The 230,686-nt window shown below is 46.3% G+C and carries 177 protein-coding genes (2 of these 177 running past the window's edge); 107 read left to right on the top strand and 70 right to left on the bottom strand.

Annotated features, from left to right (window positions below; genetic code table 11):
- The 5 genes in view from AC1DCV_RS20275 to AC1DCV_RS20255 are tightly spaced (at most 37 nt apart) and all read left to right on the top strand, a layout consistent with a single transcriptional unit that may run on beyond the window.
- Positions 1-677, top strand: partial view of a contractile injection system tape measure protein gene (locus AC1DCV_RS20275; protein ID WP_477024870.1) — the end only. The gene continues 688 nt to the left of window position 1, outside the view; the window shows 677 of its 1,365 coding nt (coding positions 689-1,365); the start codon falls outside the window, past its left edge; its stop codon occupies positions 675-677.
- Between the two features lie 37 nt (positions 678-714).
- Positions 715-5,295 (top strand): eCIS core domain-containing protein, encoded by a 4,581-nt coding sequence (locus AC1DCV_RS20270; protein ID WP_477024869.1) that lies wholly within the window; start codon positions 715-717, stop codon positions 5,293-5,295.
- A 5-nt stretch (positions 5,296-5,300) separates the two neighbouring features.
- Positions 5,301-5,828 (top strand): hypothetical protein, encoded by a 528-nt coding sequence (locus AC1DCV_RS20265; RefSeq protein WP_477024868.1) that lies wholly within the window; start codon positions 5,301-5,303, stop codon positions 5,826-5,828.
- 7 nt (positions 5,829-5,835) lie between these two features.
- Positions 5,836-7,020 carry an eCIS core domain-containing protein gene (locus AC1DCV_RS20260; RefSeq protein ID WP_477024867.1) on the top strand — a complete coding sequence of 395 codons (1,185 nt, stop codon included), beginning with the start codon at positions 5,836-5,838 and terminating at the stop codon, positions 7,018-7,020.
- A gap of 21 nt (positions 7,021-7,041) precedes the next feature.
- Positions 7,042-8,460: an ATP-binding protein gene (locus tag AC1DCV_RS20255; RefSeq protein ID WP_477024866.1), complete on the top strand. Its 1,419-nt coding sequence runs from the start codon at positions 7,042-7,044 to the stop codon at positions 8,458-8,460.
- Between the two features lie 82 nt (positions 8,461-8,542).
- Here AC1DCV_RS20255 and AC1DCV_RS20250 read toward each other — a convergent pair whose 3' ends face one another.
- Positions 8,543-10,420: a hypothetical protein gene (locus AC1DCV_RS20250; protein ID WP_477024865.1), complete on the bottom strand. Its 1,878-nt coding sequence runs from the start codon at positions 10,418-10,420 to the stop codon at positions 8,543-8,545.
- A 144-nt stretch (positions 10,421-10,564) separates the two neighbouring features.
- Between AC1DCV_RS20250 and AC1DCV_RS20245 the strand changes: the two genes are divergently transcribed.
- Complete coding sequence (locus AC1DCV_RS20245; RefSeq protein WP_477024864.1) at positions 10,565-11,395, top strand: 3-keto-disaccharide hydrolase; 831 nt, start codon at positions 10,565-10,567, stop codon at positions 11,393-11,395.
- Between the two features lie 279 nt (positions 11,396-11,674).
- Complete coding sequence (locus AC1DCV_RS20240) at positions 11,675-12,205, top strand: GNAT family N-acetyltransferase (RefSeq protein ID WP_477024863.1); 531 nt, start codon at positions 11,675-11,677, stop codon at positions 12,203-12,205.
- Between the two features lie 75 nt (positions 12,206-12,280).
- On the opposite strand, the gene AC1DCV_RS20235 is transcribed toward AC1DCV_RS20240, so the two are convergent.
- A complete protein-coding gene (locus AC1DCV_RS20235) occupies positions 12,281-13,039 on the bottom strand; it encodes an SDR family NAD(P)-dependent oxidoreductase (protein WP_477024862.1) in 759 nt (252 codons plus the stop codon).
- A gap of 174 nt (positions 13,040-13,213) precedes the next feature.
- The gene (locus tag AC1DCV_RS20230; RefSeq protein ID WP_477024861.1) at positions 13,214-13,645 is read right to left on the bottom strand and encodes a MarR family winged helix-turn-helix transcriptional regulator; all 432 of its coding nucleotides are present in this window, start codon (positions 13,643-13,645) and stop codon (positions 13,214-13,216) included.
- A gap of 64 nt (positions 13,646-13,709) precedes the next feature.
- Here AC1DCV_RS20230 and AC1DCV_RS20225 point away from each other — a divergent pair, with 64 nt between their 5' ends.
- The 4 genes from AC1DCV_RS20225 to AC1DCV_RS20210 all read left to right on the top strand — a co-directional run bounded on the left by AC1DCV_RS20225 (position 13,710) and on the right by AC1DCV_RS20210 (position 18,841).
- Positions 13,710-15,983 (top strand): ATP-binding cassette domain-containing protein, encoded by a 2,274-nt coding sequence (locus AC1DCV_RS20225; protein ID WP_477024860.1) that lies wholly within the window; start codon positions 13,710-13,712, stop codon positions 15,981-15,983.
- Positions 15,984-16,061: 78 nt separating this feature from the next.
- Entirely contained in the window at positions 16,062-16,745 is a 684-nt protein-coding gene (locus AC1DCV_RS20220) for a GNAT family N-acetyltransferase (RefSeq protein WP_477024859.1), read from the top strand.
- A gap of 284 nt (positions 16,746-17,029) precedes the next feature.
- Entirely contained in the window at positions 17,030-17,941 is a 912-nt protein-coding gene (locus tag AC1DCV_RS20215) for a sterol desaturase family protein (RefSeq protein WP_477024858.1), read from the top strand.
- Positions 17,942-18,199: 258 nt separating this feature from the next.
- Positions 18,200-18,841 carry a hypothetical protein gene (locus AC1DCV_RS20210; RefSeq protein WP_477024857.1) on the top strand — a complete coding sequence of 214 codons (642 nt, stop codon included), beginning with the start codon at positions 18,200-18,202 and terminating at the stop codon, positions 18,839-18,841.
- Here AC1DCV_RS20210 and AC1DCV_RS20205 read toward each other — a convergent pair.
- Positions 18,838-19,797: a ligand-gated ion channel gene (locus AC1DCV_RS20205; RefSeq protein ID WP_477024856.1), complete on the bottom strand. Its 960-nt coding sequence runs from the start codon at positions 19,795-19,797 to the stop codon at positions 18,838-18,840. The genes AC1DCV_RS20210 and AC1DCV_RS20205 overlap by 4 nt on opposite strands.
- A 62-nt stretch (positions 19,798-19,859) precedes the next feature.
- Positions 19,860-20,936, bottom strand: a complete 1,077-nt coding sequence (locus tag AC1DCV_RS20200) for a hypothetical protein (protein ID WP_477024855.1) — start codon at positions 20,934-20,936, stop codon at positions 19,860-19,862.
- A gap of 167 nt (positions 20,937-21,103) precedes the next feature.
- Between AC1DCV_RS20200 and AC1DCV_RS20195 the strand changes: the two genes are divergently transcribed.
- From AC1DCV_RS20195 to AC1DCV_RS20150, 10 genes are all read left to right on the top strand, one after another.
- Complete coding sequence (locus tag AC1DCV_RS20195) at positions 21,104-22,132, top strand: LacI family DNA-binding transcriptional regulator (RefSeq protein WP_477024854.1); 1,029 nt, start codon at positions 21,104-21,106, stop codon at positions 22,130-22,132.
- A 77-nt stretch (positions 22,133-22,209) separates the two neighbouring features.
- Positions 22,210-22,956 carry an SDR family NAD(P)-dependent oxidoreductase gene (locus AC1DCV_RS20190; protein ID WP_477024853.1) on the top strand — a complete coding sequence of 249 codons (747 nt, stop codon included), beginning with the start codon at positions 22,210-22,212 and terminating at the stop codon, positions 22,954-22,956.
- Between the two features lie 11 nt (positions 22,957-22,967).
- On the top strand, positions 22,968-23,357 hold the full coding sequence (locus AC1DCV_RS20185; protein ID WP_477024852.1) for a RidA family protein: 390 nt from the start codon (positions 22,968-22,970) through the stop codon (positions 23,355-23,357).
- A 27-nt stretch (positions 23,358-23,384) separates the two neighbouring features.
- Positions 23,385-24,380 (top strand): 3-hydroxyacyl-CoA dehydrogenase family protein, encoded by a 996-nt coding sequence (locus AC1DCV_RS20180; protein ID WP_477024851.1) that lies wholly within the window; start codon positions 23,385-23,387, stop codon positions 24,378-24,380.
- A gap of 11 nt (positions 24,381-24,391) precedes the next feature.
- Positions 24,392-25,465, top strand: coding sequence for a dipeptidase (locus AC1DCV_RS20175; protein WP_477024850.1), 1,074 nt, complete (start codon positions 24,392-24,394; stop codon positions 25,463-25,465).
- Positions 25,466-25,492: 27 nt separating this feature from the next.
- Positions 25,493-26,608 (top strand): acyltransferase family protein, encoded by a 1,116-nt coding sequence (locus AC1DCV_RS20170; RefSeq protein WP_477024849.1) that lies wholly within the window; start codon positions 25,493-25,495, stop codon positions 26,606-26,608.
- 144 nt (positions 26,609-26,752) lie between these two features.
- Entirely contained in the window at positions 26,753-29,743 is a 2,991-nt protein-coding gene (locus AC1DCV_RS20165) for a SusC/RagA family TonB-linked outer membrane protein (RefSeq protein ID WP_477024848.1), read from the top strand.
- Between the two features lie 19 nt (positions 29,744-29,762).
- Positions 29,763-31,283: a RagB/SusD family nutrient uptake outer membrane protein gene (locus tag AC1DCV_RS20160; RefSeq protein WP_477024847.1), complete on the top strand. Its 1,521-nt coding sequence runs from the start codon at positions 29,763-29,765 to the stop codon at positions 31,281-31,283.
- Between the two features lie 48 nt (positions 31,284-31,331).
- A complete protein-coding gene (locus AC1DCV_RS20155) occupies positions 31,332-32,216 on the top strand; it encodes a PKD domain-containing protein (protein ID WP_477024846.1) in 885 nt (294 codons plus the stop codon).
- Between the two features lie 33 nt (positions 32,217-32,249).
- A complete protein-coding gene (locus AC1DCV_RS20150) occupies positions 32,250-34,757 on the top strand; it encodes a right-handed parallel beta-helix repeat-containing protein (RefSeq protein ID WP_477024845.1) in 2,508 nt (835 codons plus the stop codon).
- 69 nt (positions 34,758-34,826) lie between these two features.
- Here the strand turns inward: AC1DCV_RS20150 and AC1DCV_RS20145 are convergent, their stop codons facing one another.
- A complete protein-coding gene (locus AC1DCV_RS20145; protein ID WP_477024844.1) occupies positions 34,827-36,824 on the bottom strand; it encodes a flavin monoamine oxidase family protein in 1,998 nt (665 codons plus the stop codon).
- Between the two features lie 37 nt (positions 36,825-36,861).
- Entirely contained in the window at positions 36,862-38,580 is a 1,719-nt protein-coding gene (locus tag AC1DCV_RS20140) for an alpha-keto acid decarboxylase family protein (protein WP_477024843.1), read from the bottom strand.
- A 372-nt stretch (positions 38,581-38,952) separates the two neighbouring features.
- Here AC1DCV_RS20140 and AC1DCV_RS20135 point away from each other — a divergent pair, with 372 nt between their 5' ends.
- Positions 38,953-41,742: a family 78 glycoside hydrolase catalytic domain gene (locus tag AC1DCV_RS20135; RefSeq protein WP_477024842.1), complete on the top strand. Its 2,790-nt coding sequence runs from the start codon at positions 38,953-38,955 to the stop codon at positions 41,740-41,742.
- Positions 41,743-41,793: 51 nt separating this feature from the next.
- Here AC1DCV_RS20135 and AC1DCV_RS20130 read toward each other — a convergent pair whose 3' ends face one another.
- Positions 41,794-43,080 (bottom strand): Na+/H+ antiporter, encoded by a 1,287-nt coding sequence (locus AC1DCV_RS20130; protein ID WP_477024841.1) that lies wholly within the window; start codon positions 43,078-43,080, stop codon positions 41,794-41,796.
- Positions 43,081-43,541: 461 nt separating this feature from the next.
- Between AC1DCV_RS20130 and AC1DCV_RS20125 the strand changes: the two genes are divergently transcribed.
- Positions 43,542-44,531, top strand: a complete 990-nt coding sequence (locus AC1DCV_RS20125) for a hypothetical protein (protein WP_477024840.1) — start codon at positions 43,542-43,544, stop codon at positions 44,529-44,531.
- 41 nt (positions 44,532-44,572) lie between these two features.
- On the opposite strand, the gene AC1DCV_RS20120 is transcribed toward AC1DCV_RS20125, so the two are convergent.
- The gene (locus AC1DCV_RS20120; protein ID WP_477024839.1) at positions 44,573-44,896 is read right to left on the bottom strand and encodes a hypothetical protein; all 324 of its coding nucleotides are present in this window, start codon (positions 44,894-44,896) and stop codon (positions 44,573-44,575) included.
- A gap of 188 nt (positions 44,897-45,084) precedes the next feature.
- Between AC1DCV_RS20120 and AC1DCV_RS20115 the strand changes: the two genes are divergently transcribed.
- Positions 45,085-45,741 carry an RNA polymerase sigma factor gene (locus AC1DCV_RS20115; protein WP_477024838.1) on the top strand — a complete coding sequence of 219 codons (657 nt, stop codon included), beginning with the start codon at positions 45,085-45,087 and terminating at the stop codon, positions 45,739-45,741.
- 2 nt (positions 45,742-45,743) lie between these two features.
- Here AC1DCV_RS20115 and AC1DCV_RS20110 read toward each other — a convergent pair whose 3' ends face one another.
- Positions 45,744-46,229 carry a MarR family winged helix-turn-helix transcriptional regulator gene (locus tag AC1DCV_RS20110; RefSeq protein WP_477024837.1) on the bottom strand — a complete coding sequence of 162 codons (486 nt, stop codon included), beginning with the start codon at positions 46,227-46,229 and terminating at the stop codon, positions 45,744-45,746.
- Between the two features lie 19 nt (positions 46,230-46,248).
- The gene (locus AC1DCV_RS20105; RefSeq protein WP_477024836.1) at positions 46,249-48,696 is read right to left on the bottom strand and encodes an outer membrane beta-barrel protein; all 2,448 of its coding nucleotides are present in this window, start codon (positions 48,694-48,696) and stop codon (positions 46,249-46,251) included.
- A 323-nt stretch (positions 48,697-49,019) separates the two neighbouring features.
- Here AC1DCV_RS20105 and AC1DCV_RS20100 point away from each other — a divergent pair, with 323 nt between their 5' ends.
- Positions 49,020-49,763, top strand: coding sequence for a hypothetical protein (locus AC1DCV_RS20100; protein WP_477024835.1), 744 nt, complete (start codon positions 49,020-49,022; stop codon positions 49,761-49,763).
- Positions 49,764-50,155: 392 nt separating this feature from the next.
- Entirely contained in the window at positions 50,156-50,854 is a 699-nt protein-coding gene (locus tag AC1DCV_RS20095) for a TMEM175 family protein (RefSeq protein ID WP_477024834.1), read from the top strand.
- Positions 50,855-50,902: 48 nt separating this feature from the next.
- Here AC1DCV_RS20095 and AC1DCV_RS20090 read toward each other — a convergent pair whose 3' ends face one another.
- Positions 50,903-51,574, bottom strand: a complete 672-nt coding sequence (locus AC1DCV_RS20090) for a hypothetical protein (protein ID WP_477024833.1) — start codon at positions 51,572-51,574, stop codon at positions 50,903-50,905.
- A gap of 245 nt (positions 51,575-51,819) precedes the next feature.
- On the opposite strand from AC1DCV_RS20090, the gene AC1DCV_RS20085 reads away from it, so the two are divergent.
- Together AC1DCV_RS20085 and AC1DCV_RS20080 are read left to right on the top strand one after the other, a co-directional pair.
- A complete protein-coding gene (locus AC1DCV_RS20085; protein WP_477024832.1) occupies positions 51,820-52,065 on the top strand; it encodes a hypothetical protein in 246 nt (81 codons plus the stop codon).
- Between the two features lie 52 nt (positions 52,066-52,117).
- Complete coding sequence (locus tag AC1DCV_RS20080) at positions 52,118-52,375, top strand: hypothetical protein (protein WP_477024831.1); 258 nt, start codon at positions 52,118-52,120, stop codon at positions 52,373-52,375.
- A gap of 58 nt (positions 52,376-52,433) precedes the next feature.
- Here the strand turns inward: AC1DCV_RS20080 and AC1DCV_RS20075 are convergent, their stop codons facing one another.
- Both AC1DCV_RS20075 and AC1DCV_RS20070 read right to left on the bottom strand, forming a co-directional pair.
- Positions 52,434-53,003 carry a dihydrofolate reductase family protein gene (locus tag AC1DCV_RS20075; protein WP_477024830.1) on the bottom strand — a complete coding sequence of 190 codons (570 nt, stop codon included), beginning with the start codon at positions 53,001-53,003 and terminating at the stop codon, positions 52,434-52,436.
- A gap of 12 nt (positions 53,004-53,015) precedes the next feature.
- The gene (locus AC1DCV_RS20070; RefSeq protein ID WP_477024829.1) at positions 53,016-53,360 is read right to left on the bottom strand and encodes a DUF1801 domain-containing protein; all 345 of its coding nucleotides are present in this window, start codon (positions 53,358-53,360) and stop codon (positions 53,016-53,018) included.
- A gap of 190 nt (positions 53,361-53,550) precedes the next feature.
- Between AC1DCV_RS20070 and AC1DCV_RS20065 the strand changes: the two genes are divergently transcribed.
- The 6 genes from AC1DCV_RS20065 to AC1DCV_RS20040 all read left to right on the top strand — a co-directional run bounded on the left by AC1DCV_RS20065 (position 53,551) and on the right by AC1DCV_RS20040 (position 57,829).
- A complete protein-coding gene (locus AC1DCV_RS20065; RefSeq protein WP_477024828.1) occupies positions 53,551-53,880 on the top strand; it encodes a hypothetical protein in 330 nt (109 codons plus the stop codon).
- Between the two features lie 118 nt (positions 53,881-53,998).
- A complete protein-coding gene (locus AC1DCV_RS20060; RefSeq protein WP_477024827.1) occupies positions 53,999-54,205 on the top strand; it encodes a hypothetical protein in 207 nt (68 codons plus the stop codon).
- 190 nt (positions 54,206-54,395) lie between these two features.
- Positions 54,396-54,602 (top strand): hypothetical protein, encoded by a 207-nt coding sequence (locus tag AC1DCV_RS20055; RefSeq protein WP_477024826.1) that lies wholly within the window; start codon positions 54,396-54,398, stop codon positions 54,600-54,602.
- Positions 54,603-54,674: 72 nt separating this feature from the next.
- Entirely contained in the window at positions 54,675-55,847 is a 1,173-nt protein-coding gene (locus tag AC1DCV_RS20050) for a DUF4221 family protein (RefSeq protein WP_477024825.1), read from the top strand.
- Positions 55,822-56,283, top strand: coding sequence for a hypothetical protein (locus AC1DCV_RS20045; protein ID WP_477024824.1), 462 nt, complete (start codon positions 55,822-55,824; stop codon positions 56,281-56,283). The genes AC1DCV_RS20050 and AC1DCV_RS20045 overlap by 26 nt, the downstream gene beginning before the upstream one ends.
- A 217-nt stretch (positions 56,284-56,500) precedes the next feature.
- Positions 56,501-57,829: a DUF3472 domain-containing protein gene (locus AC1DCV_RS20040; RefSeq protein WP_477024823.1), complete on the top strand. Its 1,329-nt coding sequence runs from the start codon at positions 56,501-56,503 to the stop codon at positions 57,827-57,829.
- 74 nt (positions 57,830-57,903) lie between these two features.
- Here AC1DCV_RS20040 and leuB read toward each other — a convergent pair whose 3' ends face one another.
- The 12 genes from leuB to AC1DCV_RS19980 form a co-directional block, all read right to left on the bottom strand.
- On the bottom strand, positions 57,904-58,977 hold the full coding sequence (gene leuB / locus AC1DCV_RS20035) for a 3-isopropylmalate dehydrogenase (protein WP_477024822.1): 1,074 nt from the start codon (positions 58,975-58,977) through the stop codon (positions 57,904-57,906).
- 19 nt (positions 58,978-58,996) lie between these two features.
- Positions 58,997-60,520 carry an alpha-isopropylmalate synthase regulatory domain-containing protein gene (locus tag AC1DCV_RS20030; RefSeq protein ID WP_477024821.1) on the bottom strand — a complete coding sequence of 508 codons (1,524 nt, stop codon included), beginning with the start codon at positions 60,518-60,520 and terminating at the stop codon, positions 58,997-58,999.
- Between the two features lie 19 nt (positions 60,521-60,539).
- On the bottom strand, positions 60,540-61,136 hold the full coding sequence (gene leuD / locus AC1DCV_RS20025) for a 3-isopropylmalate dehydratase small subunit (protein WP_441574824.1): 597 nt from the start codon (positions 61,134-61,136) through the stop codon (positions 60,540-60,542).
- 41 nt (positions 61,137-61,177) lie between these two features.
- Entirely contained in the window at positions 61,178-62,581 is a 1,404-nt protein-coding gene (gene leuC / locus AC1DCV_RS20020; RefSeq protein WP_477024820.1) for a 3-isopropylmalate dehydratase large subunit, read from the bottom strand.
- Positions 62,582-63,011: 430 nt separating this feature from the next.
- Positions 63,012-63,455, bottom strand: a complete 444-nt coding sequence (locus tag AC1DCV_RS20015) for a hypothetical protein (protein ID WP_477024819.1) — start codon at positions 63,453-63,455, stop codon at positions 63,012-63,014.
- A 110-nt stretch (positions 63,456-63,565) separates the two neighbouring features.
- Positions 63,566-64,675, bottom strand: a complete 1,110-nt coding sequence (locus AC1DCV_RS20010) for an ABC transporter permease (RefSeq protein ID WP_477024818.1) — start codon at positions 64,673-64,675, stop codon at positions 63,566-63,568.
- Positions 64,672-65,778: an ABC transporter permease gene (locus AC1DCV_RS20005; RefSeq protein ID WP_477024817.1), complete on the bottom strand. Its 1,107-nt coding sequence runs from the start codon at positions 65,776-65,778 to the stop codon at positions 64,672-64,674. The genes AC1DCV_RS20010 and AC1DCV_RS20005 overlap by 4 nt, the downstream gene beginning before the upstream one ends.
- A gap of 9 nt (positions 65,779-65,787) precedes the next feature.
- Positions 65,788-66,531 carry an ABC transporter ATP-binding protein gene (locus AC1DCV_RS20000; protein WP_477024816.1) on the bottom strand — a complete coding sequence of 248 codons (744 nt, stop codon included), beginning with the start codon at positions 66,529-66,531 and terminating at the stop codon, positions 65,788-65,790.
- An 11-nt stretch (positions 66,532-66,542) separates the two neighbouring features.
- Positions 66,543-67,460: an ABC transporter ATP-binding protein gene (locus AC1DCV_RS19995; protein WP_477024815.1), complete on the bottom strand. Its 918-nt coding sequence runs from the start codon at positions 67,458-67,460 to the stop codon at positions 66,543-66,545.
- Positions 67,457-68,407, bottom strand: a complete 951-nt coding sequence (locus AC1DCV_RS19990) for an HlyD family secretion protein (RefSeq protein ID WP_477024814.1) — start codon at positions 68,405-68,407, stop codon at positions 67,457-67,459. Before AC1DCV_RS19990 ends, AC1DCV_RS19995 begins: the two co-directional genes overlap by 4 nt.
- A 13-nt stretch (positions 68,408-68,420) precedes the next feature.
- Positions 68,421-69,692, bottom strand: coding sequence for a TolC family protein (locus AC1DCV_RS19985; protein ID WP_477024813.1), 1,272 nt, complete (start codon positions 69,690-69,692; stop codon positions 68,421-68,423).
- A 62-nt stretch (positions 69,693-69,754) separates the two neighbouring features.
- Positions 69,755-70,375 (bottom strand): TetR/AcrR family transcriptional regulator, encoded by a 621-nt coding sequence (locus AC1DCV_RS19980; RefSeq protein WP_477024812.1) that lies wholly within the window; start codon positions 70,373-70,375, stop codon positions 69,755-69,757.
- A 132-nt stretch (positions 70,376-70,507) separates the two neighbouring features.
- On the opposite strand from AC1DCV_RS19980, the gene AC1DCV_RS19975 reads away from it, so the two are divergent.
- The 7 genes from AC1DCV_RS19975 to AC1DCV_RS19945 all read left to right on the top strand — a co-directional run bounded on the left by AC1DCV_RS19975 (position 70,508) and on the right by AC1DCV_RS19945 (position 76,896).
- Positions 70,508-71,809, top strand: a complete 1,302-nt coding sequence (locus AC1DCV_RS19975; protein WP_477024811.1) for a S41 family peptidase — start codon at positions 70,508-70,510, stop codon at positions 71,807-71,809.
- Between the two features lie 109 nt (positions 71,810-71,918).
- Complete coding sequence (locus AC1DCV_RS19970; protein ID WP_477024810.1) at positions 71,919-72,635, top strand: DUF2071 domain-containing protein; 717 nt, start codon at positions 71,919-71,921, stop codon at positions 72,633-72,635.
- A gap of 114 nt (positions 72,636-72,749) precedes the next feature.
- Positions 72,750-73,124 (top strand): hypothetical protein, encoded by a 375-nt coding sequence (locus AC1DCV_RS19965; protein ID WP_477024809.1) that lies wholly within the window; start codon positions 72,750-72,752, stop codon positions 73,122-73,124.
- 128 nt (positions 73,125-73,252) lie between these two features.
- On the top strand, positions 73,253-74,068 hold the full coding sequence (locus tag AC1DCV_RS19960; RefSeq protein ID WP_477024808.1) for an MbnP family protein: 816 nt from the start codon (positions 73,253-73,255) through the stop codon (positions 74,066-74,068).
- A gap of 5 nt (positions 74,069-74,073) precedes the next feature.
- Positions 74,074-75,111: a cytochrome-c peroxidase gene (locus AC1DCV_RS19955; RefSeq protein ID WP_477024807.1), complete on the top strand. Its 1,038-nt coding sequence runs from the start codon at positions 74,074-74,076 to the stop codon at positions 75,109-75,111.
- Positions 75,112-75,121: 10 nt separating this feature from the next.
- The gene (locus AC1DCV_RS19950; RefSeq protein WP_477024806.1) at positions 75,122-76,048 is read left to right on the top strand and encodes a transporter; all 927 of its coding nucleotides are present in this window, start codon (positions 75,122-75,124) and stop codon (positions 76,046-76,048) included.
- Positions 76,049-76,050: 2 nt separating this feature from the next.
- The gene (locus AC1DCV_RS19945; protein ID WP_477024805.1) at positions 76,051-76,896 is read left to right on the top strand and encodes a helix-turn-helix domain-containing protein; all 846 of its coding nucleotides are present in this window, start codon (positions 76,051-76,053) and stop codon (positions 76,894-76,896) included.
- 215 nt (positions 76,897-77,111) lie between these two features.
- Here AC1DCV_RS19945 and nadC read toward each other — a convergent pair whose 3' ends face one another.
- The gene (nadC, locus tag AC1DCV_RS19940; protein WP_477024804.1) at positions 77,112-77,951 is read right to left on the bottom strand and encodes a carboxylating nicotinate-nucleotide diphosphorylase; all 840 of its coding nucleotides are present in this window, start codon (positions 77,949-77,951) and stop codon (positions 77,112-77,114) included.
- 230 nt (positions 77,952-78,181) lie between these two features.
- Here nadC and AC1DCV_RS19935 point away from each other — a divergent pair, with 230 nt between their 5' ends.
- Positions 78,182-80,716: a phosphocholine-specific phospholipase C gene (locus AC1DCV_RS19935; RefSeq protein WP_477024803.1), complete on the top strand. Its 2,535-nt coding sequence runs from the start codon at positions 78,182-78,184 to the stop codon at positions 80,714-80,716.
- Positions 80,717-80,793: 77 nt separating this feature from the next.
- On the opposite strand, the gene pafA is transcribed toward AC1DCV_RS19935, so the two are convergent.
- Positions 80,794-82,434: an alkaline phosphatase PafA gene (gene pafA, locus AC1DCV_RS19930; RefSeq protein WP_477024802.1), complete on the bottom strand. Its 1,641-nt coding sequence runs from the start codon at positions 82,432-82,434 to the stop codon at positions 80,794-80,796.
- 412 nt (positions 82,435-82,846) lie between these two features.
- On the opposite strand from pafA, the gene AC1DCV_RS19925 reads away from it, so the two are divergent.
- The 4 genes from AC1DCV_RS19925 (at position 82,847) to AC1DCV_RS19910 (ending at position 91,033) form a co-directional block, all read left to right on the top strand.
- Positions 82,847-84,070 carry a WG repeat-containing protein gene (locus tag AC1DCV_RS19925; RefSeq protein ID WP_477024801.1) on the top strand — a complete coding sequence of 408 codons (1,224 nt, stop codon included), beginning with the start codon at positions 82,847-82,849 and terminating at the stop codon, positions 84,068-84,070.
- Positions 84,067-86,373 carry a WG repeat-containing protein gene (locus AC1DCV_RS19920; protein ID WP_477024800.1) on the top strand — a complete coding sequence of 769 codons (2,307 nt, stop codon included), beginning with the start codon at positions 84,067-84,069 and terminating at the stop codon, positions 86,371-86,373. Before AC1DCV_RS19925 ends, AC1DCV_RS19920 begins: the two co-directional genes overlap by 4 nt.
- Positions 86,363-88,684, top strand: a complete 2,322-nt coding sequence (locus AC1DCV_RS19915; protein ID WP_477024799.1) for a WG repeat-containing protein — start codon at positions 86,363-86,365, stop codon at positions 88,682-88,684. The genes AC1DCV_RS19920 and AC1DCV_RS19915 overlap by 11 nt, the downstream gene beginning before the upstream one ends.
- Before the next feature lie 195 nt (positions 88,685-88,879).
- A complete protein-coding gene (locus AC1DCV_RS19910) occupies positions 88,880-91,033 on the top strand; it encodes an ATP-binding protein (protein ID WP_477024798.1) in 2,154 nt (717 codons plus the stop codon).
- An 88-nt stretch (positions 91,034-91,121) separates the two neighbouring features.
- Here AC1DCV_RS19910 and AC1DCV_RS19905 read toward each other — a convergent pair whose 3' ends face one another.
- Positions 91,122-92,723, bottom strand: coding sequence for an ABC-F family ATP-binding cassette domain-containing protein (locus AC1DCV_RS19905; RefSeq protein WP_477024797.1), 1,602 nt, complete (start codon positions 92,721-92,723; stop codon positions 91,122-91,124).
- 309 nt (positions 92,724-93,032) lie between these two features.
- On the opposite strand from AC1DCV_RS19905, the gene AC1DCV_RS19900 reads away from it, so the two are divergent.
- From AC1DCV_RS19900 to AC1DCV_RS19890, 3 genes are read left to right on the top strand one after another with little or no spacing between them, the layout of a single operon-like run.
- Positions 93,033-93,554, top strand: coding sequence for an RNA polymerase sigma factor (locus AC1DCV_RS19900; protein WP_477024796.1), 522 nt, complete (start codon positions 93,033-93,035; stop codon positions 93,552-93,554).
- Complete coding sequence (locus tag AC1DCV_RS19895) at positions 93,535-93,792, top strand: hypothetical protein (protein ID WP_477024795.1); 258 nt, start codon at positions 93,535-93,537, stop codon at positions 93,790-93,792. Before AC1DCV_RS19900 ends, AC1DCV_RS19895 begins: the two co-directional genes overlap by 20 nt.
- Position 93,793: 1 nt before the next feature.
- On the top strand, positions 93,794-94,417 hold the full coding sequence (locus AC1DCV_RS19890) for a ClpP family protease (protein WP_477024794.1): 624 nt from the start codon (positions 93,794-93,796) through the stop codon (positions 94,415-94,417).
- Here the strand turns inward: AC1DCV_RS19890 and AC1DCV_RS19885 are convergent.
- Positions 94,414-94,827 (bottom strand): hypothetical protein, encoded by a 414-nt coding sequence (locus AC1DCV_RS19885; protein ID WP_477024793.1) that lies wholly within the window; start codon positions 94,825-94,827, stop codon positions 94,414-94,416. The two genes, AC1DCV_RS19890 and AC1DCV_RS19885, sit on opposite strands and share 4 nt — an antisense overlap.
- A gap of 126 nt (positions 94,828-94,953) precedes the next feature.
- On the opposite strand from AC1DCV_RS19885, the gene AC1DCV_RS19880 reads away from it, so the two are divergent.
- Positions 94,954-95,325, top strand: a complete 372-nt coding sequence (locus AC1DCV_RS19880; protein ID WP_477024792.1) for a VOC family protein — start codon at positions 94,954-94,956, stop codon at positions 95,323-95,325.
- Here the strand turns inward: AC1DCV_RS19880 and AC1DCV_RS19875 are convergent, their stop codons facing one another.
- From AC1DCV_RS19875 to AC1DCV_RS19845, 7 genes are all read right to left on the bottom strand, one after another.
- Positions 95,326-96,711: an efflux transporter outer membrane subunit gene (locus AC1DCV_RS19875; protein WP_477024791.1), complete on the bottom strand. Its 1,386-nt coding sequence runs from the start codon at positions 96,709-96,711 to the stop codon at positions 95,326-95,328.
- 44 nt (positions 96,712-96,755) lie between these two features.
- Positions 96,756-99,917, bottom strand: a complete 3,162-nt coding sequence (locus AC1DCV_RS19870) for an efflux RND transporter permease subunit (RefSeq protein ID WP_477024790.1) — start codon at positions 99,915-99,917, stop codon at positions 96,756-96,758.
- A 37-nt stretch (positions 99,918-99,954) separates the two neighbouring features.
- Positions 99,955-101,094 carry an efflux RND transporter periplasmic adaptor subunit gene (locus AC1DCV_RS19865; RefSeq protein WP_477024789.1) on the bottom strand — a complete coding sequence of 380 codons (1,140 nt, stop codon included), beginning with the start codon at positions 101,092-101,094 and terminating at the stop codon, positions 99,955-99,957.
- A 244-nt stretch (positions 101,095-101,338) separates the two neighbouring features.
- Complete coding sequence (locus AC1DCV_RS19860; protein WP_477024788.1) at positions 101,339-101,764, bottom strand: VOC family protein; 426 nt, start codon at positions 101,762-101,764, stop codon at positions 101,339-101,341.
- 105 nt (positions 101,765-101,869) lie between these two features.
- Positions 101,870-102,976 (bottom strand): ABC transporter permease, encoded by a 1,107-nt coding sequence (locus tag AC1DCV_RS19855; protein WP_477024787.1) that lies wholly within the window; start codon positions 102,974-102,976, stop codon positions 101,870-101,872.
- A 14-nt stretch (positions 102,977-102,990) separates the two neighbouring features.
- Positions 102,991-103,758 (bottom strand): DUF1295 domain-containing protein, encoded by a 768-nt coding sequence (locus AC1DCV_RS19850; protein WP_477024786.1) that lies wholly within the window; start codon positions 103,756-103,758, stop codon positions 102,991-102,993.
- The gene (locus tag AC1DCV_RS19845; RefSeq protein ID WP_477024785.1) at positions 103,755-104,735 is read right to left on the bottom strand and encodes an NAD-dependent epimerase/dehydratase family protein; all 981 of its coding nucleotides are present in this window, start codon (positions 104,733-104,735) and stop codon (positions 103,755-103,757) included. Before AC1DCV_RS19845 ends, AC1DCV_RS19850 begins: the two co-directional genes overlap by 4 nt.
- A gap of 103 nt (positions 104,736-104,838) precedes the next feature.
- On the opposite strand from AC1DCV_RS19845, the gene AC1DCV_RS19840 reads away from it, so the two are divergent.
- From AC1DCV_RS19840 to AC1DCV_RS19825, 4 genes are all read left to right on the top strand, one after another.
- Positions 104,839-105,669 (top strand): helix-turn-helix domain-containing protein, encoded by an 831-nt coding sequence (locus AC1DCV_RS19840; RefSeq protein WP_477024784.1) that lies wholly within the window; start codon positions 104,839-104,841, stop codon positions 105,667-105,669.
- 410 nt (positions 105,670-106,079) lie between these two features.
- Positions 106,080-106,976 (top strand): SMP-30/gluconolactonase/LRE family protein, encoded by an 897-nt coding sequence (locus AC1DCV_RS19835; RefSeq protein WP_477024783.1) that lies wholly within the window; start codon positions 106,080-106,082, stop codon positions 106,974-106,976.
- 57 nt (positions 106,977-107,033) lie between these two features.
- Positions 107,034-107,396 (top strand): hypothetical protein, encoded by a 363-nt coding sequence (locus tag AC1DCV_RS19830; RefSeq protein ID WP_477024782.1) that lies wholly within the window; start codon positions 107,034-107,036, stop codon positions 107,394-107,396.
- A 66-nt stretch (positions 107,397-107,462) separates the two neighbouring features.
- Positions 107,463-108,104, top strand: a complete 642-nt coding sequence (locus AC1DCV_RS19825) for a murein L,D-transpeptidase catalytic domain-containing protein (protein ID WP_477024781.1) — start codon at positions 107,463-107,465, stop codon at positions 108,102-108,104.
- Here the strand turns inward: AC1DCV_RS19825 and AC1DCV_RS19820 are convergent.
- Both AC1DCV_RS19820 and AC1DCV_RS19815 read right to left on the bottom strand, forming a co-directional pair.
- Positions 108,087-109,091, bottom strand: a complete 1,005-nt coding sequence (locus AC1DCV_RS19820) for a phosphotransferase enzyme family protein (RefSeq protein WP_477024780.1) — start codon at positions 109,089-109,091, stop codon at positions 108,087-108,089. The two genes, AC1DCV_RS19825 and AC1DCV_RS19820, sit on opposite strands and share 18 nt — an antisense overlap.
- Positions 109,092-109,138: 47 nt before the next feature.
- A complete protein-coding gene (locus tag AC1DCV_RS19815; protein ID WP_441574864.1) occupies positions 109,139-109,675 on the bottom strand; it encodes a GNAT family N-acetyltransferase in 537 nt (178 codons plus the stop codon).
- Positions 109,676-109,727: 52 nt separating this feature from the next.
- On the opposite strand from AC1DCV_RS19815, the gene AC1DCV_RS19810 reads away from it, so the two are divergent.
- Positions 109,728-110,393 carry a YiiX family permuted papain-like enzyme gene (locus AC1DCV_RS19810; protein ID WP_477024779.1) on the top strand — a complete coding sequence of 222 codons (666 nt, stop codon included), beginning with the start codon at positions 109,728-109,730 and terminating at the stop codon, positions 110,391-110,393.
- Positions 110,394-110,475: 82 nt separating this feature from the next.
- Here AC1DCV_RS19810 and AC1DCV_RS19805 read toward each other — a convergent pair whose 3' ends face one another.
- Both AC1DCV_RS19805 and AC1DCV_RS19800 read right to left on the bottom strand, forming a co-directional pair.
- On the bottom strand, positions 110,476-110,910 hold the full coding sequence (locus tag AC1DCV_RS19805; protein WP_477024778.1) for an SRPBCC family protein: 435 nt from the start codon (positions 110,908-110,910) through the stop codon (positions 110,476-110,478).
- 55 nt (positions 110,911-110,965) lie between these two features.
- Positions 110,966-111,301 (bottom strand): ArsR/SmtB family transcription factor, encoded by a 336-nt coding sequence (locus tag AC1DCV_RS19800; protein ID WP_477024777.1) that lies wholly within the window; start codon positions 111,299-111,301, stop codon positions 110,966-110,968.
- Between the two features lie 151 nt (positions 111,302-111,452).
- Here AC1DCV_RS19800 and AC1DCV_RS19795 point away from each other — a divergent pair, with 151 nt between their 5' ends.
- The 4 genes from AC1DCV_RS19795 to AC1DCV_RS19780 are packed head-to-tail and all read left to right on the top strand — an operon-like array spanning position 111,453 to position 114,210.
- A complete protein-coding gene (locus AC1DCV_RS19795) occupies positions 111,453-112,229 on the top strand; it encodes a GDSL-type esterase/lipase family protein (protein WP_477024776.1) in 777 nt (258 codons plus the stop codon).
- A gap of 4 nt (positions 112,230-112,233) precedes the next feature.
- Positions 112,234-112,917 carry a carboxylesterase family protein gene (locus tag AC1DCV_RS19790; RefSeq protein ID WP_477024775.1) on the top strand — a complete coding sequence of 228 codons (684 nt, stop codon included), beginning with the start codon at positions 112,234-112,236 and terminating at the stop codon, positions 112,915-112,917.
- A gap of 11 nt (positions 112,918-112,928) precedes the next feature.
- Entirely contained in the window at positions 112,929-113,873 is a 945-nt protein-coding gene (locus AC1DCV_RS19785; RefSeq protein ID WP_477024774.1) for a DUF6929 family protein, read from the top strand.
- Positions 113,874-113,907: 34 nt separating this feature from the next.
- The gene (locus tag AC1DCV_RS19780; RefSeq protein ID WP_441574870.1) at positions 113,908-114,210 is read left to right on the top strand and encodes a hypothetical protein; all 303 of its coding nucleotides are present in this window, start codon (positions 113,908-113,910) and stop codon (positions 114,208-114,210) included.
- 84 nt (positions 114,211-114,294) lie between these two features.
- Here AC1DCV_RS19780 and AC1DCV_RS19775 read toward each other — a convergent pair whose 3' ends face one another.
- Positions 114,295-116,697: an ABC transporter permease gene (locus AC1DCV_RS19775; protein WP_477024773.1), complete on the bottom strand. Its 2,403-nt coding sequence runs from the start codon at positions 116,695-116,697 to the stop codon at positions 114,295-114,297.
- Between the two features lie 508 nt (positions 116,698-117,205).
- On the opposite strand from AC1DCV_RS19775, the gene AC1DCV_RS19770 reads away from it, so the two are divergent.
- From AC1DCV_RS19770 to AC1DCV_RS19760, 3 genes are read left to right on the top strand one after another with little or no spacing between them, the layout of a single operon-like run.
- The gene (locus AC1DCV_RS19770) at positions 117,206-120,421 is read left to right on the top strand and encodes a SusC/RagA family TonB-linked outer membrane protein (RefSeq protein ID WP_477024772.1); all 3,216 of its coding nucleotides are present in this window, start codon (positions 117,206-117,208) and stop codon (positions 120,419-120,421) included.
- Between the two features lie 12 nt (positions 120,422-120,433).
- Complete coding sequence (locus tag AC1DCV_RS19765; RefSeq protein ID WP_477024771.1) at positions 120,434-121,906, top strand: RagB/SusD family nutrient uptake outer membrane protein; 1,473 nt, start codon at positions 120,434-120,436, stop codon at positions 121,904-121,906.
- A 30-nt stretch (positions 121,907-121,936) separates the two neighbouring features.
- Positions 121,937-123,826 (top strand): CocE/NonD family hydrolase, encoded by a 1,890-nt coding sequence (locus AC1DCV_RS19760; protein WP_477024770.1) that lies wholly within the window; start codon positions 121,937-121,939, stop codon positions 123,824-123,826.
- Here the strand turns inward: AC1DCV_RS19760 and AC1DCV_RS19755 are convergent, their stop codons facing one another.
- Entirely contained in the window at positions 123,827-124,252 is a 426-nt protein-coding gene (locus AC1DCV_RS19755; RefSeq protein ID WP_477024769.1) for a hypothetical protein, read from the bottom strand.
- Between the two features lie 165 nt (positions 124,253-124,417).
- Between AC1DCV_RS19755 and AC1DCV_RS19750 the strand changes: the two genes are divergently transcribed.
- Complete coding sequence (locus AC1DCV_RS19750; protein WP_477024768.1) at positions 124,418-125,029, top strand: hypothetical protein; 612 nt, start codon at positions 124,418-124,420, stop codon at positions 125,027-125,029.
- Between the two features lie 42 nt (positions 125,030-125,071).
- On the opposite strand, the gene AC1DCV_RS19745 is transcribed toward AC1DCV_RS19750, so the two are convergent.
- Positions 125,072-125,542: a MarR family winged helix-turn-helix transcriptional regulator gene (locus AC1DCV_RS19745; protein WP_477024767.1), complete on the bottom strand. Its 471-nt coding sequence runs from the start codon at positions 125,540-125,542 to the stop codon at positions 125,072-125,074.
- A 5-nt stretch (positions 125,543-125,547) separates the two neighbouring features.
- Positions 125,548-126,051, bottom strand: a complete 504-nt coding sequence (locus AC1DCV_RS19740) for a GNAT family N-acetyltransferase (protein WP_477024766.1) — start codon at positions 126,049-126,051, stop codon at positions 125,548-125,550.
- 1,549 nt (positions 126,052-127,600) lie between these two features.
- On the opposite strand from AC1DCV_RS19740, the gene AC1DCV_RS19735 reads away from it, so the two are divergent.
- The 3 genes from AC1DCV_RS19735 (at position 127,601) to AC1DCV_RS19725 (ending at position 135,269) form a co-directional block, all read left to right on the top strand.
- On the top strand, positions 127,601-129,520 hold the full coding sequence (locus tag AC1DCV_RS19735) for an Ig-like domain-containing protein (protein WP_477024765.1): 1,920 nt from the start codon (positions 127,601-127,603) through the stop codon (positions 129,518-129,520).
- A 1,060-nt stretch (positions 129,521-130,580) separates the two neighbouring features.
- Positions 130,581-133,592 (top strand): SusC/RagA family TonB-linked outer membrane protein, encoded by a 3,012-nt coding sequence (locus AC1DCV_RS19730; RefSeq protein ID WP_477024764.1) that lies wholly within the window; start codon positions 130,581-130,583, stop codon positions 133,590-133,592.
- 27 nt (positions 133,593-133,619) lie between these two features.
- The gene (locus AC1DCV_RS19725) at positions 133,620-135,269 is read left to right on the top strand and encodes a RagB/SusD family nutrient uptake outer membrane protein (protein ID WP_477024763.1); all 1,650 of its coding nucleotides are present in this window, start codon (positions 133,620-133,622) and stop codon (positions 135,267-135,269) included.
- A gap of 62 nt (positions 135,270-135,331) precedes the next feature.
- Here AC1DCV_RS19725 and AC1DCV_RS19720 read toward each other — a convergent pair whose 3' ends face one another.
- Positions 135,332-135,877 (bottom strand): prolyl-tRNA synthetase associated domain-containing protein, encoded by a 546-nt coding sequence (locus AC1DCV_RS19720; protein ID WP_477024762.1) that lies wholly within the window; start codon positions 135,875-135,877, stop codon positions 135,332-135,334.
- A 299-nt stretch (positions 135,878-136,176) separates the two neighbouring features.
- Between AC1DCV_RS19720 and AC1DCV_RS19715 the strand changes: the two genes are divergently transcribed.
- The 11 genes from AC1DCV_RS19715 (at position 136,177) to AC1DCV_RS19665 (ending at position 147,945) form a co-directional block, all read left to right on the top strand.
- A complete protein-coding gene (locus tag AC1DCV_RS19715) occupies positions 136,177-136,641 on the top strand; it encodes a hypothetical protein (RefSeq protein WP_477024761.1) in 465 nt (154 codons plus the stop codon).
- 36 nt (positions 136,642-136,677) lie between these two features.
- Positions 136,678-137,712, top strand: coding sequence for a hypothetical protein (locus AC1DCV_RS19710; RefSeq protein ID WP_477024760.1), 1,035 nt, complete (start codon positions 136,678-136,680; stop codon positions 137,710-137,712).
- A gap of 202 nt (positions 137,713-137,914) precedes the next feature.
- Positions 137,915-138,547: a hydrolase gene (locus AC1DCV_RS19705; RefSeq protein ID WP_477024759.1), complete on the top strand. Its 633-nt coding sequence runs from the start codon at positions 137,915-137,917 to the stop codon at positions 138,545-138,547.
- A gap of 51 nt (positions 138,548-138,598) precedes the next feature.
- On the top strand, positions 138,599-139,963 hold the full coding sequence (locus AC1DCV_RS19700; protein ID WP_477024758.1) for an alginate export family protein: 1,365 nt from the start codon (positions 138,599-138,601) through the stop codon (positions 139,961-139,963).
- A gap of 15 nt (positions 139,964-139,978) precedes the next feature.
- Entirely contained in the window at positions 139,979-140,743 is a 765-nt protein-coding gene (locus AC1DCV_RS19695; protein WP_477024757.1) for a M17 family peptidase N-terminal domain-containing protein, read from the top strand.
- A 10-nt stretch (positions 140,744-140,753) separates the two neighbouring features.
- A complete protein-coding gene (locus AC1DCV_RS19690) occupies positions 140,754-142,637 on the top strand; it encodes an amidohydrolase (RefSeq protein ID WP_477024756.1) in 1,884 nt (627 codons plus the stop codon).
- 10 nt (positions 142,638-142,647) lie between these two features.
- Positions 142,648-143,082 (top strand): DoxX family protein, encoded by a 435-nt coding sequence (locus AC1DCV_RS19685; protein ID WP_477024755.1) that lies wholly within the window; start codon positions 142,648-142,650, stop codon positions 143,080-143,082.
- 5 nt (positions 143,083-143,087) lie between these two features.
- Positions 143,088-143,561, top strand: a complete 474-nt coding sequence (locus AC1DCV_RS19680; RefSeq protein ID WP_477024754.1) for a Dps family protein — start codon at positions 143,088-143,090, stop codon at positions 143,559-143,561.
- Between the two features lie 42 nt (positions 143,562-143,603).
- Positions 143,604-144,296, top strand: coding sequence for a YoaK family protein (locus AC1DCV_RS19675; protein WP_477024753.1), 693 nt, complete (start codon positions 143,604-143,606; stop codon positions 144,294-144,296).
- 8 nt (positions 144,297-144,304) lie between these two features.
- Entirely contained in the window at positions 144,305-146,584 is a 2,280-nt protein-coding gene (locus AC1DCV_RS19670; protein WP_477024752.1) for a tetratricopeptide repeat-containing sensor histidine kinase, read from the top strand.
- A complete protein-coding gene (locus AC1DCV_RS19665) occupies positions 146,581-147,945 on the top strand; it encodes a sigma-54-dependent transcriptional regulator (protein ID WP_477024751.1) in 1,365 nt (454 codons plus the stop codon). The genes AC1DCV_RS19670 and AC1DCV_RS19665 overlap by 4 nt, the downstream gene beginning before the upstream one ends.
- Before the next feature lie 33 nt (positions 147,946-147,978).
- On the opposite strand, the gene AC1DCV_RS19660 is transcribed toward AC1DCV_RS19665, so the two are convergent.
- Positions 147,979-149,667, bottom strand: coding sequence for a sigma-54-dependent Fis family transcriptional regulator (locus tag AC1DCV_RS19660; RefSeq protein ID WP_477024750.1), 1,689 nt, complete (start codon positions 149,665-149,667; stop codon positions 147,979-147,981).
- A gap of 166 nt (positions 149,668-149,833) precedes the next feature.
- On the opposite strand from AC1DCV_RS19660, the gene AC1DCV_RS19655 reads away from it, so the two are divergent.
- The 5 genes from AC1DCV_RS19655 to AC1DCV_RS19635 all read left to right on the top strand — a co-directional run bounded on the left by AC1DCV_RS19655 (position 149,834) and on the right by AC1DCV_RS19635 (position 156,297).
- Entirely contained in the window at positions 149,834-150,826 is a 993-nt protein-coding gene (locus tag AC1DCV_RS19655) for an alpha/beta hydrolase (RefSeq protein WP_477024749.1), read from the top strand.
- Positions 150,827-150,884: 58 nt separating this feature from the next.
- Entirely contained in the window at positions 150,885-151,577 is a 693-nt protein-coding gene (locus tag AC1DCV_RS19650; protein WP_477024748.1) for an alpha/beta hydrolase, read from the top strand.
- 37 nt (positions 151,578-151,614) lie between these two features.
- The gene (locus tag AC1DCV_RS19645) at positions 151,615-152,538 is read left to right on the top strand and encodes an alpha/beta fold hydrolase (protein ID WP_477024747.1); all 924 of its coding nucleotides are present in this window, start codon (positions 151,615-151,617) and stop codon (positions 152,536-152,538) included.
- A gap of 441 nt (positions 152,539-152,979) precedes the next feature.
- Positions 152,980-153,909: a pentapeptide repeat-containing protein gene (locus AC1DCV_RS19640; RefSeq protein WP_477024746.1), complete on the top strand. Its 930-nt coding sequence runs from the start codon at positions 152,980-152,982 to the stop codon at positions 153,907-153,909.
- Positions 153,910-154,278: 369 nt separating this feature from the next.
- Entirely contained in the window at positions 154,279-156,297 is a 2,019-nt protein-coding gene (locus AC1DCV_RS19635; protein WP_477024745.1) for a glycoside hydrolase family 19 protein, read from the top strand.
- A 127-nt stretch (positions 156,298-156,424) separates the two neighbouring features.
- Here AC1DCV_RS19635 and AC1DCV_RS19630 read toward each other — a convergent pair whose 3' ends face one another.
- Positions 156,425-157,351 carry an alpha/beta fold hydrolase gene (locus tag AC1DCV_RS19630; protein ID WP_477024744.1) on the bottom strand — a complete coding sequence of 309 codons (927 nt, stop codon included), beginning with the start codon at positions 157,349-157,351 and terminating at the stop codon, positions 156,425-156,427.
- Between the two features lie 188 nt (positions 157,352-157,539).
- Here AC1DCV_RS19630 and AC1DCV_RS19625 point away from each other — a divergent pair, with 188 nt between their 5' ends.
- On the top strand, positions 157,540-161,418 hold the full coding sequence (locus tag AC1DCV_RS19625) for a glycosyltransferase (RefSeq protein WP_477024743.1): 3,879 nt from the start codon (positions 157,540-157,542) through the stop codon (positions 161,416-161,418).
- On the opposite strand, the gene AC1DCV_RS19620 is transcribed toward AC1DCV_RS19625, so the two are convergent.
- Genes AC1DCV_RS19620 through AC1DCV_RS19600 form a run of 5 tightly spaced genes read right to left on the bottom strand, consistent with a single transcriptional unit; the run spans position 161,368 to position 177,993 of the window.
- A complete protein-coding gene (locus AC1DCV_RS19620) occupies positions 161,368-171,111 on the bottom strand; it encodes a LysM peptidoglycan-binding domain-containing protein (RefSeq protein ID WP_477024742.1) in 9,744 nt (3,247 codons plus the stop codon). The two genes, AC1DCV_RS19625 and AC1DCV_RS19620, sit on opposite strands and share 51 nt — an antisense overlap.
- Positions 171,112-171,125: 14 nt before the next feature.
- Complete coding sequence (locus AC1DCV_RS19615) at positions 171,126-171,983, bottom strand: hypothetical protein (protein ID WP_477024741.1); 858 nt, start codon at positions 171,981-171,983, stop codon at positions 171,126-171,128.
- Between the two features lie 10 nt (positions 171,984-171,993).
- Positions 171,994-173,115 carry an HNH endonuclease gene (locus AC1DCV_RS19610; RefSeq protein WP_477024740.1) on the bottom strand — a complete coding sequence of 374 codons (1,122 nt, stop codon included), beginning with the start codon at positions 173,113-173,115 and terminating at the stop codon, positions 171,994-171,996.
- Between the two features lie 3 nt (positions 173,116-173,118).
- A complete protein-coding gene (locus tag AC1DCV_RS19605; protein WP_477024739.1) occupies positions 173,119-176,454 on the bottom strand; it encodes a hypothetical protein in 3,336 nt (1,111 codons plus the stop codon).
- A 9-nt stretch (positions 176,455-176,463) separates the two neighbouring features.
- Positions 176,464-177,993: a hypothetical protein gene (locus tag AC1DCV_RS19600; RefSeq protein ID WP_477024738.1), complete on the bottom strand. Its 1,530-nt coding sequence runs from the start codon at positions 177,991-177,993 to the stop codon at positions 176,464-176,466.
- A 304-nt stretch (positions 177,994-178,297) separates the two neighbouring features.
- Here AC1DCV_RS19600 and AC1DCV_RS19595 point away from each other — a divergent pair, with 304 nt between their 5' ends.
- Positions 178,298-178,744 (top strand): YybH family protein, encoded by a 447-nt coding sequence (locus AC1DCV_RS19595; protein WP_477024737.1) that lies wholly within the window; start codon positions 178,298-178,300, stop codon positions 178,742-178,744.
- A 90-nt stretch (positions 178,745-178,834) separates the two neighbouring features.
- Here the strand turns inward: AC1DCV_RS19595 and AC1DCV_RS19590 are convergent, their stop codons facing one another.
- The 3 genes from AC1DCV_RS19590 to AC1DCV_RS19580 all read right to left on the bottom strand — a co-directional run bounded on the left by AC1DCV_RS19590 (position 178,835) and on the right by AC1DCV_RS19580 (position 181,105).
- Positions 178,835-179,218, bottom strand: coding sequence for a nuclear transport factor 2 family protein (locus AC1DCV_RS19590; protein ID WP_477024736.1), 384 nt, complete (start codon positions 179,216-179,218; stop codon positions 178,835-178,837).
- Between the two features lie 28 nt (positions 179,219-179,246).
- On the bottom strand, positions 179,247-180,125 hold the full coding sequence (locus AC1DCV_RS19585) for an aldo/keto reductase (RefSeq protein ID WP_477024990.1): 879 nt from the start codon (positions 180,123-180,125) through the stop codon (positions 179,247-179,249).
- 236 nt (positions 180,126-180,361) lie between these two features.
- On the bottom strand, positions 180,362-181,105 hold the full coding sequence (locus AC1DCV_RS19580) for a hypothetical protein (protein ID WP_477024735.1): 744 nt from the start codon (positions 181,103-181,105) through the stop codon (positions 180,362-180,364).
- 483 nt (positions 181,106-181,588) lie between these two features.
- Between AC1DCV_RS19580 and AC1DCV_RS19575 the strand changes: the two genes are divergently transcribed.
- The 7 genes from AC1DCV_RS19575 to AC1DCV_RS19545 all read left to right on the top strand — a co-directional run bounded on the left by AC1DCV_RS19575 (position 181,589) and on the right by AC1DCV_RS19545 (position 187,787).
- Positions 181,589-181,765 carry a hypothetical protein gene (locus AC1DCV_RS19575; RefSeq protein ID WP_477024734.1) on the top strand — a complete coding sequence of 59 codons (177 nt, stop codon included), beginning with the start codon at positions 181,589-181,591 and terminating at the stop codon, positions 181,763-181,765.
- A 37-nt stretch (positions 181,766-181,802) separates the two neighbouring features.
- Positions 181,803-181,991, top strand: a complete 189-nt coding sequence (locus AC1DCV_RS19570; protein ID WP_441574901.1) for a hypothetical protein — start codon at positions 181,803-181,805, stop codon at positions 181,989-181,991.
- Between the two features lie 91 nt (positions 181,992-182,082).
- Positions 182,083-183,057: a grasp-with-spasm system ATP-grasp peptide maturase gene (gene gwsG / locus AC1DCV_RS19565; protein WP_477024733.1), complete on the top strand. Its 975-nt coding sequence runs from the start codon at positions 182,083-182,085 to the stop codon at positions 183,055-183,057.
- Entirely contained in the window at positions 183,035-183,214 is a 180-nt protein-coding gene (locus AC1DCV_RS19560) for a hypothetical protein (protein WP_441574903.1), read from the top strand. The genes gwsG and AC1DCV_RS19560 overlap by 23 nt, the downstream gene beginning before the upstream one ends.
- Complete coding sequence (gene gwsS, locus AC1DCV_RS19555; RefSeq protein ID WP_477024732.1) at positions 183,214-184,287, top strand: grasp-with-spasm system SPASM domain peptide maturase; 1,074 nt, start codon at positions 183,214-183,216, stop codon at positions 184,285-184,287. The genes AC1DCV_RS19560 and gwsS overlap by 1 nt, the downstream gene beginning before the upstream one ends.
- Before the next feature lies 1 nt (position 184,288).
- Entirely contained in the window at positions 184,289-186,496 is a 2,208-nt protein-coding gene (locus AC1DCV_RS19550; protein ID WP_477024731.1) for a peptidase domain-containing ABC transporter, read from the top strand.
- Entirely contained in the window at positions 186,486-187,787 is a 1,302-nt protein-coding gene (locus tag AC1DCV_RS19545) for an HlyD family secretion protein (protein ID WP_477024730.1), read from the top strand. The genes AC1DCV_RS19550 and AC1DCV_RS19545 overlap by 11 nt, the downstream gene beginning before the upstream one ends.
- Before the next feature lie 127 nt (positions 187,788-187,914).
- On the opposite strand, the gene AC1DCV_RS19540 is transcribed toward AC1DCV_RS19545, so the two are convergent.
- Together AC1DCV_RS19540 and AC1DCV_RS19535 are read right to left on the bottom strand one after the other, a co-directional pair.
- Positions 187,915-188,280, bottom strand: a complete 366-nt coding sequence (locus AC1DCV_RS19540; protein WP_477024729.1) for a hypothetical protein — start codon at positions 188,278-188,280, stop codon at positions 187,915-187,917.
- A gap of 19 nt (positions 188,281-188,299) precedes the next feature.
- Positions 188,300-188,836, bottom strand: a complete 537-nt coding sequence (locus AC1DCV_RS19535) for a hypothetical protein (RefSeq protein ID WP_477024728.1) — start codon at positions 188,834-188,836, stop codon at positions 188,300-188,302.
- A 514-nt stretch (positions 188,837-189,350) separates the two neighbouring features.
- Here AC1DCV_RS19535 and AC1DCV_RS19530 point away from each other — a divergent pair.
- From AC1DCV_RS19530 to AC1DCV_RS19515, 4 genes are all read left to right on the top strand, one after another.
- Positions 189,351-191,261: a sensor histidine kinase gene (locus AC1DCV_RS19530; RefSeq protein WP_477024727.1), complete on the top strand. Its 1,911-nt coding sequence runs from the start codon at positions 189,351-189,353 to the stop codon at positions 191,259-191,261.
- A gap of 17 nt (positions 191,262-191,278) precedes the next feature.
- Positions 191,279-192,025 carry a LytR/AlgR family response regulator transcription factor gene (locus AC1DCV_RS19525; RefSeq protein WP_477024726.1) on the top strand — a complete coding sequence of 249 codons (747 nt, stop codon included), beginning with the start codon at positions 191,279-191,281 and terminating at the stop codon, positions 192,023-192,025.
- 205 nt (positions 192,026-192,230) lie between these two features.
- The gene (locus AC1DCV_RS19520) at positions 192,231-192,797 is read left to right on the top strand and encodes a DinB family protein (protein WP_477024725.1); all 567 of its coding nucleotides are present in this window, start codon (positions 192,231-192,233) and stop codon (positions 192,795-192,797) included.
- A gap of 67 nt (positions 192,798-192,864) precedes the next feature.
- Complete coding sequence (locus tag AC1DCV_RS19515) at positions 192,865-193,245, top strand: GRAM domain-containing protein (RefSeq protein ID WP_477024724.1); 381 nt, start codon at positions 192,865-192,867, stop codon at positions 193,243-193,245.
- A gap of 354 nt (positions 193,246-193,599) precedes the next feature.
- On the opposite strand, the gene AC1DCV_RS19510 is transcribed toward AC1DCV_RS19515, so the two are convergent.
- Positions 193,600-194,343 carry a hypothetical protein gene (locus tag AC1DCV_RS19510; RefSeq protein WP_477024723.1) on the bottom strand — a complete coding sequence of 248 codons (744 nt, stop codon included), beginning with the start codon at positions 194,341-194,343 and terminating at the stop codon, positions 193,600-193,602.
- 363 nt (positions 194,344-194,706) lie between these two features.
- Here AC1DCV_RS19510 and argH point away from each other — a divergent pair, with 363 nt between their 5' ends.
- Positions 194,707-196,209: an argininosuccinate lyase gene (gene argH, locus AC1DCV_RS19505; protein ID WP_477024722.1), complete on the top strand. Its 1,503-nt coding sequence runs from the start codon at positions 194,707-194,709 to the stop codon at positions 196,207-196,209.
- Between the two features lie 90 nt (positions 196,210-196,299).
- Here argH and AC1DCV_RS19500 read toward each other — a convergent pair whose 3' ends face one another.
- Positions 196,300-197,940, bottom strand: coding sequence for a peptide MFS transporter (locus AC1DCV_RS19500; protein ID WP_477024721.1), 1,641 nt, complete (start codon positions 197,938-197,940; stop codon positions 196,300-196,302).
- A gap of 220 nt (positions 197,941-198,160) precedes the next feature.
- On the opposite strand from AC1DCV_RS19500, the gene AC1DCV_RS19495 reads away from it, so the two are divergent.
- The 7 genes from AC1DCV_RS19495 to AC1DCV_RS19465 all read left to right on the top strand — a co-directional run bounded on the left by AC1DCV_RS19495 (position 198,161) and on the right by AC1DCV_RS19465 (position 215,338).
- Complete coding sequence (locus tag AC1DCV_RS19495) at positions 198,161-198,490, top strand: DMT family transporter (protein ID WP_477024720.1); 330 nt, start codon at positions 198,161-198,163, stop codon at positions 198,488-198,490.
- A gap of 542 nt (positions 198,491-199,032) precedes the next feature.
- Positions 199,033-199,542, top strand: coding sequence for a DUF4402 domain-containing protein (locus tag AC1DCV_RS19490; protein ID WP_477024719.1), 510 nt, complete (start codon positions 199,033-199,035; stop codon positions 199,540-199,542).
- A gap of 79 nt (positions 199,543-199,621) precedes the next feature.
- Positions 199,622-200,491, top strand: a complete 870-nt coding sequence (locus AC1DCV_RS19485; protein WP_477024718.1) for a fimbrial biogenesis chaperone — start codon at positions 199,622-199,624, stop codon at positions 200,489-200,491.
- 54 nt (positions 200,492-200,545) lie between these two features.
- Positions 200,546-211,072, top strand: coding sequence for a fibronectin type III domain-containing protein (locus AC1DCV_RS19480; RefSeq protein WP_477024717.1), 10,527 nt, complete (start codon positions 200,546-200,548; stop codon positions 211,070-211,072).
- 10 nt (positions 211,073-211,082) lie between these two features.
- On the top strand, positions 211,083-211,604 hold the full coding sequence (locus AC1DCV_RS19475) for a DUF4402 domain-containing protein (protein ID WP_477024716.1): 522 nt from the start codon (positions 211,083-211,085) through the stop codon (positions 211,602-211,604).
- A 19-nt stretch (positions 211,605-211,623) separates the two neighbouring features.
- Positions 211,624-214,284: a carboxypeptidase-like regulatory domain-containing protein gene (locus tag AC1DCV_RS19470; RefSeq protein WP_477024715.1), complete on the top strand. Its 2,661-nt coding sequence runs from the start codon at positions 211,624-211,626 to the stop codon at positions 214,282-214,284.
- A 301-nt stretch (positions 214,285-214,585) separates the two neighbouring features.
- Positions 214,586-215,338 (top strand): peptidase associated/transthyretin-like domain-containing protein, encoded by a 753-nt coding sequence (locus AC1DCV_RS19465; protein ID WP_477024714.1) that lies wholly within the window; start codon positions 214,586-214,588, stop codon positions 215,336-215,338.
- Here the strand turns inward: AC1DCV_RS19465 and AC1DCV_RS19460 are convergent.
- Positions 215,335-216,216, bottom strand: coding sequence for an NmrA family NAD(P)-binding protein (locus tag AC1DCV_RS19460; protein WP_477024713.1), 882 nt, complete (start codon positions 216,214-216,216; stop codon positions 215,335-215,337). The genes AC1DCV_RS19465 and AC1DCV_RS19460 overlap by 4 nt on opposite strands.
- A gap of 110 nt (positions 216,217-216,326) precedes the next feature.
- Between AC1DCV_RS19460 and AC1DCV_RS19455 the strand changes: the two genes are divergently transcribed.
- Positions 216,327-217,436, top strand: a complete 1,110-nt coding sequence (locus AC1DCV_RS19455) for a calcium:cation antiporter (protein ID WP_477024712.1) — start codon at positions 216,327-216,329, stop codon at positions 217,434-217,436.
- A 14-nt stretch (positions 217,437-217,450) separates the two neighbouring features.
- Here AC1DCV_RS19455 and AC1DCV_RS19450 read toward each other — a convergent pair whose 3' ends face one another.
- Both AC1DCV_RS19450 and AC1DCV_RS19445 read right to left on the bottom strand, forming a co-directional pair.
- Entirely contained in the window at positions 217,451-218,677 is a 1,227-nt protein-coding gene (locus tag AC1DCV_RS19450; protein ID WP_477024711.1) for a multiheme c-type cytochrome, read from the bottom strand.
- A gap of 44 nt (positions 218,678-218,721) precedes the next feature.
- Positions 218,722-219,270, bottom strand: a complete 549-nt coding sequence (locus AC1DCV_RS19445) for a pyridoxamine 5'-phosphate oxidase family protein (protein WP_477024710.1) — start codon at positions 219,268-219,270, stop codon at positions 218,722-218,724.
- Positions 219,271-219,421: 151 nt separating this feature from the next.
- Between AC1DCV_RS19445 and AC1DCV_RS19440 the strand changes: the two genes are divergently transcribed.
- From AC1DCV_RS19440 to AC1DCV_RS19430, 3 genes are read left to right on the top strand one after another with little or no spacing between them, the layout of a single operon-like run.
- Complete coding sequence (locus AC1DCV_RS19440; RefSeq protein ID WP_477024709.1) at positions 219,422-220,501, top strand: efflux RND transporter periplasmic adaptor subunit; 1,080 nt, start codon at positions 219,422-219,424, stop codon at positions 220,499-220,501.
- Positions 220,498-221,757 carry an ABC transporter permease gene (locus AC1DCV_RS19435; protein ID WP_477024708.1) on the top strand — a complete coding sequence of 420 codons (1,260 nt, stop codon included), beginning with the start codon at positions 220,498-220,500 and terminating at the stop codon, positions 221,755-221,757. Before AC1DCV_RS19440 ends, AC1DCV_RS19435 begins: the two co-directional genes overlap by 4 nt.
- Position 221,758: 1 nt before the next feature.
- Positions 221,759-222,439, top strand: coding sequence for an ABC transporter ATP-binding protein (locus AC1DCV_RS19430; RefSeq protein WP_477024707.1), 681 nt, complete (start codon positions 221,759-221,761; stop codon positions 222,437-222,439).
- Between the two features lie 2 nt (positions 222,440-222,441).
- On the opposite strand, the gene AC1DCV_RS19425 is transcribed toward AC1DCV_RS19430, so the two are convergent.
- The 7 genes from AC1DCV_RS19425 to AC1DCV_RS19395 form a co-directional block, all read right to left on the bottom strand.
- The gene (locus tag AC1DCV_RS19425; protein ID WP_477024706.1) at positions 222,442-222,969 is read right to left on the bottom strand and encodes a 5' nucleotidase, NT5C type; all 528 of its coding nucleotides are present in this window, start codon (positions 222,967-222,969) and stop codon (positions 222,442-222,444) included.
- A 64-nt stretch (positions 222,970-223,033) separates the two neighbouring features.
- Complete coding sequence (locus AC1DCV_RS19420; protein ID WP_477024705.1) at positions 223,034-223,795, bottom strand: 3-keto-disaccharide hydrolase; 762 nt, start codon at positions 223,793-223,795, stop codon at positions 223,034-223,036.
- Positions 223,796-223,842: 47 nt separating this feature from the next.
- Positions 223,843-224,994: a Gfo/Idh/MocA family protein gene (locus AC1DCV_RS19415; protein ID WP_477024704.1), complete on the bottom strand. Its 1,152-nt coding sequence runs from the start codon at positions 224,992-224,994 to the stop codon at positions 223,843-223,845.
- 28 nt (positions 224,995-225,022) lie between these two features.
- A complete protein-coding gene (locus tag AC1DCV_RS19410; RefSeq protein WP_477024703.1) occupies positions 225,023-226,063 on the bottom strand; it encodes a sugar phosphate isomerase/epimerase family protein in 1,041 nt (346 codons plus the stop codon).
- A 23-nt stretch (positions 226,064-226,086) separates the two neighbouring features.
- On the bottom strand, positions 226,087-227,286 hold the full coding sequence (locus AC1DCV_RS19405; RefSeq protein WP_477024702.1) for a class I mannose-6-phosphate isomerase: 1,200 nt from the start codon (positions 227,284-227,286) through the stop codon (positions 226,087-226,089).
- 3 nt (positions 227,287-227,289) lie between these two features.
- On the bottom strand, positions 227,290-228,369 hold the full coding sequence (locus AC1DCV_RS19400) for an aldose 1-epimerase family protein (RefSeq protein WP_477024701.1): 1,080 nt from the start codon (positions 228,367-228,369) through the stop codon (positions 227,290-227,292).
- 28 nt (positions 228,370-228,397) lie between these two features.
- Positions 228,398-230,686, bottom strand: the 3' portion of a protein-coding gene (locus AC1DCV_RS19395) for a c-type cytochrome (protein ID WP_477024700.1). The gene runs 402 nt beyond the window's last position; only the last 2,289 of its 2,691 coding nucleotides appear in the window; its start codon lies off the right edge, out of view; it ends in the stop codon at positions 228,398-228,400.

The following is a 230,686-nucleotide window of genomic DNA, read 5'->3' as shown; positions in this document are numbered from 1 at the left end:
ATGCAGAGCAGTGGCCGGTATTTTTTCAACACATGCTGTTGGGAAATGAACGGCCACTTTTTGTTCCAACGGTAACCGGCAAAGAAAATACTGATGCCTCCCTCCGTACTAACGCCGTTAATCCTACTGTTACTTCAGCTGCTTCTCCGGCAGCTGTTGCCATGTCACTGGCAGCGCAGCTGCAACGGGGATTACAAATCGAAAATGCAGGACTGGTATTGCTCTGGATGGAATGTGGACGGCTTTTCAGAACGTTAGGTTATGTGGTGGACCGGCAATTTATCAATGAAACTGCACAGCAACGGGCCATCCTGTTGCTGCATTATATCTGTTACGGCAATGCCGCCACCGGTGGGGAAGAAGACTGGCTGTTGAATAAACTGCTCTGCGACTGGCCCCTGCATATGCCCGTAGATCCGGAGCTGGCGCCGGATGACGCAGCGAAGCAGGCAGCCGGAGAAATGCTGACAGCCTACATGGAAGCATGGCGCAAAGACCGGAAATTTTCTACGGCCTGGTTCAGTACTGCTTTTCTGCAAAGAGAAGGACAACTGTCACGCCGCAACGATGGCGCCTGGATGTTGACCGTAAATACCCGGACAGAAGATATTCTCATTAACAAGGTATCGATGGTAAAATATGCCTGGATGCCACAAATATTATACGTGCAGTGGTAAGCTGCAGATGTATATTGATTTACCCTGAAATGACTCCATGAGCGAAAGCGGTGTCCATAACGCGCCTCCCAAGGCAGGCCTCAAAGCAGGTAAACTTTTCCGGAAAGAAGAGTCGCCGCAGCGGCGTGCGTCCCAACAGGTACAACCTTTTTTTGCGGCTACTATTTCCCGGGAAATGGATACAGAAGCGGCCATGCCGGATATTCAATCCTTATTTATACCTGGGATTAGCAGGTGGGCCGAAGCCGCGTCCGTGCAGGCAAAATGCAAGGACTGTGAACAGGAAGAAGAAATAAAACGGACTGCATCGGAAGAAGAGGCACCCGTGCAGGCAAAATGCAAGGACTGCGAACAGGAGGAAGAAATAAAACGCACGGCATCGGAAGAAGAAGCATCGGTGCAGGCAAAATGCAAGGACTGTGAACAGGAAGAAGAAATAAAGCGGACTGCATCGGAAGAAGAAACCTCCGTGCAGGCAAAAAGTACAGAAGAGGAAGCGCCCGTACAACGTTCTGCTGAGGAAGACGAAACAGTACAGGCAAAATGTGCAGATTGTGAAGGCGCGGAGCAACTGCATACCAAGCCGGATGAATCCACTGCCACAGTTCCCATGCCGGTGCAGGCCAGCCTGAAAGTAGGTAGACCCGATGATCCACAGGAAATAGAAGCCGACCGGATGGCCGAAAAAGTATTGCGCATGCCGCAACTATCGTTTACCGGTGGTGGCGGCAGTCGCCCGGAAGGCAATGGCAATAATAATATTCAACGGAGTGAGGAGGAGGGAGAAGAGGTACTCACCAAACCCGTAAAAGGATTACAACGCGCCGGCGATGGTAGTTTCCATACCAGCGATAGTTTTTCTGCCCGCCTCAAAACAAGTGAGTCCGGAACTCCGCTGGCGGAACCGGTACGGAAAAACATGGAAAGCGCATTCCAGGCCGATTTCAGCGCAGTGCGTATTCATACCGGCACGGAAGCAGCTTCGCTGAGCCAGGAGATCGGAGCGCAGGCATTTGCCTACCAGCATCATATTTATTTCGGAGAGAATAAGTACCAACCGGAATCGACCAATGGCCGTTTCCTGCTGGCACATGAACTTACGCATACTGTCCAACAGGGCGCTGCTAAAACCGTGCAGCGCGATGAAGAGAAAGGGGAAGAAAAGGAAACCTCCTGGACAGATATGCTGCTCAATGGTGCTGAATCTGTGTTGCAATCGCATTTACCGGCAGATATCTACGAGTTTTATAAAGAGGTAAAAACACAAGGTGTTTTTGGTTATATCAAAGGCGCATTGTTCGGCCTTTTCCGGGAACTCTTCAATGGATTAGGGTTTTCAGATGAGCAGTTTATGCTCATCATCCAGATATTTATCCATCTTAAAAATCAGCTCCCGGTTATCCTCGATGGGCTTTCCAAAGGTGATTGCAAGCCGTTGTTTGCTGCATTGAACCTGCTCTCCGTGGTGGTGAAAGCCATTGCCGGTGCCGTATGGGACCGGCTGATGGAAGCCATAGAGCCACTACGACAATGGCTGAATAAGATCTGGGATACCTATATGGCGCCCGCCCTCGACAAGGTCACCGCCTTTGCGGGTAAAGTGTGGGATCGCATCAAAGATTTTGGCAGATGGATCTGGAATAAATTTGATGCCATCATTATTCAGCCCTACCGCGATGCCTGGGCCTGGATCTGTAAAAAACTGGGCATCAACAGCTCCGATGAAGGGGGCTTCATGGACTTTGTGTCGGCCAAACTAAACGAAGCGTGGCAGTTTATTAAAACACAGCTACGCCCCGTGATAGAACCAATACAGAGCGTGATCAGCGGTATTGGCGCCATGATTAATATGGATGCCATCCGCAAGTTGCAGGACGATGCCACCAAATGGCTGGACAGTGTAGCAGATACAGCTACCGCGATGGGGAATGATGATGATGCCGTGGCCAACAAACAAATGACCCTGCGGGATGTGTTACTGCCGGCCCTCAACAAATCGATCGACCGGATTAAAGTAACCATCATTGCTGCTGGTCAATGGGTATTGGAAAAAGTAAATAATATAGCCGTTAACGTAAGTAGCTTCTTCAGTGGGCTGCAGAGCAACGAATATCTCAGCCCGGTGTATTCGCTGGTGAGCTGGGTCCCTAAAGCTATTGACAGCATCAAAGATTGGGCGGAAGATAAAGTAGTGTGGATCTTTGAACGTATTTATGCCGGCATGGAAGATGTACGCGCATTTATGCAACGCGTAATTGATATGCTCCTGAAGCTGGTAGCGGTAGCAGGTAATGTGCTGGACTTTTTGGGAGACTTCATCCTCGGGCCTTTTGCCCTGGTACCGAAGTGTATCAAGGATCCTGTCATGGACTGGCTCACGGAAGTGATCCTGAAAAAGATACCAGTCATTGCTGAATTCATAGACCTGAAAGAAAAGTGGCCGCAGATCAAAGCTGCAGCGCTTACTGTGATACAACAAGTGTTCGTGGATGGTAAACTGGCCCGGGGACTCTGGACATTCTTCCGCAATCTCCTGAGTTTAATTGGCATCGATCCAACGCTCGTCACTGCTGTTATTGCCAAAGCCGCGCACAACTTCTCCGACATCATCAAAAAACCGGGAGAATTCCTGAAGAATGTATGGAACGTGATCAAAGGAGGCTTTGTCCGCTTCTATGATAATCTCGGTACACACATGTTGCACGGCGCGCTGGAATGGCTGTTTGGTGAAGTGAAAGGAGCCGTAGCGGTAGCACCGCCATCTGATTTTAGTCTCCGGAATATACTGGGATATGTGCTGGATCTTTTCGGCATCAACATGGAGAATGTATACAAACGGATGGAAGAGAATCCTAAGATAGGCAAAGAGCGTGTAGCGAAGATGCGGAAAATGCAGGATGTGTTGACAGGAGCCCTGGAATGGGTGACTGTTTGGATAAAGGAAGGCGCAGAAGGACTGCTCCGCAAAGCAAAAGCAAAACTGGACGACCTCACGGATATGGTCATCAGTGGCATTGTTAGCTGGGTATCAGAAAAAATATCTGCAGAAATTATGAAGCGCCTCGCTACCAGTGCTGACCCGCTGGGCATAGGCGCTACCATCAATACCCTTATCCTGGTGTATGATACCATGAAGACAGGTATTGCCTATGTAAACAAAATGCTCAACCTGGCGAACCAGGCCATGGATAACCTGGCAGAAATCATTGGCGGAAAACTGGAGCACGCACAGATAGCTTTTGAAGAAGTGCTTGCCAAGGCAGTACCGGTAGTAATAGGATTTTCGGTAGAAGTCATTATCGGACCAGTAGGAGATAAGATCAAAGATATCGTAACTGCTGGCCGCAAAAAGGTAGATGATGCCATAGACTGGCTGATCAATGGTGCACTCAGCGTCATAGACACGATCCTCAAAGCAGGAAAGGCGGCATTGAATAAAGTGCTGGGATGGCTGGGACTTCGTAAGGAGTTTAAAGCCGAAGACGGAGAAATGCATGCCATCTCTTTTGCCGGTTCGGAACAAAGTGCGCAGCTGATGGTACAGAGTACCCCCATGAAGTTTGACAATTGGCTGGCTGCCATTGTAGTTGATAAACCGCGCAGTCCGGAAGGAAAGAAAATGCAGGCCAGGAAAGACAAAGCAAAAAATAAATATGCACAGATTACGGCAGTTGAAAAGAAGAAAGAAACACCTAAATATACAGCAGAAGACAAGGAAAAAGAGATCAGGGCACTGATGGATCAACTAAGCGTTATAATGGGACCTTTGTTCAAGAAAGACATCGTCGGATTTATTGATCCGGAACTGACGTTTGGTGCCCTTAACCCAACGACCCAATTCGGTACGGAAATGCATACGAAAAAACTGACGAAGAAGAGCAAGCTGGTAGGCACTGAACCGAATCAGGGTATGGCTCCTGCGTCATATAAAAATATGAAACGCCGTAGGAAAGATAGCGGTCCATACTATATACTCGGGCATTTGTTAAATCAACAAGTAGGAGGAAGCGGGGATGACTACAGAAATCTGACTCCGTTGACCGGAAAGGCAAATGCTACTCATCGTGACATGGTAGAGCAGAATGTTAAAAAAGCCGTGGAAAGCGGTTTAATGGTGGACTACCTGGTAAAACCCAGTTATAGCCTGACGACACCGGCTCCATGGTCGGCAGCAGAAGCCGCCAAAATACCTCCCGGAGAGGATTTGAAAGAGATACTTTCCATTAGAAAGGATGAGCGGAATGTGCCATCCTCCCTTAGCTGTACAGCATTATTTGTGGATCCTGCTACCTTGAAACAAACGAAAGTAGTAAGTAAAACGATAGATAATAAAGTCGATCAGCGACCCGAATCCTATTATTTAACGGAACGGACGAAGGATCCTGTATACCTGGATTGTGGTAACGCCAAAAAGATAGAGAAAGGAATTGATAACATGACAGAGGACTGGGCCAAGGCGATTGTTAAGATCATGAAGGACCGTGGAGGTGTAAGATTTGCCACTTACCAGTCGCTCATTGAATATAAACTGAACGGTAAGTTTGTATTCAGTAAAAGAGAACGGGATAAGCTGAATGTGATACTGGCTCCAACATATGTAAAACTATATACAACATAAAATCTATGCGAAGCTTCATTCAAATGTTATTGGCATTGCTTACACTTACGGTGATGATCTGGGTGGTATGGCAGGGATATCTGCTGTTAAGGCAGGAACAGCTGGGCCTGGAACCCGGTACGCGGGCCATGGTAATCATCTTTGCAGCAGTGGGTATTATTTGCACCTTCATCCTCAGTAATGCTATCAGCAATCATAGTGATAAGATTATGCAGGGAAAGCAGTTCACCTATCGGGCAGATCTATACGAAAAATGCCTGGATGCCTGGCAGTCTGTGGTAGATGAACTGACGGCGGAGCAACAGGAGAAAGTAAACCTCGATTTTCAGGAACTGGAGGTACAGTTGGGGTTGATCGCATCTGCTAAAGTAATCAAGGCATTCCGCGAACTACAGCAGGCTGCGGCAACAGATGGTGTGCATGCAGCTGCATCAGTGGCCGCCCGGCAACGGCTGCTGCTGGCTATGCGCGAGGACATGGGAATCACGACCGATTATTTCGTGAAAAAAGAAATTCAACATCTCTCTAAATAATAATACCATGGCTGTAAAAAAACAACTGCGCCGAAAAAAGAACAAAGGAGAAGGAAGGCCGGCGCAGCAATTCTTCCAGGCGGAGCCATCGCATGAAACGGCAGAAGCAAATGCACAGTTTTTTCCGCCAGGTGCAAAGCCACAAGCCAAACTAACCGTCAGCACTCCTGGTGATCCACAGGAACAGGAAGCCGATCAAATGGCCGATAAGGTGATACAACGGGCTTCTATAGATACCCATAACATGGATCAGCGTGATGACCAGGTAGGCATCGCCACTAAAAAAGAAGGCAGTGCTGCATCAGCGCCTAAAGCAGTTGGGAATGCACATACACCGTCCGGTGTGGTGCCCAAAGGAGGTGGCAATACGTTACCCACCGGTACTGCAGCAGAGATGTCAGGTAGCTTCGGTTATGATTTTGGTAAGGTGCGTATTCACACCGGCACGGAAGCACAGGCCGCCGCAGCACAACTACAGGCGCAGGCATTTACTTATGGCGGCGAAATTTATTTCAATAAAGGAAAATATAACCCCGGTACCCGGGAAGGTAAATGGCTGCTGGCGCATGAACTAACGCATGTGGTACAGCAACAGGGGCAACAACTCAGCATCGTACAAAAGAAAGATGTACCGGAAATATCTACCCCCGTACCTAAGAAAATGAAAACAGATACCGATACCGCTGGTCACGTGCTGAGTGCATCCGGACAGGTGGGTAAAGTGAAAGTGATCATATTACCGGATATCATAGGAGAGGTGCCGCCGGGAAAATCTGCGATGACCCGTACCTCCTACGTTGCAGGAGGCCCGTCTTACGAATCTAAAAATGATAAGATATCTAAAATCGTAGGATCCGCTACCCTGGAAATTACGATTCAAACCACCTATAAACCGGGGGCTGATCCTAAGTCTACCTCTGTCTATGGCCGCGGTACTACCAAAAAGGATAAGAAAGCGGGTCATACCACGCTGCGTTTTCATGAAGGTAGTCACGGCTCTTTTGTATTCAGCTACCTCGCCAAACATAAAGTGCCGTCCTTTGGCGGAGCCGTAGGGCAATCCGTTGACAAATTTGTAGAAGCGGGTGAAAAATACAACGAAAAAGTAGCGGAGTATATGGCTAAGCTGGATGCTGCCAACGAAAAAGCAGTGGATTGTACAGGCACCAAAGATGCCGCCTGCACACCCTGATGACCCTGAAAAAATAATATTATGTATTGGAAGAAAAAAGAAACCATCTCCACGCCGGAGGAAACAGAAGAAACCGCCGTACCCGGTGTTATCGGGCAGTCTTTCCTGGCGGCATCTATGTCGGTGTTGCTGAAAGTGGCTGCAGCAAGACTGGATCATTACTTCGGTAAGCAGGCGGATTTTGTGCAGCCGCCATTTGAATTAACAGATGACGACTCTCCACTGGCGAGATATGTGATAGACAATCATCTTTCTGTTGAAGAATATATTACCCTGATGCTGGCGATCTCTCCACATGCGCATCCGGATCTCTTCACTTCCCTGATCAGGCAGTACATGCCTAAAGGAGGCGATTTCCCGGAGTTTGGCGGGGTGAAAGGGGGCAACTACCGCGGGATCATTCCTACGGGAGAAACGGCCCTTTTCCTGCTCGCAGGGATGAACATGGATATGCGCCTGCATTATTCCTCGTGGTTGAAAGGAGAAGTGTATGGCGGAAAAATAAACGGCGCGGCGGTAGAACGCCCCACCATTTTCCAAACGGGCATCATCACGCTGGAAGACATGCGGGAAGGGGAGCCTGAAATGAGTGGTCGATTATTACTTTCTCAATCAAGACTGGCGGAATTCCTGACCGGCAGAAAATGGCGGCCTTCTTTTGGCTCAAATTTCCCGGCCACTTTGCTGGAAACAAAAATGGAATGGAATGATATTGTCATCTCCCGGCAAACAGATCGGGAACTGAAAATGATCCGGCACTGGCTGAAATATCATGGCCGCATAGAGTCGGATGCCAACCTGGGCAGAAGGACCAAGCCTGGCTACCGTGCCCTGTTCTATGGCCCACCGGGAACCGGGAAAACGTTGACGGCCAGTTTGCTCGGAAAGCAATTCGGACTGGATGTATACCGGATAGATCTCTCCCTGGTTGTATCAAAATATATCGGGGAAACAGAGAAAAACCTCCAGCAGATCTTTGACAGGGCAGAAGACTGGATCCTGTTTTTTGATGAGGCAGATGCATTATTCGGTAAGCGTACCAATGTACAATCTGCGCACGATCGTTTCGCTAACCAGGAAGTATCTTATCTCCTGCAAAAAATTGAAGAGCATCCCGGACTGGTGATCCTGGCGACCAACTTCCGTAATAATATGGACCAGGCCTTTATCCGCCGGTTCCAGACAGTGGTACCTTTTAACCCGCCTAATGAACAGGAAAGCCTGGTGCTGTGGAATAATACCATGCCGGCAGATATTCCATGGAGTGAAGATATCAGTCTGCAGGACTTCGCCAGGAAATATGAACTGACGGGCGCGTCTATCCTGAACATTGTGCAGGCGGCCTCTATCCGCGCATTATCGGAAGACAGGCCCATAGATACGCAGGACCTGCTGGAAGGAATACAGCATGAGTATTATAAAAATGGTAAGTCGGTTTAACGGGAACAGGTATACGTAGCTGCCGGCTATTTAAGAATAGCATTGCGGCTGTACGGGGAGTTCCATACAGCCGCAACCAACATCAGAACGTTTCATTAAAAGACTCGGGTAACGTATACCCGTTGGCGTAAGGTACCGTGGCTTTCTTTACAGGGCCTTTGTTATCGCAACGATATTTCTCCAGCAGGAGATCATATACTTTTTTGCTATTTCGTTCAAAGCGGAATTTAATTTCGAAGCACCTGTCAGGGCTGGTATCACTGCCATCCTCGTATGCATAATCTGTGGTGATATGGAAGAGCAGCTGCAGTTTTCCCTGATGGAAAGCCACCAAATCGGACCAGGATACATTATCTCCCATATGGGTAAGTCCGCCATTAAGCACAATGGCTACGTGTTCATCGCCCATGCGCAATAACTTGCCGAAGTGACCGGAGTAGCCATACATGCCGCCACCGCCGGCGTTTAATAAAAATGTTTGCAGCTGCCATTTATCTTCAGATTTGGCGAAGAGCAGGATGTCGCACCAGCCGACAGAAGCACCGTACTGAGGCCCCTGGATAGCAAATACAGCTACACAGTACAGCATCTTGTCATCTTTGAAAAAGCGCAGCGTATCCAGCTCACGGTTCATTTTTTCTGTTCCATCGCCCACTGCTGCTGCCAGGGAAACGGTATCATATACCGCTTTCGCCAGGCGGATCACCTGTGCCTTGGTCAGATCGGGTTGGGTAGGTACGTTCAGGCTCCAGTTGTCCGATGGACGGGTGCTGCTGATTAATTTGATGCCGGCAATTTTCCAGACGTTGTCTTTTTTCCGTAACTGGAACTGTTGTACAAAGGTGCCACTGCCATTGGCGGGATCTTCTACATATACGGTGGCTTCTATATTAATATCGTTTTGCCCGATCAGCAGGGGAGCCGGCTGTGTTTTCAGTATCCTCGCAGCCGTGATACCACCATACATATTAATGCTGGAAAACTGTACCGGTGTACCCCAACGACCGCCGGTACAATAATTATAAGCACGATTGTATTGACGTTTATCCAGTGCCGTTATAAAAGAATCGACTACTTCAGCCGGCATCAGCGGGGGCTTCACCACCGGCATATCGGGTGAGGCGGTAGTAATAGTATCACCGCTGCCTTTTAGATAATAGGTGATGATGCGGACAATGCTGAATCTCAATTTACCATTTTCGGTAACGGTTTGTTTTAGCCAGTTGCCCTGTGTATCGTATTCGTACTGGTAAGTACGCACTGTAGCTGTATTTTTTCCGCTGCTGGTCATCGCGGAGATATCTCCCTGCTGATTCAGTTCAATACTGCTGAAACTATTATTGTCCGGTGATTTTGCCTGTATGATTTTGGTTTTGTAGGCTTGTCCTTTTGTGTCAAATTCATTCACATACAGGATGTCGTTTCCCTCACTCACGATATGCTGCTCCGTTAACTCCCCGGTTTTACGGTAGGCGTAGGTGAAATTGGTGACTGCTTTATCAGGTAGAGAGGTCTGTGTGTTTTGGACAATCATCCCTTTTTTATCATAGCCGAATATTTCCTCCATGACAACGGTATTCCTGTTTTCATCATAGTAGCMATAGGTACTGATTTTCTCCAGCTTGTCATGATCATCATAGTGATATACTTTTTTCTGAAATCCGGTGATGCTGTCCAGGTGGTTGTTGGAATAAAAGTACCTGCTGTCTGTGGTGTTTTTTTCTTTGTTGCTGTAGTAGCTCTGTTTTAATAGCATCCCGGCGGTGCTATAATCGGTATTGTTGCAGTAGTAGGTGGTTTCCTTCTGTCCATTGGCCGCATATCCGTAAGTACATTCCTTCAGGGATTTCACTGGTCCCCGGAGTATCCAGTCTTTGGTGGTAATGGCACCGCGTACGGATAAATGTTGTTTACGTAAATTTTCATTGATATCCTGGGCATAGGTTTTTAAGGATAACAAACACAGGGCAGTTAATAATACCAGCTTATTCATCAATATATTCCAGTTTGAACGGTTTCAAATATAGGAATAAATAAACCCTTTCATTCTTTGTATTAAAAAGTTATTTTGTACGCTGATTTACACCCATAACTGCATATTTATATGATGAAGTACTGTTTTTCCCGTATGATGTTGATACTAACGCTGTCTGCCGGCTGCATGTCCTGTGCCCATACTCCTAAACACGGTGATCCCGTACAAGATAAAAATACGGGATGGATATCCCTTTTTAACGGCAAGGATATCAACGACTGGATTGTGAAAATTCATCATCATGAAGTAGGTGATAATTTCGGGAATACTTTCCGGGTAGAGGATAGCATCATTAAAGTGCGCTATGACCAGTATGGCGATTTTAATGAACAGTTTGGCCATCTGTATTACAAGCAACCCTTTTCACATTATCATTTGAAATTTGAATACCGGTTTGTAGGGAAATGGTGTCCTACGGCGCCGGAATATACCCTGTTGAACAGCGGCGTGATGTTTCATTCGCAGGATCCCCGGACTATGCCCAAAGAGCAGGACTGGCCTATTTCCGTAGAAATGCAGCTGTTGGCCGGCTTGGGAGACGGCAAGCCCAGACCTACCGGTAACATGTGCTCGCCGGGTACCAATGTGGTGTACAAAGGGCAACTGGAACCGCAGCATTGCCTGGAGTCTACTTCCAAAACCTATGATGGGGAACAGTGGGTGCGTGGAGAATTGATTGTGCTGGGCGATTCCCTGATCACACATATTATCAACGGAGATACCGTATTGCAATATTCCAAACCACAGATTGGCGGCGGCGTAGTCAACAACTATGATCCTGCTATTAAGATTGATGGAAAGTTATTGTCTGAAGGGTTTATTGCATTGCAGAGCGAAGGTCAGCCGGTGGATTTCAGGAGGATAGAAATAAAAAACCTGGCGCCGGCTAAGAAGCCGTAGTGATGGGCTAGAACAAAGAACCCGAGGAGGACCTTACCAGCATAACCCAATACATTTTAAAGACCGGCAACCAGCCGGTCTTTTTTTATTCCCGTTTTTTTCTAACTTTGTGAGATGGATATTGTCTAAAATACCTCTACATCGCCGGTTTCACGGCTTCTCCCTTTCCAACAGACTGGAAGGGCTTAACTTCTTTATTTAATAGTGTACGCTGGAAAATCTGAGCCATCATTAATATGGTCGTGTTTAAGCGTATATAAATATCACAATTTTACCATCATGTCATCATTCTCTATTCATATACGTCCTGAAAATATCGCAGACGTAAAAACAGTTTTTGAAGTAGAAGCAGCCGCATTTAACCGGGAAGAAGAAGCGATCCTGGTAGATCGGCTACGGACAAGTATCGCCTTTATTCCCGGGCTTTCACTGGTAGCAGAACGGGACAATAAAATAGTAGGACATATCCTGTTCACTGACTTGCCTGTTAACTCCGGTGAGGGGTTGATTTCCGGTGTGCTGGCAATGGCGCCGGTGGCAGTATTGCCCGCATATCAAAACCAGGGTATCGGTGGAGTGCTGATCCGGAGGGGATTGGAAGTAGCCACGGATATGGGTTATAAAGCGGTGGTTGTATTAGGTCATGAACACTATTATCCGAAATTTGGGTTCCGGCCGGCGGTTAAATGGAATATAAAAGCGCCGATGGAAGTGCCGGACAATAATTTTATGGCGCTGGAATTAATACCGGGTGCGTTGGATACTATTTCCGGCGTAGTCGTATATGCGCCGGAGTTTGGAATTGAATAAAATAATGGCCATAACAAAGCGACTTCCTTTTTAGGGGAAGTCGCTTGCATCATTGGATCGGCTATAAAACTATCTTTATTTTGTGGTGAGGCCGCCATCAATCACATACTGTGCGCCGGTAATAAACTGGCTATCGTCGGAGCCCAGGAACAACAGGAGTTTACTGATTTCAAGCGGAGCGGCATATCTGCCTAATGGAATGCCGGCAGCAAAAGCTTTCTGCACATCTGCACCCTTACCCGGTTGGTATCCTTCTTCGATAGAACGCATCATTCTGTTATCTACCGGTGACGGATGTATGGAGTTCACCCGGATTTTTCTCGGAGCGGCTTCCAGTGCGGCCGTTTTCATAATGCCTAAGGTGGCATGTTTACTGGTCGTATAGGCAACAAAGTTAGGTGATGCCGTTAACCCTGCTACAGAAGAGGTGATGATCATACTACCACCATCCTTCATTTGCGGCAATACATATTTACAGCCCAGGAAAACGCCTTTTACGTTTACGGCCAGTACTTTGTCAAACACTTCTTCCGGGAAATCTATAATAGGTTTTACTACACCTTCTATACCTGCATTGTTAAAGAAAATGTCAATCTTACCGAATTTTTGCACGGCCTCTTTTGCATATCTTTCTACATCAGCAGCAATGGTTACATTGGCAGCGACATAGGCTGCATTGTCTCCTAGTGCTGTTGTTACTTTCTTTAAGGCGGCCTCATCGAGGTCTACCAATATTACTTTAGCGCCTTCTTCAATAAATAATTTAGCTGTTGTTTGTCCGATGCTTCCTGCGCCGCCCGTGATCAGGGCAACCTTGTTCTCCAGTCGTTTCATATTTTATATTTTAAAGTAACTCAATACAAATACTAAACTGTAACGCATTACAGTGGCTGCGGGAGGTAAATAGGTGTGTTTGTTTTTTTGTATGGCAAAGGTACAGCATTTGTGTTAGGGGCGGCAACGGTTTAACGTTTCAATAAGATATATAAAAAGTCTGCATGAATAAATTTATTCTTCCAGCTTTATTTTCTCTGTAATCAGGTTACATAGCCGTATAAATGTTTTACGATCGCTGTCAGACAGGATTTGCTGCAGTTGGAGTGACATCGTTTTCCGGAGTTTTTTGGCCTGGCTCACCAGTTTTACGGCTTTAGGCGTTACTGCATTAAAGTAAATACGCCGGTCTGCCGTATCCCGCTTTTGTACAATCAATCCATCTTCCATCAGCTTTTTTATTTGCCGGGAAATAGCAGGTGGGGAAATTCTGAATTGTTTTGCGAGTTGTCCTGTGGCAGTTTCTCCACTACGTATAATGAAATCGAGGATGAGGTATTGTGTGGCAGTTAGTTGCTCTGTACTGAATTTGTTTACCTGCGCAATGATCAGGCATTGCAGATTTGTATAGGCTTGCTCGAATTGTTCAGCTGGTTGTCCGGGCATAATAATTGCTATTTGTTAACAAAGTTAATCATTTACTATGTTAACCATTTAATTTTTTCTGTGTATGAATAGTAGCAAACATGACGGGATCATAATTAAAGGTGCCAGGGAAAATAACCTGAAAAACATCGATGTAAATATTCCGAAGAAACGGATCACCGTGTTAACCGGTGTATCTGGTTCGGGAAAGTCTTCACTGGTATTTGATACCATTGCTGCGGAAGCACAGCGGCAGTTGAACGAAACCTTCAGCAGCTTTATCCGGCACCGGTTGCCGCACTATGGCCAACCGGATGCCGACCTGATGGAAAACCTGAGCCCGGCTATTATTGTAGACCAGAAGCCCATCAGAGGAAATGCCCGCTCTACCGTAGGCACCATTACCGATATATATTCGCTGCTGCGGTTATTGTTTTCCCGGATCGCGAGGCCATTTGTAGGCTACTCCAACGTATTTTCTTTTAACCACCCGGAAGGGATGTGTCCTGTTTGTGATGGCCTGGGTACGGTAACAGCCATAGACGAAGACAAACTTTTTGACCGCAGCAAATCATTGAATGAAGGGGCGATATTGTTCCCTTCGTTTGACGTAGGCACTGCCTTGTGGAAACGCTTTGTATTATCGGGTTATTTCGATAATAATAAAAAGCTGGGGCAATACACAAAGGAAGAATGGGAGCTGTTGTTATACCAGGAAGAAATTAAACCTCCCCATCCAAAATCTGGTTGGTGGCCTTCTGCAAAGTATGAAGGCGTTATTCCCCGGTTTACAAAAAGATTCCTCGGCAAAGAAGCAGAGGAGAATAAAAAGAACCTGCAGCAAGCGATTAAACAGGTAGTGAAGAAGGGCATTTGCCCGGAATGCAAAGGCGCACGGTTAAATAAAAAGATACTGAGTGCAGCAATCCATGGTAAAAATATTGCAGACTATGCAGCCTTGCAGGTAAGCGACCTGGTAAAAGAAATCACCCGGATCAAATCGACGCAGGCCGTAACAATGGTAGCTGCTATCATAGAAAGACTCACCCATTTAACAGAAATAGGGTTGGGGTACCTGAGCCTGAACCGGGAAACATCTACTTTGTCTGGTGGTGAGTCGCAGCGGGTAAAGATGGTGCGTCACCTGGGGAGTAGTTTGAGTGATATGTTGTACATTTTTGATGAACCCAGCAGTGGACTGCATGCCCGGGACGTACATCAGCTGAATGTGCTGATGCAGCGATTGCGGGATAAAGGCAATACCGTGCTGGTAGTAGAGCATGATCCGGATGTGATCCTGGAAGCAGACCACATCATTGATATGGGGCCGGGGGCCGGAAAGAATGGCGGCGAAATTGTATTCGAAGGCACGGTCAAAGGATTATTGAAATCGGGTACACTTACCGGTGAATATCTCCGGAAACCCACACCGGTAAAACAGGTGGTGAGAACATGGAAAGACAGTTTAACCATCCGCAATGCCACGTTGCATAACCTGAAAAATGTAAGCGTACATATTCCCAAAGGAGTTTTAACAGTGATCACCGGTGTAGCCGGATCAGGTAAAAGCAGCCTGATTAACGGCATGATACCGCGCCTGTATCCGGATACCATCTGCATTAACCAGGGCGCACTGGCGGGCTCTATACGCTCCAATCCGGCTACGTATACGGGGATATCAGATATCATCCGCCATCTTTTCTCAAAAAGCAATCATGTGAGCGCGGGACTTTTCAGTTTTAATTCAGCCGGCGCCTGTCCGGCGTGCAAGGGGCTGGGCGTTACTTCCCTGGACCTGGCATTTATGGATGATATAGTGACGACTTGCGAAGTGTGCCATGGACGGCGGTTTACGCCGGAAGTGTTGCGTTATAAATTCAGAGGCAAGGCTATTGATGAGGTATTACAGTTAAATGTGGCGGAAGCAATGCAGTTTTTTCAGGAAGAAGAAGTGCTAATCATATTGCGTCGTTTGCAGGAAGTAGGGCTTGAATATATGTCGCTCGGACAACCACTGGACTCCTTATCGGGAGGTGAAAGACAACGGATAAAACTGGCTACGGAATTAGAACATACCGGTAATATTTATGTGTTGGATGAACCCACCACGGGCCTGCACCTGTCGGACGTAGGGCACCTGATCGTGTTGCTGAACAAGCTGGTAGACCGCGGCAGTACGGTGATGGTGATAGAACACAATCTCGATGTCATCAGTCAGGCCGACTGGATCATTGATATGGGACCGGGCGCAGGACGGGAGGGAGGCACGGTTGTTTTTGAAGGTACGCCGGCAGATATGATGCGGGAAAAAGCATCGTTGACAGGTGTATTTCTGAAAAAGTATATCCATCATAGTTAGCAGGAATGAAGCTTAGAAAAATATGTTTTTCATCAAAAAAATAAAGGTAGATTTTATGAAAAAACATACATTAGCCGGATGAAGGAAACCGTATTAGACAACCCCGCCTGGGGCGCGTTAACCAGTGTGCACGCAGATTTTGCGCAGGGAACAGATCATGCCAGGAGATATAAGCCCGGAATTGTTCCTTTTGTAGCCGTAGATGATACGCAATCAGATCATTTAAAGGAACTGGATCCCTGGATGAATGCAGGGGAAACATTTTTTATCATCGGCGATTTGCCCACTTTACCACCCGGTTGGATAGTAGAGCATGAGTTGCCCTGTGCCCAAATGGTACTGGAGAGCAGTATGCCGCCGATGATGGACGATGAAGGCATTCCCGTTTCATTGCTCGGCGAGGCAGATGCCACCGATATGTATAACCTGATCAATAGTTTACAACCGGGATATTATAACAAGGATACCCGTTTGCTGGGAACTTATTATGGCATCAGGCAGGGAGGTGAGCTGGTGGCTATGGCCGGAGAACGTATGCGGCTTAACGGATTCACAGAGTTAAGTGCCATTTGCACGCATAAGGATTACAGCGGGCGTGGGTATGCACAAAGACTGATTAACCGCCTTTGTCAGCAACATGCCGCCGCCGGTGTTGTTTCTTACCTGCACGTGTCCCTGGCCAATGAGCGGGCCATTCGTATTTACGAGCATATGGGATTTGAAACGCGCAGGGAAATCGTTTTCCGGCGCGTGCGTAAATAATTAGCTGCCGCTGTGAAAAAATGCATGATAGGTAAGCCTGTTATAAGCCACAGGCATGGACCGTTGAAATATTCTGATGTATTTGTGCCCTTTGTGTTACAATATAAAGAGATTCCCCTTACAGCCTGATTTGTTGCATTGGCAGGCAGAATTTCTTTTATGATGGATTTTCCTTGCAGGAAATGTTTTTTAGTAGTACTATAGGGGTTTAATTCACGGGAATCGTCTTATTGTCGAAAAGAAACCTGTAATTGGGAAGATATCCCTTTGGAAAAGTATTACCTATGACAGAAACAACTTTAAATTCAGTTATTTTCTATTTATTCGGCGCCATCATCATTTTAAGCTTGATCGAATCGTATTTCAGTTATGCACACGACAAAAAACACTACGAATCAAAAGACACGCTGACGACTATTTACCTGATGAGTGTAAATTTCCTGGTCAACGTGGTTATGAAGTCCGGTACCTACCTGCTATTGGATTATTGCTTCCGGCACTATCACTTCTTTACTATTCCCAATGTATTTCTTTACTGGACAGTGCTGGTGCTGTTGCAGGATTTCCTGTACTGGCTGCTGCATGCCACCGCCCACTATATACGCCTGTTTTGGGCGGTACACGTTACTCACCACTCCTCAGAACATTTTAATCTCACCACCGGCTTCCGTTCCAGCGTATTTGAACCTATGTACCGGTTGTTCTTCTTTGTGCCATTAAGTTTGATGGGTTTTAGTGCCATCGATATTTTAATCGCTTACTATGTTACCCAGATTTATGGTAACCTGGTACATACGCAAACCATCGGTAAACTACACCCGGTCATTGAATATATTTTCGTCACGCCTTCGCACCACCGTGTACACCATGCCAGCAACTACCGCTACCTGGATAAGAATATGGGAATGCTGCTGATCCTCTGGGATCGGATTTTTGGCACCTTCCAGGAAGAGCTGCCGGAAGATAAGGTAAGGTACGGCCTGGTGAAAGATCTGGAGAACAGAGGGCCTGTAAACATCATTTTCCATGAGTTCATTGCCTTGTCGCAGGATATGAAGAAAGCGGATTCGTTATCGGATAAGTTGAAGTACCTGTTTTTTGCCCCAGGCTGGAGCCATGACGGTCAATCGCAAACCAGCAAAGACCTGCAGCGGCAGCTGGAATCCGAGGAAAATGGCGCCTGCCTGGAAAGCTAATGAAAACATGCAGCAGGAGGGATGTATAATTCCCTCCTGCTGCAGCCTGGTCGCATAGATGCTTATTTCTTCCCCAAAATTTATTACCTTTTCAGTGCGGCTTTTCCCGGTATCTATCAAGATGTAATATCTATGCTGTAAACTGTTACCCGGATAATGAATGATATCGTGGCCCTATCGTTATTTTATAGCACATCTTTTTAAAACGACTTAATTTTTTGATATTGTTATCCTTTACCTGACCAACTTTATTTTTAAATGGAAAAGATTAGCAGGCCACTCCTTGCCAATGAAATACGTTTGTTAAACAAGCTGAAAAGCAATGCCATAAAGGAACGGGTATCAAAATTTAAATTACACGATTTCGTCTTTATCTTTCTTGCGGGCGCAGTATTCACAAATATGGCTATGCTGATGGATGTGAGGATGGCAGTTATTGTATTCGGAACAATAGCAGTGCTTTGCTTTTCTTTTGTTGTATTTGCACCTTATGAAATGTATAAGCAACGTGCGCAATCGAGGAAAAGATGGTCGAAGCTCAATCAGCTGCTCATGGAAAACGGCATACAGGTAACCCGTGTAAATGCCCTGCAGATAGCCGTTGCCAAAGAATATGAGGATGAAGGCGATTTGTTTATCGTTGAATATAAAGCCGGCGAAGTGCTGTACCTCTGGGACTACGATGATCAGTTAAAAAAACGTTTTCCCTGTCAGCAGTTTGAAATCTATACACCCGATTTTACCTCTTTAACAGGCCGGCCGGTGCATGCGTTAAGCGAAAGAATACAACCCAGGGTAATTGACGCCAAAGCTAAATGGAAGTATTTAAAAAAGTACGGAGGCCCGGGCCATATGACCACCGAGCAAATTGAGTTTGAAGAATTGATGAGCAGATTTTAACTACCGCTACTCGCCTTGGTAATAAAATAAATATTCAACCCCACATATATCAGCAGCACCACCTGCGCCAGTATCAGATCCATTCTGTGTGCTTCCCTGAGCTTATTGGCTTTGATCAGCCTCAGCGACCATGCGGAAGAGGTAATGACGGCAAAGATGAAAAACAGGGTAATGCCATGTAGCGTATCCACCAACGTGAAGGTGGTAGAATCCGGCAGTGAAGAGTCAATGATATATTTATTTCCTATCGCGGCAAATAAAGAGCCAACGCCTAATCCAAAACGGGAATCAATATTATCGGGGTGGATATAAAAACAGATATAGGCGATCAGGAAGGATACATACATGCCCAGGAACATTTTCCAGAACAGTTGGCTGGCATCTCTGCCAATACCTATTTTAACGGTAAAGGAACTGTACTCCGTATGTGGTTTCGCCACACTGCTGTCTCCAAAAGCAGTTTCATAGGCTTTGGTGCCGGTAGACATTTTAAAGCTGTCAATATTCCAGCCTCTCAGCGTAAAACGCGGATCAAACTGTTTTCCGAGTGAGTCAACGACAAATATCATTGCGTGGGAATCATACTGTGAGTTTTCAATGGAAAAACGCAGCCGCTGCCGGTCAAAAGGAAAGTTGTTGATCTTCCAGGAATCCTTCATCACGCATTGCAATTTCATCAGCAAATAAATGCGGCCATTGCTGGAGTCTATCGTGGAAAATGATTTGGTAAAGGATTTTGCCTGTGGTATTTCCAGGTTTTGTATAAAGTCGAATTGTTTGTTTTTATAAGTTAACCATAGCCAGAGGTTAATGGTATATTCACTTTGTTTGAAATCAATATCATGTATGCTGGTAATGTATATACCGGTTTTAACGGTATCAGGAGGGGCAACCTGTGCCTGGGAAAGGGTAACAGATAAAATGAAACAAATCAAAAGCGAGAGTGCTTTTTTCATTTATTTATTTTTTAGAGAGATGAGCAATCAGCCATTTGCATTCCGGATAAAGATAACGCAAATTACGTTAGCCCTGCCAGGTTCTTCAATGGCGATAAGTCGTGCCACCTGATATCTCCGGTGCCATAGGTGAGTACTAATCGTTGCTGGTCTACCTGAACCGTTACAATATCACCTGCATATTCCGTAATAGCCGCAGGATCGGTTGTCACATTCCAGCTATCGTCGTATGCCTGAATGATGTTGCCTTCCGCCACTAATTCACCCATGCAGGCCATCGTTTGTCTGTTTACCAGTAATAGTCTGCCGAACCGGGTGAATGCCAGTAAGGTGGTATCGTTCAGAAACAAGGAAATAAAATTCAGGGTATCCGGGTCTTCGCTGTCGGAGTAACCGGCGGCTGATGCAAACAGATCCGCCTGTTCCAGACTGGCGGTATTTTCGAAAGAAGGGAACGCAAAAATTTCGATGCCCTCGCTGTTGTGTGGACCTGTCACAAATTCATTTCCGTTGGGTGAGAAATTACCGGCAACGCGATCGTAGCAGGATAGCAATTCGTGCAGGATTATTTTTCCGTCGGTGAGCTGTATAAGAAACAGGCTGGCGTCGTCCTGACCGGCAGCTACTTCCATCAGCACTTTTTCTTTATCCGGTGTGGCCATGAAGTTGTAATTGTTTTCCTGGTGGCCATCCAGTGTATAATGATCCAGCATGGCAAAGTCGGCGCAGCGAATCACGTATAAGTGGTCGGGATCTCCGGGCGCGATAATCCAGAGTAGTAAATTATCCGGACTGAAAAAACAGTTGGCGCCGGTAAAACTATTCCAGGGCTCATGCGTAAATGTCCAGCGTAACTGTCCTGCGGCATCAAAAATCCGGATATCGTTATAGCCGGATACGCCAATCAGGCTGGCGTCTGCATTGGCGCTGATATGACAGGAAACATAACGGACATTTTGCGCCTGCAGATCTCTTCGCCAAACTTCCTTTAAATCCTTGTCCAGCCGAATTACTTCCGGCCTTTCTTCAAAGCTCAGAAGATAGCCGCCATCGGTTAGGGATATGATACTGGCGCCTTTAATGCCGGGTGATAGTTGTTGGGAGATGGGTAACGCGATCTCTAAAAAAGTTCCACTCATAAATATTGGTTACTTAAATATAGGGTAATTATTTCAGGTATCACCTTCCCCTGCAGAGAATCATTTTTTTGTCTTACTTTTCCATTCAATCGTATCCCTGTAAACCGGATAACTATGTGATAGAAGCCTGGTATTGAAGTTTGTGTAATCATCTAAAACCTTATGTCATGAGTACGCAAGTCCCTACGCTCAAGGAAATTGCTAAACGCCTGAATATTTCTGTTTCTGCTGTTTCAAGAGCTTTACATAATCATCCCAGTATTGGTCTGAGAACCAGTGCCAGGGTGCATCAACTGGCCGCTGAACTCAACTATGAACCCAACCAGGTGGCCCTGTCTTTCAAAAGAAGTAAAACCTCCATGATAGGGGTGATATTGCCCAATCTGAACCAGGACTTTTTTGCCGCTATCGTAAGTGCCATTGAAGATGTGGCCTATCGTAAAAACTATACGCTGTTACTGGGGCAATCCCGCGATGAGGAAGACCGGGAAAAACGATTGGTAGAATCCATGAAAAGCCATCGGGTAGATGGTGTGCTGGTATCTATTGCAAAAAATACTGCCGATTATGCCCACTTCGATTTACTGAAGAAAATGAATATCCCCGTGGTGTTTTTTGACCGCATTCCCCGCATGCCCGATATCCACTACATTGCCAGTGAGCTGGAATCAGGCATGGAAGCAGCTATCCGCTTCCTCGTAAAGAAGAAGCACCGCAATATAGGGATGATCAACGGACCAGATAGTTTGCTGGCCAGCAAAGAAAGGCTGGAAGGGTATATGCATGCGTTGCAGAAACTGAGGATTAAAATAGACCTGAGCAGTGTGGTATCTTCCAATTTATCAAAAGAAGGCAATCAGCAGGCCATGCAACAGATCCTTGAGATGAAACGCAGACCCACAGCTATTATTACCTTCAATGACTATGTCGCCATGGATGCCATCAAGTACGCGAAGAAAGCGGGCATTAAGATCAATGAAGACATTTGTTTTGTCAGTTTTGCGAATGAACCTATCTGCAATTACATGGACAATCCACCTATGGCTTCTGTAGAACAGTTCCCTTACAAACAGGGAGAGAAGGCGACAGAAATTCTGTTGCAGTTGCTGGAGGGAGATAATAAAACCGACAGTGGTACTGCCTTTCACAAAATTTTATTGCCACCGCAATTAATTATACACGAACCCCAGCTATAATTTTACTCAATCGTTTGATGGTGATTCCTGTGAGGTGATCATGTACTTTGGCAGTATCATCCTTAATCAACGATTGTATGTATACAGATTTCCACCACCAGGTTGGTATTGTTACCGGCGCCGGCTCAGGTCTGGGCCTGGCGATTGCACGGAAGTTATCGGAAGCCGGCGTGAAGCTGGCTTTGCTGGATAAAAATCCTTCTTTGCTGAAAAGTGCGCAGTCGCAGTTTCCCGGTGAAGTAGAATTGTATGCCGTAGACATCACTGATGAAGGTGCCGTGAAAGAGGTGATAGACCTCGTAAAAAGCAGGTTCGGAAAAATAGATATCCTCGTTAACAGCGCCGGTATCACCGGTATGACTAATCTCAAAAGCCACGAAACAGACACCACTAATCTGCGCCTCGTATGGGAGGTGAACTTCATGGGCTCCTGGTTTACCGGTAAACATGTACTGCCTTATATGCTGGAGCAAAACTACGGGCGCATCCTGCACATTGCTTCCATTGCAGGTAAAGAAGGCAACGCCGGTATGCTGGCGTATTCCGCTTCCAAATCTGCTGTTATTGGCATGACCAAAGTACAGGGTAAGGATTATGCAGAAACAGGTATTACGGTGAATGCACTGGCTCCTGCGGTAATCCGTACCGCATTGGTAGATGCCATGCCTGTGGAACAGGTGAAGTATATGACTGATAAAATTCCCATGAAGCGTTGTGGTACGCTCGAAGAAGCCGCTGCCATGGCCTTATACATCGTTTCTCCGCAAAATAGTTTTACTACCGGATTCACCTTTGATTTGTCCGGTGGACGTGCTACCTACTAAAACAGATTTCTATGGATAAAAGGGAAATATTTCATCCCGAAAAAAAAGACCGTCATTTTTCTACCGGCGCTTATTCAGATGCAATTGCCATAGATGGCTGGTTGTATATCAGCGGACAAGGTCCGATCGATTTTACCAGAGCCGCTTTTGCATTGGGAACCATTGAAGCAGAAACCGCGCTTACCCTTCATAACCTTCGCTGCATTGTAACTGCCGCCGGTGGCACCGTAGAGAGTATCGTGAAGTGTACCGTGCACCTGGCAGATATCAACGACTTCCCTGCCTTTAATAAAATATACGCCGACTTCTTTCCCGGTATAAAACCCGCGAGAACAACCGTGCAGTCGGTGTTAGGCAGCGGTATCAAAATAGAAATAGATGCGATTGCAAGGATTGCGTGATTGCTTTTAAATAAAAAATAACCGCAGATGGAATATCAAATAGATCCGACAAAAATGCCGGTAGGAGTGGTGGGACTGGGCTTAATGGGATGTAGTATTACGGCTTGCTTGCTGATGGCCGGTCACCCGGTGATTGCAGTAGCCCCTGTAGCGGTAGACCTGCAGCATGCTGCCAAACGGATCACCGAACATCTGAGCAGATCCGCAAAGGAGGGACTGACCACCAAAACACCCGCCCACTGTTTGCAGCAACTCTCCATCACAGAAGAGTATGCGCAACTGGCCAACTGTGTGCTCGTGATTGAATGTACCCTGGAAAACCTGGTGATCAAGAAAACGGTATACGAAAAAATCGAAGCAGCCATCAGTGAAGATGCACTGCTGACAAGTAATACATCGGCTATCCCTATCAGTATTCTACAGGGACAGGTGAAACATCCGGAACGTTTTTTTGGTTTGCACTGGGCAGAACCTTCACATACTACCCGTTTCCTGGAAGTGATCTGTGGTGATAAAAGTGATATTACCAAAGGCGAATACCTCTACGCTATTTCTCATTACTGGGGCAAGGAGCCTACGCTGGTACGCAAAGACATCCGCGGTTTTATTACCAACCGCCTCATGTATGCCATGTACCGGGAAGCATTTTTTCTCGTGGAAAATGGCTATGCTACCGTAGAAGATGTAGACAGGGCCTGTCGAAATAACGCGGGCTACTGGATGACATTGGTGGGTGTTTTCCGCTGGATGGACCTTACTGGTGTGCAGGCATATCATACGGTCATGAAAGACCTGTTTCCTACGCTCAACAACACCACAGAAGTGCCGCCGCTGATAGATGAGCTGGTGAAGTCCGGTGCCCGCGGCGTAGCCAATGCCAAAGGGTTTTACGACTATACGCCGGAAGAAGCGAAGATGTGGGAAGAAACATTCGCCGCCTTCAGTTATGAAATCCGCAAGCTGGCATTGAAATACCCGGTGGATGTAGTAAAGAAAAAAGTAGCCGAAAATAACGCGCATTAAACGACTATGACATGTTAATGATAGATGCACACCTGGACCTGGCCATGAATGCGCTGGAATGGAACAGGGATCTTAAAATGCCGGTCAACAGCATCCGGGAACGGGAGCAGGGTATGACCGACAAGCTGGATCGTGGAAAAGGCGTGGTGTCCCTGCCGGCATTACGACAAGGGAAAATAGGATTGGTAGTCGCCACACAGATTGCGCGTTACGTGGCACCAGGCAGTACTTTGCCTGGCTGGCATTCACCCGAACAGGCCTGGGCGCAAACACAGGGACAACTGGCCTGGTACCGTGCCATGGTGGCCGCCGGTGAAATGAAACAAATAACGGATACGGTTACACTGGAAAAGCATTTGCAGCTCTGGGAAGATGATACGCTTCCCGATGAGCAAAAGCCGGTGGGTTTCATCCTGAGCCTGGAGGGCGCCGATTCGCTGGTGAACCTTTCTTACCTCGAAAAAGCCTATGGTAATGGGTTACGTGCCCTGGGACCTGCACATTATGGCCCCGGGCGATATGCACCCGGTACCGGTATGCAAGGCGCTTTAACGCCTGCCGGTGTGGAGTTATTAAGGGAGATGGATGCGCTACGTATGATCCTTGACGTTACACATCTCACGGATGATGGATTTGCGCAGGCGCTTGCATTGTATAAAGGACCTGTGTGGGCGAGTCACCACAACTGTCGCGTGCTGGTACCGCATCAGCGGCAACTGACCGATGATCAGCTCCGCGCACTGATAGAAAGAGGCGCCGTCATCGGCGGCGTGCTCGATGCCTGGATGCTGACGCCTGGCTGGGTACGCGGTCAATCAGATCCGCGCAAAGAAAATATTACCCTCGATAAACTGATTGATCACTATGATCATATTTGCCAGATTGCTGGCAACAGCCACCACATCGCCATTGGCAGCGACCTGGATGGAATGTTCGGGCAGGAACAGTCGCCCTGGGATCTGGATACCATCGCTGACTTACCAAAGCTGGAACAGCTATTACGTAAACGGGGATACGAAAAAGAGGACGTAGAAAATATCTTTTACAAAAACTGGCTCCGGTTTATCCGACAGGCCTGGCAATAAATTGCTTACCCGCTAACAACTATTCGTATGACATCTTCCGAAAATAAAATTACGGCTAACCGCTTGTTATCGCTGGATGTAATGCGGGGAGGCATTATGATTTTACTGGCAGCTGAAAGCTGCAGGCTTTATGATTCTCTCTATGAATTATCACTGCCGGCATTCTGGCATAACCTGATCCGGCAGTTTTTTCATCATCCCTGGCATGGGCTGCACGCCTGGGACCTGGTACAGCCCGCGTTTATGACCATCGCAGGTACAGCCATGTACCTCTCTTATTATTACCGCTCACTGAAAGGCGAAACCTGGCAGCAGCATTTCAAGCATATCGCTGTCCGCTGCCTTAAACTATTTCTCTGTGGCACGGGATTGTACTGCATACAGGCCGGCCACCTGGTATGGGAACTATGGAATGTATTAACACAATTATCTTTCACTACGCTGCTGGCTTACCTGATCATCCGCAAGTCCGGCATTTTTCAAATAGTCGTTACCGTTATTTTACTTTGCCTCACGGAATTATTATACCGCAGTGTGCTGATGCCCGGTTTTGATCAGCCCTTTGTGGAGCATCATAATTTTGGCGCCTGGATGGATATGGTTCTCATGGGCAAGCTAAACCCGGATGGCTGGGTAACCATCAATTGTATCCCCACTGCGGCACACACCATCTGGGGCGTACTGGCAGGAAAAGTTTTGGTTAGTAAAGTATCACAAAAACAAAAGGTAGTTACGCTGCTGCTGGCTGGTGTGGCTGGTCTGGCCATGGGCTTCACACTGGACGCAGCAGCTATAACGCCCATCATTAAACGAATCAGCACCAGCTCCTTTGTGCTGGCATCCGGTGGTTGGGTGTTCCTGATCATGGCCGGTATGTACTGGCTCACGGATATACGAAAATTCAACAGCAAAGCCTGGATCGCAGTAGTGGTAGGGATGAACGCCATCTTCATCTATCTCTTTTTTGAAACGGTGGGCGGAGAATGGTTTAACGGTGCTGTGGGGGTATTTACCAACGGCTTTATGGCTTTACTCGATATACCCGAAAAAATAAGATTAGTCATTACAGCGCTGGCTACCCTGGCGGCAGAATGGTATTTATGCTGGTGGTTATATAAACACCAGGTCTTTTTTAAGTTGTAAGATGCCCTGTGCAAAATCAGGTCAAACGATTGATGATCTTTTACGCGTGACGATGTCTTATTTTAGATGAGCAACCAACTTCATCCAACCCGCGCTATCAACCAACGTATCAATTATTACGAAAACAACAGAAAACGTACCTGTATGAAAATGAGCTTTAAGAGCGCCCACCTGTTTCTCTCACTGTTATGTTGCCTGCTTTTATTTGCGGCCACCGGCTGGACACAGGTGCTGATAAAAGGTAAAGTGGTGGGCACCGACAACCAGGGCATTCCGGGGGTAAGTATTGCGGTGAAGGGGCAAAGCAGCGGTGTAGTCAGCACGGCAAACGGCAGCTACAGCATTACCGCCGGTTCTGCACAGGATACGTTGTTGTTCAGGATGATGGGTTATGTGCCCGTGTCGCGTGTGATTGGCCATAACACTACCATCAATGTACAGTTAACGGCTACGCTGACAGATATCAACGAAGTGGTGGTGATGGGCTACGATGATAAAAAACGCAATGAAATTACGAGTGCGGTGAGTGTATTGTCTGGCAAGCGTTTGAAAGATGTAACTGCCAATGATATTGGTACCATGCTGCAAGGTAAAGTTGCCGGTGTGCAGGTGGTGAACAGCTCAGGTGCGCCCGGCAGTCAGCCGGATATCCGCATCCGTGGCATCGCTTCGCTGAGTGCACCCAAAGGTCCGCTGGTGGTAGTGGATGGTATCATCGGCGGCAACTACGACCCCAGTGATGTGGCTTCCGTCACCATCCTGAAAGATGCCGGCGCCACCGGCATGTACGGTTCCCAGGCCAATGGCGGCGTGATTATCATCACCACGAAGAAAGGAAAGCCTGGCGCCCCGCGCTTTGATTTTAAGACCACCCTGGGCCGCAGAGAGGTGAATAAAGGCCACCTGAATATGATGAGTGGTTCCGGATTTTTTAATGCCTCCAAAGAATTATACCGGGATACGCTCTCCGGGAAAATAGATATCCTGAAATTTTACAACGAGCGTCCCCGCGACCTGGCCACCCGGAATTTCGATTGGGTCGATAATGCCTTTCATCCGGCGATGGTACAAAGCTATTATCTCTCTGCCAGCGGCAAAACAGATAAGTTTACCTACTATCTCGGCGGCTCGTATTACAAGGAGGCCGGCACCTTTAAGAACACCGGCTTTCAACGGGTAAACCTGCGGAGCAACACTACCTACGAGTTTTCAAAACGCGTTTCCGTTTCCAATAATATCAATATCAGCGCTTCCACCGGGAAGAGCTACGACTACATGGATCTTTTCTATTCCTATCTTTCCCTGCCCTGGGATAACCCATATGATTCGTTGGGAAGTCCCAGGTATGTGGATGCCAGAACACCTGGCTGGTGGTCGAGAGATAAAATTAATCCACTGCACACACTCGCCAATTCCGACCACTCCACGAAAGACTTCAACATCAACTACGATTTCATCGGCAACGTGAAAATCACTGACTGGCTCACGTTTACCAGCTCCAACAGGGTAGGTGTGGGTACGAATAAATCACATAGTTTCTTCTCACCACTGGTGGCCGGATCCTATCACGACAAAGGTTTCCTGGATGAATCCTCTTCTCTGTATTACAGCGGCATCTCCACCAACCTCCTTAAATTTTCTGTCAGCAAAGGCCTGCATTCCATCAGCGGCCTCGCCGGTGTGGAGTTCCAGGGCAGCTGGGACGAATTGCTGGGTGGACAGGGTAAAGGGCTGCCGGTAGGATTTGATGTACCCGGCGTGATTTCCAGCGAGCAGCAACTACGTGGCGTCAGAAATCATTCGGTGATGCAGTCGCTGATTTCCCAGGTAAATTATAATTATGCAGAGAAGTATTACCTCACGGCTTCTTACCGCATAGACGGTACTTCGGCATTTCCTCCTACCAACCGGTATGCGCAATTCCCCGCGGTGGGCGTGTCCTGGCTGGCTTCCAACGAAACATTTTTGAAAGGCAATCCCTGGCTAAACCTGTTGAAGCTGAGGGCCACCTATGGCATCACGGGCATGCAGGATATAGGCGCCTACAAATACCTCGGCTTATTCTCCTTGAGTGCGCAGTATAATTCACAGGCAGCCGCTATTCCATACCAGTTACCCAATGATAAACTCACCTGGGAAAAAACGCATCAGCGAAATTTAGGACTGGACCTGGGCTTGTGGAACCGCATTACACTGAATGTGGATGTATATAGCAATGTTACGAAAGACTTACTCCTGCAGGTATCCCAGCCTTTATCCGTAGGCTTTGAATCGCGTTGGGAAAATGTAGGGCAGCTCAGAAATAAAGGACTGGAAATCACACTCTCTACCGTCAACGTAAAAACGAAAAACTTCCAGTGGGGCATGGACTTCACCTTCGGGATGAATAAAAATGAACTGGCCGGCATCGGTAAACCGGTATATCAAACCATTAACGGCATCACGCAGATCTACCGCGATGGCGGGGAATTGTATACGTTCAACATCCCTAAATGGCTGGGCGTAGATCCTGCCACCGGACGCCCGCTATGGGAAAGCATCTCAAAAGATGATGCTGGTAATATTGTGAAACGTACGCCCACATCCGATTATAGCCAGGCCCAGAGTCAGGAAACAGGGCATGCGCTGCCCCGTTTCCAGGGCGGTTTTGGTACTAACTTTTCCTGGAAAGGAATTAGTCTTTCTGCCAGCTTCGCCTACTCACAAGGGGCGCAGATCATGAACTTCATCCGCCGCTTTATGGATGTGGACGGGCATGAGCCTTACTACAACCAGATGCAGCCAAAAAGTGACTGGTCCAGGTGGACAAAGCCCGGCGACATGGCCACCCATCCCAGTATGCAGAAAGCCGCACTCTCTACTGAAATATCCAGCCGCTACCAGGAAGACGGCAGCTTCATTAAGCTGAGGAATATCAGTCTTAGCTATGATGTACCCATGAGCATTGTACAACGCCTGCACCTGCAGGGACTCCGGCTGGCATTGAGTGGAGACAACCTCTATACCTGGACAAAGTTCTGGGGCCAGGACCCGGAAGTGACGGTGAACCGTGCCGATTTTTCTATGCCCGGTGTGGCGGACTTCAGGTATCCGGCCAACAGACAGTATTTAGGCACCATAGAAATCAATTTTTAACTGCTCAAATTCCATTACCATGATAGCAAAAAAATGGCTGCTGATCGTTCTTTGCCTGGCATGTTTTTCTCCCGCCTGTAATTTGAGTGTGTTGCCTACCGATGCTTTAAATACGGAGAATGTGGCGGGTACGCCCGATGGCTTGCCAAACGTGATGAATGGCTGCTATGCCTTGCTGAAGAATAACGTGATGTTTAATGGCTATATAGATCCCGGACAAAACTACCTATGGCAATATTACCAGTTCAGCGACTATGCCGGCGATGATATTGTATGCGGACAGGTAACAGAGCATCCTTTGTTTTACAGTTTCACTTATACGCATTCACCCGACCAGGAGAACATCCGTTTTTTCTGGTATATCTCTTACAAGATTATCAATGGCGCCAACACGGTGATTGAGCTGGGTGAAAAAATTCCCAATCCCACTTCGGAGATCAAACAACTGATTGGCGAAGCTTATTTTTTACGCGCCTTCCTGCATTTTAATTTGCTGCGTGTATTCGCGCGGCCTTATACCCAGGCACCTGATGGCTCGGGTGTGATTATCCGCCGTACTACTACCGATGAAGCGTTAGCGCCACGCTCCTCCGTAAAGGAAGTATACAATTTTGTAGTAGAAGATCTGAAAAAAGCGGCCTCGCTGATGGACCGGCCCCGTGGCGCACAGTATGCTTCCAAAGAAGCCGCGCTGGGCTATTTATCACGTGTGTACCTGTATATGAATGATGCTGATAATGCTATTGCTGCCGCCAATGCTGTTATTAATTCCGGCCGTTTTCAACTGGAGTCGGCAGAAGGGTTCAAAACGTATTTTCAGAAAGCCAGCGCCTCTTCCGAAAGTATTTTCCTCATTGCTCAAACAAAGGTGGACAGCCGGGGTAAAGAAGGTTCTGTGGCTTCTATGGTATACTCCGATGGCAACTCCGGCTGGGGGGAAGAATTTGCTTCTCCTTCCATTCGTAAAGCCATGAGTGAACATCCGGAAGATGTGAGATGGTCTTATATACTGCCGCTGAAAGACCCGGCCACCGGGCTGGTCGCCAAAAAGAACGGCATTGAAATTTATTATATCACCAAGTTCTCTTTCCAGGACGGTGATCCTAATTTAAGTTCACCGGTGATGTTGCGCCTCTCAGAAGTATACCTGAACCGCGCAGAGGCCTATGCCATCAAAGGTAATGTGGCGGGCGCGCTGGGCGATGTAGATGAAATACGCAAACACCGCGGGTTACAAGGTGCCCTGTATAACGGACAGGTACCCCGTAATAAAAGCCTGCTGGAAACCGTGTTGCTGGAACGCAGGATAGAATTGGCTTTCGAAGGACATCGTACGTTTGATGTATACCGTAATAAGATGAATATGGTGCGTAACTACTGGGGCTATCACTTAGCCGGTTTACAGGAAACAGATGTAAACCTTGCGGTAGAACCTACCGGGTACGCCAATATCACCATCAACTGGAACGATCCTAAAATTATTTTTTATATACCGGTAGATGAAATCCTGGCGAATGCCGCCTGCAAACAAAATCCTTAACCACCATTTTCGTATAGATATCCTGGTTAGTCATCCAAAATGTATAAAATGAAAGCATATTTTTCTTTAAGTAAGCTGGTGCCGGTGATACTCTCTTTGCTCTTTCTCATGGCCTGTACGAAAGAGGATGCCGGGACGAATCAGCCTTTTGAGGCGTTCTTCTCCTATTCGGTAGATGGCAAAGTCGTGTCTTTCAAAAATTTATCTACCCAGGCAACTACCTATAGCTGGGACTTCGGGGATGGCAGCAATGCAGCAGATAAAGATCCTATACATACTTATCCCGCCAAAGGCCGTTATGTGATTACGTTGTATGCCACTGCCGCCAATGGGAAAAAAACAGAGGCTTCAACCGTGCTGATCATCGACAAAAAATCGCCGGTACTACTGGAAGATGGCAGTTTAGCCGATTGGGATGGCGTGAAAAATGAATTGATAAATCCTACCGCCGACCTGGTAAAAAAGATCAAATGGGATTATGACGGTACTAATGTATACGTATATATTGAGCAGAAGGGTAGTGCAACAGATTCTACGATCCTCGGTCTTTTTATTGATAGTGACAATAACAACACAACAGGTTTCCTGCACTTAATGTATCCTGGCATGGCAGCAGATCTTTACCTGGAAGGTCAGCCTATGCTGGCAGGCAGTGGCAGCTGGTGGGGTGGTTTTACTTTTACCGGTGGCGCGGCGCAAAGCGGCTGGAGCTGGGGTGCGCTAACGGTGCCGCCGTTTTATATCATGGGTGCTTCCAAAACAGCAGATGGCTTGTTCAAATATGAACTGGCGCTGAAGAGAAGCGTGTTGCCCGGATTATTCAATAAAAAAATAGTGATCGCATTAACGATATATGATAAAGGCTGGGCGGAAGCCGGCCACATTCCAAATAATAAGACCGGAGGTATTTTAATAGACCTGGATGTATTGTAAAATGATTTACCACTTTTCCCTAAAAATTAATCCATGAAAACAATTTTACTATGTCTCTTTTTCGCTGCCGGCCTGTTCTGCTATAGCCAGCAGGCCACTGCGCAAAGTTATTATGTAGATAATAACAAACCTACCAATGGGGACGGCACCATTGGCAATCCCTGGAATAGCCTGGCATATGCCATGTATGCTACCACAGCACCTACTACACAGGATGTGGTTATCTTCTTCCGAAAGGGCACTTATCATTTCAACCCCGATACGATTCTTTTTATCGGGAGCAGCAAAAGCGGCAGTGCCGGAAAATACTATACATTAAAAGCCTACCAGGGAGAACAGGTGATATTTGACGGTACCGGGTTAACCACCGATGGTGCCTATATGGCCAGTATCTCAGGAGCCAGCTATATCCGCCTGGATGGCATCACGTTCGCCAACCTGAAAAACATCACCGGCTACGGGCTGTATGTAATTGGTAACAGCAGCAACATCGATATCCGGAACTGTACTTTCAGTAACATGGTGTGGAACAGCGATCTGACAGAAGCATCCTATCCAACTCCCAGTGATAAAAATATTTACCCGGTGATGATCACCGGATCCGGATCTTATCCTACTGGTGTAGTACTGGACAGCAATCATTTCACCACTATTGCGCCAGGATTTTACGGAGATCTGGTGTATAAAGGTCCGGGAATAGGGACCGTTACACAAACGCATACGGTAGAAACAAATATTCTCCGTAAACGCCCACGCACCGATTTTTATGTAAGCACCACCGGTAGCGATGCCACAGGTACCGGCGCCAAAACAAATCCCTGGAAAACCCTTAATGCAGCAGTAAACAGGGCAGGGTATGATTTCAGTACCACACCTGCTACGCTGATAGATACTGCGCTTAATATTTACCTGAGGGGAGGCGTGCATCAGCCCACGGCGGCGGTGTATATTGGCAGTAACCGCGGACAAAATGGTAAATGGTTTACCATCCGGAACTATCCCGGTGAATCCGCGATTTTAGATGGTGGGCTGCTGACAGCACAATATGCCTCCCTCTTTGCAATAGATAGCGCCAAATATTTGACTATACAGGGTTTGCGCCTGCGCAACGTAACCAATGACTCTACGCTCACCACCGTCGTAAATGGAGTGGCGTATAAAGATGTGCGTTACGGTATTGCCGTATTGGGCAACAGTGCGCATATCCGCATTAAACAGGACACGCTGTACGACATGAAGTGGACGAGAGATACCCTCAAAGCCAAGTATCCGCAACCCAACGATAACCTGGGTGCCATCACGGTATTGGGCAATGGTAATTCCGCCATGCATGATATTGTAATAGACAGCAACGTTTTATATGATATTGTACCTGGCTATACAGAAGCCGTTACCATAAATGGTAACGTGGATACTTTTACCATCAGCAACAACTACATTCACGACATCGCCAATATTGGCATTGTGGCTGCGGGAAATTATAAATGGGTATTGGATAACTATCCGGGGTTAACGAAAACAAATAACCAGTCCCGCAACGGGTTGATTGCCGGCAATGAAGTGTTCCGCTGCCTGTCGCCTATTGCGATATCTGCTGGTATTTACCTGGATGGCTCCCGGAAAGTTACCGTGGAAGATAACGACTGCTACAACAATGGCGTAGGTATTTCTGTGGGCAATGAACAGGACTCCAGCAAAGGGGCGGGGCATATGATCCGGAGCAATACCCTGCATCATAACCTGGGAGCCGGGATCTATATTGGTAGCAATAATCATACTTCCTGGGTAGATAGTACAGTTGTGAAATGGAATACCATTGAGCATAATTATTTCATCTCACCGGCATTGCGTAAAAAAGCCAACTATGTATACGGTATTGACAGTGCTTCCCAGCGCTGGGCGGAAATAGTGGTGAACAGAACACGCTACATGACTTTCGAGGAAAATGAAATTAACATCGACTCGGATATTATGACCGCGTTTTTGTTTTCACAATCCAATCTCATCTTCCGTTATAATATTTATCATACGCTGCATAATAATCCTTGTAGTGTGTACTTTATAAAAGACACCACCACATCCAATAATGGCGGGGGCGATGGTATCGGAGATGTGTTTTATACCACCTTCCATCAGTATGTCAGCAATACCTGTCTGGATGTTACTTCTACGTTGGGTGACAGCGTTTATAATCCGGCTGGTTGCGGCAGTACTTTTGCCTGTAATAGTTTTGCGAGAGCTGCTGCCCCTGCGTTGGTACCGGAAAAACCGATCATCGCTAATACTTCCGTGAGTGTGTATCCTAATCCTGCGATGGACCATGTAACCGTACAGGTACAACAATTGGTGAAAGGGACTGTGCGACTGGAACTATGGAGCAGTAACGGGAAACTGGTACAACGGCAGGATCTGGCTGTGCTGGACGCCGGCATACACCGGGTTACGCTGAATAAGGGGAATGTGAAACCGGGTACTTATTTCCTGCGGGTGATCAGGAGTGTTGGAAAAACAGAGACACTAAAGGTCGTGTGGTTACAATAAAGGCATAGCTGACATGATGCATAGAAAAACAGTGGCTGCTACTGGCAGCCACTGTTTTTATTTTACGTCTTATTTACAAGGAGGACAAATAAAAGGATAATACTTAGGGTCGATGATCGGAGCGATGCCGAAGAAGTCGTTCAGTACTGATTCCGCGGTACAGTAAGCACCTTCCACCCAGGCCTGGTCATTGGAGTAGGCTTCACCCACAATAAAGATGTTGGCGTCTGCTCCATCTATCAGTTGTGATGGTTTCCTGATTTTTTGTTGTACATCGCAGATGTTGTAGTGCCCTGCATAGGCATGGTAGCCTGCATTAAAGGGCGGTTTAGACCAGTCCATGTACTTTGTTTCCAGTGGTTCCGGTACGGCGGTATAATCGGCCTGGGGACCAAAATGTACGGCAGCCAGTTGCTGACGCAGCATTTTTACCATGATCTCCGGAGCTTTGCGTGGTCCTTCCAGTGTTTGGCAATCACTTGAAACCGGTGTTTTGCGCACTTTGTGCGGACCCAGTTCCAGTTCTGACCAGAAGCTGGTGAACTGTTCATCATCATAGCTGGCCAGCAGTCCGTATATTTTTTCACCGCTTTGGTCGAGGGCGTTGTTACCAAAATACACTACCTGCCGTATAGGCATGTCCGTTACACTTGGGCCTATGGTATTGCGTTGGGAGGCATTAAGCAGTTGTTCTTCCTGCACAATGGTTAACCGTTCTTTGACGAGCTTTTCTACCATACTTACCAGGTCGGCGGCTACATTAAAAGGTGTTTCCATAATGTCTTTGTCGTTCCCGATGGCTTTAATATAGGCAGCCGGGAATTTCTGCTTGGTAAGCGTGGACAGTACGGCGGTGGTTACCTCGTAGCTGTTGATCTGTGCGGGATAAGGCGGCGGATTATCGGAATTATCTGCCCACCAGGGGGTATGGAAAAACATGCCCACCTTATAGGACGGCTGCATCACGGCAGATTCCAGGTATAGTTGCACTTTCTCATGATTAAGCACATCTAAGGCATCCGTACTTTCGTAACGGGTGGCCTGTGCTACCAGTTCAATCGAATGGCGTGGCATGGCCAGCCAGGCAGCATCGGTTGTTTTAGCGCCTGATTTCTTGTTGGGGTTTTCCCGGGTAGCGATGGTGTAATGAATGACTTTACCTTTTTGCAGGATAGAGTGCAGGCGGGTGTTTGGATAATATTTAAAGTGGATGCCTTTTTCTTTAGCCAGTTTCACGATGGCATCAAACAAAGCATTGAACATGCTGGAATAGCCGGTGGTCAACGTTTTATATTCGGTACCTGGTGTGAATTCGTTGTTGGCCTGGAAAGCGATGGCAGCGTTCCAGTTGATAACATTAGACGTGTAGCCGTTCCCGTCAGAAGTATAGTTGTAGCCTTCTGATCCCAGCTGATCGAACATCAGGTTCCAGTAACCGATATCTTTCAGATAATCTCCTTTTTTATATACGGATGATTCGGGGAGGTCAATATTTATTTGTCCATTCTGATAAAATTCGCACCATTCCCTGCGGGTTTTAGGGCCGTGGTCTTTGGTTACAGCCAGGCTTTCCACCAGATTGAAGCCGGTATCCGGTGAGTCGGTGGCGCCAAAATTGTTGACGTAATAAGGAGCGGGGTTAGTGGATGTAATGTCGTTCAGGTACATGTTTTTGGTACGCAAACAATACAGTGGATTAACGGATTCGTTAAAAGGCACTGAATATTTGTCGAGGCCCAGTTGGGATATCACGGTGGTGACTAAACGATGTCCTTCGCTTTCAGGTTTGCCATTCCATTGGGAGTAGCGCATGCCGCCTACTTCCAGGTAAGAATTATTTTTATCTTCCTTGTAATGCCAGGTGCATACGCGGGCGCCTGCTGCGCGGGTGCCGGGATCTTTTTTGGTGAAATCATATTTACCCCAGTCATATAATTCGAGGGTATCGCCTTTGGCCAGGAGCTTTGTGTTCTTTTTGCCATCAGCGGGTTTGCCGTCCAGCAATCGCCAGGCAGTATATAGTCCGGCTGCACCGGCACCGAAAATAGAATAGGTTTTGCTGTCCATAGAGATTATTATTTTGAGGTGTAATAAGATGGGTTGTTTATCCTTCCAGTCCGAGACGACGCATTTGTTCCGGCAGATCTTTTTGCGGGATCACCACCTGTACCAGGACCGGCTTTTGGGTAATACCTTTTAATTTCCCCAGCACATCGTTTAGCTCTTTAATGGTAGTAACGCGGAAACCTTCTGCGCCATAGGCTTTGGCCAGGGCGAGGTAATCCCATTCCGGCAGGATGTCGAAGGTGTCGAACACATGTTTAGGGCCGGGTTTAAAGGAGTCGAGGTTTACGTACACCTGTTCTATAGCATATACTGCGTTGCTCATCACAAAAATCACGGCATTGAGTTGATTCCTGGCGAGGGTAGACAACGACTGGCAAATCATCATGAAGCCACCATCGCCGGCTATGGTCCAGGCTCTTTTGCCACTTCCCAGTTGTGCTCCGCAGGCGGCGCCGGTTTCATACCCGATCACCTGCCAGGCGGCAGAGGAAATGAAGCTGTTGCGATGCAGGCCATAGGCATTGGTGGCCACATACAGCGCGGAGCTCACCCCAAAGGTCATCACAATATCTTTCAGCATATTTTGGTCATGGAGGTATTTCATGGAATGCTGGAAGAAGCGGTTGTATGTAATCACATCCGGTTTATCATCCCAGTCGGGATCCGAATTAGAGATCCAGGGTTCCGGGTATTTGGGCTGTGGAGGTGCTATTGTTTTCAGCGGATAGCCTTTAGTCTTTTTGAAGAGGGCCAGCAGCGCTTCCATGAAATCTTTCATCGTAACATCCGGATAGGTGTAGTAGCCAACGCGTACCTGTGCGGTATCAGCCAGCACCATGGCAGCGTATTTGTTTTGTACAAACCAGAGGTAGTCATCTGTAAGAATGGTACCCAGCGTCAGGAAACAATCTGCTTTATCCACCTCGCTGATCACGCTTTTGATAGATGCGGCGTCGGAGTAGGTGCCGATGAATTTATCTCCTTTCTCCTGCAACACGGATTTTCCCAGGGTGGTAGTGGTATAAAGAAAGCCGCTGGCATCGATGAGTTCCTGTAGCAGGTCTGATAAGCCATGGCGGAGTATTTCCACCCCTGCAAAGATCATCGGGTGTTTGGCAGCAGTAATTTGTGTCCATGCCTGGGCCACGGCGTTTGCGAGTGCCAGTGGCTCACTTTTGATCACGAGGGGTTGCAGGGCTTTCTTGTTGGGCGGGGTACATACTTCGCCCCATACTTCCTCGTAGCAGGCAATATATACCGGCCTTTTGTGGGTGATAGCGGCTATCAGCAGTTGATCTATTTTTTCCGGCGCACCGGCGGAGGTGCTGAGTGTGATGGCCGCCACCGTGACGTGTTCAAATACTTCCTGGTCGGCTTTGAGGTTGCCAGTGGAATGATGAAAAAGCACGTCGTACATTTTGGTCATCTGCCGGTCGTCTGACCCGGGCGTAGCCGTGATCACCACCACGGGGCTACGTTCTACATAAGCGCCTGCAATGGCATTGAGCGCGCTGAAAGTGCTCACCCCGAATTGCAGCGATACGGCGCCGAGTCCGCGGGTACGTCCATATGCATCTGCTGCATAGGCCGCATCCAGTTCATTCATGGCGCCAATGGCAGTTACGCCATCGAAGTGTTCCAGGGTTTGGGTGAAATGCTTAACATAGTCACCAGGTATCTGAAACACCTCCGTGACATCCAGTTGCTTCAACCTGGTCAACAGGTAGTCCGCTACTGTAAACGGTTTTTGTTGCATGCTTGTGGATTTATGTTTGTGTTCATGGATATATGAGGGTGTTTATACCGGGGAATGGTAAAATAGGGGAACCGGATTCGTTACTAAAGTTAATGGAAATTAGATGATAATAAATGGGGGCGGGGTGATTTTTTTGAGGGTAGTGGCGGGGTGGTGATCCATTTACCCGCTCTAGAATATATTTTAAATGTTTGCAGTGCTAACTATTTTATCAACGAATATTTTTTCATAACGTTATTTTGTTTGAATGCTTTGCCCGAGGGTGTCCAGTTCTGCCGTCCTGTTTTCCTAATTTCATGTTCGTCATATAAATATTAAAAAGAGTTAAAAACCATTTTGTATTTTGTTCCCTACCTAAAGCTCCGCGTTATCATGACAAGAAGGATTTGTTATACCTGGCTGTTGCTGCTTCTCTGCACCACCACAGCCTTTGCCACGGATCACTGCTCCGTACTGCCAATCAATCTGCGCTGCGAATACCTGGTCAACCCTCTGGGCATTGACGAATTACATCCCCGCTTAAGCTGGACCCTGCAAGCTACAGATACGAGTGCTTTCGCCCAGCGGCAAACAGCTTATCGCATACTGGTAGCTGCTACCAAAAAAGAACTGGACGAAAATAAAGGAACGATATGGTCGTCCGGATGGGTGAGTTCAGATGAGATGCAGCATATTGACTACAAAGGGAAGCCCTTGCAATCCGATCAGGCGTATTACTGGAAGGTTGCCGTGAAAGATGAAAAAGGGCAGGTATCTTCCTGGAGTACGCCAGCGCGCTGGACTACCGGTTTATTACAGGCGGCCGACTGGAAAGCAAAATGGATCGGCACGGATGAACTGTTTGACCCGCATCAGAAAGACTGTAATATTTCAGATCCCTGGCTGAGGAAAACATTTGAGTTGAAAGCGGTGCCGGAGAAAGCCAACATCTTTATTGCGTCTGTAGGATTTCATGAACTATATGTCAACGGCAAAAAAATCGGCGATGGTGTAATGGCGCCTGCCGTTACCAATCATACAAAAAGAGCGCGGTACATAGCCTATGATATTGCCGGTGAATTGCACCCCGGTAAAAATGTGATCACCATCTGGCTGGGTACTTCCTGGTCAATATTTGGTCCGTATATCACACCAGGGAAGCCACAAACGCCGATCGTGATAGCACAGGGCGCCGTGTATGACAAAGCCGCTGAAACGCCTGTATTGCTCCTTAAAACAGATGATTCCTGGCTTACCCATCCCAGCCCCAATAAACTGCTGGGCGTATGGGACTCGAACCATATGGGCGGAGAGCTATGGGATGCCAATAAGGAAGTGAAAGACTGGAACACCACCGCCTGCGATGAAAGCAACTGGCGTAAGGTGACGGTATACCATCCCACGCTGCTCTTATCTGCACAGATGGTGGAACCTAACAAAGTACGGAATGAAATTAAGCCCGTCTCCGTAACCCGTCTCTCCAACGGCAACTACCTGGTAGATATGGGGGTAAACTTTGYCGGCTGGACTTCTGTTCATGTACACGGTCAACCAGGCGATAAAATAGCGTTTTTGTATTCAGAACGGGAGCATGTGAATATGACCTTCGGACTGCATAGCGCCTACATTATAGGTAAAGAAGGCGAAGGCGTTTTCCGTAATCATTTTAATTACAGCTCCGGCAGATGGATTACCATTGTTGGATTGAAAGAACCGCCAGCTCTGGAAGATATCCGTGGCTGGCTGGTACGTACGGCCTATGAGCCTTCTACCACCTTTACCTGTTCTGATTCTTTGCAGAACTGGATCTATGACCGGGTGCGCTGGACCTACGAAAACTTATCCATCGGTGGTTATATCGTGGACTGTCCACAGCGCGAAAGACTGGGCTACGGCGGCGATGCACACGCTACCTGTGAAACGGGTATGTTTAACTATCATGTGGGTGCTTTTTATACCAAGTGGATGGAAGACTGGCGTGATGTGCAGGGAACAGAATCCATCGTAGGTAACATGTATGATACGGCCTGGGCGCATAAAGGACTCATGAGTGGTCGTCATCTCCACAAAGGTATATTACCGCATACCGCACCTACTTATATGGGCGGTGGTGGCCCTTCCTGGGGAGGCATTGTGGTAACGCTGCCCTGGTTTATATATCAGCAGGAAGGAGATAAAAGGATATTGGAAAAGAACTTCGGGATGATAAAAGAATGGCTGGCTTTCCTGGATACACAAACCAAAGATAACCTGCTGCAAAGATTTGGCGGCCCCTGGGACTTCCTGGGAGACTGGCTGTGGCCGGGTGCTACCGCCGAAGGCATGAATAACAATAAGCCACAAACCGTGTGTTTGAATAACAGCTACCGCGTATTTAATTTGCGTACGGCCGCAAAAATAGCCAGGGTGCTGGGTAAAACAGCCGAAGCCACGCAATGGGAACAGCAGGCAGAGGTATCGAGTTGTGCTATCAATGCCCGTTTTTACAATGCTGGCGACAACAGCTATTCAGATAGTTCCATGGCCAATATGGCAGCAGCTTTGCTGGCGGAAGTACCGCCTCCTGCACAACGGGCGGCGGTGATGCACCGACTCGAAAAAGAAATACTCGTGATCCGTAAAGGACATATTCATGTTGGCATTACCGGTGGTGCACTCTTATTTAAACTGCTGCGTGACGAAGGCCGCGATGACCTGATTTACAGCATGACGTCTCAAACCGATTATCCCGGCTGGGGCTACATGAAAGCCAATGATGCCACCACTATCTGGGAAATGTGGGAGAAAAATCTGCCAGGTCATTCCCTGTTGCACAGCTCTTTTCTCTATCCGGGCGCCTGGTATATCAACGGGGTAGCGGGTATACGCCGCGATCCCTCGTCTGCCAAAGGCTATCAGCATTTTATTATCAGGCCACCGCTGCTAACATCTTCCCAAATGGATTGGGCACGTGCATCCTATGAATCATCTGCTGGTATGATTAAAACGGCCTGGCATCGTGATGGGAAAGGATTGACACTGCAGGTAACCATACCACCCAATTGCACGGCAATTGTGGAGTTACCGGAGCAGGAAGCCAAACACGTGGAGGAACCCAGCGGGCATCTGAAAAAGAAAGGGGTGCAAAATGGATATGCATCGTTTGAATTGCCCGCAGGAAATTATACGATCAGGAGTATTTAATCTCCCTAAAAAAAATCAAAGGAGAATAGAGCAGTAAGAATTATATGATGACTATGAATGCTGATGTTTTACCTCCGCTTCCTTTTTAACCGCGGGCGTAAGCTTCACTGCTTTTACAATCCAGGGCAGGGAAACGCCTTGCCCTATCAGGGTAATCAGTACCACTACCACAGAAATAAATATAATCGGATTGCGCTCAGGAAAGGGGCGGCCTTCATCCAGCGTTAAAGGTAAGCCAATGGCAATAGCCAGGGAAACGATGCCCCGCATACCGGACCAGCTGATGATTAAACTGTTTTTAAAATCCAGCAAGGCGTTTTCTGTAATGCGTCCTTTACCTTTTTTAAAGGCCTGCTGTAAGTTGAGTTGTTGTGAAAATACCCTGGCCATACGTAGGAGCAGCGCTATCAGGGTGATGATAAATCCATATCCTATATAAGGAAATATCATATTGGCCGGAATGCTTTTGATGATATAAGGAAACTGTAATCCTATCAGTATAAAGATAAGTCCGTTCAGCAGGAAGATGATAATATCCCAGATGGATCTGGATTGCTGCTTTAACTTCTCGGGAAAAACTGTATTACTTACCCTGGCAATCATTATCCCCAGCACCACCACTGCAATCACGCCTGATACATGTATTTCTTCTGCCATCAGGTAAGTCACAAAGGGCATCAGCAACATAAAGCTGATGGTGACCAGATCATTTTTATGTACCATTTTCAGCGTTACTGCCAGCAGTCTGCTGACTACAAGACCCACCAATACACCTCCTGCCATCAGTATAATAAATTCCAGGGAAGCTTTCCAGAATACAAAGGCAGTCCCCATCGCTGCTGCGATAGCAAAGTGATAAGTTACCAGTGCAGAAGCATCGTTGATCAGGCTTTCTCCTTCCAGGATGGTAATAGTTTTATGTGACAGGCCCAGACCTTTGGTGATGCTCATGGCAGCCACCGCATCTGTAGCTGATAAGATAGCACCTAAAACAAAAGATAGTGGCCAGCTCATGCCAGGTATCAGGTAATGTGCGGCTACCGCAATAGCCGCAGCGGTGATAAAAACAAGCCCGATGGCCAAAGTACCAATCGTATTAAAATTAGTCTTGAATTCCTGTGGCGAGATGTTAAATGCAGCATCGTATAACAAGGGAGGAAGGAACAGCAGGAACACTACTTCCGGATTCAGCGTGATGTCAGGCAGTGCAGGAATAAAGCCAATACCAATACCAGCGGTAATCAATAGCACCGGGTAAGGTAGTCTTATCTTGTCTGCCACAGCCGACAGCACAATCATGATAGCCAGAATAAAGATGACGATGCTGTAGTTCTCCATGCATTACATTTGGTTGCAAATGTATATATTTAGGCATTACTGTAGCAGTAAAATAAAATGCTGAGATACTTCGGGCACGGTAAGCCTCTGATAGCGTTGGCAGGGCCGGGAGCGGAATAATATACTGAGCTACCGGTAGCGAAATGCAACTAAAATGTTGATGCGATAAACCCGATTAGGCATATTTTGGGACAGCTGCGTATGGTGATTTGTAATGCCCTTGTTAACACTTGATTAATTTGAACTGAGCATTTTTGGGAAACCGGCATTTATTTTTTAATCTCTTATATACTATGTTTTCTATGTCCAAACCTTTAATGGTGGTTAACCCCCAGCGATTTTTTGTTTTGTCAGCTTGCTTATTGCTGACACAAGTTGGTTTCGCCCAAACTAATACATTTCCTAATACGGGGCCTGCAGGTATTGAAACCACTGCACCAAAGGCCAAATTGCAGATTGGTATGTTAGCGACAGATACGGTGTCGGCTATCCGAATTGGAAAAGCAGGGGATGCTGGTAAAATAGCCGTTCCCCTAGGTACAGCAACAGGCGGGTATAATCTTGATTTTTATACCTGGAGAGACATGACGCCGGATCAGATTGGCGCCAGGATACGTGCGGAACGAATAAACAAGCATGCTGCCAATTCTGCCCTCATCCAGGGTATGGATCTGGCGTTTTACACTTCTCCGGCGCTCGTACAGTCAGACCTGGCAGAGCGGATGAGGATTGATTTTATGGGGAATGTTGCTATTGGATTACCGAAGCCCGGGGCGCGGCTTCATGTGTCTACCAATCGGGGTGTTCCAATCGCAAAGTTTTCGGAAACAGATACTCCTGGTGGTGATGGTTCGATCACGATAGCAAATGGGACCGGTATTGGAAACCACTTTTTCGCAGCGATTACAGGTAGATCTTATACCCCGGGACGTCCATTGGGCGTATCTTTGACAGGCGAAGCAGAAGATCTGGTTCCGGCTGGTGATGATATTGGACTAGCGGCTGTGATCCTGGATGGGCGAAGCAAGGCAGTAGGCCCTCTCGTGAATAACAATGTATTGGCAGTGAATAGCTATGGTAAGAACCTGCTGCTGGTGAAAGCCAATGGAAGTGTTGGCATTGGTACAGCCGATACCAAAGGCTATAAACTTGCGGTAAATGGCTCCGGTATATTTACCCAGGTAAAAGTCAAAGTATACAATGCCTGGCCGGATTACGTTTTCTCCGATAATTACGCGCTGCCTTCTTTGCAATCACTGGAGCAGTTTATCAACGTGAATAAACATCTCCCGGAAATGCCGGCTGAAAAAGAAGTGTTGGCAGATGGCCAGGATCTGGGTGAGATGAACCGGTTATTACTAAAGAAAGTAGAAGAGCTAACCCTTTATATCATTCAACTAAACAAAAAGGTAGATGCTCAACAAGAAGAGATTTCAAAGTTGAAGAAATAAATAGAGACAAGGGCGGGTCTGCTTTGCAGGCCTGTCCCTTTTTACGAAGCCTTACTCACCTTCTGCTCCCGCCATTTGATAAACATTATATGGTAAGCAAACTCCCAATACAAATGATCCTCCAGCATTTCCATCAGCAGTAACTTCCTTTTCGCACTGTCCTGCCCGGTGCGTTTCATCTGGTCGTATTTGGCCAGTTGTTCATGCAGCGAGGTTTCCATCAGCTTCAATAAATCTGGAAAGGCATCGATACCGGTGTCCGTAATCAGTTTTCCCTTGGGTGTTTGTTTTAGTTCCTGCATGCGTTCATGGGTCAGTTCAGGCATTTTGATCCCTTGCAGGTTGAAAATCTTACTTCTGGTCATTGGCAAGCACAGGTTTTAACGGTTAATAATAATACTGATTATGGGTTAAAAGGTACTATGCGGGTATCAATTTTTATTTTCACCGACAAGGTCTCCTCTATATTAGAGTACCAAAAGCGGAAAGGGTTACAAAAATGTCAGCTTTTTTTTTGTAACTTTTCCGGCAATTGATCATCCAATAATAAATCATGAGCCCACTTTCGCAAGCACCAGCAGATATTGACAACGAGATTATCAATAAGATACTGGCAGGAGACAAAAGACAATTTGAGCAGCTGATGCGCCGGCACAATACAAGTCTTTTCAGGTTGGGGATGTCTATCCTGAATAACGATGCCGATGTAGAAGATGTGATGCAGACGACTTATATCAATGCCTATCAGCACCTGGCCAGTTTCAGACAAGAGTCGGCTTTCGGCACCTGGCTGAAAAGAATATTGATTAACGAGTGCAGTCAGCAGTTGAAGAAAAGAAAGAAAGTGGTGAGTGAAGAGATATCTGTATTAGATGATCATCCGGTCAGCATGGCCGAAATAAAAGAATCTCCGGTGACGAAAGTAATCAACAAAGAATTAGGTACTGCGTTAGAACAGGCGCTGTTGCAGGTCCCGGAAAAATACCGACTGGTGTTTGTGATGCGCGAAATCGAGCAGCTGAGTACTGCTGAAACCAGCCAGGTGCTGAATATTTCCCCGGTCAACGTTAAAGTACGGCTGCTGAGGGCCAAGCTGATATTGCGTGGTAAAATATCCGACTATTATAAAAACGACCTGGTGTTCCCTTTCCATCTCATCAGATGCGACCGGATAGTGAACAACGTCATGACTCACCTGGGCATCGTATAGCCTCAGGCATTTTCTACGAGACTAATTTTTATACGCTTATACATACTGCGTTCATCTAAAGATTTTTCCAGTTCAGTCAGTACCTGTAACAGGTCTGCACTGGCGGTGGCCAGCCATTTCCTGTTTTCTTCTTTGATGACGTTTAAAATAGGTCCTATCTTTTTATGCATTTGTTTTCCTGCCGGCGTCAGCGAAATCAATCGTCTCCGGGCATCTTTACTATCGGTAGTGGTTTTTATAAGGCCGTTTTCCAGCATCTGATCGGCAAACTGCACTACCGCAGGGTGGCTTAACTGCAAGGCTGCCGATATTTCCGTTACCGCCATTACTTTCTGCCGGCTCAGGAGCTCCAGTATCAGGTACCATTTCGCTTCAAAGTCCAGATCGGACTCTTTATATATCAGGCTTACATCCTGAGAGAGGCGCTCGCTCAGCCGTTTTAAACGGGTAGCGAGCGCCAGTTCTTCCAGTTCATTAACTAAGTTCATGGGGTGAATTTATAAATTTTTATCCGGCCCTTCGCTTTTCTTCATCTGCACCGCCGGTTTTTCTTCTGGCATTACCGGAAGTAGTGCCGCCAAATTTATAATTGAACGTAATCGTGGCCACCCTGGTATCTCTTTTCTGTTTAAACGTTTCTCCGTAACCGGTCAGCCTGGTAACGGCATTGGTTTGGTTGGTGAAAAAGATATCATTGACATTTATTTTGAGAGATGCTTTCCGGTTCCATAGCTGCCGCTGGGCGCCGGCATTGATGAACCAGAAGCTGCCCACATCAAGGAAGCCGTAGTAGGTCCTGCTTTCGTAGTTGCCGGTAATTTCCAGTGTAGTAACACTGTTAACAGTAATGGTATTCACGGAGTTGAAATTGAAAGCTACGCGGCTTACATCCAGGTTGGTATTTGCCAGGTTACCGCTGTAGCGGCCATAGTAAACCAATGCTGTGTTAGTGCTGCTAAACCATTTACCGATCGTTACCGGGAAGCCAAAACTGAAATTGTAGTAGTCATATTTAGCGAGGTTCTTATCGGTTTGCAATACAGTACCGGGTTGCACATCCGGCGCTAAAATGGTAAGCATATTATCTTTTGTTCTGCTGTAGCCTATTTTGGTAATGTATTGTTCCTTGAAAGTATGCGTCAGCTCAAATGAATTCGTGATTTCGGGTAGCAGGAAAGGATTGCCTGTGGCAGATGTCAGCGGGTCCAGGAATACCCGGAACGGGTTTAACTGCCGGTAAGAGGGGCGTTCTATCCGGCGGCTCATGGACAACCCCAGGTCATGCTTTTCATTGAATTCATAGCCCACATAGCCACTGGGAAAAAGCTGCGTATAATTCCGGTTAAATGTTTCCGAGTTGATGACCTGTTTGCCGTTGGCATTGGTATTTTCCATCCTCAGGCCCAACTGCAGACTTAAATGCTTCCATTTTTTTGAAGCATTTACGTAGGCCGCGTTGATATTCTCTTTGTAAATAAACTGGTTACTCTTCCCGGTATCCAGCTTATTACCGCCATTACTTCTGTCGAAGAATTTCACATCATTATCTGATTCTACCCAACTGCTTTTTATGCCTGCATCCAGTTTAACGCCGGTGTTTTTCAATGGCTGCGTATAATCTACTTTGAAAGACCGGATACTCAGGTTGCCGTTTAAATCACCGAAAAGCGCATAGACGGACCTGTTTTCTATATTATTTACATCGAAGTAGTGCGTATTATAACGTTGTGTTTCATCGGAGCTGAAGCGGGCGTAATCCAGGTCAGCGGTGATCTCTCTGCCGCTGGTATCCAGTGTTTGCTTGTAGTTCAGGTTAATACTCCCGTTGTTCCTGTTAGGAAGATTATTGCCCAGGGTAGTAAATGAGCCGGTAGGCTGCTGCTGTGCATCGATCGTATGTGCCACACTGTTAGTGCCTATCTTGTTGGCAACGAATATGCCGTTGGCAGCAACTCCAACAATAATATTTTTTCCGATGTTGTAGTCGGCGCCTAAACGGGCATTATGAACATTACTCTGGTATTTGAAGAAGTTATTATAATTAATACCGCCAGTATATACCTCTTTGTTATCATAGAACTGCCTGTAGATGGTCAGGTCATTCAGATCCTGCCGCCAGCTATAATTATAAGATCCGAATACATTGAGGTTTTTATGTTTACTGTTGAAGTTAAAAGAAGGATTTAATTTAGGATACATCCCTTGTCCATAGCTGAGCGACACATTCCCATTCGTACCGGCCTTTTTCCCTTTTTTCAGGCGTATGTCGATGATGCCGGCATTGCCCGCCGCATCGTATTTGGCGGAGGGGTTGGTAATCAAATCGATGGTCTCGATCTGGTTAGCGGACATATTTCTCAGCATATTGGCCAGGTCCTGTCCTGACATGGGTACCTGTTTACCGTCAATCATCACCAGCACGCCCTGTCGTCCCCGCATGGCAATATTATCATTCTGATCAATGGTAATACCCGGGGCTTTTTCCAGGACTTCCAGGGCGGTACTGCCCGCGGAGGAAATGGAGCCGGAAACATTCAGTATGGTTTTATCATACTGCTGTTGCACAAAAGGCTTGTTGGCTACGATAGTCGCTTCCTTCAAACGGGTGCTGCCGGCCTGTAAGGTAATGGTGCCCAGCAGGGTGTTTTTATCATGTAAAAAAGGGGCTGACTGGTAGGGGGTGAAATACATACTTTGCGTTAGCAGCAGGTAATTACCGGCGGGTATGTGTTCAAAATTGAATTTACCAAGACTGTCAGCATACTCTATCTTCACCAGCTTTTTATCTCCGGCATGCAGCAACTGGATCACTACCTCTTTAACCGGGGCGTTTTCTGCGGAGGTGAGCTGACCGCTAATATTGAAAGTCGGCACTTTGGCCTGCGAATAGCTTTTATTTATGTAAGTTGTTACGGAAATTATAAGGGCAAATAGCCAGGTGTATTTCTTTTTCATTCTGGGATAATTTAATGCTTAAATGTAGGCTGTTTAATGGTTTTATTGGATGTATTTACACCTGCGGTAAATGTAAGGACTTACGGAGTATTTTTTTAATAGGAGCGGTAGGAGGGAACTAACTCAGCATTAAATGCCAGGGCATGCCAATTTCAATATTCTCTAAAGGCCCATACACTCGCATTTGTCATTCTCAAATCCCTATTAAACTGTCTTTGAATATTATATAATATCCATTACACTCCCTTTAGCTAATCTTCAATTTGCTCCGAAAAGAGGTTCCCTGAATTATGTTATATTTATAGTAATCAAAATAATCTCCCATGGCAAAACAAATGTCTATCCTTCCTTTTACGGGAAAACTCGGCAATCTCATTGGGTATAAACGCAACGGCGAATACTTCCTGCGCAGCATGCCTCAAAGCGTGCAGCAAACGGCTGCTACCCGTCGCGCATCCCGGCGCTTTGGCATCGCCAGCAGGAAAGGTGCTTTTATCCGTCATGCTTTTTACGGCAACCTGGATATCCATTGTGACGGTGCCCACATCAATCGGCTCAACAGGCTGCTCATTACTGCCGGCGATCATCACGAAGCGATAACAGGCTTCCGATTCAATCAGCATACCGGAGTAGATCGTTTCTTTGCGGTGGCTCCCCGGCTGTGCAGTAACGGAGTATTAAATATTCCCGCACAAACCATCGAAGGGCATAAAGGCATTACTGCACTGGAAGTAAAAGTGATCGCAACGCGTATTGATTTTACTTCACGCCAGGTAACGGGTAGCGAAACGGTGACGCTCATGATAGATCCGGATACCACATTCCAGGAAACAAATGTTTCGCTGGACGTACCCGGTCAGGGTTCACTGGTAGTGGTTTTCCAGGTAAGAGCCCTATACAAAGACGGCCCATCCCGCAGCAGCCAATACATGGCCGCCGATATTATTGCGGTGGCAGCACCACAGGTACTCAAATATGCTCATAAACGCAGGTACCCAAAGCGGAAGATGTTGCTTCCCAACCTCGCCTATACATACGCATATCCAGCCATCATTCAACTGGAATAAAGCAATCCTTGCCCCCGGAGATATTTTGATGAATAACCCCTTTATACCTGCTTCCTTTAAATAGTATATATCTTCCCTCAACTACCCCCTGGTACTGAAGCAGCGTTGCTATGGCCAGTTCTGACCTCCATCCGTCTGCTGATGCAATTTCATCCCTGTTATACATCCGGAACTCATCCCCGCATCAAGTCCACCTCTCCTGCAGGGCTTCTATAGGAACTTAGCGGGTGCTAAGCATCGCATAGACGGAGCTTGCATAATCACAATACACTTTTGCAGTGTAATCATAAGTCCAACAAATATGTGAATGAATAAATAGTAAATGAATTGTACTTTTGGCGAAATAAATAACCAATTAACCAATAAAAATCAACCTTAACTGTAGCCACCTTATGTCTCATTCCAAAACAGCCTTTCAGCTTGAACGCCTGATTCTTTTCAGTGATGCCGTATTTGCCATTGCCATCACGCTGTTAATTATTGAAATAAAGATCCCTCATTTGCTGCCGGAGTATACCACGGCGCAGGTCATTGATACTTACCTGGAACTAACACCCAAGTTCCTCGGCTTTTTTGTCAGCTTTTTCTTTATTGGATTGTATTGGACGGTGCATCATCAGTTGATGGGCTACCTGGTAAACTACAATCCGGGGCTGTTATGGCTTAACTTACTCTTTTTGGTTTCCATTGTATTGTTTCCATTCAGTACGGCGCTGGATAGTGAGTATGCGGGTTCTAATTTCATCAGCCCGTTCCTGATATACACGATGAACATAACTTTTTCAGGAAGTATGATTGTGGTATTATGGAGATATATCAGCAATCCGAAGTATCAGTTGAGCGAAGGGCTGGACAACCGCTTGTTTGTGCAGTATCAGCAAAAGAGAGCGCTGACAGTTCCTGCTGTTTTTATAGGTGTGTTCCTGCTGGGGTTATTGTTGCCCTTTCATAGCATGAGCCGTACGCTCTTAGTCGTTATTCCATTTATTATGCGGTTTTTGAAACGGGGTTACGATCGGAAGATGAAGGCTTTGGAGTTGAAAGCGGCAGCAGTACCGGTAGAGGAGGAAGTAATTACCAGGGAAGAATAGTGACAGGGGGGAATGGAGCAGGGGCATACCCGCTCCATTCCCGGGTTTCTATCTGCCTTTAAACGGATCTATACCATTTTTCTTCCAGTCCATCAGGATGTAATAAACGGCCCATCCTACTTTGTAGGTCACATCTTCGCCAATAAATTTCTCATCGGGCTTATTATTTTTTTCATTGAGTCTCTTTTTAGGATTGCAGAGCCAGCCGCCCATGCAATACAAATGGCAAAAGCCTACCTGGTGCATGTATTCATGACATATGTTGGCCGTCAATGCATAGGCAAAAGAATGGAACTCCGGCATGTTTTCCTGGATTGGGCGGTACCAGGCGGTCGTAAAATACGCGCCTGGACTTGTTAACCCGAGCGGACCATCTTTCTCTTTTAATTCAAATCCCATTTTCACATCGCGCTCTTTAAATAATGTATCGAGCACTGTCTTACCTGATATCCGTCCTTCAGTGGCAGCGGGTATTTTGGCGCATCCTTTACAATAGCTTTTACAGTTAAACGTCATATTGCCAATTTCTTTCTGGAATTCGGCAGAGTTGAATATCACCGTAGCCATTTTGAATGCACTATCTACCTGTTTCCGGATGATGGGATCAGTAGTAAAGTAGCTGGCTTTGCTGGCATCTAATGTGATGGAGATGGTCCGGTTGTCCTGCGCCTTTAGACTTTGAAAGGCCAGTAACAGGAAGAAGAAGGAGAGTTGTTTCATTTCTTGAATTAAGGAGACTAATGTAAGTATTTTTTAAAAACCATCATTAGATCCATTTGGGGAGCTATCGTCATAAGACTACAATATTGCTCACAACACATACATTACACCTCCTTATGTCAGCTTTGTTATAAGAGAATACAGAGTTGAATTTTCTGATACCAACTTTATGATTTTTCCATTGCTGGTAATAAAATGGTAGTTATATTTCCATTGTAAAATAACCATCATAAAACAGATCTTTTATGAACAACACCATTTACCCTGAATGGTATGAAAAACCATTCAATCTTACCCCCGAAGAAATCTCAGACCCCTCACAGGTACTATCTAACTTTTGCTGGCAATATTCCCCGGCTGAAGTGAGAGCGAAGTTGAAAGACTGGTACGCCGCTTCCTTATCCGATGAGGCGGCAGACAACAGATCCATTTTTACCATGTATGAAAGTGTTGAAAAACTGATCGAGGCAGTATACCTGATCAATGCATAAAGCTTCCATCGCGTTGCCCTCCATACATCCAAACAATCATTTAAAATTATTTATGATGAGTAACGCGCAAAATGTATTATTGAACCTGCACACATTATTGTCCCGCTTACCGGTTTCTTTCAGGGAAAAGGTGTGTGAAGAATGTAGCTGGAGTGTCCCCACTTTCTATAGAAAAGTAAGATTGAAGGACATCAGGGAGAAAGACGGCAAAGTCGTTTATGCGCTAAGCAGCGCAGAACGGGCCATGATATTAAGAGTACTGCAGGAAGTTGTTGTAGCAATGGAGAAAGATTTACAACCCTACCAATAACAAACCCGAATAACGGCGTAGCACATACGCCGTTATTCGGGTTTCATCCAATTCAATATCATTTTACGGTTTCATAGTGCAAACACACTACTCCGCTGGCAAAGGTAGTTGTCTTGAGGAGCTTCAATGATACCGGTGTTTTAATATTTTTGAATAAAGGAATACCTTCTCCCAGTAATATCGGGTTCACAAATAACCAGAATTCATCCACCAGGTTATCCGCCATCAGCGTTTGTGTARTGCCGGGGCTGCCAAACATAATGATTTCCTTCCCTGCTTTATTTTTCAGTTCACTCACCTGTTTGTTGATGTCATGGCCGATGATCGTGGTTTTATCCTTTTTTTGCCCTTCCAGGGTTTTGGATATAACCAGTTTTTCTACCTGGTTATACCAATTGCCGTGCTCAATATCATGTTTGCTGGCATTCGGTTGTTCTGCGGCAGTGGGCCAGTAAGCATCCATCATATCATAGGTGACGCGACCGTACAGGGCTGTATCTGCCGCATTGGTACGGTCAGAAGCATAGTCAAACAGGTCGGCATCTACCTTGATCCAGTTCATTTCTCCATTAGGACCGGCTACAAAGCCGTCCAGGGAAACATGCATAAACGAAACAATCTTTCTCATGTAATATATTATTTAGAGTGATTTACTGGTTTGTTTTAAGAAATCGCCCAACTGCTTATAGTCTACCGCCTGACCATCTTTAATAGTAGCCGTTTTCCGGTCAGGGGCGGTGGTGGACTGAAAGTAACCTTTTATTTCTGCCAGTTCGGTGGCATTAAACAGCATAAACGATAATTTGTCTTTTGCGGCCGAAATAACGGCGGCATACTGCCCGTTCTTCAGGTAGTGCGGCTTGCCGTATTGGAGCCGCTCTTCGGCATCAGGAATCGTTTTAAGGACCATCTTACGAAGGGTGGTGGCAGCTTCCTTTTGCCAGGGCTGTAACTTTTCAATATACTGAGTAACTTCCGGGTTCATATACGTTGTTTTTAGATGACACAACAAACTTACAGCGGAAAAGTAAATTGGAACAGGTGTAATCAGGACAATTAGCGGGGCAATTACGTCAAAGCTGATAAAGGACCCCAAAGTGCCTTTCTATTTAAATATAATTATCTTCACCCACGAAGCGGATCACGTTTCCTTTTAAGACTATTCAACACCGGACATGCTTTCAGATACCACACGCCAGACAAAAATCTTTCCTGCCTTACGATTACTGCTTTTTATCCTGGCTGTCCCCGTAGCCTTTGTGGCTATGAACTTTTACAACGGCACCGCCGTAGAAGGAGCTATTTATGTGCATGCGCACCCGCAGACCTATCTTTTAAGCCGTATCATCCCGTTTGCTCTCTATATGCTGTTTTCTTCATTACTGCTTTTTGGCATTGGGAAGATGTGTAAAAGGAAAGTTCCTACTATTACTTATGCATGGTTAGCATTTCCTCCGCTACTGGCTTTCTTTTTCATCCTGGTAAATATGGGTTACCAGGCTTAATATTTCCACTGCAGCCTGATGGCAGTCAACATACTTAAATTAATGTACTGTCTGACCGTTAACCCGGTTACCTGTTAATTCGGCACGTGCTGCCTTCCGTCAACTAAAAACATATAATATGAAAAAGACCCTTATTCTTTGCTGCCTCGCTATTTCAACCGCTATGCTGTTTTTATCCGGTACTACTTCCGGAAAACCCTGTCAGGACGATCACCACGGTAAGCGTGGCAAATGCAGAACGACCGTGATAGATGGCGTTTATTATTTTGATTGCGTAACACCAGTAGATCCGTTAGACACCGACTGCTCCGTGTATGTACAGTAACAACTGATGTATCAGCAGGTAAGTAGCCCGTTTATCTATCTGCTGATATTCACCTGTTGGGATCATTATCATGCTTGTTATCTGGTAGGATGCATCGTGCACATGTAGCAATGAAAACCTTAAAACCGACAATACACCTGACCATCCTGTTTCTCAACGTTAGTTTTTCCTCACACTTAAACTATATAATATGAAAAAGACCCTTGTTTTTTGTTGCGTGGCTATTTCAGCCGCTATGCTGTTTTTATCCGGCGCCACTTCCGGAAAACCATGCCAGGACGACCACCATGGCCTGCGCGGCAAATGCAGAATTACCGTTGTAAATGGTGTATACCATTATGATTGTGTGACACCTGTAGATCCATTAACAACAGACTGTACTTACTACGTACAGTAACAGCTCATTCATCAGCAGGTAAATAGCTTGTTTATTTACCTGCTGATATCTACTATCCTGTTAAAAAATGCTATGCGATCATTATTGTTCCTGTTACTTTGCTGGGTAGCCATCAGCGCCTGTAATAATGAAAATATTAACACCTGGTCAAACTGTAGTAAGACAAGCGAGAAAGTGATTCCACTACGTTTATCCTTTAACGATACCCTTAACCTGTTCCTGGATAGTATGATGGTGATGGGCATATCTACCCCCATCGATTATCATGAACAGGGACATATCCTGTATTCATTGGATACCTATAACAAGCGCCTGTTGAAGTATACAATAGATACGCCGGGGCAGGTTATTAACCCGGAGATCCTTTGCCAGGTGAACCTGAAAGAGAAAGTCACCTACTTTAACTATATTTCCCCGGATAGCCTCCTCCTGTATGCTTATGGATCAGCCAAATTATTTTTTTACGATATCTCCAAAGCAGCAGTTTATAAAGAGCTCACCTTCCTGGATAAAGTAGCCGGCATGCCACAAGGCATAGAAGCGGCGCCTCCTTATGCGAATCCTTCTTCACCTATCTTTTTTAAAGAAGATAAAATTATTGGCGCGGGATTCCTGCTGGGGGAAAAAGAGAAAGATAACTTTAACGGCCGTACGATTTTTGCTGCCATTGACAGGGCCGCCGGCAGGCCATCCTACCACATTCCTTATTCTGAGGTATACCGGGAGCACAACTGGGGCGGATCCCACCTGCGCACGCCTTATACTACCTGCAACGCACACACGAAAGAAATGGTGCTGAGTCTCCCTGCTGATCATCATCTCTACGTCATTGACAGCAACTGGAAGGTAAAGACCGTAGTAGCCGGTGCTGCAGATAGCATCTGCATTACATCCATGAACCTTGCAAAAGGTAATGAGAAAGTACTGGACGCGGAAGTGGCTTTACAATACTACCTGGGTACGCCATCGTACCGGAATATTATCTACGACCCCTACCAGGATCGTTATTACCGCCTGCTGGAAAAGCCACTGGTACCCGATAAAACAGGCGCCATGCCATTACCCGGAAAGCAATGTTACCTGATTGCTTTTGACCATGATTTTAAATACCTGGGAGAAGGACAACTACCGGATGGGCTGGCACTGGATAATTTTTTTGTTACCCGGGAGGGGGTATACTTTCTTAATCTGCGTAATAAAAATCAAAACATCGCTCAATATGTTCAATGCAAAACCGATAGGTAAGGGACTGGCATTTTTACTGCTAATACTTTTCGCCAACAGTTGTAAGGAGCAGTACGGGTCGCTGACCAGTGCCATTAAAAAGATAGATCCGCAAACCCTGCCAACAGGGAGTTACGTTATTATTCCCAACCAGGGATGTGAAGGCTGTATCAGTACGGCGGAAGACTTTGTAAAGAAGCATTATGCCACGAGTGAAGGTATCCGGTATATTTTTACGCGCATACAATCCGCAAAACTATTGAAAATAAAATTAGGCAGTGAAGTAATAAACAGCAGCAAGGTACTGCTGGATACAGCAAACATTATTGTTTACCCCGATAAAGCAAAAGCCATCTATCCCATGATTATAAAGATGTCAGATGGACATATTGCTGGTATCACTTATCAAAGCCCCGACTCCGATGGGTTTGCGGAACTACTAAAAGCACCGCACTAGGATTTTTAAAATAAAAAACTTATCTTGATTATATCAACGTGAATAGGAGCAAACAACCAAATTCTGAACAAGGCATATAAATAGTGCCGTAATTCCGTGAACATGAAAAATCAACCCGCTGTCATTATGAGCCATCTCAGATGGTGTTTTCATTTGCATGAAAAACCTTGTCTATAAGCACTCTTTGTCTATCCAAAACCAATTAAATCCATTGACAATGAAAATGAATTCCCGTATGTGGTATGCATTTGCCATATCCACTTTTTTACTTTTTTCCTGTAGCAAAAACCTGAAAGAGACCATACCTGCCGCCAATGCAGCCGGGCTTGTCACGCCACGTTCTGTACCTGCCGCATCCAGTTATGATGTGCCATTGGCCGGAAATGCTTTTGTAACCACCGCGGCAACGGGTGGGGCAGAGGTGATCACCAGCAATGGTTTGGGTAACTGGACCAGCGCCAGCGCCATCACCAGCACGTATTTCAGACTGGCCCTCACCGGTACGCTGAATGTATCCATTAAAATGAAAGTACCCTCCGGTACGAGTAACATCAAAGTAACTGTAAATGGTACTGCCTTTACCAAAACAGTTACCGGCAACGCCTATACGACTTATAGCATCGGATCGGTAAACATCACTGCTGCCGGCTATGTAAAAGTAGATGTACAGGGCGTTACCAAAACCGGTAGCTATTTCGGCGATGTTTCCCATGTGGTTATCAGCGGCGCAGCCACTGCCAACAATGTGGTATATGCCAACGATGCCGCCAATTACTACTGGTCCAGACGTGGCCCCTCCGTGCACATGAATTATACCATCCCTTCCGGTACTACGGCAGAATGGTTTTACAACGAATTAACGGTGCCCACCGGAGAAGATAAAATCGGCTCCTATTTTATGAGTAATGGTTTCTCCGGCGGCTATTGCGGTATCCAGGTAAACAGCGCTACTGAAAGAAGGGTATTGTTTTCTGTATGGGACCCCTCCGTAGGCACTACTACGCTGGTAAGAAAAGGTCCCAATGTGGTAGATAACTCATTCGGCGGGGAAGGTACCGGCGGACAAAGCTACCTGCTCTTCAACTGGCAGGCTGGAACTACCTATAAATTCCTGACACATATTGTTCCCGATGGCTCCGGCGGTACGGATTATTCTTCCTGGATTTTTACGCCGGAAACAAGCACCTGGCGCTTCCTGGCTACCTGGAAAAGACCTAATACGGTGAGCTATTATACCGGTGCCCATTCTTTCCTGGAAAACTTTATCGACAACAATGGCTACTACGGCAGAAGAGTACTGTTCAACAATCAATGGGTACGATCTACCTCCGGCACCTGGACAGAGCTCACCGGCGGCTACTTCACCGCAGATGCTACGGCTACCAATGATCAGCGCAGGGATTATGCGGGTGGCATCGATGGCACTACCGGCGCTTTCTATCTGAAGAACGGCGGCTTCTTTGCCAATTATGTAAATTATAATACCAGCTTTACGCGGACGGCGAACGGTCTTACACCTACGGTGAATTTGACTACGCTGCCGTAAAGAAAGCGGTGCTTATAGGCAACAAAAAGGCGGTCTCTTTTTAAGGAGACCGCCTTTGTTTTATATCCAATTCCTTACAAAAACTTCAATACTTCCGCACCCATGGCCTCTGTACCAAGAATTTTATCTGCCGGCGTTTGGGCGTCAGCGATATCCCGTGTACGGAAACCGGCTTTCAATACTTTATCTACTGCACTGATCACTTCATCAGATTCTGCTTTCATGCCAAAGGAAATATCCAGCAGCAGGGCGGCAGATAGGATAGAGGCCAGCGGATTAGCTACACCTTTGCCGGTAATGTCGTGCGCAGAGCCATGTATAGGCTCGTATACGCCGGTACCATCGCCGATAGAGGCAGAGGCCAGCATGCCCATAGAACCGGCTATCTGGGAGGCTTCATCGGTCAGGATATCACCAAACAGGTTAGCGGTTACCACCACATCAAAACGGCGTGGGTCTTTTATCAGCAGCATGGCGGTAGCATCTACAAACTGATGTTCTACTTCAATATCCGGATATTCAAGGGCTACCTTTTGTACTACTTCTCTCCAGAGACGGGAAGTTTCGATCACGTTAGCTTTATCTACAGAACACAGCTTTTTTCTCCTGGTTCTTGCGGCTTCAAAAGCTTTGCGGGCTATACGTTCCACTTCATAACGACTGTATTCAGCAACGTCGTAAGCGGTGTCGCCATTGTTTTTTCTTCCCTTCTCTCCAAAATATATATCACCTGTCAACTCGCGGAAGAACAGGATATCCGCACCTTTTAATATTTCAGGTTTGATGCTGGAAGCGCCTAATAATTCGTCAAACAATTTGATAGGACGGAGGTTGGCATACAGTCCCAGCTCCTTGCGCATTTTCAGCAAACCTTGTTCTGGTCTTACTTTAGCAGAAGGATCATTGTCGTATTTCGGATGACCTACCGCGCCGAACAATACCGCATCAGAGTTTCTCATTTTTTCGAGCGACTCATCCGGTAAAGGATTGCCGGTAGCTTCAATGGCTACATGCCCGATCAGTGCTTCATCATAGGTAAACGTATGTCCGAACTTTGCAGCAATTTTATCCAGGACTTTTTTTCCTACTGCGGTTACTTCCTGTCCGATTCCATCACCGGGAACGATTAATATATGTTTGGTTGCCATTCAGTTATTGTTGGAAAGTTTAAATTAGGTTCAGCATTTTCAGTGTTGCCTTGATAGCAGATACGGTTTGGTCGCTATCCAGCCCCCTGGTTTTGAATTCTTTTTCATTTCTTACCCAGGTAATGATGGTTTCACATAACGCATCACTTTTACCGCCCGGAGGAATGCGTACGGCGTAGTCGGCCAGTGGCGGGAGTTCCACCTTCAGTTGTTTATACACCTTTTTCAGGGCATTCATGAACGCATCGTATTGTCCGTCGCCCTGTGAATGCTCTTCAAAGACTTCGCCGTTAATAGAAATCCTGATGGTAACAGAAGGGTTCATGTTTTTGGAGTGTGTGAGTACATAGTTTTCTAAGATCACATGCTCCTCAATACGGTTACTGTCCAGTACATCGGAAATGATATAGGGTAAGTCCGCCTGCGTCAGCACTTCTTTCCGGTCGCCCAGTTCAATGATACGCTGCGTTACCTTTTTCAGATCGGGGTCCGACAGTTTAATGCCCAGCTGTTGCAGGTTGTTTTCTATATTGGCTTTGCCGCTGGTTTTACCCAGTGCATATTTACGCTGACGGCCAAAACGTTCCGGCATCAGGTCGCTGAAGTAAAGCTTATTCTTTTTATCACCATCTGCATGGATGCCGGCAGTTTGGGTGAATACATTTTCGCCTACAATAGGTTTGTTCACCGCTATGCGGAAACCGGAAAATGTTTCTACCAGTTTGCTGACAGTATACAGAGAGGTTTCTACTACAGATGTTTTCACAGAAGGTAAAAAGTCGTGCAGCACTGCGATGGCGCTGGCCAGCGAGGCGTTGCCTGCTCTTTCTCCCATTCCGTTAATCGTTAAATGAATGCCATGGGCGCCGGCTTTTACACCTTCGAGTACATTGGCGGTGCCCAGGTCGTAGTCATTGTGTGCATGGAAATCGAAATGAATTTCCGGATAGCGTGTTACAATGGAAGACACAAATTCTTTTACTTCATCCGGTGTAAGTACCCCGAGTGTATCGGGTAACATGATCCTTTTTACAGGCTGGTGTTGCAGGAAGTCGAGGTATTGGAATACATATTCCCGGGAATGTCGCATACCATTGCTCCAGTCTTCCAGGTATACATTGCATTCCAGCCCTTTTTCATTGGCCAGTTTAATAACGGCTGCTACTTCTGCAAAATGCTCAGCTGGTGTTTTCTTTAACTGGTGTGTTAAATGATTCAGCGAGCCTTTGGTGAGCAGGTTCATTACTTTGGCGCCGGCCTGCAGCATCCATTCTACGGATACATTGCCGTCTACAAAGGTTAATACCTCTACTTTATTTAAAAAACCATTTTCCTTTGCCCATTGGGTAATTGCCTGAACTGCCGCAAATTCACCGTCAGATACACGGGCTGAGGCAATTTCAATCCTGTCAACTTTTACTTCTGTCAGTAAAAGCTGTGCAATGGTTAACTTCTCAGAGGGTGAAAAAGAAACACCGCTGGTTTGTTCACCATCGCGGAGTGTGGTGTCCATTATTTCAACGTGGCGCTGGGTCACTGGCATAATCGTTTTTATGGAATGTTTAGTACAGACTCTTGTCGGCGAATAATTTTATTTCGTCTTTCATGGCCTGCAGATAATCAATATCATCATAGCCATTCATCATGTTCAGCTTTTTGTAGCTGTTGATGGCAAAAGATTCACTTTCTCCGGTGGCAGGGATGGTGATCGTTTGTGCTTCCAGGTTAACTTCCACTTCCGCTTTGGGATCTGCTTCAATGGCAGTAAAGATCTTGTCAAGGAACTCAGGGCTTACCTGTACAGGTAATAAGCCTACGTTCAAAGAGTTGTTTTTGAAGATATCGGCAAAGAAGCTGGATACTACGCAACGGAATCCGTAGTCGTAGATGGCCCATGCAGCGTGCTCACGGCTACTGCCGCTACCGAAGTTTTTACCACCTACCAGGATTTTACCGGTGTAGATAGGATTGTTTAAAACGAAATCTTTTTTCGGTGTGCCATCTGTTTCATAGCGCCAGTCGCGGAACAGGTTATCACCGAAACCTGTACGCTCTGTGGCTTTTAAAAAACGTGCGGGAATGATCTGGTCCGTGTCCACATTTTCAATTGGCATGGGTACTGCGGAACTCCTCAATATTGTGAATTTATCGTAAGCCATTTTTTGAGTTGTATCGTGATTATTGTTGAATAGGAAAGGGTTTAAGCAATCAGTTCTCTCGGATCAGTTACCACACCGGTTACTGCTGCTGCTGCCGCTACCAGCGGACTGGCCAGCATTGTTCTGGAGCCTGGTCCCTGTCTGCCTTCAAAGTTCCGGTTGCTGGTACTTACGGCGTATTTGCCGGCAGGTACTTTGTCATCGTTCATCGCCAGGCAAGCAGAACATCCGGGCTGACGCAGCTGAAAACCTGCTTCTGTCAGTATATCCAGGATACCTTCTTCTTTGATCTGTTGTTCTACGATATGTGAACCGGGAACGATCCAGGCAGTTACATGTTCTGCTTTCTTTCTTCCCTTTACAATAGAGGCAAATGCACGGAAATCTTCAATACGTCCGTTGGTGCAGCTGCCGATGAATACGTAGTCTACTTTTTTGCCCAGCATCGCTTCGTCTTCATGGAAGCCCATGTACTGCAATGATTTTTCGTAGCTGGATTTGCTGTCACCCACCAGTGCGGCAGGAATATGTTTGGTAATGCCCATACCCATACCCGGATTGGTACCGTAGGTGATCATGGGTTCTATATCTGCAGCATCGTAGGTATATTCCATGTCAAAGGTGGCACCTTCTTCTGTTTTCAGCGTTTTCCAGTAGGCGAGGGCTTTATCCCATGCTTCTCCTTTAGGCGCTTTCTCACGTCCTTTGATATAATTGAAGGTAGTTTCGTCTGGTGCAATGATGCCGCCACGGGCACCCATTTCAATACTCATGTTGCAAACGGTCATACGACCTTCCATGCTCATGTTTTCAAACACATCGCCCGCATATTCTACAAAGTAACCGGTAGCGCCTGCAGCGGTGAGCCTGGATATAATATAGAGTGTAACGTCTTTTGGTGTAATACCCTTACCCAGCTTACCAGTTACGTTAATACGCATCTTCTTCGGCTTCGGCTGCATAATACACTGGGAAGAAAGCACCATCTCTACTTCAGAGGTACCAATACCAAATGCAATGGCTCCAAAAGCACCATGGGTAGAAGTGTGAGAGTCGCCACAAACGATGGTCATACCTGGGAGGGTAATACCGTTTTCCGGACCTACTACGTGCACAATACCATTCTTGGGATTACCTAATCCCCAGTGGGAGATCCCATATTTGTTGGAGTTAGTTTCCAGCGCCTTCAGCTGATTGGCGGAAAGCGGGTCTTTTACCGGTAAATGCTGGTTAATCGTTGGCGTGTTGTGATCTGCTGTGGCAAAGGTTTTCTCAGCAAACATCACTTTCAGTCCACGGCTTTCCATACCGAGAAAAGCAACAGGACTGGTTACTTCGTGAATAAAGTGGCGATCGATAAAAAACACATCCGGGCCATCTTCAATTTTCCTGACAACATGCGAATCCCATACTTTGTCAAATAAGGTAGCGGGTTTATTGCTCATTTTTTAAATTTTTAAAAGTAGCTACTTGATTGTTCAAATTTATTCATAAAATCTATTTTATTTCAATATTTTTTCTAAGGATACCTGTGAAATGGTAGTAAAGAAGCAGCAGGAGCAAGCGTTTGAGCCTATTTTACTATGTATTTGGCTGATAGTCAGCAGTATGTAATTTTTTGAGAAGAGAGTTGGTTGGTATCTTATTCTGGGTTGCGGGATGCTGAAGGGCAATGCCGTAGTACCTGTCAGCAGCGCGGTGCTGTCAGGAGGATAGGAGATATATAGTTGTTATAAATATAATGTGTTTTGCTGTTTTACTGCCCTTTGGGAGAAGTTATTCCGGTTTGCCGTTGCTCCTGATTTGATAACAGCCCCCAAATAGAAAAGAGGGTGCCTTTGGGGACACCCTCTCGAAAATATCATTATCCTGTCATTAATAATTGAACGTAGCCACTGGCGCACCATCCGAAGCGATGTTCACCGTATATTTTTTAAAACCTGTAAATAAGGAGTCTTTTTTTAAGTAGGCCACCACTTTATCAGAAAGCCCTTTCAGTTTTACACTGTCTGTATTGGCCGGCGTAGTAATAATCGCCATTGTCAGTTCCTCTTTTTTTGTATGCGCCATCAACTTTGAAAATTCAGCTGAGCGGGCATCAGTAATCAGCGTGGTATCAAATTTATCCCCGGAATCATTCTGCCCGTTAAAACTGAAATTACAGATGAGCAGGTCATTTTCAAACTCCCGGTTAAAGGCAGCAGAATCTTTTACGAAAGTACTAACCCCACCGCCTATATGAACATTGGTGGTCTGACTGGAACAGGCTGTCAACAAGAAATACAGCGATACAGGCATTAATAAAAGGGCTTTTTTCATTGCACTGGGTTTAGTTGATAAGTGCCTCCTGGCTTTCCTCCAGAAGGTGTACGAATTATTTCGTAGCCGAAGATAATTAAAAATTTCAGGGTGCAAAATTTATATACCTCTCAACTTGTCTTCCTGTAATTAAATATAGCCCAGCCATTCAGTACTACCGCAAATATCACCAGGTATAAAAACTCCCGCTGTACATCCGCGAAGCCGCTGCCTTTCAGAACAATCATCCGCATCACCTTAATAAAATGTGTTACCGGCGTTAAATTGGCGATTACTTTGGCCCAGGCAGGCATACTATCTACCGAAGTAAAAAGACCACTCATGAGCATAAAAATCATGATAAAAAAGAAGGCAACAAACATGGCCTGCAACTGGTTACTGGTATAGGTAGATATCAGCAGTCCAAATCCCAGCAATGCTACGAGATACATAGCGGCAAACAGGTACAATGTAACAAAACTACCTACCGGCCAGATACCATATACCACCCACGCTACGGTGAGTCCCAGCGTAAATACAATTATGCCTACCACCCAGAACGGAATCAGCTTACCCAGTATAAACTCCCATTTCTGAATCGGCGTAACATTGATCTGTTCTATGGTACCGACTTCTTTTTCTCTCACAATATTCAGGGCCGACATAAAGCCGCCGATCAGTGTCAGCAACAATACCAATACGGCAGGTACCACATAGAAGCGATATTCCGCCAATGGATTAAACCAGTTGGAATAAGTGATGTCTATGGTTCCTTCTGGTGCATGACTGCCGGCATTAACAGGAATTTCTTTATTGAAGTCTGCGATCACTGCCTGCAAATAACTGCCGCCTATGGCTGCTTTGGTGCCGTTGATCGCATCTACGGAAACACCCACTTTCTGCACGCCTTCTCTCACCAGGTTACTTTCAAAACCCGCGGGTATTTCCAGCACCAGGTCTGCTTTTTCTTTCTCTATATATTTTAATGCTGCTTTAAAAGACGATTCTGCCGCCACTATCCTGAAATAACCGGAAGAGGCTATTTTGGCAATCATCTGACGGGAATATGGACTGTGGTCATTATCCACCACAGCCAGCTTCACATTTTTTACATCAAAATTCATCGCCAGCGGAAGAATAATCAGCTGTATGGTAGGCAGCGCAAACATCATGGCCAGGATGGTTTTATCCCGGAAGATCTGCTTAAACTCCTTCTTCAGAATATAACGCAACACTTTCATGATAGCCGGGTTTTAAAGTTTCTGAGGGCAATAGTCAGCGCTACGGTAGTCATCCCCAGCAACACCAGTGTTTCTTTCCACACATATTCAATGCCAAGCCCCTTCAGCATCACCGCCTTTACAATCAGGAAATACCAGCGGGAAGGAACCACATTGGCAATCACCTGGAACGGTATTGGCATATTCTCCAGGGGAAACATAAAACCAGTAAAGATCATCGTAGGAATCATCATCCCCATCATCGATATCAGCAGCGCGGTTTGCTGGGAGTTGGTGGTATTGGAAATCAACAACCCCAGTGATAAACAGGTAATGATAAACAACATACTTTCAAGGAAAAGTAAGCCTATGCTGCCTTTGATACCTACATTCAACACAAACACTGCGAGTACAAGGATCAGGATAAAATTGGCGAGCGATAATATCAGGTATGGAATAGCTTTGGCAATCAGTACCATCAATGGTTTGAAAGGAGATACCAGCAGTATTTCCATGGTGCCCAGCTCCTTTTCCCGTACTACTGATACAGAGGTGAGCGCCGTACACACAATCATCAGTACTAGCGCCATTACTCCCGGGATAAAGTTAAGAGAGCCATTGCCTTCTTCATTATATAACATCCTTGCTTCCGGAATAATCATATAAGGAAGGCGTGCCGAGGGGCTGATCTCTTGCTGATAGGCGGTCATGATGGCGGTAATATAATTCACTACTGTTTTGGCGGTATTAGGATCGGAGCCATCTGTAATGATCTGTACCTGCGCCTTTCCGGCATGTTGCAGGTCATTGCCAAAACCAGCCGGAAAAATGAGCGCACATTTGGCCTTGCCTTTCTTAAATGAATCCCTGATGGTGTTATAGTCGATATTGGATTCCTGTACAACAAAATAGGAAGATGATTTTATTTTGCCGATCAACTGTTGTGTATTGATATCCCTGGAATTATCTATAATGGTAAGGGTAATGTCCTTTACTTCACTGGTCAGCGCAAAGCCAAACAGCACAATCTGCGCCACCGGCAAACCAAACATGATGAGTAAGGTCCGCTTATCCCGGAACACATGGAAAAATTCTTTCCTGATAAATGCGAGGAACTGTTTCATAGTGTTATTTTAATCGCCGGATCTTTGGGCGCCACGGGCAAGCTGATAAAAAACTTCATTCATATTTTCTGCCTTGAACTGCGTTTTCAGGTTGGCAGGAGAATCCAGCGCCTCCACTTTACCATCTACCATAATGGTCACACGGTTACAATACTCGGCTTCATCCATATAATGTGTAGTGACGAAGATGGTAATACCCGACGCTGCTGCTTCATAGATCATATCCCAGAACTGTCGGCGGGTAACCGGATMCACGCCTCCGGTAGGCTCATCGAGAAACACGATTTTAGGCCGGTGAAAGATGGCTACTGAAAAAGCGAGCTTCTGTTTCCATCCTAACGGCAGCGCCCCCACGAACTTTTTCGCTTCCGCGGTAAGCCCGAGTTGTTGCACCAGCTCATCGCTTCGTTTCTTTATTTCCGCAGCCGGTACGCCATATACGCCACCAAAAAATTCAATGTTTTCCAGTACGGTCAGATTTTCGTAGAGCGAAAATTTCTGGCTCATATAACCAATATTCTTCTTAATGGATTCCGGTTGCTTGTATACATTGAAACCCGCTACGGTAGCTTCTCCGGAACTAGGGTGGGAGAGGCCGCAAAGGATCCGCATGGCGGTTGTTTTGCCGGCGCCGTTAGCCCCCAGGAAACCAAATATTTCTCCCTTTTTTACATCAAAAGAAATTTTATTGACGGCGTAAAAGTCGCCAAAACGTTTGGTCAGGTCCTTGCAGATGATCACTTTTTCTTCCATGGCAACATGATTTAGGCCTGGTTCATTAACCGGATGAAACTATCTTCTATACTGGGACGAATTAATTTTGCTTCCACATGTGTATGCCCTTTCTGCTCCATGAGTTGCTGTATGGAGGCAATGTCTGTTGCATCATCACGCAGGGTAATATGGATGTACTCCCCAAAAGCGTAGCAGCTCTCAATAGCCGGCTCATTTCTCAGATCCGTGAACAGCTGATATATAATATCAGCCTTGATGGCATATAGTTTTACTGGGAACTGCGCCATAATATGTTCTGGTGTATCCACCGACATAATTTTGCCAGCCTGTATCAGTGCAATCCTTTCGCAAAGCACGGCTTCGTCCATATAAGGCGTTGATACCACAATGGTAATGCCCTGTTGCTTCAGGTTTTTCAGCATTTCCCAGAACTCTTTACGCGACACTACATCTACGCCGGTGGTAGGTTCATCAAGAAACAATACTTCCGGCTTGTGTATCAGGGCGCAGCAGAGGGCCAGTTTTTGTTTCATGCCACCGGAGAGTTTGCCGGCGCGGCGGTTGCTGAATGGCTTGATCTGTTCGTAAATATCTTTGATCAGCTCATAGTTGTCTGCTATGCTGCTGCCGAAGAGTGTGGCAAAAAAATCCAGGTTTTCTTTTACGGTAAGGTCCTGGTATAGCGAGAATTTACCGGGCATATAACCTATTCTGCTCCGGATCTTTTTATAGTCTTTCACACAGTCATAGCCCTGCACGCTGGCAGTACCTTTGTCCGGCAACAATAGGGTAGTGAGTATGCGGAAGAGAGAGGTTTTGCCGGCACCATCAGGGCCGATCAGCCCAAACAGTTCACCTTCGGCCACCTGCAGCGATATATCATCTACCGCCAGCACTTTGCCCTTGTCGTAAGTCTTTGTAATATGATCCAGTACGACAGCGCTCATTTTTTATCGGTTTTAATCAGCATTTCGCCATACATGCCTATTTTCAGATAGCCATCATTTTTCACCCTTACCTTGATCGCATACACGAGGTTGGCCCGTTCGTTTTTTGTCTGAATGGTTTTAGGGGTAAACTCAGATTTATCTGATATCCAGGTGATATCACCGGTATATGTTTTATAGTTCTTTTCTCCCTGGTCAATGCGGGCCTGTACGGTTTGTCCCAGTTTAATGGCCGGCAGTTTGTCGCCGGTGATATAAGCTTTGAGGTATAAGGTGTCAATGTTGGCAATCTTATACAGGGCTTTTCCGGTAGCGGCCATTTCTCCTTTCAGGGCGTACCTGGTGAGTACCACGCCGGTAACGGGATTAATGATTTGTCCTTTATGTATCTGCTCTGCATATTGGGCAAGCGATTTTTCCAACGGTGCTTTTTCGCTGAGGATGGTCCGGTTTTGTGTGGAGGTATTCGAGTCGTTCAGCTTTATCTGTTGCCGCGTTACGGCCAGTTGTCGTTCCAGTTGTTCAATCAGCGCATTGATATCATCCAGTTGTTTCTGGGTGGCAGCGTCGCTTTTTACCAGGTTCTCCGTTCTTTTTCTTTCCCGGTATTGCTGCTCCAGCTGGGCTTCCTGCACCAGCAGTTGCCGTTTTACCAGTTCTGTTTGCGGAAAAGGGTCATGGGTTTTATCTTTCAGGGCGTTGATGGATGCCAGCACCTGTTCCCTTTGCAGGGTAGGGATGGTCACATCAATTTGTCCTACGTTTTGTCCGGCAGTTAATTTGTCGCCTTCCTGTACGGAGAAGTCGAGCAGCACGCCGGTTTGCTGGGCAGATACGATGACTTCATCTGCTTCAAAGTTGCCGGAGGCATCATAGTCGGGTTTGCCGTTGCCACAGGCATTTATCAACATCACAGCAGCCAGACCGAGTATTATGTTGTATTTCATATGCAATAATTAATCAGTTCCCGGAAGTGTTTTTATAATTGTATTGTGCCTGTAATAATTGTATGCTATGCAGTATCCGCGATTGTTTGGCCAGATTTTCTGCGTTGAGCTGTGAAATGTATTCATGTACGGTAATCACGCCATTGTCCAGTTGCGCCTGCGCCGACTTTCGCACAGATGACCGCAGGGTGATGGCGTCATCGTCCTGTTCCATTAGTGCCGCATACTTTTGGATGTCCTGGTTTTGTTGCCGCAAGCTCAGGTTGGTATTAAACAGGAAAGTTTCTTTGCTGATATCGAGGTTTTGCCGGTTAATATCCAGTTGCTGCCGGTTGTTTTTCAGGGAGTATAAACTACCGAGCGACCAGTTCAGGCGTACGCCGCCTATCCACCAGGGACCAAATTTATTGTCTACTATATTCAGGGTAGGGCGGCCATAGGCGCCTTGCAGAAAGGCATTGAGTTTAGGCAGATAGTTGGAGCTGAGTTGTTTCTCCTGTACGTCAAATGCTTTCTTTTGTATATCGTAGTACGTAATTTCCGGCCGGCGAATGCCTTCCTGCGGGGCTACCGGGGCGGGGTAGGTGAGTGTGGTGCTGTCTGATATGGGCTGGTTAATAAATACCGCCAGCATTTTCATATAGGCTTTACGGTTAGCGCTGAATTCCGTGGCCGCCATGTCGGTATTAATGATTTCTGCTTTAAGTTCATCCACGTTGCTGCGGAAGGCAACGCCATTGGCCAGGGCAGCCTGTACTTTATCGGCCGCACTTTGCAGGTCTGTTCTTCTGAGGCTGTTTTGTTTCAGCTGCGCATCCATCAGTAAAACAGCAAAGTATAGTTGTGTTAACCGGTCTTTGATGGCATACAAATTTACTTCCAGCTGTTGCTGCTGAATTGCTTCATTGGCTTTGCTGCTTTCTTTCTGGTACCTGCTAACGCCTCCGTCATAGATTTGCTGGGTAATTTCCGCCTGTATTTTGTACTGATCCTTACTGAGGTCTGGTGGTGTGAGTCCGGGCAGGGAAGGCAATACATCTCCGAAATTGATGGTTTGCGATTGGTAGCTGGCTTGTCCGCTTATGGTTAGCTGCGGCAGGTATAGTTTACCGGCATTTTCTACAGAGTACCTGCTGCTGCGTACAATCAGGTCGTATTGTTTGATCAGCGGATAGTTTTGCCGGGCCAGTGTAAAGCACTCCTCAATAGTAAGGACTTGTGCCAACGCCTTTTCCTGTAACACACCGAATAATAAACAGCAGCACATTGCTTTGAATAAGTTCATAGCGCTATATTCAGTTTGAATAATTGTTTTGAAAAGTTGTTCAATTTCCGGGCAAAAAAATTTTACTTCAACATACCTTTCATCCACACAGGAATTAGCTTCCTTCTTTCTTCCATCAGTATCTTAAACTCACCCGTTTTAACTACTTTATTTCTTTCCAGCAGCGGTCTGGCGAGGAAGGGCATCACCACAAATCCTATGAGGTTCATCATCAGGTGAAGTGGGTTGACCTGTAGCTTGCCTTCTTTTTGCAGCGCATTTAATTGCTGAAAGAAGTGAGAATGGAAGATGGCATTTTTCCGATTGTCCTTTAACAGCTCATCGCTGCCGGCAAATATTTCATTCACCATAAACAACGGGAAATCCGGGTTGTTCAGCAACAGGTTAATGTAATGATCTGCTACCTGTTCTATCTTCTGCTGCAAACTCAGTTGCTGGTTATTTAATACAGCAGTAACAGCAGTAATGAGTTTCTCCACTACCTCTGCCATCACAAACTGGAACAGTTTTTCTTTGCTGCGGAAGTAGTAATTGACCAGCGAAAGGTTGATATCCGCTTCTGCTGCGATGTCCCGCACTTTGGTAGCCTGATATCCCTTTTTGGTAAACACAATCCTGGCGGCGGCTTTAATGCGCTCTTCCGTAGAATCATCCATTTTTACTTTCTTTTCACTAACCGGCATAACGAGGTGTATGAGTTGATTACTTGAGCAAATATACAAAATTGAACAACTTTTCAAAACAATTGTTCAATTTTTATTTTTTAGCGGTTGATGTTGTTATTAAACCTTATTTTTATTTTAAACTCAATGACCTTGAAAAGAATAATTTTGTCGACCCTATTACTGACTTTCTTCATCCCAGCCTTCTCCTTTTCCTACAGACAAAATAGCGCAGCCAGTGATGGCGCCTGGGAAGGCGTTCTGAAAGCCGGCAAAATGGAGTTGACTGTATATTTCGATATGCAGGATACTACCGGTGCTATTTTCATTCCATCACAGGGAATCTTCCGGCACGACATTACGCAGGTAGTTCATGATAAAGACAATGTTACTTTTTCACTTAACGACAATGTGCTGCGTGCGCAATTTGCCGGTAAGATTTCTTCCGACAGTATTGCCGGCGTGTGGACGCAAGGCAGTGCATCCATTCCAATGATCATTCACCGCATACCCAAAACGACGATCACCCACGCTAACGTAGATGTTTTCCTGGGTTATTGTAAAACGTATTCATTGCACCGTGAGTCGGCTAACTGGAATGCGATCAGGGATTCAGCCTATCTGATAGCAGATAAAAGTACGGACCTGCAGCAGTTAGCTAAAGCCGTACAGCATATTTTTAAACGCGTACATGATAATCATGCCTCCTGGATATATGGGGGTAAATTCATGACTGGCGGAGACACGAATGGCATGTCAAGGATATCAGCGCCATTAATGCAGGCCGTGAATCAGTACGCCAGAGAGTTGCACGTAATGGCGCTGGATAATAAAACAGGCTATATCCGTATGCCCATGATTAATGCTATTGATCCTGTGGCGGCGGCGGAAGCGGCGCAGAAAATAAAGGAAGAAATAACCCGCGTATCCACTCCACAGCTACAAAAATGGGTGCTGGATCTGCGTGTATGCGGAGGCGGTAATATGACGCCCATGTTGAATGGTACCAGTGGTTTGCTGGAAGATGCCGCCATGGGTGGTTTCACCGATGATAAAGGTCAATTTATACGGTTTTGGGGAATGCGTCAGGGCGTTTTCTGCCAGGGTGATAGTGTGATGAATACGCCCGCTACCACAATGGTGGGTAATAAATTAGCCATATTAACCGGTCCGGTTACCGCCAGCGCCGGCGAAGCCATAGCGGTGGCCCTCGAAGGGCGGCAGCATACCAGGTACTTTGGCTCCTCCAGCTTTGGTCAGATTACCTGTACCAACGTTTTCCCGCTGGGTAACCAGGGCATGTTGGTCATCTCCATCGGATATTACACCGACAGAAATAAGAAGGTATATAAAGTAAATGTTAGCCCGGATGAAGTGATCAGCGGACAGGAAAATTTTGAAAATCCGAAACAGGATTCCACCGTTATCCGCGCTGCTGCATGGCTGAATAAGTAACATGTTTTTTGATGAATGCCGCCGGTTGCAGCACTTCAAGTGATCAGGACGCATATTTAACCTACTGGTAGTGTGATAATGCTGTATCTTAGAGTACATCCTTGTACTTATGATCCAATTACCTGTTATACATGGCTATATAGACCGGCGCATTCTGGTGAATTTTACTGTAGAACCAGCAGCGATACAACAACTACTGCCTGCTCCTTTCCGGCCTAAAATATACAAGGGCAAAGCCATTGCCGGCATTTGCCTGATAAGACTGAAGCATATCAAACCCAAAGGCTGGCCGGACTTCATGGGACTGTCGTCCGAAAACGGTGCGCACCGCATTGCGGTGGAATGGGAGGAAGATGGCGTCACAAAAGAAGGCGTGTACATTCCCCGCCGCGATACCTCTTCCAGGTGGAATGTTTTTGCCGGTGGCCGGTTTTTTCCCGGGAAACATCATCACGCCCTGTTTAATGTGAAAGAAGAAAATGGTCATTATCATATCGATTTCACCAGCTCAGATGCTACCCGCATTTCTATTGATGCCAGAACCTCCGGCGAATTTCCCCGTGACTCCATCTTTGAAACACTGGCGAATGCGTCTGACTTCTTTGCAAAAGGAGCTACCGGCTATTCTCCCAACAATAAACAAACACTGGATGGCCTGCGCCTGGATACCTATACATGGGAACTCAGCCCGCTGCGTATGATGCAGGTATCTTCCAGCTTCTTTGAAAATACTAACCTGTTTGAAAAAGGAACCGTGCAATTTGATAATGCCCTGCTCATGACCAAAACAGCGCACGAATGGCATACACTGAAAACAAAAGCATGAAAAATTAAATAATAGTCCCGTTTTTCATACAATCATAGCGTTGTTTATACGTACTTTTGCGCATCAATCGATTTTAGTAATAACTTTGCAAAAAAGCTAACATCTACTCGTAGCATGCGGAAACTATTTATAACGGTATTTTTAATGCTGATCTGGCTTTGCCAGCTCTCAGGCCGTTATTTCGTGATGCTCGACTTCTATCTCAACCAGGAATATATTGCCGCTAATTTATGTGAGAACCGGAATAAGCCTGCCATGCATTGTAATGGTAAATGTCACCTCAGCAAAAAATTAAAAGAGGAAGACAAACGTGATCAGGACAATCCCGAGCGTAAGGATCACCGGAGCGAAATATTCTACGCCGCCTGGCTACAGCCAACCACGCTGAAACCAGTGGCCACACCTTCCCATAAGAACTATCTGCATCCCTATTGCATAGGCACCCCCATCGATCAACCTACTGGCGTATTTCGTCCCCCCATGGCATAGGCATTTCCACTTATTTAGATCATCACTGAATGTACACCGGCTGTACTACAGCCACCTTATTGCCTTTACACCACCTGCTCATATGCAGGCGGGAGGCTTGCTATTGCCTGCMCGAAAAAAACACTATCATGCAACGTTTTAAACACACTATATACAGCGCTATCCTGCTGTTAACCACTTTCACTGCCTGTAAAAAAGATGATACTGCGCCTGCGGCAGATGACAGTGCCAAAGCCACTTTGTCTGTACAGTTTGATAACATCGCCGGAGATAAAAACCTCCAGCTGAATACCGGTATATACACCAACGCCGCAGGCGAACCTTTTAAAGTATCCCTGCTACAGTATTTTATCAGCAACATACAGGTGAAAAACAGCAACGGTAAGGTCTATACGGTACCAGCAGACAGCAGCTATTTCCTGGTATCTGAGGCCAACGCTGCTTCACAGTTCGTAAAAGTAAAAGTACCTGAAGGCGACTATAGCTCCCTCACTTTTGTACTGGGAGTAGACAGCTTACGAAGTACCATGGATATCAGCAAAAGAACCGGTGTACTGAATCCTGCCGGTGGCATGGATGGTATGTACTGGGGCTGGAATAGCGGCTATATCTTTTTCAAGATGGAAGGAGAGGCGGCTGCAGCACCACTGGATCCCAGCGGTCAGCATAAATTCCGTTATCATATTGGTGGCTTCGGTGGGTACAATGCCGTTACACTCAATAATATCAAAACTATTACGGTAGATCTTTCTGCCGGCGGCATCGCCAAAGTAAGACAAGGCCGCGAAGCCAATATCCACCTGATGGTAGACATCCTGAAAATGTTTAACGGCACTAAAAATATCAGCATCGCTGCCAATCCTACAGTGATGTTCAGTGACTTCAGCACCAACATCGCCAATAACTACGTGCAGATGTTTCATCACGATCATACGGAAAACTAAGCGGTATGAGTAAGTTACAATGGATGATACTCACAGGCATGGTCATCTTCCTCTTTGCCTGTAGTAAAAGTGAACAGCTCATCGCCTTCATCGGATTCCGGCAGCCTGCCGGGTTTCCGGCTACGGTGTATAAATTCGAAAATAACCCCGTTACCAAAGAAGGCTTTGAGCTGGGCAGGAAATTGTTTTATGAATCCAGGCTTTCCCGCAACAATACCATTTCCTGCGGCTTCTGTCATTTGCAAACATCCGCTTTTACGCATCACGGACATGATGTGAGCCACGGCATAGATGACCGGCTTGGCAGCCGCAATTCCCCGCCCATTATGAACCTGGCCTGGAATACCAGCTTCATGTGGGATGGGGGCGTATTTGATATGGACCTGCAACCCATTGTGCCCATTACCAACCCGGTGGAAATGGATGAAACCATGGACAATGTGCTGCAGAAGTTACGCAACACACCTCCTTACCCGGCGCTGTTTCAGAAAGCTTTTGGCAGCACAGACATTACCACGGCACGCATGATGAAAGCATTGTCGCAGTTTATGGTGATGCTGGTCAGCGATCAATCGAAATACGACAGCGTAAGGCGGCAGCAGGGCGTACACTTTACGGTGCCAGAGCAACAGGGATATACCCTGTACCAGCAACATTGCAGTAACTGCCACCGCGAACCTCTGTTTACGGACCAGTCGTTTCGCAACAATGGTCTGGGGATAGGACCCAACAACGATGAAGGCCGCTATGCTATTACACTTAATCCGGCCGACAAGTATACATTCAAAGTGCCGAGTCTGCGTAACCTGGCCTATACAGCGCCTTATATGCACGATGGCCGCTTTTATACCTTGCCTGCCGTATTGCGTCATTATACGTCAGAAGTACAGGACATGCCTACGCTTGATCCGTTGCTGAAGCAAAACGGGCATACCGGCTTTTCGTTCACGGCAGCAGAGCAGGAGCAACTCCTGGCTTTTCTGCAAACGCTGAACGACCCTTCATTTATTAACGATAGAAGATTCTCTGAGGAAGCACAATAATTGACGACCCATGAAAAAAATAATAATACTCCTGGTATGCCTGCTCACCGGCTTTTACGAAAGCCGGGCTTGTGATATCTGTGGCTGTGGTGTAGGCAGTTATTACATCGGCCTCCTGCCGGATTTTAAAAAACGATTTGTTGGGCTGCGATACCAGTATAAAACCATGCGCTCCCACCTGGGGCCGGGTGGTACTACTTCTTACCTGACTACGGATGAAACCTACCAGACAGCAGAATTGTGGGGAGGCTGGAACATTGGCCGCCGTTTTCGCGTGCTGGCCTTTGTGCCGCTGAATATCAACAGCCGTGAAAACCAGGGCAGCACGATGCGCAAATCCGGTTTGGGTGATATCGCCGCTGTAGGCTATTATCAGCTGTTGGATAAACAGCATACTACCGGCAACAACAAATTACTGGTACAATCACTCTGGATAGGAGGAGGTGTAAAACTGCCTACGGGCAGGTATGAGCCCGCAGAGCGGAAAGAAAATGAAGATGCACCTAATAATTTTCAGCTGGGCACTGCCAGTCTCGACTTCACCTTAAATGCTGCCTACGATGTACGCTTAATGGATATGGGCATCAACACCAATGTAAGCTACAAGATCAACAGCAGCAATAAATACGACTACCGCTACGGTAATAAGTTTACTGCCAACGTCCTCGCGTATTATAAAATCAGGCTGGCGCCAAAGATAAGTGTGGCGCCTAATGCAGGCGTTTTATATGAAGCCGCCGACAAAGACCGGGAAGCTGCAAAGTTTAAGGTAGATATCTCCGGCGGATATTCCTTACTGGCCACCACCGGTGTAGAAGCCACTTTTGGCAATGTAGCGGCAGGAGTGAACTTTCAACCGGTTATTTCCCAGCAAATGGCGGATATGCGCGTGAAAGCGGGCAACAGGGCCATGGTACACGTCACTTATTTGTTCTGAGTATGAAATGGGATGACATTGCCCTCGTAACGATGGGCAGCAATAATTTTTTCTGGACAGGCAGTCTGGCGGAAATGACGAAACAATACGCGTTGCAGGAACAGTCTCACCGGCTGTCCTGCTACCTGTTGTTATGCACCGATGCTACGGGAGGTACCGTTATGATAGACGACAAAAGCGTGCTTATAGAACAACCGGGCATCATCTGCATCAAGCCCAATAGTGTATGCAGTATGGACTTACAGCAGGGACAGGTGATTTGTTTTACGGAAGATTTTTTCTCCCTGCGCTATAACAGCAACGTGCTGTACCAGTTTTCTTTCCTGGCAAAGCAATCCGGTAATTATGTGCCGCTGGAAGAAACGCTTTTTCAAAAGTGGCAACTCTTGTCAGGGTTGATGCTGCAGGAGTTTCATAGTCAACACAAATGCAGCGACCGGATACTGCGTTCTTATCTTAATATCCTCCTTTGTAGCCTGGATCAGTCTTTCAGCGGAAGCAGCCACCCGGAAAGAACCAGCAACAGGGATGAAAAAATAAGACGGTTTGAAACACTGCTGGAAGAACATTACAATAGCCATAAAACGCCTTCTTTCTACGCTACGCAATTGCATATCACTACCAACTATCTGAATAAATTATGTAAGGAGTTCCGACATATTTCCAGTGGGGAACTGATACGCAAAAGAGTCACGATTGAAGCACAGCGGCTGTTGTATCACACTGGTTTGTCTGTGGGAGAAATTGCAGATCAGCTGGGGTTTGAAAGCGCGTCTTATTTTGCCACTTTTTTTAAGAAGCATACGGGAATGTCGCCGGAAAGTTTCAGGAAACAAGATAACAGATAATTAACCCAGGTTGCCAGTTAAAGAATAAAAAAGAGCATTGTAAATATTGATAGTTTTAAGTTACCACACAAAAAACTATCATACAATGCTCAGTGAGGCTAAAATTATATCAATTTTCTGTATTGTTGATGACATGCTAAAGGCATGTGTCATAAGGAGAACATCCGTATCAGGGTTAGTGACAGCGAGATATAACAACAGCGATAATATCTGCTCTATATTTTATGCGCTTTTAAACTAAGGTCCATGCTCACAGCATGATTTGTGATAGCACCGCATGAGACGTAATCGACACCAGTACGGGCATACGAAATAATGTTATCGAGATTGATACCGCCCGACGCCTCGGTCTCGTACTTACCGCCAATCAGCTCAATTGCTTCTTCCAATAGTTCCGGCGAGCAGTTATCGAGCATTATGCGGTGTACATTGCCTACAGCAAGCACACGGCGCACATCATCGAGGTTACGGGTCTCGATCTCTATTTTCAGGTTGAGGTCGTTGGCCTCAAGGTACTTGTTGGTTTTCAGTATGGCCTGTTCTATGCCGCCACAGAAATCGATATGGTTGTCCTTCAGCATGATCATATCGTACAAGCCCATGCGAAGGTTGTAACCGCCGCCAATGCGCACTGCCTGCTTTTCGTATTCGCGGAACAGCGGCGTGGTTTTGCGGGTATCGAGTATTTTGGTTTTGTAGTTTTTTATTTTATCGGCGTACTTATTGGTAAGCGTTGCGATGCCGCTCATGCGCTGCATGCAGTTAAGCACCAGTCTTTCTGCTTTTAATATGGTATGTACGCTGGCTTCAACGGTAAACGCGGTTTCGCCATTATTTACAGCATCGCCATCTTTTTTATAGAGGGTGAATTTTGCATCTTCTTCCAGATGATGGAAAATATCCTGCGCCAGCTGTATGCCAGCCAGTATGCCTTCTTCCTTTATTTTAAGTACCGCCTTACCTTTCGCATCGGCTGATATGGATGCCAGTGTAGAGTAATCGCCGCTGCCCACGTCTTCGAGGAATGCGGCGGCAATGAATTCCTGTGTTGTCATATGCTCTGTATATTCGGACGCAAAATTAAGTAAATAACCCAAGTTCCCAGTTAAAGAATAAAAAAGAGCATTGTAAATGCTGAAATTGACTCTGTTCATCTTCGCAACAACTCTCAACAAAATATCTTAACTGGCAACTTGGGTTAATTAATGGACTGGGCCATTGTAATCCTTGAGAATGTTTTTTATTTTGTTTAGCCGGACAATGTAAAAAACTACGCAAATATACTATGGACTCACGGAGAGAATTCCTGAAAAAATCATTACTGTTATCTGGAGCAGCGGGCTTGTCTACTATGATGCCAGCCTCCATACAAAAGGCACTGGCAATAGATCCTGCGGCAGGCAGTACTTTCCTGGATGCAGAACATATTGTGATCCTCATGCAGGAAAACCGCTCCTTTGATCACTGCTTTGGAACATTGCAGGGGGTACGCGGATTTAATGACCCAAGAGCAGTATGGTTGCCGGATGAAAAGCCGGTATGGTTTCAAACCAATGAACACGGCGATACCTATGCACCGTTTCGCCTGAATATAAAAGACACCAAAGCCACCTGGATGGGCGATCTGCCTCATTCACGCCCCAGCCAGGTAGATGCATACAACAAAGGCCGCTACGATAAATGGCTGATAGCAAAACGCCCCGGCAACAAAGAATACGCTGCCATGCCTTTAACACTAGGCTATTATACCCGGGAAGATCTGCCCTTTAACTACGCCATGGCAGATGCTTTCACCGTTTGTGACCAGAATTTTTGTTCGGCTATGACCAGTACCACACCTAACCGCTCTTTTTTCTGGACCGGAAAAATAGTGGATGAGGTAGACGGCATACCTAAAGCACATATTCGCAATGATGACTATAGCTACGCGAAATTACCCTGGAAAACATTCCCTGAACTGCTGGAAGAAAATGGTATCTCCTGGAAGTTTTATCAGAACGAAATTAGCTGTGGCGGAGGATTTAAAGGCGAAGAAAGAGCCTGGCTTGCCAACTTCGGCTGTAACCTGCTGGAGTTTTTTGCTGCCTATAACGTGAAGTTCTCTGATCGTTATATCAAYAGTTTAATGAAGCAAGTGGAAACACTCCCGGATGAAATCAATAAGCTGCAGGAAGCCAGTCCTTCCTCTGAAGATGCAGCAGCAAAAATCCGTACCGACATCTCCAAAAAGCAGGACGTACTGGATAACGCTACCAAAGAATTACTGAAATGGAACAAGAAGAGCTATGAACAATTGACGCCACAACAGAAAGCCCTGTATCAACGCGCCTTTGTAATAAACAGTAATGATCCTTCCTACAGGAGCGTTACCAAAGTAGCCTACAACGAAGGACAAACAGCACGTGAAATCACCGTGCCGGCAGGGGACGTATTGCATCAGTTCAGAAAAGATGTGAATGAAGGCGGATTGCCTTATGTATCCTGGCTCGCAGGCCCGCAGAACTTTTCTGATCATCCCAGCGCGCCCTGGTATGGCGCCTGGTACGTATCGGAAATCCTCGACATCCTCACGCAACGCCCGGAAGTATGGAAGAAAACCATCTTCATTGTTACCTACGATGAAAACGATGGTTATTTTGACCACGTAGTGCCTTTCTCCATTTGTGATAATAATATTCCCGGTACCGGTAAATGCTCTGCGGGGATTGATACGGAAATAGAACAGGTAAGACTGGCGCATGAGCTGAAACAGGGGGTGAGTGAAAAGCAGGCGAGGGAAGCCCCGGTAGGACTGGGGTTCCGGGTGCCTATGCTCATTGCTTCTCCCTGGAGCAGAGGTGGAAAAGTTTGTTCGCAACTGTTTGAACACACCTCTACTTTACAGTTCCTCGAAACATTTTTTAATAAGAAGCTGAATAAAAACCTGCACTTCGAAAATATCAGTCAGTGGAGACGTACTATCAGCGGGGATCTGACGGCAGCCTTTAGTCCTTTTAACACCACTGTGCCTGCCAAACAAATTTTCCTGAACCAGCAGCGCGTAGTGGAAAATATCAATAACGCGCGTTTCAAAGAAGTGCCAACAGGCTTCCGCAAAATAACGGGAGAAGATGTTGTAGCCTTTAATAACCGCAAAAGACCGTTGTCCTTACAGCAGGAAAAAGGTACCCGCCCTTCCTGCGCTTTAACGTATGAATTATCAGCGGATGCGCAATGGCAACCCCAACAGCAGCAGCTGACGCTGAAAATGCAGGCGGCTAAAGATCTCTTTGGGGACCGTGCTTCCGGCGCGCCTTTCACCGTTTACACCAACCTTCCTTACCGGGATGAAAAAGACGGTGCCACTGCCGCTGGCAGAAGCTGGGCATTTGCGGTGGCTGCCGGCGATACACTTCAGTATGAGTGGCCGGTAAAATCCTTTGTGGCCGGGCGTTATCACCTGCACCTGCATGGGCCCAACGGTTTTTACAGGGAATTCAAAGGAAGTGCCCAACATCCGCAACTCGATATACAACTCAGCTATGAAAGTGCAGGCAAATTAAAAAAGAAAGCGACTGGCAACCTGGCGTTTCGTGTAACCAATACCGGTAGTGCCGCCCGGGATTTCACCATCACAGATAATGCCTATAATGGAAAGATGATTCAACGGAAAGTAGCGGCTGGCGAAAGCCTGGAAGTGATACTGTCTTTGCAGAAAAGCCAGGGCTGGTATGATTTTACCGTGCATGCAACAGGCTTTGATACGTTTAGTCAACGTTATGCCGGCAGGGTAGAAACAGGAGCGGAAGGAATTACAGACCCTTTTATGGGGAGAGCATAAAGTGTAAAGCATAAAGCAAAAAGCTATTGTCGCGAATGATGAGTCGCGACAATAGCTTTTTGCTTTACGCCTTCGGCTTACTGCAATATTTCTTTCACCGGAACGCCCACACATCCACTCGGCATCTGTATATGCAGCATGGCGGCCAGGGTAGCAGCAATGTCTGTCATATGTGTGGTTTCATTGCTGGCGCCATGTTTTACATGCCAGCCCATAAATACCAATGGAATATGGATATCGAACGGATTCCAGTTACCATGGGTAGTTCCTTTTAATGAACCTTCAAACCATCCTGGCTCAGGAATAACGATTACGGAACCGGTACGTTTACGATTGTAACCATTGATGGCCATCGTCTTGATAGGCTCTGGCAGCGGGTTAGCACCGATATTATCCATATCTGCCGCAAACTGTATACCCGGTTGTGCCTCGAAGTATTCAACAGATGCTTTCTTTACTGCATCGTAATCCAGTTTAGCTGCGGTAATCTTCGCTTTATCATAGCTCACATGGTAGTTCATGAAGGAAGTGACTAGTTTGCTGACGCCAAAACGCTTTGCCAGCGTACTATCCAGACCAGCAATCAATTTACGTCCTTCTACCAGACCTGCAGGCAGATGATGTTCCTGCATAAATTTAACGGCATGTGCAGCACCATGATCGGCTGTCAGGAATACGAGGTAATTACCTTTACCTACTTTCTGATCCAGGTAGGTAAAGAAAGAAGAAAGATCTTTATCCAGACGCAGATAAGTGTCTTCTACTTCAATGGAGTTAGGACCATACTTATGTCCTACGTAATCAGTAGAGGCGCAGTTGATGGTGAGGAAGTCGGTAGCTGTGCCGTTGCCCAGGTCATAACCATCTACAGCAGCTTTTGCAAAATCCAGTGTCAGCGTATTACCGGAAGGGGTAGACCGCAGATTGCCCGGATCTTTCTTGTACACATCTTTCAGCTGATGTGGAAATACAGGTGCTTTTTCACCCGGGAAAGTCCCTTCCCAGGCTACATTATCTTCMGTGCTCTGGGTGTAGGTGTCAAGAGGATATAATGTTTCCCAGGGTTTAGACATCAACTGTTGCGGCTCTTTGCGGTGGTTGAAGTTTTTTACCCAGGAAGGCAGTTCATTCATGTAATAGGTGCTGGTAATAAAGCTGCCATTGCTGTCGTCGAGCCAGAAGGCACCGTTAGGGGTATGCCCTGCAGGCAGAATGGAAGCACGGTCTTTCAACGATACGCCTACTACTTTGGAACGGAAGTTAGTGGCCAGTCTTAATTCATCTGTAATGGTGGATGCCAGCAGATTGCGAGGCGACATTTTACCAGCGGAACTGGTGCTGCCAACAGGTTGTACAGTGGTATCTTCTGTGCAATACCATTTTCTGCCGGTTACCTGGTCTGGCCAGTCATTGCCGGTGATGCCGTGAATAGCGGGTATGCTGCCGGTATATATGGTGCTGTGTCCAACAGCGGTAAAGGATGGAAGGTGACTGATAAATGTGTTCTCACAGGAAAATCCCTCGCCCAGCATACGTTTGAAACCACCTGCTTCGTAACGGTCATAATAACGGTATAAATAATCCCAACGCATCTGGTCTACTACAATACCTACAATCAACCGGGGTTTTTCATTGGTTTGGGCAACTGCCGTTACTCCCTGAAGCGCTGTAAATACGCCGAGAATAGCGGTAGCCATTGATTTTGTCAATCCATTCATAATGCAGATTTTTTCATTTTTTGGTTCACACCCCAAAATGGGAATCGGCAAACGTAGTGAAAAAATCAATAAATGCCCATCACTTTTACAGGAACGAGTGTTAAGCAGTGTTAACGCTTTTGCTCATATATCCTTACATAATCTACTATAAACAGCTGTGGTAATATCTTGTCGTCAATAGGCCCCGGCCATGCGCCACCCATTGCCAGGTATTCATCCCACCTTATACTATATTTTTATAAACTGAGCAGCAGCAAGGTTTTTGGGCTCGTTGTAGTATATTTGTAGATATACCTGTATATATGATGTAGGTATTTAAATTTGGAGATTACCAGGGAAGAGCGGCATCTTTGTACGCAGAAATACGGGGTGGAAATTTACCCCGGCTACAGTATAAACAGATCATATCCTGATGAAGCAATTGATATTGATGTTGCCATTTTTGTTCCCGCCCTTTGTTACCCTGGCGCAGGAACCACCACAAGCCTTCGAAACAACCGGCCGTAAACTTTCCTACATCGCTAATTTTTCAGAAGGCCGGGCAGTAGTAAAGATGTACGGCACCAACGGCTACGGCTATATCGATACCATGGGCAACCAGGTGATTAAGCCACAGTTTGAAGAAGCAGAAGGTTTCCGCAACGGCCTGGCAGCAGTCGGTAAAACCATTGCCGGACACCTGTTATATGGCTTTGCCGGTGCTGCCGGACAAATCCTGATCCCATACCAGTTTGAAGAAGTAAAAGAATTTTCCGACAACAGAGCCGCCGTCAAAAAGAAAGGCCGCTGGCAGTATATCGATAAAGCCGGTAAGACCATCCTGGGCCCTGCCTTTGTAGAAACAGATACGCTCTTTGATGAAATACATCAGGGCACTTACAAGGAGCTGGTATCCCGGCCGAGGCAATTTTCCAATGGCCGGTTGCTGGTACGGAAAAATAAATTGTATGGTTATGTAGATACCAGTGGTCACTGGGTGATTCCTCCCACCTATATAGCGGCGCATGCTTTTGCTGATGGGGTGGCGCTGGTGGCTATACCTGCCCCGTCGGGCGATACGATGAAAGGCAAAGATGAACTATCCGGCTTGTATAACAGCTTGCCGGACGGCCCCCCTGAGCTCAGCTGGTTGGTAATAGACAGCAGCGGTAAAGTATTGTTTAAGGCGGATGCTGAGAGAATAGAAGATTTTTCCAACGGCCTGGCCCTCTTCTATAAAAATGATGCCTGGGGCTTTATGAATAAAAATGGACTACCCGTATTTATGCCACAATTTGCAGAAGCACCTTATGCCTTTGCCAGCGGATTATCCATGGTGCAGGTGAATGGAAAAGCGGAGCGTAATAAAGACGGACAACTTTTTATCCTCGATACGGGCGGTAACATCATCAGCAAAGTACCACTCTGTGATACCGCCGGCAATTGTATCTACGATTCTCAGCTGGCTTTTTCAGAAGGACTTATTGCGGTGAAAGTAGCCGGCGACACCAGGTCCGGCTGGGGCTTTATGGATGCCGCCGGCAAAATGGTGATTGCACCGCAATTTAATGAAGTAACCCCCTTCAGCGAAGGCCGCGCTATTGCGGTTACCAGCGAAGGTCAATTAATAGTGATTAAAAAGCCGGAACCAAAATGAAAACGAAATATTTATTCACCGCCGTATCCTTACTTGCCTGCTTCACTACACAGGCACAGCAACCCGTTATCGCCGATTATCTTGGTAAGTTTGAAGGAGAGCTGGCGCCCGTGAAGATCCGCCAGCAAAAACAAATGCTGCATTATTCCGGCGCGGTGTTAATCGATAAGCTGGAAAACATCGGCTACTACAATACCATCATCGGGATAAAGCATAATGCCTATGGCGCTATCAATGATGCCGGTAAAATTATTGCCCCGTTTAAGTATGATGAAGTCACGCTCCAGGATGAAAAAGATAAAGTGTTCCCTGAGAAAAACTATTGCTTTGTCATTATCCGGCTCAATGGAAAATATGGCGCCATAGATACACTCGGTAATGTTATCTGTGCCCCCATTTACAATGAAGTAGGTACACTGACACCTCATTTGGTGAAAATTAAAAAAGATGGTTTGTGGGGATGGGTGGATATAAAAACAGGCAAAGTATTGCAATCTCCCAAATACCAGGAAGTAGATAAAAGCTACGTGCTGGAAAATGCCGTACAAATAGAGCAAGCCGGGAAAGTAGGACTGGCGGCAGAAGACGGCAGCATCATCGTAGCACCTGAATATACTTCTTTTGACTACCTCGGCTATGAGGGCACTACATTTTTTGGTTATACTACCCATGACAAAAGTGGGATCATGGATAAAACAGGGAAGCCAATCACAAAAGCGATATACGATAAATGCGATCGTGGCCCATCTCCGGAGCTCTTTGCAGTGACCGTAAACGGGAAAACAGGTTTCGTGAATGCCGCTGGAGTGAACGTACAGCCCTTGCAGTATACCCAAACAGAAGCTGCGGTCAACACAATGAAAGTTTGGATGGGCAATAAATGTGGCGTGATCAATGAAGCCGGTAAAGAAATTATTCCACCACAATATGATGAGATTAAAGCAGTGAATGCCAACGGAGAGGACATTTACGGCAGCGCTGTAATAGATGGCTATGGAAAAGCGATCAGTGGCCCCGCTTATTTTATGGTTACAAAGGGCAAGAACGTTAGTTTGTTTGATAAGGATGGAAAACAGTTGCTGCCTTTCGAATATGAACGCATCGCTATCAGTTTTTACCACGATATTCCTTACCTGGAAGTAGTTAAAGATAACCGTAGCGGCCTGCTGGATTTGCAGGGGAAAACGATCTTTCCTCCAGCATACGACGCCATTCGTTTGGGATACATGGATAGCTATTTTTACCAGGATGATGCAGCAGGCCCGGATAAAGGAATTTATCTGCCTGTCATAAAAGGCAACAGTTTCGGCTTGTTTAATACCAGCACCGGCAAGGAGTTGCTGCCACCCATATACAATTGGATCCAATGGCAGAACCCCGAAATTATGTACCTGAGAAATGGCGACACTACTTCACTGGCGACAAAGACCGGTAAAATTATCAGGGGAGGTAAACAGTACGGGTTTTATACTGCGGTAGATACCAACCGCATTGTAGAAACAACTTATGCGGATGATGGCAGCACCGTTTGCATACTCACCGATATCGGCGGCAATAAAATATATAGCAATCCGCGTTGGGAATTTAAGGAAGACAGGTTTTCCAGGTCGCTGATGCCCGATAGCCTGAAGAACGGTCATGCCCAATACAACAATGGGCTGCTGAAATTATGGGGTGATCCACGCGAAAACGTTTTTGTAGACAGCGAGGGAAAAGAAGTCGTGTTTAATGGCTACAGCTTTGTGGGGGACTTCTGGAACGGGCTGGCGCTTGCCGGCAGGAACGGGTCGCCGGAACATACCGTCTACGGTATTATTAACCGTCAGCAACAGGTGATCTTACCGATTGAAATGGATGATATCACCGCCTTTGAAGATAATGTGCTGATGGTCCGGAAAGGAGATTTAAAAGGAATCATTAAAAAAGATGGGAGCTCCGTGTTGCCCATTAAATACCAGCGCATAGATAAAAGCTACAGTATCCCCTATTACCAGGTATATGAAGGCCAGCTATGCGGCCTGGCAGATACAGGTGGAAAAATAATTTTGCCGGCGGAATTCGATGAGATCTATTACCAGGAAAGAGCGAAATTATTCAAGGTGACCAAAGCCGGGAAATCCGGCATCGCAGATATGAATGGAAAAATAATCATCCCGGCTATCTATGAGGAATTGGAAGTAAACCAGGGGGATGACACCATTTTTCCACTGCTGGTAAAACAAGGGAAGTGGTATTTCTACCTGGATAAAAATGGCCGGCCATTACCTTACCGTTCAGAAAAGAAAAAAAGTTATGAAGATTAAAATGCCCTGGAATATGAACATACGTTTGTTACTGGTCGCCGGCTTCCTGCTGGGAGCACAGGCGGTTACAGCACAAAAAGGTTCCGTTTTTGTATATGGCTTTGCCCGCATCGAAGACAATGGCAAAAGCTGGTTTATCAATACAAAAGGTGAAAAAGCCTTTGACCAGGCTATAGCAACCTATCATCCGGTAGATAGCAATGCGGATAAGAACAGTAACCACCAATTAATCAATGACAAAGAAACCATGATGCTGGTAAGCAGCAATGGTAAAATGGGCGTTGTCAACGACCAGGGAAACTGGCTGCTGCAGCCGGTATACGATACCATCGATCTGAGATGGAAATCCTACCTGGAGCTACGTCAGGGTGATAAAATGGCTTATGCAGATACGCACGGCAAACTATTGCTGCCCATGCAATTCCAGGAGGTGGGCATCCTGGATGATGATCATTTTGACGTAAAAGTCAATGGTAAATGGGGCATATTCAGTGTGTCGCAAAATAAACTGGTGATACCTGCCATATACGAAGGCTTCGATTTTTGTGGTGGCTGCGGCAGGAAAGGTGATTACGTATTTGCACAGCAAAACGGGTTATGGGGCGTGGTTACCTTCAACAACGAAATACTGGTTCCTTTTGAATACGAACACGAACACTCCTTCATGCGCAGTGATAACTGGGTACTTTGTTTTAAAAAGAAAGGACAGGAAGTGGTACTCAACATGGGAACGAAAAAAGAATACCTGGCGCCGGAGTATACTAAGATGGAACTCATCGGAAACGGTTTGCTGAAAGCAAAGAAGAATGGCTTTTATGGCCTTATCAATGAAGATGGTACTATGGTAGCAGATTTTGTGTATGAAGACATAAACAGTCCTTATGGAGAAACAGGAGGAGGACCGTATTTTGCCATCACCAAAAAAAGGAAAACGGGTATCCTCCGGGAAGATGGTAAAGAGATTATTCCGCCGGCATATGGTGGCGGCATCACCTGTTTTGCCGATTGCTTTATTGTACCGGTTAACGGGAATTATAATTTGCTGGACACTACCGGCAAGAAATTATTGCCCAAAGACTATACGGAAATCACGGGCATGAACACCACTTTCGACATAGAAACAGGGGAGCCGTTGTTTAAGTTGAAACAAAAAGCCCTGTATGGTTTCTATAGCCCGTCGAGCAAAAAAACAGTGGCGCCTGCTTTTTTTGAGATAGATCCTACCGGCAGCGACTGGCCATTAAATGGTTTGCTGGAGGTCAGCTACCAGGAAAAGAAAGGGTTGTATAATGTAGCCGGAGAACAGCTGTTACCGGCGGCCTACCAGGATTATGCGGCTTTAACTACCAACCTGTTATGGGTAAAACAGCAGGGTGGCATTGGTGTATATGACATCAAAAGTAAGCGTCTCCTGCTACCCGCTACCTGGTACAGCGTAGCATTATTGGATGGCGACAGCAGTCTGCTGCTGGTAACAAAATATACGAATGACAATTACAACAAAGGCCTGTACGACAGTAAAGGTTTGGTGGTACTGCCTCCTGTATATAATAGCATTGAGCTGGCGGGAGATGATCAGTATCTCCTCAGCATTGAAAAAGAGGGGAAGCAGCAGTATAGTATGTTCAACAGTAAAACCAAACAGAAAACACCGTTGCTGTATGACTATGTAAGGGTAGTCCCGCAAACAGGAAGACTAATCGTTACCCATGCAGGTAACACAGGTATAATCGATGCACACGGGCATATAGTCATTCCTGTTAGTTATGAAAAGCTCACGTACTTAAAAAACAATTGCGTACAGTTGGTTAAAAAGGGAGACGCCGGCCAGTCCGTGTTGGGATATGCTGATAGCAATGGTAAACTAATAGTGCCACTGACATATGCGGAGGATAGTTACGGTGTTGGAAGTAGTGAAGATACCGCTTACCTGCTGCTCACGAAGAAGGATAATGAAGACGGGGACATTAAGCAGGGGCTGGCTTCGACCGGGGGCGTTATTGTGGTGCCACCCATATACGATAGGGTACTGTCTGAAAGGAGTGGGCTGGGATTCCTGGTGCAAAAAGGAAGGAAGTTCACCGTGCTGAACAGGGCGGGACAACCATTGAACCCACAAACTTTTGATGATGTGATGCCAGGCGAACCGGTGCATTATGGAGGCAACAGTGTTGTGTATAGTTTCCCATTGCTGTGCAGGGAAGGAGAGCAATACCGGTATATGGGAGAAGATGGAAAATTACTGCCCCTGAAAATAACGGAGGTCATTACATTTTCACCCTCCGAAATGTACGGTATTCCTGCATTGTAGCCAGTCGGGCAGGGAAATATAAACACTACTGATTTATTTAACCAGGGATTCGTTATTTTTAGTCATAGAATATTGTCATGTAATAGATAATAAATAGACGTTTTCATAGGAGTTGCACAAGAAAAGTACCATCATCCCCTGGTTGTCGTATAATAAAAAGTAGGAAGTTAGTTACCCTGTAATCGCTCTGGCCATATGCGTAAGTCGCTTTTATTGTTCATAGTGTCATTGGCACTCATTTTCGTATTGCTGGTAATATCGTTTTTTTCTGGCTACCGGATCCATAGTCAAAGCGCGGCAAAGCTGTTGCTGGCAACGGATACGCTGATGATAGATGACCCCTCTGTTCACTTAATGGACTCCGCACTTTTTACCCTGAATGATGCAGAGAATAATTTCCGCCTGTATACGGTTCTGTATGAACGAAAATACCTGCAGACCTTTTCATCAGAGCTGGGCAACGTGTTATCGATGGTAGATACCATCAGCCATTCGTTGAGCAGCAGTAGTAACGATCAGCAGTTTAAAGACCTCATTAAAGAAAAAGAAACGGTTTCCGGCAACATTGCCGCGCTGAAAAAGGCTACCGACTCCATGTTAACCGGCTCACTCAAAAACGATATGATCGATAAGCTGCTCAGCAGCATCCCGGTATATAATGTAAAGCAGATTAAAAAAGAAAAAGTCACTATCGATACGGTGAATAATGTACAGGAACCCAAAACAGGGAAGAAAGGGTTCTTTAAAAGATTGGGAAATGCCTTTGCCAACAAAAAAGATACGGTAAAAGCACAGATCAATATCCGCGTGAGAACAAAAGATGGCCACGTAATAGATAAGGAAACCTATGATGCCATGCAGTTGAAAAAAGTGGTGACAGATGTAAACGGTTACTATAAAGATATTCTAAAGAAGCAACTCACGAACCGGTTAAAACTGAATGACCAGGAATCTTCGCTGGCAGGCAATAACATCATCATGATGGAACAGCTAAAGGCATTGTTGATATCTCTGCGGGAAAATGCCGCAAAGCAGCACCTGCTCACCAAACAGTCGGCTCAGCAGGTGGTTACCAATAGTACATCCGACATGAAGAGCATGACGGCGAAAGGCCTGATTGCACTGTTGCTTTTTACTGTTATCATTATAGCAGGAGCCTGGGTGATGCGGAAAAAGAATCAGCAACTCAAACTCGCTAAACAGGTGGCAGAGGAACAAACAAGGGTGCGCACGGACTTCCTGAATAATATGAGTCATGAAATGCGGACGCCGTTGACCTCTGTAGCCGGCTTTACGGAGCAACTGGAATATACGCCGTTGAGCCCCGCGCAAAAAGGTATGGTGTCTTCTATAACATCCGCTACCAATATGCTGATACAGGTGGTGAATGATGTACTGGATTTTTCCAAGCTGGAGAACGATTATATTTCCTTCACGCCACAGCCTTTTGTATTATACCAGGTATATAACGAAGTGGTAGATATGATGCGGGTACAGGCAGTAAAGAAGCACCTGGAATTCCAGGTAAGTTTTGAAGGAGATAAAAACGGACAGGTGAATGGCGATGTTTTTCGCCTGAAGCAAATCCTGGTCAACCTCCTCAGCAATGCTGTTAAATACACCGATAAGGGCAGCATCACTGTAATGGCTACACTGAGTCCACAAAATGATACGCAATCGCTGTTCAGCTTTACTGTAACTGATACCGGAGAAGGTATCAGTCCGGAGGCACGGCAACATTTGTTTGAGCGCTTCTTTCAGGCAGGCAATGCGCGGAGCAGCACCAAGGGCACCGGGCTGGGACTGGCCATCACCAAACGCCTGATCAATTTACAGGGTGGGGAGATTTTAGTGAAGAGTGAACTGCATAAAGGTTCCAGCTTTATTTGCGAGATCCCTTATGAAAAAGTATCTGTGCCGCTGATGATAACCCAAAGCCCCAAAGACATCCAGGAGCTGACCGGAGCTTTTATGGAAGGTCGTTACGTACTCATTGCTGACGACCAGGAGATGAACCTGCTGTTGCTGAAGCTTATACTGACCCGATGGAAATGCCGTTTTGATATGGCCACAGATGGTAACAGTGCCATGGAGCTGTTTAACCAGTATAATTATGACCTCGTATTGCTTGACCTGCATATGCCAGGTATGAGTGGGATAGAAGTGATGGAGCAAATCCGCAAGGATAAAGACCCGGAAAAAGCACGCGTAGTATCATTGGCATTGACCGCCAATATTACTGCAGATGATGAAGCAGCCTTCAGAGCCGCAGGCTTTAATGGCTGGCTGCTGAAGCCTTTCCGGGAAAAAGAAATTTACCAGGAGATTATGAAATATCTGCTGGTGTGAGCATAAAGCATAAAGCAAAAAGCTATTGAACCGAATAATAATATTATTTGCATCCGCTTCAATAGCTTTTTGCTTTGCGCTTTCTGCTTTACGCTTTCTTTAATTCCAGGTCACCGGTAATTCCAGCTTCTGTTATAAAAGTTTTATCGTGAGATATCAATAGCAATGTTCCTTTATACTCCGAAAAAATCTGCGTCAGTATTTTGATATTAGGCAGATCCAGGTTATTAGTGGGTTCATCCAGCATAATCATATCCGGTGCTTTATTTTGCAGGGTCATACTGCAGAGTGCCAGTCGCAGCATTTCACCACCGCTCAATACCGCGCAGGATTTGTCCCAGGTGTCGGGGCCAAAGAGAAAATTCACCAGCACCGTTTTAACCATAGAAATCTCCTGACGGGTTTCATTAAATGCCACAGCCTGTTCGAGAATGGTTTTACTACGGTCAATGAGACTGTAATCCTGATCGAGCAACAGACTGCGGGTGTTGGCCACATAGAGTTCACCGGTGGCTGGTGCAAGGTTACCCAGAAGTAATTGCAGCAAGGTGGATTTACCACTGCCATTGGCTCCTGTGATGGCGAGGCGGTCGCCGCTGCGGAGGGTAAACGATAATGGCTTTTCCCAGAGCATGCTGCCAGGTGTCCAGCTATAGTTAAGGTCCGTAGCCTGCGCCAGTATTTTACCACGATGCAGGGCCGACTGTTCAAAGTACCCTTTCATGATACGCTGTAACTGGGCCATCGCGGCTACTTCCTGCAGTTCTGCCGCCAGGTCGCTCACTTTTTCGGTATGCACCTGTTCTAATTTTGCGGTAGATACTTCGGCGGCGTTTCTTCGGCCGTTGATCAGAATTTTCGGGATGCCACCGGTTTTAGCCTTTTTCCGCGCTTGTGCATCCGCATGCTGTTTACGTTCTATGGCTATCTGCCGTTGCTTCTTCGCTTCCTTCCAGGTTTTTTCCTGGTTGGCAATACGTTGTTGCAGGGCATTTGTTTCCACCTCTTTCTGGGCAGCATAAAAATCATAGTTGCCCCCATAAGCTTTGATGCCATCGGCCTGTAATTCCCAGATGGGCTGGCATAAACGCAGCAGCTCCCGGTCGTGGCTAACGATCAGCAACGTGCAGTTAGTGGCGGCTACCCAGGCATAGAGTTGTTCCCGGGCTGCATAGTCGAGGTGGTTGGTAGGTTCATCCAGCAATACCACCGGTGGATCGAATATGTCGATGCCGGAAAGAAACAGCCTTGTCTTTTCGCCGCCGCTGAGGGCCGCTAAAGGCTGATGGGGTGTCACCTGCGGGATGCCCCATTTTTCTATTGCCGCCTGGTAACGGGCAGGGATATCCCAGTCGTCACCGATGATATCAAACCAATGTTGACTGGCATCGCCGGCGGTAATCGCCCCGAGGGCATGGAGCTTCTCTGCAATACCACACGCTTCTGCAACAGTAAGGTGATTAAAATGCCCGAAATGCTGTGGTACATAGTACAAGGCGTCACTGGCGTTTACCGTGCCGGAAAACGGCCTTTCCTGTCCGGCAATGATCTTTAATAAAGTAGATTTACCGGCACCGTTATGACCGGCAATCGCTGCTTTGTCTCCTTTGTTAAGCGTAAAGTGAATATCCTGGAATAGCATTGCTCCGGAGGGAAGCTGGTAGCTGATATGTTGTGCGCTGATTAGCATATAAAATCGTTTGGAAATGAAAGTTTCCGGACGTGGTCCGTTGGCAAGGGCGGGAAATGATGGTCATCATTTTCATGTCAGTAAAATTTAGGTGAAGCAAATCAGCATATGCAGCAGCATATCTGTGATAGACGTTAAATAAATATATTGATAGGTGGATTAAAACACGCCGGACGGCATGTTTACAGGATCAGCCTGTTTTGTGTATGTGGATTATAATTTCATGATGGGGCAAAGGTAAAAAAAAAATTCTTAAATTCTGGGTGATATTTGGTTGGTTACAGACACTAGTATATAAAACCAGGCTCTATGCGTCATCATGAAGATCAGTGGTTGGAAGAAATATACCGTAATACCTTGCCACGGGTAGCAAGCATCGTTTATCAGATGGGGGGCAACCTGGAGATGGCCAAAGATATTTTCCAGGACGCCGTGATTATCTATCTCGAAAAACAAAAAAATCATACGCTGCCTGCCAACGTGTCGCCGGCAGCTTATATTTCCGGGATCGCCAGGATCTGCTGTATCCGGAAAATGAAACAAACAGGGAGGTATACCTCTCTCGATCATATAAATACCGATATAGCAGTGCCGGCAGATTATTATGCGCCGCCGCCGGTAGCCAAACCATTACTGGACTACTTAAAGGCCGCGGGCAAACGTTGTCTGCAACTACTACAAGCCTTTTATTACGAGCAACATTCCATAGAAGAAATTGCCACAGATTTTAATTTCAAAACCGGCCACTCCGCCAGCGTACAGAAATACAAGTGCCTTGAAAAAGTAAGGGAACAGATTAAACAATCAGATTATGCGGAAACCGTTAGCTGAAATACAGGAAATAGACCAATACCTGCAGCGGGAAATGAGCGCATCTTCCCGGCTTGTATTTCAGGCCCGTATGCTGGTAGATCCCATCCTGCGCGATAAAGTACGCCATCAGCGCAAAGCCCTGCAACTGCTGGTTTGGCTGGTCCGGGAAGAAAAACGCGCACAACTGGATACCGTTTTTCAACGACTCATGCAGGACGAACTATTCAACAAATCCATCACTTCAATTTTTAAATAACATGGCATTTTTAATTCCTACGGTGATCGACGGCGACAGCCGCGGCGCCTTTGATATATACAGCCTGCTGCTGAAAGAAAGAATCGTTTTTCTCGGCACAGCGATCGATGACCAGGTGGCCAACCTCATGGTGGCGCAACTGCTGTACCTCGACAGCGAAAATCACCGGCCTATCAATATGTACATCAACAGTCCCGGTGGTGTGATTTATGCCGGCCTGGCCATTTATGATACCATGAAAATGCTGAAGTCGCCGGTGTCTACGATGGCGGTTGGTTTTACCGGCAGCATGGGCACTATTATCCTCACGGCTGGGGCCACAGGGCAACGCTATGCATTACCCAATGCCACCATCCACATGCACCCATCCAGTGGCGGCGCCAAAGGGTATACAGAAGACGTACGCATCGCTTTCCGCGAGCAACAAAGACTACAGGATAAAACGTTCCAGGTGATCGCCAAACACGCCGGGCGCAGCGTAGAAGAAGTGGCGGCTGCTTTCAATAATGATCACTTCATGACGGCAGAAGAAGCGAAAGCATTCGGACTGGTAGATGAAGTACTCAATACTACGGAAGCATTGCCCGCACTGCCATTCCGCCAGGAATTACTTATCGGATCCTAAAAAACAGCATCCTTATCCCATACCGCCATCGTCACAAAATGCCAGGTAAGATTTTCTTCCTGGTACCATACCGTGATATTTTTTTCTCCATTATACCAGGTCACTTCTTTGATGGGTATACGCTTGTGCAGATAGTCACGGCGCTTATAGAAGTTCAGCAACCCAATCCTGAATTCAGATAAGGAATCGGACATGTAAAACTCCGTGGCTTCATCCGATGGCCCGGCGATGGCAATGGCTTCTTCCAGTGTTTTATTTTTCAATAAAGCAGGTGCCACGGTATCGGGTGGTTGGGCCTGCCCGGCTACAACAGTATCCATAACAGGTTGTCCGGTTTCTGTACTCGCCGGAGCCGTGTGGCAGGCAATGCTCATAATGGTGGCACAGGTGATAACGATAGCAATGCGCATAGCAAGTGGATGGTTTGGATAAACTATTCTTTCGCAATTTACTATTATCTTGCCGGTGCAATGTAGTAGCAACCCCATTTTTTAGTAAATTCAGTGACTACTTCAGCACAAAAGCACCGTATTGTTATGAGATTAAGAGTCGCCAGGCATACCACTTCACTGGATCAGATCATTAGTTTTTATCAGGATGTATTAGGCTTCCGGCAATTAGGATCTTTTCAGGATCACAGTCAGTATGATGGCGTGTTCCTGGGCCTGCCCGGAGAAAACTGGCACCTGGAGTTCACCGTTTCCAAAGATGCACCGCAGCATCAGCCAGACGAAGATGACCTGCTGGTATTATACCCCGAGACAAAAGAAGTCTTTACCAAAATGCTGCAAAAGGCCCGCAGAGCGGGAACACCGGAAGTAAAAGCAAAAAATCCATACTGGAACGAACACGGTATTACGTTGTTGGATCCGGATGGTTTCCGGCTGGTGCTGGTAATGGTGAAATAATTATTTCCACCCGCCGCCTAAAGCGCGGTATAAGAAAACGATGGACTGCAGCTGTTGCAGGTGGTCGTTTATTTTATTCAGTTGGGCCGACAAGAGGCTCTGTTGTGCATTCAGCACCTCGGTATAATTTGCAAATCCGTATCGTACCAGTTCCTGTGTATAATCCACCGACAGTTGCAGGTTTTGCAATTGCAGCCGCCGTGAGTTGGTTTTTTCCTGCGCCGTTTGATAAGAAAATAAGGCATTGGATACTTCCTGACCTGCCGTCAGCACGGCGGTGCGGAAGCCCAGCGCTGCCTGTTGCTGTTGTTCCTGTGCTACCTTTAACCTGGTTCTGTTGATACCCTGGTTGAAGAGCGGCTGCGCTAATCCTGCTGTCAGGTTACTCAGCCAGGAACCCGGGCCGGTAAGCGAAACATAGCTGGTAAAACCACCGGACGCGGATATGGTGAGGGCAGGATAGAAGTAGGTGCGTGCTACATTCGTTAATTCAAAATAATATCGAAGGTTATATTCTGCTGCCTGTACATCCGGCCGGTTAGCCAGCAGTTGCGCAGGCACACCTGTTTTCAGTAACATAATGGGCTGCTGATTGTCGATGCTGCTGCGGACAACAGGTCCTCCAATACGCCCCAGCAGCAGGTTCAGCGTGTTTTCTGTTTCCCGGATCGATTGCTTCAGATCAGGGATCGTTACTTCTGCTGCATATCTGCTGGCTTCACTTTGTACTACTGCTGCCCCGGTAACAACATCCGCCTTTTTCAATTCTTTCATCACCTCTACGGTAGCTTGCCAGTTGACCACCGTTTGCTGGGTAATCTTCAGCTGCTGATCCAGTGCCATGAGGTTATAGTAGTTGTTGGCAATGTTGGCTATCAGCGCCGTTTGCACCGCTTGTGCATTTGCGGTGGCCTGTAACAGGGAGGCTAGTGCTGCCCTTCGGCTGCTGCGGAGCTTTCCCCAGATATCGGCTTCCCAGGCGGCGGTGAGTTCTACGCCGTATTGTTGTGGGGTAACTGTTCTACCGGTATTCTTTTGATTGGATGCGCCGTTAAAAGCCGCGCTGGCATCTGCATTCACAGCAGGATACAGCGCCTGTCTGCTTTGTGAATAGCTGGCCGCCGCCTGCCGCATACGTGACCAGGCCACCTGCAGATCCAGGTTATTACGAATACCTTCTGTGATGAGTTGTTGCAGTAAGGTATCTGTAAAGATATCTTTCCAGTGAAGGGTAGCAATGGTGTTGGTGTCGGTGGTCGTTACATCGCGATAAAGATTTTTATCCGCGATGCCGGGCGACTGATACGGCCGTACAATATGACAGGCCGATAGCATGATTGCCAGGCCGCCAATAAAAAAAATAATATTTGAAACACGAAAATGCATGCGCTGATATTTTTGATATACCTGTCTGCGAACAGGATAGTTTTTTAAGATGCAGTTTGCTCCGTATGCGGAGGAACATCATTTTCTTCTTCTTCCTTTTCCGGTGCACGTTGTATTTTTTCCTGCAGTGTCTGGAAGACGATAAACAAAGTAGGGGTAATGAATATACCGAAAACCGTTCCCACCAGCATACCACCTACTGCCCCTGTTCCGATAGAACGGTTACCGTTGGCACCCGCACCACTGGCTATCATAAGCGGTACCAGTCCCAGTATGAATGCAAAGGACGTCATCAGGATAGGCCGTAACCTGGCCTGCGCACCGCTGACGGCTGCTTCGGCTATACTCATTCCATTACGTCTTCGCTCTACCGCATATTCTACGATCAGGATTGCATTTTTTGCGAGCAACCCAATCAGCATAATCAGCGTGATCTGCACGTAAATATTATTACTGATACCAAACAGTAACGCAAACAGGAAGGCGCCGAAAATACCCACTGGAATAGCCAGTAAGATGGCAAACGGCAACAGGTAGCTTTCATACTGGGCACTCAGCAGCAGGTATACGAATATGAGACATAGCAGGAAGATAAAGATGGTTTGACTACTACCTGCCAGCTCCTCTCTCGTAATGCCGGAAAATTCAAATCCGAAACCCGCCGGCAACGTTTCTGCGCCCGACTCCTGTATGGCCGCAATGGCCTGTCCGGAGCTGTAAGACGGATTCGGCGTGCCGCTGATACTGATAGAATTGAACAGGTTAAAACGCGTGATGGCTTGCGGGCCATACGTTTGCGACAACGTAACAAACTCAGTAATCGGCACCATCACGCCATCTCCGGTGCGCACAAATACTGCATTCAAGCTTTCCTGCGTCAACCGGTATTCAGGGGAAGCCTGCACCATTACCCGGTATTGCTGCCCGAACTGATTGAAGTTAGACGCATAGATACCGCCATAATATCCCTGCATCGCATTGGTAATATCTGTTACATTCAGTCCCGCATCCTTGATCTTTGGTACATTCACATTCATCAGGTACTGCGGAAAGTTGGGATTAAAGGAAGTGGTGGCAAACTGTATTTCAGGGCGCTGCGTCAGCACGCTGAGAAAATCTTTGTTCACTTTATAAAAGTGTGCAATATCGCCACCGGTTTTATCCTGCAGCTGGAAAGCAAATCCGTTGGAGGCGCCAAAACCCTGTATGGTTGCTGGTGCAAAGAACTTTATCTCTGCTTCGGTCATATCAGCAGACTTCTTGTTTAGTTCTTTGATGATATCCTGTATGCTTCTCTTCCGCTGATCCCAGGGTATCAGTCGCATTACCACCATGGCATAGTTACTACCTGTGCCGGACAACTGTCCGCGACCAGTAACGGCCAGCACATTATTGATTTCAGGTATAGTGGCTGCCAGCTTTTCTATTTTACGTGTTACGATATCTGTCCGCTGCAAAGATGCATCCGGTGGTAAACTGATGTTACAGTTAATCGTACCCAGATCCTCTTCCGGCACAAAGGCGGTAGGCGTCATCTTGGCCAGTATAATCAGTCCAGCTGTAAATAGTACAAGCACCCCGAGTGGTATCCATTTCCGCCTGCTGAAAAAAGTAAGAGTGCTGGTATATCGTTTGGTGAGTCTTTCAAACGCCACATTGAATGCCTGGTAAAAACGCTGCAGGAAGTTCGTTTTCTTCGTATGGTCGTCTCCGTGAGGTCGCAGGAAAATGGCACAAAGTGCAGGGCTCAGGGTCAGCGCATTGATAGCCGACAACACAATGGCAATGGCCAGCGTAAGACCGAACTGCTTATAGAAAATACCAGAGGAGCCACCGATAAAACTCACCGGAATAAATACGGCAGACATCACCAGCGTAATAGATACGATGGCACCGGATATCTCATCCAGGGCGTCTATACTGGCTTTGCGGGCCGACTTATACCCCGTATCCAGCCTTGCATGCACCGCTTCCACGATCACAATCGCATCATCCACCACAATCCCGATAGCCAGGATCAGCGCGAACAAAGTGAGCAGGTTAATGGTGAAGCCAAACAGCTTCAGGAAAAAGAAAGTACCTATAATCGCTACCGGAACAGAGATGGCCGGTATCAACGTAGAGCGAAAGTCCTGCAGGAAAATAAATACCACTACAAACACCAGTATAAATGCTTCGAACAGTGTATGCAATACCTTGTCGATAGAGGCGGTCAGGAAGTCATCTACGTTTTGCAGTATCACATACTTCACACCTTTGGGGAATGTTTTGGAAGCGGCTTCCATTACTTTCAGTGTTTGTGTGATCACATCACGTGCATTGGAACCGGCCACCTGCGCCACACTCACGGATACGGCCGGATAGCCGTTGGTACGGGTGCTATTGAAATAGCTAAGCGCACCCAGCTCTATACGCGCCACATCTTTCAGCCGCAGCAAACGGCTACGCAGATTCGATCGCAACACAATGTTGCCAAACTGGGTAGTATCTACCAGCGTACCAGGGTATTTGATAACATACTGGAAAGCCTGGCCACCACTTTCGCCGAACTGCCCGGGAGCTGCCTGAATATTCTGCTCAGATAATGCCGCGGTAATATCTGCCGGTATCAGTCCATAACTGGCCATGGCCTGGGTATTCAGCCATATGCGCATGGAATAGTCCATAGATCCCGAAGCGGAAGCATCGCCTACACCAGGAATACGTTTGATCACCGGGGTGATATTGATATCTGTAAAGTTCTGTAGAAAGGTTTGGTCAAACGAAGGATTGGTACTGTATACAGAAAAGATAAGCAGGTTACTGGTTTGTTTTTTCTGCACGGTAACGCCTGAACGGGTGACCTCCTGCGGGAGTAAAGGTGTTGCCCTGGCTACTGCGTTCTGTACGTTCACCGCGGCCATATTGGGATCGCTGCCAATCTTAAAGCTCACCGTAATATTGGCGGAACCGTCATTGCCGGCAGTGGAGGTGATATAGTCCATGTTTTCCACGCCATTGATCTGCTGTTCCAGCGGAATCACCACACTTTTCAGTACCACATCTGCATTGGCGCCACTGTAGGAGGTTTGCACCTGGATGGTAGGTGGGGCAATGTCAGGATATTGGGAGATGGGGAGTGATACCAGCCCCAGTATCCCCAGGGTGACAATAATGATGGATACAACTGTTGACAATACCGGCCGCTCTATAAATCTTCTTAACATGTTATTATTTTAATGGATCGGGTAATGATCCTATTGCTCAGAGACTGTTATACACGCTGTCTGCATTCACCATACGGGGATTAATCACCTGGTCTTCCCGCAGGTTGCTGATGCCATCGATCACAATTTTATCGCCTTTTTTTACACCGTGCTGTACAACGAAGGATTGTCCGGCCGCAGCGGCATTGGAACCTATGTCTACGGACTTCACTTTATTGTCGGCATCCAGCACATACACAAACAGTTTGCCCTGTATCTGATAGGTGGCCTTCTGAGGCACCAGCAAAGCAGTGTCTATGGTTTGCGGAATGCGTACAATGGCGCTGCTGCCGCTGCGTACCAGTCCGTCAGGATTAGCAAAGGTGGCCCGCATATTCAGGGCACCGGTGGAAGGGTTAATTAATCCGCTGGCAGTTTCTACCCGACCTTTGCGGGGCAGCACAATGCCGTTGGCCAGCACCAGCGTTACCGGCGGCATGGTGGCCAGCTTATCCTGCATGGTAACCCCTTTGGACGAAAGGAAGAAATCCAGTCCCTGTCTTTCATTGATAGAAAAGTAAGCGTAGATAGTAGAGATATTGGAAACAGTAGTCAGCGGATTAGTGGTGGTACTATTAACCAGGCTGCCTATTTTATAAGGAAGTATGCCTATCACCCCGTCAGCAGGGCTGTTGATGATGGTATAGCTTAAATTGGTTTTAGCATTATTGAACGCTGCATTCGCCTGGGCCAGCGCCGCCTGTTTGGACTGCAGATTATATGCCGCGGCTTCCAGTTCATAGGCGCTCACAATATCTTTTTCTACCAGTGGTTTTACCTTGTTAACCTGCATCTGCGCCGCATTTACATCGGCTACCGCAATTTTTATATTGGCTGCTGCCGTATTTACATTCTGTTCATACTGCGGGGCGTTGATCCGGAACAGCAACTGTCCTTTTTTTACAGTTGCTCCCTCATCAATGTAAATGGCATCTACATAACCATCGATCTTAGGCCGGATCTCAATATTCTGCACACCCATGATGGTAGCAGGATAATCGGAATTGATGACCGCACTTTGTGGTTGAAGAACGATGACGGGGTAAGGCTTTACAGTGGCTTGTTTGCCGCCACCCTTATTGTTTTTACAGGCACCCAGTACAAAAAAGAGGACAAGTGCGATAGTAAATTTACTCATAGCATTACGGTTCGTTTAAGAAGATCCATTCTTTTGTTATACAGTAACAGTGATCCCGGTACTTGTGTTCATGGTTACCAGAAATAGTATCGTTTAGACAGCCAGGATGCTGATGGGTTTATTACCACAATAGTTAAACACTGTTAAAGCCAGGAGCAGCAAGGGTAGAGAGCAGTAAAAAAGCCGAAAGCCATCTCCCCGGAGATAGCTTTCGGCTTTAAAAAAAGTGAATGGGGAAAGTGGATCAGCCTTGTTGAGCGTAATCAAAATTGATCAGCCATTGTATGCCGAATTGATCAGCAAACATGCCGAAATAGGCGCCCCAGGGAGCTTTACCCATGGGCATATGCACCTGGCCGCCGGCGGATAAACTATTAAAGAGGTGGTCTGCTTCCGCTTCGCTATCCGCCTGGATGGCTACGGAAAACTGGTTGCCTGCTGCTATCGGCCCCATACTTTCCATGCTGTCGCTGCCCATTAAAATGGTGTTTTTTCCAATCGGTAATGCTACATGCATAATTTTGTCCTTTTCGGCCGGCGCGCTTTGGTCCGGAGCACCTTCACCAAAACGGACGAGCGTCAGGAATTCACCACCGAATGCAGCCTTGTAGTGATTGAAAGCTGTCTCACAATTGTTGCCGAAAGTTAAATAAGGATTGACTGCTGCCATGATAAATTATTTTTTGGGAATTACTGTTAATGCTTCAAAGGTATTATCCTCCCTGCATATACAAGGAGGTTGGTTAGGACAATCATAGGGGCAATTGCGACATACTTACTCCCATTTGAATAACCTCACCGAAAGAATGGCCACAACGGTAGCCCAGATAATCAGTCCCAGCAGCTGCATGGGTATTTGCCAGATATGCAGGCCTTCAAACGCTATTTTGCGCAATCCGTCTACAAAGAAAGTGAGGGGCAGCATTTCGCAGAAAGTGCGCAGCCACATCGGGTAGTTATCTATCGGAAAAAATAATCCGCATAACAGGATCCGTGGCACGGTCAGCGTATTGGCTACGGGCGCAATAGAACTTTCATTACGGATCAGGCCACTGATAATAAAACCGATGCCCATAAAGATGATCAGTCCGAAAACCGATAGCAGCAACATTTCCAGGAAGGTAATGAAGCCATTGACCAGCGTGAAATGAAATGCATAATATCCCAGGGCAGTAATAATGATAAAGCAAATGATTTGAAATAACAGGCGGCTGATCATCTCACCCAGCAACAAAAAGGAACGTTTGATCGGCGTTACGTATATGCGTTTCAGTACTAGAGTATTCCGTAAATTAAACAGCAGGAAGGCGGAGCCGAAAACACCTGCCATCAATAGGGAGAAACCCAGTTGCCCCGGTAAAATAAAATCGATTTGCCGGTACACCCGGCCCGGTATATTTACCGTTTGGATACTGGCTGCTACAGGTTGATCCGGTAATACCTTCCGGTTTACATCGGTAGCGGCTTCCTGTAACGCCGCCTTTATCAGTGGCAGCTTATCGGCCACGGCACTGCTGCCCAACAGATCAGTGCCAAAATGTGGTATCCCGTTTACCAACGCCGGCGGATGCAGGTATAAGATGCCCGCTATTCTGCCTTTCTTTAAATCGGCCAGCATAGCGGCAGAATCTTTACCAAAAGAAAGATCAAATATAGCAATGGATTTGATGGCAGCATACATCGGGCTGCTGCTATCGCTGTGAGGTGACAATACAATTTTTACTTTCACGGCTGTATTGTCCACCATAGCCCCAAACACCGTGACGAAAATGATAGGAAATAACAGGGCAAATACAATGGAGGTAGGACTGCGCAAGGTGGCAATAAGACTCGCTTTTGACAATACCAGTGCCGCTTTAAACTGACTATATTTTTTTGACATACACTTCTTTAAAGTTACCAGATAAAAGGTAATAATGCTTTACGGTTCGCCGGATATTCAGGGAACTGTTGCCGGTACCAGCGGTGATTCGCCAGCGCACGGGGGATAAGATTGGCACAGGTCCAGATAAAAAATGCCAGCGCCGGTAAACTCCAGGTGAGCAAGGCATAACCACCCCATTCCAGGATTTCACCCGCGAGGTTGGGAGAGGATATATATTTAAAAAGACGACCAGGCGGTATTTTGTAACCTGTCTCCGTTTTTTTTCGCAACTGTATCAGCTGGTAATCTGCATTCCAGTTAATGAACATACCGGTGAAAAAAAGCAGTATCCCCGCGATGAATGCAGGCGCGGTATACCAGTCATCCGGATAATGCCCGAAGGCCGCAAACCAGATGCCCAGCAGGGAGCCATTGACCGTATTAAACAGCATGGCAGATAACATAATCACCACTGGCATCTTTTTACCTTTGGTACGTATCATGAACGGATATACGAAACTGCGGTGCAGGTAATGCAGCAGGAATAAAAAAATCATAACGCCGGCGGGACTGTGCCAGTTGAAGGTTTTAACAGGTATCCAGGTAAAAAAGGAAACCAATACTGTGGCTTCCATGAGCAGCCATCCGATTTTGTTGCTGATCATGGGTCCCCATTGTTCACTGCTATAGCGGCCATAAGGCGCTTCTTTGCGTAACAGGTATAACCCGGCGCCAATGCCGGTTGCTGCCCAGCAGCAAATAAAAGCAACATATCCTTTTAGTGGTAAATAGTCAATCATTTGATAGCACCTGTTTGTTTAAACCAGTCAATGGTATCCTGTAAGGTTTCCGTAAATGCACGGGGCTGGAACTGAAGCTCCGCCTGTGCTTTTGAATGGTCTATTTTTTTATTACTGTAAATAAGGTTGTACACAGACTGTCTCGTATAAAAAGGAGGTCCGCCACGGAGGGCAGCCAGCATTCTCACCAGGGGCAGCATACCGAATACGAGCCACAAAGGTACTACCGGCAGGGATATGCTTTTACCTTTTATCCGGCCTGTTTCTTTGCTGAGGGTTACCAATGAGGCCCATGTGCCGCTCAACAGGTATACTTTACCGGCAGTACCCTGGGTGATAGCATTAACAATGGCGCCTGCCACATCTCTCACATCCACAAAATCAACACCGCCGGGAAACAGGGCCGGTATTTTTCCGTTATAAATGTTGACTACTGCTTTGCCTATCAGGGAGGGCTGTTGATCATATGGTCCCATCACGGCGGTGGGCGCCAGTACAATCACTTCCATGCCATTGCCGTTATACTCCAATGCAATGGCCTGAGATACCGCTTTTGAATGGTCATAGCTGTGCTGCACATCTGATGCGGGGCCGCGGCTTTCATCCATCCGTTCGTCATACGGCGCCTGGTTAAACGCCGTCACAGAACTGAGATGAATAAACCTTTTAACGCCTGCCTGCATGGCTGCTGACGCAAGAAGGCGCGTACCACTGGTATTGACCAGGAAAAGATTTTCATCCGGTTTATCATCTACTGAAATCATAGCCGCCAGATGTATTACCACATCCACATCTGCTACCAGTTCCTGCAGGCTTTCGCCATCTAACAGGTGCCCATATACGAATTCAATGCCATCGGGCGGATTTGCAGGTGGTTGCTTACGGGTAAGTACACGTAGTGTATGTGCGTGGGATAGCAATAAAGGAGTCAGTACAGTACCTATATAGCCAGATGCGCCTGTTATTGCAATTTTCATCTTAAATATCAAATGGGTTTAATCCGTAAAAGATAACGCAAATCGGTAGCATTGGTCGCCTTTTTTAATATATTAGCAGCAAAGCCTATAGCTGAGCATAACAATGAAATCAAAAGTTTACAAGCCACATCCGGCTTTGCAGGATCTGGTCAATTGTATAAGTATTTATGGGGTAGACTTCACCCAAAAACAGGCCTTCACAAATATCTACAGATTTGTGCCTGCTTATCAGCGTTATATCATTTTCTACCTGGAAGACCCGATTAAAGTACTCAAGTCAGGCGATGATGATTTTATTACCAAGGCTACCTGTGTGACTATTGGTCCCCAGGATCAGACAGTAACACTCGACATGGGAAATCATCACCTGGCCGTATGTATCGCCTTTCAACCCGGTGGTTTACACCGGCTCTTAAAGGTGCCGATGTCCGAACTTTACGGGGAGGACTTTGATACCCGTTTGTTGCTGGGTAATCAGGAAATAGCGGAAATCACAGAACGACTGAAAGAAGCGGATAACTGGGATCACATGGTAAGTATCACAGAGTTTTATTTGCTGAAAAAAGTCACCCAATTGAAGCCTTTGTTGCCGGTAGACCAGGCCATGGCTGCGCTGGTAAGCACTTCCGGCAATGTGACGATGGAAGAGCTGGCTTCTGTAGCTTGTCTCAGCCTGAGACAGTTTGAACGAAAGTGTATAGAACGCCTGGGCATGCCGCCCAAGCAATATGCCAGCCTGATCCGGTTCTGCAAGGCCTATCAGCTGAAAGAACAGTTTCCCGAGAAAACATGGACTGAAATAGCTTACAGCAATGGCTATTATGACCAGATGCATTTTATCAGGGACTTCAAAAAATTTGCAGGCATTACCCCGTCATTTATTGACGAGGAAGAACTGAAAAATACCATAAGACTACATAAATTAATGAGGTAAGCAGAAAAAAGATGTCGTTTTTGTACTATGTAGCCATTACTTCTCTGGATAACTTTGCCCCGTAATCAGCTGGAAAACTGTTAGCACATCAAAAACACCTGACTGGAACGCCATTCTAAAATCGGGTAACAAATCATCCAGCATTGTTTACCCCAAAATATTTCCAGGCTGTCTTCACAATTAATGTCAACGGTTCACTTATTATCAGACTACATTATTTTATATTTTGCTTCTTGAGGCTGGTTATTTTCATGGCCGGTAAACTGGCTGCGTTGATTCGTGGCCGATTACTTTGTAGGATAAACGTAGCAATACGTTTATCCTTTTTTTGACACCTGTGAGGAGCCGGATTTTTTTTAGTAAAAATTCTCCGCCATAATTATTACAATTGTGGAAATTGAAGAATCATTATGCGAGTGAGATTTTATTCCACGTTATTACTTTGTATGGGTGGTATCCATGCTATGGCCCAGGATTCTCTTCCTCCCACTGTAGCTGATAATGMCCGCCCTGAGCTGATTTCAAAACAATTTGCCTTTACAGAAGGTCCGGTAACGGATAAAAAAGGGAACCTTTATTTTACAGATCAGCCCAATGATAAGATCTGGAAGTACAATACCCGCGGACAATTCTCTGTGTTCCTGGAAAAATCGGGTCGCTCCAACGGACTGTATATGGATCCCAAAGGCAATATCATTGCCTGCGCAGATGAGAAAGATGAGTTATTATCCATCTCTCCCAAAGGGAAAATAAAAATACTGGTAAATAATTTCGGGGGACACCGGCTCAACGGACCCAATGATGTTTGGGTAGCGCCCAATGGCGGCATTTATTTTACAGACCCTTACTATCAGCGTGATTACTGGGATCGCAAACAACCGGATATAAAGGAAGAGAGAGTATACTACCTGGCGCCAGGCACTAAAATACCCGTGATAGCCGCTGCCGGTTTTGTAAAACCTAATGGGATCATTGGTACCCGCGATGGTAAACTGGTGTATGTAGCAGATATAAACGGAGGTAAGGTGTACCGCTACGATGTCAATAAAGACGGCACCCTGTCCGGGCAGTATTTAATGGCTTCCAAAACAACAGATGGCCTGGCACTTGACAGTGAAGGCAATCTGTATCTATGCGGTAGCGGCATTACGGTGATTAATAAAGAGGGGCAGCAAACAGGTCATATTCCCATCCCCGAAGGCTGGACGGCCAATGCCTGCTTTGGTGGAAAAGATAATAATATCCTGTTTATTACAGCCGGCAAAGGACTATATATGCTGAAGATGAAAGTAAAAGGAGGGGAATAGCGGTCTTTAATTTTACGGGAAGTTGTAATATTGCGTTTTGAAACTAAAAACAAGATTATGTCAGTTGCGATGGATATCATGCGTGCCCTGGACCCTGCAGGTTTGGAAAGGTTTAAAATTAACCTGGATACACCCGTGCAACCGGAAAAGATAGGAGAGGTGTGGACTCTGAAAGTGGTGCCGTTTGAGCATACTGAAGCAAGCAGGAAGGCATTTAACCAACTGTTTGATAATCAGAAAACCGCTAAATCATGGGTGGTAGAAAATAAAGAAGAAGCTATTGCCGTGGTGCAGGAACTCTACCTGCAATATGCCGATAAACTGCCGCAGCCCTTTGATGCAGCACAACTGAACATCGAAAATTATCCTGCCACGGGCCGTTACTCTATCCTCATTCATATTAAAGAGATCTGGGAATAATCATGATGCCTCTGCAAATATTTTGCGGAGGCATATGGAAAATACAGCTGGCTGCATCTGTAAAATATGGTATTCACAAAAGGAGGCAACTCATGGTGGCTGGCATGGCTGCTTGCAGGTTGTTTGGTTGCCTGTAACGATAAAAAAAGAGATCGGAGTAATGCTTCCGTAGTGGCCACCCCGCCATTGCCAGTGATGGTACCTGATCCGGCCATACTGCGCCACAAAGCAGACCAGCTGCAGCAATATGCAGCGGCGCATGGTTATAATACACGTTACGCTTTTCTGGCAGACTTTAAAGTATTTTCCGGTGGCAAAAGATTTGTTTGCTACGATCTTCTGCATCATCAAATAATCAGCACAGGCTTAGTGTCACACGGGCAAGGACCCGATTTCAGGGCAGAGAAGCCCGTCTTTTCCAATGTTGTTGGTAGTCGTTGTTCTTCACTGGGTAAATATCGTATAGGCGGCAAGTATAGTGGCCGCTTTGGAACGGCATATAAATTATACGGGCTGGATAGCAGTAACAGTAATGCGTTTAACCGGTTTGTGGTGTTGCATAGTTATCCCAGTGTTCCACTCACCGCACAAAATGAAGGTATTGTACGCAGTGATGGTTGCCCGATGTTGAATCCGGATTATTTTGCTACCCTGGAACCCTACCTGGATAAAGCTTCCCGCCCCATACTGTTATGGATTTACCGCTGATGCTGCCGGCAGGTACAAATCATAATAACGTTTCACCAGCACATTGATAAATCTTTTCAGATAGGCTTCATTCAGGAAGGAGTTAGACCAGTTATCATAACGTTTACATTGTATGCCGAGGTAAAAGACATACAGGCATACACCCAACACCGGTAATAAGCGCTTTTCTTCTGCACTGATGGGCATCACCGAGGTATAACCATCCAGGAAAGCATCCATTTTTACCTGGCATTCCGGCATTTCCCGGAGCACGCTATGCAGCTGCAAAATGTAGTAGGCAATGTCCAGGCATTGCCAGCCGTTCCCACAAAAGTCGAAATCAAAAAGGGTGATATCTCCCTGCTTATTGATATTCATATTATCAAACCAGATATCCATGTGAACCACGCCCAGCCTGATAGCGGAGGTATCTGCGCCCTGCAATTCCTTCAGCAGGTATTGTTGGGTACTGCGCATAAATACCATTTCCGGTGTATCTGCTTCGAGGAATTTGTTGATATAAGGCATCGGATCCTCGAGCAGGGTGGTGGTGGTATAAGTGATCCTGTTTAGCGGAAAGTTTTGCGTAAGCTGGTGCATGCGGGCCATGACGGCACCGGTTTTGAAATGAATTTCATCCGCATAGGAATGCAGTTTTTCCCCTGCCGCAAAAGTGAACAGCACGCCGAAACGCTCACCTTCCGGGGCATTGAGCGCTTGCAGATAATGTCCGTTCTTATCTGCCACCGCGGAAGAAACGGGTATACCATGATCTTTCAGGTACTGGAGTAGCCGGATTTCTTCCATGATCTCTTCCGGTGTTCTCCAGTTCAGACTGTATACGCGGAAAACATATTTATCCGAAGCGGTTGTTACCCGGTAGGTATCATTGATACCTGCTTTGATCAGGTGGCAGTCAACACCTGGCACCAGATCATACTGCGACTGCAGCAACGGGGCCAGGTGAGCAGCCGAAAGTTGGGAATTGGAAACCGGAAAATGATTCATGGGGTACGCTTAAAGTGAAAAGGGGCGCCAAGGTAAACAAGTATTTCTTATTGCGCTTTAGGAAGTGGTAAGTCTAACCGCATCAGAATATCTGTTTGTTTTTCATCACCCAGCATGAAAGGGTGCTTATTGAATTCGAAAAATCCATTTTTTTCATAGAACGCAATTGCCTTGGTATTATGTTCCCATACACCCAGCCAGAGGAATGGAGCTTTAATCTCATTGGCTGCATTGAGTGCATGACTGAACAACAGTTGCCCGATTTTCTGACCCTGGTGAGATTTTAATACGTATATGCGTTCCAGTTCTACCGCTCTGCTGTTGAAGACTTCGGTTTGTGCTCCCTTGTAATTCAGTTTCATATAACCGATCGGCTGGTTTTTCAGCATAGCAAAGAAAAACTCAGAATCCGGGTTGCTCATTTCGGACGACAATTTAGCGATACTGAGATTTTCCTGCAGGTAATGCTTCATATTTTCCGGGGTATTGTCAGCAGCAAAGCTCTCCTGGAATGTTTGTCTGGCAATTTGTTGTAACAGTTCCACCTCCGCAGTGATGGCGGGCACGATAAGTATAGTATTCATTTCTTTTTAGCTTATTAATAATACAATTTATTTTTACTTTAAATTTCCGTGTATGTCTATGTTCAGAAAAACGATTTTCACTATTCTGCTGCTACTTGTTGTCGCAGGGTCCTTAATGGCTGCACGTACTTTCATTTCCGGCCATCTTTTTACGAAGAAAATGTCTACCATACCGGATGTACGGGAAGGCGATATTATTTTTCAGATATCGCAATCAGGCTTAAGTACGGCCATTCAGTTAGCAACGCATTCCAAATATAGTCATTGCGGAATAATTTTTAAGGGAGATGATGATCAATGGTACGTATATGAGGCATTACAACCAGTGAGATATACGCCACTGCGCCAATGGATAGCCCGGGGAAAGAAGGGCTACTATGTGGTTAAGCGGCTCAAAGATGCCGCCACTGCGATTACACCGGCAGTGATCACGAAAATGAAGGCCGCTGGTAAACTATTCAATGGGAAAGATTATGATTTTTATTTTGGCTGGTCAGATGAACGGATTTACTGTTCTGAACTGGTATGGAAAATTTATAAATCCGCTACAGGATTGGAGATAGGGAGCCTGCAAACCCTGAAGGAATTTGATCTGAGCAGCACTGCGGTAAAACAGCAGATGAAAGCTATTTATGGCGATCACATTCCGTTAGACGAAAAAATAATTTCACCGGTAAGCATGTTTGAATCACCATTGCTGGTAACGGTGAAGGAATAAAGAATTACGAATTACGGGATTTACGCAATTGGTATTCGCTTTCTATCCTGTAATTCGTAATTCCTGATTCGTAATTCTTTTTTTATTTCGCCAGGAAATCAGGCAGGGATGTACCCAGAATATGATTCCAGCCTGATGTAAAACTTTCCACTGCAAATGCAGCATCCGCAGTAACCGGGAATGTATGCAGTCCGGTATGCGTTAATTTCAATTTTGTTTTGTTGCCTTCCGGGAATAGTTCCCAGGTTACTTCTGAATCGCCTGCATAACCTTCATATCTCCAGGTGTAGCTGAGTTTTTTAAGCGATTCTACTGCCGTTACTTTGCAGCGATGCAGATATTCTTTCTGCTCACCATCTTTTCCGGCACTGAAGGTAAATTCAAAACCTACTCTGGCTTCAAAGGCAGGGAGCTTAAAATACCATTGCTGTAGTTTTTCATTGTCTGTAATGGCTTCCCATACTGCTTTTACAGGCGCATTCAGTGTCCGTTCAACAACGAGTGGATTGTTACTCATGGAGTACTATATTTTATAGATGAATAGATATTGACGGGTGTTTGATACCGACAGCTTATTCCGACTGTTTTTTCCTGCGGGGACGGGGCGATTTAGCCAGAAAAGTTTCCAGGTCATCCAGTTTACCTGACCAGAAAGCATGGTACTGCGCTGTCCAGTCTGCCACGGTTTTCAATTGTTTTAAATCGGCGCTGCAATAGCGCTCCCTGCCTTCCTGTTTAATCGTCACCAGTCCACATTCCGTCAGAATCCGGATATGCTTGGAGATGGCGGGACGGCTGATATCAAAATTATCCGCGATGCTGTTGAGGTTTAAAGAGGCGTTTGCCAGTAAACCAATGATCTGCCGCCGGGTGGGATCTGCTATTGCCTGAAATACATCTCTTCTCAAGTTGTTTGGTTTTAAATTGTGTAACCTTTCGGTTACAAATATAGGTAACCATTTGGTTACGCAAAAATTTTTTTTCAAAAGACAGCTTCTTATAAAAAATGCATAATTATCCGCTGAACATATTATTTTACACGATTCAATGCTTATCCACATGATGAACAAACTATCTTTTGCCCTTTGCTTCTTTTTCCTGCTGTCGGGCATTACAGCTATGTCGCAGTCAAAAAAACTGAACATTGTTTTTATTGGAAACAGTATCACACAGGGTGGGGGCCTGGCACATCCGCAGCAGGACGCGCCACCGGTAAAAGCCTGGGAATGGCTGAAACAAGCCATGCCGGATGCAGTGATCAATTATAGCAACCAGGGCGTGAGTGGTTCTACTACCGTTGATTTTCTGCCCGCCACCAATCGTTTATTCAACAACGTTATAAAAGCAGCAGATGCCTTTAAAAGCGATAAAGACGCTACACTGGTATTTTCTATGGTACTTGGTACTAACGATAGCGCTATAGAAGGTCCTAATGGCTCACCCGTATCTCCGGCAAATTATAAAGTCAATGTAAAGACGATCCTGGACCGCCTGTTAAAAGATTATCCCGGTTGTATCATCATTTTGCATCATCCTACATGGTATAGTCCCAATACCCAAAACAGTTCCCGCTACCTTGCAGAAGGATTGGCGAGATTGCAATCTTACTTCCCGGTATTAAATACCATTGTGGCCGAGTACCGTACCAGTCATCCTAAACAGGTATATACCGGTTACACCGGCGGATTTAAATACTTTGAAAAACATCCGGAACTATTCATACAGGAACAAGGTAAAGTGGGCATCTTCCAATTGCATCCCAATGAGCAGGGAGCCGCACAACTGGGTGTTTTCTGGGCAAAGGCGATAAAGTCAGTAGTCACCAGGTTAAAGTAAAAATATGCGTGGAGGATGGCTTTTGATATGTCTGCTGATAGGCTTCAGCAGCGGGGCACAGGTGAATACCAAAACGAAGGCAGGTTATCACTACCTGTTATATTTGCCTGCGCAATACAATCCGCAGCAGCAATATCCACTGGTCATCTATCTGCATGGTGGATCCCAGAAAGGCAATGACCTGGAAAAGCTTAAAGTATATGGCCTGCCTTATCTCGTGGCCAGGGGCCGGCAATTTGATTTTATCATTGCTGCTCCGCAGTGTCCGGATAATAGGTACTGGTCTACCGAGAACTGGTTTGAACCACTATATGCCGAACTGACTACCAAATATCTGATCGACACTAACCGGGTGTACCTGACCGGGGTAAGCATGGGTGGCTATGGCACTTACATTACCGCCATGGACTTCCCGGATAAATTTGCGGCTTTGTTGCCTTTATGTGGTGGCTGTAATGACAGTGATACCAGCCGGATCTGCAACCTGCAACATATTCCTATCTGGGCCTTCCATGGTACAGCCGATGACCAGGTAGATATAAAGGAGACTATCAGGATCGCTGATAAACTGCGTACCTGCCAGGGACATATGAAATTTACGCCCCTGACAAATGAAGGGCATGGCATACAGTTTTTGTATGAAAAAAAGCCGGAGATTTACACCTGGTTGCTGCAGCAACATAAATAACTGGCTATTGTATGAAAGCGGGAATTACATTATTACATACCTTACTACTGCCGGATTTTCCTTCTGCCTCGGCAGTGGAATACCTGGACGGAAAATTATACCTGATAGGCGATGATGCGACCTGCATTTTGGTGCTGGATCGCGATTATCACGTTATTAAAAGTGTGCCGGTAGCAGATGCCCCCGGTAAAAGAATCGCTAAAGCGGAGAAGCCGGATTATGAGGCTTCAGCGCTCATTACGCTGCATGGACAAACGTATTTGCTGGCATCCGGCTCATTGGCTACGGAAAAGCGTCGTCAGCTGCTGCTGCTACCTTTGCCAGGCGCAGTAGAGGGGCCGGGAACAACAGGTATGCAACCCCGGGATGCGCAGGCCGCCACCAACATACAACGAATCAATTACCCCGATGCTTTCATCTCGCAACTGACAACAAGTGGCATCAGCGAACTAAACATAGAGGGCGCTACCGTGATCGGAAATACACTGCTGCTCAGCAACCGGGGCAATGAGTCTTATCCGGTTAATCAACTGATCCTTGTTCCCAATGGCTTTTGGGAGCAGGAATGCGTTCCTGCATTTTCCGTACTGCCGTTAACGTTACTAACGCCGATGCCTGTATTTGCGGGAGTATCTGAACTGTGTTACGTACCGGGCAAAGATCTGCTGCTTTGCACTTTGTCATCAGAGGCCACTACCAATGCCTATGACGATGGCGCCATCGGCGACAGTTATATTGGATGGATAGCGGATATCTCCCAAAAACTGACCCATACGTCAGTGGCCATGGATGGATGGCTGAACCTGGCGGAAGCAGATCCCGTGTTTAAAACGGAAAAGATAGAAGGCATTTGTGTGGAGCACATCATGGAAGAGGAGCTGATTCTTCACCTGGTATCCGATAATGATGGCGGAGAGAGCCGGTTGTTTAAAGTGGCCTTTTCATTACAGACGTAAAGTGTGATTTCTGTAAAATTAATACCTTCGCAATATGGATATAGAATTTGATGAATCAGGACTTGCTGTGAAATATGATGAGGACATTGACGATACCCTTTCCTGGGGAGATGTGGTCCGTATTTCAGGCTATAAAGTATATGCGTATCCGGGAGAAGCTACTTTCCTGGTATTTGAAGCTGCTGACGGCGAAACATTGGAGGTATCCGATGAAATGAGCGGCTGGCTGGAGCTCCTGGGTGGATTGCATAATATCTTTAAGTTGTCGCCCGGTTGGGAAGAAGAACTGACAGACATAGAACCGGGAGGAGAGGACGTAATCTTCTTTACGAAGTAAATCCAGTCACAGCAGCAACCAGCAGTGTCACGCCTTTTGCTTAATACCCGCGTCAGCAGCGTTCTTTGCTGACGCGGGTAATAATTATTCTGACTTCAAACTAGTTACAGGATTCGCCAGCGCAGCTTTCACCGCCTGGAAGCTCACCGTGAGCAAAGCTACCAGCAATGCGCCTCCTCCTGCTATGATGAATACCCATACACTTAGTGGAACACGGTATGCAAAATCCTGCAGCCAGCTACTCATCGCCCACCATGCCAATGGGAAAGCGATCGTGGCAGAGAGGATGACCAGCTTCAGGTAATCTTTCGATAATAGCTGAACAATACCGCTGATACTGGCACCTAATACTTTCCTGATGCCTATTTCCTTGGTTCGCTGTGCTGCGGTGAAAGAAACGAGTCCAAACAGCCCCAGACAGGCAATCCCAATGGCAAAGATGGAGAACAGCATGAAGAGCTCACCCAGTCGTTGTTCTTCACGGTATTGACGGTTAAAGGCTTCGTCCTGGAAGAAGTAATCGAATGACATAGCTGGAACAATTGCCTGCCAGGTTTTACCCAGACCAGCAACAGTAGCTGCGGCATTACCTGTATTTATTTTTATGCTGATATAATTCAGCCAGTTGGGATTATAAAATATAGCCATGGGCGTTACTCCACGTTGCAGGGAGTTGAAATGAAAATCTTTGTACACACCGCATATGGTTCCCCAGCCCCAGTCGAATTCCTGTCCCAGTGCGTCTTCCGGTTTTTTCCAGCCGAAGAAGGGAAGTGCCGCTTCGTTGATCATAATATCGCCGGATTTCCGGGAGGTATCTTTTACCATGCTGCACTGCCGGCCTGCCAGCAATTTGATGTTATAGGTCTGGAAAAACTGATCATCTGCAGACAGCAACCGTGTATCTGTTTTTTTAGTAGGATCATTTTTAAGCCGGAGCAGGTTATTCCCGAACTCTTGCCCGGGTACGTTACCTGAAGTCGTAATAGACAACACACCTGCCTGTTCCTTAAATTTTTCCACCAGTGCTTTGATATTTTTGCCTGCTTCGCCACCATTGGCAGGTATCACCAATACCTGCGACTGATCAAAACCCAGGTCGTAGTTTTTCATGTATTGGAGCTGCTTGTATACAACAATAGTGGCGATGATGAGCAGGATGGAAATAGAAAACTGTGTTACCACCAGCGCATTCCGGAGGAAATGAGTTTTCATTTGCAGTCCGCTCCGCTGTACCATACGGGAAGGATTAAACCCGGACAGGACAATAGCCGGGTAAATACCGGCAAGCAATCCAATCAATAAACTAATGCCAAACCCGGCACATATTATACCTGGTTGCAACAAGGCCACTATTGTAAAATTCTTATCCGCAATATGATTGAAAGAGGGAAGGAACAACACTACGAGTAACAGCGATAGCAGGAAAGCCATCGTACTCATCATGCCTGCTTCTGTCATAAACTGTAAGAAGAGCTGGGAACGTCTGGCGCCTATTACCTTTCTTACACCTACTTCTTTAGCCCGCGTAGTGGCCCTGGCAGTAGCCAGGTTGACGAAATTGATGCCTGCAATCAAAAGGATAAATAATGCTACGAAAGATAAGATATGTACATAGTAGGCGTCCCCGTTTTTACTGAGTTCATAGCGAAGATTCGAATGCAGGTGGATGCTTGCCAGTGGCTGTAAAAAGTACGTATATACTTGTCCGTTGGCCTTTATTTCATCACCTACATATTGATAAGCAAGATACCTGATCTGTTTGTCGAATGCCGCAACTGATGTACCCGGCTTTAGTTTGATAAATGTTTGTACCACGGTACCATGCCAGTTATCATTGTTGCGTTTGAACCATTCCTGGTTACGGAAAGACACCGCGGAGACGATAAAGTCCGGCCTGAAATAAGTGTTGAAAGGAATGTCTCTCAGTACACCGGTTACCCGATAGTGCTTTTGATTAATTGTTAATATTTTATTGAGATAGTTACTGGCATTATTTTCTTTTCCAAAATATTTTTCTGCTTTAGCAGCTGTCAGCAAAATAGCATCCATCTCATTCATGGCTGTACGTGGATTTCCCGCCAGCAAAGGATAGGGAAGTACTTCGAGCAGATTGCTGTCTGCCAGGTAAACCGCTGTTTCAGGAATCTGTTTTTGCGTGCCGGTACTGACTACTGAGTTCTTTATATAATCAAAAATGCGTGTGGCCGATGCCACCTGTGGATAGGCGAGCACGGCCTGCTTTAGGTTACCTGGTGTGGAGGAGAAGCGAAGAGCATCGTTGGTTTGAGTCTTCACTTCCTCGGCAATCCTGTATACCTCCTGTTGCTGAGGGATCCACTTGTCGTAGCTGTATTCATCCGTCACATAGATCGCAATAAAGAAACAAGCCGTAAGTCCCATCGTAAGCCCGACGAGGTTCAACAGACTATGTGTGATATTTTTCCGGAAATTCCGCCACGCGATTTTTAGTTGACTTTTAAACATAGTGTGTGATGTTGCAGACTTGCGATGGCTAAGTAAATGCCAACTTCATTGATGCTGATTATCAATACGTAATGTTTGAAATTTCCTTTGCCAGCTGTCCGGTTTTAACGGTGGATGTTCATTATCGGACACTCTCATAATGGGCGTCTTTGAAGATTACCCTATCCTGAACTTTCCCTGAAATTTACCGGCTGTGTAATTAATGACGGTATTTCCTCTGCTGCAAAGTAAATTTATCTACCACAAAAATAACTCCTTTACATTAGTCTATTAATTTGGTAGACTAAAAACTTGTTGGTACTTTTAACGCTGAATTGAAATCAGATATCGCGATTCAGCCGTAGTCGGTTTAAAACAGTTTTATCAACCGGCCCTCGTACATCGGTGAGCATTTAGAAGCGTGCTTTCTCTTTTCACAGGCATGGCAACAGCCTGGGCGGGGCCTCAAAAATTACCTATGGATTCTTTTTACTTTCGGTCTTTTAAAGAAAAATGGCGGAGCGCATTTTTGCTCATAACCTTACTGACGCCTTTATACCTGCTGGCGCAGGAAAAACGTGCAGGCGTTACCGGTATCGTTCAGAATGAACGTCACCAGGGAGTGCCTGGCGTATCTGTAGTGGTGAAAAATGAAACCACCGGCGCCACGGCATCCACACAAACCAATGGCAGCGGCGCTTTTCGCTTCACTAACCTCAGTGTTGGCGGTCCTTATAGTGTACAGTTTACTTCTATTGGCTATGAACCTGCTCTGGTAGCGAGTCTTACTTTGTCAGAAGGACAACCTCAGCAGGTAAACATTACACTCAAAGAATCTACTTCTTCCCTTAACCAGGTAGTAGTGGTAGGATACGGTGTACAACGCCGCAAAGAAATTACTGGAGCAGTAGCTTCGGTACGTGCCGCTGATCTGAAAGATCAGCCGGTGACCAGCTTCGAACAGGCTATTGCAGGTAAAGTACCTGGTGTACAGGTACTCCAGAATACCGGCGCACCCGGTGGCAGCATCAGTGTGCGCATCAGGGGACTGAATTCTATCTCCGCAGGCATCGATCCTTTATACGTGGTGGATGGAATTCCGCTCTCCAACGATCTGAAAAACCTGCAGGGATCAACAGATGTGGTGAACATCACCGGGCAGGCCTCTTTCCAGAAATCTCCGGATCCACTCAGTACGCTGAATAGTGATGATATTGCTTCCATCGATATCCTGAAAGACGCTTCCTCTGCATCTATATATGGCTCCAGGGCGTCTAACGGCGTGGTGCTCATCACCACCAAAAAAGGCAAAACATCCGGACCTCCTTCTTTCGGGTATAACATGTATGCCGGTTTTCAACAAGCCAGCAAAAAAATAAAACTGATGGATGCCTATGAGTGGTCGAAGTTCAGCTTTGATGCAAAGAACAATGCCTACCTGGATTTCAAACCATCCGGTAAAATTACAGACGATAACGCCACCAGAGGTAATTCCAATTACCAGATTGCACCCGAAATACTGCCTTATCTGGCAGGTAATCAGGGACTCACCAATACCGACTGGCAGGATGCTCTGTTCAGAACAGCCCCCATCCAGAATCATACCCTGTATGTTTCCGGCGGTAGTGATAAGTTCCAGTATTATGTGTCCGGTAACTACCTTGATCAAAAAGGAATCATCCTGGGCTCCGGCTATAAAAGATATGGATTGAGAGCCAACCTGACCGCAGAACTTACACAGAAACTGCGGATAAGCGTATCCGTGAACCCTACCTTTGATCACTATGACCTGATCAACAGTGAAGGTCCCTGGACATTCGATGGTATCCTCAGCAATGCCCTGAAAGCATCACCCGTATTCCCGGTATACAATCCTGACGGGTCGCTGGCTACCAATCGCCAAAATGTATGGGCCTATGGTTATTCCGGAGGTGAAAACCCCGTAGCACTGGCCACACAGATAAAAGATAAAATGGATCATGTGCGCAACCTGGGTAGTGCCTGGGCAGAATATGAAATCATTAAAGGACTGAAGTTTAAAACATTCTTCGGCTCCGATATCAATCATTTCAGCCGCAATTATTTCCGGCCATCTACGCTCGGAAGCTATAAACCAGTGCAGCAGGCTGCTCCCACCATCCCCAAGGGATCCGCTCAAACGGCCTTATCTACGAACTGGCTCTGGGAAAATACCCTGAACTACCACTTTAGCATACACGAAAAACACCGCTTTGATGTACTGGCAGGTTATACTTCTCAGAAAAATGTAACCAAAGCCAATGAAACGGATGGTACGGGTTTCCCTAACGATGCCGTACAAACGTTGAATGCAGCCACCATCACCAGCGGTACTTCTACAGAATCACAATGGTCGTTGTTGTCGTACCTCGGCAGGGTAAACTACAACTACGATGATAAATACTTTATATCTGCCAGCATCCGTAGCGATGGATCTTCCCGCTTCGGTGCCAATAACAAATGGGGTTATTTCCCTGCCGTTTCCGGTGGATGGCTTATCAGCAATGAATCCTTCTTTAAAGTGAAAGCCATTTCAGAACTGAAGGCGCGGGTGAGCTATGGTACTTCCGGTAATTTCCAGATTGCCAACTACGCCTCCTATGACCTGTTATCGTCTAATGGCTATATACTGGGTAGTGGTAACGGCACAGCGGTGAATGGCGTAGGATTATCCCAGCCGGCCAATCCGGATCTTACCTGGGAAAAAACGGTGCAACTGAACGCTGGTTTAGACATCGGTTTATTTTCCAACAGGATTTATCTCAGCGCAGATTATTACCGCGCCACTACCTCTAACCTGCTGCTGAATGTGCCCGTAGCACTGAGCTCCGGCTTTGGCACTGCGTTGAAGAATATAGGTAAAGTGCGCAATACAGGGGTGGAGTTTGGTTTGAATACCCGCAATCTGACCGGGGCTTTTGTATGGAATACCAGCTTCAACATCTCTGCAAATAAAAATGAAGTATTACAACTCGGCGCCAACAATGCACCTATCATCTCAGATGGTGGTAATGGTACCATTTCACAGCTTTACATCACTAAAGTGGGATTGCCTATAGGCAGTTATTATGGTTATGTAAATGGTGGTTCATTTAAAGATCAGGCGGCCATAGATGCGTATCCGCACTATGCTACCACGAAACCCGGCGATCGTAAGTTTATCGACGTAGACGATAATAAAAAAATTGATGCCAGCGACAGAACAGATATAGGCAGCTACTTCCCTAAGTTTATATGGGGCCTCTCTAACGAATTCCGTTATAAAGGATTTGACCTCACAGTTGCGCTGCAGGCGTCAAACGGTAATAAAATAATGAACCTGCAACGCCGCTTCCTGTATAATGGGGAAGGTAATGCCAACCAGATGATTGAAGAGACAGGTTACTGGAAATCGCCTACGGATCCGGGTGATGGCAACACCATCCGCCCCAACCGTGTAACCACCGGTAACAGTGCGCAACCCAGTTCCTTCTTTGTAGAAGATGGTTCGTATGTGCGTTTACGTAACCTTACCATCGGTTATACTTTTGATCAGCGGTTGCTGAAGAATAAGATCCAGGGACTGCGGATTTATGTATCTGGTCAGAACATCTATACCTGGACCAACTACACCGGCTACAACCCGGAAGTGAATGCCAGGCCGGATAGCCCGCTGTCGCAGGGAGAGGACTACGGTACTTATCCTTTACCGAGAACATTCACCGCAGGTATCAATCTTTCATTCTAAAAACAGGAACTTATGAAGTTAAATATCACAAAAGCAATAGCAGGCTTGTCGCTGGTAACGGTTATATCTTCCTGCAGTAAAGATTTTATTAACCTGGCACCGGTATCCAATCAAACTACGGCTACCTTTTTTAAAACAGCCAATGACTTCCAGCAAGGTGTAAATGCGGTGTACGATGGATTGCAGAGTGCGCGTTCTTACGGCAAATCCAGCTATTACCTGATGGAAGTAAGAAGTGATAATACAGATATTCTTGATCGTGGTGCGCTGGGTGGTGTAGCTTCCCAGATAGACCTGTTCACGGAAACCACTACCAATCCCTTCCTGACAGACGTATACGCCGGGGCTTATGTAACGATATCACGCGCCAACGCCGTGCTGGATCAGATAGATGCGGCTGCCATTCCGGATTCTTCCAAAAAACAATTCAAGGGAGAAGCACAGTTCCTGAGAGCATTTGTATATTTTGACCTGGTACGTTTGTATGGAAAAGTACCGCTGGTGATTAAAACAGAAACTACTTCAGAAGCACAGAACGATAAAAGAAATGAAGTAGCGGATGTGTATGCACAGATTGAGAAAGACCTGCAATCTGCTGCCACCTTACTTCCTGTGGCATACTCCAACGCCGGTGATTATGGCAGGGCAACTGCCGGTACAGCAAATGGGCTGTTGGGTAAAGTATATGTGACAGAGAAAAAATGGTCTGCTGCGACTGCGGTGCTTAAAAACGTTACCGGCTATACGTTGTTAACGGATTATGCCAGTTTGTATAACCCGGCCAATGCAGTCAACAGTGAAGTGTTATTCACCGTGCGGTTTAAGAAAGGGCTGAGCCCATCTGAAGGCAATACTTATTTCACGGACATGGTGCCGTTTTCTTTCTACTATAACGGTGTCGCCTATGGGGGATCCAATAATAACCGGCCTACCAATGATATCGTGTCTGCTTACGAGAAAGATGATAAGCGCCTGATCGCTTCACTGGACACGGTTTCCTTTAAAAATGCCACCACCACACAGAAAGGGAATTATGTAAAGAAATACCTGGATATACCTGGTGCTACCGGTGATGGTGGAAACAGTTTCCCGGTATTACGATATGCGGATGTATTGTTGTTACAAGCAGAAGCACTGAATGAGCAGGGATATAGCGCTGCTAACGGGCCTGGTAGTGCTTTTGATTACCTGAACCAGGTGAGAAGAAGAGCTGGCCTGATAGCGAAAACTGCTGCAGACCTCCCTGATCAGGGTAGTTTCCGCGATGCCATTTTTGCAGAAAGAAGGGTAGAACTGGCCTTTGAAAATAATCGTTGGTTTGACCTGATCCGTTATTCTAAAGGATTAGCGATAATGCAGGCACATTTGCAGAAAGAGTACAACCTGGCTACCCCGGTATTGACGCCGGCCAGGTTGCTGTTTCCTATTCCGCAAAGCGAGATAGATATTCACAACGATCCGACCAATTTTCCTCAGAATCCATGATGGCAGGCGGGTTGAATTAAATAGCGTAGTATGAATCGTTTTATTTTTATATTGCTGGGAGCACTATATGTGCTCCCGGCCTGGGGGCAGCATGCCAGTGACTCAATATGGGTAAAGAAAAATTATTATAAACAGGAGCGTCAAATCCGAATGCGGGACGGTGTGCAGTTGTTCACGGCTATTTACCTGCCGAAAGACAACACAGAGAAACACCCGATACTCATCACGCGTACGCCTTACTCGGCAGCACCTTACGGGGAACAATATCTCAGCCCCAATCTCTGGAATATATACTGGAACAGCTATGCACACGAACACTATATTATTGTGGTGCAGGACGTGCGTGGTCGCTGGATGAGCGAAGGAGCATTTAAAGATGTACGTCCGTTTAATCCGCATAAGGAGGGCAACGACATTGATGAAGCCAGCGATACCTATGATACCATCGACTGGTTGCTGAAAAATATACCGGGTAACAATGGTAATGTAGGCGCTTTTGGGATTTCCTATCCAGGATTTTATACTACCATGGCTGCGTTGAGCGGACATCCGGCATTGAAGGCGGTAAGTCCGCAGGCGCCGGTGACCGACTGGTTTCGTGGAGATGATTTTCATCACAACGGCGCTTTTTTCCTGATGGACTGTTTCGGCTTTTATACCAAAGGATTTGGGTATCCTCATCCCAATCCTATATCGGTAGCGCCGGTACAGGCATTAAAGTTACCATGTACCGATAACTACAATACTTTTCTGAAAATAGGGACCATCAAAAACTTCACGAAACTAACAGGCGACAGTCTGGCTTTCTGGAAAGAAATCATTGCGCATCCGCACTACGACGACTGGTGGAAAGCGCGCGATCCGCGTAATTATGTGGACAGTATAAAACCTGCCGTGTTGGTAGTGGGTGGCTTGTTTGATGCAGAAGATTGTTATGGCGCCTGGAATTTATATAAGGCAGTAGAACAACATAATCCGGGGACTCATTTCAACCGGCTGGTGATGGGCCCCTGGTACCATGGGCAATGGGCTTCTACAGATGGTACGCACCTGGGCAATATTCAGTTTGGCGATAACACCGCCGCCTGGTACCAGGAGCATATAGAAGTACCGTTTTTTAATTATCATCTCAAAGGAAAAGGCAATTTGTCTGCCATCGCAGAAGCTAACGTGTTTTTTAGTGGTGAAAACAAATGGCATCAATACGATAAATGGCCGCCGGTAGCCGAGGAAAAGGAGATTTTTTTACAGGAAAACGGGGAGCTGGCATGGCACAAAAGCGAGACAGGTTTCTGTGAATACGTAAGTGACCCGGCGCATCCGGTGCCATATACGCAGGATGTACATTATATCCGCACCCGTGATTATATGACGGATGACCAGCGGTTTGCGTCACGGCGGGCAGATGTACTGACTTTCGAAACAGATACGCTGACAGCAGATTTAACCATAGGCGGCACCGTTACGGCAGATCTGCGTGTAAGCCTGACAGGTAGTGATGCAGATTTTGTGGTGAAAGTAATAGATGTGTTTCCGGATGATTTCCGCTATCCCAATACACCTCCTCCCAACAGAACGCGTGATGCCGGGGGGCCTTATCCGTTGGGTGGTTACCAGATGCTGGTAAGGGGCGATATTTTCCGGGGACGTTTCCGGCATAGCTTTGAGGAGCCGCAGGCGTTTGAACCCGGTAAAATTGAGCAGGTGAAGTTTGCTTTACCGGATGTGGCCCATACTTTTCAGAAGGGTCACCGGCTCATGATCCAGGTGCAGAGTACCTGGTTTCCTTTGGCAGACAGGAATCCGCAGCAGTTCGTGAATATATACGAAGCCACGGAAAAGGACTTTGTAAAAGAAACGATCCGTATTTATCATGATAAGGATCACCCTTCCGGTATCATTTTGCCGGTGTTGAAATGATTACGGTCGTTTGAAATGGATTTCCAGTTTCATCTGCCGGTGCTTATTGTTATAGACTTCTTCATCCTCCCGGAAAATGATGAGTTGTTGTGGGGTGAGTACGCGTATCCTGAAGGTGATGGCGTCGCCGTTGGCTTCCTGCAGGGTGAGTTCTTTGGCTTCCCGGTCCAGCACATAGGATTCGTAGCGTTGGCCGCCGTCTACGATGTTGCCATTTTCCTTAAAAAGCATTACATCCAATGGCGTGAAGTTGGTATCTATTTTTTCGAATGCTTTTTCTTTATTTTCGGTGGCACTCATGATAGATTTCACGGGGAGCCATTTACCGGTGATTCTGCCATTTGTCTGATTAGCCGGGATATTAGGGATGTTGCCGCAGCCGAGGTGCAGGAAACAGGTTAAGAAAAGCATATACAAGCTATTCATATTTCGTATCTTTAGATTGAACAAATCGTCTTTTGCCGCGCTGATGATCAGAGGTGCATCTCAACTTCGTAGCCCAAATGTACTACAATCGGAGTGAGCAATAATAAACGGCCGGCAACAATTTTAATCTTTTCGCCTATTATTTTACCAGCAAAAAGTTGTGTTATGGCAGATAATATTGCAGCGCCGTTTATACCTGCACAATACATTGGAGAAGCCACAACTACGTCTGAGACGAAGGAGCTGGTACATGAAACCGCGGCTGTGACTTTTTTTAAGGTGGCGGTAGCAAGGCTGTCTGATGTAAATAAATGGGCCGGAATGAGTGGAAGTTTCTCTTCTGAATTTCAGTTGACGGATCTGGCCGGCAAACTGGCTGAAGGGCCGGCTGAAACGGGGATGTATATACGAATAGATATTCCAGGCCCGGGTACCAATGCCGGGAAGGGGTTTGACTGGGTAAAGATTGAACAGAAGGAGCATGTGATGCTCAATGAGCACCAGGAAGTGTTTTTTATCCGGGCGCGGCCTACGGAGCATCCCATTCAGAAAAGCGCCGGTATTGCCCATTTTCTGCGTAAAGAAGCCAGTAGTTCGTTTGTATTGGTCAGGAACGGGGCCACCATTACCGCTACCGTATACGGACGTAATGAAGTGCCAAATACGCAAACTGCTGACGTAGGAGATAAGATCAGGAATGCCGTGGTTGGTTCCACCGGCGCCATTGGTATCTCTAAGCTGCAGTGGAAGGCGCTGGTGAAGGGATTGTTGGAATGAGCCTCCGGCAGCTATCTTTCCTGATTTTTTCCAGGTTATCAACTACAGTTGTTGTTCCCTTTCCAGAAAGCTTAGTGTTTTCATTTGTAACTCCACTTCTTCAATCGCTTTCATCAGGTTATTTTTAGTATCCGTTAGTGCAGTGAGTGCAACGACCATTCTTTTCCATACCGGTTGCATATCTGTAACGAGTGCTTTCCCTTTTTCCGTCAGTTGTATGAGTCGTTTCCGTTCATCTGCCTTATCTTTTTTAGAGCGGATGAGTTTTTGTTTCTCCAGCTCTTTGAGCAAACTGATAGTAGAAGGGTGGGAGTACCCTATTTCCACCGCAATTTCTACTACAGATAATAGGGGCTTAAGATGCAGGGTATAAATAACGGGAAACCATTTAGGTTCAAACTCAATGCCGTTGGCTTTATAGATCAGCTGCCCATCTTTGCGCAGCTGATCACTGAGTCTTTGCAACCGGGTAGAAATGGCCAGTATACCCGATTCGTCAATCACATTTGTCATATCCTTTAATCGTTAAGATGTAAGTGATAGAATACGTTGTCTGCATTCATCACCGGAAAGTACGATGGTAATTCCGTCTTTTTTATCTGTTTAAAATGATTGCGTTCATAAAAACGGATGGCGGCCGCCAGTTTATCTACCGTGCCCAGGTAAAGATCCGTTATCTCTGCTGATCTGGAATAGGCGATCAGTTGATCCAGCAGCTGTTGTGCCAGGCCTAATTCCTTGCCCCGGAAGTCTTTTTTTACAAACATTTTGCGGATGGCCCCAGCCTGGTGGCCGGTGGCTATCAGGGCAATCGTACCAACCAGTTCGCCGTTTACCATGGCTCCCCAGAATCCGCCGCCTGTCTGATGATAATTGGTTTCAATATCATGCAGATCGGGTTGGTCTTCGATGGTGATGGGAACGTTAAATTCTATTTGTTGTATGGGCAGTATAATATCAATTACCTGCTTGCAAAACTGGTTGTCAATCATTCTTATAGTAGGTGCCGTATTCATTTGCATAGATTTATGGTATAAAACTACGTAGTTGACTACATAAATAAAAATTTATTTTTTATTTATGTGCGCAGATGGGTTGCGTAGTAGTGTTATCTCTTTGTAAAAACAAGCAGGCCTTCTAGCTTAAAATGGACAAAGCTGCGGTAAAATTACGGCACCGCGGAGTGTATGGAAACATATCGTTGCAGACATGCTTTGCAATGATCACAATTTACAGATGCACCGAAAAGGTAACACGGAGTAGGGAAGCGTATTTACAGCCATACTGCCCTGCAAGGGGAATACGGGTTCGAGTCCCGTGAGGGTCACTGGAATAGAAAAAGCTTCAGAGCTTATTGGTTTTGAAGTCTTTTTTGGTTCGATATGTGATCGATGAATTTTGAAACTATCCCAAATTATTGATGTATAAGGGTTGTTGGGTTCGGGTACCAATGGGTGATTAATGATACGTAGAACTTCTAACCGCTACCCATGCTTAGTCCAAGTCTTCAGAATTTAGAACTTGCTGAATGGAAATTTCGGCCAAGTAATAAACTAATTCAAGGATCTTTTCAGCATCTTCTTCTGATACAGTTATTCCTCCATTTGCTAGTATGGTTACAGCCTGTTTTGGTGTCAATTCTTATCAGTCATATTATGAATTATGTGTGGTCCATTTTTCATGTTTCAATATAAACACCAAGATAAGTCAGTTCTATTTCATTATGAATGGTTATTAGTTCTGTGATAACTTAATAACTCCTTCTCAATTTTTAAAATGACTTCCTCTATGGGGCTAAAATTGGAATAACCTAATGAATTAATAAATCTTGTCAACTCAATTGTATTTTCTATAAAGTCTTTCTCCGTGAGATGATTGATATTCACAGAACATAAGTCAGGAATACAATACCACAGTTCGCCCGTTAAGTAATTTACTTGTAAGCCTATCCTTCCTGCCTTACTGATAAGATCATACTTTATTATAATTACATACCTGGTTATACCCAGTTCATTTATGTAAGGAATGTTAAAATAAGCAAGATTTTTATATGGATACCATTGCGCTCCGATTTTAGGTTTGTCTATCGCGAAGTCGAATAGGATTCTTTTAGGAGTTTTATTATCTGGTAGTGCATTCGTCTGAAGGTCAGGCCACACTGGGGCGCGAGTACCCTTACTGAAGCGTTGATAATCGGTGACAGCTATACTGCAGCAGAGCATAGATTGTTAACCGCATTGCAGGCCCCAAGCAGGATTAATCCTTGTAAACATTTATCAGTTCGGTGTAAAGGCCTTTAGCAGAACAATACCCGGGCACAGATAGTGCTGCATCTTACCCAGTCTTTCGACAAGGCAAAGGAGATATAATTGCTGATCCTGACATCCCACCGCATATTTTTATTGTAAAAATGACAATAAAAATCAGTATTTTAGTACTGAATAGCTGTTGCTGGAATTGCTATATATCTTACCATATTTTCTTTCAGAAGACTTTGACAAATTAATCGCCCAAATATATTTGATCATTCTATTTTTCTAAAACAATTCCTAACCCTCAAAGGATCCATCTATGAACTTTAAATGCTACCCCCTTAAAAGGATGATATGGCTCATCCTGGCTCTTTTATGCCTGTTGACTAAGCCCGCGCATCCACAGGTTTATGCCAATCAGCAGAATAACGGTGTAACCGGCCTGTGTTTACTTTGTGGTGTTACTGATCCGGACAATGCTGTTAACTCCAATACCGGCGATTATTCTACCTTCAACATAACAGTAGGTTTGCTGGGTATAACGGTGTACCAGACATTGATTTTTCCAGCCGTCAGCAACAGCGGATGTGATTCGTTGGTAATCGGTATTGGCAGCAATGATGCATTATTATCTGCCAATCTTTTCGGCGGTGTTACCGTGCAAACCTTTAATGGCAATACCGCCAATAACGACGCGCGTGTGGTGGACTCTTCTGTATTGCGTTTGTTACAGAACAATACMCGGGCGGAGATCGTCCTGCATCCTACCCAATCCTTTGACCGGGTAAGGATAACCCTGACCAGTAGTTTACTGGGTTTATTAAGTAGTTTCCGGGTTTATTATGCTTACCGCAATTCCGGTAAGCCCACCAACCCGGTGTATACAGTGCCGCAGGGAATAACGTGTGGGAGCCAGGTACTCACGATCCAGAATTATGTACCAGGTAATTATTATCGGGTAAGAATCAAGTATAAATATGGCGGTGCGCCTACCACGCCGGTATCTGACACGTCATTTACTGTATATAACAGTAATGTGATCGTTACTCCTGATATTTCATTTATTTTTATGCCCCCACAGGCAGATATTTACGTTCAGGCCGTTAACCCGTTCACCAATTGTAGTTCAGACAGTGTACATCGCTCCTATAGCATTGGAGCAACACCGTCTTACGTTGATACCGACGCAGACAGTATAACGATCTGTAAAGGAGACAGTGCTACCCTGCACGCATATAACAGCGCTTTTCCGCCTACCGTCATTCTATGGTATGATACAGCGGTCGGAGGTACGCTTTTACATACAGGTAATTACTTCAAGGTCAGCCCATCTTCAACTACTACCTATTATGTCACCGGTAGCGCTCCATGTGAAAACCCCAAACGAAGACCGGTAAAGGTATTTGTGAAGCAAATACCCAATCCTGTTTATACTATTCCTGACGGATTTGCATGTGGAAGCCAAACACTTGGCGTGCAAAACCATCAGTCGGGATTTAACTATTACGTACGAATAAGATATGTCGATTTTCTGAATAACCTATTGATGGATAGCAGCTATGTGGTATTCAATAGTAATGTTATCAGCACGCCTGATATAGTTGCTACCTATTACGGTACTGCTACCGTTTCTGTTCAGGCAAAAGATACCGTCAGCGGTTGCCGCTCCGATATTATTACTCAATCATTTATCTTTGGCGGTTCCGCAGAAAAACCGGCAGTGGATGCAGACAGCGTAAGTATATGCGCAGGGGACAGTGTTACTTTACACGCTTACGCACCTAGTTTCCCGGCTCAGAAAGTTATGCTCTGGTATGATGCTCCTGTTGGTGGAAACTTATTGTCCAGTAGTGACTACTTTACGGTAAGCCCCGACACAACTGCTATTTATTATGTAACTACAGGATTCAACTGTGAATATCCTCAACGTCAACCTGTAAAAGTAGAAGTGCTTAACTGTTTGTCTAAGAATCGTATGGTTTTCGTCACTTCCCCGGCGAAACAACCTATGTACCTTAAAATATACCCTAACCCTACCACAGGTGAAATAAAGATAGACGGCAAGTTTGATATGGCTGGTGCGCAACTCAGCATATTTGACCTTCAGGGCAGGGAAATACAGCGGGGCATACTAACCAATAATTTAATCAGGCTTGAAGGCAACAATGGGTTGTATATTATTAAGTTGATCACCCGCACAGGAAAGGTATATCATTGCCAAATATTGCTACAAAAATAGGCGGGTAGATCACTCCTGACAGTAATAATTATAACACAGGAGGCTGGGTTAATACCGGCCTCCTGTGTGTATTTTAGCCGCAGTTCAATATCTTTGGGTGTCGTTCAGATTTGCAACTTTTAATTTCGGAATTGTCCAATCGGGATCACTGGAAGATATGCCCGCCAAAGTAATTCGTATAGAAGAAATCCTCTCAAATCCATGTTGGCACAAGTATTTATTTCCAGCAGGAAATAGCTATACGAAATAGCAATAGCCATACCGCTTAACTGCATATTACGAAACCGATTTCGTGAGCCTGCATGGCCGAAAGGCGCAATATTTTACGCTTTCGGATCTCTCAGAAAACAAATTTTTTTTTCTTTCTTCCAAGTGAAATACTAATTTGGTCGTAGTTGGTTCCACGTACCTTTTCTTCAAAAAGAAATCATATTTGCTTTATGAGGAGTTAACATCTTTTCATAGTATTGGTCAACTGGCGGCGAGGTATAGAATAGGTAATGATCAGTCGAAGCTTAGGCTGAGGTGATGGCTGACAGGCACTTTCTGCCGTGTGCAATATCAATGTAACCAGCTGTACATCAACACCAATTTCTATATCCGGCATTGTGCATTTGGAACACCCTTATCGACAATAATAACCAGCAGTTACAGTTAGTTTTTTTGAGAAATGAAATTCAATAACCATCTGTTTCGATGGAATTTATTGCTGTGGTGGAATGTAGCCAATGATTCCTGCCTCAGAAATAAGTCGTACGTATGTCGTCAGTGTGTACCGGCAAGTCCGCAGTGCGGCATAGGTTTGTCTGAAAAGCACTACAGGTAAGCAAATTCAACCAAATGATATTAAGATAATAATCTGATAACACCATCTGTTATTAATTCAACAGCATCATATTTAGTTTTATGGCGTAAATACTTCTTATCGATCAAACATGAATGTATTCATTAAAACTGCACCGAATGTTTTACGCCTGGCGAATTGTAAGCTAATGCATCTTCCATTCAAGAACAACAGCCATTAACATTTAAAACAAACAAGCCACTTAAAGATTGCTTTATGAACAAAATCTATCAATGTAGGTTTTTATTGCGGTTACCTGTAAAACTGCTGCCAGCCTTCCTGTGCTGGATTGTCTGCCTTTGTCTGGCCCTGTCGCCAGTGCAGGCGCAGAATAAATTCAGGATCGAGGGCAAAATTACCGACGACAAAAATCAACCAATCCCCGGCGTCAGTATCTCCGAAGCCGGCACCCGTAGCGGTGTAGTAACTGATGCAGAAGGTAAATATCGTTTAGACGTTGCCGGTAGTAACAGCACATTGCACATCGCATTTGTGGGTTATGAAAGCAAAGAAATTTCCGTAAACGGCTCCCATACGCTTAACATATCACTGTTCCCGCAGCTGAAACAACTCAACGACGTGGTGATCACCGGATATGGTAAAACCAGTAAAAAGAATGTCATTGGTGCCATCAGCTCCGTAAATTCCGGTGAATTTACGCAAGGCGTTATCGCTTCCCCTTCTATGCTGCTGCAGGGCAAGGTACCCGGTTTAACCATCACTAAAAGTGGTAACCCCAACCAAAATCCAACAGTAATATTAAGAGGACCTTCTACCTTGCGTAGTGGCGCCCAGGAGCCATTTTACGTGGTCGACGGCGTTCCCGGTGCACCCATCGATATGGTGGCGCCGGATGATATTGCCAGCATCGACGTACTTAAAGATGGTGCTTCCACTGCTATCTATGGCGCCAGGGCAGCGAACGGCGTAATCATGGTAACCACCCGCCGCCCTAAAGCAGATCAACTGCGTATCGCTTACAATGCATACGTAGGACTGGAAAAAGTAGCGAACCGCCTGGAAGTACTCACCGGCGACGAATTACGTAAATACCTCGCTGACAACGGCCAGGTATTGGCCGCCGCCAACAACGATGTATATCCGGGTACTACCACGCCCGTAAACACCGACTGGCAGAAAGAAGTACAGCGCGATGCCGTTTCCCATAATCATAACCTCTCGTTAATGGGCGGCGCCAAAAATACTACCTATGGCTTCAGCGTAAATTATCTCAATAACCCCGGTATCATCAAAACTTCATCGCTGAACAGGCTGGGAGTGAGGGCTAATATCGATCAACGTGCGTTTGATGACCGCCTCCGCCTCTCTTTAAATCTCTTTAATACGTCTACTACACAAAACAATGTACCCGATGCGGTATTCGGCAACATGCTCAACTACCTGCCAACCGTGCTGGTTACCCGTCCTGACGGTACCTACACAGAAGATTATGCCGGTAATATCCGCGGAAGTAATAACCCTGTTTCGCTGATTGCCAACAACAACGACGAAACGAAAATCAATAAGTTCCTCGCCAACGGACTGGCAGAAGTAAAAATCCTGCCTGGCCTCACTTATACACTGAGTCTTACCACCCAGCGGGACCAGGTAACCAGGAACGTATACTATAACAGTCTGTCCGTGCTGGCAAAAGGATTGAACGGTAAAGCTACCCGCCTTGCCTGGACCAATGCCCGCAATATCATTGAATCTTATTTTAACTACGACAAAACAGTAGGTAAACATAACTTCAAAGTGCTGGCCGGGTACTCCTGGCAGGAAGACCACAATGGCGATGGCTTTGGTGTTACTACTCAAGGTTTCGGTAGCGACGCCCTCACCTGGAATAACCTGGCGCTGAGCAACCCACCTCCTGGTACCGTGGTATTTGATAACTCCGCTTCTACTACCCTCACCACGTTGCGCCTCATCTCTTACTACGGCAGAATCAACTACCAGTATGCAGATAAATATTATTTCCTGGTGTCGCTGCGTAATGATGGTTCTTCCGCATTTGGTAAAAATAACCGCTGGGGTTATTTCCCTGCTGTATCAGCCGGCTGGCGCATCAGCCAGGAGCCTTTCATGAAGGCAAATGGCTTCTTCGACGACCTGAAGCTGCGTGTCAGCTACGGAAGTTCCGGTAACTCACTCGGCTTCGATCCACTGGCTGCACAGTTGCAATACAGCACCACCGGCCGTTACTACGATAATGGGAACCTGATTAATGCCATCGCACCTGTACAGAATGCCAACCCCGACCTGAAATGGGAACGTACCGGTATGCTGAACGCCGGTATTGACTTCGCTATATTCAACGGGCGACTGAGCGGTGCGGTAGACTATTACGACAAGCAAACTTCTGACCTCATCTGGAACTACCCGGTAACCACTACGCAATATATCACTACTACCTTGCTGGCTAACGTAGGAAAAGTGAGTAACAAAGGAGTGGAAGTAGTACTGAATGCAGAACCGGTACACACCAAAAACTTTTCCTGGAAAACATCGGCTAACGTTTCTCACAATACCAATAGCATCAGCTCTTTGTCCAACGGCCGCTTTACACTGAAAGATATCCCTACTGCTATCCTCGGCGGCAAAGGCCAATCCGGTAACTGGAGCCAGAAAGTACTGGAAGGCCAGCCTATTGGTACTTTCACCCTGTTCCATTACCTGGGTAAAGACAAAGACGGTGTTTCCACTTACCAGAAAGCTGATGGTACTGTAACTACCTCTCCCGCGATCGGTGACCTGATGCGCGCTGGTAACGCACAACCTACGCTTACCTATGGATGGAGCAATACCTTCACCTGGAAAGGATTTGACCTGAATGTATTTATCCGCGGCGTAACCGGTAATAAAATCCTGAATGCTACCAAGGCAGCATTGAATACCCCAACAGATGCCAAGATGACTAACATCCTGAAGTTCACTGCTGGTGAGTCTTACAACGATAAGAACTCCTTCATGATCTCTGACAGGTTCCTGGAAAACGGTTCCTACCTGCGTATGGATAACCTCACCCTGGGATATACGTTCAAAACCAGGAGTAATTACATCAGCAAATTACGTATATACGGCAACGTGAATAACGTATTTACTATCACCAAATACACCGGTATAGACCCTGAAATGGACCTCGGCGGCCTTACACCAGGTATTGACGCCCGGAATTATTATCCTAAAACCCGGTCTTTCATCTTTGGTCTGAATGCTATTTTCTAATCAATCAGTTTGTTTAAATATCAAGATATGAGAGCTAAAAAAATCCTTTGCATTTTCCTGCTTGCCGTAACGGCGCTGGCAGCATGCAGCAAGCTGGATGTAGGTGTGGAATCAAAATATACGCCTTCAAACTTTCCTTCTAATAACAGCTCCTATGCCGCCGCCATCGGCGCCGTATATGCACAGCTGGCCAACACCAAATCAGGCGACGCTACCTACTGGATGAATGGTACCGGATTTAGCTATGGAGTGGACTACTGGATGTTGCAGGAATTTTCTACAGATGAAGCCATCATCCCTGCCCGCGATGGTAACTATGACGATGGGGGTAAATACCGCTTTATGCATCTGCATACCTGGGGTAGCAGCCATCCCTATGTAATCAGTGCCTGGCAGTGGGGATTTGGAGGTATTAATATTGCGAATAACACCATCAACTTAATGAAGGCCTTACCTGCGGGCGCTTATAAAACTTCGTCAGTAGCAGAGCTGAAAGCCATGCGCTCTCTGTTCTATTTCTTTATGATGGACCTGTATGGCAATATCCCGGTGCTGGATACCTTTCCGGTAACTACGCCACCAGCCACCAAACAGCGTAAGGAAGTATTTGCATTTATTGAAAACACGTTGAAATCAGCATTGCCCGATCTCACGACCAAAGTAGATGGAAGCACTTATGGCCGCGCAACCAAATGGTTGGCATTTGCCCTGCTGGAAAAAATGTATCTCAATGCGGAGTACTATACTGGTACACCGCGTTATGCCGACGCAGTAGCAATGGCAGACAGTGTCCTCATCAACGCTCCTTATTCACTCGATGCCGACTATTCTTCCATCTTCAAACCGGATAATGGTCCGCAGATCAAGGAAACGATCTTCGCCATTCCTTACGACGCCAACCTGATTCCAGGTTGCCACTTTACACGTTTCTGCCTGCATCCCTTCCTGAAGGCGCGTTTCGACCTGCCGGATGCATTTGGCCCCAGCGTGGCTTTGAGTACTATACCTGATTTTTATGCCTACTTTAATCAACCTAATGATGTACGCAACGGCACCTGGCTGGCTGGTAAACAGTATAACAAAGACGGCACGCAAAACATCGTACATACCACTACCAAAACCCTGGATGCTTCTTCTACCGGTTCCGATACACCGATCGACTGGTGGGTGGAAATATTCCCCGATCTCACCCTGAAACCCGGTGGTGAAGCGAAACTGGACGTAGGCAACGACCTCAAAGGACAACTGAAAGGTGTACGTTCCATCAAGTACTATCCTGACAAAAACGTAAATACTTCTACCCGCTTCCAGAATACCGATTTACCGGTACTCCGTCTGGCAGATGTGATCATGATGAAGGCAGAAGCCATCCTTCGCGGCGCAACACCAACTGTTGTAAAAGGAGAGCTGCAAACAGCGGACGTGCTGGTGAATAAGATCCGCGCACGTGCCGGCACCACGCCATGGGTGGGTACTACGTTGCCGATGCTCCTGGAAGAACGCGCCCGCGAATTTGCCTGGGAAGCCTGGAGAAGAAATGACCTGATCCGCTTTGGCAAATTTGAAAGTAAGTGGGGCTTTAAGCCAGCTGATAACAATATGTTCCGCCGTATATTCCCTATTCCTGCTATAGAGCTGGCCCTCAATCCTAACCTGGTGCCTAACCCGGGATACTAGGGAGCTTTGGCTTTTAGCTTTTAGTAAATGTAATTTTCGCTACATTTACTAAAAGCTAAAAGCTAACTGCTTAATCCAATCACCCTCGGTACATGCCCGGCATAATCGAGAAAATGCGGCATCATCCAGTTCATAGGTACTTTCATATAACCTGTAGTAGTACCATCACTGCAACCATACCATTCTTCTGAAAGAATATCTTTGTCAATAACTACCTGTATCTTATTCTCTTTGTCCAGCATGATGCCAAAAATAGTGGCAGCGCCTACTGACGTCCCCAGCATGCTTTCCAGCAATGTCACCGGCGCAAATGATAGCCGGGAAATATTCAATACGGCGCTCAGGTCTTTCGTTTTGAAAGGTTTATCCGCCGTAGTGATGAACAGGTAAAAATCAGTTTGCTGGCGGTTACACAGAAACAATGTCTTCACTGTTTTCATATGCAATTGCTCGTTAATCCGGATACAATCTTCCATAGTAATGGCTTCATCGGTATCTACCCGCTCAAAAGGCACGGACAGTTTTTGCAATGTCTGGTAAACCATTTCCTGTAAAGCTGTTTTAAATACAGCCGGAGCAGTGGTTTTCGACTCACTTACATAGATCATCAAAACATACTTTAGTTCATTTCGCGAAAATAAGTAAGGATATTGATTTTTTCCGGGGAGAAGTTTTTAGGGAGATGATAATCTGCTGACTGGTCTGGTAAACTAGCCTCATATTTCGCGTAACGCGATCCAGGTCAACAACCTTTTRGGTAAAAGTAGCGCTCTTTGGAAAGCCTGATAACTGAAGTTTACCTATACCTGCCAGGAATAACGTATAACCTCTGCAAAACTGAAAACAATCCTCACCGGAATCACTTTTGTTGTTTTGGAGATCGGGATAAATATTTATTTTTACCGCTATGGGACAATTAAGAATGGGATTGGGCATCTGTAAGCCCGTTCGAAACACCAATGATTTCTCGCATGTACACGGCCACTTACAGATCGTGATCGATGAGAAGGTGGTACCTGCCATGGGCTATTTTGGAGAGGAAGATGTGTGCCTGAATCACTGGTTCGATGTATTGGGCACGATAATCCGCAACTTCGAATCAGGAAAAGAGACTGAATACACCTATGATGAGGGGGAGCAGGGGCAACCGGCGTTTCAATTTGTGTTGATCAAACCGAATGAGGTAGCCTTTTCCATTGTTGATTCGGTTATCTCAGGTAGCGGCGGCGGCAAAAAATGGCGCAACAAAACCTTTCCACTTTCTGATCTGAAAAAAGGTTATCAGAAAGTTACCGAACAGTTTTTGAAAGAAGTGGCGGCCGAAGCACCGGCACAGTTGCCACAATGGAAGAAGCTTATTGGGAAAGTATAATGCTTTAACAAAAGATATCCGTGAAATAATAACCAGATGCTCATAAATATAAGAATTACGACTGTTTGGATCATGGTCATGATAGCTAGCTTAAACTGTAAATCTCAGGACGGCGAAACGTATTGGAAGCTAAGCACCATCTACAGGGAGGACAAGACCCCCTTTAAAGGATTAACGGTCGACGCCATGCAGGAAATGCTCGATTATAATTTTCATTTTATCAGAAAGGCAGATCGTTTGCATTTTGAATTACCTGCTAAATTCAGCGTAGACCTTTCCGATTTCAACAGTCTTTCTCAGCTCCAGATCAGGAACCATGAATATTACAAAATGTACAGTCAATCTTTTGATGGGGATATTTTTAGAGTGATGTTCAAGGATCTTGCGACGATGACTGAATCCCAAAATACAGTAATGGAATTTACCCGGATGTCGAAAGCAGCATACGAAGATGATATCAATAAGGAAATTGCCCGGCAGAAAGCTGTTGCCGACAAAATAAATGCACTGAAGCAGCAATTGACTTCAAGCCCCCGGATCTTATTGGATCCTTTGGAGAAGTTGCCCCAAAAAAGTCAGGTTATTGAGGATGACAAAGGGGAAAAGATCAACTTACTGATTCCAAAGGATATTGATCTTAAAAAAACCGGACAGATTAAAACTGAGCAGTTTGGAGCTATCAAAATCGGCACATTTGTTAAAAATGCTGTTGTGTATGATATCCGGCATTCCCAAAAGGATTACGGATTAAAGCAACTGGCCATTTGGGTCTCTACAGATCAGGCGGATTTTGACCTGGGCAGTTGGAAAAAGGAGCGCCCAAACCGGTTGATTTTTAAAGATGATAGCAATGGTGTGATAGGGTATGAGCTTGATTATGATGCCGGTAAACAAAAGGCCATCATTCGTTCTGTTTTTTGTCTTAGATATAAGAAAATAGGGCAGGCGCATGTGTTTGTATATGCTGATGTTTACCGGGCGCAATTTGGCGGTAACTACGATCCATTGAAGGAGATGAACGAAATACTGAACTTCAACAATCAGATGTTGGGTAACATCATCATTCAGTAAATATGGTGAATGCTATAGCTAACCTTTGGCGTTGGATGAATCATCATATTCGGTTATGAAGTGCTCTTTCATCATTATGAATGGTCATAAAATTATGATATATCGTAAATTCTAAATCAAAAATATTGTTTTAATTAATTGGTATTCAATTAGTTAAATGATGGCATTTTTGTTGCCTTCATGGCGCAAACTATTTTGATTTATGAAACCATCACCAAATCTCCTATCTCCCGACAACCATGCATTGGTATTAATTGATTTTGAAGGGCAAATGGCTTTTGCCACTAAGAGTATTGCTATCAGTGAACTACGCACCAATACTGCAATTGTTGCCGGCACTTCAAAAATTTTTAAAGTGCCAACGATTGTAACCACAGTAGCGGAGGAAGCTTTTTCCGGGCCTGTCTTTCCCGAAGTTGAAGAATTTTACCCGCAGGCTACATCAGGCTATATTGATCGTACAACCATGAATACCTGGGAAGATGAAGCTGCCTATAAAGCCATTACTGGTACCGGGAAAAAGAAACTGGTACTTGCAGGCTTGTGGACAGGCGTTTGCATTGTTGGCCCCGCATTGTCGGCAATCGAAGAGGGTTACACGGTTTATGTTATTACAGATGCCTGCGGAGACGTAAGTGCGGAAGCACATGAAAGATCTGTACAACGCATGGTGCATGCAGGTATCAAACCAATTACATCTATCCAATACTTGCTGGAATTGCAAAGAGATTGGGCAAGACAGGAAACCTATGCGGCCGTTACTGATCTGATGAAAAAATACGGTGGCTCCTATGGCCTGGGTATTCACTACGCCCACCATATGCTGAAACACTAATTTTTAAAACAACATCACTTGCCAGTTTTGCGGATTTCCTATTTCTCTTATATGCATAATACAGCGATCCTGTTTGTGCTTTTATTGACTTGCCACGCAGGCTACACGCAGTCTTTTAAACTGATGCGATTTGACGAGGACTATACTTATTTACGTGATTCGGCTTCATCTTTTTATCAGCAGCTAAAGTATACATCATTATCACCTAAAAGTGATGCCTACGTTTCTTTTGGTGGATCGGTAAGGTTAGAATATGTTGATTTTAACAATGAAGATTGGGGGCGACTGGGAATCGGTCATAATAATTTCCTCTTACAGCGCTACGATTTGCATGCAGACGTTCACCTGGGTGAAAAAATCAGGTTGTTCACTCAGATTAGAAGTGCCTGGGAAGGTGGCCGCAAAAACGGCCCCAGGCCAATTGATGAAGATCACCTGAACATTCAGAATCTCTTTATTGATGCACAGTTGTATAAAAGTAATGCAAAAAGTCTGGCGATCCGTGTCGGCCGTCAGGAGCTGGACTACGGCAGCGGGCGACTGATCTCTGTGAGGGAAGGGCCTAACCTGCGCCTTTACTTCGATGGCGTTAAACTGATGTATGCAGCGCCAGGTTTTACTGTGGATGCATTGGTGATGATGGCTGATACCGTCAACACAGGAGCATTTGATAATAAAGTCAGTAAACAGGTGAACCTGTGGGGAATTTATGCCAAACGAATTTTTAGGGAAGCAGGCAATCTCGATTTTTATTACCTGGGTATTCGACGTGATGCGGCAGTTTTCGAAGAAGGTACTGCAAATGAGCGAAGACATACAGTGGGCGGCAGGTATTGGAAATACGGTGGTGGCTTCATCTATAATTTCGAAGCGGCGTGGCAGTTTGGAAAATTTGGTAATAGAAATATCGGCGCCTGGACCGCCTCTGCTGATATAGGTTACCTGTTTGAATCTCTCAAAGTCAAACCATCGGTTAACTTACGGAATGACTATATCTCCGGAGACGCTGCCAAAGGAGATGGTAAACTGGGAACCTTCAATCCAATCTATCCCAAAGGTGGATATTTTGGATTCAGTCCGCAAATAGGTCCGGTCAACCTTATTGATATACATCCTTATGCTACCATCAATCCAGCTCCTAAACTATTGCTACAGGCAGATGTGGTTTTCAACTGGCGTTATTCCCTGCAGGATGGCATATACCGGCCCAGCGGCAACTTTAACCTGGCAGGAGCTGCCTCTAAAAAAAGATACATAGGAACCGCTTATCTGGCAAGTGCGGTATACACGGTTAACAAGTTTATATCGCTTAATACCGGCATACAATATTTTAAAACAGGGGGATTTATAGATGACCTAATCAATGATTCAAAGGATGGGGTATTTATTAACACCAGGATAGCCATTAAATTTTAGCAGAAACTATTTATCATGAAAAACTATAAGTACAATCCAGCCCTTCGGGCAATAAAAGTAAGAAATGTGTTGCTATTGCTTGCTATGTTACTCTCCGGAATATCAGGTTATGCGCAGCAAGCAGTGATGGCAGACAGCACGATGAAGGTAACACCAGTTGGTACTGCAAAAGTCTGGGGAAAGATAGATGGGATTACCATTGAAGGCTTGGTACAAGGGCCTTCGGCGGCAGTAGCACCCTTACAGGTGGCTTGTGTCTTCGAATATACCGATGGTGATATATTTAATCCTCCTGCATTGCCTGCAGCGTTGAATGGAATGATTCATCTCGATGAAGCATTGCATGGACGAATTACGGAGCTGCGCAAAACCGGAAAATTTACCGGCCATTCACTGGAAACCATACTGATTACCCCTCCTGAAGGCACATTGAAGGCCCCACGGTTATTATTGATTGGTATGGGGAATCGCAACAATTTCAATCCGGAACTGATGACTGTTGTAGGATCTGTTGCCATGCGCGAAGCAATGAAGTTAGGTGTTACCGGTTTTTCTTTTGCCAGTGATATAAAAGACGCCGGGATCGATTCTCCGACAGCACTGGTAGCTGGCAATGTTACTAAAGGAATTATTGAAGCTTTACGTACCCAGCTATACCTGCAGCACAAAAAATTATCTGCCCCTGTAAAGGTGACAAAGGTAATACTACTAGCCGGCCCGGCATTTTTTGTGACAGCAGGCGAAGGGATAAGAGAAGCCATTGCTTCATTTCATAACTAAATGCATCTTGATGAAAAAAGCAAGTTTAATTCTTTATAATGGAAAGATCCATTCTGTGGACCAGGATAATCCTACTGCTACAGCTGTTGCTATCAGTGACGGGAAATTCATTGCTGTAGGAGATGACGCCACTATCCTGAATGACTTTCAGCAGGAAGATACAGTGTTGATCAACCTCAAAAATAAAAGGGTCATTCCAGGAATAAATGATTCGCACATACATTTAATCCGGGGCGGATTAAATTATAATCTTGAATTAAGATGGGATGGTGTGCCGTCTCTTGCTGATGCCCTTCGTATGCTGAAAGTACAAGTAGCGTTGACACCATCACCACAGTGGGTGAGAGTTGTAGGAGGATGGACGGAATTTCAATTCGCAGAAAAGAGGATGCCAACCCTGGAAGAGATCAATAAGATAGCGCCCGATACACCGGTGTTTATCATGCATCTCTATGACAGGGCGCTGTTAAACGGGGCAGCACTGCGAGCCGTTGGATTTACCAAAGATACACCTGCACCTCCCGGAAGCCAGATTGAAAGAGATGCCGGCGGCAACCCTACCGGGCTCCTGATGGCAGCACCCAACGCCATGATCCTGTATGCTACACTGGCGAAAGGGCCAAAGCTGTCGTATGAACACCAGGTAAATTCCACCCGGCACTTTATGAGGGAGTTAAACCGTTTTGGTATCACCAGCGTAATAGATGCAGGTGGTGGCTTCCAGAATTATCCGGATGATTATAAAGTCATTGCAGACCTCAACAATGACCAGCAACTAACCGTGCGTATCGCCTATAACCTTTTCACACAAAGACCGAAAAGTGAGAAGGAGGATTTTGAAAACTGGACAAATTCAGTGACGCTTCACCAGGGTGACGACATGTACCGGCACAACGGCGCCGGAGAGATGTTGGTGTTTTCTGCCGCCGACTTCGAGGATTTTCTTCAGCCCCGGCCGGAACTGTCTGATACGATGGAAGAAGAACTGGAACAGGTAGTGAAATTACTGGTAGAGAAGCGCTGGCCTTTCCGTTTACATGCCACGTATAACGAAAGCATCACACGGTTTTTAAATGTATTTGAGAAAGTAAACCGTGAGATTCCTTTTAACGGTCTTCCCTGGATATTTGACCACGCGGAAACTATTGATCAACGTAATATTGATCGTGTAAGGGAACTCGGTGGTGGCATTGCGATCCAGAGTCGCATGGCTTTTCAGGGAGAATATTTCTCAGCGCGCTATGGCGCCGTTGCAGCAGCACATACACCACCTGTTCAACAAATGCTTCAGGCAGGGGTGCCTGTGGGCGGAGGAACAGATGCCACCAGGGTTAGCAGTTACAATCCCTGGGTGGCCTTGTACTGGTTAACAGCCGGTAAAACAGCAGGTGGTCTGCAGCTCTACGGAGACGCCAATAAACTGAGCAGGCAAACAGCCCTGGAACTTTATACAAAAGGAAGTGCATGGTTTTCGGGCGAGCAACAAAAAAAAGGGAGCATTAAAGTAGACCAGCTGGCAGATCTTGCCGTATTGGACCGCGATTTTTTTGAGGTGGATGACGAACAGATCAAATCCATAGAATCTATTCTTACCATTGTTGGGGGCAAAGTGGTATATGCCAAAGATGATTTTGCCGTGCATGCTCCGCCATCCATACCTGTTTTGCCTGACTGGTCTCCCATAAAAAATTATCCGGGTTACTACAATGGCGCGTCCATCAGGTCTAAAACAACAGGGGTAGCTGCAATAGCTGTTTCCCGTCAGATACACAGTTGTAAAGGTAGTTGTGATGTTCATGCACATCAACATGACTTCGCCCGCAATAGTCATATCCCGGTTAATAATTACACCGCATTCTGGGGCGCTTTCGGCTGTTCCTGTTTTGCATTTTAACGTTGTTATCATGAATGAAATAATCAAATGGATTCTTTACTCCGATCTGGGCAGCAGCTGGAATAATGCTGCGATGCTGTTGTTCCGTTGCCTGCTGGCACTGGAACTCTTCCGGGTACATGGGATGAAGAAATTCCGTGTTGTGGACGGACAAAGGGAGCAGGTACCGAATCCACTCCATTTACCGCAGGGCATTAACACACTGGTAGCCACCTTTGCAGATACTGTTGTGCCCTTCCTGGTCATGCTCGGCCTTGGTACCAGGGTATTTATCCTGCCTGCCATTGGGGTTACAGCCATCGGGTATTTTGTGGTACACCGCAAAGACAACCTCGAAGTACGTGATGTGCCTTATATGTACACTCTTTCCCTGCTTTTTCTACTGGCACTGGGTGCTGGTACTAATTCATTGGATAATATCCTTTTTTGTCAACTATTTAAATAAAACAAATGATCGCACACATTGGTATTAAGCCGGAAAATCTGGCTAACGTAGCTCATTCACTCGGGAAAATTATGGCGGATGAATTTATTTTATATACTAAAACCCTTAAAGCTCATTGGTGCGTGACAGGGCTTGATTTTCACAGTAAACATGTGTTCTTCGAATCCCAGTATCAACAAATACAGGAAATTGTGGACGGTGTTGCAGAACGGATCAGATCTTTGGGACATTTCCCTCCGGCAACGCTTAAAGAATTTTTACACTTAACCCACCTTACGGAACAGTCGAGAGAAAAAAATGACGCAACAGGATACATCAAGGAATTACTCTCTGACCATGAAAGTATATTAATCCACCTGCGGGAAAATATCGATGGATATGTAACGGCATTCCACGATGCAGGTACAAGTGATTATATCACCGGATTGATGGAAACGCATGAAAAGATGGCGTGGATGCTGAGAGCACACCTTGAATAAATGATGCTGTTTAAAAAAGCTGTTTGCATTAAAAACTAAATGATGACGGAGCAACAACATAATATTAACTGGGTAACATTTCTCCTCGCATGGGTGGCCGGCTTTTGTGATACTGCCACCTACGTATCGGGCGATGCTATTTTTTCAGCACATGTGACCGGCAATTTTATTGTGTTCGCAGCACAGGTCTCCTCCGGGGGGGGGAGTATTGGTACCTGGATCAAACTACTAACTTTCCCGGTTTTTGTACTTGCCGTAATGCTGGGTGGCTGGATGATAGAAAAAACATTTGAGAAATACTCCATACTCCTGGTAGAAGGAGGAATTTTACTGATTTGCGGAATTAACGCCATCCTGTTGCCTATGGTAATCGGAGGGGAGGACAAGGTACTGATTTATGCTATCGTGATGGGTACGGCTGCTGCGATGGGATTGCAAAACGCATTCGGAAAATTATTTGCTAAAGCAACGCACGGACCAACAACAATGATGACCGGGAACGTGACGCAGGCCGCACTGGACCTGGGAAATATGATACGTAAAGGACGCAGTGGAGATGATGTATCATGGACCGATTTCAGACGGCAATTCGTTACTATCGGCGGATTTTTAGTAGGTTGCGTACTGGGAGCTGTTTTGGCTAAATGGATAGGCCTCGGTGCTATCTTGCTGCCGGGAGTGGCCATCGTGATTTGTTATCTACAGGGGGAAGCTGCCCGGCAAAAAGCAGCATAAGCAACATTATGATCAGAAAGATATTTACCTGGATTGGCCTCGGACTGTTAGCAATATTATCTGTAGTACCCGCTGAGGTAAAAGCGCAACACGTGAAAGGGCTTGAAGAAATAGAGTGGTTGATCCAAAACGGTAAAGGAGATACCTCCCACATCGCCGCATTGAAGACAATTGGCGACGCGCTACTGGAAAAGCCAGGATCGCACGACGCCGACATCCGAATGGTGTTTCGCATTGCCGGCGAAATGGAAACTGTAAGCCGTAAGCTGAATTACCCGGTTGGAATTGGCATGAGTAAATTGCTACAAGCAAAGGCCTACCGGGAATCCGGCCATTCACTGGATGGCCGCAGTGCAAGTGAAGAAGCCGTTCAGTTGCTGAATACCAGTAAGACAATCAGGTTGAAAGGAGAAGCGCTGCTGGAGCTTGGAGGATCTTATTCCAATTCGGCGGAAGATCTTCCCATGAAAATCAGGCTATATGAACAGGGCGTGAGTATTTATAAAAGTTTGGGAGATACTCTTTCAGTGGCCAAACTCAACGAGTTTGTGGGAGAGCTATACCTGCTTAACAATCAGTTTCCCAGGGCACTGCAGATTTTGATGGAAAGCCTGTCCGTTTATCAGCAAACCGGCTATCAGAAAACGCAGGGTATCTATTCGGTGCTGGGAGAGGTCCACCACGGCCTCAATAACTTTTCCCAATCTCTTCGTTATAACCTGCTGGCCGTAGAAGCAGGGGAGAAGCTGAAAGATACCGGGCCGCTGATGATCACTGTTTACAACCGTGTTGCGTTAAATTACTTTAGCCTCGAATATTATGATCAGGCCCTTGACTATTTTAATAAAGGACTGGTCGTGGCACAAAATAACCAGGATACTCCCAATATTCAAATGATGCTGACCAATGTGGCTGATGCCTTGCGTAATAAAGGCAGATACCAGGCCAGCCTTGATACAGTGCTGATAGCATCCCGGTACGGGCCTTTTGAAAGCGAGAATGAAAGGATACAGGTACAAATGCTTTACCTGAGAGATTACATTTTATTAAATGACTGGCGGAAAGCCGAAACTGATTTTATAAAGCTGAACAGCATGTACCAGCACCGCAGGCAAAACGATATTGCCAGCCAGGTTTTGCGACTGAGCCTTATTCACTACCTGCAGGTGGTCGGGCGCTTTACTGAAACGATTCCCTATCTTAAAAGCTATGCACAATACAAAGATAGTTTGCCACTATCCAAGATTCGCAGAGCGGATGGCGAATACCTGTCCTTTAGAACGGATTCGGCGCTGGGAAATTTCCCGATGGCCATGGCTCACTATATACAATATAAAGCGCTTTCAGACTCTTTAACCAGTACCACACTGGCCAGGCAAATGGCGGTGCTGCAATTGCAATTCGAAACGGAACGAAAGGATAAAAATATAGAATTGCTTACCCAGAAAAGTAAGTTGCAGGAGGTATCCCTGCGGAATGAAAAGTTTTTCAGAAATGTTTTCATTGCAGGGGTGGGGATGTTGGTGCTCTTATCTGCATTGATGTATAACCGTTACCGGATAAAGCAACTTTCTAACCTGGAACTGGAATGTAAACAAAGGGAAATCAACAAGCAGAATGAAGTGTTGAAGAAAGTGGTGGAAGAAAAGGAATGGTTACTGAAAGAAGTACATCACCGGGTAAAAAATAACCTGCAGATCGTTATCAGTTTGCTGAATACACAATCCGAATATCTCAACAACGCTGATGCCATTGCTGCAATACGTAACAGCCAGCACCGGATGTATGCGATGTCCCTTATTCATCAGCGGCTTTACCAGGTAGAAAATCTCGGGACGATCGATATGAAATGGTATATTAGTGAGTTGATTGGTTATATGAAGGAATCGTTTGAAAGTACCGATAGAATTTCTTTTGTGACGCAGATCGACCAGGTGGCACTTGATGTAATTCAGGCCGTACCCATTGGATTGATCATTAATGAGGCAGTGAGCAATTCTATAAAATATGCGTTTCCAACTGCGCACAAAGGTACTATATCGGTTTCCTTGAAAAAGACCGCTGATGATAATTGTCTGCTACTGATTTCAGACGATGGCATTGGTTTCCTGGAGGAAGTAGATACACAGGAAGGCCAGTCGCTCGGCATGAGTCTTATGCATGGACTTTCCTCTCAGCTGGATGGCAACTTTAATATATCCGCTGTCATTGGTGCAGGGGTGAAAATMAGGTTGTCCTTCCCATACAACGTCTTTAATCCAAAAACAGTTAAAACATCGGAAGGATGATGTTAAAAGAAAAAATATTGATCGTTGAAGATGAGTTCATCGTTGCCAATGATTTGCGTATAATGCTGGTAAAAGCCGGTTATACTGTGTGTGGTATTGCTGCCTCCGTAGAGCAGGCCCGTGAGCTCATTATACAAAAGAACCCTGATTGGGTATTGCTCGACATTATATTGAAAACGCCGGTGTCAGGTATAGAATTGGCCAAAGAACTGTCGCTGCAAAAGAAACCATTTTTATATATTTCTGCCAATACCAATCAATCCACGTTAGAAGCGGCAAAAACTACGCAGCCTTATGGCTTCCTGGTGAAACCTTTCCGTGAACGTGATCTCCTGGTGATGCTGGATATTGCCCGGTACCGCTATGGAGTGGAAACAGGGGCCGCTGAAAATCTCCTTGCAGATGTAAGTGCGAATGAAGATGGCTTTGACGAAATTATTGGCAGCAGCCCGGTATTGAAAAAAGTCCAGGAAAAGATCCGTGCCGTTGCCGGCAGTAACAGCTCGGTGTTGCTGCTGGGAGAAAGCGGCACCGGTAAAGAAAAGTTTGCACAGGCAATACATAAGTTTTCCAACCGGAAAAATAAACCACTTGTCACCGTCAATTGCGCGGCACTGCCCTTATCTATTTTGGAATCAGAATTATTTGGTCATGAACGGGGCGCTTTTACCGGTGCCAATCAGAAAAGGGCAGGCAAGTTTGAGCTGGCTGCCGGAGGAACTATTTTTCTGGATGAAATTGGTGAATTGCCACTGGAGGCGCAGGTGAAACTATTGCGTGTATTACAGGAAAAAGAAATTGAACGCCTGGGTGGTGGGCAGCTTGTTCCTGTAGATATCCGCGTCATCACTGCTACCAACCGTAACTTAGAAAAAGAAGTAGCCGAAGGAAGGTTCCGGCTGGACTTATATTACAGGCTGAATGTTTTTCCTATTGAGTTGCCACCTTTACGTGAAAGAAAAGAAGACATTGCTCCACTGGTGGCTTATTTTCTAAAAAAGTTTTCCCAGGCATTGAGGAAACCGGTTCCTCCTATCAGCGATGAAGCGATGCAATCGCTGTTGGAGTATCGCTGGCCAGGTAATATCCGGGAGCTGGAGCATACCATAGAACGACAGGTGATCATGGCTGGTAGTAGCGGAATTACTGATTTTGATCTGCCGGTACATCTGGACAAAATGGGCACTGCTGATTCATTTGAAACCATGGAACAGATGGAGAGAACCCATATCATGAGGGCGTTGAAATTGTGCAAAGGGAGGGTGGCCGGCAGTGGTGGTGCTGCCGAAATGTTGGGGCTACCCGCGCAGACGCTTTATTCCAGGATCAAAAAACTGGGAATTGTATCTGGTTATAAATAAAATCCGGTTATTGTTGTCCAGTGGGAAGTGGTATCAGGCTTCCATATCCTCTTTGCGGGCAACAAAATGTTCTTTCGTAATTCCAAGCTTTTGCATTTTAGACGTGAGGGTGGTGGGTGGCATTTTCAATTTTGCTGCGGCGCCGTTAGGCCCGGAAACCCGCCCCCTGCATATTTTAAGCACCTTCAGAATATATTCCCGTTCAATTTCTTCCAGTGGGCGAATCTGGAAAGCTTTGTCGTTTATGCTCCCGGCTATTCCGATTTGTTCCGGAAGCTGAACCATTTTAATGATGTTCTTATTGGTCAGCAAAACTGCTCGTTCAATGAGATGTTCCAGCTCACGGATATTACCAGGCCAGGAATACGACATTAACTTTGTCATGGCCTTCTGCGAAATACCTGTTATTTTTTTACCAGAATTCCTGGCAAACTTTTCAATAAAATAAGACGTCAGCGCCGGAATATCATCTTTACGTTTCCGTAAGGGTGGTAAGGTGATAGGGAATACATTGAGCCGGTAGTATAAATCACTCCTGAAGCGGCCCTGCGACACCTCTTTTTCCAGGTTTCTGTTGGTGGCAGCTATGATCCTGACATTTACTTTGATCGTATTTTTGCCACCTACCCGCTCGATTTCTTTTTCCTGCAACACCCTTAGCAATTTCACCTGGAGTTCAAGTGGCAGTTCTCCGATTTCATCCAGGAACAACGTACTGTTATTGGCCAATTCAAACTTGCCGAGGCGGCGGTCTGATGCCCCGGTAAAGCTTCCTTTCTCATGCCCAAACAATTCACTTTCGATGAGATTTGCGGGAAGGGCAGCACAATTCACCTTGATCATTAGCTTTCCCCGACGGGAGGAGGCTTCATGTATTGCGCGGGCTACTAATTCTTTACCAGTGCCGGTTTCGCCAAGCAAAAGTACGGTTGCTTCTGAAGAGGCAACCTGGGAAATCAGGTGAAACGTTTTTTGTATTTCGGGTGAACGGCCAATGAAACCTGAAAACCGGTTGCCTGATTGCTGTTCCTCCAGCAGATAAGCTTTTTCGTCTTCCAGCTTTTGTTTGTACTGATTTATTTCTTCGATTTGTTGTTCTATTTTTTCATTTGCCAATATATTGCAGATACCTGTTCCCAAAAGATCTGCAATACCAGATAACAGGCTGATTTTTTCGACTGGGGATCCACTTGTTTTGTTTGTATAGAGATATAGTACTCCCTTGGCTTCATTGCCATTTGTTATTTTGGCCGCCATCATTTCCTTTACGCCGAGTTTGAACCAATAGTTAACATAAGGAGCAATGCCTTCCTGCCGGATGAGCTGTTCGAGTGGGAAAACCATCGGTTGAGCCGCCGAAAGGGCGATGTTAAAAATGCCATCGTTGACCGGTAGTGGTGAGTGCGCAAAAGGGCTATCTGCCTGTTGCTCCATCAGGTTTTCGTCCTTGCTGTGTAAAAAAGGATAGTGGGTATCCGCAGGCTCATCTAATAAACACAAAGTATAGTATTGACTGCCAAACAAATCAAGTATGTCGTTATTGATGATGTTCCAGAGATCCGCACGATTCCGTGCGGCAGCAATCCTGCCTGCCACACAGAGTAGAATTGCCTGTTMATTTTCTTTTTGATTGAGTTGACTTTTAAATATCGCGTTTTTTTCGGTGTCGGTATGTTGGCTTTGAGAGGTACCGGTTAGCAAGGCATGGTCATTTTTTTTCATGTCCAAAATTACAAAATTTAGGAGAGCCCGGCAAAATAACCGGTATCATAATTTAACGGTATATCGTAATTCAGTAGTAAGGGTGAAATGTTGTAAGGTTTTGATTTTTAATTATTTATAAAAGGGCATGTGGTTTGGATACTTCCCGCAAATTAAAATAAAAACTATGAACACAAAAGTAACAACGCAAGACGTACCGCCGGTGGCCAGTGATCCTTTCATTTCAAAAGACACGAAAGCTTTTTTAGCCATTTTAAATCAACCAGGAGGAGCGGGGCTTGAAACACTTCCTGTAAAAGATGCACGTGAAGTACTGGTGAATGCACAAGCTTCCGTAAATGTTGATTATTCAGGCATTGAGGAAAGTGAAAAAATAATTAGCGCCGATGGTTTTTCTATCAAATTAAACATCGTAAAACCACTGGGCAGTCAGGACATCCTTCCTGTTTTTATTTTCATACATGGTGGCGGATGGGTACTGGGCGATTATCCCACCCATAAGAGAATGGTAAGAGACCTGGTGGTATTATCCGGAGCAGCAGGTGTTTTTGTTAATTATACGCCATCGCCGGAAGCGCGTTATCCACAGGCCGTCAATGAAATTTATGCCGCTACGAAATGGGTGGCTGAGCATGGGGCTGAAATTGGGGTGGATGGCAGCCGTCTTGCTGTTGTTGGCAATAGTGTGGGCGGCAATATGACAGCTGTTACTGCTATCAAAGCGAAAGAAAACAACGGACCGGCTATCCGCCTGCAGGTGATGTTCTGGCCGATCGTAGATGCCAATTTTGAACATGATTCTTATAAACGATTTGGTAAGGATCGCTTTTTAACTACGCCTTTGATGAAATGGATGTATGATCAATACACCACAGATCCATTACAGCGGGAGGAAGTATATGCATCTCCTATTAATGCAACCATCGAACAGTTGAAAGGACTACCACCAGCCTTAATTCAGGTGGCAGAAGCAGATATACTCCGCGATGGAGGTTTGGCATATGGCCGTAAACTTGACGAAGCAGGTGTAGCCGTAACGACTGTGCTGTACACCGGAACGATCCATGATTTTGGTCTGCTGAATGCATTGGCAGAAACTCCCCAAACCAAATCACTTTTTATCCAGGCTGCTGCTGAGTTGAGAAAATATCTGAAATAACAGATTTCGCAGGTCTCTCATTCATTTCATTTTAATTATACCGGGTAAAATCTAACCAATGAGTTCAACTTCCATAAAAAATATCGTTATTGTTCATGGCGCTTTCGCTGATGCTTCCGGCTGGGAAGCAGCTTACCATATGCTGAAATCAAAGGGATATAGCGTCACACTGGTGCAAAACCCTACTTCTACATTAGCAGATGATGTGCAGGCAACCAATATTGCATTGGACAAGCAGGATGGACCAACTGTGCTTGTTGGTCATTCCTGGGGAGGTACCGTCATCACCCAGGCGGGTAACCACAGTAAGGTGGCAAGTCTGGTTTATGTAGCAGCTTTTGTTCCTGATGTGAATGAATCCACACTGGATCTCGTTCAATCTGCTCCCATCCTGGAAGTAAATGGTATTCTTCCTCCGGATGACAAAGGGAGGGTATACCTGGATAAGGGTAAATTTAACCAGACATTCGCCACTGGACAAAGTATTGAAAAATCCAATTTCATGTTTGATTCGCAAATCCCTCTAACCGTCACAGCTTTCACAGACAAAGTGACGATTGCTGCATGGAAAAACAAACCTTCTTATGCCATTCTTGCTACTGACGATGGGACTATTAACCCGAGTCTGGAAAGAAGTATGTATAACAGAGCGGGTTGTAAGATTTCGGAGATGAAAGGTGGTCACACTTTATTCATGACACATCCCGCAGAAATTGTTGACGTCATTATAGCTGCTGCTATGCTCAGGTAGTCAGGCGAAAAGTTTTTTTAATCAATCAAATAAAACAATGAAACAAATTTTATCAGGATTTACCATCCTCATTCTTTCGCTGATAGTAACGGTTAGTACCGGTCAAAATAATCCTGCAGTAAAAGGTAAAGCCAAAACGGTGGCCAGGGCCGAATACATCGAAGTGGAACCTAATGTAAGATTGCATGTTACTGATCTTGGAGAAGGAATACCTGTTGTGCTCATTCACGGATATCCCTTAAGTGATGCCTGCTGGGAATATCAGTATCATGCCCTTTTGAAAGAAGGCTACCGGGTGATTGGTATTACCCTGCGGGGATTCGGGTTGTCCGATAAACCTTATGGTAAGTACAACTACGACCAATTTGCAACAGATATCAAAGCCGTACTTGACAAACTTGGTATTAAAGACGCCATACTCGGTGGCCATTCTATGGGCGGGGCAATAGCACTCCATTATGTAGCCAAATTTGATGCGGCGCATGTTAAAAAACTGGTGTTGTTTGATGCGGCCGCTCCTTGTCACACGAAGAAACCCGACTATCCTTATCCTCTTTTCACCAAAGACCAGATTTCCAGTTGGATTGAATTACATAATAATAATCGTCCGGCACTATTTGATGCAGTGGCAGCAAAATTCACATTGTCTCCGAATTCGCTGACACCGGGTCTGGGTAACTGGCTGGGTGGAATTGAAGCACAATCGTCTCCATATGCTACTGAGCAGGCATTGATCGCACTAAGGGACGAAGATCTGAGGTCAGATTTACCGAAGATTAAAGTACCAACACTTATCTTACATGCCAGGCAAGATAGTATTGTTTCATATGCCTTGGCCGAACAGATGAAAGCTGGTATAAAAAATGCTACATTAGTGCCTTTTGAGAAAAGCGGTCATGCTGCTTTCGTGGAAGAAAAGGATAAGACCAATGCTGAGTTGATTAAGTTTATTAAACAATAGCAGATGTAAAGTGTGCTTGTGCTCTTTATAGTTAAAAGGTAAAAAGTTCGATATTTATATTATACGGGTCACCGGAGAGTTTCAAAGCCTGCGCTAGTCGCGGGCTTTTCTTTTGCGCTATAATGATTCTTTTGGGCGATAGCGTTTACCGGGCTTTCTAAAAACAGAACTATGTATGATGGATTTCTTCAAAACCTCCGCTTGGAGTGATTTTTGTCTGAACGCTAAAATCGCATAAATCACTGGTGGTATGGTAATTTTCATTTTTACCATTTCCTGCACCCAGGGCCTGAATGCAGAGGGAGTTTCAACATATACAACTACCCGTTGTTAAATAACAACCATAAATAGTGTAATTACAACTACTAAGTTCTGCGTTTTTATTGATTTTGGATTTGACCTGAATATCTTTGAAGCGTCGAAAAAATAAAAACATACTGTATGGATACTAAGGTAATTGGTGGCAAAATTGCCCAGGCGCGAAAGTCGCTGAATATGTCTCAAGCGAAACTTGCTCAACATTTATTTATCAGCCCCCAGGCAGTAGGAAAATGGGAACGTGGGGAATCAATGCCGGATATCACTACTTTTAACCGTCTAGCGGAGATCCTGGGTGTTGACCTTAACCATTTTTCAGAAGGCATACAGCCTGTAGCCAATCAAGTGTCGCCTAATGAATCCCTGGTTAAGCACCCGATCCAGGAAGTCGGCAATGTGTCAGGTTCTCCGGAGCGTCAGGTGAGGATAGACCTTACTGCCGTCAATTTGCAGGAGAGTGACTTTGCCGGCGTTATCTTACACAAAGGAAAATTCAAAGCGAGTCCATTGTGTGGCGCCAATTTTGCCGGCGCCGATTTGACCGGTAGCTCATTTGAGATCATCGATGCGAGCGAAGCCAGTTTTGATGGCGCAAATCTGACAGACTGCCACTTTTCTGTCGCAGACCTTACAAATGCAAGCTTCCGTAAATCCATCCTTGTACGCACTACCCTGAGCATGTCTGGACAAGGTGCGAAGTTCACAGAGGTAAATCTCATCGATGTCAAGTTTAGCAAGTCGGACCTTAGAAAAGCAGTCTTTGAGAACTGTATCTTTAACAACGTTGATTTCAATAATTGCGACCTTCGAGGGTTTGGTTTTGACGGGCAGACTTTCATCGGTGTCAGGTTTAACAAGTGTTCGCTGAACGATGTTTCGTTTAGGGGAGCGACACTCAGCAATGTGTCATTCACACTACTTTTTTCCGTAACAAACAAGTCATACCTTGCTATGAAAACCATCTGCTTTGATGGGGCCACAATGGATAAGCTGACTTATGCTGCACTTAAAGGACTAGGGGTTATGGAGCTGTCAAAGGTGACAGTTATTTAAAAAAACAGCTAGATCCAGGTGACGGGAGGGTAAAAGTTATCTGCTCTCATGGCGGATTTAACAGTCACTTTGAATACAGTAATAAACATGATTACTATCTGATTCCTGCAGGGAAACCTTTTATACGCCAAAACGCTTGAAAACCTTTGTGCTGAGAGAATATTTTTCTTTGCCTTTTTTTGCCAGCAACAAATGTTTATCGGTTGCATTTTGTGGCTGTAATAATGCAATAGCCTTTGCGCTGCAGTAGTCTGTATAATTTTCAGTATACCAGTAACAGTTAAACCTTTCAGAGGGTGGCTGCTGTATTGTAGCAATGAGTGGTTGTAGTTTAAGGACCATTTTCCCACGCTACAAACTTAGCTAGTTATGAAAATCTATCCTCTGATTACCACTGTATTACTATGCCTGTTATGCTGGTCGCGTACTCAGGCCAGCTGCAAGCCAGCAAATCCAACGAGCGCACTGCCTGCCGCCGACACTTCCCTTTCCTCACTGATCAGCAGTGCGGAATGGGATGTACTGTTTCCTCACCGTTTTAATCCGGACGACCGCACCGGCGCCGGGACGTTGCCCACGAGCCCTGCTAAGGATTTCTATTCGTATAGCAACTTCGTGGAAGCGGTACGGCGCATGTCCAATATTAAAGTGCTGCTGGAAAGACGCTGTGGAACTGATTATTACCGGATCACCCGTACTGATAAAACCACAGGTGTTACCACGGTGATCAGGACCGATCCCGGTTTCAATGATCCTACCTGGAATGGGCTTGCCATTATTACACAGGTGCTGGACTACGGCACATTTGCCGGAGAAGGCGATGTCAATGCCCGGAAAAGGGAGCTGGTAGCCTTCCTGGCCAATATATCCCAGGAAACAACCGGAGGCTGGCCCACAGCCCCGGGCGGTCAATACGCCTGGGGGTTGTATTTCCGCGAAGAACAGGGTTACGAAGGAACCAGCAACATCGGTTACCGGGATGAAACCAATACCATATATCCTCCGGCACCGGGAAAATCGTATCACGGCAGGGGCCCTATTCAGCTCAGCTACAACTATAACTATGGGCAGGCCAGTGAGCTGATATTCGGCGACAAAAACGTATTGCTGGCCAACCCGGAAAAAGTAATACAGGATGGCATTATAGCCTTCGAAACCGGTATCTGGTTCTGGATGGCTCCTCAGTATCCCAAACCCTCATGCCATGATGTAATGATTCCGGGGAAATGGACACCCACACCAGCCCAACAGGCTGCCGGCATCAAGCCAGGATTTGGTGCTACTATCAATATCATTAATGGTGGTATCGAATGCGGCAGCGGACAGGAAAACACCAAAGCGCTGAGCCGCATTGCACACTACCAGCGCTATGCTACCGTTAAGCAGGTAAGCCTGGAACTTAATGGTGGTAATAATACTGTCAACTGCGGATGCGCCAACATGTCCAGATTCACCGTCGACAACGGAGAATGTGCCAGCCTTACATCCATCCGTTTCCTGCAACCCGCCAATGGCATCCTTTCCACTACATCATTGGGTTCGGTTACCCTGGCCGTTACCAAAAATGATCCCCGCCATGAGATCAGTAAAATCCAGATCACTGTAAATAACCAGCTTTTCAATGATTCTGTTATACAATGGACACCACCAGCATACAGTAAATATACTGCTACGGCCAGGGGCATACGAAATGGACTGGATACAGTGACCACTACTGTAAGTTTTGCCGTATGGAACAGTATTACGTTTGAAGGTTGCGTCAATCTCCCGCAGTGGCAAGCCTCCCAGAACTACACCACGGCAGGAAATATTGTGCTTTACAACAACAATATTTACCGTAATAAGTGGTGGGCGGGCAGTGCCAGCGTGCCAGGCAGCAGCGATACATGGGAACTGCTGGGCGCCTGTACCAATGGTCCACGGACGGATACCGGCTGTGGTGGTGTTGCCGAATGGATACCATCTAAAGCCTATTCTGCCGGCAACCAGGCCGCTTATAAAAGCAAAATCTATAAGGCTAACTGGTGGACTCAAAACAACCAACCCGACCAGAACAGTGGAGCTGGACAGCCATGGGCATACGTACGGGATTGTGGCAGCACCGCAGCAACGAGTCAAATAGTCAACAATGCAACGGTTTTCCCCAATCCTGTTGTCGGTAATGTGCTGAATGTAAAATTCACCACACCGTCAGGAGGGAAGTACTATCTGTCAATTCTCCATAGCACTACATTGCAGCTGATGCAACAGGTGAACTATGCAGCTTCTCATGATGGCTCCCATACGGTACAGCTGGATGTAAGCCGTCTTCCGGCCGGCTCCTGGATACTTCAGATCAGTGGTGATGGCAGCAACAGGAATAGTGCTGTTATCTTTATAAAAAATTAAACGGGACAAAGCCTGTTAACAGCCCTGCATTCAGCAAACCCTCCCGGGTTCACGCCGAGTGCAGGGCTTTCGGGTAAATAAATAATCAGGGAAGAAAAGCAGGCAGATGGATCTCAGAGATCCTTTATCACTTCACAAATCCGCAGACTGCTTCCACAAAGGCCGGGCTGTTTTCATAATACAACATGTGCCCTCCATGTATCACTTTTACAGTAGCATTGGGGAATGCAAAGGCCTTATGCGTTTTTGTGCCGATGGCGTGATCGTCAGTGCCCGCAATGATGAGCACAGGCACTTTCAGCTCCCGCGTTGCAGGGGTATAATCCTGGAAATATTCGGGGTATAGGGATTGTTTGCTCAATATGCTCATACCAAAATCGATCGTGCGTTCATAGTTGTCAACGCTCATTTGTTTGTCGATGGTAGCCGTATCATCGGTCAGCATCTTATATCCCATTCCCTGCTTACGTAAAGCTGAAAAAGTATTTTGTTCCAGCCGGCTAAGACTATCCTTTGTTATCCCGGCTGGAAGTGCGGTATCCCTGCCCAGCAGTTGCAACTGGTACTGCACCCGCTCCAACATGGCATTATAGCCGTTGGCGTGGAGCGTTGAGTTTGCCAGTATTAGTCCTTTTACGCTTTCAGGGAATTGCTTTGCATAATTGAAGGCGATGATACCGCCGAATGAATGGGCCAGCAGGTAGATGTTTTTCAACCCCAGCTGCTGCCGTAACTCTTCTATGTCCTGTAGCATGCGGGGAAGATGATAGTTGGCGGCATTCTGCGATTTACCTGAGCCCCGTTGATCCAGGTATACCATGGTGAAACATTTTTCCAGCTCATTACCTTTCAGCAGCTCGAAGGAACGACAACCCTGCCCGGGACCACCATGAATGAAAAAACAGACAGGCCCCTTTCCGGACACTTTCACATATAAATCAGTGCTATCACTGGTTTTGAACATAAATGTCCGATTGGCCAGTGACTGGGCTTGTACGGATAAGAGAAACAGCGGCGCCACGCAGAACAGCAGGAGTATACTAAGTTTTTTCATACCAGTTATTAGTTAAAGATCGTCTGAATTCCGGTATCTGACAGGCTTTGGTGAGTCTGACAGCCGCTGCAGTCCGGACAAAAAATGAAACGCATGCAGCACTTTTTCTTTCATCTTGTGAATTTAGCTTTTTAATTGTTTTCTTCCCACCCAAATCCGCTATTTTCACGCTATCAAATACTATCCGCATGCCCACGCTATCCCTCTGCATGATTGTCCGCAATGAAGAAGAAGTAATTGATCGCTGCCTGGCCGCCGTATACCCGCTCGTTGATGAAATCATTATTGTAGATACCGGTTCTACTGATAATACCGTTGCCGCCTGTTATAAATACACACTCCGTGTGTTGCCGTATATCTGGCAACAGGATTTTGCCGCCGCACGCAACTATGCTTTTGCGCAGGCTACATGCGACTATATCCTCTGGCTGGATGCGGACGACCTGATAGCACCGGACCAACTGCAGCTGCTATTGGCCCTGAAAGAACGGCTCTCCGCGGATGTTTATTTTCTGCCTTATGACTACGCCCAGGATGAATACGGGGAATCTGTCTGCACGTTGTTCCGTGAGCGTATTGTCAGAAACGACGGCACCTTCCGCTGGAAATATCCCGTGCATGAAGTGATTGATGGTACCTTGGGTAGAACCGCTTCCTATGAACAGATCGTTATCCGCCATGCCAGAACAGCCGATGGTGCTGCTGCGGACCAGGGCCGCAACCTTGCCATACTGCAACAGGCTGTTCTTCTGGATGAATACCGGTCTGACCCCAGGATATGGTATTACCTTGGCCGCGAGCTACACGACCATCACCGCTGGGCGGAAGCTATTTCTGCTTTCAGCCACTTCCTCTTATTTCCGGATGGCTGGCAGGAAGAACGCATGATGGCTACTTTCCGCATCGCACAATGCTACGCTTTCCTCAGTACTGCTGATAACGCTTACGCATATACGGCAAGGGAATATGCGCGGAAAGCCATTGCGCTGGATGAACGGTGGGCCGAACCTTTTTTTGTGATGGGGGAACTGGCCTATCTGGAAAAACATTACGATGAAGCCATTTACTGGTTCCGGCAATGCCTGCGGGAACTGCCTCCGGTACTCAGTCCTGTAAGCAGGGAAGTGTATCTGCTGAGACCCTGCGTTTACCTCGTGCTTTGCTACGATCAACTACGGCAATATGAATCCGCCTGGGAATACAATGAAAAAGCACTGACGGTCAAACAGCATGACACCGGACTTCTCTATAATCGTGAGTACCTGGCCCGGCAACTGACAAAACAAAATAGTGTTGCCTGGTACGGGGAATCCGTTTCTCCGCAGTTCCCTTCCTATCGTATCCGTGCATTGCAGGTACATGCGGAGTTACAACGCCTGGGAGTGGATAACATTATGACGGATTCCCCGCTGGTATTACAGAGATATAGTCACCTCATTTTTTTTAAGTCTTTTGCAGAAGAAGAGTATGAGGTGATGCTACAGATGAAACAACTGGGAAAACGTATATTCCTGGACGTTACAGAAGATCTCCTGGCGCATACGGCCGATTTTCCGTACTATCTGCCCATGATACAACTGGCGGACACGGTGATCTGTTGCTCCCATGCCCTGGCAGAACGGTTGGCTCCCTGGAACCAGGCAGTAGTAGTGATTGAAGATGCGGTGGAAAAAGTGACACATCAACACCAGGTATCTCCTTCCCGTATGCTGACGGCCGGATGGTTTGGCATGCCGGAGAATGCCCGCCATGCAGAGGCACTGCGCCCTTTGCTGGAACAGCAGGGATGCCGCCTGGTGACGATACACAACGGTACCGGTTACGATAAATACTGGACCACCGATACTTGGCAGTATCACCTGGCGCAATGCGAGTTTGTGATTGCTCCGCAGGATGTAGCAGCACAGCCCTGCAAGTCCAATAACAAGGTAACTACTGCCATGGCCATGGGACTGCCCGTGGTTGCCGCTCCGCTGGATGCGTATACGCGCATCATCCGCCACGGTGTGAACGGTTTTATTGCAGATACAACGGCGGCATGGCAGGCTGCTATCAGCCACTTACAGGATCCGTTGCGAAGGCTGCAACTCCGGGAGTATGGCCATCATACGGCCATGTCATTCAGGCCCGTCAATATTGCATTGAAATGGTGGCGGACAATATCTCCTGAAACCTACCAACAGTCCGCGGTAGATATTATCATTCCAACGATCTACGACACCCCGCACCTGTATCACTGCATCAACAGTATACTGGCCTGTACAAATATACCTTTCCATATCATAGTGGTGCATAGCGGCACGCATCCGCTGTCGCTGCCGCAGGAAGTAAGGGTTATCCCGGCCGGCTCGCTCAACTATGCAGCAGCTATTAATCTTGGTATAGCCCATAGCAGTGCGCCATACATCTGCATGATGAACGACGATGTGATTGTGTCCGATGGCTGGCTGCAACCGTTGCTGGAAGATATTCGTCAGGGCGCTGGCTTCAGTAATCCTTTGTCCAACTGTGATGAAGGTTTCCTGCACGACTATCGCCTGGAAATAAAGTCAGTGCGGTTGGGCGCTGGTACGAATATGCTGCATAATGAACAGATTGTGCATCGTGCGCAACCGGAGGCTGGTGTTGACCCTTCGGCTATCTGGAGCTATAAGCCGGGCGTGCAGCCGCGGCATTATTACCGGGACTGGGTACCGTTTTTCTGCACCCTTACCGGCAGATCGCTGATGGAACAGGTGGGCCTGCTGGACGATGGATTTAACAATGGCTGTGAAGATGTAGATCTCTGCCGGCGTGCCTCGGCGCTGGGCTACACGTCTGTTGTCAATGAAAACAGCTTCGTGTTTCATTTCGGAGGAACCAGCACTATCCCCTATGTAACGGAACACCCGGCAGAAAAAGATGCTACACATCAGTTGTATCGGCATAAGTATCGCGCACCACTGTTATGCATACACGCCGGATGGGCTTATGAAAACTGGAATGCCCACACCATACTGGAATGCGGCATTGGTGGTTCCGAAACAGCAGTAGCTGCGCTGGCTGCCGCATTTGTATCGGAGGGATACAGAGTGGTGGTGTGCTGTGCCTGTGAAGGAAAATCCGGTATTATAGACGGAGTAGAATATATTCCGCTGGAGACATTCCAATATTTTGCTGATCGTAATTTTATGGAGATACTGATCGTCTCCCGTTATCTATCCACACTTCAATATCGTGTGCGTGCCCGTAAAAAATACTTCTGGCTTCATGATGTGATTGCGATGCCGGGAGGAAATGACGCCGCCACATTACAGCATCAGCTTCCCTCTCTTGACGGCATATGCTGCCTGAGTCCCTGGCACCGCGAGTTGGTGGCTAACTACTACCAGATCTCTCCAGAGAAAATATTTATTATCGGCAATGGCATCGATGTGTCCCGCTTCCGGCAAACGCGGGAAAAAACGCCGGACAGATTTATTTATTCTTCCAGCCCTGACCGGTCGCTGGACAGGCTATTGCGCTTGTTCCCGGCTATACGACAAGTGTTGCCGGATGCTACCCTGCATATTTATTATGGTTTTGATAACTGGGAGAAAAGCCTGGAGCACATGGGTAATGCGGCTCAACTGGCATTGCGTGATGAAATCAGATCAGGCATGCAACAAACGGGGGTATTTTATCATGGCCGTGTGGATCAACAAACATTGGCAGCAGCATTCCTGGAAAGTGACATCTGGTTGTATCCTACCAGCTTTACAGAAACATTCTGCATCACGGCCCTGGAAGCCCAGGCCGCACGTACTTTGTGTATATGCACGCCATTGGCGGGGCTGTTGTCTACAGTTGCAGACAGAGGTATTTTCCTGGAAGTAAGCCCCGGTGATGCAGGATTTGATGAACATGTTATAGCCGTAATAACCGCTATTCAGCGGGATACCCTCCGGAAAACCATGCTGCTGGACCGTGCCGAAGCATGGGCAATACAACAGTCATGGTCTTCCATTGCCCGTCAGTGGATACATCTTTTTAATCACTCAGCTGAAATCCACTATGCTGGTAGGGAGGTACAAGCCGTCCAGTGTTAACAGCGGGTGGTGCATGTCGCCGTTGGTGGCGGCAAATAAGGACAGCACCATGCTTACTTTGCCGGTGGTCTCTTTTCCTGCCACCTGGTTGTTTTTGAACCATCCTGTAATGGCATTGGCAAACGGCGCTGTGAATGTGACGATGTTCTTGCCATTCACGCTGGCAGGTGTCGCCAACACAATAGGCAAGGTAGGTCCCAGCATTGCAGGGGCATCAGGGCTGGTCTGCAAGGTAAAGCTGTAGCCAGCCTGGAGCTGCAACATGATCTCCCTGTCTGGCGCCGCTTTAAACAATACCTCGAAGAAGTTGTCCAGCAAAGTTTGCAGTTTCACCTTCTGCAGGGAGGAAGCATCCGGGGTGAACTCCGCAATATTGATAGCAGTCTGACTGTTAAGGTTCGGATAGCAGGGGCCCGCAAACCGGATGTATGGTGTAATGTAGCGGAATGCTTCGTTGGTAGGCTGGCCAGCGAGTACTTCGTTGCGGTGAATCGCCACACCTGCCCAGGCATTTTCATCTATCAGCACATTGTTCCGCTGAATGGTCACACCACGTTCGCTGTATTGTTTCCTGCCAGCATAAGATAACGGTGTTTCTGCATCGTTGGTCACCTGCACGAAGGCGTAAATCTGTGTTTCTCCATCGTACGCATATGGTTTCGTTGTATAGCCATCGATGGTAATCAGCGGGATTATTTTCTCCACCAGTACCGGTTCTGCGGGCCGCACACTGATCAGCAGGTTGCCGGTATTTTTGTCTTCGTATTCTGTGATAATATATTTCAGCGTTTTGGGTTTCAGCAGATTGCTGTCGTCCTGATTTTTTTTGAACCAGGCAGGCCATGCATCAGCTACCTGTTTCACCATCCATGCGTACGATTGCAGCGCTATCAGGCTGTTTTCGTTGTTGGCGGTAATGTCCGACATGATGGGTTCGTAGGCTACGCTGAACTGCAGGAGGGCTTCGAACAGGTCCGGTGGTGTGGCGCTGAGATCCACGTCATCGTTGTTATCCACTACATTTAATCTGATTTCCAGGTAAATCAGGTCCTGGCGGGCAATGACGTAATTGTAGCTAAACGTGTAGTCCCATTGTAACGCGGCTTCCAGGGCTTCGCGCGCATTATTTTCCGACTCCGGTGGCGGGGTGGCTGTACCGGTTTGCACCACCAGCGAAGGTGCGGTAGGATAGGCTTTCAGCGGAATGGGAATATCTGCCTGGATAAGTGCCGTATTATCCGCGCCGGTTTGCAACAACGGAATAGCAAGTGTCAGCCAGGATGAGGGCGTATAGCCGTTGATAGGCGTACCGAAATTGTGTTCGAGTGCGGTCAGCTGAAAGTTCAGCCCTGCCTGGAATGCATCGATAAGATCTACGCTCTGGTTGGCGCCTGTGCCGCCTTCCGGACGTACGGAGAACAGGGTAGTGATGTTACTCTGACCACCAGCATCTTTACCGGCCGGTAAAGGAATCTTCACTGGAGAGAAGCTGTACGCATTCTGCGGAATATCTTTGGAGGCAAATACCAGGTTGCCATAGAGATTAGGTGGGGGAGATGTGAACCCTTGCTGAACGGTAACCTCGGTCTGCACAATAGCATCGGTGCGGTACATGTTACCCAGTAGCGTAAGCAGTTGTTGTTTCGTCGCTTCCCTGGCTACCGCGAGTTGTTGTGTACTGCCGTTTTTCAGGATATTGGTGAGCTGATTGTCTGCCACGGCCGCGGCAATGGCCCGTTTGGATTGTTCAATTACCCGGAACGGTGTTTTCAGGAACGTTGCCGTACCTGATTGTTCTACTATCCATGCGGTAGCTGAGGCCGCAGGGGAAAGGAAATTATCTGCTGCATCTACAAATGTTCTGGCCAGCACTTCAATATCAATACCGGCATAGGATTTATTTTCCGCCGTTGCGTTACCGAGGAAGGTTCCGGGGGTGTACGTGCGAATGGGTACTGGTCTGTTGATGTCTGTACTGGGCCTGGAAATCAGCGAGGTGGAAAGCGGCGCGATCGCAAAATAAACCGGGGTCGGGTTTACCTGGTAACTGATGCCAGGCATGGTGCCGCGGGCAAACCTTAGCAGCCATATTTCTTTGCCGGTGGAATTTTCTGCTGCCTCTTCTGCTGCGTCTTCCGCAGCGCCGGGTGCAATACTGCCCGACTGTCCAACCGCTACTTTCATCACCGGCAATGCCAGTTCCAGTGCTTTGGCAAAGATGCTCAGGGCGGTGGTATCACTTTCTTTTCCATCGTAGAGGTCCGGTGCAATAGTGGTATCAGCTCTGCGGATGCCTGGTTCCTGCGTAAACTGAGGATCGATGTATAGGGTACGTTCTATGCTGATGGCTACCGTCAGGTGGAAAATAAATGCCGCATTCAGTTTCGTAGGGTCGATACCGTAGCTTAAGACGGTTTTTACCGGCTGCAGGTCGTTGATAGGTATCCCGTTAATCATTTCCAGGAAACCAATGATCTGGGTAACATATTCCTGCAACGCGGCCAATGCTGTTGTAGCCGGGGCTTCCAGCGTGCCCAGGCTGGTGGTTACATTTACCGCTATGCCGGGTTGTGCAAGCTGATAAGCTATCTGACGATACCGCTTCAGGTCCTGTTGTGCGAGGGCAAAGGGCTGCTTCGCATCTTTATACCGGTCCGCACCCAGCACCAGGTGTATATTCAGTGTTGGTTTCTTTGTAGTGGTATCAATGGCGATACTATAATTCCTGGCGATGTTAATCCACTGATCTATCCCGATCACCGGATCTGTATAACCAGGTGTGATCTGCTGCTGTATCTTCCCGGTATCGTCCTTAATGAGCGTGTTGCCAAATACATCCAGGAAGTTGAAACGGATGGTAGCTATTTTGCCATTGGCCCCGTAGGGGTCCGTCTGCCTGCCGTTTGCGGATACTGGTTCCGCAAAGGGGTAGATGGGTAATACGCCGCCGTAATTCCAGATGGTATCATTATCCGGCTGTATGGATACGGCGCCTACGGCGTTCTTTACATCATCTTTCTGATCCAGCGGACCGGCGGGCAGTGCATAATCTGTTTGGCGGAATACGCCGGAAGTAGCGTCAATACGGTATTCCATCAGTTGGAATAATTCACTGAGTTGCTGGTCAGCGCTATCAGCCAGGCTGTTGGCGCGCAGTGTGGCCGGATTGGCCCGCTGCCCTTTGAACATGCCTGTTCCCGGCAGAATGGTAGCCTGTATAGTTTGCAGTACCGGATCAAAAGTATCCGCTTGTGCTTTGGTGAGAGCGATGCCTGCATAAACAGAATCCTGTGCAGGATCTGTTTTAGTATCTATTACTACGCTGTTCACATATTTCGGAAGAATAAATCCGCTGCTGGCACTGTCTGCCGGGATATTGTAAGATACAAGTATGGTGATGTTACCCTTACCTTCTTCATCAAAAATATATCCTGGCAATCCACCACCGGTAGCATTGGTATAGTGCAGATAATAACCGCCCGAGCGTACGATAGAGCATTCCCACAGGAAGCGCAGGAAGGTGGGGGCATCCATGCCCAACAGGTTACCTGCGGCGGCTGCTGTTTGCGTTGTGGCAAGCAGACCCGGGTTGGAAACGGTGGAGAAGTTGGTTTGTAACAGGAAGGTCTTATACTTACTGAGTGCATTCGATACAAGGCCATTTACCGGTTCACCATCGTTGTTTTTTGCAGTGTTGTCGGTAAAGAGAATGTCCAGGTTGACGATGGGAGGGGTGGTCGCTAACAACAGTTGTTGCAGTAGCTGACCATCGGCTTCTCCGCATCCTTCCACTACATATACATTATCCAGGTAACTGCCGGGCATGGCTGCTACAGGTACCTGGCGGATGCTAACGGTAACGGATGTACTCCAAAACAGTGGCTTCAATGACGTTTCATTTTCCAGGCTGAAAGCGGTGCTGGCAGACTGTATAAGCATTTGGTAAGGAATACCGGGATGCACGCTGAGATATTGTTGCAGCTGTGCGGGGAACATCCAGATGTAGCTGTCGCCGGAAGTATTGGCGCGCTGCTGTGCGTTCGGATTTTGCCAGGTGAAGCTGTTAGGCAGTGCAAATGTTTTGGGGTGCAGGCGGTAACGGCGTACATCGGGTTGTGCATCCAGCGTAATGCCGGGTACCCATTGCGATTTCAGAAGCGCTGTTGCAGCATCTGACATCGCCTGGTTGAATTCAAATAGCAGCGAGCCTGTAATGCCGAGGTTCAGCCAGAGGCGCGCCTTATCTGGTTCCAGCTTTACGGTCTGACCCAGCACGGGGGCTGTCAGGTTAAACTGCTGCCAGGAAGCTTCGTATAACCCTATACGTGACTTATCATTAATAGCTTTGGGAATGCGCAGGCCATGCAGGAAAAACCGCGATACAGTGCCTCCCAGGTTGGAAAGACTAAACTGTGGTCCCACCTGTAATTCATCCAGTATTTCCTTTACTGTTTTTGTCGCCACAAAAGCATGCAGCAGTCCCGTTCCTGTGCGGAAGAGGCCCGGTTGATCAATGTTGTGGCTGAGGAAGGTATGGAATGGTATATTATACCTGCCTGCTACTGTCCAGAGTGTATGCGTATCCGTTTCCGGTATACTGTAAACGAACGATGGCACGTCTACCATACCCTGCGCGGTCACACTTACATTGTCTGCACCGGGTAGCACTTTCAGCAAATCTGCCAGCTGCTCATTATCGCGCAGGCGATGTCTGAAGCCGGGGATACGTACTTTAGCGCCGGCATACAGAGGTTGATGACGGTTGGAGAATGCCAATTCTTCCGCGGTAACGCCATAATGCCGATAACGTTTTGCGATCATCGCCAAAGTATCACCTGTGGCCACATGCAGTGTAGTTTGTTTGAATCCGTTAATGACATCCTGCAGTGCTGATTTTGCCATCATGGTGAAATAGTCGCTAAACAGGAATTCTGCCATGGTAACAATATCATCTTCTCTCACAAGCGCTTGCGCATTACGCGCTTTAGCCTGCACCTGCATATCGGTGAAGTACTGTTTGATATATTGCAGGTATGCCGGATCGCAGGCGCCCATTTCACTGAATTTCACCTTGGGCTGCCCGCTCACAGTCATTTCAAGGAAAGGAATCATTGGGAAGTATCCTACCTCCAGGTCTGTTTCACTGAAGGTGGATGACTGATTCGCTTGCTGGGTGGTGATAGCTACTTCTTTAAATGCCTGCGGGAAGAAATGCTCATACATATCTTCCAGGTTGATGGCATCAGCGCTTCCGTTGGAAAATTGCTCCTGTGAGAAGTAGGCGAAGATAGCATTGACATCATCGATGGCCACCGGTTGGTCCAGGATATTCAGTTCCCGTTCGGGTTTGGCGCTGAAATAGGCATTGAATACCCACGCAAGGAAAGCACGGCTTAATACGGTGAAATCTGTATTACTGGCTGATTTAGGCTGATTGGCAATATACAGCAGCGATATGCCCACTGGTACTTTGCCTGATGCTTCACTGTCGCTGTATTTTACAGATAGCTGCGGTATGAACAGCAGGTTGAGTTTTTCTTTCGGGTAGGTCATCGGCGCTACCCAATCCATTTTTGGAATGTCTATATCTCTTATCATATCCAGCGGTGTGAAGTAAGCGCTGCGATCCAGCATCTTTCCGGAGTCCCATGGCGCTGTGCCATTGGAGCCGATGGTAAAGCTGTCTGAAATGGTAGTGCGGAAAGAGCAGCTGATACTGATGCTGAACAGGCCGAGGTTGATGCGCACTTTAACTGCGGCATATACTTCTGCGGTGAAGGTAACCAGTGATTGCCGGTATGCTTCCAGCACCAGCTGGGCAGCAATGCGCACCATGACTTCCAGGGTGGCGCTGATGATAGCGAAATCTATCTCTCCGTAAATCCTTCCAACCAACGCAGCTTGTGCCTGTATACGATAGTACAGCTCTTCCTGCGATGCCTTTACAACTGCAGTAGGATTGGCTTTGTACCAGGCCAGAATGCCTTCCAGTATTACCTGGATAGTAAGACTCAGCTCCGCTTTCAGAATGCCTTTGTTAATACTTTTGCCGATGCCGGCGCGGATGCCTATACCGAAGATGATAACCGGATTGAATTGCCCGTCTGCTTTGGGAAGCATGGTAGCGGTATCATTACTGAGTTTACCGAAATAGAATCCTCCCGAGCCGGTGAATATAGACAGCTCCAGTCCGAATGAGCGGGAGAAGTCGCCGTTCTTCGGAAAGCCCATATCTATAATAAAATCGCCGTTGGTATAGATAGAAAGTGTGATCGCAGGCAATGTAACGGATACGGCACCAAACTGCTGCTGACGGACAAAGTCAGGAAGTACCAGGTCTATCTGATATACACCAACGTTGTCGTTTATTTTTTTGTAGAGAATTTCGAAGTAAAGGTTCTTGAATTTACCATCTGTAACGCCAATGGATATACCATACATTACCGGGTCATAAAATACGATGTTGAATTGTATGTATTCCACGATCAGGAACTTCGCGCCAAACAGTATGCTGTTGTTCTTATCAAAATACAGGGATGGCGGAAGTTTACCGCTGCTGCCGTCTTCCTTGAATGCATCGGCGAGGTTGGTAATAGCCTGTGATACAGAGGTAGGGGGTTTAGGTTGAATAATGCCGACCTGGTTACCGATTCCCAGGAACTGCAACTTGAAGGTGCTGTTGCCGAATCCCGGAACAGCCGGTGCCTGTGCGGGATCGCGCAGGTCCCAGTCCGGGCGTTGCGCCGGCTGCAACTGATCAATAGGCATACCCAGGAAAGTCCCTTTGGTGACTTTGAACATCACCGGACCGTTATTGGTGCCAGGGTCAGGAGAATAGAGCAGGCTCAGTTCCTGGATGTTTATAAATACCAGGTTGATGTTGGCCGGCCACACCAGTCCTATTGTTTTTTGATTGGTGACTTTATCCTGCTGGAAAACAAAATTGATGTTGTTAACAGGAATATTGTTGATAAAATTCCATGGCGATGGAATGACTGCTACCTCTCCCGTAGCGGCTTCCACGAGGCTGGAGATCACATCGCCCAGCGACAGCGGTTGATTAGGATTAGTGGATTGCAGACCGAATTCAAATCGGAGTTCCTTTTCGTTGTTGGTGACATCCGCTTTGGCGATAATGTTTTTGAAGGTCAGGAGGAAGCTGAATTGACTGAAAGCGCCGTTGTTATAAGTGGCTACTGCGTCAAAGGTAAGGCCTCCGAAAAGTACAGTACCCTGTACTTTGGTACCGTTATATGGACTGGCAGATATCCTGGAATCATATTGGACATCTACACTGGCATTAAAGGTCAGTTTGTCGAATAGCGTAAGACTGCCGGCAAGCGTGAAGTCGAGTGTATTGTAGGGGGTATTAGTTTCTGTAGTGCCTTTCACCATGGCCACATCAATCTGGCTGATTTTTACCTGCGGAATACTTTTGTCTTCAATACCCGGAATATATTTGGCCAGTATTTCATTGACGGTAATGCCGTCAGCGCCCGTATTATCAAGGCTGCCGGAGAAGCTCCAGTTTTTTTGGCTATAAGCAGCAGCCAGCGCGATGATTACTTTGCGGCTATCGGTCCCGAAATTAAACGACCCGTTGGCCGCCATATCCAGGTATTCATCATACTTCTCTACAGAAAAACCTATATTATCCATCTGCAGGTTCATGCCGCCAATGGTGAGGATGGTCCAGGTATTGGTAGGCGCAATGGCCATAGCAACGGAGAAGGAACCGGAAGACGGTTCAATGGAAAGATCAAACTGCGTGATCTTCAGGCCGGGAAGAATGTCTACTACAGACTGCGGCATATGCAGTGCCAGCAGGAGTTCTTTCAGATCCAGTTCTTCTTCCAATGTACCTGCAAATTTCCAGGGATCGTTGGAAGAAGGCTTGGTGGCGGACATGCCCAGCACCAGTTTCTTTTCTGTTGCTTTATTGAGTATCCAGGTAACAGTAGCTTCTATATTACCGGAAATATCTTTTTCGCTGACAGAAGTATTGTTAATGGCGAGACTCACCAGCAGGTCCGTCAGCTCAAAGTATCCTGGTACCAGGTTCCAGGCGGGAGAGCCTGGTGTGGATGCTATGGTAAAAGCAAACCAGAGTAGTTTAGATACTTCTCCGAACTGCCAGGAAAGGTCAAGATCACTGATGACAAAATCACCAATTTGCATCAGGCCTGGAGGAGATGCTGAAGTAAGTGCATTGTTGCCCAGGATACCGCTAAGGGAGCTGATAGAAGGCAGCGGAATTTCTTCACTGGTAACGTTCAGTACCCAATTGGTTTGTTCCGGTGTTTTAGCCAGTCTCACTGGAATGGATACATTGCCATCGTCCAGCTGTAGTACGCCTGCGAGCTCGCCGCTGGTGCCTTCAGCCGTGTAGGGTAAAGGTATGTCCAGGGCAAGCCGGAAATTTTTGTCCAGGTAAATGGCCTGTTGCAGCATAGGCAGTGTCCATTCGTTAGCGGAATGGATGGCAAATGCTACTTTGGTAAAAGAGAAACCGTTTTGAAACCTGAAGCGTATGGTCAGGTATTCCAATACGATTTCATTTAGTTTTTCGTATAGCCCTTTCGGTAAGAACCCTTTTACACCGGGAACAATGGCAATCAGTTTTCCGATGCCCAGTGGTTCTTTATCGTTCGCCAGTGTAATATCCCAATCATCTGTGAGTGGGATGGGAATGGTGGCAGATGCCTGTACTTTCTCATCCGGGTTGGCATAATTAACGGCGGCGGTGCCTTTGATGCTGCCCGAAAAGGCGAGTGGATCTGTTGCTTTATATCGTTGGCCCGTCAACGTTAAGGTGATGCCTTCTTCAATCCTGAGTTTGTCTTTTACAATCTCCCAGGGAGCTTTTGAACTAACCATTACCTGCACCACGCTGAGGGATTTGGTTTGCGGATCAAATCCGATATAAAATGCATCCAGTTCAATTTTTTCCAGCACAGATATAAACTGTTCCGGCAGGATACCTGATATGGAGATGCCGGTCAGTTCATCCAGGATAGCCACGCCGTTGCTCAGCGGAGTAGGTTTTGGCAGGGAGAGATACCAGCCGCTGACGCCTATCGGCAGGCCTATTTCTATGGCTACGTTTACGGTACCCTTGGAGTTGACCAGTGAACCGCCGGCGATACACTGGTATGCACTGCCTTCCTTGCCTACGGTATTGACTACACGAAGTGTAGGTGCATCTACGTAAAGATCTGTATAACCGAGGAAGGACCATTTTTCCCCGGTGCCTGTGAGGGTGAAAGCGCCTGCAGCGGAATCGAATACAAAAGAGAGTCCATCGATGGGAACTGCAGGCACGAGGCCCGGTGTCTTGCTCGCAGGTACCAGTCCCGCTTCGTATATGGCGCTCAATGTCATGGACAGATCCGCATAGCTGTTCATCGTCATGGACAGCTTACTGCTGTCATCTACTGTAAAAACCGTGTTGATTTTTATCTGCAGACTAAACAGGGTAGCAGTAGCAGTTACCTGCAGCGCGTTGTCGTTTGGGTTACTGAATGTAGTGCTGGTGAGCGGGATATTATCTGTCTTTATCAGCTGCTTCAGCAGTTTGATAATATCGGGGGACTCAATGGATGCCTCGCTAAACGCCTGCAGAGAGGTGATTTTCTGCTGCAACTGCTGAATCCGTGGATTAGCCACCGGTGCTATAGCTATGTTTGTCTTCATGGTGTTGAGGCTGTTTATTCTGCCGTGAATAAACGGTTGTTTTCATTTCTCGTTCCCGGGAAAGGATGGGCGGTACTCAGTAATACAGATTGGGTAAGTGCCGTGTCATTTGTTTGCTGGTGCAGTACGGTCATCCACACGGACCAATTACCGGAATACCAGGCTGTCATGGCAATCTGGTCTACCAGCATCTGTCGGAGTAAGGAGTGATTTTCTGATTTATCGGGTATACTGTCCATGCCCCGTAACCCCTCCAGCGCATGCATGGCTTTATGCCATGCCTCTGTACGTTTGAACATCCGGTTGTCGGCATGTTGAAGATGTACGGTCTCGGGTATACGTAGTTCATTGGTGGCAGCATCGTAATATTCCAGTTTCATATTCAGCTGGAAATGGTGGATGGTGTTGAAAGCTTTTTCGTACAACGTTTCTGCAGCCGCGGGATTGGCCACCACAAATACCAGTTCCATATTCTTTTCCAGTATCCGATCACCATCTGCATTAACGACCACATATTTTACCGGGCGCAATTCATAGTGCAGGGGACTATTATACAGGTTGAAGGAGAGATCCCTGTCGGGCCACAGCAGGGCATCGGCACTGAGTTTGTTGAGGGCTGGTACGCGGATGTTGTTCCGGCAGTCGTTGCAGATCAGCAACAGATCCTCCCACATGGATATGTCCACGCTTTCTGGCCAGGCAGCATAATATCGCAGGTGTTCCACATGATAGCCGCTCAGCTGCATTTCACAAAAGGAGCAATAATTGCCGATGGTATCTATCAATGCATTTGTAACAGTACCCGGTTTTACAGTACCGCTTCGCTGTTGTAATTGCTGTATAGGAGGAGATATTTTATTGACTGGTCTCATGGATTTTATTTTAAGGCATATTGTTAATATCGGTGCCTGGAAAATAGGCTTGCGGAAGTGCAGGATTTGCTGTATTTATTTTGAACATGGTATATACTGAATCCTGTACGGTGGGAGGGGATTTCTGATAAAAAACATATGCCCAGATGCTGTAGTAACCAGCCGCCTGTGCGGTGGAAATAATTTGTTTAACCATGTAGTCGTATTCATTTGAGCCAGGCTGAAAACCCTGAAGCCTGTACATGGTCAGCAGCGCATTCATCCACGCAACAGTTCTGTTGGTAACGCGCCTGTCTGAATAATTATCCGCCTCCGTGAAATTAAGGTTGACAATGTTGATAAAATTGTCTTCCCGTTGCCCCGGTATCCCGCCGCTAACAGATTCGAACCTGACAGACACTGTTACTTCCTGTCCGTTTTGATATCCCGGGAGTATAGCCTGTACGGTATTGTTGTCGGTATTTGCTACATCATTATTGATGTTGAGTGCATATTGCAGCGGCACCGCGGCATCAGTGGTTTCGTTATACAGGACAGGGGTAAACCCGGTGTAGGCTGTTGGACGATTTGGCCAGACCTGGCTGTTGTATCCGCCATCGCCCACCTGTACCATGTTGGGGGCTGGAATTCCCTGTTTCTGTATAGCCCAGTTTTTACAGGTGGTAAAAGCTGGCTTTGAGCCCTTGTAGGAGTTACACATAGGGCATGCCAGGAAGAAGTTCTTATACTCCAGCATCAATCCAGGAAATTCTGCTTTAGGAAGCCGGTGTTCCACTGCCAGGGAAGAATCCTGTACATTCATACCACAGTAATTACAGTACTGTCCGTAGTTTTGAATCAATGAACCACGCGCATTTCCATAGTTTACGCCATCATTCTTACTGAAGTAATTAATCAGGGAAATAACCAGGCCCTGGTTCACCTGACTTAAATTCGTCCAATTGTCTTCACCATCATTAGAAAATGTGAGCGTTTGGAGCAGGGCAAGCACCCGTTGCGTGAGGTAAGAACTTTTTCCAACAGCGGGCTTGATACCGTTAACGGCAAGTCCATTACGGATAGCCTGCGTGTTGGTTCGCATATACTTAGGTATACCGTAATCTGGATTAGGATCAAAAGAAACAGGTCTCATTGTTTATAAGTTTATATATGCACCATACCATCCCAGGGAGCCGGGTTGTTCCTGATCACCGAGCAATACGAGGTTTACATTCCCCGCAGGCGGCAGCTTCAGGCCAAACAAACTCAGAGAGAGGTTTATCAGAAATAAATTATAACTCACTTTATCGCCGTCATGCACCACCTTCTTCAGCTGGAAAGGTCCGGCAGACAACTTCAGCACATTCTGGATGCTGAAGGTATTGCCACCACCGGAGCCGGGCAGCCGCAGGAAGATACCTACATTAACTGCGTCAGCGCCAGGACTCCATGCCAGCAGCAGCTGTGGTATGAAGCCTGTTTCACTTGCCAGCGCGCCGGGTCCGCCCCAATGCACGTCGAAGTTGACAGCGTACCAGGTGTCCTGCAAACCGCCGGTGGTGAAATTAACCGGAGGCACTACCTGCAGGTAGTTCAGCTTCTTGGGCGTATTATCCCCGCTGCCTTGCAGGATGTCGTTCGGACTTATCGGGAATGCGGCGGCAAAACTTTTGTCGCGCACGGTACTGAGCGATTGATCAAAAGCAGTATTGGAGATGTTTGGGGAGATAGATAAGCCACTGGTGGTGTTCTGCTTCGTATCCAGTTTGAAACTTACATCCAATGCAAGATTAGAGAAGTATAACCCCCGCGCAGGTACGAGTTCCTGTCCTTTGGGCGCGCCGAAAGAAAAGCAATCAAAATTTTCCAGGTCACGGAAATTGAGATAACCATAGAAAGTGAACTTGGAAGTCACCAGTTCCGTGGTGGGAACGGCTTTTTCAGGGACGGAGTTTACCGTCTGAAACTGTGCTTTTATGAAGTCCGTATAATTCAATACTGCACTGCTCAGGAAATACTGATAGGAGAGCCCCTTGCGGGTAAGGAAAGTATAGGTCCGGTGGCCGTCATGGTTTTCATAATGGCCATCAAAGATCATGGAGTAGTTGGCAGGAGGCGGTGTATCATCTGTCTTGGTGCCAGGTGGATTCAGTGATGCGGCTTCTTCAAACCACTTACGGGCCGTGAGTTCCAGTTTGCTGTCGAAATTAGTGATGATGGTATTGGCAAAAATAATCTGGAGAAAGAGCACCTTATAGCTGTATGTGGCATCCTGCATACTGTTGTTGGTATCACTGATCATTTGCGTATTGCCGTTGCCGTTATTGCCGCTGCTTTGTTGTACCCGTTTATAGGAAGGATCTGTATAGTTGATCAGCCCGAACATATTACTGCGTTTTATCGCAATGGGTTTGTCCAGGTTTTGGGCATCCTGTGTAACAAAATTTACCTGTACACCTACATGGTGTGCATAAAAGCGTTTCAGGTCCATAGCGCCCAGCAGCCCACGGAGATCTTTCGGGAAGTTGCCCAGGTTGATGTCTACCTTCAGCGCCAGGATGCCATACCATTGAGGGTCTTGTATGATGTTCAGGAAATTGGCGTACTGCGGTTCGTCTTGTTGCGACTGAGCATCAATACAGTAATTGAGTAACCAGGTTTGCGTGCCCTGCAACTGGTTATTGTCATAGTTGAATGATATGGGATCTGTCCAGGCGGTAAGATCAGCGATCAGGTCAAACAGTGCGCCGGGGCGGAATTTCATGATCAGGATATTTCGCTGGTCCGGATCATTTGCGGGATTGCGCGCCGGTATGTTGATATTAAACTGCCAGCCTTCTATGGAAAGTGCGTTATCAAAGGTGCCAATATTTTTATTGTCAGAGATAACAAGGAAAAGATTATTTGTCTGTAATGCATTCCGCAGCGGTGCCGGCAGGTTTACGAACCGCAGGTCCGTAGGTATTTCCGTGTTATGTGCCAGCAGCACTTCCTGCCAGTCTAAACCTGCAACGGTAGCCAATAACCCTTGCGGGGTGGTGGTTACAACAGAAGGTGCATCCGCAGGGGATAGCCTCGGAAGCGGCATTGTATCCATCTGTTTTTTTCGTGCAGGGGCTATTAGTTTGGTTTCAAAAGGAGCAATCTTGTCGGGAGGAAAAGGCGTTCCTTTTGAGGCACCTAGGCCTGCATATGGCGCCAGCGGGAAGCTGAGGGCAGCAGTACCTTCAGCAGGCAACTGTGCAGTGGTATTATAGAAAGCATCCAGCAAACCAGCTGTGTCAGATGATTGATATAAGCTGGCTACGGTAGGTGCTGCAGCGTATATCACCGGTGCATTATTGCCGGTTGCTTTAATAAAGGCCCAGGATACAGTGTAGGTGGTATCCAGTTCTTCACTGCTAAGTCCTGCGCTGGCATAAGCTGCGTTACCCGGATAAAAAATGATCTGATCACCGGAGGTAAAGGAAATAGCTTCTGTGCCGGCAAGTCCTGGTAATAGCTGACAGGCAGCGGCACTTTCCTGTTGTACGCCGAGGGTAAATGCTCCTTTGGGTGCCAGGTAATAAGCGGTGGGTGTTGCCGGATCGGCATATGTCTGAAACACAAGTTGTGCCGTTGAAGGGCCGGTGGTAACAGGTTGCAGGGAAATGGGCAGCCCGTATATCGTACGCAGATAAGACGACATAGTGCCATCACCCCCTGAAACAATCTGGAAACGGTCGTCCGTGCCTGCAATTTTTTCCAGTCCGAAGGATATGCCGGTGAATGTAAGATAGGAGCGGGAATCGTCCAGCGGATGGAGTGGGTCCCAATGTACATTAAACTGCCAGTAGGTCGTTTGCGTGGGCGCAAACAGCGGATAGTACTGGCTGCACAGGTTGCCGGTATCCATGTCTGTCATGCTGTACCGGAAGCCGGCGGACCAGCCGGTATATTCGGCAGAAGAGAAGTCGTTGATCATTACCTGACCGGTAAGTACGCCGGCCATATCACCACTAACGGCAATGGACATACTTTTTTCAACAGCGGTAGTTTGCGCGCCGGTTACATTGGGGTATCCGGCCTGAAGATGGCCATCGGCATTGAGCAGGAGCGGCGCATCACGGAAAAGGGGAAACTGGTAAGTGCCGAAGCCCAGTTGTACTTCTTCCTGCACCAGGATGCCATTGTCCGTCATCTTTGCCTGGAGTACACTTTGCAGACCGGAGTTCTGATCCGTGTTCATCCACCAGGCAGCACCTGTATGGGCCGGTTGTTTGAGAACAGTGGTTGCTGACAACTGTTTTTCCAGTGCCGTCAGCAGATCTGTTTTCGTATGGTCGATAGGGTTATACAGAAAGATGTAATATCCTTTGTATTTACTCCAGCTGTCTTCCAGGGAAAGCTGCGCCGGCTTCTCTGTGCCGGGCAGGAAATAGCAACAACTGATCTGATCCGGAATTGGGTCAGGAAGATACAGGTTGCTGTCTGGCTGAAAGGGGGTGTACATGTTATGAAATTAACGACTAACAAAGAATAACTTCAACAGTTGCATGACAGGCGAGTCTTGTCCTTTCCGGAGAATGTTTGCCGCGAGGGCATCCATAAACGAGGAGTCCATTGTGTACGCAGGATCAACAGTAGGAAAAGGATCGCCGATCTTCCCCGGTAGGAATGTATCCATCTTTCCTGGTCCACCCATGGCCTCATTGAGGTTGCTGAGCGCAGCAGGATCCTCATGGAGTGGTATCGTTCGTAGTTTGTAAAACTGATCGAAGACGGTAATAAGGGATGGAAGGTTACCTGGCTGGCAGCCGGGTGTCTTCAGGCAGGTATAGTATTTAATAAGCAGTTGATAGATGTAATAATCGAAGCTCTGGTACCTGTTCATGAACTGCACGTTCGTAGAGGCATCTGTATCCAGGATACCACGTTTGAGGAAGTGAGGTACGCCTTTTACCAGGATGGTATGGACCTGGTAACGCCAGGCCCCCATCCATAGGATGCTATAGGATACTCTGTAGAGCATGAGGTCGCGGGCATATTGTTCTTCTGCCAGATCTCCCAGTGTAAAGTTGCCGCTACCACCTCCTGAAGGTCCGGTAGGGCCGCGTAGTCCGGTTATACCCTGTAAGCCGGTGAAGCCTTGTGGGCCGGTGCTGCCAGGGAGGCTTAATCCGGTAGCACCTTGTACACCTGTGAAACCTTGTGCACCTGTTGCGCCGTTTAATCCGGTAGTACCTTGTACACCGGTAAAGCCTTGTGGGCCGGTTGCACCTGTACCGTTTAAACCCGTTGCACCTTGTACGCCAGTGAAGCCCTGTGCGCCTGTTGCGCCGTTTAACCCTGTTACTCCCTGTAGACCGGTGAAGCCCTGCGGGCCGGTGGCGCCATCTACTCCGGTAGCACCTACACCGGTGGTACCTTGTGCGCCTGTTGCCCCGTTTAAGCCTGTTGTACCCTGTACACCAGTGAAGCCCTGTGGGCCGGTGGCGCCATCTACTCCGGTAGCACCTACACCGGTCATACCCTGAACACCTGTCATACCCTGTACGCCCGTAACTCCCTGTACACCAGTGAAGCCTTGTGGGCCGGTGGCACCGTCTACTCCGGTAGCACCTGTACCGGTCATACCCTGAATACCTGTCATGCCCTGTACGCCCGTAACTCCCTGGATACCGGTGAAGCCTTGTACACCTGTAGCACCCACACCGGTCATACCTTGCACACCGGTTGCGCCTTGTACACCGGTGAGGCCCCGTGGTCCTTCCGGTCCGGTCAGTCCATTCATGATGGCATAACTCCAGGTATTGCCAGGATAACCGGTAACGCCCTGTACGCCGGTAACGCCCTGAATGCCCGTGGCTCCCTGCACGCCAGTGGCGCCAAGCGGTCCGGTAACACCCATAATTCCAGTAGGACCTTGATATCCCTGTTTGCCAGGTTCACCTTGTATGCCGGTAACTCCCTGTGGGCCCGTGGGACCTTGTGGCCCTGTGGGGCCTGTCGGGCCTGTAATGCCCGTGGGATCTGTTAATGGTAGTGTCATAGATAAAATGAGGGTTTCATGAGGTAGTTAATTTATCCTTGAGGGATAGATAAATCAATTTTATACAAGTTAAGTTAAGCAAATTCTAATTTATCTAACCTGGAAATATGTCTTGTAAGTAAAGGTGGTTGTGAACTGCTGTTTTTATCAGGTGAACGCTTTTTTGAGGTGGCTGATGATGACAAGCAATAATGCATTACCGGCAATAACCCCGTTTTTACCGGTGCCAGATGGAAACTCACCTAAATGCACTGTCAAACGAAAAGTTGGCCTGCTAACTTTGTTTCAGATTAAAAAATAAACCATGGACAACCAAGCCAGCATCGAGGCCATACACAGGGCCAACCTTGAAATTTGTAACTCCTTTGATACATTGGATTTCAGCGCCGCAAGCCGCTATCTGACTGAAGACTGCGACTATATCACCTTTAATGGAACACATCTGAAAGGCAGAGAGGAATACGTACGGGTACATGAAGAACTGATGAATAATTTTATGTTCAGAGGTGCAAAACTGGAAGGGGAAATTAAACAGGTACGTTTTTTAAATGAAACAACAGCTATTGTAATTGCCACAGGGGCCATCCGTTTTCGCTGGCAGAAACAGGCCCCGGAAAGCCGCCAATCCATTAACACAACGGTGTGGGTTAGAAATGCTTCGGGCGACTGGCAGCTTACTGCTTTTCACAATTGCAGGGTAAAAAAAATCGGAAGATTTGCCAGTTGGTTACTTAAGCTGGGAAAGAAATAATACTATCATCCCTCTATTATATATCACCATCAAAAGCCGCATAAATCACGCTATTTATGTGGCTTTTTTTAGTTGAATTTCGATTACGCACTAAGTGCCTGATTGAACCCATTGACTTCGCCAGGCTGGGGCCCCGAAAGGATCTGCGAAATATTGCGTTTCGTGTACAACCTTCCCGTTGCGGAATTCCATAATACTCACGGTGAATGCTGATTGCCCCTGGTAGTTGATAGTATATTCTGTAATCCAGAGATCACCGGCACCAACAATCCGCCTGACATGGAAGCCGGAAGGCTTACCGGGATGATGACTCCGCAACGCCTGCAAATTATATCGTCCAAGGATTCGCTCTCCTGACTGGGGATAATCACAGGTAACCTCATCATCATAAATATCATGTTCGGCGTTTACATCGCCAGCTGCCGATGCGCGCCAGTGCGTATTCAGGGCTTCGCGTATTTGTGCTTCTTCCATATACCGAATCAGTTGTTTGGTTTTTCGTTCAATTAACGCGTGCAATGAAACCTGGCACGCCTGTCTTCACTACTTCGTTGAATCGCTGCCTGGTTTGAATGCGATTGATTTCATCAAATGCGTCTTCCGGCAAGGTGGAGATATCAAAATTTTCTCTTGCCCGGGCAGCAGTTCTGGGTGTGGTCAGCAAAGCCGTGCCGCGTTGGAGCGCCCAGGCCAGCAATACCTGCGCTGGTGTTTTTCCAACCCGTGCAGCAATCGACAAAATGACCGGATCTTCGAGTGGTCCGGGCTTTATTCCGTGACCCAACGGTGCAAATGCCAGAAACACGATATCCTTCTCCCTGCAGAACTCCAGCAACACTGTTTCCGGCAGATACGGATGTGATTCGACCTGGACTACAGCGGGTTTGATTCTTGCTGATTCGTAGAGCGGCAACAGTTCGTTCAGGCTGATGTCAGACAATCCGATAGCCTTGCATTTACCACCATCCACGAGACGCTCCATCGCCGTCCAGGTGTCGGACAAAGTTACGTTGCGGTCGTAAATGACCTGCCCGTTTTGATCCCGCGGATCCTGCTCATCTCCCGGTTGAAATGCAAACGGTGTGTGAATGAGGTAGAGATCGAGGTACTCCAGTCCGAGTCTGTTCAAACTCGCCTCGAATGCCGGTTCAACGCGGTCGGGCCGGTGATTTGTGTTCCACAACTTTGTGGTGACAAAGATGTCTTCGCGGGCAATACCTCCGGCAGTAAGTCCAGCCTGCAACGCTTCACCTACCTCTCGCTCGTTCCGGTATCGTTCTGCACAATCGAAGTGGCGGAATCCTGCTCCCAGCGCGTTCCGGGTAGCAGTGATGGTTTCTGCTGGATCAGAAATCAGGGTGCCAAACCCGAGCAGCGGCATATGGATGGTATTATTTGTTGTCTTCATTTTTTATAATATTAAGTGCGCTCTTCTGTTGATCAACCAGACTGATGTTGCTTTGAAAGCACCCAACAAAGTACGGCAGGAAATTTCAGGCAACCGTGTGACCTACATCACATTTTTAATATCCATTTTAGTGATCTGTGAACGTTGTAAAAAAAACCGGTTGCTCTCTGCCAGGGAGCAACCGGTTCTTGAAAAAAATGTGAAACAGATCAGAAATTGGTGGTGAGGTAACTTTTACAGTTAGGATCCAGCGAACCAAGTGTAGCCGAATTGTACGGAGGCCTGTTGGTGTTACAGTAATTAGCTTCCGATGAAACCGCCAGGTATTCTGCCTGATTACTCAGCACATAAGCGGAGGAAGGGTAAATACCTGCGTAGTAGGCATCACTGTAAAGGTTGTAAATAGTAGAATTGTTAAATCCACCAGAAACCCACCGGTCATGCAGATAGTGGAATAATTCGTGAAAGATAACATTACCCGGACCTGTATGTACACTACGGTAAGTAGCAAAATTTACAATGTATACGTTACCGTTAGTGTAAAACAAATCACCACTACCAGGGCTGGAATATACATTGATAGGGGCGCCGGTCATGCGTGATTTGGTGGTGCTGGTAATGCTGGTGTTGTAGAGCTGGTCAATTTCTCCATTTACCAAAGCTTTGATGTCATTAGGAACACTACCTGAATAGTTGATTGTAAAAGAACGGTAACTGGCAGCTGCTACCGCACCCGAGGCTTCACCACGGGCATTTTTGTTCTTGTTGAAAAAATCGATCACCTTTTGTCTMTCGGGCGTGATAGTAAGGTGATCTTCTACGGCTTGTACCGCTACAGTGTTTTCCGGTGCTACAGGACTTTTGCTCAGGTTTTCCTTTTTACAGCTTGTAATGGTAACAATTGCTAACAGCAGGGCGAGGGTTGAGTTAACATGGATTTTGGTGCGTTTCATAAAATAGTAGTGAGGGTTTAAAACTCGCTCAAATATATATTTATTCCTACTAAATCTATGGCAGGAGTATATTATATTTTTTTAAAAACCGGAGAAATATAATGTTCCTGTAACCATTGCTGCTATTGAGTTACAGTGCATATGTTTTTTCTCTGCGGTAGCAGGTAAAGTGTGTTGGAAATACATGATGTGCAAGCGGCTTTCCTTCCTGACGAAGAAAAGTCGCTGTAATAAATAAGACATGCTAAGTGTGTTATCAGGGTCAGAAAGCGTGATGCCTTTTTCGAATGGTAACGCGCTTTTTTATTTTAGCCAATGACTCCCGGGTATTTAATAGGTCCATTTCTCAAATGTGGATTGCCTGCCACTGCAATTATTTCGCAAAGTACTACGAATATGGGTCGCAACCATCCAGATATGTTTTCAGCATCGGTGGAGTTACGCTGGCCGCGTAATTTTAAACCAGAATTTAAATCAAATCACATGAAACAGTTAGAAAAATTGGTTACCAAAAAGGTAACAACTCCGGAAACTGTAAAAGGCGGTAGATACGCATTTTTACCAGAGTTTTCAGTAGACGATCAGGAAATAACCACAGAAAATTATGCTTCGTGGAATGGTCAGCATTGGGTAACCGATACCCGTAAAGACCCTAAGTAATCTCCCCCAAACGTAAACCTTTAAAAAATTAAAAACTATGGAAAAGTTAACAAAACTGAATGCAAAGAAAGTAGAATCCCTGGAAACAATCAAAGGAGGCAGGGCTGCTTCTATCTCCAACGATTTTTCTGATGCCGGTGAAAGCTGTGGCACCACTGTTCACACGCCTACGCATTATTCAGGTCCGGATGTTTACCTGTGCGACCACAGACCTGATGGTAAATAATAAACATCATCTTCGGCCATTGTTGTGACCGGAACCCCAGGACTGCCGGCTATTGCCGGCAGTCCTTACTACCAGTAATCAACTAGATACCATGTCCAAGCAAATCCTCATATTAAGTCAATCGCACCTGGAAGGCACTACGGATCATGTTTGCCAGTGGTTGAACCATTTGCGGATACCCTACCTGCGGGTGAATGGGGAAGACTTATTCCATATTCAACACCTGAGTGATCTGCCCGGCAACACCGAAATAGCTACCGTTTGGTACCGGAGGAAGATTAGCAACTTTCCTGTAAAATACAGTCTTAAACAAGAAGACTTTCCTACACAGTATACCCTGAAACGATTCCTGGTGGATGAGTTCAGCGGAATTCATTCATTGCTGTTTTATACTATTGACCGGCAGAAGTGGTTGAATGACCCCGTGACAGAAGATAACCTGAACAAAATACACGTATTGAACCTTGCCCGCAAATGCGGCATCAATACACCCTTGACAGATGTGGTGACATCCAAAGCGGCCATTATACACCTGCTGGAAAGCCACCCCGAACTAATTGTAAAACCTGTCAGTGAATGCATTTTCCTGGAAGACGCCGAAGGCGGGCAATACAAGATGCTTACCAAAACCATTAACAAAGCCAATCTGCACCAGGTACCTGAAAAATTCTTCCCCTCGCTGATACAGGAAAAAATTATCAAGAAGTTTGAGATACGTACTTTTTACCTCGATGGCGAGTGCCATTCTATGGCTATTTTTTCCCAGAATAACCGGAAGACAAAAGATGATTTCCGGAACTACGACAACCAGCGGCCCAACAGAACAGTGCCTTACAAACTCCCGGCTGACCTGGAACTTAAGCTGGACCAGTTAATGAAATCGCTGCGCTTCAAGACCGGTTCCATTGACCTGATGGTAGACATGCAGGGGAACTATCATTTCCTCGAAATTAACCCGGTAGGCCAGTTCGGCATGGTGTCTTATCCCTGCAACTATTACCTGGAAAAGAAATTAGCACAATGGCTCCATAAAAATAGCTCCCATGAAAAAGAAATTCATCAGTAACCTGAAAGAGAAGAAAGGACTGCCGTTGTCACTGTATTTCCTGGAAAAAGATCAGCAGCAGACAACCAGGTCCATTCTCAAATTTGAAAAAGCCCCGAAAATAAAATCCGAAGGGTTCGAGCTTTTTAATTTCTATAAAGTGATTTCCAAATTCTGATGATGCAATACTTTAATCTATACGCAAACTGCCGGCTCGTGAAGGGCGCCCGTATGTCGCTACTCTGTGATCTGCAGATGCGCAGGTTTTACCATATCCCCAACGATACTGCCGATGTGCTCATTTTTTTACAACATCATTCCATTGAAGAATGTATGACGCATTACGGAGAAGATAACCGGGAGGCCATTACTGGTTACATTGATTTCCTGATCAGCAAGGAACTGGGGTTTACAGATCATCAGCTGCTGCAGGAACTGACACCACTGGACCTCAGCTGGGACCGGTACTCGGATATTACCAATGTAATCATCGAGTACAATGAAGAAATCAACTACACCGCAACTTTTTTCCGTCAGTTGTTCGACTTGCATGTACAGGGGCTGGAGATCAGGTGTTACAGGAAAACGGCATTATCTAAGATCCGCGAATTGCTGGAGATATTTAACGGCACCACCCTGAGATTCATCAAACTGGTGCTGCCATATGATGATGCGCTGGAGCTGCGGACGCTGGATAAACTTGTGAAACAATACCCGCGGGTAAAGTCGCTGCTGATACATTCCTCACCGACTGATAAGCCGGAAAAAATATTTGATGGTTCCGTGCCGGTGGTATTCTTCAGCAATAAAATCAATTCCTGCCTGGCCTGTGGTGAAATCCGTACGAACTATTTCACTTCAAATATGGAGCTGTTCACAGAGAGCCAGCATTACAACACCTGCCTGAACAGAAAACTGAGTATAGACCTGAATGGATATATCAGGAACTGTCCTTCTATGCGGGAACACTTCGGGCATGTGAAAGAAACAACCTTGCAGGAAGTGTTGGACAATGAGGCGTTTCACCGGTATGGAAAAATCCGTAAAGACGAAATAGCGGGTTGTAAAGACTGTGAGTTCAGACATGTATGCACTGATTGCAGGGCTTACCTGGAAGATCCACAGGATATTTATTCCAGGCCACTTAAATGCGGGTACGATCCGTACACCAATAATTGGGAGGAATGGGCAGAGAATCCTTTGAAGCATGCAGCCATCGCCTTGTATGGGCTGGACGAGACAATCAATTAATATGAAGCTGAAAGCATTCCCTTTTTATATGCAGCCGGACGGGAAGGATTGTGGTCCTACCTGTATAAAGATCATCAGTAAGCATTACGGCAGATTAATAGATATTCAGACCATCCGGTCGCTGGCAGAAACCACGCGGGAGGGAAGTTCTTTGCTGGGATTGTCTGCTGCGGCCGAGGGGTTGGGGTATAAATCGCTGGCGGTTAAAATAGATTTCATTACCCTGATGGAAGAGGCGCCGTTGCCCTGCATTTGTCATTGGGGGCAACAACATTTCGTTGTTGTTTACAAGATAAAAAAAACCGGTGGGCAAACATTCGTGTATGTTTCCGATCCAGCTTACGGGCTGCTGAAATATACTCAACAGGAGTTCATTGATGGTTGGGTAGGGCGGGGCAAGCAGGAGCGGGATGAGGAAGGCATTGCCCTGCTGCTGGATCCTACCCCTGCATTTAATGAAGCTGATGCAGCAGCACCGCGTAGCAGGAAGGATTTCTCTTTCCTGTTCAGTTATTTTTTCAGGTACAAAAAACTGATCGCGCAACTGGCAATCGGTCTCTTTGCCGGCAGCCTGCTGTCACTTATTTTTCCCTTTCTTACGCAAAGCATAGTAGACATAGGCATTCAGAACCATGATCTGAACTTTATTTACCTGGTGTTGCTGGCACAGGTGATGTTGTTTTTAGGGAGGATGGGAATAGAGATCGTACGCAGCTGGATTTTGTTGCATCTCTCCAGCCGGATCAATATTTCTATTGTATCTGACTTCTTCATAAAACTTATGAAACTGCCTATCAGCTATTTTGATACCCGCATGACCGGCGATATTATGCAGCGTATCAATGATCACCAGCGGATAGAACAATTGCTGACCAATTCCTCGCTGAATACGCTGTTCTCCCTGGTGAACCTGGTTATTTTCAGCGTGGTACTGTTGCTGTATGACTACCGGTTATTCCTGATCTACCTGTTGGGGGCCTGCTTGTCGGTAGGATGGATATCGTTCTTTCTTAAGAAGAGAAAAGAACTGGACTATAAACGTTTTTCACAGGTATCGCAGGAGCAGAGTAAGGTGATTGAACTGGTGAATGGTATGCAGGAAATCAAGATGCACAATGCCGAAAAACAGATGCGCTGGGGCTGGGAATTTATGCAGGTGAAACTGTTTAAGATCCAGATCAGGTCATTGTCGCTGGAACAATGGCAAACCGTAGGCTCAAATTTCATTAACCAGATGAAAGACATCTTTGTCAGTTTCCTGGCAGCAAAACTGGTACTCGATGGCAATCTTACATTGGGGATGATGCTGGCAGTGCAGTATATCATTGGCCAGTTGAATGGCCCGCTGGTCCAGTTGATGGACTTTGTCAAACAAATGCAGGACGCAAAAATATCGCTGGAAAGACTGGGGGAGATCCATGACAAGGAAGATGAAGAGCCCGCCGATGTGCAGACGGTGGTGGAAATACCAGAACAGGATATCGCACTGAATAATGTTTCATTCAGGTACGTAGGTGCGGGAGCACCCGTGTTTGAGCAACTGAGCCTGCGCATACCTTACCGCAAAACTACCGCCATCGTAGGCGCCAGCGGCAGCGGTAAAACCACGCTGTTGAAACTGCTGATGAAATTCTACGAGCCCGGTGAAGGAGAGATTAAGATCGGAAATGTACAACTGCAGCATATTTCGGCGCGGTACTGGCGGGATCAATGTGGGGTGGTGATGCAGGAAGGATATGTATTCAATGATACCATCGCTAAAAATATTGCCATAGGAATAGACGATATCAACCGGCAACAGCTCAGGAAGGCCGTAGATGTAGCGTGCATCAGGGATTTTGTTGAAAGTTTGCCACTAAGCTATAATTCAAAGATCGGCAATGAAGGTATCGGGATCAGCGGAGGGCAGAAGCAGCGGCTTTTTATTGCCAGGGCAGTATACAAATCACCGGAGTATATATTTTTTGACGAGGCCACCAGTGCGCTGGATGCCAATACGGAGAAGGCGATCATGGGCAACCTCGAACAATTCTTAAAAGGAAAAACGGCAGTCATCATCGCACACCGGCTATCAACGGTTAAAAATGCAGATAAGATCATTGTACTGGATAAAGGAAAAGTAGTGGAAGAAGGAAGTCATGATGAACTGGTATCACTCAGGAAAGAGTATTACAGACTCGTAAAAAATCAGTTGGAACTTGGAAACTAAAAAAGATATACTAGACACTATTCAACTGCATTCGGAAGGTGTGCAGGATATTCTTACGCAGCCGCCGCATTGGATGGTCCGCTGGGGTAATACCACCATATTGCTGATAATTTTGCTCATTTTACTGATGAGTTGCCTGATAAAGTATCCGGAGTTTGTTCCTTCCACGGTGATCATTTCGTCCCGGAATCCGCCGGAGAAGCTGGAAGCCAGAATCAATACCAAAGTAGAGGAAATATTTGTGGCAGACCATCAGGCAGTTTCCCGGGGCAAGATACTCATGGTATTACAATCCACGGCTGACTACCGGGATGTGATCCGCCTGAGGGGCATCATTGATTCGTTGGGCAACAAGGGACTGGTGTATTTCCCGCTTAGTGAAGTAGCGGGATTTAAACTGGGAGAGATCCAGGGAGATTATAACGCCTTCGCCAAAGCGTTGACAGATGAGCAACTGTATGCCAGGCTGCAACCTTATTCCCCGGACTATGCGGCGGCAAACAAGAGCCTGGCCGAGTCACGCAACAGGATACATACCCTGCAACAACAAAAGAGTCTGGAGGAAACGAAGTATGAACTTTCTAAAAGGGAGTTCGACAGGTACCAGGAACTTTTTAAAGAAAAAGTAGTGTCCGCAGCGGAATTAAGCCAGGAAAGAATGAAGTTTCTGCAGGCAGGACAGAACCTGGAAAGCATCAATATTACGATATCGCAGTTGCAGGAAGGTATACTCAGCATTGAAAAGACCAGGAGTGGAGCTACCATCAATGCGGAGAAAGACAAGATCAACTTAAGTTCGCAGACCGGGCAACTTTTCGAGCAACTGAGAAAATCACTCAACGCCTGGGAACAGAACTACCTGCTCACCTCCTCTGTGGCTGGCGTGGTGGGCTTTCAGCAGTTTATTGGCAAGAACCAGTTTGTGAAGACAGGAGATATACTGTTGTCCGTTATGCCGGATGATAAAGATATGCTCATCGGCGGACTGCGGGTACCCGCCACCAATTCAGGCAAGGTAAAGGAGGGACAGAAAGTACTGTTGAAACTGGATAACTACCCTTACCAGGAATTTGGTATGGTGGAAGGTCGGGTAAAGAATATTGCCAATGCACCCGATAAAGATGGTAATTATTATGTGAATATCATTCTTCCTAATGGCCTTCAGACATCTTTTCACAAAACGCTTCCCTTTGATAAGGAATTAAAAGGCAATGCAGAAGTGGTTACACAAGACCTGCGGTTGATCGAAAGATTCTTTTATCAGCTCAGAAGGCTGTTGCGGTATGAGTAGCTGTTCAACCTTCTTACATAATTAAAACCTTGCAGCATATGGCGCTGCAAGGTTTTTTTGTTTTTGGTGGTAACACAGCGGAATAAATGAAAGGGCCGTATTGTACTTTTCTGGTCAGTATGTTTGCTTACAATAATTTGTTCTTTTTCTCTACCCATTTGCTGTTGATCTTTTCAAGCATATCGTCAAATTTTTTTTGCTCTTCGATTGGTAGTGAATCTTTAAATGACAACGCCTGCAGTAGCCAGTCTGAAAAAGAGGCGCTTAGCCTGGCGTCTGCACCCTTGTCTTTTTTCTCAACAGCAAAAGCCATTTCGTTGTATAAGGGTTCTATTTTTTTAAGTTGATTATTCAGCTCCTGGTTGCTGAAAGTTTCCAGCGTGAGCCCCGATTCGGAAAAGTAGTTTTTGGAAGGTGCGTTATCTCCACAGGCTGAAAATAGTATAGTGGCTATTACAGCCACCGACAAAAGGATTGTTTTGATTGTTTTCATATTTAGATTTTATTGAAAATTATTCCTGGTAAAAGGTGTTGAATTTTTGCAGATGTGTATCATACATAACCGCGATTTTTACATCTTCCCCGATGGCTATAATGCCGTCAATGGCCGATGTTTCAGGAGATTCACTATTCATGATGATCTTTGATCCCTTCGGAAAAGCATTGATTTTTATTTTGTCTGGATAGTTTTCAGAGAAAGCCAGGAACTTTTCTTTGGTGGCGGTATTTGTGCAGATGATCAACAGGCGGCTGCATTGTTTATCCTCGTTATCCATCACAATGGCCACATCTTTGTAGCCATCGGCATCAAAATCTCCATAACAAATGGTGGATTGGGCTCTTTCCGCATGCCGGGTTATCGAATACGCTGTACCATCATTATAATTTTGGGAGCGTAACAGTTTTTTTGTTTTTGTATCCAGACTACTAAAAGGGGAGTGGGAGAAGTCGATGTTCGCTGGCTTCATATTGGTACTGTCGGGGATAGCTGGTGCGAGTGAAGCCGACTCCTGTGGTCTGTTCTTTTCGCCTGTATGGCTTAGTAGCAAATAGCAGGATAAGATAATTGTTATTACTATTGCAGTAATGAGGAGTAAATATTTTTGCCCGGATTTACTTTTGTTTAGTGAACTTGGGTGATTATATTCCATAATTTTCTTTTTATTGTGATACCACCTTCAGCATCTTTTCATTTAAACAGCTTTCCGCCAGGGCATTTCGATCTGGTGATAAGTCTTCAACACTGTTTCAGAAATACGCTGTAGAGGGAAATTAAGGATACAAGTATAGGCAGCATACCCGGAGATAGGATCCAGCGACTGGTATTCGCCGCCTATGAGTCCATATCTGCAATATATTATCCTTTATCTGAATGGAATCGGGTGCAGATATAGGGTAAGATGCTACGGATAAGGGATGGAAACCATTGGATATTTACCCGGTCGCGTGCAGTATTTTTTTAAATCAGATATTTAAAAAATAATTAGGATCATAAAACCAGGGGATAAAAGGGGATCAGTTTATATATTTACGTTTTTTTGCGCAGCTAAATTTATTTCATTGATGAATGTGAGAACTTCATTTGCTTTCTTTTGTGTTTTGACCCTGCTTATTGTTGTCTCCTGCAAGAATGACAAGAAGCAACAACATCATCCCGAAAATACCCTTGATACAACATCCGGAAAAGATTATTTGTCCCTGGTCATTTCCCTGGATACGTTATTATCTGCCGGATACAAAGAAGTTATTTACCGGGAAGACAGCCTGCTCCGGTATGCTTCTGATAGCACGCTTCAGGCTTATTATCATTATTTCAGCGCAAGGCGGTACAACCTGGAGAAAAAGCGGGACAGCGCAATGGCCGAATACAGGAAAATGGCCGGGAAGAAGAGTGATGTGGAAGTGGACATGCTGAAGACCTACAGCATCCTGGATAATATGACCAGCAATGGCACAGTAGACGGAGTAGTGATGAATGGCCTGCTTTCTGCCCTGAAAAAAGCGGAAAGCACCCATAGCAGGCTAACTTACCGCTTTTATGACCTGATGGCCAAAGCCTACTATCAGAACCATAATGGAAAAGAGTCATTGGAATACGCCGAGCGATACTATAAAAATCATCCCTACAAGTCGCACCCGGTGATCCGGCAACGGTATTACGATATTTCTTTCATGCTGGCTTCCAGGGCAGATGATTATGAAAAGATGATGTTGTATAATGTAAAGGCACGTAATCTCGCGAAAAGTATTGGTGATAGCATGGCCATTGCACGGTCTTACGATAACTTATGCCAGGTATACGCCCGGCAGGGCAAGCCTGAAAAAGCCGTTGAAGCCAGCAGGGTTTTCGTTGATTATTTGAAGAAGAGCAATAGCCTGATGCCGTATGCATATAATAATTTAGCCACCAGTTTTATTCGTAATAATCAACTGGACTCTGCGATCCACTACTACAGGGAAGCTATTGCCCTTGCCAGGAGAAACAAAGAGGGTAGAGAAGAACCCAGTTATTACAAGGGACTTATAGAGGCCTATAAAAAGAAAGGTGCATACGCTGAAGCCATGAAAGCGGCAGATTATGCCTTCGCCTTAGAATTGGATAATCTCAGGAAGATAGAAGCAGTTAAGGTAGAGGAGGTACATGCAAAATATGAAACAGAGAAAAAAGACCGGAATATCGCTGAGCTGAGCAGCCGCAATGCKTTGAACGAAAAAGTGATCCGGCAGCAAAGATGGACGCTGGCACTGGCATCCCTGGTATTCATAGGCATACTTTTATTCTTCTACATTCTACACAGACAATATCGCCTGAAAGAAAAAAACAAACTGCTGCAATCAGAGAACAGCCGCCTGAACATGGAGCAAAAATTACTGCAGGCGCAGTTAAATCCGCATTTTATATTTAATTCCATTGCGAACCTGCAAAGCCTTGTTGCCTCCGGCGACACAAAAGAATCTGTCCGTTACCTGTCCGCATTTTCCGGGCTGCTACGCAGTGTACTCGAACAAAGCAGGAGGGATTTTATCAGCCTGGAGGAAGAAGTCACCTCGTTGAAAAATTATCTTCAGCTGCAGCGGATGCGTTTTGCAGGGATTTTCGATTACCAGGTAACAGTAGCCGATGATCTTTATCCTGAAAATATACTGATACCTCCTATGTTAGTGCAACCTTTTATTGAAAATTCAATAGAACATGGTTTCAGGAATATTCAGTACAAAGGTATTTTAACAGTATCATTCCGCGCTGAAAACGGTCAGGTGCTTATTGTGGTAGATGACAACGGTACAGGCATTACCAGTAAGAAAGAAGGGCAGCAGAAGAAAAGATCCCTGGCCGGAATTATCCTTAAAGAAAGACTGGAGGCACTTTTTAAGTCCACCGGACAGGAAGCAAAATTTGAAATTGAGAACAAAGAGAATAACGGCGCCCACGGAGTTACCGTGCGTATTGTAATACCAGAAATTAAAGATTAACCAGAAAGCAACTATACATGAAGCTTTATATCCTCGAAGATGAAACGCTCATACTGAAGCACCTTTTACAGGTTGTTCAAAGTATTCCTTTTGTACAAGTGGTTGGAAATTCTCCCGAAGTAGCGCAGGCCGCCAGGGAAATACCGGCATTGAAACCAGATATTATTTTAGCGGACATCAGGTTGAAAGACGGCGACAGTTTCCGGTTATTTCATGAAATAGGTAGTGAAGGTTTCCAGGTTATTTTCCTTACCGCTTATGACCAGTACGCCATACAGGCGCTTAATATGGGGGCTTTCGGATACCTGCTGAAACCGATAGATGAAGTTGCGTTAACGGAAATGCTGAACAAATGTTTCCACCAACGGAAACAGGAGCATGTAGGCCAGCAACAACTGGAAATAGCCCGGCAACATTATATGGCCCAGGGGGGAACGGCTCCTAAACGGATTGCATTGAAAAGCCTTGAATATATAGAAATCGTTTCTGTAGAAGATATTATGTATTGCAAGAGTGATAAGGGGTACACCACCTTCTACCTGAAGAATAAACGTGAAATCCTTGTCTCTAAAGGCCTGAAAGACTATGAGAGTTTACTGGTACCGGCTGGCTTTTTGAGGTGCCATCAGTCGTACCTGGTTAATTTCCACTACGTGGAAAAATATTACCGGGAGGGGTATTTAAAAATGCAGAACAATGAACAGGTGCCCGTTTCCAGCAGGAAAAAAGAAGAGGTGCTGAATTACCTCGAAAACATTTCCTAAGCGGGTTTTATCATAGCGAAAACTAAAAGAAGCTGTCTCGTAAATAAACACGACAGCTTCTTTCAGTTTTCCGAAGTTTTAACTTTTTAGCACCACGATTTTATATATTTGAGATAGTATTTTTGAAAATATTGGATTTATCCTTCCGCRCAAAACGATCATTCCTTAACTATGCCTTATTAATAACTCAATTAATAGTTATCATATGGGATCTCTTAAAAAAGCTACCATTTTTTTGGCGTTCAATCTTATCATGATAGCCCCGTGTTTTGGGCAAAAGTCGCTGTCATCAGCAATAGAAAGGCAATTTAATAAGATTGAAAATGATATTCTGGCGGCTGCCGAAGCAATGCCCGAGAGCAAGTTTAATTTCACTCCCGAGAGCCTCCATATAAAAAATGCCAATTTAGGTGGTGTCCGAACATTTGCCGGGCAAATCATGCATCTGGCCACCGACAATATTCTTATCTGGAGTGTTATTACCGGCGATTCCATACGTGCTGACATTGAGGATGTAAATGGCCCTAAAAGTATTAAAACCAAAAAGGAGGTGATCGAATACCTCAAAAGCTCTTTCTCAATTGGACGTAAAGCAATTTCAACATTGACAGATCAAAATGCAATGGACATGATTGACTTCAGATGGAGAAAGCTCCCCAGGCTGGACCTCGCGTTTTATGCGCTTACGCATGCGAATGAGCATTATGGTCAGATGGCGATTTATCTGAGGATGTGTGGCGTGACTCCACCGGCAACGCTTAATGATAAATAAAACCGTTATCTGCTCCTTAAGCTCCGGATAAAAAGATACTTTTGTGGCTAGCCATACATTAGTTAGCATGAATAATATTCAGGTCAAGTGGCCCCTTAACCCACAGGAAACGTTGTTGTATCAAGGAAATGCTCTTTATCTCACAGGTAAATACAGTGCCAAACAGGGTCGCTTATACATTACCAGTGAAAGAATTGTATTTGAAAGAAGGCCTATGTTTAGCTTGTTTGACATGATTGGTCGACTGTTCGGACGGAAAGAAAAGAATTTATCATTTCCATTAGCCACTATTACCAGTTTTAGAGCCACTAAATACCTTTTGTATAAAAGGGCCATCCAATTAGAATTGATGGATGGTGTTAGCTATCACTTTAGCGGAGGCAAGTGGGAGGATATAGATGCCGCTTATCAGAAAGCGATGCAGGGTGTTAAGCCTCTTCTCCGGTAAATTTGGAAGGAATTTTATCTTCGTTATCTCTAAATACTCTTTTAAGATATAGTGCATTAAGATCACCCTTTATTATAGTCAACATTACCTTTTTATTATGTAGACGCTGTCCAGGCTATGCTTAGCACCCGCTAAGTGCATATAGAAGCAGCGCAGGAGAGGTGGACTTGATGCGGGGATGACGTTCGGATGTATAACCGGGGTGAAATTGAATTAGAAGAAGGATAGAGGTAAGCACTGGCCATAGCAGGGCTGCTTCAGTGTTAGGCTGTAGCTGCGGAAAGAAATATACTATTGAAAAGAAGCGGGTATAAAGGGTTTATTTATCAAAATATCTCCGGAGGCAAGATGGCTTTATTCCAGTTGAATGACCGCTGGATATGCGTGTGTATAGGTAAGTTTGGGAAGCAATATCTTCCGCTTTGGATAAGTACGTTTATGCGCATATTTGGGTACCTGTGGCGCTGCCACCGCAATAATATCGGCGGCCATGTATTGTCTGCTGCGTGATGGGCCATCTTTATACATCGCTCTTACCTGGAAAACGACTACCAGTGAACCCTCCCCGGGTACATCGAGCGAAACGTTTGTTTCCTGGAAAGTGGTATCCGTATCTATCATGAGCGTCACCGTTTCGCTACCCGCCACCTGGCGTGATATAAAATCAATACGTGTTGCGATCACTTTTACTTCCAACGCAGCAATACCTTGATACCCGGCGATGGTTTGTGCGGGAATATTTAATATTCCGTTACTGAACAGCCGGGGAGCCACCGGAAAAAAATGATCTACACCAGTATGCTGATTGAAGCGGAAGCTTGTTAGTGCTTCATGATGATCGCCGGCAGCAATGAGCAGCTTGTTCAGCCGATTGATGTGGGCGCCGTCACAATGGATATCCAGGTGGGGGTAGAGCGCATGACGGATAAAAGCGCCTTTCCTGCTGGCGATGCCAAAGCGCCGGGAGGCGCGGCGGGTAGCAGCCGTTTGCTGCACGCTTTGGGGCATGCTGCGCAGGAAGTAGTTGCCATTGCGCTTATACCCAATGAGATTGCCGAGTTTTCCCGTAAAAGAAATGATAGACATTTGTTTTGCCATGGGAGATTATTTTGATTACTATAAATATAACACAATCCGGGGAACCTGTTTCCGGGACAAATTGAAGATTATCTAAAGGGAGTGTATGGCGTATTGTATAATATTCAAAGCTAGTGTAGTAGGGATTTGACAATGGCAAATGCGAGAGTATGGGCATTTAGATAAATATTGAAAAAAGATATTCTCCCAGATGTATATTCTCAATTCTAAAAATGCAACAATGTTTCATTTATTATTGTTTTTCCTTACTTTGCAACCATTATGACATGTAAAATATACTATCCGCTCGCCCTGGCAGCGGTAATACACTTGCTTTTTCCATTAAACCTGAAAGCACAATTAATAACTGAAAAAGGCAGGACAATGGAAAGTTCAAACAACGCCTTGAGTAAGAATTTACAGGATGCCAGCCGGATTGGTCGTACTTCGGGATCCAAGGCGCTGGAATTCCAGGAGCTGTATGATTATGAAGTCAGTGCAAAGAACCTGGTCGGCGCTACATTTCCTTATCAAAGCTTATTGCATAGGGCATATGTGATCATGCTGGCCGAACAAAAGATCATCAGCCATGAGGAAGCTAAAAGTATATTGAATGGTCTTGTTAAAGTAGATAAGTTGGCCGTGGAAAATCCCTCCCTGCAGGTATATCTTCCTTATGAAGCGCAGCTGATCAAAGAAGTAGGCAGTGTGGGTGGAAAAATGCATATTGGTCGCAGTCGTAATGACCTCGACAATACGACTAACCGGATGTTCTTACGGGATCAGCTGCTGGAGGTGATCGAAGGGGTGATACGACTGCGTACGGCCATCCAAACCAAAGCATTGGATCACCTGCAGACGGTGATGGTAATTTACACGCACCGAAAAGAGGCGCAGCCAGGTACACTGGCTCATTATTTAACGGCTATTGATGAAAGCCTGGCGAAGAGTTTAGCGCGTTATCTTCAGTTGTATGAACGTATCGATCAATGCCCGCTGGGATCAGGCGCCAGCGGTGGCACCAGTTGGGCGTTAGACCGGTACAGGGTGGCTGACCTGTTGGGCTTTAACCAGCTTGTTGTGAATACGATAGAAGGTGCGGCTGGCTGGGATCATATCGCTGAATTTGCATCGGATAATGCCATCTTCATGAGTGACCTTAGCCGCCTGGCTTCGGAGTTGCAGCTCTGGAGTACGGATGAATATAACTCGGCAGAACTGGATAATTCATATGCCGGTATCAGTAGCATGATGCCGCAAAAAAAGAATCCCGATGCCCTTGAAAGAACACGCAAGGCAGCAGCAATCACCACCGGGCAACTCATGTCTGTGCTGACCTCCTTAAACAGTATCGAATATCAGCATAGCGGCGTAAGGGTGATGCTGGAACCGAAGAGTCTTGATGCCCTTCTGGCAGCCACGCATACGATGACCGGCGTAGTCAGCACCTTACATGTCAATAAAGAAACGATGGCCAGGTACGCCCGGGAAAACTTCTCTACCATGACAGATCTGGCGGATGTATTGGTGAAGAGCGCCTACCTTGATTTCAGGGATGCGCATGAAGTGATTGCATCGGTTGTTAATAATGCGGTAGCGGAAAAGAAAACGGCTGATCAGATTACCGTAGCGATGGTCCAGGCTGCCGCGAAAGAGAGATTAGGGCATGAGCTGACCATCTCTGAAAAGCAATTACGGGCCGCACTTGATCCTGTTCAAAGCGTAGCGCATAAAACAGGACCGGGGATGCCGGCGATGTCTTCAGTGATGGAGATGATTTCCAATGGCCAGAAAGATGTTGCTGCTAAGTCTGCCTGGCTGGAAAAAAATAAAGCATATTTAAGCAGAAAAAAGGAGGCGTTGATGGAATTGGTAAAGCAATATTGAGGGACTTTATGTGATTGTAGGTAAAGGGAATATCATCCTATCTTACCGGAAATTAATCAGTTGCCGGTAAGATAGGATGGTTATTTATCATTACTTCACATACTCTTTGAAAATCCCGTTCAGCCAGCGCAGCATCAAGAATATCACGGCTGCGGCTCCTCCCAGCAGCAGGAAGTTTACAAGGAAATAGTTCGCCTTGTTATCATACGTATCCCATAACGTTGCCAGAATACCTGAGAGCTTATTGCCGATAGAAGTGGCCAGGAACCAGCCTCCCATCATCAGTGAGGTAATACGCGCCGGACTAAGTTTGGACACCAGTGATAATCCCATCGGGCTCAGAAACAATTCTCCTACGGTGATGACGCCGTAACAGCCTATCAGCCACCATGGGGATGCTTTTATTGCGCCATTGCTGCATACATATACCGCACCTACCATCATCAGCGTTGACATTGCCGATATCAACAATCCCCATGCTATTTTTGACGGGGTAGAAGGCTCCCTGTTTCGTCTCCGCAGTAATGCAAAGAAGGCTACCAGCAGGGGCGTCAATGTAATTACAAAAAATGGATTGATGGATTGAAACAACTCTGTATTATATAAGCTGACACTTTTTCCTTCTGCGGGCATCTTCTCCGGCGCCACATTTTTGAAGTAAGCTACGTTACCCCATACTTTCTCCGGTTTGCCAGCGGCATCACGCAGCACCCTGAATTCTTTATCATAAGCAGTGACAGAATCCGGTTTGTTCTGCACCGTTTCTACCAGGTAAAGGCGCTGCGCCGGTTGCTCAATAGCCGCAGGAATTTCCCTGTCGGTATAATATTGTGCCCAGGTAGTCAGTGCCGTACCATTCTGTTTAAATACCGCCCAGAAAACGATAGAGACCGCAAAGATGGCCAACAGTGCTGATATAGGTTTACGATCCTTTGCATCCGCTTTCATCAGCAGGGATACAAAAAAGAATACTATTGGTACACAGGCGAAGATGAATGCATCGGTGGAGTCAGAGCCGAAGATGTTGCCGGGAATAAACCAGGCGCCGAGTCCTACTACAATTGCCGGCAGGAATACCACCGAGAAAATTCTGCTCAGCGGCATATCGCCCTCCTGCTCTGGTTTGCGTACATCTGCATGCCGGTAATGTTTCATCCCGATAACAAAAATCAGCACACCCAGGAACATGCCTATACCGGCAGCAATGAATGCTGCACCCCAGCCAATGGTATTGCGCAGGAAGGCAGCAAAAAAGTTACAGATAAAAGCGCCGATATTAATACCCATGTAAAAAATATTGTACCCGGTATCTTTACGGCTGCGGTATCTTTCATCATTATACACATTCCCCAGCAAAGTGGAAATGTTAGGTTTAAAGAACCCGTTACCCACACAGATCAGCGCCAGCGACAGGTAAAAAACGGTAAGGTTATGTACAGACAAACCTATATATCCGATACCCATTAAAATGCCTCCGATGATAATCGACTTACTGTAGCCGAGTTTGCGGTCGGCTATTAAACCACCCAGGAAGGGCGTGAGGTACACAAAAGCGATAAAGGTGCCGAAGATATCCGCCGCAGTAGCACGGTCCATGCCCCAGCCGCCTTTTGAAGTGTCTGTCAGGTACAACTGGAAAATACCGAGGATCAGGTAAAATCCAAATCGTTCCCACATCTCAGACAGAAACAGGAAAGGCAGTGCCGTTGGATGATTACGCGTTTTTTTCATACAAACAAAATATAGGTATCTGTGATAAAAGGTTGTTTTATAGCGGTGAAACGATATCATCCGTTACCGCCAAACCGCTAAAATAAGGGAAAGATGGGAATCTAAACACGCTGATATCAAACATAGAAATAACAGTATACGGGGCATCCGGATCTCCAAAGAAGATGGTAAGACTGTCTTAAGTCAGCATTGGTTAAATTCGTGTGTAAACGAACAAGTCATGAAATATGTGTATCTCGGAATTGCTATCATCGCCGAAATCATCGCAACAAGTGCATTGAAACAATCCCTTTCTTTTACGAAACTGTGGCCTTCTGTTATTGTGGTTTTAGGTTACACGATTGCGTTCTATTTCTTAAGCCTGACTTTAAAAACGTTGCCTGTTGGCATTGCCTATGCCATTTGGTCCGGTGTGGGAATAGTGATGATAAGTGTGGTAGGTGCTTTACTATACAAACAAAAACTGGATTTACCGGCGATCATTGGGATGCTATTGATTATTGCGGGTGTAGTGATCATTAATGTTTTCTCTAAAATGTCAGCACATTAGCCGAACGCCGGAAATGGTTTTATGCTAATAGCGGTGTTGGGCCTGACGAGGAGAAGAAGTGTGCAGACCAGGTATTTGGATGATGGGAATGATGAGTGTTTTTTGTCAGGTTAGGAAGTCGAACTATTTGAGAAGGGGTTAGACGGAGGTGGTCTCTTTTTCTCTTGGTGGATAGGGTGTTCTCTGCACGAATATGAAATATATGAAATAACTATTATTATACATTTGAAAAAAAATAATCATATTGATACAAAAGTATGATCACTATAATTTATTATTCTTTCTCATAATGATGTATTTGTATAACAAGGTGTTGATAATGTTACTTATCTTTGATAGAGAATACCCCAAAGCTTAGTTTACTGATTCGTATCATAATAAAACGTGACGGAGGTCATTTATTACCGGGAAATCACCCTGTACTTTTACAAATGAAACATCAGCACAAATACGATGAAGCATCAGCGTAATTTACGATCCAACCAATACACGTTAAGAACCATCCCCCATCCTTCTAAGGTGAATTCAAAAAACCATTAAACATGAAAAAAGTATTAATTATTTCAATGGCGCTCGTTTTGGGCGGAATTTCGACTAATGTTTCAGCGCAGGCAACCGCTTCCGCCACTGCCACCGCTACGATTGTAACACCTATCAGTATTACCAAGAACGTAGACATGAATTTCGGTAACATTGCCGTGCAGGCCAGCACCGGAGGTACAGTGGAATTGTCACCCGGTGGTGTGCGTATTGCGAGTGGAGGCGTTACATTACCCGTCAATAACGGAACGGTAACAGCAGCATCGTTTACTATAAATGGATCTGGTAATTACACTTATAGTATTACATTGCCCTCTTCACCGCTTATTATTACAAGCGGCGCCAATACAATGACAGTGGATGCTTTCACCAGTAGCCCATCTGCCATTGGTACATTGACTGCCGGTACACAAACACTAACAGTAGGAGCCACCCTCAACGTAGCCGCCGCAGAACCTGCCGGAACTTATACCTCTACCACACCGTTTGATGTTACTGTGAACTATAATTAAGAGTTCCTGTTTATTGCTATCGAATGAGTCTGATGTGTTGGTTCTGCATCAATTGACATCACTAATTAAACTACTATCCATGAACGTTATTGTAAAAAAGGAACACCCTGCCTCTGTTTACGAAAGGTGGATATTTTTTATCATCTTTTTTACAACAGCATTTTTTTCAACAAATGTTGTGGGGCAGGGGAATCTCCTGGTTACCCCCCGAAGGATTGTTTTTGATGGACAGAAAAGAATGCAGGAACTCAACCTGGCTAATGCTGGTAAAGACACTGCAAAATACCTGATATCGTTCATGGAAATCAGAATGAAAAGTGATGGTACATTTGAGCCGATTAACACACCCGATTCCGGTCAGCATTTTGCAAGTAGCTATCTGCGTCTTTTTCCCCGTACCGTAACACTGGCCCCGAATGAAGCACAATTGGTGAAAATACAGGTAGTAAAAACAAATGAACTGGCACCGGGAGAATACAGGTCGCATATTTACTTCCGGGCAGTACCGGACTTAAAACCGCTTGGGGAAAAATCACCGGCGAATGATTCAATTGGGATATCTGTAAAACTGACGCCCATTTTTGGATTGACGGTACCTGTTATTATACGGATTGGAGAAACTTCGGCAAATGTAACTCTTACTGATTTATCGATAATACCGGGTGACAACATGGAACCATTACTTTCTTTGGTATTCAACCGATCTGGAAACTCCTCTGTTTACGGGGATCTTACAGTCGATTATATTTCACCCCAGGGAACGGTTAAACAAGTAGGTGTTGTAAATGGAATTGCGGTGTATACACCAACGACCAGTCGTAAAATGGTACTAAAACTTAGCAAAGATGCGGCTATTGATTACAAAGCAGGTAAGCTCCATGTTATGTATACTACGCCTGCTGATGCTAAATCAGTAAAGTTAGCAGAGACAGAAATAGCATTGCATTGATCTGAAGTGGTTGCAATGGCTATACATAGCCTTGCGATTTAATTCTGGAAAAGCATGAAAAAATTTTCCCTCTACGTGCTTACCGGTAAAAGTATATGGATTGGCCTCATACTTTTATTCCCCCTTTTTCGGCTTTCAGCGCAGTCTGTCACCAACTACGCGTTTGTTGCCTCCAATGGTACTTTTACCCCGCTTTCAAGCCCCAACGCAACCAGCTGGACGGGAACTACCGATGATGGCGTTTCTGCCCTTATACCTATTGGATTTGATTTTTGGTACATGGGCGTGAGGTATACCAGTATTGGCGCCTCTACCAATGGCTGGATCACCCTGGGCGCCATTGCGACAAACAGCGTAGCGCTTAATAAGTTAACGACCGGTGGTTCTCCCAGACCGGTGATCGCCCCGCTATGGGATGATATTGACCTGGTGGCGTTTACAAATGCTACCTATAAAACAACCGGCACGGCTGGTAGCAGGATATTTACTTTAGAATTTCTGAACATGAAGTGGAACTACCTGGCACTGGGTGCGGTATGTTCTTTCCAGATGAAATTGTTTGAAAGCACCGGTAAAGTTGAATTCGTTTACAGGTCAGATGCATTTTCAAACATTACTCCCAGCGCCTCTATTGGTATTACCGCGGCCGCAACAGGATCCGGCAATTTCCTGTCAGTAAATAATGGCAGTACCAGCGTAAGTTCTACAACTGAAGCCAATGTGACTACCAAACGCACAACGGGAAGGACCTACGATTTCACACCACCGGTGCCCATTGCGCCCGGAAGTTTATCATTTACTAATGTAAGCAGCACTGCAATGACCCTGAACTGGACAGACCTTTCTTCCAATGAAAGGGGATTTGTTATTTATAGTTCCACCGATGGGGTAAACTATTCCTTCGTAACCCAAACAGCGGCTGGTGCTACTTCTTCCTTACAATCGGGGTTAACACCAGGAACTACCTATTTTTGGAAAGTATACGCTGTTACAGAAGGTGGATTAAGCACTGCGCTCAGTGGCAGCCTGGCTACGTCCTGTTTGGGCCCGGTGATTTCACAATTACCAGTTACCAACCTCATTGGCTATTATAAATTTGAAGGAAATGCAAATGATGCTACCGGTAATGACAATGGAATATTCCTGGGAGCAGTACCCATTCTAACCACCGATCGTTTTAATATCAGCAATAAGGCCTATACATTTGACGGCAGCATTAATGAAATTACAACGACCAATGCCTATGTAAATCCGGCGGCAATAAGCGTGGCTATATGGTTTAAAACAACTACTACAGTAGGTGGGGTGCTGATTGGTTTTTCGAGTGCACAAACAGGTGGCGGAGGTAACCGCGATCGCGTGATTTATATGACTGCAACGGGCGCTTTATACCTTGGTGTAGCGCCAGGTGCGGTGAAGAAATATGTAAGCACTACCAACGTTTATAACGACGGGAACTGGCACCAGGCCATAGGTACACTTGGAGCTGGCGGATTAAAATTATATGTGGATGGCAGCCTGATCGCCAGCGATGCTACCGTTACTGCTGCAGAAAGCTATAGCGGTTATTGGCGGATCGGGTACGATGATATCGCCACCTGGCCGGCTGCACCATCGAGCTTCTTTTTCCAGGGAACCCTGGATGATGCGATTGTATATCATCGAGAATTGAATAGCACAGAAGTAACTACCTTATTTAGTTCGCCGGATGGAGCAGCCAGTAATGCGCCGGTTTGTGCCGGCAGCACCCTGAATCTTACCGCTACAACAGCAGCCAGCACCACTTATTCCTGGACCGGGCCCAATGGATTCTCCTCCACGCTGCAAAATCCAAGTCTGACTTTTTCCGCTGCCTATGCAGGTGTTTATACAGTACAGGCCACAAGAGCGGGTTGCAGTACACCTTCTGTGGCTTATGTAAATGTTACAGCTACAGGTACAACCGGGCAATGGACCGGCAACACCAGCACCGACTGGGCTACCGCAAGCAACTGGTGTAATGGCGTTGTGCCGGCATCCACTACCAACGTTACCATTTCTTCCGGCGCGATACGGATGCCCGCGATCAACAGCAGCGTCAACTGCGCTGATCTTACCATCGCCAACGGCGCTACCGTAACGCTTAACAGCGCTGGTACCCTGAATATTGCAGGTACCCTCACCAACAACGGTGCTTTTATCAATAGCGGTACGGTGAATTTTAACGGTACTACCGGGCAACAAACTTTTTCAGGGGTGCCGGCATTTTATAATTTAACACTTAATAACAGCGCGGGATTGCTCATACCGGCAGCCATCGCCGTAAATAATAATCTTACACTGACGGCAGGAACGCTGAATGCCAACAACTTTAATATCACCGTAAAGGGTAACTGGGTGAACAACGTATCCACCACCGCTTTTACTGGCGGAACAGCTACCGTAACCTTTAACGGTACCACGGCGCAAACAATAGGAGGAACTTTTGCGACTTCTTTTAATCATCTCACCATTGCAGATACTGCCAGTACAGTGACGTTGAATGTAAACACCAACATTGCTGGTAATCTTTCCGTATCAAATGGAACGTTTGACCTGGGCTCGTTTACTGCTAACCGCAGCAGTGCAGGAGGACAACTAACAGTTGCCAATAATGCCACACTGAGGATAGGAGGCACCAATACATTTCCCGCAAACTATACCACCAATACCCTGGTAGTAGCCAGCACCGTGGAGTATAGCGGTACTAATCAAACGGTAGCCAATCAACTCTACGGAAATCTTAAATTGAGCAGTGCCAGCGGAGCAGCAGTAAAAACTTTTCCTGCAACAGCACTTACCATAGCAGGTAACCTTAGCAGTGTGTCAGGCGCCGGAACGGCGGTGTCATATACAGCCGGCGCTAATATAACGGTTAATGGAAACGTTTCTATTGGTGCATCGACGACTTTTAATGGAAGTAGCTACTCACATACTATCGCCGGCAACTGGGATAACAGCGGCATTTTTAACGGTAACACCGGCACTGTCACGTTCACCGGTGCCGGAGCAGCGGTAAGCGGTTCCGGTACGCAGAATTTTAATAACCTCACAGTGGCGGCTTCGCAGATAACTTTTTCTAACAATAGTATCAGCCTGTCAGGTAATCTTGCTACTTCGGGCTCCGGTTCATTCACGCAGGCTTCCGGGGGCACATTATCCATGACGGGCACTGGCACTACTATCAGTGGGGCAGGTATTTCACTGGATAATCTTAGTGTAAGCGGCACCGTTACCACTACCTCTTCATTAGTGCTCACCGGCAACGTTGTTGTCAGTGGAAGCTTGGTTGCAAGTGCCGGTTTAACTACAATGACTGGCGCCTCAAAAACAATATCAGGTGCAGGGACTATCGGTTTCGGAGTATTGAGTGTTACTGGCTCCGTTACTACGGCCACCAATTTCTCTATTTCTGTTGGCCTCGCAGTCAGTGGAAGTTTGTCGGCATCCGCAGGAACCGTCACCTTTACCGGAACCTCTTCAGTAAGTGGTGCTCCCAATCTTTTCAATGTTACTGTTAATGGTACTTCGCTTCGGCTATCAGCTAATGCTATACTGGGGATTGCCAACGTACTTGCCATCAGTGCCGGGGTACTGGATGTAACTTCTTCCGCCCCCAATACGGTAAACTTTAACGCTGCCGGGGCGCAGAATATAAATGCGATTACGTACGATAACCTGATGCTGTCTAATGGAAACAGTAAAACCGCATCAGGAGCCATCACCATGAATAATAGTCTTACTATAGGAACGGGTACTACCTTTATTTCAGGAGCATTCACCCATAGTATTTACCGGGACTGGAACAACTTTGGTGCTTTTACAGCAGGCACCGGCACCATACAATTTTTAGGAGGTCAGAGCACCGTTGTTACCGGGGTCACTACTTTCAATATTCTTACGGTGAACAGTACTGTGGCAGCTATTGGTGTTACTTTGCAGAACAGTATCACTGCTGCCACTGTAAACATGACGCTGGGTACTATTTACACAGGAACGGATACTCTCACTATTACCAATACGAGAACCGGTAATGGCATAATTCTGGGCAACATCCGGCGTTTACATTCTTTTTCATCTGGGGTGGCTTATGCATTTGAGGGTCCTGATAATCTCATTACGTTTGCCGTTGCGTTAGGGGTAACCAGTGTGATTGTATCGGTCGCAAAAGGAGCTGTCAGTGATTTTCCATTTGGTGGGGCAGTTAACAGGGTTTATAATATTGCTGTTCCTTCCGGTACTTATGTTACGGCAACGCTACGCCTGCATTATGAAGACAATGAATTAAACGGCAATTCGGAGTCGTCTATGGGATTATGGAGATACAATGGATCCAGTTGGGGGGCAGTTGGTAAATTATCTAATAGCACTACTTCCAATTATGTAGAACAAATCCTGATCACAAATATTTCCAACCGATGGACGCTTTCTGATAATTCGAACGTAGTGGTATGGAATGGAAGTGTGAGCACTGACTGGAATACTGCTGCCAACTGGACGGTGCTCCAGGGATCCGCATCCCGGCCGCCGGCCGCCACGGATATTGTTAACTTAGGAACGACTTCGTTCACCAATCAACCGACCATCAGTACAGCCGTAACCGTTAAAAATATAAATTTCGGCAGTGCCAAAGCGGTCACTTTAACAATGGCCGGTGGAGGTTCACTCACTTCCGGCGATATAAATGGTACCTGGAGCAGTAATGTTACGCATACTATTGCAGCCAATAATCAGACGGTTACAATTAACGGAAACCTGGGATTGAGTGATGGAGTAAGCGGTCATGCAATTAACCTGACGATAGGTACAGGAACCGTAAATATGACCGGTTCTCTGACCCAATCCGGGGGTGCAAGCATTGTTTTTAGCGGTGCTGGTAACCTGGGTATTGCAACAGACTATAATTACGTAAATGGCATTTTTACTGCAGGAACCGGTACCGTTACTTATAGCGGGGCTACCAACCAGGTAGTGGGTGCAGTTAATTATTATAATCTGGCGATTAATAAGTCGGCTTCATCTGCCACCATTAATGATTCCATTAGTATTGGCGGCAGCCTGTTGGTAACGGCAGGTGAGCTGGATAATCTTTCTCCCACCCTCATCACCGGCAATGTCACTATCTCCTCCGGCGGAGCGCTGCATAGTCATGCTATATTGCATGTTGGTGGTAACTGGACCAACAACGGGTCCTACACTGCGGCTGGCACCAGTATATTCTTTGATGGTACGGGTACGCAAACAATTTCTGCCAGTACTTTCAATAATTTCAATGTAAATAAACCGGTGGGCACCACCGCCATGCTCACTGGAAATGTTGTTATAACCGGGTCGGTGAATATTATCTCCGGCACAATGGATGTACAGAGCTACGGTTGCAGCCGCGATGTGCCGGGTGGCTCCGTCACCCTGGGAGATTCGGGTACTATCATCATAGGAGCCAATAATGCCCCTGTTAATTATGCCGCCTATACAGTGGCTCCCGGCAGTACTGTTATTTTTAATGGTACCGCAGCTCAGAATTTACTGCTGCCAGGAATTACTTTTGGTAACCTGATATTGAGGAACAGTGGTATTAAAACGCTTTTTGCTTCCATTGCAGTAAAAGGCGATCTGACCATCGAAAGCGGCGCTACTTTAGATGGAGGAGGCAATACTGTTACGTTGTATGGTAATTGGGTGAATAGCGGCAGTTATACGCCTTCCACCAGTACACTTGTATTTGCCGGGGCGTCAAAAAATATTACCGGAGTTACTACTTTTAACAATGTAACGGTAACCGGCAGTTATACTATTTTGAATGATCTTATATTCAATGGATTATTAAATATCACCAATACAGGAACTTTCACTGCCGGCAGTACTATTCATACCACACTGAATGCCGATCTGATAAACAGCGGGGTATTATACACTCTGGGAACAACCACTTATACAGGCAATGTTGTTCAAACCTTACGTTTGATCAACGCCATTACCACCGTTGCAATAACGGTTAATTTTAATGGCACTGTTCCGCCGGTGCTCAATTCAACATCCGCACCACAATTTGGATATCTTAATATCAATAATACCGGCGGTATCAATCCAAGTGTTGGCTGGAGCGTTTTATACTCGTTGTCAATTGGCAGTGGCGCCTCATTTAACGGGGGAACGGCTACACATAACATATTTGGTACGGTAACAAATAATGGCACCATCACGAGTAATGGTACCCTGAATTTTATACCTACATCGGCCGCAACGCTCAATTTGGGCACTGCATTTTCCAGCACCGGCACGGTGGTTTTTGGAGGGGCAGGGGCAATAACCCTTGCAGGTACTCCCGGATCTTTCCGCAATCTGGTGGTGACCAATACCAATGCCGCGGGTGTAACTCCTTCTTCGGCCTGGAATATTACCAACAACCTTACGGTGAGTACCGGTGCCATATTGAATGCAGGCAGTTTCAGTCATGTGGTAGGCGGCAATATATCTGATAGTGGTACTATTAACGCTGGTACCTCTACGTTTACGATGAATGGTTCCGGAGGGCAGGATATTTATGCTGTATCACCGTTTAATAATCTTACCGTCAACAATACGGCTGGTGCAGTTACCCTCTCGTCCGATGCTACTGTAAACGGACAACTGCAATTTGTTACAGGTAAAATAACAACAGGGGATAAGGTACTGATACAACCTGCCTCGGGAACGGTTACCGGCGCAGGACAAAGTACTGGCTGGGTGAATGGAAATTTAAAGAAAAATATCGCTACAGGAGCCACCAGGAAGAATTTTGAAATCGGAGACAACAACAGGTACACACCCGACTCTGTAGCATTTGCCAATGTTACTACTGCGGGATATTTACTTTCATTTACCACGCCCGTTGATCATCCTGGTATCAGCAGCTCCGCTATTAATCCTGCTAAAAGTGTGAACCGTTTCTGGACGATCACCAATAGCGGTATTGCATTCAGCAGTTGTAATGTAACTTTTAACTTTGCGTCTGCAGATGTTGATGCCGGCGCCAATCCCGCATCTTTTGTAGTAGGCGGATATAGCGGTGGTGCATGGAACTATCCGATGCTGGATACTGCAGCATCCACCAGCACGCGGATAAGCGGTGTAACTTCCTTCGTGGATTTTCAGATAGGAGAATTGACGATTTCTCTTAAAACCTGGGATGGTGGCGCAGGTACTCCGTACTGGGGAGATGCAGCCAACTGGAATACAAATGGCGTACCGCTGTCTACAGATAATGTGGAACTAAATGGGGCGGATACCATTAATATTAATGTAGCTGCGGTGACTAAAAATTTACTGCTGAATAATCCTGGACTGGTGTTAACAACGAATGCCGGCAACTCATTGGCAGTATCAGGTAATTTTACAATTGCAACGGGTACCTTTAACACGGCTGCCGGATTTCCTGCCGTAACGGGTGTTATTGATGTATCCGGAGGTACTGTTGGTTTTACTGGTACAGGAGCGCAAACCATTCCCGCATACAATTATAATAACCTTACCAGCAGTGCTGCGGGTAGCCGGACACTTGCCGGTAGTGGTACCATTGGTATTGCCGGTAGTTTTACGCCTGGTACCAATAGTTATACGATCAGTGGTAGTACCGTCAACTTCAATGGTAACGGTCCGCAAATAATTCCTGCGTTTAACTTTAATCATCTCACGCTGGGCAATGCGGGCATAAAAACTTTTAGTGCAGGAACAACCGGTGTTGCCGGCGTTTTATCCATCACAGGAAGTGCTGTAGCCAATACCACTGCCAACGCAGCTACCATCAGCTATAACGGGTCCACCAATCAGGATATTACCAGTATACCTTATTACAACCTTAATGCCGCAAGTACCGGTGGTGTGGTAACACTGCGCGATGCCAACGTTGCTAATAATCTTACTGTGACATCCGGAACTGTCAGCATTGGTGACGCTACCGCTACTACACAAAAAATTATCGTCAATAATGATGTTACCATAGCCAGCGGAGCTACCCTGAACGTTGCTACTAATTCCGATGCAACGCACCAGTTGACTATTGGCGGTAACGTAACAAATAATGGAAGTCTGAATCTGCGAACTGACGCCAACAGTTTGTGCAACGTCACCTTTAATAAAAATGGTATCCAAACACTTTCCGGATCGGGTGCAATAACCAGTTTTAATGGTATTACAATAGACATGGGAACCGTTAACAGTAATTATACAGATGTTACCGCCACTAATTTTTCCGCACCGGATGGATTCCTCACACTGAAAAACGGATCATTTAATCTGAATAGTGCAGGCGTCAGCGTTATTCCTTTTACATCAGATATTACCACCGGGAATTTTTTAATACCTGCTACAGCAGGTTTATCTGTCAATGCCGGAACGATTAATGCCACTAATATGAACTGGACCATTGGCGGGCTGGTGAAAGTCAGCGGGGGCGCATTAAATATCGGAACGGCCGCTGATAACGTGGCTATACCGATGTCCACCGCACATATTGCGATGCAGGGAGGAAGCCTTCGCCTCGCATCTGCCATCAGTAATCCCGCTGCTTTATGGACACTTGATATGCAGGGAGGAACAATGACTGTAAATGCACTGGGAAGTACAGCAGCGGGCATAGCACCGTTTAATATGGATGCTACCGGCGCCAGTTTCAATATGTCCGGAGGAACAATCGTGATTCAACAAGCGGGAGGCAGTACTGGGCAGCAGCTTGGATATAATAACCTGGCTACCGGTGGAACTGGTTTTACCGGAGGCACTTTACAAATAGGTAATGCGTCAACTCCGGCAGCACAAACAATGAAGATTGCTTCTACCAATCCTATTTATAATTTAACTGTCAACAGTGCAAATGCCACCCTGTTTCAAACATCTACGCTGACAATAAAGAATAATGTGACGGTAACTGCCGGCGCCCTGAATGTGGACAGCCAGATATTAAAGATCGGTGGGGCGATCAGTAATAGCGGGACGTTTACCGTCAGCAACGGTACCATTGTAATGAACGGAACAGCTGCACAAACCATTCCTGCTGCTGCATTTTCAGGAGACCTGATTCGTAATCTCACTATTGACAACAGTGCCGGTGTCACTTTAGGCGGCACTTTGAATCTTACAGAAGTATTATTGGCATCCAACGGCCAGCTCAATGCAGGTGGTTATCTTACCCTGATGTCAACGGCTGCCAAAACGGCCCTCATTGATGGTGCCGGAAATGGAGAAGTGGTTGGTAATGTAACCATGCAACGATATCTGCCGTCCGGATTCGGCTACAAATATTATAGTGTCCCATTCCAGGGAGCTACCGTAAACGAGTTTGCGGACGATGTAAATCTTGGTGCATCGTTCCCGACTTTTTACCGGTATGATGAAACGCTCGCTTCTTCCGGTTGGGTAACCTATACCACCACTACTAACCCGCTGAATCCAATGCAGGGATATGCAGCCAATATGGGGAATGTGGCTACCGCAAAAACAGTGGATGCTACAGGAGTGGTTAATAATCATCTGATCTCTTCTCCTGCTTTATATAATCATAACGAGCCTTTCACACTGGGCTTTAACCTGGTGGGCAATCCTTATCCATCTCCTGTAAACTGGGATGCCGCCAGTGGATGGACCCGCGTTAACATTGATAATGCAGTATACTATTTTGATGCCGGTACTACAGACCAGTATACAGGCACCTACAGCTCTTACATCAATGGTGTTTCCAGTAATGGAATAGCTGGCCCTGTCATTGCTGCCATGCAGGGATTTTTTGTGCATGTTTCTGATGGGGCATATCCGGTGCCGGCAACTTTCACGGTAGATAACAGTGCGCGTGTTAATAACCTGGTGCCGGATTTTCACCGGCGTCCGGCGCCGGTAACTGCGCCGTTAGTAAGACTCACCGCAGGATTTGCAGATGCAACGACCCTTTCAGACCCGGTAGTCGTTTATTTTGATAATAAGGCAACAAAAGCATTTGACCGGGAAATGGATGCGTTAAAGCGCCTGAATACTGATGAGCAGGTGCCGAGCTTGTATGCCCGCGCTTCTGATACAAACAGACTTTCTATTTGTGCATGGCCGGATTTGAAAGATAGCACAGATGTAATTCCGCTTGGCCTCGAATTGCAACGGGGTGGATGGATTACTTTTAATGCTGTTGATATAGATAGAATTCCTGCGGGGTGGCATATTTATTTTTATGATGCTAAAACAGGTGTTACACAAAATGTACAGGATGTTCCGAAGTACAGGATACAGCTGGATGCCGGTAATTACCAGGGCAGGTTTTTCCTGCAGTTTCATCTCCGGGATTCCGTGCCACCTGCTGCACCAGCCGGAACATACAAAGCATATAGTGCAGGAGGAATGGTGTATGCCGATATCCGTAATGTGCCTGGTGAGCGCTGTGATGTGAACATCATTAATCTGTCCGGCCAGGTAGTCCGCAGGAGGCAACTGAATGGCAACGGGCATCATGAGCTGGGATCAGGATTCGCCAGTGGTGTATATATCGTCAGCTTCATTGTGCAGCACCAGGTTTTTTCCCAGAAGATATTTATAAGCAATTAATTACTCAGTCATGATCMTCTCAGGCATATTTTTGAAAAGTGGAAAACGGGTGACGGTGTGGACAGTATTGCTTTTACTGACATACCTGTGTGTCAGTGCTCAGCAACAGCCGCCCCGTCCTGTTGCAATTTATGTAAACCCCTCACAGGGCCTTATTTTTGGCGCTTTTTTTCAAGGTTTGTCAGGTGGTACGGTGATCATTTATCCGGATGGTTCACGTACTGTTACGGGTAGTATTGTGCAGGCTAATCTTGGCTTTCCTTTTTCCCCGGCCATTTTTGAGGTAGATGCCAATCCGGGTACCCTCATCACGATTATGAATGGTCCTGATGTTACACTTACCGGCAGTAACGGTGGTTTTCTGCAATTACATGTGGGCGCATCGAGTACAGGTTCCCCTTTTATAGCAACGGCGGTACCACCTGCCCGGACGTTGGTCCGGATAGGTGGTACGCTGATCGTGGGAAGTCCGCTGGCCAATCCTGCGGGCTCCTATAGTGGTTCATTTTTAGTCACTTTTATCCAGGAATAACCGCCATAAAGCAATCATAATGTCAGATAGTAGTCCTCATCGTTTTCCCCGGAACGGATTCCAGCGCAGCAACAACTCCGTGCTGGGGAAGCTGGCGTTAGCGATGATACTACTGACTTGTATAAGCGCATCTGCTTTTGCCAGGCAAACCCCTGATGATTATTATGAAACCTCGGTATTCCTGGTGGTGCAGGGAATAGGAGGAAGAGAAATTCCCGCCAATATCAATGAAGAAACTGCCTACCTGTCTGTTACCGATGTATTTGATTTTTTAAAGATCAGGAACACGCTTTCGGGCGGTGGCGATACGGTATCGGGATTTTTTATTACAGAACAAGCGCCGTTTCTCATCGATAAATTGAATCATCGCATTCAGTACCAGGACAAAGTATATGATCTCCTCAAGGAAGATTTTATAGGTACAACTACAGGACTTTTTCTGAAGTCAACTATTTTCGGCCAGGTATTCGGGCTGGATTGTAAGTTTAATTTTCGCGGCCTGTCTGTTAATATGACTACAAAGCTGGAATTACCAGCTATCCGGGAAATGCGTCAGGAATTAATGCACAAGAATCTCAATCGCCTTAAAGGACAGGTAAAGGCAGATACAACTATTGGTCACACGTACCGGTTATTTCAATTTGGCATGGCAGACTGGTCTGTGATTACCACACAAAGATCAGCAGGAGGTAACGATGCTTTGTTAAACCTTTCCCTGGGCGCAACGCTGGCAGGTGGCGAAGCAACCGTTTCTCTTAACTATAATAAATACGCGGACCAACGTCCGCCTTTCAGCACTGATAGTACCATGTATGTTATCCGGCCTTTCGATCAGAAACAGCAGTACTACCGGTGGCGATATGTCAATAATAATCATCCTGCATTGCGGCAGGTGATCGCAGGAAAGATATTTACGCAGTCTATCTCTTCTATATATGATCCGGTAGTAGGTGTGCAGGTTACCAATACCCCCACAACCTACCGCCGTTCTTTTGGTTCTTACACCCTGAGTAATTTTACAGAACCCGGTTGGACAGTAGAGCTGTATGTAAATAATGAACTGGTAAATTATGCAGTTGCAGATGCCTCCGGTTTTTTTACTTTCCAGGTACCATTGGTATATGGTAATTCACTGGTGAAACTCCGCTTTTACAGTCCATGGGGTGAAGAACGTACGCGTGAAGAAAGTATCAGCGTACCATTTAATTTCCTCCCGCGCCGCGAATTCGAATATACTGCCAGTGCAGGGGTAGTGGAAGATAGTGTTAACAGCCGGTTTGCACGGGTCAATTTCAATTATGGGGCTGCGCGTTACCTGAGCTTTGGCGGTGGTATAGAATATCTCTCTTCCGTAACAACCGGGAGCAGTATGCCTTTTGTTAATGTTTCAGCCAGACTGGCGCCGAACCTGCTGTTATCCGGCGACTATACCTATAATGTCAGGGGAAGAGGTATACTGAGCTATCGCATGCCCTCCAACCTGCAGTTTGAATTGGATTATACCCGGTATAAAAGAGGACAGAAAGCCATTAATTTTAATTACCTCGAGGAGCGGAAACTGATCGTGTCAAAATCGTTTTCAGGTCAACGGTTTGCATTGTTTTCCCGGATTACACTGGATCAGATCATCCTGCCGGGAACAAAATATACGACTGCAGAATGGCTTATGTCCGGCGCGTTATTCGGGGTTGGTGCCAATCTCACCACCTATGGGATTTTTGCCGAGGCCTCAAATCCTTACGTGTATAGTAACCTTTCCTTGTCTTTCCGGCTTCCGGCAAGATTAACACTCACACCACAGATCCAATATGAATACGACAAAAGCCGCATCATCTCCACCCGGTGTGAAGTGGGTAAATATATGTTTCGTCACGCCTATATGAATGTAACGTATGAACAGAACTTTAAAAGTCATTTCACCAATGTGGGATTAAGCTTGCGCTATGACTTTTCTTTCTCACAAGTTAGCTTTTCCGCGTGGCGCACCGACAATTTAACCACGTTGATAGAATCTGCCAGGGGTAGTTTAATGCACAATGGAAAAACCGGTTATACGGATTTCAATAATCGAAGCAATGTAGGGACCGGGGGTATTATTGTTCTTCCTTTTCTCGATCTGAATAACAATGGTCACCGCGATGCCGGCGAGCCGAAAGTAGCAGGACTTCAGTTATCATTGAATGGTGGTCGTATTGTGATGAATAAGAAGGACACTACTATTTCAGTAACAAGCATTGAGCCCTACTCAAATTATTTTATCGATATGAGTCAGAATAATTTTGAGAATATCGCCTGGCAGTTGAAGAAAAAGACGATGAGTGTTTATATTGAACCTAACCAGCTTAAACTGGTAGAAATACCTGTTTCCGTGGTAGGGGAAGTGTCTGGAACGGTTTACCAGGAAGATGGCAGCAGGCAAACGGGCCTGGGGCGTATAACAGTGATGATATATGATAAACGCAGCCATCTGGTTGCTCACGTACTAAGTGAGGAAGATGGCTTCTTTAGTTTCATTGGACTTGCCTCCGGTAGTTATATTGCCAGGGTGGATACTGTTCAATTGCAAAAACTAGGTATGACGGTGGTACCAACCGAAATACCGTTTAAAATCAATAACAGCGTTGATGGTGATGTGGTGGACGGATTGAAGTTTTTACTAAAGACTATTCCCGGGAAATAGAAATTTTTAATTCTTTAACAAGAAAGACTCCGTCATGATATGGACCCGTGTTTTGCGCCATAAAATTTGCCTGCTCAGGATGACGGAATACGCTGGGCCCATTATATTGTCGCAGCCAACGGTGACGGCTATATGATATTACCCTGCGAATGTATGGAACTGCTTATGGGCAACTGGAAAACTATCAATAAATGTTTCACGGGAACATTTTATATAACCAGACCTATTGAAATAGAGAATGAATTGTTAATATTTTAGTTATTCTTGCTTATGTTTTTATCCTGTCTTAGATTGGGCCAAAATGGGGAAATCAGGTATTTTAAGAGCAACTGTCATATTGAGCGTATTCATCCTGTTCCGGCTGGTTTCCAGCGGACAGGTAAGGATTCATGGTACTACTTTTGACCGTTCAGCACGATTTGGGCTGCCGGGAGTAAGTGTAATGAGCAATTCCGGTGCGGGCGCAGTATCTGATTCTGCCGGGCATTACTCGATTGTTTTGCCGCTCACAGACTCCATCAGTTTTTCCTACCAGGGAAAGGCTACCATGAAATTCGCCGTAAAAGAGATTAACAACAACCGCCCTTACGATATAAGTCTGCATGTGGACACACATGTTTTACCCACCGTAGTGGTATCCACCATGCGCCTGGGGGATTACCTTTCAGATTCACTGAAGAACCGGGAAGAATACCGTAAAGTATTTGATTACTCACCGGAATACCTGTCTGGCGGCGGAACCAGCGGCATGGGAGTGGGGATCAACCTGGACGCTTTGTTCAGCATGAAGAAAATTAAACGGATGGAGAACTTCCGACGCTTCATGGAGCGGGAAGAACGCGAGAAATACATCGACCACCGCTTTAATAAGGAGCTGGTAAAGAAAATAACCGGCCTTACATCACCTGCGCTGGAAGTTTTCATGAAAGAATACCGCCCCACCTATGAAATGCTCCTGAGCTTTGAGAATGAATATCAATACTATCAATTCATCCAGGAGTCAGGTAAATACTTCGCTGAAGGCTGGAGGCGGGAACATCCTGCTAAGCCTTAAGAAATTACTTTTTTTCCTGCAGCTTTGCTCACTAATGTGGTAATATACTGTTGAATGGTAGTAATGCCACGCTCTGGCAGATTAGGCTTGGTATAGGCTCCTTTGAGGGTGATATCGGTCATCGCAATCATGGAGGCAGCGGCTATCTTTGAGAAACCATTGCTTTCCAGCATTCGTTCCCATTGATCTGCCGGCGTTTCCACGGCTTGTACCGGTTTTCCAAGTGCAACCGCAAATGCAGCGGCTACATCGGCTGCGGAATACGTTTCCGGTCCTTCCACATAATGTAGACCTGTATGATTAATGGGCGCCAGCATCAGTCTGGCGGCTATCTTTCCGATATCTTTCGGCGCCACCATGGGTAGTTTAAAGTCGACCGGATACATGGTATGTACCTTTCCTTCTTTTATGGCGGTGGCTAAAGCAGTATCCCAGTTACTCATATAGTAGGCAGCCCGGATGATGCTATTAGGAATAGATGTCGCTTTTAATTCCTGTTCCATTTTGAATAAAACGCCTAAATCCCCGATGCCTTCACCCGTTTGGGCTCCGTAGGTAGATTCGCCCACTACCTTCTCAATATTGCTGCCTTTGAGCGCCTGTAAGATAGATGCAAGTGTTTCAAGTTCTTTACTGACAGTGTCTGTGTTTGAAGCTGCGGGAGGATTTAAGAGGAAAAGTCGTTTGCCATTTTCAAAGATAGCTTGTAGTTTTTCCGTGTCAAGAACATCTGCTATGGCTACCTGAGCGCCTTTCTGTTTCCAGCGTTCTGCCTTTTCAGGATGATGAAGAATAACAGTGACCGATTCTTTACGTTCCAGCAGCGCGTTTGCTACGAAGGTACCAACGTGACCCGTTGCGCCTGATACAATATGCATAGATGATGATTTATAAAATGACAGGGCCTAAATTCTATGCCAGATAAAAAATAGCGGTGCCCAAATGCGCAAATACGCCCGGTTTGCTTAATTTTCTGTAACTTAAATACATGGCGTTCAATCATTTTCTCTACAAAAAATGGAAAATTACTTTACCCATGTGGAGTATTATCAGCCCTTTGATTGGTTTGGTATTACTGGCATTGGCAAGTGAATTTGATGGGGGCATTTTTGCTGCCGTGATGGGCATTTCACTGATCAGCGTGGTATTATCTGCTGTGCATCATGCGGAGGTAGTGGCTCATAAAGTAGGAGAACCCTATGGTACGCTTATTTTAGCGCTTGCCATTACGGTGATTGAAGTATCCCTGATTATCTCTATCATGCTCACTGAAGTAGGACAGGATTCCACGCTGGCCCGGGATACAGTGTTTGCTGCTATTATGCTTATTCTCTCCGGTATCATCGGGATGTCTTTATTCTTAGGTGGATACCTTTACAAAGAACAGGCGTTTATTAAGCAGGGCGTAAGTGCTGCCCTGGTCACACTGAGTGCCATTTCCATATTAACACTTGTATTGCCCAATTATACCACCACCGAAGTGGGCCCCATCTATTCCAGTAGTCAGCTTATTTTCGTGGCCATCATTTCCATTGTATTATATGGCAGCTTTGTGGCCGTACAAACGATCCGCCACCGGGATTATTTCCTGCCTAAAGATGCGGCACCGGGAGATGAAGATATACATGCAGACCCGCCTTCTCATTTGACCGCTACCATCAGTGTGCTGTTGTTAATCGTATCACTGGCCGTAGTGGTGTTATTGTCCAAGAAATTATCACCTACTATTGAATCGATTGTGGTGAATCTGGGTGCTCCCAAAACATTGGTGGGCGTTATCATCGCAGCGGTTATTCTCCTGCCGGAAGGGATAGCCGCCATCAGGGCAGCTGCGCAAAACCGCTTACAAACCAGCTTAAACCTGGCGTTGGGATCAGCCCTGGCCAGTATCGGGCTTACCATTCCGGCGGTAGCTATTGTCTGTTATTTTGCAGGCTTCCGGGTAACGTTGGGGATTGACGCCAAGTCGACTTTACTGCTCATCCTTTCCCTGTTTACGATCAGCATTTCGTTTAATGCGGGTAAGACAAATATTCTGCAGGGCATCGTGTTGCTGGTGATACTGGCAACATATATGTTTATTTCAGTGGTGCCTTAAAGTAGCTGTTCTGCTTACTTTTTTCTCAGTCTTTCAATTACCCTTTTTGTCTCTTCCGGATAAATGCTAATCAGGTGTGTGCGTATAAAATCCGGTGTAGGCTTGGTTTGCCCATTGGTCAATAACGTAATGTTTCCCGATGGCAACGCAGGCATATGGCAGTCGATGCAATTGGCGGCTAACACTGACGGTGCAAATCCCTTTTGTTTACAGAAATGATCACCGCTGGCCTGATGGCAATTCATACAGCGCTGGGAAAATACCGCGATATTATCACTTTCCTTTGTATGCGGATTGTGGCAGGAAGAACAGTTCATATCCGCGCTCATGACGGCACATTTACTGGCCGTGAACAGCTGGTATTGTGTGCCATGTACATCCATTTCAGTGGCTTTGGCGGGTCTTCCCGGATCCGGAAAGAAATAGTCGGATAAAGGATCGCCGGGTTGGTAGCTAAACGCTGATTTCTGTGGCGTTTTAAGCCCCGAATGACATAGCCCGCACATGTCCAGCCGTTGTTGATTTTTTAGAGAGGAGATGGTGGTGATATACTTTGCCTGTTTTTCTCCGGGATGGGCAGACTGATATTCCGCATGTGCAGCGGCTGCACCATGACAACGTTCGCAGTCTATTCCATACACCACTTCGTTTTTCCTAAATGTTTCCGCCAGGTGCAGTCCCTCCATTTTCACTTCCTTAAAAGCAACACCGGAACTATGGCAACCGAAACAGGTGCTGGGAATGACCCGGTCAAAGCGGGGATAGGTCGCCGGAAACCCGGGACTATTGGCCCAGTTGGCGGCGGGTACAAAGTAAGACAATGGTAACTGGTAGTATTTATCGTCTTTCCAGTACAGGTAAGTCTGTGCTTTTCTGCCAGAACCTATGGCTATGTCGAAGGGATGTACGGTGGTAAGGGTATCGTTGGCGTAGGCCGCCTGAAAAAGTGTACTGTCATGTGCTTCCATCTGCACCTTTATACCATTGCTGTAGGTGAACACGTTATCTGGCGACAAAAAGCTGCCAAGGACCGTAGCTTTGGACGCCGGCCTGCTGGTATTATGATGGGCAGAACGAAGGAATGCGGTGTAAATACTTTGGTGACAGCCTGCACAGGTGGCCGCGCCGGCAAATTGATTCCCTCTCAGGTCTTCCTTTTTCGGCGCTTTGCTGATACATTGGGAGAGGATGCTGATACAACAGAGCAGGAACAAAGACACATAGAGCTGGCGTTTATTCATATCGTGGAAATGTCCGTAAATATACAAATCCCGGAGACAATTTTTTATGCCCCCAGATCTGTAGGTAATCCATCCAGGCTCACCATATTCTTTTCTGCCTTGTAGATTTCGAGGCCTTCAGGGCCTTTTGCTGCAGCCCATTTGGCGGCATGATCCCTTTCCCCGCTGTATTCGTACAGTGGTACCCCAAAGCCGCAGGAGGTCTGCACTTTATGAATGTCGGCAACTATAATCTGCCTGGTGGCAGGCATCAGCGTAAAGTGGGCTGACAATTCCTCCCATTCAGGATCGGTAGGCAATACCGTATAGCCTTTCCCGTATAAGCGCAGAATATTGGGCGGACCGTCAAAAGCACAGAACATAAAGGTGATCCGTCCGTTTTCCCGGATGTGGGCAGATGTTTCATTACCGCTGCCTACAATATCCAGGTAACCCACCCGCGTGGAAGAAAACACCCAGAAACTATCCAATCCTTTAGGCGAAAGATTAACATGTCCCTGGGCAGTGAGTGGGGCGGTGGCGACAAAAAACATTTTCTGTGCAGCGATGAAGTCCTGGTGCTGCGGTTTAATATCATCAAAGAATTTTCCCATACATCATATCATTTAAGCGCGGGCGAGGTATGAAGGTACAAATTTTTAAGGGTTACAAATACCACGATTTCTTTCATATGCAGTACATTTGATGATTACAAACTACTAATGAAGCACTGCCGGTATTCATCTGGCAAGAAAAATATATTGCATGAAGGCAATTAAAATAATACTGGTCATCTGTTTATTATCTTCCTGTAAAAGTAAATGGGAAAAAACGCAGCCAGTAGTTGAGAAAATTTCCGAATCGGTATATGCATCCGGTATTATTAAAAGCAGGCACCAGTACCAGGTGTTTTCTAAAGTAAACGGGTTAATTGTAAACATTCCCGTTACTGAAGGAGATACCGTGAAAAAGGGTGATCCACTTATGGTGATACTGAATGAAACCGCAAAACTGAATACAGAGAATGCCGCCCTGTCGGCCGCTTACGCCTCGGTGAGCGCCAATGAAGATAAGCTGAATGAACTCAAAGTAAATATAGATCTGGCCAAAAATAAATTGAATAATGATTCACTGTTGCTCGCCCGTCAACGTAGGCTATGGCAACAGCAGATAGGTAGCCAGCTACAGGTGGAACAGGCAGAACTGGCCTATAGAAGTTCCCTTACCAATTACAATGTAGCCCTGTATAAATACAACGACCTGCAGAAGCAACTCCGCTTCACTGCCAGTCAATCCGGTAAAAACCTGGAGATCAGCACCACTCAGAAAAATGACTATATCGTTAAAAGCGATATCGATGGCAGGGTATATAGTTTGTTGAAGAAAGCAGGAGAGATGGCGAATACACAGAACCCGGTGGCTATCATCGGTGCAGCGCACGACTTTTACCTGGAATTACAGGCAGATGAATATGATATTGCCCGTATAAAATTGGGACAAAAAGTATTTATTACACTGGATAGTTATAAAGGACAGGCATTTGAAGCGGTTGTAGAAAAAATATATCCATTCATGAACGAAAGATCCAGGTCTTTTACCGTAGATGCAAGATTTATTACGGAGCCACCGGTAGTGTATCCTAATCTCACGCTCGAAGCCAATATCGTGATTCAAACAAAAGATAAAGCATTAACTATCCCCCGTAATTATCTTTTGGAAGATGATTACGTAATGCTGGAGAATAAAGAGAAGAAGAAAGTGGTAACAGGGCTGAAAGATTATCAGAAAGTAGAAATCATCAGCGGACTAAGTTCAGGAGATGTTATTATTAAGCCGGCGCCATGAACCACAAACTAATTTTCAGCATATCATTTTCATTGCTGCGTGCCCGCTGGAAACAAACGCTGGTAGCAGCGATAGGTGTTACATTCAGTATTACGATGTTCATTGCATTGCTGAGTTTTATGACCGGTTTGAATGGATTACTGGATGGACTGGTGCTGAACAGAACGCCACATGTACGTATCTATAACGATATCAAACCCAGCAAACATCAGCCTGTCAACATATCTGGCCAGTATAAGCAATATCATAATTTTATTAAGTCTGTAAAGTCAGCCAGTGGCCGCCAGGAAATATTCAACAGCGGAGCTATTATGGAAGTACTGAAAAATGATGGCAGGGTACTGGGCTTCGCCCCTAAAATTATTGCACCGGTGTTTTTTAATGCAGGTACCATTGATATTACCGGCGTGGTAAATGGTATTGATGTACAATCAGAAAGCAACCTGTTTCATTTTAATGATTACATCATTACAGGCAAAGCGATTGACCTGAAAAACGTACCTAACAGCATTATTCTGGGTAAGGGCGTCGCCGATAAGCTCCTGGCAGATCCGGGAGATGTAGTACAGGTGACTACTTCTCAGGGAGACATTATGCCGCTGAAAGTAGTGGGCTATTTTCAATCGGGACTGCAGGACTTTGACAAAGTACAATGTTACGCGTCTATCAATACGGCACAGAAATTACTGGGAAAGCCCAATAATTATATCACGGATATACAGGTGAAACTGAAAGATATGAGCGCGGCACCCGCAGTGGCGAAAGAGTATGGGGGCTTATTTCAGGCTGATACAGAGGATATTCAAACCGCCAATTCACAATTTGAAACCGGCAGTTTTATCAGAACATTGATTTCCTATTCTGTAGGCATCACGTTATTAATAGTAGCAGGTTTTGGGATCTATAATATCCTGAACATGATGATCTATGAAAAGATGGATGCCATTGCGATCATGAAAGCTACGGGTTTTTCGGGTAGTGATGTAAACCGGATATTTATTGTGATTGCGTTGAGCATTGGGCTGGCTGGTGGTTTGGTAGGATTGATCCTGGGCTTTTGTTTATCTGCGGTTATTGACCAGATTCCATTTCACACAGTGGCCTTGCCTACGATTACTACTTACCCTGTGAATTATAGTCCGGCCTTTTATTTAATAGGGGCCATATTTTCACTGGTTACTACTTATTTTGCCGGTTACTTTCCCGCGAGAAAGGCCAGCAAAGTGGATCCTGTCATTATTATAAGAGGGAAATAAGATGAGCGACGTTATCCTGCAAGCCAGTCATATCAACAAGTATTTTCACGATCCGGTAACGGTGCCGGTCCTGAATGACCTGAGCATGTCGGTCAATAAAGGGGAGTTTGTGGCGGTAGTAGGGAAGTCTGGTTGCGGAAAATCTACCTTGCTATACATTTTATCTACGATGGATACCGACTATGAAGGGCAGATATGGATTGAGCAGGAGTTGGTGACCGGTCAAAAAGAAAAGCAACTGGCGCGGATCCGCAATGAAAAAATAGGATTTGTATTCCAGTTCCATTACCTGCTCAATGAGTTTACTGTATTGAAAAACGTGATGTTGCCGGGTTTGAAACTCAATAAATATTCGGAACAGGAAGTAGAAAATCGTGCCATGGAACGCTTGCGTATGCTGGATATGGAAGACCTGGCACTGAAGAATGCGAACCAGCTTTCCGGTGGACAAAAACAAAGGGTGGCCATTGCCCGCGCGTTGATCAATGATCCCGCCATTATTATGGGGGATGAACCTACGGGTAACCTCGATAAGAAAAATGGACAGATCGTATTTGATATCTTCCAGGAGCTGGCATTACAATACCATCAAACCCTGCTGATCGTTACCCATGATCCGGAGTTTGCTGAAAATACCAACCGTATTATAGAAATGGAAGACGGCAGAATTATCCGTCAGTAACCTTACAATAATTTTTTCGCGGCATCTTCCCAGTTCAGAATCCGCTCATAGCCTTCTTCATGCACGTTATGATGCCCATGATACAGGTAGGCTTTTCCTTTGAAGTTGGTGAAGTTACGCGTCAGATCATCGATCATGATATCTGTTTGCGCAATGGATTTATCCCCGCATAAGCAATACTGTTGCCAGCCCAGAAAAGGGAAGAATTCCTGCAGCCAGTCGTACTTATCTTTTAGTGAGTTGGGGAACTCCATGGCGGCAGAGAGAATATATACTTTATATTTTTTATTCAGCTCTTTCACTACTTCCCGGGCATTGGGAAATATTTCCAGGTCGCGGAAAAATCCGGGAGTGTTGAGGTATTCTTTTATTTGGGCTTTATGTTCTTCCGGCAAAATATCTGAGAGGGTTTTGCCGTGTAGTTCTTCAGTGGTGAATGTTTTGCCGTAATCCCTGAAATACCACGCTCTGGCTTTTTTGATGGGGTCGGCAATAGTTTCGTCCATGTCTATGGCAATAGATAGCTGCATCGTTTCCAATTTTAATGCAGCTAATATAATAAAAAAAGAGCGGAGGAAATATCCTCCGCTCCGTTTAAAGACGTTTCAGCATAATATGCCGGTATTCTACTTTCATGGGTGGACCTACATGTACTTGTACGCCCAGCAAGCCTTTGGCTTTACCGTTTACTTTGTCGTTGTCGGTTACCTCACTCATCAGCACATCATTGATGTAGTGTTGTAAACGATTACCTTTCACGATAAGATGACATTTATTCCAGTCTTCACTTTTAATCAGTGTTTGCAGGGAGTCGCTGCTACCCAGGGATCCGGTCACCAGTGCGGCGGTCCAGGCGTTGTTTTTGATTCCCTCCTGCAATGAGGTGGTGGGAGCCGGAATCGTGGTTTTTTGTCCGCGATAGGCGAGTGTGGTGCGTCCACGTTCTTCGTAATTTTGGCCGGTATACCGGTTGGCGCCATCAATATCTGCCTGATAGCCTTTCAGGGCATGTGGTACATTTTCTACCGGCACACTGCGATAGTTAATGCCACTGTTGCCACCGCTGGTAATCCTGAACTCACAGGTAAGCTCAAAGTTGGCAGGTTGTCCGCCCTGCCAGATAAGGAAGGTATTGGTTTTGAGCAATGTTGCCGGTGTAACCTCACCTATCAGGCTACCATTTTCTGCACGCCAGTGAACCCCGTCACCTTCCCAGCCCTTTAATGTTTTGCCATCAAAGATTTCAACGAAACCACTATAGTTGCCCATGCTGCTGACGGTCTGACAGCTGTTGGTGGAAAACAGCGCGGCGGCTGCCACCAACGGAATAAACAGGGCACTGGATCTTTTCAGCATAGTTGTTATTTTAAGATGTTTGTTTTTCGTATATCCACCGGCGATAGTTATACAGCATCGGTGTTTTTCCAGGTGCCGCTGTTGGCCGAGTCCAGTACTGCCTGGCAGACTTTCTGTGTTTCCAGCGCTTCTTTAAACGTAGGAGAGCACGGCGTGCCGGTTTCCAGGCTTAACAGGAAATCAGCTACCTGGTGAACAAAGGAATGTTCGTAGCCAATGCCCAGTCCGGGTACCCACCATTTATCCATATAAGGCTGGTCGCCATCCGTTACGTGGATGGAACGCCATCCGCGCAGCGTAGAGTCGTCTGCGTTATCGAAGTATTCCAGGCGGTTTAAATCATGCAAATCCCAGCGGATAGAGGCATGTTCTCCATTGATTTCGAATGTATATAAAGCTTTATGTCCGCGTGCATAACGTGTTGATTCAAAGAGCCCCAGCGAACCGTTATTAAAGCGGCACAGGAAGGAGCAGGCATCATCAATATTTACTTTTTCCACCTTGCCGGTGAGCTGATGCATGCGTTCTTTTACAAAGGTTTCTGTCATGGCGGTAACGGTAGAAATGCTACCATTCAGCCACAATGCTGTATCGATACAATGGGAGAGGAGGTCGCCCAATACACCGGAACCGGCCACGTCTGCATCCATGCGCCAGAGGCCTTCTCCGCCTTGTGGCAGGTTGGCGTTAATAGTCCAGTCCTGCAGGAAATTGGCGCGGTAATGAAAAATGCGTCCCAGTTTCCCGGAGTCGATGATTTTTTTAGCTAAGGTAACAGCTGGCAAACGGCGGTAGTTGTACCATACCGTATTAGGTACCCCTGCTTTTTCGATGGCGGTTACCATGCCTTCGGATTCCGCCAGGGTTCTTGCCAACGGCTTCTCACAAAGGATCATTTTACCGGCAGCCGCAGCAGCGATGGCAATTTCGGCGTGCATATCATTGGGTGTACAGATATCTATTGCATCTATGTCTTCTCTGGCCAGCAGGGCTTTCCAGTCGGTTTCTACTGATTCATAGCCCCACTGATCGGCAAAAGCGCGGGCTTTACTTTCGGTGCGGGAACATACTGCTTTCAGCACCGGCACATAGGCGAGTTGAGGAAAGAAATTCTTTACACGCAGGTATCCGTTGGAATGCGTTCTGCCCATAAAGCCACAGCCTATTAATCCTATCCTCAGTTCTTTCTTTTGTGTCATAGTTGTCACTGATTATGTTGTTGAAAATCTATTCCTGCCAGCCATGCAACTGACGTACATTGATCATGGCGGTGAGGATATCATTCCAGGTTTTTGCCTGGGTCATCACTGCATTGGGAAACATACAACCATCCCAGCAGATATGCCGGAATGCTTTGGTGAGTTCCCCATTGTCGTTACGCAGCCAGTAACCTGCATCCACGGCGATGTTTAGTTTGCCGTTGGGATCAGTGGCCAGGCAATGCCTGCCTGTTTTATCGTGTGAGCCGGTACCATGTACGGTACCATCATTTTGTGCCACATGAAAATCGGTCGTCCACGGACGCAATGCATTGGTGAGGGTACGTAATCCTGTTGCCAGGGCGTCCCGGTCTTTCCAGTCAAAATCTGCCGGCAATATGCGATCCTCCGGGCTGTTATATCCCAACAGGTACAGGAAGGTATGCGACATATCCGCCTGGAAGCCAATATTAGGCCTGTCTACGGCCTGTAATGTATCCAGCATCGCTTTCCAGCTATGCATGCCGCCCCAGCAGATTTCGCCCTCAGCAGCGAGTTTTTCGCCATAATCTGCTGCTACGTCACCCGCTTCCCGGAAAGTTTGGGCAATCAGTTTAGTGTTGCCGGCGGGGTCCTGCGCCCAGCTTTCAGGGTTTGAGGCAGAGTCGATACGCACAATGCCATTGGGCCGGATGCCCAGCTCCCTGAGCCGCTGGCCTACATGGCACGACTTCCGCACCTGTTCTACAAACCGTGCCCGCTCTTCTTTACTGCCCATCGCTGAGCCGCCGCCGGGAGGCCAGATAGGCGCTACGAGGCTACCTATTTCCAGGTTGTAGGATGCTACTTTATCTGCCAGTCTTTTGAGATCATCATCAGAACTATCTACAGATACATGCGGGTCAAACAACCCGATGTCGATACCATCGAATTTAACGCCGTCTACTTCGGCTTTGGCTGTCATTTCCAGCAGGGTATCAAATGGAATGATCGGTTCTGAACCATCACCCTTGCCTACAATGCCTGGCCAGGTAGCATTGTGGAGTTTTGGATAATTATTTTCTTTCATAACGCAGATTTTTGAGTCAGTAATTACAGCACCAGGTCTGGGTTGCCCGGACCAAAATGTTTCAGCATCACGATGGGATCCGTGGCAGAAGTATTTACAATGGTAACACCTGTGGTGGCTGCGGCTTCGCTGATGAAAAATTCATCATTGGTGAGCTGTCCGTAGCGGATCAGTGCAGGAGTTTCTATATCCCATACACCCATTTTACCGTGGCCCTGCATCACAATGATGCCGTAGGCGGCACTGTCTTTTATCACTACCGTGGCGCCGGGTGCTACGGTGAGCTCTTTGGCGCTGAAAGCATCTGATTTATAGCATACCCAGTTTTCGGTATATCCGTTTCCGTTAGCGGCCAACTTAGGTGGCATAAAGCGGTTTTGGAATTGGTTAGGATCTACGTTCAGCTCCCAGTCTATCACGTCCATAAGCGCATCATAATCGCCGATGCTTTCTTTGGGTGTGCCGTTCCAGAGAAGTACTTCCGGTACAATGGCTTCATTTACGAGCGACTGGTACATCGCGAATACATCGGAAGCTTTTTGTGGTTCGTAGGTACACAAGCTACCGGGTGCATGTAACAATCCCGGCGGCACATCCCATCCGGTGCCGGGTTCCAGCCGGTATGCCTGAGAGTAGTTGGTGATTTTGTTATCGCCTTTGGTGAAATTCACGAGGCATTCTCTGATCTGTTCTTTAGTAGTACCGGGGGCAATACCCATAAATGTATAAGGGAAATCGCCACCATGGTTATTCAGCTGCGGTGGAAAGTAGTAGGCTTCCGGTTTGCCGGCCTGTCCTATCAGCGCTGCTTTTTCATCGTTATGATGAATATGATGTGGGAGCGGTCCCATATTATCAAAGAATTTGGAATACATGGGCCAGGCCCCGTATTGATCCCAGAGTCTTTTACCAATCAGCTGGTCTTTTAATTCGCTGATGGCATCTTTCAATAAAAACTGTCGGGTACTGTTGCCCTCACTCACTACGACCATGCTTAAACCTTCATTTTCGCCTGTTAAAGGCCCGTTCTTTGCCGGAGTGGTAGAGGACAGCCAACGTTCATCGATGCCGCCTCTTTCGCCTCCCAGGATGTAATAATCATCCGGGTGTAATTTGATCCGCCGGCCTGGCACACAAAATGATCTGGGTACCCAGTTTGGTGCCAGTCGGAGAATCCCTTGTCCCTGTTCGAGTGCTTTTGCAGCTAAACTTAATTTTTCCATGGCTTAATGATGTATGGAGGTTGAAAGATCAGTTTTAAATTGTTCAATGTCGGCGGCAGTATGCAGCAGGTCTACCTGTAGTTCATAGTATCTGCTTTCTCCCGGCGCGAGCATCATCAGCGTACCTTCCCGGCGCGCCTTCGCTTGCCCGGTAGGTGGATGGGTACCGGGTTCCAGCCCCATCACATACTCGCCTTTGCCCCAGTGCTGCCAGTTGGTGAGCACGGGCAACTGCTGTTTTTTGAAACGCAGGGAAAGCGCCAATGCTAAGCTGGCGTTGTGAACACCGCAGGTACACCATCCATCGGCGCCGGCGGCAACATCAATGATGGCGGCTTCTTCTCCGCTACCAGCATGATTATCCTGCGGAGCCATACATTTTTTGTAGTTATTATCCTGCCGGAAGATGTGATCCGGATTGCCGGCACGGGAGTGCCAGTCGCCCTCCCAGCAGATGTCTGCACCTTCGTCTACCAGCGGCCAGCCAAAGTTGAAATGGTACAGCAGCATATGTGGCGCGGTAGTATTGCCTCTGTTAATGACTTCATCATGTATACGGATACCCGCTTTACCGAGTGTGCCGGAGATGGTACGTTTCAATACAAGTTGAGGACCGAGCACCTGCACCTGCTGCATAATGCCGGTAATGCTCATCTCCATCTGACCATTCACCGGATCGGGTTGTATAATGGAGATGATTTCCGCCGGCGTATTACTGATAGGGCCATGCAATCCGCGTTCCCCATACTCGTCTGATTCAGGGCCGCCTACATGAGTGAGGCCACAGGTGGTCATTAATCCACCGCCAAAGGTCTGGAGCCAGTCCAAACCTTTGTCAGTTAATCTTTGCGGTGCGGTAACGCCACCATGACTGATCCATGCCAGGCTATGCTGATTGAAAAAAGCATCTGCAATATCCATGGCCCGATCTATCACTACTTTGTACCGTAACCCGGCGCCGGTATTGATCCAGGCGATGCGGGTGCCCCTGCCGGGGCCATTGTCCAGCACCGCCGTTTCTATACCGCCCAGTTGTAAATGGTTCGATAGTTTATGTTCCCATGCCTGTTTTTGTATAGCCATCCGCGTTATTTATCTTCCGAAAAAAATATTATTTACTTGCCTGCTTCGGTTTTGCAAATACAGCATCCTCTTTGTTGCCACCCGCTTTCAGGTAAGCCAGGAGGTCTCTCAGCTCATCTTCATTGAGACGGTTAATCAACCCCGGCAGCATCACAGAAACAGTAGATGTTTTGGTGCCGGCTACTTCACTCTTTTTCAACTCCCTCGTTTCTGTAGTCGCAAAAGGATTCTGGGAAATGATGTATTTATCTTTGTCCTGGCTTACCAAACGACCTACTACGGAACCGCCGTTCTTCAGTGAAAAAACAGTGGCGCCATACTGATCAGAAATGGTTTTGCTCGGGTCAATGATCGCTTCCAGGATATCTTTATTAGAAAAACGTGTACCCAATTGCGTTAGGTCCGGACCAGCTACGCCGCCTTCACCACGCATACCATGACAGGAGCTGCAGAGAGAAGTAGCAAACATGGCTTTACCCTGTTCAAAATTGCGGTTGGTTAACCCGCTGTCTACCACTTTCACTGCTTCGTCCAGCTTCCAGTTTCTGCCGGGACCTACAGGTTGCGCATAACCCTGGGCCAGGTTGCCATTGCTGTTCAACAGGGAATCACCGGATACCTGGTTGAAATGTGCAAACTCACTTTTCGGAACGTTGGCCAACGCATTTTTACGCGCATTGTTAATGAAGCCAATGAAACTATGCCCGCCTTTATAGGTAAACGCATGATAGAACCATTGGAAATATTGCTCCTGTAATGCGGGTGTCCAGCCATTTTTTGCCTGACTTAAAACTGTTGCATACCAGGTTTGTTGTAACGGCGGCATTTTAGAAAGCATACCTGCTATATCCAGCCCGTACTGTGGGTTACGCATAATCAGGTCGGCAGACTGCATGGCTGTTTTTTGTGCAGCCGTATCATCTTTGGCTGCGGCGAGCAAAGCCATGGTTTTTTCTACAGCTTTTGGTGCATCCAGGTATACCAGCACCTTGCTCAGTGACCTGTTGAGATCATTATTGGCGGCCGGATACTGTGGATCGAGATAGGTGGCTATTTGCGCAGATAAGGCAGCATCAGGTTTACCCATGCGCACAAATACCAGTTCAAATGCACGGAGCAGATCTATCTGTTGGGAAGGCGACAGCTGTGCGTAGTTAATGGTCATGAGTTGTGGCAGCAATAGCTTTTTCACATCTTCCTTACCCTGACGGGCCAGCGCAATGCTGCCCTGTATCAGTGTTTCAGGATCTTTCTCCTGCAGCACTTTATTCTGCCACTGGCTTACCGGTTGGTTTTCGATGGCGACTCTCGCGGCAAAACGGATGAAGCGATCCTCGTTTTTCAGGTAAGGCCATGCAAAATCAACGGCGCCCGGCTTAGCACCACCATGATACGCTTCCAGCTGCTTGCGGATGTTAGCACCTTCAGTTGGTGTAGTCGCTGCCAGTGGTTCATTACTTTCTTTATTGTCTTTATAATATACACGATAGAGATCTGATTCCAGTCTGCGGCCACCGGTGAGGAAATACAAAGCACCATCGGGACCAATCACGCCATCTGTCAACGGCAGCGGAGATCCGGAAAGGAATTCTTCCGCACTGGCTTTATAGGAAGCGCCTTCGGGCTGCAGATGGATGGCGTAGATAATGCCAAAGCTCCAGTCAAATGCAAACAATGATTTGCGGTATTTCTCCGGGAAACGTGCTTTGCCACCATAGATGAAGTTAGTAGGAGAGCCCTGACCTATATTTAATAACGGAGGTAAATTATCCGGATAGGCAGGAGACCATTTTTCCGTACCCGGGCGCCAGCCGTATTCACTGCCGCTGGTCACCTGGCAAATGCGTGTAGGACGATACCAGGGCGTACCAAAATCCCACTCCATATCAGAATCATAGGTGAACATATCACCCTGATCATTAAAGGTAAGATCAAAAGGATTGCGGAAGCCGGAGCTGATCAGTTCCCAGTTGGTACCGGTAGAATCAATATGAGCAATCCATCCGCCATGGGTATTCACCGTGTTATCGTGACCGTTAGGGTCTTTGATAAACGGCAGAATGTTGTCGATGTTCGTGGAAGGAGGCACCTTATAGGTATTCATCTCCGGAATTTTTGTAAAGTTCCCGGCAATCACATAAATGGATTTTCCATCAGGAGACAACACAATGCTGTGTGGGCCGTGTTCACCTTCTCCATCCAATGCTTTGAGCAAGGTCACTTTATCAAACTGATCATCACCATCGGTATCCTGCAGGCGATATAAACCACTGCCCTTGTTGAAGCGGTCATCGCTGTTATGGTTCACCATCACATA

The sequence above is a fragment of the Chitinophaga sp. 10T418 genome, from assembly GCF_056394125.1.
This window is presented reverse-complemented; position numbering and strand designations above follow the sequence as displayed.

What these genes read in the sequence shown, in the direction of transcription:
- AC1DCV_RS20165 (WP_477024848.1), top strand. Translation starts at nt 26,753, where the DNA reads ATGAAAATGAGCTTTAAGAGCGCCCACCTGTTTCTCTCACTGTTATGT.
- AC1DCV_RS19540 (WP_477024729.1), bottom strand. Translation starts at nt 188,280, where the DNA reads ATGAAAACAATCAAAACAATCCTTTTGTCGGTGGCTGTAATAGCCACT.
- AC1DCV_RS20235 (WP_477024862.1), bottom strand. Translation starts at nt 13,039, where the DNA reads ATGAAACGACTGGAGAACAAGGTTGCCCTGATCACGGGCGGCGCAGGA.
- AC1DCV_RS19755 (WP_477024769.1), bottom strand. Translation starts at nt 124,252, where the DNA reads ATGAATAGCTTGTATATGCTTTTCTTAACCTGTTTCCTGCACCTCGGC.
- AC1DCV_RS19920 (WP_477024800.1), top strand. Translation starts at nt 84,067, where the DNA reads ATGAAAACGAAATATTTATTCACCGCCGTATCCTTACTTGCCTGCTTC.
- AC1DCV_RS19840 (WP_477024784.1), top strand. Translation starts at nt 104,839, where the DNA reads ATGAAATCAAAAGTTTACAAGCCACATCCGGCTTTGCAGGATCTGGTC.
- AC1DCV_RS20240 (WP_477024863.1), top strand. Translation starts at nt 11,675, where the DNA reads ATGTCATCATTCTCTATTCATATACGTCCTGAAAATATCGCAGACGTA.
- AC1DCV_RS20090 (WP_477024833.1), bottom strand. Translation starts at nt 51,574, where the DNA reads ATGAAACAACTCTCCTTCTTCTTCCTGTTACTGGCCTTTCAAAGTCTA.
- AC1DCV_RS19980 (WP_477024812.1), bottom strand. Translation starts at nt 70,375, where the DNA reads ATGCCGGTTAGTGAAAAGAAAGTAAAAATGGATGATTCTACGGAAGAG.
- AC1DCV_RS20120 (WP_477024839.1), bottom strand. Translation starts at nt 44,896, where the DNA reads ATGACCAGAAGTAAGATTTTCAACCTGCAAGGGATCAAAATGCCTGAA.
- AC1DCV_RS19585 (WP_477024990.1), bottom strand. Translation starts at nt 180,125, where the DNA reads ATGCCGCTGCTCGGGTTTGGCACCCTGATTTCTGATCCAGCAGAAACC.
- AC1DCV_RS19875 (WP_477024791.1), bottom strand. Translation starts at nt 96,711, where the DNA reads ATGCATTTTCGTGTTTCAAATATTATTTTTTTTATTGGCGGCCTGGCA.
- AC1DCV_RS19700 (WP_477024758.1), top strand. Translation starts at nt 138,599, where the DNA reads ATGCATAATACAGCGATCCTGTTTGTGCTTTTATTGACTTGCCACGCA.
- AC1DCV_RS19995 (WP_477024815.1), bottom strand. Translation starts at nt 67,460, where the DNA reads ATGAGCGCTGTCGTACTGGATCATATTACAAAGACTTACGACAAGGGC.
- AC1DCV_RS19645 (WP_477024747.1), top strand. Translation starts at nt 151,615, where the DNA reads ATGAAACAAATTTTATCAGGATTTACCATCCTCATTCTTTCGCTGATA.
- AC1DCV_RS19620 (WP_477024742.1), bottom strand. Translation starts at nt 171,111, where the DNA reads ATGAAGACAAACATAGCTATAGCACCGGTGGCTAATCCACGGATTCAG.
- AC1DCV_RS19745 (WP_477024767.1), bottom strand. Translation starts at nt 125,542, where the DNA reads ATGACAAATGTGATTGACGAATCGGGTATACTGGCCATTTCTACCCGG.
- AC1DCV_RS19850 (WP_477024786.1), bottom strand. Translation starts at nt 103,758, where the DNA reads ATGATTGACTATTTACCACTAAAAGGATATGTTGCTTTTATTTGCTGC.
- AC1DCV_RS20080 (WP_477024831.1), top strand. Translation starts at nt 52,118, where the DNA reads ATGATGAGTAACGCGCAAAATGTATTATTGAACCTGCACACATTATTG.
- AC1DCV_RS20065 (WP_477024828.1), top strand. Translation starts at nt 53,551, where the DNA reads ATGCTTTCAGATACCACACGCCAGACAAAAATCTTTCCTGCCTTACGA.
- AC1DCV_RS19710 (WP_477024760.1), top strand. Translation starts at nt 136,678, where the DNA reads ATGCTCATAAATATAAGAATTACGACTGTTTGGATCATGGTCATGATA.
- AC1DCV_RS19590 (WP_477024736.1), bottom strand. Translation starts at nt 179,218, where the DNA reads ATGGAAGAAGCACAAATACGCGAAGCCCTGAATACGCACTGGCGCGCA.
- AC1DCV_RS19635 (WP_477024745.1), top strand. Translation starts at nt 154,279, where the DNA reads ATGAAAATCTATCCTCTGATTACCACTGTATTACTATGCCTGTTATGC.
- AC1DCV_RS19650 (WP_477024748.1), top strand. Translation starts at nt 150,885, where the DNA reads ATGAGTTCAACTTCCATAAAAAATATCGTTATTGTTCATGGCGCTTTC.
- AC1DCV_RS20260 (WP_477024867.1), top strand. Translation starts at nt 5,836, where the DNA reads ATGGCTGTAAAAAAACAACTGCGCCGAAAAAAGAACAAAGGAGAAGGA.
- AC1DCV_RS19500 (WP_477024721.1), bottom strand. Translation starts at nt 197,940, where the DNA reads ATGAAAAAAACGCGTAATCATCCAACGGCACTGCCTTTCCTGTTTCTG.
- AC1DCV_RS19985 (WP_477024813.1), bottom strand. Translation starts at nt 69,692, where the DNA reads ATGAACTTATTCAAAGCAATGTGCTGCTGTTTATTATTCGGTGTGTTA.
- AC1DCV_RS20215 (WP_477024858.1), top strand. Translation starts at nt 17,030, where the DNA reads ATGACAGAAACAACTTTAAATTCAGTTATTTTCTATTTATTCGGCGCC.
- AC1DCV_RS20190 (WP_477024853.1), top strand. Translation starts at nt 22,210, where the DNA reads ATGTATACAGATTTCCACCACCAGGTTGGTATTGTTACCGGCGCCGGC.
- AC1DCV_RS20070 (WP_477024829.1), bottom strand. Translation starts at nt 53,360, where the DNA reads ATGAACCCGGAAGTTACTCAGTATATTGAAAAGTTACAGCCCTGGCAA.
- AC1DCV_RS19740 (WP_477024766.1), bottom strand. Translation starts at nt 126,051, where the DNA reads ATGCAAATGAATACGGCACCTACTATAAGAATGATTGACAACCAGTTT.
- leuC (WP_477024820.1), bottom strand. Translation starts at nt 62,581, where the DNA reads ATGAGCAATAAACCCGCTACCTTATTTGACAAAGTATGGGATTCGCAT.
- AC1DCV_RS20230 (WP_477024861.1), bottom strand. Translation starts at nt 13,645, where the DNA reads ATGCCCGGACAACCAGCTGAACAATTCGAGCAAGCCTATACAAATCTG.
- AC1DCV_RS19785 (WP_477024774.1), top strand. Translation starts at nt 112,929, where the DNA reads ATGAAAGCGGGAATTACATTATTACATACCTTACTACTGCCGGATTTT.
- AC1DCV_RS19820 (WP_477024780.1), bottom strand. Translation starts at nt 109,091, where the DNA reads ATGAATCATTTTCCGGTTTCCAATTCCCAACTTTCGGCTGCTCACCTG.
- AC1DCV_RS19525 (WP_477024726.1), top strand. Translation starts at nt 191,279, where the DNA reads ATGAAGCTTTATATCCTCGAAGATGAAACGCTCATACTGAAGCACCTT.
- AC1DCV_RS19680 (WP_477024754.1), top strand. Translation starts at nt 143,088, where the DNA reads ATGATCGCACACATTGGTATTAAGCCGGAAAATCTGGCTAACGTAGCT.
- AC1DCV_RS20100 (WP_477024835.1), top strand. Translation starts at nt 49,020, where the DNA reads ATGGCAAAACAAATGTCTATCCTTCCTTTTACGGGAAAACTCGGCAAT.
- AC1DCV_RS20030 (WP_477024821.1), bottom strand. Translation starts at nt 60,520, where the DNA reads ATGCCAGTGACCCAGCGCCACGTTGAAATAATGGACACCACACTCCGC.
- AC1DCV_RS20145 (WP_477024844.1), bottom strand. Translation starts at nt 36,824, where the DNA reads ATGGACAGCAAAACCTATTCTATTTTCGGTGCCGGTGCAGCCGGACTA.
- AC1DCV_RS20110 (WP_477024837.1), bottom strand. Translation starts at nt 46,229, where the DNA reads ATGAACTTAGTTAATGAACTGGAAGAACTGGCGCTCGCTACCCGTTTA.
- AC1DCV_RS20150 (WP_477024845.1), top strand. Translation starts at nt 32,250, where the DNA reads ATGAAAACAATTTTACTATGTCTCTTTTTCGCTGCCGGCCTGTTCTGC.
- AC1DCV_RS20125 (WP_477024840.1), top strand. Translation starts at nt 43,542, where the DNA reads ATGTTAGCGACAGATACGGTGTCGGCTATCCGAATTGGAAAAGCAGGG.
- AC1DCV_RS20005 (WP_477024817.1), bottom strand. Translation starts at nt 65,778, where the DNA reads ATGAAACAGTTCCTCGCATTTATCAGGAAAGAATTTTTCCATGTGTTC.
- AC1DCV_RS19445 (WP_477024710.1), bottom strand. Translation starts at nt 219,270, where the DNA reads ATGGGAAAATTCTTTGATGATATTAAACCGCAGCACCAGGACTTCATC.
- AC1DCV_RS20140 (WP_477024843.1), bottom strand. Translation starts at nt 38,580, where the DNA reads ATGCAACAAAAACCGTTTACAGTAGCGGACTACCTGTTGACCAGGTTG.
- AC1DCV_RS19615 (WP_477024741.1), bottom strand. Translation starts at nt 171,983, where the DNA reads ATGAGACCAGTCAATAAAATATCTCCTCCTATACAGCAATTACAACAG.
- AC1DCV_RS19625 (WP_477024743.1), top strand. Translation starts at nt 157,540, where the DNA reads ATGCCCACGCTATCCCTCTGCATGATTGTCCGCAATGAAGAAGAAGTA.
- AC1DCV_RS19990 (WP_477024814.1), bottom strand. Translation starts at nt 68,407, where the DNA reads ATGAAATACAACATAATACTCGGTCTGGCTGCTGTGATGTTGATAAAT.
- AC1DCV_RS19485 (WP_477024718.1), top strand. Translation starts at nt 199,622, where the DNA reads ATGAACGTTATTGTAAAAAAGGAACACCCTGCCTCTGTTTACGAAAGG.
- leuB (WP_477024822.1), bottom strand. Translation starts at nt 58,977, where the DNA reads ATGGCAACCAAACATATATTAATCGTTCCCGGTGATGGAATCGGACAG.
- AC1DCV_RS19460 (WP_477024713.1), bottom strand. Translation starts at nt 216,216, where the DNA reads ATGCATATTGTATCAGGCGCAACGGGTCACGTTGGTACCTTCGTAGCA.
- AC1DCV_RS19425 (WP_477024706.1), bottom strand. Translation starts at nt 222,969, where the DNA reads ATGCAGCTATCTATTGCCATAGACATGGACGAAACTATTGCCGACCCC.
- AC1DCV_RS20115 (WP_477024838.1), top strand. Translation starts at nt 45,085, where the DNA reads ATGAGCCCACTTTCGCAAGCACCAGCAGATATTGACAACGAGATTATC.
- AC1DCV_RS19830 (WP_477024782.1), top strand. Translation starts at nt 107,034, where the DNA reads ATGTCAGTTGCGATGGATATCATGCGTGCCCTGGACCCTGCAGGTTTG.
- AC1DCV_RS19870 (WP_477024790.1), bottom strand. Translation starts at nt 99,917, where the DNA reads ATGTTAAGAAGATTTATAGAGCGGCCGGTATTGTCAACAGTTGTATCC.
- AC1DCV_RS19915 (WP_477024799.1), top strand. Translation starts at nt 86,363, where the DNA reads ATGAAGATTAAAATGCCCTGGAATATGAACATACGTTTGTTACTGGTC.
- AC1DCV_RS19410 (WP_477024703.1), bottom strand. Translation starts at nt 226,063, where the DNA reads ATGAAAGAAAATAATTATCCAAAACTCCACAATGCTACCTGGCCAGGC.
- AC1DCV_RS20205 (WP_477024856.1), bottom strand. Translation starts at nt 19,797, where the DNA reads ATGAAAAAAGCACTCTCGCTTTTGATTTGTTTCATTTTATCTGTTACC.
- AC1DCV_RS19865 (WP_477024789.1), bottom strand. Translation starts at nt 101,094, where the DNA reads ATGAGTAAATTTACTATCGCACTTGTCCTCTTTTTTGTACTGGGTGCC.
- AC1DCV_RS20255 (WP_477024866.1), top strand. Translation starts at nt 7,042, where the DNA reads ATGTATTGGAAGAAAAAAGAAACCATCTCCACGCCGGAGGAAACAGAA.
- AC1DCV_RS19655 (WP_477024749.1), top strand. Translation starts at nt 149,834, where the DNA reads ATGAACACAAAAGTAACAACGCAAGACGTACCGCCGGTGGCCAGTGAT.
- AC1DCV_RS19885 (WP_477024793.1), bottom strand. Translation starts at nt 94,827, where the DNA reads ATGCGCATTGCTATCGTTATCACCTGTGCCACCATTATGAGCATTGCC.
- AC1DCV_RS19440 (WP_477024709.1), top strand. Translation starts at nt 219,422, where the DNA reads ATGAAGGCAATTAAAATAATACTGGTCATCTGTTTATTATCTTCCTGT.
- AC1DCV_RS19790 (WP_477024775.1), top strand. Translation starts at nt 112,234, where the DNA reads ATGCGTGGAGGATGGCTTTTGATATGTCTGCTGATAGGCTTCAGCAGC.
- AC1DCV_RS19950 (WP_477024806.1), top strand. Translation starts at nt 75,122, where the DNA reads ATGAAAAAAATAATAATACTCCTGGTATGCCTGCTCACCGGCTTTTAC.
- AC1DCV_RS20175 (WP_477024850.1), top strand. Translation starts at nt 24,392, where the DNA reads ATGTTAATGATAGATGCACACCTGGACCTGGCCATGAATGCGCTGGAA.
- AC1DCV_RS19855 (WP_477024787.1), bottom strand. Translation starts at nt 102,976, where the DNA reads ATGTCAAAAAAATATAGTCAGTTTAAAGCGGCACTGGTATTGTCAAAA.
- AC1DCV_RS19705 (WP_477024759.1), top strand. Translation starts at nt 137,915, where the DNA reads ATGAAACCATCACCAAATCTCCTATCTCCCGACAACCATGCATTGGTA.
- AC1DCV_RS19455 (WP_477024712.1), top strand. Translation starts at nt 216,327, where the DNA reads ATGGCGTTCAATCATTTTCTCTACAAAAAATGGAAAATTACTTTACCC.
- AC1DCV_RS20060 (WP_477024827.1), top strand. Translation starts at nt 53,999, where the DNA reads ATGAAAAAGACCCTTATTCTTTGCTGCCTCGCTATTTCAACCGCTATG.
- AC1DCV_RS19725 (WP_477024763.1), top strand. Translation starts at nt 133,620, where the DNA reads ATGAGAGCTAAAAAAATCCTTTGCATTTTCCTGCTTGCCGTAACGGCG.
- AC1DCV_RS20200 (WP_477024855.1), bottom strand. Translation starts at nt 20,936, where the DNA reads ATGAGTGGAACTTTTTTAGAGATCGCGTTACCCATCTCCCAACAACTA.
- AC1DCV_RS19470 (WP_477024715.1), top strand. Translation starts at nt 211,624, where the DNA reads ATGTCAGATAGTAGTCCTCATCGTTTTCCCCGGAACGGATTCCAGCGC.
- AC1DCV_RS19405 (WP_477024702.1), bottom strand. Translation starts at nt 227,286, where the DNA reads ATGGAAAAATTAAGTTTAGCTGCAAAAGCACTCGAACAGGGACAAGGG.
- AC1DCV_RS19750 (WP_477024768.1), top strand. Translation starts at nt 124,418, where the DNA reads ATGGCAGATAATATTGCAGCGCCGTTTATACCTGCACAATACATTGGA.
- AC1DCV_RS20160 (WP_477024847.1), top strand. Translation starts at nt 29,763, where the DNA reads ATGATAGCAAAAAAATGGCTGCTGATCGTTCTTTGCCTGGCATGTTTT.
- AC1DCV_RS19845 (WP_477024785.1), bottom strand. Translation starts at nt 104,735, where the DNA reads ATGAAAATTGCAATAACAGGCGCATCTGGCTATATAGGTACTGTACTG.
- AC1DCV_RS19605 (WP_477024739.1), bottom strand. Translation starts at nt 176,454, where the DNA reads ATGTACACCCCCTTTCAGCCAGACAGCAACCTGTATCTTCCTGACCCA.
- AC1DCV_RS20130 (WP_477024841.1), bottom strand. Translation starts at nt 43,080, where the DNA reads ATGGAGAACTACAGCATCGTCATCTTTATTCTGGCTATCATGATTGTG.
- AC1DCV_RS20105 (WP_477024836.1), bottom strand. Translation starts at nt 48,696, where the DNA reads ATGAAAAAGAAATACACCTGGCTATTTGCCCTTATAATTTCCGTAACA.
- AC1DCV_RS19895 (WP_477024795.1), top strand. Translation starts at nt 93,535, where the DNA reads ATGCGGAAACCGTTAGCTGAAATACAGGAAATAGACCAATACCTGCAG.
- AC1DCV_RS19490 (WP_477024719.1), top strand. Translation starts at nt 199,033, where the DNA reads ATGAAAAAAGTATTAATTATTTCAATGGCGCTCGTTTTGGGCGGAATT.
- AC1DCV_RS19550 (WP_477024731.1), top strand. Translation starts at nt 184,289, where the DNA reads ATGAAGCTGAAAGCATTCCCTTTTTATATGCAGCCGGACGGGAAGGAT.
- AC1DCV_RS19805 (WP_477024778.1), bottom strand. Translation starts at nt 110,910, where the DNA reads ATGAGTAACAATCCACTCGTTGTTGAACGGACACTGAATGCGCCTGTA.
- AC1DCV_RS19685 (WP_477024755.1), top strand. Translation starts at nt 142,648, where the DNA reads ATGAATGAAATAATCAAATGGATTCTTTACTCCGATCTGGGCAGCAGC.
- AC1DCV_RS19960 (WP_477024808.1), top strand. Translation starts at nt 73,253, where the DNA reads ATGCAACGTTTTAAACACACTATATACAGCGCTATCCTGCTGTTAACC.
- AC1DCV_RS19560 (WP_441574903.1), top strand. Translation starts at nt 183,035, where the DNA reads ATGAAAAAGAAATTCATCAGTAACCTGAAAGAGAAGAAAGGACTGCCG.
- AC1DCV_RS20195 (WP_477024854.1), top strand. Translation starts at nt 21,104, where the DNA reads ATGAGTACGCAAGTCCCTACGCTCAAGGAAATTGCTAAACGCCTGAAT.
- leuD (WP_441574824.1), bottom strand. Translation starts at nt 61,136, where the DNA reads ATGGCTTACGATAAATTCACAATATTGAGGAGTTCCGCAGTACCCATG.
- AC1DCV_RS20270 (WP_477024869.1), top strand. Translation starts at nt 715, where the DNA reads ATGAGCGAAAGCGGTGTCCATAACGCGCCTCCCAAGGCAGGCCTCAAA.
- AC1DCV_RS20085 (WP_477024832.1), top strand. Translation starts at nt 51,820, where the DNA reads ATGAACAACACCATTTACCCTGAATGGTATGAAAAACCATTCAATCTT.
- AC1DCV_RS20015 (WP_477024819.1), bottom strand. Translation starts at nt 63,455, where the DNA reads ATGAAAAAAGCCCTTTTATTAATGCCTGTATCGCTGTATTTCTTGTTG.
- AC1DCV_RS19480 (WP_477024717.1), top strand. Translation starts at nt 200,546, where the DNA reads ATGAAAAAATTTTCCCTCTACGTGCTTACCGGTAAAAGTATATGGATT.
- AC1DCV_RS19675 (WP_477024753.1), top strand. Translation starts at nt 143,604, where the DNA reads ATGACGGAGCAACAACATAATATTAACTGGGTAACATTTCTCCTCGCA.
- AC1DCV_RS19880 (WP_477024792.1), top strand. Translation starts at nt 94,954, where the DNA reads ATGAGATTAAGAGTCGCCAGGCATACCACTTCACTGGATCAGATCATT.
- AC1DCV_RS19775 (WP_477024773.1), bottom strand. Translation starts at nt 116,697, where the DNA reads ATGTTTAAAAGTCAACTAAAAATCGCGTGGCGGAATTTCCGGAAAAAT.
- gwsG (WP_477024733.1), top strand. Translation starts at nt 182,083, where the DNA reads ATGTCCAAGCAAATCCTCATATTAAGTCAATCGCACCTGGAAGGCACT.
- AC1DCV_RS19510 (WP_477024723.1), bottom strand. Translation starts at nt 194,343, where the DNA reads ATGGCAAAACAAATGTCTATCATTTCTTTTACGGGAAAACTCGGCAAT.
- AC1DCV_RS19905 (WP_477024797.1), bottom strand. Translation starts at nt 92,723, where the DNA reads ATGCTAATCAGCGCACAACATATCAGCTACCAGCTTCCCTCCGGAGCA.
- AC1DCV_RS19495 (WP_477024720.1), top strand. Translation starts at nt 198,161, where the DNA reads ATGAAATATGTGTATCTCGGAATTGCTATCATCGCCGAAATCATCGCA.
- AC1DCV_RS20210 (WP_477024857.1), top strand. Translation starts at nt 18,200, where the DNA reads ATGGAAAAGATTAGCAGGCCACTCCTTGCCAATGAAATACGTTTGTTA.
- AC1DCV_RS19600 (WP_477024738.1), bottom strand. Translation starts at nt 177,993, where the DNA reads ATGACACTACCATTAACAGATCCCACGGGCATTACAGGCCCGACAGGC.
- AC1DCV_RS20170 (WP_477024849.1), top strand. Translation starts at nt 25,493, where the DNA reads ATGACATCTTCCGAAAATAAAATTACGGCTAACCGCTTGTTATCGCTG.
- AC1DCV_RS19450 (WP_477024711.1), bottom strand. Translation starts at nt 218,677, where the DNA reads ATGAATAAACGCCAGCTCTATGTGTCTTTGTTCCTGCTCTGTTGTATC.
- AC1DCV_RS19715 (WP_477024761.1), top strand. Translation starts at nt 136,177, where the DNA reads ATGGGACAATTAAGAATGGGATTGGGCATCTGTAAGCCCGTTCGAAAC.
- AC1DCV_RS20225 (WP_477024860.1), top strand. Translation starts at nt 13,710, where the DNA reads ATGAATAGTAGCAAACATGACGGGATCATAATTAAAGGTGCCAGGGAA.
- AC1DCV_RS19795 (WP_477024776.1), top strand. Translation starts at nt 111,453, where the DNA reads ATGATGAACAAACTATCTTTTGCCCTTTGCTTCTTTTTCCTGCTGTCG.
- AC1DCV_RS19910 (WP_477024798.1), top strand. Translation starts at nt 88,880, where the DNA reads ATGCGTAAGTCGCTTTTATTGTTCATAGTGTCATTGGCACTCATTTTC.
- AC1DCV_RS20055 (WP_477024826.1), top strand. Translation starts at nt 54,396, where the DNA reads ATGAAAAAGACCCTTGTTTTTTGTTGCGTGGCTATTTCAGCCGCTATG.
- AC1DCV_RS19815 (WP_441574864.1), bottom strand. Translation starts at nt 109,675, where the DNA reads ATGAATACTATACTTATCGTGCCCGCCATCACTGCGGAGGTGGAACTG.
- AC1DCV_RS19610 (WP_477024740.1), bottom strand. Translation starts at nt 173,115, where the DNA reads ATGAGACCTGTTTCTTTTGATCCTAATCCAGATTACGGTATACCTAAG.
- AC1DCV_RS19825 (WP_477024781.1), top strand. Translation starts at nt 107,463, where the DNA reads ATGGTATTCACAAAAGGAGGCAACTCATGGTGGCTGGCATGGCTGCTT.
- AC1DCV_RS20010 (WP_477024818.1), bottom strand. Translation starts at nt 64,675, where the DNA reads ATGAAAGTGTTGCGTTATATTCTGAAGAAGGAGTTTAAGCAGATCTTC.
- AC1DCV_RS19570 (WP_441574901.1), top strand. Translation starts at nt 181,803, where the DNA reads ATGGAAAAGTTAACAAAACTGAATGCAAAGAAAGTAGAATCCCTGGAA.
- AC1DCV_RS19630 (WP_477024744.1), bottom strand. Translation starts at nt 157,351, where the DNA reads ATGAAAAAACTTAGTATACTCCTGCTGTTCTGCGTGGCGCCGCTGTTT.
- AC1DCV_RS20095 (WP_477024834.1), top strand. Translation starts at nt 50,156, where the DNA reads ATGTCTCATTCCAAAACAGCCTTTCAGCTTGAACGCCTGATTCTTTTC.
- AC1DCV_RS19430 (WP_477024707.1), top strand. Translation starts at nt 221,759, where the DNA reads ATGAGCGACGTTATCCTGCAAGCCAGTCATATCAACAAGTATTTTCAC.
- AC1DCV_RS19890 (WP_477024794.1), top strand. Translation starts at nt 93,794, where the DNA reads ATGGCATTTTTAATTCCTACGGTGATCGACGGCGACAGCCGCGGCGCC.
- AC1DCV_RS20050 (WP_477024825.1), top strand. Translation starts at nt 54,675, where the DNA reads ATGCGATCATTATTGTTCCTGTTACTTTGCTGGGTAGCCATCAGCGCC.
- AC1DCV_RS19810 (WP_477024779.1), top strand. Translation starts at nt 109,728, where the DNA reads ATGTCTATGTTCAGAAAAACGATTTTCACTATTCTGCTGCTACTTGTT.
- AC1DCV_RS19415 (WP_477024704.1), bottom strand. Translation starts at nt 224,994, where the DNA reads ATGACACAAAAGAAAGAACTGAGGATAGGATTAATAGGCTGTGGCTTT.
- AC1DCV_RS20045 (WP_477024824.1), top strand. Translation starts at nt 55,822, where the DNA reads ATGTTCAATGCAAAACCGATAGGTAAGGGACTGGCATTTTTACTGCTA.
- AC1DCV_RS20180 (WP_477024851.1), top strand. Translation starts at nt 23,385, where the DNA reads ATGGAATATCAAATAGATCCGACAAAAATGCCGGTAGGAGTGGTGGGA.
- gwsS (WP_477024732.1), top strand. Translation starts at nt 183,214, where the DNA reads ATGATGCAATACTTTAATCTATACGCAAACTGCCGGCTCGTGAAGGGC.
- AC1DCV_RS19760 (WP_477024770.1), top strand. Translation starts at nt 121,937, where the DNA reads ATGAATCGTTTTATTTTTATATTGCTGGGAGCACTATATGTGCTCCCG.
- AC1DCV_RS19965 (WP_477024809.1), top strand. Translation starts at nt 72,750, where the DNA reads ATGCGGAAACTATTTATAACGGTATTTTTAATGCTGATCTGGCTTTGC.
- AC1DCV_RS20185 (WP_477024852.1), top strand. Translation starts at nt 22,968, where the DNA reads ATGGATAAAAGGGAAATATTTCATCCCGAAAAAAAAGACCGTCATTTT.
- AC1DCV_RS19465 (WP_477024714.1), top strand. Translation starts at nt 214,586, where the DNA reads ATGGGGAAATCAGGTATTTTAAGAGCAACTGTCATATTGAGCGTATTC.
- AC1DCV_RS19695 (WP_477024757.1), top strand. Translation starts at nt 139,979, where the DNA reads ATGAAAAACTATAAGTACAATCCAGCCCTTCGGGCAATAAAAGTAAGA.
- AC1DCV_RS19595 (WP_477024737.1), top strand. Translation starts at nt 178,298, where the DNA reads ATGGACAACCAAGCCAGCATCGAGGCCATACACAGGGCCAACCTTGAA.
- AC1DCV_RS19515 (WP_477024724.1), top strand. Translation starts at nt 192,865, where the DNA reads ATGAATAATATTCAGGTCAAGTGGCCCCTTAACCCACAGGAAACGTTG.
- AC1DCV_RS19970 (WP_477024810.1), top strand. Translation starts at nt 71,919, where the DNA reads ATGATCCAATTACCTGTTATACATGGCTATATAGACCGGCGCATTCTG.
- AC1DCV_RS19955 (WP_477024807.1), top strand. Translation starts at nt 74,074, where the DNA reads ATGAGTAAGTTACAATGGATGATACTCACAGGCATGGTCATCTTCCTC.
- AC1DCV_RS19520 (WP_477024725.1), top strand. Translation starts at nt 192,231, where the DNA reads ATGGGATCTCTTAAAAAAGCTACCATTTTTTTGGCGTTCAATCTTATC.
- AC1DCV_RS20155 (WP_477024846.1), top strand. Translation starts at nt 31,332, where the DNA reads ATGAAAGCATATTTTTCTTTAAGTAAGCTGGTGCCGGTGATACTCTCT.
- AC1DCV_RS19665 (WP_477024751.1), top strand. Translation starts at nt 146,581, where the DNA reads ATGATGTTAAAAGAAAAAATATTGATCGTTGAAGATGAGTTCATCGTT.
- AC1DCV_RS19640 (WP_477024746.1), top strand. Translation starts at nt 152,980, where the DNA reads ATGGATACTAAGGTAATTGGTGGCAAAATTGCCCAGGCGCGAAAGTCG.
- AC1DCV_RS19945 (WP_477024805.1), top strand. Translation starts at nt 76,051, where the DNA reads ATGAAATGGGATGACATTGCCCTCGTAACGATGGGCAGCAATAATTTT.
- AC1DCV_RS20220 (WP_477024859.1), top strand. Translation starts at nt 16,062, where the DNA reads ATGAAGGAAACCGTATTAGACAACCCCGCCTGGGGCGCGTTAACCAGT.
- argH (WP_477024722.1), top strand. Translation starts at nt 194,707, where the DNA reads ATGGAAAGTTCAAACAACGCCTTGAGTAAGAATTTACAGGATGCCAGC.
- AC1DCV_RS19435 (WP_477024708.1), top strand. Translation starts at nt 220,498, where the DNA reads ATGAACCACAAACTAATTTTCAGCATATCATTTTCATTGCTGCGTGCC.
- AC1DCV_RS19780 (WP_441574870.1), top strand. Translation starts at nt 113,908, where the DNA reads ATGGATATAGAATTTGATGAATCAGGACTTGCTGTGAAATATGATGAG.
- AC1DCV_RS19765 (WP_477024771.1), top strand. Translation starts at nt 120,434, where the DNA reads ATGAAGTTAAATATCACAAAAGCAATAGCAGGCTTGTCGCTGGTAACG.
- AC1DCV_RS19925 (WP_477024801.1), top strand. Translation starts at nt 82,847, where the DNA reads ATGAAGCAATTGATATTGATGTTGCCATTTTTGTTCCCGCCCTTTGTT.
- AC1DCV_RS20040 (WP_477024823.1), top strand. Translation starts at nt 56,501, where the DNA reads ATGAAAATGAATTCCCGTATGTGGTATGCATTTGCCATATCCACTTTT.
- AC1DCV_RS19690 (WP_477024756.1), top strand. Translation starts at nt 140,754, where the DNA reads ATGAAAAAAGCAAGTTTAATTCTTTATAATGGAAAGATCCATTCTGTG.
- AC1DCV_RS20265 (WP_477024868.1), top strand. Translation starts at nt 5,301, where the DNA reads ATGCGAAGCTTCATTCAAATGTTATTGGCATTGCTTACACTTACGGTG.
- AC1DCV_RS20245 (WP_477024864.1), top strand. Translation starts at nt 10,565, where the DNA reads ATGATGAAGTACTGTTTTTCCCGTATGATGTTGATACTAACGCTGTCT.
- AC1DCV_RS19400 (WP_477024701.1), bottom strand. Translation starts at nt 228,369, where the DNA reads ATGGCTATACAAAAACAGGCATGGGAACATAAACTATCGAACCATTTA.
- AC1DCV_RS19420 (WP_477024705.1), bottom strand. Translation starts at nt 223,795, where the DNA reads ATGCTGAAAAGATCCAGTGCCCTGTTTATTCCGTTGGTGGCAGCCGCC.
- AC1DCV_RS19575 (WP_477024734.1), top strand. Translation starts at nt 181,589, where the DNA reads ATGAAACAGTTAGAAAAATTGGTTACCAAAAAGGTAACAACTCCGGAA.
- AC1DCV_RS19720 (WP_477024762.1), bottom strand. Translation starts at nt 135,877, where the DNA reads ATGATCTATGTAAGTGAGTCGAAAACCACTGCTCCGGCTGTATTTAAA.
- nadC (WP_477024804.1), bottom strand. Translation starts at nt 77,951, where the DNA reads ATGACAACACAGGAATTCATTGCCGCCGCATTCCTCGAAGACGTGGGC.
- AC1DCV_RS19900 (WP_477024796.1), top strand. Translation starts at nt 93,033, where the DNA reads ATGCGTCATCATGAAGATCAGTGGTTGGAAGAAATATACCGTAATACC.
- AC1DCV_RS19730 (WP_477024764.1), top strand. Translation starts at nt 130,581, where the DNA reads ATGAACAAAATCTATCAATGTAGGTTTTTATTGCGGTTACCTGTAAAA.
- AC1DCV_RS19860 (WP_477024788.1), bottom strand. Translation starts at nt 101,764, where the DNA reads ATGGCAGCAGTCAATCCTTATTTAACTTTCGGCAACAATTGTGAGACA.